The organism is Providencia sp. M-27, from assembly GCF_011077905.1.
Lineage (GTDB): Bacteria > Pseudomonadota > Gammaproteobacteria > Enterobacterales > Enterobacteriaceae > Providencia > Providencia huaxiensis.
On record NZ_JAALBT010000001.1, the window covers coordinates 171,449 to 402,134 of the forward strand.

Below are 230,686 nucleotides of genomic sequence, written 5' to 3' on the forward strand. Positions count from 1 at the left end.
ATTGATTGTATCAATGAGCGTTTGGCAAAAGGTGAACGTCCATAATGATAGGTTACCCTCAACTCATTTGGTTGAGTTGAGGGTAGGAATTTAAAAAACATTAATAGGAAGTTCTGGCGCTAATGTCGCCACCATTACCGCTTTGATGGTGTGTAAGCGGTTTTCTGCTTGGTCAAAGACAATGCTATAAGGTGATTCAAAGACTTCTTCCGTGACTTCTAAACCGCCAAACATATTGAATTCTTTAGCTAATTGAGCACCTAATGTGGTGTCTTCATTATGAAATGCAGGTAAGCAATGTAAGAACTTCACATTCGGGTTACCAGTAAGCTTGATTACATCCATATTCACTTGATATGGCTTCAATAAATTAATGCGCTGTGCCCATACTTCTTTGGCTTCGCCCATCGATACCCACACGTCGGTATAGATAAAATCAGCATCTTTTACACCTTCGGCGACATCTTCTGTGAGTGTGATTTTTGCCCCCGTTTTTTGAGCCAGTGCTTGGCAAGTTTTCACTAAGTCTTCATCTGGCCAGCAACTTTTTGGCGCAACAAGGCGTAAATCTAAACCTGTGAGTGCAGCGGCTTCTAGCATCGAATTACCCATGTTGTTACGCGCATCACCTAAATAGGCAAATTTAATGTCTGAGAATGGCGTATTTGGTCGGTGTTCTTGGATGGTCAGCAGGTCGGCTAATAACTGTGTGGGATGGAATTCGTTAGTTAGTCCATTCCATACAGGCACTCCCGAGTGCGCGGCTAAGAGTTCTACTGTGTTTTGGGCGAATCCACGGTATTGAATACCGTCATACATCCTGCCCAAGACTCGAGCGGTATCTTTCATGGTTTCTTTATGGCCAATTTGGCTACCGGAAGGCCCTAAATACGTGACTCTAGCACCTTGGTCAAATGCGCCAACTTCAAATGCACAGCGTGTCCGTGTTGAATCTTTTTCAAAAATAAGGGCAAAGTTTTTACCTGAAAGGAGGGGCTGTTCTGTGCCCGCTTTTTTTTCTGATTTTAACCAAGAAGAGAGTTTTAAAAGTGAATGAATTTCGCTAGAAGTAAAATCAAGTAACCTTAGAAAAGGTTTATTATATAGGGGATTCATAATTGTCAGCCTTTTTGTTTTGAATTAATATTCAATTTATATTCATAAAAATTCAAAATCAACCCCCAATGTAAAAGAAATTATCTTTAAATATATGGTTTCACTGTCAACCGTATGGGAGAATGGCGCAAAGAAAGATGAGCGACAAAGAAACAAAAGGGGTGTGGATATGGTAGATAAAGCTGAACTCGATGCGCAGTACGAAGAAACTCGCTTAATTATCGAAGAATTACTGGAAGATGGCAGCGATCCAGATGCATTGTATGCGATTGAGCATCATTTCTCTGCGGACAACTTTGCGCTGTTAGAAAAAGCGGCTGTTGAAGCTTTTAAACTAGGCTATGAAGTCACGGATGCGGAAGAGCTCGAAATTGAGACAGGTGAAACCCTGATGTGCTGTGATGTGATTAGTGAAAGTGCATTAAATGCAGAACTAATTGACGCACAGGTTGAACAATTAATGAAACTGGCTGAGAAAATGGGCATCAACTATGATGGTTGGGGCACGTATTTTGAAGACCCAGATGCAGAGTATGACGACGAAGATGGTGACGATATCGACCCTGAAGATCGCGTACACTAATTATTAGTCACATCATATAATTACTTAAAAGGATAGCTAAAAACTATCCTTTTTTGTTGTCTGCATTAAACCATTCCTTAAGGAGATGGTTGTTAACTCTACGGTACCTCAGTTTGATTGGTTTGATATGACCTAGAACGTCTATTTTGTAGCGAGCTACGGGTGGGTAGCTCGTATCGTCGGTTTAGCCGTTGGTGAAGAAACTGCATAGCGAATACAGTGCCATTTCTTCGGGTTGAGCGGAAATTAACGGTTTGAAATGCCTAACCATGCAGGTGTTGCGCCAGGTTTCCCATTTTCGTTTGTAGGTGCTGAACACCATACACGGTTATCAGGACAAGAAGATTTTGTTCTTATTCCACCATAAACAGTGAAACTATCATCTTTGATTGCGATAGCAGCGTATGGGCCACCAGAGAACTCAATTGCATTATCTACATGTAATGCTTTGAACAGGCCATATAGCTCACGACGGTCTAGGCCATCATCTACGTCTCCTCCTTGATAGATATAAATCAGATTTTCATCTTCATTAAAACTCATCGCCACTCTACCCAACCCTCTTTCTGCATATGATGGGGTAATAGAAGGATCCTCTATTCGGTCGTTAATCCCCACACCGGAAACAGCAATATATTTGAATCCATCACGGTCTAACTCTTTCATCTGTTGTTCGACATTTTTTGCTTCCAGTGAGTCTGCATGGATCAGCATGCGATGTGAATAAACATCATCGAGCCAAAGCATTGTATCGAGTTTGATAGATTTATAGTTGTTAGGGTTTATAAAATAAGGCAAGCCCGCGAGATATTTATTTGGAGAATTATGAGTACCTTGAGTTGGCCCTTTTGTTACATTGTCATAATACATACCCATTGGAGATGAACACCGATTCATCTTCCAGTTGGTTTGCGCAGCTTGCTTGCGGATATCAAAGAAATTGGCATTTAGTGCCACTAAAGGGCCATCAAGTTCTTGCCAGGCTTCATACGGCGTATAGATTTCAGCGTTTTGATGCTGATAATCTACGGTAGCGTAAGCGTTGTATTCACAGCGCTCAGACTTACCCTTATGCATATCTCCTAGCAGATGCGGGTATACATAGCGAACTCTATCAATGAGTTTAGGGATCATCAGAAGGCTACCGGTCAGTCTAACTGTATAACTGTCCGACCCGAGAATGACAGGAACCTCATAATAATCTGTATGATCTTTTCTTTGACCGAAAACGTATTGACCTGCCTTTTTAGTCTTTTGTACATCTAATGCCGCTAAATGAATTCGATTAGCTTCATAGGCTGCTTGTCCTGCTATGAATGAAGTTCCTTTTCGGCTATCAGCTCCTTTAATTACGAAGGACCAGACAGGATAGTTATCATCGAGGTATTCAATTTTTATCATTTCAATTTCGATTTCGTAATCCCCTGAGCGGATAGCAGGGAACTCAAATCGAGTTTTAAATTCTTTGATTTTTCCAAATACTTCATTTGATTCTTGTCGCATCAATTTTCCAGAAATCACGTGTTTAGCTGATGCGGTTACTCGGACTCGTGTCTGGTCGTAATTGGGCCCTTGGTATTTCATATTATGTAGATAGACGTCTACCAATAGAGGCCTTTCGTTATTTCTCACTTTTACATCACTTTTGGCTTTAAAGCTATAAATTGGAGGGCTACCCAGACTGATGGATTGCTCCCCCCAGCTTACCCATGATTCTGTTTCCTTCATCTCATTTGCATGCACTGGTAATCCATAAATAAAGAGCATTAATGTCATATAAAACAATGACTTCATTAACTTAACTATGTTTGCCATGTTGGACGCCTTAAGGTTCATAATTTGGATGGTCAAGTCCGTTTGTTTTTTTAGTGATTACTGTGGTTGATATTATTATAAAACTTAAAATATCAAATAGTTCCGTTCGCTAATAGAAAGTGTAGATGCAAAACACAAGAGAGCAATTTCAGCACCTCGGAATTGGAACGTATAACTTTAGAAAAGCAAAAATAAACATAACAGCGACTGCAATAATTAAGTTAAAGCCTGCCATGTAAAAACAATCAAAGAACCCTATTGGCAATTCGTAATTAAAATTAATTTTGGATATGTATTGTGATCTCTGTTCAATTTTTAACACCAACACATGGAATTGATACGTTCAAATCGTATGATTGATAAAATCGATTCAGCGAGGTCAATATGGAAAAAGTAGAAATTTTAGTCTCAGGGGGAATGGGCTATATCGGAAGTCATACTTGTGTCGAACTCATTAAAGCGGGTTATATCCCTGTGATACTCGATAATCTAATAAATTCGAATATAGAAGTGTTAAACCGAATTGAAAAACTGACAGGTGTCCGTCCTGTATTTTTCGAAGGGGATATAAGAGAAGCAAGTATGCTTCGCTGTATCTTTAAAGCACATAATATTCAATCTGTTATTCATTTTGCAGGTTTAAAGGCAGTGGGCGAGTCTGTTGAAAAGCCACTTAGTTACTATGATGTAAACGTCAATGGCACGCTTGTATTGCTTAAAGTAATGCAAGAACATGGCATTCACAGCATCATTTTCAGTTCGTCAGCCACTGTTTACGGTGAGCCTGACACTGTACCTATAGACGAAACCTTCAGTACGGGGGCAACGACCAGCCCTTACGGAACGAGCAAGCACATGGTTGAACGTATTTTAACGGACTTGCAGAGTTCAGCGCCTGAGTGGTCAATAACCCTGTTACGTTATTTTAACCCCGTCGGGGCACACTCGTCTGGCGAGATGGGGGAAGACCCGTTAGGGATCCCCAATAATCTTACCCCTTATATTACTCAAGTCGCTGTTGGTAAGCGTCCTATCCTTTCAATTTTTGGTGATGACTACCCCACGATTGATGGTACTGGCGTTCGGGATTATATCCACGTTATGGATCTGGCGGATGGACATGTTGCAGCACTGGATATGGTGAGCAAGCAGCCTGGGCTACATGTTTATAATTTGGGAACGGGCAAAGGTACCAGTGTTTTAGAAATGCTTCATGCATTTGAGGTTGCTTGTGGCAAGCCCATTGCTCACGAATTTAAAGCCCGTCGTCAAGGTGATATTGCAGAGTATTGGTCAACACCGGAGAAAGCCCAACGTGAACTCCACTGGAAGGCAACACGAAACATTCAGGATATGGCTGATGATGCTTGGCGTTGGCAAAGCAATAACCCGGAAGGCTACAACGATTCAAATATTAATAAATGAGGTCCAACATGAGTTTACCCAAATTCGACCCAACAGAGGTGCCACATCGCCGGTATAACCCGCTAACTGACCAGTGGGTGCTTGTGTCACCTCACCGAGCTAAAAGACCGTGGAATGGCATGGATGAGGCTCCTGAGGCAACAAAACAGCCTGAATATGATGAAAAGTGTTTTTTATGCCCAACAAATAAAAGAGTCTCAGGTGAGATAAACCCAGACTACAAAGGAACTTTTGTTTTCCAAAATGACTTTTCTGCCTTAACACCGCAAGGTTCTGCGCAGCCTGAAAATATAACTCGTTTGCTCCGCACTCAAGCTGTGCGAGGTCTTAGTCGAGTGATATGCTTTTCTCCAGATCACAGTAAAACATTGCCAGAACTGAGTGTTTCACAAATTAAAGACGTCGTGAAAACATGGAACGAACAGCTTTCTGAACTTGGGGAGGAGTATTTGTGGGTTCAAGCGTTTGAAAACAAAGGTGAAATGATGGGGTGCTCACAACCTCACCCTCACGGGCAGATTTGGGCCTCTGATTTTCTTCCTAACGAAATAAAGCGAAAAGATGAAAACCTACAGCGTTACTATAAGGAAAATGGCTCCAATCTTCTTTTGGACTACGCTGCTTTTGAAATGAGTGACGGAAAACGCACGGTGGTAGAAACGGAGCATTGGATTGCGGTGGTTCCATATTGGGCGGCTTGGCCATTTGAAACAATATTGATGCCAAAATCAATTGTTCATCGCATGAATGAATTAACGGAAGAGATGCAGGGTGACCTCGCACTTGCATTAAAAAAGCTCACTTCACGCTATGACAACCTGTTCAAAACATCTTTCCCTTACTCGATGGGATGGCACTTTGCACCTTTCTTCAAGGATGGCCAGAGCATTAACCATTGGCAGTTACACGCCCAATTTTATCCGCCATTACTACGTTCATCTTCAGTACGAAAATTTATGGTAGGCTATGAAATGTTGGCTGAAACGCAACGAGATTTGACTCCAGAACAGGCTGCAGAGAAGCTAAGAGCCGTTAGTGATATACATTATAAAAATTAAACAAGACCACGGCCTCGAGAGGCTGTGGCCTGTATTTTTAAAGATTTTTTAACCCTAGATTTATCTTCTGAATGGTTTCCTGAATGGTCATTAACCCATCTAAAGCATCAATGACCCCACGGCCAATGATATTTTCAGCCTGACGAAGATTAAATGCTTCTCCATTAGGCATTGTGGATTCACGGACTCCCGTCCTAATTTCATTATATGAAAGCGAAAGCCAAGGATAACGCTGCCTAACCTCTTGCATGTAAATATAATTACGCTGAATAGTATTCCCACCAAGCATCAGTATATGATCCTGAATGACGTCAGAGTATAGCCAGCGGTAAAAATGCTCGACTAATTCTGTCTTTTTACTACAACGTGACATACCTAAAACCCCACCGCCAATTTGAGGCTTTCCTCCAGGCACTGGGGCGAATCCAATGTTATTGGACATGGGGCTATGAGCTACATCATTAAATAAATTCATATACGCGATATTCATCGCAAGGCCTCCTGACTCAAACCGTTTTATCGATTCTCCCCACCACTCACTGTTAATCCGGTCTGTGTAGGAGAGTTGGTTCATGTAGTCAGTAAGCACTTTCTCAGCAATCAAAGGGCTTAAACTTGGTTCTGTACTGGTGTCAAACAAGCGTCCACCTGCGGCATAATAGCGTAGCAGGTACTCTGATGAGATTATTCCAGCACTGCCTGTTGTCGAAGAGGAGCCATAAGGTTTATTTTCGTTGCCTGCTTCTCGATGAGTATAGAAAAAATGGCTTATTTTGTCGTATTCTTCAAAAGTAGAAGGAACTTTCAGCTCTTTGCCTGTCGATTCAAAGTACATGCGTTTTGTAATTGGGTCTTCGAATAGGTCTTTTCTGTAAAACATAAGTTGTACACTTGCATCCAACGGCATTGCATAGGCTGTGCCATTAACCAAACAGAATCGGTTTTGCTTTTGTTCTGTGTACTTTGATTGCAAGTCTGTTAATCCATTACCTATCGCACTAAGTGGAACGAGTGTCTTTTCTGCAAACCAAGGAAAGAAAGCGACATCAACGCGTAATAAATCGTAAAAAGCATGCTCTTCTATCGTATTAAGGATGTTGAATATCTCACCAAAGGGGCGAACAGAGATATTAACGTGGACTCCTGTTTGGGCGAAAAAGTTAGGAAGCAGCTTTTGTAATGCGTCGGTTGAAGGACTGGGGATCGTTAGTAAATTAAGCGTATCAATTCGAAGACGTTCACCATCTCTAACCTCACTGGTGTAAACACGGCTACAAGGGTTGGAGATTTGCGGTTCCTGTTCTAGCTTTTGCCCCTCATTTTGAAATAAGCGAATAGCAACATCTTGACCTAATTGGGCGTAATTAATCGGGGAGCAAAATATTCCATTAACCATTGGCGGTGTGCTGCCAGTTAATGAAAAAATACGGGGCGCAGCTCTCGAGCTTCCGAAATAACTAGCCTGAGTGATATATCGAGTTCTTTCGAGATCTTGCGTAATGATTGCATCTAACTTTTGGTTATTTGCGAAAAAATCAAATGCGGTATTGTAGGATTCGAGGTCGCTTGAGTAGCACACAACAATTTCGATATTCGGCACGTATTTTTGTAATGATAGCCGTACTTCCCGCACAAACTCCTCACTATTCAAATGATGTGAGGCCTCGGCAAAAACTCCAATTCTTTTATATGAGTTTTTTGCTATCTGATTTGCGATGGCTTCAGCTGCCTGAACGTAGTCAAGGCCAAAATGGATTTTAGCATTTTGGGGTTTTCGATAGACAAAAGTCACATTTTCAGGGGCAATTTGAAGCGTATCAAAATAAATAGCAGCATCATCAAGACAACTAACAGAGATAACACTTTTATATCCACCGGAGGCGATTTTTTGCAGCACTTTCAATTCTTTAGATTTGAGCTCATCAGTCAGGAAGATATCAAATGGCAAATCTGAACACTCTTCGATCGTTTGGCGAATAGAGTTGAATAGTACAGTGTATTTTTCTGATGTTAGGTGGGGGAGTACAATAGCAATCTTAATATTTGTATTTGCTCTGAGTAATTGAGCTTGTGTGTTAACGCTATAGCCCAGTTCTTTGGCTGCATTTAACACAGCTTCCATTTTCTCTACGCTGACGTTACCACGCCCATTTAACACATTAGAGACTGTGCCGTGCGAAACACCAGCAATCCTACAAATATCCCTCATCGTTGCCATTGATTATCCCCTCCAAATTGACTGTCAATAATAATACCTTAATTTGAGGTTATATAAAGATAAATGAAATTGATTCGTATCATCATATAGGACTTATTGTATGACTAAGAACATAATGAATTCAATTCTTTTACATCTAATTAACTTTGACTTATTGCATTGATATTTTTGGTATTAGTGAATTTTACTTTGAACATGATCACTTAATTCACTATAAAAGCTTTGTGATTATCTTAAATTATATATATTGATACGTATCAAATGCAGATAAGCATGATAATTACAAATAAAAGGAATTCACTATGAAAATCCATTTTTTAGGTACAGCTGCTTCCGAAGGTATCCCAAATCCATTTTGTCGATGTGAACATTGTTTAGAGGCACGCCGGCTAGGCGGAAAAGATATTCGAACCCAGTCATCCGCTATCATTGATGATGTTATGCTAGTAGATATGTCTCCGACGTTCAGTCATCAGTTATTGCGAGATGGTCGTGATGCGACTGATATTGAAACGCTTCTTTTTACGCATACTCACCCTGACCACTTTAATGTTGGCGATTTATATAGCCGTATGGAAGGTTATGGCTACGAAATATGTCACCCTTTGCACATTTTTGGTAACGACAGAGCAATTAATGGCTCTATCAGTGTTTTACCTGGTTACAGCAAAGAGCGCTTCGGCTTTCATTGTATGGTTCCCTATGAAACCGTTGAGCATAATGGCTATAAAATCACCCCCTTGCTGGCTAATCATGCAAAGTGGGAATATTGTTTTGTGTATCATGTAGAGAAAGGTGGAAAGAGTATTTTTTATGGACATGACTCCGGTTGGTTCCCTGAATTGACTTGGAATTGGCTTGTCGATAAGCCGTTGGATATCGTTGTTTTAGAATGTACCTATGGCTTGAATGGTGATGATAGAACGGACAATCACATGAGTTTGGAAACCGTGTTTGCAGCCAAACAGAAGCTGGAAGATCAAGGCTGTATACACTCGAAGACAAAAACATTGGTTTCCCATATCTCACACAGCGCGCGTTTATTACATGAAAATCTGGAAAGTATTTGCGCTGAACATAACATTTTAGTTGCTTCTGACGGCCTCACGGTTGAAGCAAACTAAGGAGATCACTATGAGCGTGAATATAACTTCCAGGCTGTTGATTATGATGTTTGTCCAATATTTCATGCAAGGCGCATGGAATATGACGATGGGACTGGTATTGAGTTCTTATGGAATGGCTAACATCATTGGTAATGCTTATGCTTTACTGGGACTGGCGACTATCATGTCACCACTCTTCATCGGAATGATTGCGGATAGATTCTTTTCATCACAAAAGGTTATGGCTGTACTTCACATTATCAATGCAGGTGTGTTGCTAACGGTGCCTCAATTTGTGGAAACACAGAATGTTGGAATGACCTTGTTACTGATCTTTATCGTCGGTTTGCTGTTTTACCCTACCACAGCACTCTCCAATAGTATTACTTTCTCGCACATTAACGGCGTGAAAATGTTCCCGGTTATCCGAGTGTTTGGAAATTTCGGTTTCATGGTTGTGGGATTCATCATGGGTGAAATGGGCTTCTCTGGTAGTACCATGACTTGGTATATTGCTGCGGGTGCAGGTGTTGTGCTAGCGCTATACTGTTTAACACTGCCGGACACGCCTCCGAAAGCAAAAGACCAGCCATTTAAGCCTAGAGATATTCTATGTCTTGATGCACTTTCTTTATTTAAAGACCGCTATTTCGCAATTCTCATGTTTAGCATCTTTGTGCTCATGATCCCAAAAACAGCCTATTCCGCTTATATTCCGGTATTCATTAAGGCGCTTGGGTTCGATAACGCAGCATCTATGATGCAGATTGGCGTGGCCTGTGAAATCGTCTTCATGTTTGTGCTGTCATTCGTGCTGTTAAAATTCGGGTTTAAAATTACATTAGCATTAGGTATTGGCTCTTGGATTATCCGAACAATCCTTTTCTCTTATGCAGCAATGGATACTGGCACGATGTTCATTATCATCGGCCTGTTACTGCAAGGTTTGTGTTGGGACTTTTTCTTTACTGCAGGCGACATCTATGTTGATAAAAAGGCGCGCCCAGAAATCCGAGCTCAGGCTCAAGGGATCCGCTTTATCGTCTCTAATGGTGCAGGCTTATTATTTGCTTCAACTGTCTGTGGTTATATTTTCAACAATACAGTCACAGAGACAGGAGCCGCGTCACTGCCTCAATGGGTTACCTATTGGCACTACCCAACAGTAGTTGCAGCCGTTGTATTAGTCTTCTTCCTTATTTTCTTTAAAGATGATGTTTCAAAAAAGAAAACAACGCAGCAAGATAATCACAATGTGGATGCTGTTGTTGAGAAATAAATGGAGTGAGGAGAGAGGTAAATGGAAGGCTTAACCTATATTTATGAGCAGTTAAGCATCTTCCCTCCTACATTAATCAAGTTGATGGTCGCCTTTGTCTTAGGCGGCCTCCTTGGTTTAGAAAGGGAAGCAAAAGGTAAACCGGTTGGTTTTACCACATGTGTTATCATTTCTGTTGCTAGCTGCCTGTTAACGATTGTGTCAATACAATCCGCTGAATACTACGCAGGGATATCCGACAATATACGTAGCGATCCCATGAGGCTAGCGGCGCAGATTATTAGTGGGATTGGCTTTTTAGGTGCAGGGGTCATCATGCACCGCAGCGATGATGCCATCTCAGGCTTAACAACCGCTGCAATTGTGTGGGCTTCAGCTGGGATTGGTATAGCGTCAGGAAATGGTTTTTATATTCATGCTATCGCAGTGACGGTCTTATTTTTTGTTGCAATATGGATTAGCCCACAAGTCTTGCTCTATCAAGCAAAGAGCAAAAAACTTGGTAAATTAAATATCCGAATGTTGTTCAATGATGAGGATGGCTTGCAGTTAATGATTGACTACCTGAAATCGAACAAAAATATAATAGACAGTCTAAATATTCGGGATTTAAAAAAGGAGCGTGTTGAAGTTAACTTGAGAGTGAATGTCAGGCAAAAAATGACGTTAACTGAGTTTTACATAGCACTCAAACAACTCCCACATGTGCAGGCGGTGACTTTAGAGCATTAATATTAGGCCAGACAAATTATCTGGCCTAATATTACTATCAATTACTACTGTTATATATCCCCCACAGTCCCCATGTGTCATCTTCTACATAATTACCAGTTGCCAAAGAGCCATACATATCAGTCCCATACATGCCTTCGTTCATATTTCTAACCATTTGTCGCCCAGTTTCTGAGTGATAATACTGAATAGGAATTAAATGGTTTCTATCGAAAATAAATAGAGATTGCTCTTCCGCGGTTTTACAGCCTTTTTCCCACAGCAGTCGCCTTCTTGCATCTCTATCTACGGTTAGGCAGTATTCTGAGTTTTCATTAAAAATTTGAATAGCAGCGCCTGCTTCTGAAAAATACTTATGCTTTTCAATCACTTTTGTATGAAATACTTTATGATAACCATCAGCTGTCGCATTGGAATAATCGCACCGATAGGTCCAAGCATAATGATCGCCATCAAAGTTATCCCAAAGACAGACTACACCTCCCCAGCCCCATGCTGCTTCACCTAACCAGGGCTTGATAAATATGCTGTTTTCTTTTGGAAAATTGTCTAGCAAATTAAGTTGACGAGAAAGGACGGAGTTCATCTCTTTTGACGGTTTTACAGTAACTGGAATCGCGACTTTATCCAACTCGCCTTGCATTTTGTAATAAGTATCAACGGAGTCAGGGTCATCAACCGTAATTACATTTGCACCAATACTTCTGGCCCATGCTAGGTTCATGCGGATATCTTTTTGTTCGTTAGGACCTAATCGCTCTTCCATTGTGTAACAACAGTTACCAGTATTAAGAATATAGGCACTTTCAATATTTAACTGCCGACCATCCGTAGTGCTCTTAATGGTTACTCCTTGAGTAACTTTGTCTCTTTTCCATTGAATGAAATCTGGATTGGGCACAAATAACCCTAGTGCTTTTTGTTTGCTTTTAATAATTGAGATCATTCGAGCCATTGAGCCTTTAAAAGTGTTATCACTTTCTAAGCTAGTTGGCTTTTCATACATACCTTGATCTGAAAGACGCTTCGTAGTTGTAATAAAATCATCTGAGTTTTTAATCACAACCTCAACATTTGGCACCAATTTAGCGGGTTGCCGAGCCCAAGAAGCAACCGCTCGACTGGTATTGTCCTCATATTGTTCACCTGGAGGGTTAGGTATATCCATTTTATTGATTTTTTCCGCTCCCCAGGGACTAATATAAGGGTTTGCCATAACGGCGGAGTTCGCGCCTTCCTTTATAAGCAGTTCTTGCCACTTTTCATAAGTTGGCACATGCTCCATACCAAATTTGACAATAAATCGCTTTAGAACATCAGGATGTGTTTTAGCTTCTTCAGAAATCGCTTTCGCAACCATAATAATTGCTTTTTCATCTTTAATATCAAAATAAAAAAGAGATTGACCATTGTTTGCTATGTAATCTGTGATAACTTCTTCAACCGTTGGTACATATTGATTCGTCGCATCCCAGTTAACAGAATGCATTTGTTTTGATTGAATTTCACGTTGAGTAAGACTTGATATAGGGGGATTCGGGCCGCTATTTGTTTCAGGGTTGTAATCCATTTCCAATACACGACCAATATTAGCATCATGAAAAACCATTAGAGCCCCGTCACTAGAAAGTCTGACATCCGTTTCTATCGCGTGCCTGCATTTCTTGTATGAACCTTGGAACGCTAGCAGACTATTTTCGGGAACTTTGCCATTCATATCTCCCCTATGATCCACTGAAACAACGGTGTCATCTTTACCTATGAAATCTAAACGGTCATATTGTTCTTGCCCTGTAGGGCATGTTGCATTTGCTGTAATAGGAATTAAAGTCAATACGGCTGTGCTGAGTAAGAGCAATGTGTTTTTTTTGAAATTAGCGAATTGCAGATTCATTCTGTTCCTTAATTATTAGGTATTGAACAATTAAATGATTGAGATAAATCGATAGATCACTATCCCAGATATTTGGTCTATTCAGTACAGCATGGAAAAACTGAACAACCAGCCGCATTGGTCGCGGGGAAGGGAAAAATTTTAGTTAAGTGACGTTCCTCACATTATTATTGAGTTTAGTTATTGGCTATTTCCAAAAGAAATACACAAATTGTGGAGGGATATAAATCAGCAAAGTTGGTTTATATGGTATCGAGCTTGGTTAGAATTCCTCTAACCTTAAGCGTATTTAGTGGTATTTATTAGCACTGATTTGAAGACAATGAATAACCATTTTGGGGGTAGGGAGTATTTTACTGATACAGTAGGGGATAATGAAACGGTCATCAGGCGTTATTATGGTATCAGGATAAAGTCGATCAGGAACTCGGCCAACAAATGGAACTGCTCGGGGATTAATAAAGAATATAGCCCCCTTATCGTAGGAGGCCCAACTTAAAGCCATCTCTTCTCGAGGCGCTATTTTACTTATAGCAAAGCTATAGCGCTTTCAACATGCGAATTTCACAGTCACTATGACCCGTATTTCCTAACGGTTCATCAATAAATTCAAAACCTAATTTTTCATACAGCTTAATGGCCGCTTGGAGCTCTTTGGTTGTCTCTAAATAGCAGCGGGTATAGCCTTGCTGTTTAGCAAACGTCAGTGACATTTGCACGATTTGCTTCGCTAGGCCTTTGCCTCTGAGTACAGAAGATAGGTACATTTTTTGTAGCTCAGCTGTTTGGCTATCACCACCTGCGACTTGCGAAACACCGCCACCGCCAACAATTTCGCCATCCATTTCCACCACCCAGTAAGCACTGCGCGGTTTGCTATAAACTTCAAATAAGGTATCTAAGATAGGGTCTGCAACGGCAAATCCTTTGTCTGCGGTTAAGCCATGTTCAGCAGAAACTTCGCGGATCACTGCGGCAATGCCTGCGTTATCTTGTTGTCCGATAAGACGAATTTTGTAGTTTTGTGTTGTCATGTGAAACTCTTGATTATTATTGTGTACAACTCAGTGTAGAGAGAACCAGAAGGGAACTTCAATCTGAGAACTGCGAACGCAGTCGTTTGATGATACTCGAATAAAAAGCCCTTATCAACGAATCGATAAGGGCTTAAAAATGATGAGTTACTTAATAATTATAAAGAGGCGATAGTCACTTTTTGCGCTTCAATTTTAGCTTTTGCTTCAATATTAGCAGTTAAGCGTTCACGCTCTTTTTCAACAACGGCAGCAGGCGCGCGGCTCACAAAACCTTCGTTAGCGAGCTTGCTTTCAATGGTTTCGATTTCTTTCACCACTTTTTCCAGCTCTTTATCTAAACGAGCCAGTTCTGCGTCTTTATCGACTAAGCCAGCCATTGGGATAAGGAGCTCTGCACCGCCAACGAGTTTAGTGACGGAAACCGGTGCTTCTTCACCATCAGCCAGTACGCGGATGCTTTCTAAACGTGCCATTGATTTGATAAAGCTTTGGTTTTCTTCGATACGACGTTTTGCATCAGCGGAAGCACCACGCAGCATCACATCCAGTGGCTTACCTGGAGAAATGTTCATTTCCGCACGAATATTACGGACAGCAATAATGGCTTCTTTGATCCACTCAAGGTCGCTCAGCGCAAGTTCATCCACTTTAGCCGCATCGAACTCAGGGAACGCTTGCAACATAATGGTATCGGCATCAATGCCTTTAACCACTTTCACACGCTGCCAGATGGTTTCAGTGATAAACGGAATGATTGGGTGAGCAAGGCGCAGTAAACCTTCTAGCACTTCAATCAGGGTGAAACGCGCTGCACGGACTTGCGCTTCGTTACCTTTATGAACAGCAGGCTTAGACAGCTCTAAGTACCAGTCACAGAATTCATTCCATGTGAAATCATATAAAATACCCGCTGCGATATCATAACGGTGAGTATCTAACGCTTCACGGTAAGCTTTCACGGTCTGATTAAATTGCGCCATGATCCAGCGGTCAGCCAATGAGAAGCTCATTTCGCCACCGTTTTGACCGCAGTCTTGGCCTTCCGTATTCATCAGAACGAAACGGCTCGCATTCCATAATTTATTACAGAAGTTACGGTAGCCTGACAGACGTTTCATATCCCAGTTAATATCACGGCCTGTTGATGCGAGTGCTGCTAAAGTAAAGCGCAGAGCATCAGTACCGTGGGCTTCGATCCCTTCTGGATACTCTTTACGGGTACGTTTAGCAATTTTCTCAGCCAGTTGTGGCTGCATCATGTTGCCAGTACGTTTTTCAAGTAAGTCTTCCAGAGAAATACCGTCAATCATATCCAGTGGGTCGATAACGTTCCCTTTGGATTTTGACATTTTTTGGCCTTCTTCGTCACGGATCAGGCCTGTCATGTAGACGGTTTTAAATGGCACTTGTGGCTCACCGTTTTCATCTTTGATGAAATGCATGGTCATCATGATCATACGGGCGATCCAGAAGAAAATAATATCGAAACCACTGACCAATACATCGGTTGGATGGAAAGTTTTCAGTGCATCAGTATTTTCTGGCCAGCCTAGGGTAGAGAATGTCCACAGACCGGAAGAGAACCAGGTATCCAGTACGTCATCATCTTGGCGCAGAGCGATATCCGCACTTAGATTGTTTTCACGACGAACTTCGTCTTCATCGCGACCCACATAGACATTGCCTTTCTCGTCATACCATGCAGGGATACGATGGCCCCACCACAGTTGGCGAGAAATACACCAGTCTTGAATATCACGCATCCAAGAGAAATACATGTTTTCATATTGGCGTGGAACGAATTGAATACGGCCATCTTCAACGGCTTTAATGGCATCACGCGCTAAAGGCTCGGTACGTACATACCATTGGTCGGTCAGCATTGGTTCAATAACCACGCCGCCACGGTCACCGTAAGGCACAGTTAAGTCATGCGGTTTAACTTCAACTAACAGGCCAAGTTGTTCGAACTCTGCCACGATAGCTTTACGAGCCGCAAAACGTTCCATACCGCGGTAAGCTTCTGGAATTTCACAGCTATATGCGGTAGATGGGTTACCGTTAGTATCGAAAACTTCCGCTTCATTACGGACGTTACCGTCTAAGTCCATCATGTTAATCATGGTTAACTGATGGCGTTTACCGACTTCATAGTCATTAAAGTCATGAGCAGGGGTGATTTTCACACAACCGGTGCCTTTTTCCATGTCGGCGTGTTCGTCACCCACAATTGGAATACGGCGATTGATAATTGGCAGAATAATTTCTTTGCCAATTAAATCTTTATAGCGTGGATCTTCCGGGTTAACTGCGACACCGGTATCCCCTAACATGGTTTCAGGGCGGGTAGTTGCGACCACTAAATAGTCTTTACCTTCAGCGGTTTTTGTGCCATCAGCTAATGGATAACGCAGGTGCCACATAGAGCCTTTAACTTCACGGTTTTCAACTTCTAAGTCAGAAATTGCCGTGTGCAGTTTCGGGTCCCAGTTAACTAAGCGCTTACCACGATAAATTAAGTTTTCTTTGTAAAGGCGAACGAACGCTTCTTTAACGGCTTTAGATAAGCCTTCATCCATAGTGAAACGTTCACGTTCCCAATCAACAGAGTCGCCTAAACGACGCATTTGTTGTGAAATGGTACCGCCAGATTCCGCTTTCCATTCCCAGATTTTGTCAATGAATGCATCGCGGCCGTAGTCGTGGCGGTTTTTACCTTCTTCTGCTGCGATTTTACGCTCAACGACCATCTGAGTTGCGATACCCGCATGGTCTGTCCCCGTTTGCCATAAGGTGTTTTTACCTTGCATACGTTGGTAGCGGATCATGGTGTCCATGATGGTTTGCTGGAAGGCGTGACCCATGTGCAGGCTACCAGTGACATTCGGTGGTGGAATGACGACGCAGAAGCTGTCTTGGGTGGTATCCCCATTAGGTTTAAAATAACCGCTTTTCTCCCAGTGAGCATACAGAGATTGCTCAATCTCAGCGGGGTTATACGTTTTATCGAGCGAAGGCTCATTCATTGGGCTATCTGGTTTCTTTTCCATTGTCTTTTTGTATTCAGTAAGTTGGCGGCGCCGCCATAGTCAAATTGAAGCCGACGCTACGGTAAGTTTTATACCGTTCACGCGCCAACTGTTTTAAAGTTTCATCAATAGGTACGAAGTCTACCACTTCATGGAAAGCCGTGGCAAAATCTGCGAATTGATTTTGTAAATTAATCAGAACATCACGAGGAGTATTTCCCCGTTTAGCTGGCCAACAAATTTCAATCGGAGCACCATAACGTGGCCCTTCACCTGCCAGATTATGCGGGACAAACTGGTGCGGGTCGCGTTGCCACAGGGCTTCATCAATCTTTTCAGCTTGTTGTTGTGTTTCGCAAGCAATCAAAACGCGTTTTCCACTGCGCCATAGCTGAGCCGCAAGCTCACAAGCTAGCCATTCATGGGCTTCTAGCTCAGGATACGGTGAAGCTTGTTCTAGTTGGTAAAATGTACCTTTTTTCATATACCCGTCTACCCGTCATACTTCAATTTGCAGGGTTGTTGGCTACACGTTTTCACCTTAGTCACATACTTTTGTATGCTCCCAAGGTCTCAACCGCTTGCCGCCTACCTACAAACTGAATTATTTAGGGTATAGCGTAAATAGCTACCCTTCAATTTGCAGGGTTGTTGGTTATGTTCTTTTGGTGACTGAAAGCCAGATTATTTCTATGCTGAATTATAACCTTTTTTATAGCTGGCTCAAAATGGCTTTCTTGGGGCATCAAAAAACAAAAAATAATATCCCGAATCGCTATTGCTCATCGGGATATTTTTACGAGTGATATACAGCTAAATCACTAAATGGGATTAATCATCACCATTAAGGCCGGCACGGTTCAATAAGAACTGTGCGAGCATGGAAACAGGGCGACCAGTTGCCCCTTTCGCTGCGCCAGAACGCCAAGCAGTCCCTGCGATATCAAGGTGTGCCCAGTTATATTTCGTGGCAAAGCGAGATAGGAAACAGCCTGCAGTGATAGCCCCCGCAGGACGACCACCTGTATTGGCTAAATCCGCAAAGTTCGGTGTGATTTGGTCAAAATATTCATCGGCTAATGGTAAACGCCATGCACGGTCACCCGCTTGCTCAGATGCATTTAACAGTTCGTGAGCCAGTGGGTTATGGTTTGACATCAAACCGGTGTAGTGGCTACCTAATGCAATCACGCAAGCCCCTGTTAAGGTTGCGATATCGATAACCAGCTCAGGCTCAAAACGTTCAATATAGGTGAGAGCATCACACAGAACTAAACGGCCTTCGGCATCGGTATTGAGGACTTCAACGGTTTGCCCTGACATCGTCGTTAGGATGTCACCCGGACGATAAGCGCGACCGCCTGGCATGTTTTCACAGCCAGCTAATACCCCAATCACGTTGATTGGCAGTTGCAACTCAGTGATAAAGCGCATGACGCCATACACACTTGCGGCACCACACATATCGTATTTCATTTCATCCATGCCTTCGGATGGCTTGATTGAAATACCGCCAGAGTCAAAGGTTAGACCTTTACCAAGTAAAACGATTGGCTTACTTTCAGGGTCTGAACTGCCTTTATATTCCATGATGGACATTAGCGATTCATTTTGTGAACCTTGACCCACCGCGAGATAGGCGTTCATTCCTAACTCTTTCATTTGCTCTTCACCAATGACTCGAGTGGTGAGTTTGCTGTCTGAAATATCTGCTAATTGACGTGCTTGGGACGCTAAATAACCTGCATTACAGATGTTTGGCGGCATATTACTTAAATCTTTCGCTGCTTTAACCCCAGATGCAATAGCTAATCCGTGAGAAATAGCACGCTCACCACTGGTTAATTCACGGCGTGTTGGTACATTGAATACCAGTTTACGCAGTGGGCGGCGATGTTCTGTTTTATTACTTTTCAGTTGATCAAACACATACAGCGATTCTTTCGCTGTTTCGACAGCTTGACGAACTTTCCAGTAGTTATTGCGGCCTTTGACATGTAATTCAGTTAAGAAACAGACGGCTTCCATTGAGCCCGTTTCATTCAACGTACTGATTGTTTTCTGAATAATTTGTTTAAATTGGCGCTCATCTAATTCGCGTTCTTTACCACAGCCGATAAGTAGAATGCGTTCAGACAGAACGTTGGGTACATGATGGAGTAGCAGGGATTGCCCCACTTTACCCTCAAGTTCGCCGCGGCGCAGCAGGGCGCTGATATATCCGTCACTTATTTTGTCCAGCTGTTCAGCAATTGGGGACAGACGGCGTGGTTCAAAGACTCCGACAACAATACACGCACTGCGTTGTTTTTCCGGGCTACCACTTTTTACACTAAACTCCATGCGTTCTCCTGAATCTTAAAGACAAAGGCCGATGCTCCCGCTAAAATTAGCGTTTCGCATGATCTACCTCATAGAGAATGAACTCTTTATGTTAAACTAACCATCTATACGCGAAATAGCTCACGTTGTATGCTGTTAATTGCGATACACCATGAAGTATGGCGGGTATATCTGGTTTCTCGAATATTAAGCATGTTCTGATATTTCTATCAGTACAGAGAATGCTTTTATATCATTGTAGCCATACAATAAACTAGAGTATATGTTAGTAAATGGCAGACATCGAACGAACTTAGCCATTTTCTTCCCAAAAGACAAGTTTTCACAGGCGTAATAAGCGTGATCATTATTAGATATTTGGTACGGGAAACCCTGAAAAGTCAGTTAGCCATACTTTTTGTATTGATGCTAATCTTTTTTAGTCAGAAGTCGATAGATATTCTTGGCGCAGCGGTTCAGGGTAACATTCCTTCAAACTTAGTACTTCCTTTGCTGGGGTTAGGTGTGCCTGAAATGGCGCAGCTTATCTTGCCTTTGAGCCTATTCCTTGGGCTTTTGATGACTTACAGTAAACTTTATACTGAAAGTGAAATCACGGTAATGCACGCCTGCGGTTTAGGCAAAAGTGTTTTAGTGAAAGCCGCGTTAGTCCTTGCGGTGATTACCGCGATGGTCGCAGTTGCTAACATTACATGGATGCTGCCATGGTCATCTCAATATCAAGAGCAAGTATTGGCGGATGCGAAAGCGAATCCTGGGCTAGCAGCCATGGTGGAAGGGCAATTTAAAACCACTAAAGATGGCAACTATGTGCTGTATATCGGTGATGTAAAAGGGAATAACTTCAAGAACGTTTTTCTTGCTCAGTTACGTGCTGCAAATGAACAACGACCTTCTGTTGTGGTAGCTGATAGCGGTTATATGAAAGAAGACCCTGATGGCCGTCAAGTCGTTGTTCTAAATGAAGGAACTCGTTATGAAGGAACAGCGCTACTGCGCGATTTTCGCATAACTGACTTTGTTAATTACCAAGCCATTGTTGATCACCAAACTGCAGAAACGCGTAGTGACCGAGTCGAGCAAAAAAATATGTTGCAACTGTGGTCTGAAAATACGCCTGAAGTAAACGCGGAGTTCCATTGGCGTTTAACGATTGTTTTCTCTGTTGTTGTCATGGCTTTGATGGTTGTGCCGTTAAGCGAGGTTAACCCACGTCAGGGGCGGGTGTTGAGTATGCTTCCTGCGATGCTGCTGTACCTTATTTTCTTTCTATTACAGAGCACATTGCGGAATAGTGCCGATAAAGGCGACCTCGACCCAAGGTATACCATGTGGGCGGTAAATGTGGGGTATTTGATATTAGCGATAGTTTTAAATGCGTGGAATACTGTCCCAATGCGCCGTATGCGTCTTAAATTGAGTAAAGGGGTTGCCTGATGTTTGGTGTTTTAGATAGGTATATCGGTCGAACCATCTTAAATTCGATTTTAGTGACGCTATTTCTGCTCGTTTCACTGGCAGGGATCATTAAATTTGTCGAGCAGCTTCGCAAAGTGGGCGATGGCGACTACACGGCATTGAGTGCAGGTGTATTCACCTTATTAACTGTCCCAAAAGATATTGATATTTTCTTCCCAATGGCGGCATTGTTGGGAGCACTAATGGGGTTAGGCGCACTGGCTTCACGTAGTGAGCTGGTGGTCATGCAAGCTTCCGGCTTTACCCGTTTACAAATTGCATTATCTGTGATGAAAACGGCTGTTCCATTGGTCATTGTTGCGATGTTTATCGGTGAGTGGATTGCGCCTGCGGGAGAGCAGTGGGCAAGAAACTATCGTGCAGAAAAAATTGTGGGTAACTCATTAGTGGTGACAGATGAGGGGATGTGGGCAAAAGATGCCAATGACTTTATCCATATTCAGCGGATTAATAATGCGACCTCGATTCAAGATGTATCGGTTTATCGCTTTGATGATCAACGTAAGTTGAAGTCAGTTATGTTTGCCGCAAATGGCGAATACGACTCAACAAATCAACTTTGGGTGTTATCTCAAGTGGATGAGTCAATTTTAAGTAGTGAGAAAAAAATCACAGGTTCACAGCGACTAACAGTAGATTGGAAAACTAATCTGACCCCAGAAAAACTGGGAATAGTTTCACTGAATGCTGACTCGCTATCCATTCGCGGCTTGTATCAATATGTCTCGTATTTAAAAGAGAGTGGCCAAGTGGCTGCTGTTTATGAGCTTAGTATGTGGAAAAAAATACTCGCGCCATTATCCGCAGCCGTCATGATGCTAATGGCAGTTTCATTTATTTTTGGGCCACTGCGTACCGTTCCTATGGGTGTTCGTGTTATTTCAGGTATCGTGGGGGGGTTCCTCTTCTACGTACTTAACCAAGGGTTTGGTAACTGGAGTTTAGTCTATTCGGTTCCCCCTATCATTGCTGCTGTTTTACCGAGCTTGCTATTTTTGATAGTGAGTATTGTTTTGCTAGTTAAGCGAAAATAACGGTAGGCCAATGAAAAATAAAAAACGGTAGTAAATTGAAAATCTACCGTTTTTTTTAGCCAAACAGTGCGTAACCTAGAGCGCTGATATAGGTTAATAACCCAGTTTGTGGTTGGAATAACTTTTTCCTGACGATAGATGTATTTGCTGGGTTATCAATAATAGCTAAAATATTTTCGCCACTGCGATTAGCTAGTTGTTGAGCAAGAGAAAACATTCCCCCGCATAGGCTATTATGGGTTTTGAATTTAAACGCTTTCTGACATTTTTCACGATAAATTCGCCTCTCTTCTTGCCGATAAGCTCGGATAGCCTGCATTTCAAAATCGCCTAAATATTTACAGGTAAATTGAGGGTTAATTGATTTATCTTCTATCTGTTGGGAATATTTAACTTTATGGCTTTTAATGTCATTTAGGATACTCGCCAATTCTGATTGACTTGTTTTATGGGCCAGAGTGGGATGGCTACTGGGTGATGTAGCGTAATTTTTAGTTCTCATTTTAGCTTTGCGGTTGTGGATAAAGTAGCTAAAAGATTACCGAGAAGATTAGATAATTGATTTTAAAAATGGATAGTAAATTTATTAAAAACAGCCTGAATATCTCAGGCTGTCCAGACTGCAGCCAAACATATAATGTTTGGCTGCAAGTCGAATAGGTTTTTAAAATAAACTAGGAAAATCAAATTATTGATTTTCGGCTGATAACACAAAGTGGGAAAAACCACGCTTTTATCCCGCTTTGTCAACAACCTCAACAGCCTGAATATCTCAGGCTGTTGTCGCAATTAACGTGATAACACGGGTAAATCCACGTTTTAAGGTTGGGGTGTAACTCGCCATTGCTTGTAACGCTTCGGCGGTACTCCTTCAATGTTTCCCATACGCATGGTTAGTAGACAATGAAGCGACTAGTTCGTTAACGCCAATCGTTAATTTACTGAATTTACTGCTATCTTTTCGGGTCATCACCACAAATACCCCAATGTTTTGCTGTGGTATCATCGCCATATAGGTATTAAACCCACCGCCACCACCGGTTTTCTGATAAATACCCGGAGTGCCATTTTTAGGTTTCATATACACCCACCCAAGGCCGAGTCCATCAGCATGGCCTGCAACATCCATCCCTTTAATTTCTAAAAGCTTTTCACGTGGGAAATAGATACCTTGTTCACGGGCTGCGGTGACTTTTCTTAAGTTACTGTCTGTCGATAAAAATTGTTGCATCCATTTTTGCATATCTGCAGGGGTAGAATACACGCCACCACTGCCTGCTGCTGCGAGTGTGTTATGGCAAGGGCTTGGTTTCGTTCCTTCCATTAAACGGGCACATTGAGCATTATTTGGCGTGTAAGTGGTATTTGTCATCTTAGCCGGAGAAGTCACGTAATGGCTAAATAACTGTGGGTATGAGTGCCCTGACGCTTTAACCATCGCATCAGCGAGTAAATCATATGCAAGGTTGGAGTAGGAAGCTTCTGTACCCGGTGTTGCATCTAACTTGCCAGTTTTTAGCCATGTCCAGCGGTTATCTTGAGTTGGCCAAATAAAAACAGGACGTCCCCATTTCCCTCCGGGTTGTTCGCGAGGTAACCCACTGGTATGGCTTGCTAAATGATATAAGCGAATAGGTTGCCCACTGGCATTATCAGGAACATTAACACCGTGATAGGCATATTGTTGCAACGGATCAGTAATTAACAGTTTCTTATCTTGCTCGAGCTTAATTAATATTTCGCTTGTCATTAATTTTGTAATTGATGCAATGCGAATTAATGAATTTGGGCCCGGTTTTTTACCATTACCCGGCGCAGTTTCACCATAATAGCGCGATAGCGCCTGATTATTATCGATAACAATAATAGCCATGCCTCGCGCATCACTTTCATTAAAAATGCGATTAGCATATAAATCGACAATCTTAGCGACGCGCTCGTAAGTCCTTCTATCTCCCTCAAAAACCTGCCAGTCTGAGGATTCAACATCATTACTTTGCAGAAATTTTGGTGCTTTTTCTGTCTTACTTGAACATGCCATTAACACTAAAGATAATGCGGATACAGACAGAACTTTTAGAAATGATTTCTTCATGTTGGAAGCCAGCCGATATGATTGTTTGCAAATAGCCTTTCAGCCAATATTATTTTTTCTTAGCGAAAATCTTCATGACGACACCAATTAAGATGCCAATAAAGATACCTGTTGCTATCCACCCAACAAAACCCATGATTAAACCTTAAATATTGACATTAGATTGCAGATAAACTAACAAAAATAATGACCTGCCGCCAGTCAGAGAGCCTCGCGATAAGAAAAATAATTTGGGAAAAGTTAACATACTCATTAATAGATATATAAACAAAAGAAGCTTTCCCTGTGATTTTATCAAATCTAATGAATATGCTTTTTTTTTAATCGAACAAACAACATCTTCACGAATAAGTGTTGCCAGTAGGCATAAGGCAAGTATAATGACAGCGTTTTCCAAGAAACACATCACTTCGTGCCGGAGTGGCGGAATTGGTAGACGCAGTTGATTCAAAATCAACCGCCTTCGGGTGTGCCGGTTCGAGTCCGGCCTTCGGCACCATAAGAACATCAAGAGACGTCAACCGACGTCTTTTTTTGTACCTGAAATCCAGTGTTTGCAAGGTTCCTCTCGCATTTTAACTCTACCAACGTATACTCAACTCAACCGACATCAAGTTAATGATGTGGGTACATTTGCGGGTATATGCCGATTCGATAAAGTTTTGTACCCGCAATTCGGCTGCGAGGATAGTTAAAATGGCACTTTCCGATACTAAGGTTCGTTCTGCAAAATCTGAAGATAAGGCGTATAAGCTGACAGATGGTAACGGACTATTTCTTCTGGTTCATCCTAATGGCTCTAAATATTGGCGCTTCCGTTATCGCTTTGGCGGTAAAGAAAAGATGCTAGCATTTGGCGTGTATCCTGATGTCTCCCTAGCGAATGCTCGTGAAAAACGAGATGAAGCAAGAAAGCTTGTCGCCAGTGGGGTAGACCCTAGTGAGAAACGCAAAGAAGTTAAAGAAGAGCAACAAAAGGAATTTAATACCTTTGAGAAAGTCGCTCGTGATTGGCATGCGACCAATAAGAAGTGGTCAGAAGGTCATAGCCATCGAGTCCTCAAAAGCCTTGAGGACAATATCTTTGTTGCTATTGGTAAACGCAATATTACCGAACTGAAAACTCGTGACCTACTCGAACCGATTAAAGCCGTAGAGATGTCTGGACGTCTTGAGGTGGCAGCACGTTTACAACAACGTGTGACAGCCATAATGCGTTATGCGGTACAAAGCGGTTTAATCGACTACAATCCAGCACAAGATATGGCTGGCGCCGTTGCCACTGGTAAACGAGTCCATAGAGCTGCATTAGAACTTAAACGCCTCCCTGAGTTCTTACAACGCATTGATGATTATAAGGGAAGACCTTTAACTAAACTTGCCGTCAAACTTACCTTGTTAGTCTTCATTCGTTCCAGTGAACTGCGCTTCGCCCGTTGGGATGAAATTGATTTTGAAAATGCCATGTGGACGATCCCCGCAGAACGCGAAGCGATAGAAGGCGTTAAGCACTCACATCGCGGATCAAAAATGCGTACTACCCATTTAGTTCCTTTAAGCCGACAAGCTATTGAGATCTTAAAGCAGATCTATCAATTTAGCGGTAATCACGAACTGATCTTTATCGGCGATCATAACCCTAAAAAACCAATGAGTGAAAACACAGTAAACAACGCATTACGTGTGATGGGCTATGACACTAAAACGGAAGTGTGTGGGCATGGTTTTAGAACAATGGCGTGTAGTTCGTTGATTGAGTCAGGGCTATGGTCGAAGGATGCAGTAGAAAGGCAGATGAGCCACCAAGAACGGAACTCAGTAAGAGCGGCTTATATTCATAGGGCGGAACATATTGAGGAACGGCGCTTGATGGTGCAATGGTGGGCTGATTATTTGGATGCGAATAGGGAAAGACATGTAGGGGCGTTTGGGTTTGGGAAGTGATATTGAAGCGGTAGGTATGGTTATATAAAATATAGCCCTTTTAGGTATATAACTAAAAGGGCTGGCTTAAGTAGTATTTACAGGGTCGGGTCCACTAATTCAAATTTAGTCTGACTAGCATATAACTAAACCTAACCAATTCGGCATTTTGTACCAGCCAATATTTAAACTTCAATTTTTATTTCATGATCTTAACTATCGATTTTAAGCAGAAATTCAGAAAACGTCTTGTCAATCAGATCCGCTTTTCCTGTCTCAAAATCCAAAAAGTAGACCATGTCATGTTGTTTATCGAAGCATATGTAATTACCAAAGTTATCTATTGCAAAAGCAACGAGTAATTTTGATATTTCAGCAACGCCTCTGTTCAATCTGATGATATTTTCTTTATCATCAGGATTGAATGACAAAAAGGATTTAATCGTTCTCTCTTGTGATGTAGTCGTACTAAATACACTTACCGGAGGTCGGCCACCATTATATTTCTTAACAAAATCCACATAGGAATCGGTGAATTTGTAGCCCAGTTTTTCCTCGGCATCTGAAATAAGGCTTTCCGTCACCAAAGGTTTTATATAACGCCATTCTTTCATTTTCTCTATCCTCATAATCAACGGTTTTCTCTACCACCGCCCCAAATGGCTTTACCACCGGTATGTCGGTTATTTTGATGCTCTTCCGTGCTGACCAGCTGCATCTTGCCTGGCTCTTCACTGTGATGCCAGGTATAGCCATCGGGAGTTTCACCATTTTCAATTTGTTCTAACTGTTCATCGGTGAATTGTTGTGCAAATTCAGGATCGTTGTCTACCTTTTCTTTAAGCGCTTGATTCGCATAATCTGCTTGCGCAGAATCTCTTGCCTGCGTTAACTGTTCGGGAAGTTGTACATCAATGGTACTATTTAATTGCGGGAACACGCCTTCAACTTCTACGCCATTCACTTCGATAGTTTTTCGTTCATATATAGTACCATCGTCACCTGTTTGACCTTCTTTGCTTTCATTTATTGTTTTTATGTAAATTTTTCCATTTTCATCGATAGTAGCATTTTCAAGTAAATTTCCTGAGCAACCGAGCTTTTCTCGATAGTAATCTTTTTCCTCTTGTGTCAAGGGGAGGGTTTCAGTTTCTTCACATTCAGGCTTTGAGTCTGCTTCTTTCAGAATAGGACGATCCAGTTCGCTTAAGTCGATGTTTACCGGATCAATGCTTTCTAATGTTTTCGACAGTTCGGGTTGTAACTTATTTGCAATCTCTTTAATTGCCATTAAATTCATCATCATGCAAGCCCTCTCTTAGCGAATTGTGTCCACTCAGAGTAGAGTTTGGTGTACAATTCTCCATTAGGGACTAATGATCTGAGCAGAGGCTGAATCAACATAATCACTTGCTCTTGAGATGCGATATGGCACTTTTCGAAAACCAGGTTTTGAAGATTAGAATGCATTTGCTCTATGCTCTTAGCTCGGCAAATAGCGTTTTCTAACTTGTTCTTACAGCCTAATAAATATGGCACAAGAAATGAGAAGTCGCTGAATAGCATTTCAGTCAGACCAGAGTGTAAATACTTTCTGAGTTGAATTTTCATTTCTGTGGGCAAATTACTTCTATAGAGCTCTTCTGCCAATTGCTCTTCATTTGCTTCTGACGGCACTTGATTGTATTCACTCAAAAGATGGGTGAGTAGATTAAAACGAAATATCATTTCACTTATTGTTCTGGTTGGTGCTGCTTGATAACGGTAAAGCCTTTCTTGTCCTGGAAAACGGTTAACTTTACACAGCACAGCTTCGAGCCATTCATTCTGATAGATTACTGCCACTCCCCGCGGTAAACGGGCCATTTCGTCAACTTGCTCATCTGTTAGTGCTGCAGATTTACCCGCCAACAATCGGTCAGTTTCATCCGGTAAGCGCATTAAGATTTTAGTGTTGGTATTGCGAATAGCTGAAATATGCACCGCTGATGGTGATTGGTCAGCAATGATAAAGCCTTCGCCATGCGTGCGCATTTCGGCGATAGCATTAGATAACATTTCGACCGATTTTTCAGCGACGCTGCCACCTTCTCCACCATTACCAGATGGGTTTGCTCGCAAAATATTGTGAGCTTCTTCTAAAACAGTGATGTGTTTTAGCTGCTGGTTCATCAGCATTTTTTCCGCACGGTATTCACCAAGTTTTATGATCAACAGCCCCATCAGAAGCGATTTCGTTTCTTGTGATCCTACCCGGCTCAAATCAATGATGACATTACGGTCGAACAGGTCAGCATTGCTGATTTCATCAGCGGCAAAGATTTGGCCGTTCAGTCCGTTAACCATTGACCGAACACGCGTGACTAATGCACCTGTATAGTTACTTTTTATTTCATCTGAGTAAGCAGATTGAGCGATTACAGATTCGAGCTGGATCAGCAAATCGGCAAAGGTAGGGAACAACGTAGAACAATACGCTGACGTAGAATCGTGTAAATCCCATCCACAGGCTTCATAGCTTCGCAGTACTGCATCTTTGAGAATTGCAGGCATTGCTGCATACATTGGCCAGCAGACGTTAAATACTTCAATCAAGCGATCCACATGTTCAAGTACATGGGTTTGCTCCGGAAAGGAAAACGGATTGATTTTCAAAAGCTCTGTAAATCGGTTATTAGTACCTAAAACACGTACATCTTGGCGATTTCCGAAGACGTGCTTGTATTCACCCTTTGCAGGTTCAATAACCAAGAATGGAATGTCTTGTTGTATAGCTTGATCCAACAGAGCGTAAACCGTGTTGCTTTTGCCAGAACCTGTAGAGCCGGTGATTAGGGTGTGACTTGTCAGTTGGTCAAGGTCTAACTCCACGGTTTGTGGCAAGTCGGTCCACAAATGGCGTACCTGACCCAGCGATATAGTTCGTAAGTTGGTGTCAGAGAGACCAGCGTTCAGCGTTTGTACTTTACGGCCAAATGCAGCGGTTTCCTGTACCACGACGGTAGACGTAGAACGGCGAGGAAGGCTTAGCTGTAGCGCCATTTCCTTGCTCGAGACTAAGGTAGCAGGAGTAAGGTAGGGGATGTGAGTATTCCCTGCAAAACTCGGTTCGAGTCTAGGGTGCACGAGCTGCCCCAACCATTGTGTTATCGCATTGGCTTTTTTGCCAGCCCATGTGGTCAGAGCAAAATCTTCCATAGACGACTGAGTACCGCGTGTTAGCCCCAAAAAAATACTGGATAGCGCTTCGCTGGAGGCTGCACTATCACTTACAAAGTAAGCGGTACTGAGCCAGCCACCGTGGCTTTTAGCTTCGTTTATTCGGTTTAAGTGGTGATCCACCTTATCAAGCATATTTAAAATGCCTTTGTCTGCCGTCTCAAAACTAACTTGCTGTGTTGAGCCTTGAGTTTGGGTTATGCCTTTGGTGTTGGTCGTGCTGCGTGTGTCAGTCTTTGTCGTTGTAGCACTTGTTGCCGTCGACTGGTTGGTCGAATGACTGCGACTTTCACTTGTTGAAGTAGAATCAGAGGAACCGACTGTGTCTTGGGTTTGGAACATGCTCGCAATTTGTCCGCCAACTTGTACGCCAACCATGGCTGTTAAAGGCCCGCCGAGAGAGCCTGCAACAGAGCCAATTGCCATCGCCCCCATTCCAATTATTTTATTTTTTTTGTTTGGCGAGGATTTACTTTTATTGGAGGTATGAGAATGGGAAGTAGAGGTCGTTGTATTTTCACTGTTGCCTATTGTTTCGGTCAGTCCGAGGCTTTCACCCAAGGAGTGGCTTAACCCTTCGCTGATGCTGAGGTTGACAGCATCACTGTCCTGAACGCCATAGCTATATTGGCGACTCGATAGCGCAGAAAGTTGCGTTGCTACTTGCTCATAGCCTGTACGAACAGTATTCAATGCTTGCATAGACACCGGCTCGGCCAGGATCAGTCCCTCGTAAGTACGGCTTTCTGCTGCATCGATAAAACGTTCCAGTCCTTGCATAAAGTTCGTTTGGTCTTCTGTAGAAAGCCCGGGTACGCTGCTAACAGCAGTGACTGTTTTAATTGAGTCACTGTCACTGAGCCCATCTAATAGTGTGTCTACGTCGGTACCTATGAGTGCCGTAAGTTTGCTGCCCGGAAAATGCCCTTTGAAAGTCTCTTGCAATAAATCGCCTGAGTTTTGCCCGAGCATTTTCCCCGGCTCACCACGTGTGCCAATATAGAGCAGAGTCTCTTTTCCGTCAGATTTCAGGAAGAGGAATACAGTGTATCCCGCTGCGCCCAATGCAGTATAAGCTGCAGTGGTACTTTCAAGTACAGATTGCTTGTTTTCCTGAACCAGACGTTCCACACGGAAAATACGCACATCTCCGCCTCTGTTAAGTAGCACGCTTTGCTGGTCTCCCACTGGTAACACATCGTAGTGTTTGAGTTCAGCAAGATAGCTCTTATTAACCAGCGCATGAGCAGCTGATAGCGTTGTCAACGCCTTTTGTTGTGCGGGAAGCAATTCGGTTTCGGAATAAAGATGTTCCCTTTCAGTCGTAGATAGATTCATTGTAAGTCCTGCTAAACAATAACAGCCAGAATAACTAAGGCAATAGCTGCCACCACACCACCAATCAGCAGTAACGATTTCAGTACATTGTTCTCTGGTTTAGATTCAGGGCGATGAATGCTGCTCGTTGATGGTTGCTCTCGATACGGGGGCGATTGTTTCGGTGGGTGTTGTGGTTGAGTGTTCGGCAATGTTGCAAGGCGAGTGTCTTCTTGTGCAATTGTAAACACGTGCTCACGCACTACGACCATATGACGAATACGTTCCAATGAGAAGTTGGATGTTGCATATAGCTCTTGTTTGTGGTAGTAGTGCGTGTCCCATTTTACCTTGTCTTGTTCCATCTGCTGGGAATATGCGTTTTCTTCGTAAACAACAAAAAGGGTTGGATATTTAGAGAGTGTCCAAGCTATAGCTTGGGTAATAACCGCTGTTGATAGACGTTTATCATTCATTTCCATAAATAGTGAAGTGCGAACAGAAGATAGGTCATTACTGTTCACGCTATTGCTTAGTGAGCGTGATGGGGTAAACCCTGTTAAATCAACAGATGAAAAGTCAGCGCTCATTGTGTTTTCCTTTGTACTTTTGGCTTCTTCGTGGCTTGTTGTCGAACTAGAGGCCGGGCGGGAAAAACCTGCGATACCTCGTTCTGTTAGGTGACTTTTCACCTGAATAAGGTGCTCTAATCGTTTTAAACAGAAATTTTCTTCTGCCATATGGAGTTGCAAGGCGAAATAAGCACCCCCTTCCCGTTCCCACTTATAACTGTCTTCACTAATTGGATCCGTGGTGCTATTGGTTCGGTATTCTTCGAAAAGCGCACGTTTGTCATCTGGTAATGCAGACAATATTTGGCGGAGTAACTCCGCTTTAAAATCTCTGCTTTTTATAAAGTCGATGATTTCCGCTTTAAACTCTTCTGCTGTTAAATTTAGTGCAACAAATTCCGTAGATTCTGTCATGGTATCTGGCCTCAAAAGACCGGCTGATAATTTCAGTCGATCAGTAACGGGTTAAAACTGTAAAATGGCTTCCAGTTCTTGCTTGATAACACGAATTTCGTCGATATCAATTTTTGCTTGAGCAATAGCATTTTCTCGCTGAGTCTGGTTTTCAACTTTTTGTTCTAGATCGGCAAGAATGTCAGCAAATTTAGTGCTAAATTCGCCTTCCAAGAATGCAAGGTAGTTATCAATTAGCTTGTCCTTGTCTTCTCTGATACGTTGAATAGCGTTACTCTTTAAGGAAGCAAACTGATTGCGGATTACGATAATCCGTTCCTTCCAAAGTTCTGGAAGATCAACATATTCTTTATTGCCATATACTTTAACAGTCTCTGTATCTCCCCAAGTCCAAGGCTTATACCATTTCGAAGTACTTCTTTCGTATGAATCAACCACCACTCTTTTGGTTTGCACTTCATCACTTTTCAATTCAATATTGAGAGAGAAAGAGCTTATAGATTTCTTCAGTGACTGAAATACGGGTAACTCCAATGTTCGACTCTCAGGAAACAGTTGCGCTATATGATTTTGATACTCTTGATGCAACTCCTGTTTAATAATTTCTTGTGAGTTCAAGAATGCCTTCTCGTACTCGTTTATGCTGCGATTAAACAGAAATTTAATATCTTTAGATGCAATATCGATTTTCGATTCTGCCTCTCTGCTACTGACATCACCGATAAACAAGTCGCCCAATTCTCCGATACGTGAGAGGACGTCTATTTCTAAATCATTTAGATCATTGTGCACGTCCATCGGCAAATCCCGGCCTTCTTTTTTCAACTGTTCTTTGTAGGCCTGTGTATTGAAGCCCTGGTTACGGCGCACTTTTAGATTATGAATTTCTGACTGAAGTATTGAAAGTGCGTGTTCATCAATCTCCAGTTGTTTGATTAACTCGGCCTCTTGCATTCCACATTCAATCGCTGCGGTCATGGCCAAATGAGCGCGGTTGAGCCGCATTGGAAAGCTGTATTTATTGATGTACTCATCGATCGTGGCTTCAACACCAGGTAAGCCGCTGTTCAGGAGAGCACGCCACATCGCTTTATCTTGTAAAGCGTCATCATTTTGCGCTTTTTGCTGCATCGTTGATGCTACAGTGGTACTGACAGACATATATTGCGGGAACGCCATGCTTGGTTCTTCAAGCAACAGGTCGGCAATATTTGTTTTATCGTTACGCTCTGCACGGGTCAATTCACCTTGCTTGCGAAGCAGATAAGCCATCCGCGCAGAAACAGGGAAGAGGTTAGGGTCGTGAATACCATTCTCTTCGAGATAGCTTTTCACGCGATTTAGCGCTTCTCCGATGTCTTCCCCCTTTTCAGGGTCGAACATGTCCATCTTGTTCACCACAAACAGGAAACGATCCTTACTTTGCTTACCGCCTTTACTCATTGTGTCTGAAACAAGTCTTAGTAACTGAGCATCATCAGTTGTACCTAATTGCGTTCCATTCAAAACATAAATAATAAGTGGATTACGCTTCGAATCCTGAATAAACCCCAGTGTCGTACGCTGGTGTTCCGGGTCTTGGCTGTTATTAGGCCCCGGAGTGTCGGTCAGCACGAGACGGACATTGTTGTTTTCTTTGATAGCGCGGATATTACCTGTCAACCTGATGGTTTTGGTTTCACAGTCAGAGTTCCACTCCTTCATGATTGCCAAGTCAACATCATCCATATGCTCAATGCAATTGCCATTGCGGTCGAAACGTTCGCCGTAAAAAGCGTCGCCTTTGGATTTGTCGTCAAAAATGTGGGCAATGGTCGCAGTTGTTGCTTCGTTCGCAGCGGGCAGCAAGTCTTGCCCCAGTATAGCGTTAATAAAGGTGGATTTGCCTGAAGACATGGTGGCAACCACATACGCATCAAACTCATTGTTCAATGCATCTTCGAAGTCTTGCTTGGCTTTTAGGTCGCTATTCGCTAAGTAATCCGCAAACTTTGGTGACTCTTCACTGACACGTGTCATTAGAGCTTTGATTTTTTCCAGGCGCTCTTCAGAAGGCACAACAGGATTGAACTTCAGTTCAACACACATACCTTTTTGGATTGCATTGCTGGCAGCTTCTTTAATGTCATTGAAGTCCGATTCTACGCCTGTGAATTCAATAAAGAAGTCGTTGCTTCCATTAAACAGTGCCTGCAGGTCATCAAAAATCTGTTCTACCCACAGTTGTAAGCGTTTAGAGCTATATGCCGTGATGTTCGAACTTTCAGATGGTGAATGACCATTAATGAGAAATTCGGTTTCTACTAAAAATGGGTTATGAGTTATAGCGATGTGATTCATAGGGAAGTCTCGTTTCGATTTGATATTGATTGTTTGTTTTAATCAGGCAACATTTATACTGCACTCATGATGAGAGCGTTCACCGTACTTAAGCCGGTGTAGTCAACAAAGGCATGCAGCTCTTCTTTACTCATCGCAGGAATTTTTCCTTTTGATATTTTTACGAGCCTTCTTCGCACATTTTTCTTCAACACTTGTGGTACGCTTACTGCTGCACTTCTGAAGTGGAAAGGGTTTTCTCGAAAACGCTCTAATTCAGCTCTAAGGATATTTTGCTCTGTGCGCCGCAGTTCAACGTTATTCAGTAATTTTTTTGCTATCAAGGCGGACTGTGCCATCAGAGGTATAATTTGGGCTTTATTGTAACCGAACCCTTCCAGATATTTGCGCGCTAAAGTTACATAATGTTTGGCGGTTTCACCTTTTTCTTCGTCCAATTCATCGACTTTGTTTAGCGCAAAGATCACAGTCTGTTTTGGATTTATTTCACGAATGGTACGAATGATCTCTGCGTCATCATTAGTACCGAGCTGTGTTGCATTTAGCACGAAAAGGATTGGGCTTGCCGGATAAGCCTTTACGGCATTTATAAACTTTTCTTTATGGCGAATATCCATGCTGTTATTGGCTCCCGGAGTATCGATTAACGTGTACCCTGCCAGCATTGAAGGTAGTATTCTCCCTGAGAGCGGAACGGCTATATCAATGCTTGCGATTTTGTCTGATCGGTTCCATAGCCTGATTTTCTCAGGGCATAGGGTGTTACTTGTATCAACAACGCTTCCTGTGTGGCAATAAGCTTTTACACTAGATTTAGTATTCACGGTTACGATTATGCGAGCAACTTTGGCGGTCGTCGCCTCGTTGCCTGTAGGTAGTAACTCTTTACCAATAAGGGCATTAATTACAGAGGATTTTCCTGCACTCATAGATGCCGCAACGAGTATGAATCTTGGGGAGGGCTTCATAACATTTCGTCTTCCATTTTGATGTTTACCTGGTCTAACCAAGACCTAAGATTTTTGCGTATGTATGTATCGAGCTCACACGGAGAGATAACTCGAATATTAGGTATCCAATATTGAATAATTGGTGCTATTTGATTGTAATTCCATGCTGAAGATGAAATAACGAGAGTTCCATCCTGACGTTTTTCAATGATTTTTTGTTTTGGCAAAAGTGCTTTACGTTCAAAGTAAAATGCAACGTCGCGCGACACTTCAAGAGAGACGTTAAAAATGGGCTGCCCAAACCAAATGGTGTCTTGTCCTTTAATTTTCTCAACAATCGATGGCTCATAGTCAAAGCACTCTTTTTGGACGCACATGAACTTAATACGAGCAAGTGAGAAAGTCTTGAGTATGCCTTCTGAAGTTGCTGCTAAGTACCAACTGCCATGGCTGTAAACCATGAGATATGGTGAAACCATCCGAGACTTATCTTTGTATAAGAAGCTAACGTTTCTTCGATTTTTAATCGCAGCTTCAAAGGTTTTATGAAGCGAAGAAATAAAGTCAGCCTCAAGAGGTTGCTCTTGAAAGTGATAACAATCGCTGGTTGAGTTATTAATAAAACTGCGAAGAAACTGAGCAGCTTTAAGCGGAAGTGCTTTTTTCAGCCCAAGATCATCAATCAAGCGAACAAGATCTTGTTCGTTATATTGGCTCCGAGCAGATGCCGAAAGCAGGTAATTTCCTGTGTTTGGACAACGGTCGAGAATAGAACGTAAACGGTTAAAATCCCGGTAAATTGTTTTCGTACTGACATGAAATTTTTCAGCCAATTCAGCAATATTTAGTGGCTGTCCAGCATAAGCCATGGCGGTAATTTCGGCTAAACGGTTTGCAAGAATGTTGCTTTTCATAAAATTTAGGTCGAATGCTTTAAAGAATATCGCATATGTTACACAAAGGTTGAGACAGGTTGTGTCCCTTGAAAACTTTAATTTTCATTTTTCCTGATTAATTTTAGAATTGATGACTTTGCTCAATATAATACAGAAAAGAAAACCAAAGCTATTGACTATTTGTAAGATTAGGTTGCCTATATTCACAAGGCAGAACATTTTGAAGAAAGGAGGCTGATGGTGCTATGGTGGACTGATTATCTGGATGCGAATAGGGAAGGGCATGTGAGGGCATTTGGGTTTGGCAGGTGATGCTATAAAGCTAAAAAATAGTCATGGTACTAAGTAATAGAAAATTCCAAACGTATTTACTTCTTTGTTAATGGTACTTGGTTTTATTCCACCTCTACTCACTGAATAGAGATTTTGCTTTTGTAATGACTTCATTGTGAGAATATTTGATCTAATGTACTATTTTTTCATTATTAAAAAGGTTTTTTATATTTGGGTAGGAATAACCTATGAAACAATTGAATACATACGATACAAAAGAAGAAGGTGAAACGGCTCTTGCTAAAATAGATGAGCCCAAGCGTCTTGCTAGCGAGCGCGATGCCACTGAAACGATTTATAACTTATTTGGAGTTCCTAGCTGGGGAAATTTTTATAAGCTTGGAATGTTCAACCTGAACGAGCTAAAAGACATCATCCAGAAAAAGCAAGAAGGGTTACCCTACGATGAAAAAAAGCATCATGAGATCATCACGATGCTTCTGTATGTTGCTAAAAATTTCGAGTTAGAGATACCAACACATTGGATGTAATCGAAGGGCTTTTCAGCCCTTCAGGCCTGCCTAAGCAACCATTTTTCTAAACAGCTTCTCTAAATAAACCGGTCCAGTATCTTCCATAAATAAAACATTACGCTCTTCAAGTTTATCTTTTGGCTCAGATACGTTGATCAAATCCGAATGCAACGTTTCAGATACGATGAAAGCACTTAAGCTTAAGTCTTTATCAGCGAGCTTCGGCTCTAATGCTTTAATTTCAGAATATAGTCCAAACTTAGCGTCATCTAAATTCAAGTTTCGAATACCTTTGGGATCAATAAGGCTAAGCCATTGCTTACCCGTTTTATCATCCACTAGCCATAATAGAAAATCAGGATAAAAATTCCCCGCAGTCGCAAAACCTAATCCTTTTGATTTTGTATCAGCGTTACGTAGAAGATATAAGCTCTTATCACCGATGATTTCCTGGCCTTTTGGTGTTTCAATAAACGCCTCTAAATCTTGAATAAAAGTAATTTCACTTGGCGCATCAAATGCCATAGGTCGCATTTTTAAGGGCAAGTCAGCATTTTTTCCAATCGAGAGAAGTGGATAGTACAAATGCTTGTCAAAAGTCACAGCTACCATTCCTGGAGCATTCCATTCTTTAGCTTTGCCAATATCCCCTTTAGCAACGATATTCTGCAATTGCTCCAATCGCTGAGCATAATCCAAGCCGTCATCCGATTCCTCAATTTCAAAATGATACATTTTGATCATGCCAGGATCGTCTTCCTCCACTTGCGTTACCTGATAGAACTGACCTTCGTAAGCATTTTTCAACGCGTTATAAAATCGCTCTGTATAGTCAAGCAACAGGCGCAACATAATATCTTCTTGCTTCTTAACATCAGAAAATTGCTTGATATCTAGTTCTGATTTCGGAATAAGCAGTGTATACCACTTGTTTGAAAAACCACTATTGCCTAAACAAAAATCCATTAACCGTTGCTTATCAAGACGAAGATTCGACCAACCTCGTTGCAATTTATAATCCTGAACTGCAAGGTATAAGCGCTCAAAGTCGAATGCAGAAACCACTTTATAATCGAGTTTACCTTCAAATCGAACATTGACGGGCGTGTTGTCGCCTTTTCTATTTGTATCAATGGATTCAAGCTTTGGATACAGGTCTAACTTCACATGAGGAAGTTTAATTTTTCCTTCGAACTCAGTAGGAACTTGATATAGTTCAGGAAAATGAACACGCTTAAAACCGTGCTTCTGATTATCTTTATACCCATCTTTCAATTTTAGCGTTTTCAACTTGGTTGCCGGTAAGTTAGAACGCGTTTCAAAATTCAGCTCTAATATTTCATCACTAGGAGTAATCCCCTCGTCTTCGAGATACTGCTTGAACGTCGCCATGTAATCGGCACGAACACCAAAAATATTCAAAGTTTCAAGCTTATCTAAATGAATCCCTTTTGGCCGTTGCCCCGGCGTGCTGCGTTTTAGCGAGTAGTCACGACCTTTTAAGCGTACACCACGGCCAAACAGCTGAATGATCTGCGAACCTTCACCTCGACCCATATTTAAAAGACCCATAGTAGATACACGCCAACTACTCCAGCCTTCGGTAAACTTACGAGAACCAATCAAGATATGCAGTTTAGAGTCTTTATCGTTCAAGGTATGAAAGAGTGATCTAGCAAAATCATCCCTTTGATAATCAAAGGTGGCGTCCTCTTCACACATCTTGTAAAGCGATGGTGAATCGCCAATGTTAATCAAACCAAATGGCGCAGCTTCGCCAACCTGAAGCGCCAACTCGCCTTTACTACCTATCAGATTTAATACTCGAAGACGCTGGCCTGAATGAGTTGTGTTGAATAACTTGGCCAGAATATCGGCATAAATATCTTCAGGACCATTCATCAAAGCTATAAAGCGCTTCTCAAAAATATTCCTATCTTTGGTATCCAGAATCCGCGCTTTGTTATCCACCAGATCTTTTATCCAAGCTTTAGCTTGTGCTTCATTATTCAAGAACCAAGCTAAAAAGCGCAATACCGCATGAATATCAGAATCTTCACCGCCAACAGTATTTCCCACAAACACCCAAAGTGGTTTTTCAATGTTGAACTCAGCTAACTGGTCTTTGTTTTTAGTGAACAAATATTGCTGCTGGTAAAAACTAAGCAAACACGCAGTGAAATACTCATAACGTCGCTCATCTTGTTTATCTTGCGCTGGGTTCAGGTTAAGGATTAAAGACTCTTTACCATAACCGTCCTCGTAGAAAAATTTATACGAGTAATCAAATAGCACTGATTTGCCATACACTTCGCGTGTTGCCTGAATTCGAACGTCACGCTGCTCCTCAGTATCTAATTCCAATTGTGCCAACTGTTCTTCAGTTAACTTACCTAAAGTTGTCGTTTCGAACAGCATTTTAGCTTTCTTCTTTTTGATATCCGCTTCAACTGAATCAACCGTTTTACCGTCGGAAACAGCCTGACCAAAGGTGGCAGAATACTCAAAGGCAAAACCATCGCGGGTCAACTTGTCACGACGACGCATCCAAGCACCAGCAGCAGTACCTGTACCTTTATGGCCTTCGTCAATTAGCACAAGGTTTTTACCTTCAAAAGCTTCAACCGCTACCGTTTTGTCGCCCATTTCATCTGCAAGTTTATTGATATCAATAACTTCAATCGTACCTCTAAACGGTGTTGGCTTAGACTTATCAAACAACTGAATATGAGAAAAACCTGAGTCATACAGTTCATTCATGTGCTGCTGTGACAAGCGCTCATCCGGTGTCAACAGAATGATCTTGTCAGGATAATGGCTGATATTACCATTTTGAAAATAGTGCAAATACTGCAAAATATTGACGTGTAATAACAACGTCTTACCTGAACCCGTAGCATTCCAAAATGCCAGCTTGTTCAAATCATCCAAAATATACTGTCTAAACTGATTAGCTCTGTCTTTCGCTGTTTTACTGTTTTCTACATTGTAAGCTTCAAGCTCCCGATTCAGCCCATTAAGCAGTTCTTGTTTTCGATTGAAGTGCCAGTCGAGGTAAATCTCTGTAAACAAGAGAGACAAGTACTGGAAATACTTCATATTCAGTACCGTATCTTCTTTACGGTTACGGTGCTGCGTGATCTGTTGCCAATGCTTAACAATGTTCAAGTCGTAGCGACGCAGCTCATCAAGGTCGATTAAATCGACCTCAAAGAGATAGTTACTCAATTCATGGAAGAACAAGCTTTGTCCATCCTCATGAATGCCTTCAAAACGGTCTTCGCCTAAACGTAGTTTTAAACCTTGCAAAGTCCCATCTTTAAAAAAGCGAAACATAAAACGGTTAAGCACCAGTTGTTTATGGAAGCTTAATTTACTATTGCTTTGTTTTTTTACTGCTTTCCCAGTAGACGCAGCTTTTTGTGGAGAACGGGCCATCCTTAAATCTCCTCAGCAAACATTAGGCTCAGGAATTCCGGCTCAATTTGACGGAGTTTTAAGCTACGTAACACTTCGCCGTCGTCACCATCAACCGTAAATGCCGTTGGCAAATTGTGGTCGCCATTAATGTAAATCACATCAAAAGTCTGCTCTTTGGCATACAGATCAAAACGGTTAGCGTAATCATTAAGTTTTTCATAACCAATTTTGTCGCAATCGCGCCACAAAATAAGGGTACGCTCACCACTTGGTAAAGTCCCTTCAACACGAACAAAGCCACGCTCGATATTCGATTCAATCGACTTAACATGTAAACCAATCAGGAAATTAAAAGTTTCTACCAAGTCAATCGGCTTACGCTCTGTCGCACCAGCAGAGTCGGCAGCAATATCCATCTCATAGCTAAATGGTTTTCGGAAACTATCTGTGTTTAACAGTGAATCCTTACTCTCTTCTCCTAACATATATTTTAACAAGTAATCATCGGCCACATCTTTTGACATAAAGTCAAAGAGATCTAAGCTTTTTTTAGTTAACGATATGTTATTTAAAGTATCCTCGTAGCTCTCGACTTTTATAATTTTCGAGATATAAGAAATACCATTAGGCTTCAATGCGACTCCTTTCTTCCAGTCGTCAGAATAGACTACCTTGGCTATTCTCGGTACGAGAACTTCTTCGAAGTGAGCCCCCATTTCAACCAACACCTGTTTGTGTTTGAGACCTTGTTCGCGCATCATGTTTATTACTGCATGTCCATTTGTACCTGACCCAGCGAAGAAATCCATAAAGTAGGATGGAGTATTCCTAGTTGATAACAAGGCTTCATACATGGAAACGGGATGGCAATAAGGGAAGTTCAGGCCGAAATCATCTAAATACGCTTTTCCGCTTTTCCCGTCACTCAGGACAGATGTAATCTGCTTCTGCGCATCGGGACGTAAATGGACTATTTTTTGAGGCTGAGTAGTCTCGTCTTTCCCAAATACAATCAAATCATCATTAAGTAACTGCTGAATAGTCTCAGGAGCTCTTGACCACCCGTTCGGTGGGACCGGACATTCTTTTCCTGTTTTTGGATGCACAAGTGGAATATAAAATTTTGAATCCGTTCGTTTTTCAGGAGCCCCCATCGCTACAAGACGATAAATCTGACCATTATCATCAATATATTTATAAGCTTTATCTCCACCAGAAAAAGTTTCTTGCTTGGTCAACCACTTTTTGTACTTATCTCGTATTTTATCAGTTACAACACCACCTGTTTCTTCAAGTAATTCTTTAACAAATTGTTGCATCTGAATTATTGAAGCGCTTCGTCCATTAACGATTCTTTCTTGATTACCCTTGAAACAAATGTACTCGTGTTGTGTTGCAATTCCCTTGCGTCCTAACATAGGGTTCTTCTTATCCCAAACTTGCGTTCCATGATTTAAGTAACCACAGTCTGAGAAAAGCAAATCCAACCGTTCGTATTCATTCTCATCAATATGGCATATGAAATCACCACCTTCCTTCATCAATATTTTTGCTAAGGATAAGCGGCTTTGCATCATGGATAACCAAGAGGAGTGTTTAAAATTATTCTTATAAAGAAATCCGCTTGTAGCAGTGTTGTATGGTGGGTCAATGTGAATACAATCGAATAATGCAGAATACTTAGTTTGCATCAAGCTTAGCGCATGATAGTTGTCACTATTTATTAAAACAGCATCAATATTGTCATCTAAATCATGTAATTCGGAAATAACAGCTTCTATCCAAGCTTTGTCAAATAACCTTGTGTCAACTACAAGAGCTGGATTGCTCAACAATTCTTCTTTTTTACCAGGTACAGCACCTGTTCGAAAACCTAGTTTATTCCACTGTTCCCACTGTGCAACGTTGTTCTCTACTTCTAACAGCAAAGAATCAGGGATATTGTCAATGGTTATCAAGTAGTTCGTTGAAGTAATAAACTTCTTTTTTGTCCACAAGGCCTTTTGAAAATTCTCAAGTTGCGCCAAGAATGTAATTAATTCTTGCGCCACAGATCGTAAACACTGGATCATGCGCAACTGCTTTTCGATGTTCGCAAACACTTCCGCATTTTGAACATTGTCCAGGTTCATCACTTCATTCTTGATGTAAAAGTCCAGCTCATTACTCAAAAAGCCGCCGAGATCTTTATGAATAAAGTAATCTGCGGTATTACGCTGAGTGTAGGTGGTAAGATGACGTTCAAGCTCTGTGCGGCTTGGGTTGCTCTCGGTTGGCGCTCGTTTGGAAAGATCCGCCCAATACTGCTGGACTTGGCTATCTGAGAAAATAGTGGCAATCGCGGTTTGTACTAAGGCATCTTGCTTAGTGCCTTTTTTCATTGCTTTGTATTCGAAATGAATCACTAATTCTTCAGCTTCAACTGATTCACCGTTAATAATTTCTGTCGATTTTACGACTTCAACTGGTTGGTAACTTTGTTCTATTTCTTCTCCATCCTCGCCCAATTTGGTACGAGTATGCGGCTCAATGAGGACAAAGCGACGGTCAGCATCGTTATCTTTACGATTATCCTTGGCGGTATCTGCCGACAGCAGCTTGAAGCTTACCTTACGACCATCATCGAGTTTGAAAGCATAGTTGGCAAAGTTCTCGCCGCTTTTAATGTAATACTGGTCTTTATTGGCCCAATGCAGCATGACTTCTTCACCTGCATAGGGGATAGCATAAGTATCACCTTTGTAGCGACGCTTACTGATAAAGTCGCCGTTATCGTAATAACGAGAAAAGAATGTGAGCAGATGTGAGAATACAGCATTTTCATGCTCGCTAGCACCTGATGTAGCTTCAGCTATTTGCTTCTTCAATGCCTGGACTTTGGGGCTCTGATCAGGCTCGAACCCTGCATCAGTTGTAGCTTTAATCGCAGCTTGAAGTTGTTGTTCAAGATCTGCTTTATTCGCATTGCCTGCATCAGCTAGGGCAGTTTTAATTTTTGCTTTAAGCTTGTTGTCCAGATAGTCATTTATCTCGTCAGCGCGTGCATATAAGAATACGATAAATACCAAATTCCAACTCTGGACGGTCAATCTGAAAAATCTCTTTTAGCTTTTTAACTAACTCGTTGTACTTACTCATAGTTTTCTCTTAATTTTGTTAGCGCTGACTACAGTCTGGACATAATTGTTGTACGGTTATGTTCAATCGGTTCATTAACTCTTGTTGCTCAGCCCAGTCACTGTCTGTTGCATTAACGACTTGTGCGCCACCGGATAATGCAGTTGCTAAGAATTTTCTATCTGATGGATCAAAACTATTTTCTGGTAGCTCTAAAAAGCCACGTCTCTCATCAATAATCGGATTGATTGTAACTAACTCAACATTCTTTTGGGAGTACTGATTGTCATAGAGATACTTAAAAAACATATCACCTACACCAGGGCTACCAGCATAGCTAAGATGTTTTGCATATTCGTCCATTATCAAATTTGTCTCATCGAGACAAATTGAAAGCTGCTTGCAACCCTCTAACAGTTCAATGCAAGCAAGTTGACAGTTGGTAGAAGCTTGGTTTGCTAAACCATTAGCTACAATTGCAACATTACTATCAATCACTTTTTTAGCCGCATTATTCACAGCTATTCTCCCTATTTTGCATAGCTTTTCTTTTTAATAAAGCGGCCCTTCGTGTAGCGGCAATTTCAGCCATTTCATCACCAAAAAAATTTTCTGGCCAATTGTGAATTGAGCCAAATTCATCTAATTGTAATGTTTCATAATTGGCGCTACCGTTTTTTATAGAAAAGAAGTAAAGCTCAATATCTTGTTGTTTTACGCTACTTTCCGCCACTCTACGTTGTAAGCGACGAATAAAATGTTCACTATGACTCTCAACAATCACTTGAACATTACGAGTTTTAGATACAGTTAAAATTAAATCTGCAAGCTCACTTTGTACTGATGGATGTAAGTGAATCTCGGGCTGTTCTAATAAAACAGTACTGCCTTCGGGGACGTAATAGAGTAACACTAATACTGGTAGTATTTGTGATACACCAAAGCCAACATCAGTTAGGGCGACCTCACTGCTGCCAGATTCTTTTTTGACTAAAGTGCTAAAAATATTCGAATTCGGTGCAACTTCTTTCACTCTGAAAGAATGAATTAAACCTAATTTTTTCAGCCAGTATGCAATCATTCCTTCAAAAGACTTATTGCGTTTCTTATAACCTAAACTTCTTTTTTCATTACGAGTTGAAGCCGCCAATATAGCGTTAATGGTGAGCTCACCTCTAGTTCCAACATCTGTCGGACTGGCACCAGACCACTGATAATTGCGTTTGGGATAGTCTCTAAGCGGTCCTAAGTAGTAAATGTTATCCATCATAGCTTCAAAGGAAGCTTCAAATTGACTTAAAAAATCTGCATTTTGGTAATAAGTCTTAGCTTGATCAGGGAAAAGATAATTTTTTGTTGGTTTTGGTAATTTCCACATACGACCTTGGGTACGTGTAAAACGAAACTTCGAATCACCTTTTGAAACAAGCTCAAAATCATTAGAATCCAGTTTTCTTTGTATTGAAAATCGATGGTTCGCAAAACTATAACCTAATGCTTTCACTCCTAAAAGCTCACTTTCCAATCCGATAGAAGAAGAGATTGATAATCTAGAAGCTTTAAACAAAACACTAGCAGAGCTTTTTTCAACATCTTGTATTTTCAACTCTTTAGGAAGAGTCCAGGATAAAGTCCATGAGATATCTTTTGTCGTATCGTGTTTGAATACCACATCATGGTATGTTCCTAATTCTACAAGTTTGTCATGACCACCAAAGTCTGCGGCTATAGCTCTATCACTATTATTTTTACTTTGTTTTAACATAAGTAAGAAGTGAATTAAGCTACTTTTACCGGAACTGTTTGTACCAAATAAACCGGTTACCATACCAAATTTTATCGCTAGTTTTTCCCAAGCTTTAAAGTTATTGAGTTCTAGTTTTTCTAACATATATGCCTCCTATGTGACTTGCCAACGAATTGTGAACAACTCAGTCACTTCAGTTCTTTGCTTCATGCGCTCTTCTAAAGCAGCGATTAGTTCATCCCGCTTATCAGCAATCTCGTCTTCAATATCAAATATCTCCATTCGCTGGCGTTTTTGTAGTCGTTCCAGTTGCTTGAGCTTCTCTTGATTTAGCTTTTGCTCTTCAACTGTTAGAGCGTGCCTAGACTCTCTCTTTACTGACTTAATTTGTGCCTTCGTATCCCGCAGCGCCTCCTCTGCTGCGAACACTTTGTTTTCAGCCCACTTCTCTAATTTGTCTCTTTCAACTTCAAATAATGCATTATTTTCGTCCATAACTTCAGCCAGCTTGGCGTCAATTTGGCGTTTTTTCAGTTCAATAAGCTCAGAAGGTAAGGTATTTTGCTCGTTGCCGTTCTCACTTCGGCCTACACTCGCCCCTAAATTAAACAGCCTTTTACAAGCATCATTATCAATAAGTTGGCCACTGTCTGTTTTAGCTGTAAAAAGCAAAAACTCTTGCCTGTTGAATGCATCAACTCCAAGAACACTCAACGTTAACCACCCTGACTGCCCCTTTAACTTTTCAGCAACGGATATCTTCGTTGCGTGATTGGTGTAGTCGAACGACAGCAGTGCTCGTTTAGTTTCTATCGATTTAGCATTATCAATTACATATTCACCAAGTGGATGATTAATGCGGTAAGCATGGCTATGTTGATCTTGAACCTGCAACTCACTGTTTTCACTACCCGCTTTTCTCAGTAATTGATATTGACCTACTGGTAGCTGCTTGACTGATTTCTGTAGCGTAAATCGATAATTTGCGTGGTCAAAACTGGCGCAATCTTTTAATTGTTGATGCGTTACAGCCCAAAACCACCGTCCCACTTTGTCTAGGCGCTCTCTTGCTTCGTCGAGTTTGATCTTTAGAATATCGTGGATGTCTTCATCAAAGTGCTCAAGTAACTTTTCTTGGATCCTTTGCATTTTGACGCTAATTTCCTCTTCAAGCTCTTTTTGTAGCAACGAGAATGCAGCTTCAATTTCTTCAGACGAGCGACATGAGTCATAGATAGATTGAATTCTTTTTTCAAAGTCTACACCGCTCTCGATACTGCCTAATACGCTATCTGATGCGCCAAACACACCATCAAATAGATTAAACTTTTCTGTTAGCAGTTCGAGTACTCGCTGATCTGCCTGGTTTCGTTGATTGAGAAAGTTAACGACAACGACATCAAACTTTTGACCATATCGGTGACAGCGGCCAATCCGCTGTTCTACACGCTGCGGGTTCCAAGGCAAATCGTAATTGATTAACAGAGAGCAAAACTGAAGGTTAACACCTTCAGCCGCCGCCTCTGTCGCAATCATAATTTCAGCATGTTCTTTAAAATGGTCTATCAGCGCAGAGCGCTTATCAATTTGTGCTGACCCTGTAACACGTGATGACCCTTGATATTGCTCTTTCCACTGTTGATAAATCTTGTTCGCTTGAGGCGTGTTGTTAGTGCCACTAAAAGTAACGACTTTATCGGCATAACCATTGTTTTCGAGAAATTCTGCTAAGTACTGCTGGGTACGCATTGACTCAGTGAAGATGATGACTTTTTTGGCAGCGCCCATTTCAGCGAGTTGCACAAACCCTTTTTCTAAACCAACAAGCAGCTCTTTTGATTTGGTATCAACCCCGATTTGCTCTGCTTTCTTGATCAAGATTTCCAGTTCTGAGATTTCAGCATGAAGAGCAGAAAAATTTATTGGTTTTTTCTCTTGTGCTTCAGATGTACTATCAAGTTCATCAACAAAATCATCCTCCAAATCGTCGTCTGTAATGATTTGTTGGACGATGTCGATTGCACTGTCATCTTCCCCGTCACTCGCTAACTTTTCCAATCGATACTTAAGGATCTGCAAGTTGTTAAGCACTGCCTTTGTACTTGAAGACAAAAGTTTTCTCAGGATCAATCCTGTCAGATGTCGATGTCTCTTCGGTAGTGCATAACTGTCTTCTCGTTCAAGCAATAATTGCACGCGTTCGTACAAATCTTGCTCTTGTTCACTAGGGTAAAAAGGTATTGTTATAGCCTTTCGCTCAGTGTACTTAATGTATTCAAGCACGTTTTTACGCAGCGTTCGCTTTACAAACCCAGACAAACGTTCTTTCAACTCCAAAGGGTCGCTATCCGCCTGCATAAATTGTTTTCGGAATGCTTTTTGATCGCCAAAAGCATACTCGTCAATTAATGTAGACATGCCATAAAGTTCCATTAAAGAATTTTGTAATGGCGTGGCAGTCAGTAACAGTTTCTTTCGGCCATCTAAAGCTCGTTTTAGAGCTTGCCCCATTTTGTTACTTTCACGATGTGCATTCCTAAGCTTGTGGGCTTCATCAATTACGACCAAATCCCACATTTCAGCAACAAGTTTATCTTCTAATCTTGCCGCATAATGGTAAGACATGATGACAATTTGCTTGTTATTAAGAGGATTATAAATACCTTCCCTTTGCAACTGGTTAAATGTTTTTGCATCAATAATTTGAGATGGCAGATTGAATTTTTCTAACAATTCACAGGCCCACTGACGTCTCAATGACGCAGGGCAGATGATTAACAATTTTCGTTTACGTTCAGCCCAGTATTGGCAAAGGACTAATCCAGCCTCAATTGTTTTACCCAAACCAACTTCATCAGCAAGTACTACACCTTTGCTTAGCGGATTTTCAATGGCAAAAAGTGCGGCTTCAATCTGATGTGGGTTTAAGTCAACACTAGCATCAAATAGTGATTGGGATAGCCTATCAACTCCATTATTTGAATGGAGGATTGATAATTCGTGCGCAAAATACTTAGCATGATATTCCGTAATATTGTTCATTCATGTTCCTCATAACTTGGCGCTAAAGCTAAGTTTGCTACACTATAGTAAAGCCTGTATCGATAGACTACCCTTGTTTAAATTATGAATTGCTTAACAAGCTAGGGAATTTACTTGTTCAGTCATCTCCATAAACTAAGTCCCTATCGTATCATAATTAGGAAAGAGTGAAGTAGTGACCAGTAGGTAGTGATTATTTTTGATGAAAAATTGTATCTAGTAGATAAATAATGAGCTTAGTAAGGTACCCATTAATTAGCATAATGAGCTTTTAAAGCGAGAAGGGACTGTGTTTTTAGTTACTGTATCTAAACCTCTGTGGTATAGACAAGGAGGTAGTATTGCATTTGATTAACAGAATAAAATTGGCTAGAGCTTATTTATCCTCTAGATTCAGTAATACGATTTTGTAACCATTGCTCAATTTCACTCCGTAACCAACGTGAGCTACGCCCTAGCTTGATAGGCTTAGGGAATTCACCATCTTGAATTAGCTTATAAAACCACTTATCTGTTAAGCCCGTTAACTTAGTGATGAATTTCATATCAATGAATTGGTCGTTCAGTAGTGGGGTATCAGTTGTTTGAATAGTCATTGTTTGTTTCTCCGATAATTGAAAAGGAGAAGGATTCGAAAAGGGATAATGGGAGCTGCGGGAATCCTTCAAACAATAACTGACTGGCGTTATTTTTGATTCAGCATGAAAGATGAAGTTGAGTTTAATTACTTTTGTCCATGTATGAAAAATTACCCCCTGAATTAGGGGGTATGAAATTATGATGTCAGTTTTCATTCACCTATTTTTTATTTCGTTTTCTTCCAATTTGTTTTGCAGTCGGAATATCGCTGAGCTGATAAATACGGCGTTCTGTACGCTGACTATCTTTGCCTAAATAACTTAATATATATTTCATACCACTACGACCATCCTCGTCGGAATATTCAATAACACGCTCACCAGGAACTGGATAATATGGTTTTGGTTCACAGTGGTGTGCATAACCTTCACCTTCAGTAACTTCTTCCCATATATCGCGAATATCTTCCCAGAAACGCCATACCTTCTGATGACGTTGACCATTAATGTAAAATGCTGCGTGAATATGCAAACGATGTTGCTCTCCATATTCTAATACCCATGCAAAACCTACAATGCTAGAAATATCTTTTACTTGTTCAATTAACAATGTCATATCCGAAGTGATTTGATGAATATCGGCATATTTAAATGATTCACTGTTTTTACGATAAGCAAAGTCGATACGCAACATAAGGAGTTTTGAATAATATTCAAATAGATCATCTTGATGATTAAATAAATCATGTTGTAATAAATAGTCTGGTTTGTGATTAAAATTAATTGTGCTTTTCATAATGGTTATCCTCAGTGATTAATGTTTCTCATGGGATAACGGTATGTTTTAAATTTTGAATGAAATAAATCATTATGGTTCTACGCGGGAAATTATCATCAATCATGAATTGCTAAGAAATTTCATTTAATCAGTGAAAACTTAAAAATCAGTAGGTACTGATTCAAATATTTCTTCTGGCTTATTTTAATCCCATTGATATGGAAGAGTGGATACTCGACTCACCTTTCATGAATCTAACTACAGTTATTCATAGTAATGACTGAGAATGAATAGCCAGATTGAACTCAATACTATTTTGGGGAGTGGATTAATCAATTATGATCTTTATCATATTAAATAACCTTCTTTATTAAATAATACTAATTAACCTTAATGAAATATTTTAACTAAAAAATGGAGAGGGAAAGCATGGGTTAACTTGTCTAGGATTTGAGTGCTTTGAATGTTCAGACTTTGACTAAGCGCTCCTTGATGACAAGTAGGTACTACATTAGAATTGTTTTCTTCCATAAAAGCATCTTTTGTGATTGAGTACCTGGAATTTATCTTGTTTTTATCAAAATTAGTCATGAATAAATCATGGAAATTTGATGTGAAAAACAAGTATAAATCATGAGGTTTTAATGGTAGTATCTTGTCATTATCACGGCGTGATTTACTGGAGGAGAGATGGCTTTTAATTATAATGATTACTCAACGGAATTCAGTAAGAAGACACGTTCTGAGTATGATGTCTTATTGAATAGTAATAAAAGGGAATTAATTTATTATATTCATCGCTTACAGAGTTATAGAAATTGGCGAGCTTATATTTCAGATTTGAATTACAATGATATTAGTAATATAAAAAAACAAATAGAAAACTCGATAAATAAATTTACATATCATGATGGTGATATAAATAAATTCATTGATAGAATGTTAAATAATTATCATAATCACGGCATTCGAGAAAGTGCATTTGAATGGTTAAAAAGTGATGAGCGAGCATGTTTTTTAGTATTATTAATGTTATTAATTGATGATACTGAATTTGATGATTTGCTCAGCATAGAGAAGGATAACTATCTTAATTTTCAATCTGGCTCTATTTATTATTCTATCATTGCTTGGTTTGATAAATTCACTGAGCCAAGAAATCAGCGAAGTGGACGGCGTGAGAATGAAGGAAAACTAAATAAATATCATGAAAAGTGCATGATTTTAGAAAATAATTTAGTTTCTAGTTGGCTTCTGAGTATGAATGACTTGGGTGAAATAAATTATTGTTATAACTATTTACAACGCTTAGGTATGAATACGTTAGCTGTTGTCATGAATAGTGATAGAGCAGAGTTTATATTTCGCTTAGGTGAAAAGTATAATATTAATAGGAAAGCAATTTTAATCGCTTTTTTTGACTACCTATACCTATCACCAAATACAGGCGTTTTTGCCGCTGAAAATTTAAAAATGAAAATGGCGAGTGCACTCTCTTCTTGGAAAAATAGAAAAAATAAAGAAGGCTATGTTGATGTGCATTTTGATATCAAAAAAGAAAATATTCCTAAGCTGGATGAACTTAAAAAACGATTTAACGTAATGTCTAAAAAGGATGTTGTCAATGCGTTGATAGAATATATGTATGATAAAAAGGAATAGTCTTTCTAGATATATTCAATAGAAAGTTTAAAATTTTTTCAGATATATATCATTTTAGTGATATCTCATCCTTGATATCTCAATAAACCATCAGCCATCCATTTGGGTGGCTGATTTATTTTGAGGTTAATATGAAAAAATTATCGGGCTATGCCCTTATTCGCCGTCATCTCCGATGCTACCCTCGTTCACTGCGTCAAACCTTATTAAAAGAGCTCAATCAGCTTGTGACCTATGAACCTGTCATTGGCATTATGGGTAAGACTGGTGTCGGGAAATCCAGTCTGTGTAATGCCTTATTTCGCAGTCAAGTTTGTGCTGTCAATGCTGTTGAAGCTTGTACTCGGCAGCCCCAACAGGTCAAATTACGCTTTGGACGGCACACACTAACGCTAGTTGATTTACCGGGTGTCGGAGAAAGTCAACAGCGTGACGAGGAATATCGTGAGCTCTATCGTGAGTGGATACCTAAACTCGATATGGTGCTTTGGGTTCTGAAAGCCGATGATCGCGCATTTTCTATTGAAGAACAGTTTTATCAAACAGTATTCACGGAGTATAACGGAGAGCTACCGGCTATTACTTGGATTTTGAATCAAGTCGATAAGATAGAGCCTGTAGAGCAGTGGCACTGGGCATCCGCTCAGCTTTCAAAACAGCAGCAAGCTCATATCACATTGAAACGACATGCTATCGCCAAACAAATGCATATCTCTGTAGACACCATCATTCCGATATCTGTTAAAGGCCGATATCATCTCCCCCAATTGGTGGAGGCGATTATCACTCGTCTCCCAAAGCAGGCACGTAGTCCCTTAATCCCACATCTACAAAATGCCTATCAGACCACAGCGGTTATCAATCATGCGCGTAGCTCTTTCGGTGATACGGTCGTAGATATCATTGAGCGAGTGATTGATTTCGCACCACTTCCCCAAATCGCTCGGCACGCCCTCAAATCAACAACTCATCATATTGCTAAAGCAGCGCGCTCTGTCTGGTCATTTTTCTTTAGTTAATTCAATTAAATGACTGTCATATTGGGTCTTCGATAAACGATTTTACGTTGTCATGATCGAATTTGTCGATCGAACCGATCGGTTTTTTTCATTATCCACATCGAAATGGCGGTTATACAATCACTCAGAGGTATTAATAGTTTTCATTTATTTATAAAAATCAATGCGATAAATCGCAGAATTTGTCACGTTATTAAGAATGGAAAACCATCAGCCTCTTATTTAGAGCTCACTCTTTGTTCGTATTAATGAGTTCTTACGCGCCTATATCTGAATAGGAAAAATAGCTAATTGGAAAATATCATGAAAACAAAATTGATTATTTCTGCACTTTTTATTTCGGCTTTAACACCGACACTCACTCATGCTTTTGGTAACTCACACACTTGGACGAGTAACAAAACACAAGGTGTGACCGAGTTTGTCATTCTGGGTCAGGGGCAATCTCAGCTTTATCTGTCTTGTGAAGACAAAGGGGATAAACCCATTCAAATTATGTTTACGGATAGCAATGGTCATCAAACCCGTATGGATACGGGGCAATATTTGGAAATGAAATTTGACGGAAAGGAGGTATATCAAATCAGTGACAGCGCAAGCAGAGCCGGCTCAAGTCACGTCGAAGTCGCTTGGGATAATTTACGTCATGAAAAACAGGTCACCGTCTCCGCTGACGGCGGCCAGCCCGTGACCTTTACCTTAAAGGGGGCCGCAAGCGTTATCCCTGAAATCGGGGATAACGGCTGCTGGACTCAATTTATCCTCTAAGTACCCTTTGGGCTCAACGATAAGATACCTAACTCACTGAAGCCACGAGATAGTAAAAACCGTGACAGCATTAATCGAGTGGGAGATGTCCCCTTATTCGAGCTCAAGTCAGACATATCCGTGATTTTTACGCTCATTCCATCATAAGGATACTCATTATGAAAAAACTCATTTTTGCACTTTCGCTGGGGCTGATGACGTGTTTCGCCTATGCAGAAAAGGCGCCTATTCGACTCAGTGAAGGGCCCAGCAATGCCGGGCGTTCATACAGTAAAATCTATATCACCTCAAACGTTGATAGCGTGGTCATCAAAAAAATTTTAGTTAATCGCGGAAACTGTAAGGATGCGGAATACCGTCCTTGGAAGCCCATTAGGCTGAATTTTGGTAATACCTACACACGTCTATTTACGGGTAAAAGCCCAGGAGTACCGTGCAATGTCATCGAGGTCGCCGTGGATACCAACCAAGGCGTTTGGACATTTGATTTCTGATTATGTCAATTCTTACCACTAAAGGCCTGCTGCTTATCAGCAGGCCTTTTTGTTTACTGTCGTCATGACACTTCTTAGGTATCGGTAGTTAAACAGGTGGTTTGTAGTCCTGTTCACTCATCATTTTTATTACCCGTTATTAATTTATTAACAGGAGAAATCATATGTCTTCCTCTTATTCTGCTTCTGCGCTAGAACCAAACTCATTTATTCTCGCTAATGTCGTGCCGCTTTCAGCTAGACCAAATTTCTGGCAAAGCCACTTTGGTACAGTGAAAGGCTTCGCCACGTTTGAAGTAGTGATTTTCACTATCATGGGCCAGTTCTGTGATGAATATACGGGCGGCTATTGGGAGTACTGCACTTTACCCAACGGCGGTGCGTTTATTTATCCTGATTTAGGCCATGAAAAACTAGCGTTATTCAATATGCACAATGGTAATGAAGCGGAACTAAGTCCTGAAGCGGCTGGCGTTGCCGTCTGTTTGATGTTGTATAGTCAGTGGTCATTTAGAACCGAAAGTGAATTGCTAGTTGAGCGTTTCTATCAGCTTCGTGATTACGCCATTCAACATCCTGAAAGTTCAGCTATTTTCCATCTTATCGACTAGCTCTCCCTTAATTTATTCTCTCAGTCTTACCTATCTACTTTATTTTCAAGGAAATTTATTATGATCCGTTTAACCTCTCGCTTTGGCGCGGCGAATAGCATTCGTCGTGACCGCCCGTTAACCACAGAAGAATTATTTCGTACCGTTCCGAGTGTTTTCTCAGAAGAAAAACACGATTCACGTAGTGAACGGTACACTTACATTCCGACCATTACCTTATTGGATAGCCTTCAAAAAGAAGGCTTTTATCCGTTCTTTGCTTGCCAAACTCGTGTACGTGATGCCAGCCGTCGTGAGCACACTAAGCATATGCTACGACTTCGGCGGCATGACCAAATCACGGGGGTACAAGTCCCTGAAATTATTCTGCTGAATAGCCATGATGGCTCGAGTAGTTATCAAATGCTGCCGGGGCTATTTAGAGCGGTATGTCAAAATGGTTTAGTGTGCGGTGATACCTTTGGTGAAGTCCGTGTTCCTCATAAAGGTGATGTGGTAGGGAAGGTGATTGAAGGGGCTTATGAAGTATTGGAAACCTTTGATACGGTAGCTGAAAAACGCGAAAAGATGCAATCACTATTATTACCGCCACCAGCGCGGCAAGCTTTAGCACAAGCGGCTTTGACGTATCGCTTTGGTGAAGAACATCAACCTATTACCGAGGAGCAAGTATTACAGCCTCGTCGCTGGGAAGACAAGAAAGATGACCTCTGGACGGTATATCAACGTTTACAGGAGAATTTAATCAAGGGAGGGTTATCGGGTAGAAATGCAAAAGGTAAGCGTGCTCGTACTCGTTCAGTGAATGGCATTGATGGTGATATTAAATTGAATAAGGCGCTATGGGTGATGACAGAAAAGATGTATGGGCATTTTTCTGGTAGAGAAAGACTATAAAAATAGTAGCACATTGTTTTTTCATAGCGCAATGTGCTTATTATTTGTTTTTTTGTAAATTAGGTCATGTCTATTCTGGGATTTTAATTGTGATGAGGGTGGGGAAATAAGCAAAAATAGGCTGGGGAATGAACTAAATTAATATGATGTATATGTTATTATCCTACCTTATTTAATAAATTTGCTTAATATATAATTTAAGCTTTAGTGCGATATTTTTCATATATTTAATAAGGATGGCTGTGATGCCCAGTAAATCAATTAAAGCGATAATTCAGGATATTAATAATGATGAGGCAGATGGAGGGGGGCTCTGGCTACCAAATATTCAAAGGCAATTTGTATGGAATACTGAGCAAATAGTTCGATTGTTTGACTCTGTAATGAGACAATACCCCCCTTTCTTCTATGCTATTATGGAAAACACGTGAAGAAGTAAAATATCGCAAGTTTATTGCGAACTTCAATGATGGTAAGGTTGATTTAAAGGCCCATTATCATCATGGCAAAAAGAAGGCTAAGTGGTTGGTATTAGATGGGCAACAACGCCTACAGAGCTTCTACCTAGCTTTGAAAGGTAGTATTGATGGACAAGTATTACACTTCAACTTATTAAGTGGTGCAGAATCAATTAAAGAAGAAATACGTTATCACTTTGAGTTTAAAGATGCTAAAAAAACTACGTGGCCTTGGATGGCTATGTCCGAGATTATTTATACAAAAAAATTACCAGAGCAAATACTTAGTCAATGTGTGATAGATAATGAACTGGAGCTGAGTACAGAAGAGAGAGAGCAAGCTACAATCAATCTCAGTCGTGCACGGCAAGAGTTTAGCAATGAAGGAGCGGTACTCTATCATGTAATTGATAGCAGTGAAGATGATAGTGAACTAGATTTTGATGACGTGGTGGAAGTATTTATTCGAGCAAATTCAGGAGGAACAAGGTTGAGTAAGTCTGACCTTATGTTCACCTTGCTATCAACTGAATGGTCAGATGCAGATGTTATTTTTGAGGATTTTCTGGAAAAAATTAATGATAATGGTCGCTTTAACTTTTCACGTGATTTTCTAATAAAACTAAGTACTACTCTACTAGGTTTTGGCGCTAAATATAATGTTGATAAGTTGCGTGAGGATGATGTTCGTAAACAGATCAGTGAAAAGTGGCCAGAAATTTCCCAAGCTTTACTGTTTGTTAAAGATGAAATCGTTAGCAAAACATATATTCGTTCCGGCAAAGCCCTTACATCTTATAATGCTCTAATCCCATTAGTATTTTTGCAATATCATTTCCCAGGAAAATTATCTAAATCGAAAGCCTTAAAACAATATTTGGTACCTGCATTACTTAATGGTGTTTTTTCTGGTCAACCAGATGGCATTATTGATAAATTGGTTAAAGTAATTGAAGAAGATAAAGGTTTCGATCTGAAGAAAATTAATGCTGCGATTGTTTCTTCTAACCGAAGTTTGAACTTGACGGAAGAACGCTTATTTTACTGGTGCGGCTATGGTAGTGGTCATATTCACTTGTTATTTAACTTGTGGTATGGCGGAGAATATAAATCTTCAGGCTTTCAGCATGAACCACAAATTGACCATATTTTTGCTCGTAGCCTACTAAAAGAACAGAAGGAATTGAATGAAGATACTGGGCGTCAAATACGAATTTATGAAAATTGGGAAATAGATCAACTTGCTAACTGTATGCTGTTGCCTGCCCATCAAAATGGTGCTGGTGACAAAGGAGCACAACCATTAGACAAATGGCTTAAAAACCAATCTACTGAATTTTTGGAATTACATTGTATTCCTAGTTCACCAAAAACTTTGTGGAAAGTGGAAAACTACCCACGTTTTATTGAGAAACGTAAACAGTTAATCCGTGAGCGAATTGAGCAAATGGGCTTACTTGAGAGCGAAGAATAAACAGTTAGCGGTGCGGTAGTTGGATACTACCGCTTTTTAATTGTGTTGAGCAAAAGAACTAGAATTTTACTACGTTTATCTTCATTAAATTTAATTTAATTTAATTTAATTTAATGATTTCAGTTTATTAGTATGTATTAGACTTATAAGTATAAACTAAGTGTTACCCTGATTTTTATATCTATCAATGCAATGTTTTCAATATGGGTACATTTACGGGTATAAAAATAATCAGTAAAAATATATTATTTAAATTTCATATTGTTAGTCTTTTATTGCGAGTCCGGCCTTCGCACCATAAGAACATCAAGAGACGTCAACGGACGTCTTTTTTTGTATCTGAAATCCCAGTTTTACAAGGCTTTTCCCCACTTTTCAGTCTTCCCAAGTATACTAAGGTCAACCCACATCAAGTACCTACTGTTGGTTTAATTATTGGTGTTTACCTTGATATTTTATGTGCAGAAGACAGAAAGAAAAGAGATGCGGGTAGAAAGTTAATAGCAAATGGTATTGATCCCAGAGAAAAATGCAAAGAAGTGGTCAGAAGGCCATAGCCATAGAGTGCTCAAAAGCCTTGAGGACAATATCTTCGCTGCTATTGGTTAACGCAATATTGCCGAACTGAAAACCCGCGATCTCCTCGAACTCATTAAAGCCGTAAAAATGTCTGGACGTTTTGAAGTGGCGGCACGTTTACAACAACGTGTGACAGCCATTATGCGCTATGCCGTACAAAGTGGTTTGATTGATTATAATCCTGCACAAGATATGGCTGGCGCAGTTGCCACAGGTAAACGAGTCCATAGAGCCGCATTAGAGCTTAAACGCCTACCTGAGTTCTTACAACGCATTGATGATTATAAGGGAAGACCTTTAACTAGCCTTGTCGTTAAACTCACCTTATTAGTTTAGTCTTCATTCGCTCCAGTGAACTGTGTTTTGCTCGTTGGGATGAAATCGGTTTAAATAGAGGTTCCTTTAGTAAACAGAATGCTTCATATAAGCCCGTTGCATTCGCTTGCCCTTAGACCCTGTATAAAGCACATATAAATTAAGCAAGAACTACGTTCGAGATATTGCGACAAATAACAAGCGACTAAAAGTCGAGATATTTCCTGTTGAGTTTAATTCCTACCCGTTTCTTTAAAGGAAAAATTTCTTTAAGATGAAATTAAGTCAAATAAAGTCACTGTTAGGTTTCCATGAGAATACTATTAATTGAAGATCACCTAAAAACCCAAGTGTGGGTCAAAAATGGGTTAGAAGAAGCGGGTTTTCTCGTTGATGTGACTAATGATGGTCGCGATGGTCTCTATTTTGCCTTAGAAAACAGTTATCAGTTGGTGATCCTCGATATCATGCTGCCTGGTATGAATGGCTGGGAAATTTTAAAAATCTTACGTACAGCTAAAAACATACCGGTAATTTGCCTCACTGCGCGGGATGCCGTTGATGACAGAATTAAAGGTTTAGAGCTTGGTGCCAATGACTATCTGGTTAAGCCGTTTTCGTTTTCTGAATTATTAGCTAGGGTTAAAAACCAATTAAAAGTTAACCAACCAGCCTCAACCACCATGACTATTGCGGATTTAAAAATCGACTTAACTCGCGATGATGTTGAGCGTGCGGGAAAGAAAATCACCTTAACGCGGCAAGAGTTTTCCTTATTGCTATTCTTCGTTCTACATTGCGATGAAATTTTACCTAGAACTTTAATTGCTAGCGAAGTTTGGGGCATTGATTTTGAAAGTGACACGAATATTATTGATGTGGCTATCCGTCGGTTGAGAAAAAAAATCGATGATGAGTTTGACGTTAAACTCATCGAAACCATTCGAGGGATGGGATACCGTTTAAATAGGCCTATAGAATGAAAAAGAAGTCACTTCGCTTCAAACTTATTTCTCTGTTTATCGTTCTTATGGTTACTAATGCTGGGGTGGTGACATGGGTTTTGTATCATTCACTCAAAAATGAACTATCTGAACAAGATAATAATTTACTGGTTAACCGTGCGGAGCAACTTGCTAAGCTCATCGCTGGTGGTATTGATATCAAAACACTTCCCATGTATTTCCAAAGCATGATGGACATGCGTCAAGACTTGATCCAAATTTCTGATGCAGCAGGGAAAATACTGGTTACTACCAAACAAGAGTTATTGGGCTCCCAACCTCTTCAGTTAGTCAACCTTGAGCAGCTAAATATCAATGCCATTAACCATTGGCAAACTGCTCAAGGTATCCCTATTTCTGCGGTTTATTTCTCGATGAATTCCCCAATAGGGCCGCTCCATGTCGTTCTTGGTAAAGTTTCTGTCGACCGTAGTGGCGTGTTGACTCAATATCTCATCCAAAGCGTAGTGATTTCTATTTTCTCAATTTTGCTGATGGGGCTACTCAGCTTATGGCTGTTGAAAAAAGGATTATCCGACATTCAAGCATTGAGCCAGATAACGGTCAAAACAGACGTTCACGCATTAAATGATCCAATTGATATTGACCAGTTACCACAGGAGTTGAAAGAGTTGGGCGAATCAATGAATACGATGCGCCAGCGGTTAAAGCATGATTTTGTCAAACTTACTCAGTTTGCCGATGACTTGGCGCATGAGCTGAGAACCCCAATTAATGCGATCCGGGTACAAAATGAAATAACACTTCAGCGTTCGCGCAGTGTTAGCGAATATGAAGGGATGATAGTCAGTAATATTGAGGAGCTCGATAAACTGTCACAAATGATACAAAGTACTTTGTTTATTGCCCGTGCTGAAAATAAAAATATTACCTTAAATCGAGAAAACCTTTCTTTATATACGTTAGTTAACGATGTCTATGAGCTCTTTTCTGCCTATGCAGAAGAAAAACAGATTGAGCTGCATAGCGAGCCCTCATCCCTGACTCTTGATGCTGACCCTGTATTACTCAGCCGAGTTTTAGTGAATATTGTCTCCAATGCGATTAAATATTCTCACCCGGGCACCCGTGTCGTTACCCAAATTATAGCGCTGCCGCAACAGAGAGAAATTAAAATGACTAACCAAGGGGAACCTCTACAAAATAGTGATGAAATTTTCACGCGTTTTTGGCGTGGTGATAATGCTCGAACCACAGAGGGAACAGGACTTGGGTTAGCGATTGTGAAAGCGATAGTCGAATTACATGGCGGGTCAGTGAGTTTTGAGCACCATGCAGGAACCAGTACCATTACCCTGAAATTTCCTACAATTAAGTAAGATGACAAATTTGTCATCTTACTGTCAGCCACTTTTACTGCGCTTTCGGTATAACTAATTTCATATCCTTTTTGCTATGGAGCGCATGATGAAAAAGTTACCTAAAATTCCCACATCTCAAATCACGGATGAAACCCTCTTTTTTATGAAACGCCGTCAGTTACTTAAGGCTTTAGGCATTGGAGCTGCAGGTTTAACCGTTGCGGCGACAGCTAATGCAGGGCTGTTTTCTTGGTTTAACGACGATACGCCAACAACTCCGATGACGCCAAGAAAATCTCTGACATTTATTCAACCTGAAGAGTTTCAGCCATCTTTAACCCTCACACCAGAAGATAAAGTGATTGGTTATAATAATTTTTATGAGTTTGGGCTCGGTAAATCCGATCCTGCTGAGAATGCTCATACTTTAGTCACGGATGAGTGGACGGTGACAATAGACGGCGAAGTGAATCGTCCTCTTACGCTTAATTTAGATGATATAAACACTAAGTTTCCCTTAGAGGAGCGCATCTATCGCATGCGCTGTGTTGAGGCTTGGTCGATGGTTATTCCATGGGTTGGTTTCCCTTTAGCGAAACTATTGGCTTTAGTCGAACCCACTAGCAAAGCCAAATATGTGGCTTTTGAAACACGCTACGCTCCAGAACAAATGCCAGGACAAAAAAGTCGTTATATTGGTGGTGGTTTATCGTACCCCTATGTTGAAGGGCTACGCTTAGACGAAGCCATGAATCCACTGACTTTGCTGGCGACTGGCGTTTATGGAAAGACATTACCCAACCAAAACGGAGCACCGATCCGGTTGGTCGTACCATGGAAATATGGCTTTAAAGGGATTAAATCTATCGTCAAAATTCGCCTTACTGAGCAAATGCCTGACACGACATGGAACCTATCAGCGCCGAGCGAATATGGCTTTTTTGCCAATGTGAATCCAGGTGTAAACCATCCTCGTTGGTCACAAGCCACTGAGCGTTTTATTGGTGCTGGAGGCTTAGGCCAAGTGACCCGACAGCCAACATTGTTGTTTAATGGATATGGCGAACAAGTGGCAAGTTTGTATCAAGGAATGGATTTGCGGAGATATTATTGATGCCCCAAGACAATAAGTTCATCGTTGGATTAACCAAAGGGAGTTTTCACCTTATTGCTTTGCTCCCTCTAGTATGGCTAATTTTTTTAGTCGAGACCCAACGGCTTGGAGCCGACCCAGCTAAAGATATCCAACATTTTACAGGAATAGCTGCTTTGCGTTTGCTCGTCATTATTGTATTGATCCCACTGGCTGCAAAATTATTGCGATTTACCGTATTGTTTCAGACGCGAAAATTACTGGGGGTATGGTGTTTTTTCTGGGCTGCGCTGCATTTTAGTAGCTATCTATTACTGGAAATTGGCGTAAATAATTTGGCGTTATTTTTCGAAGAGATTTTTTCGCGGCTCTATTTAGCAATTGGAGCGATAGCTTGGTTGTGTTTATCGTTAATGGCAGTTAGTTCATTCAACCGTATACGCCTTTATTTGGGTGTATGGTGGAACAGAATTCATATGCTGCTTTACCCTACGCTCATATTGGCGCTTTGCCACTATACTTTGTCACTAAAAACCTTAACGCCTGAACCATTTATCTATTTAGCCGTTGTGGGGAGTGCGTTTGCTTATCGCATGCGGAGCCAGCAAACACAACGAATAAAACCTTAATAAAGGGTGACGCGCTTTAATCGTATTCTTTCCTGATACTATCAAATGCCAGTACTGGAGTTTCTCAGTATTAGGTATTTGGTATGTATCTCAATATTGTGTAAAGCAAATCTGTACATCGTTTTATGATAAGTGCTTGTCGTCTTGCTCATCCCCTTCTTGTGGTAACGGTTATATCGTTACTATTTGAATTGAACCCAAACTTAGTGTGACTCGGCTAAATTCTTATTTTTTACAGGGATGAAATGTTTAAACGAATCTTTCATGTACACTTTATTAAAGTATAAAATTAACAAATATGAAATATAATATCTTAATACTCATTATCGGAGTAATAAATATTCTGGTTTTTTATATTGTGTTGGAATTTATTGGGTGTTAGTGATGTTTTCTATGGTCCATAATTCTGGTGATAAACTTTACGGTAATTTATAATTAATTTGTTGGTGTTTATAAATAACAAAGCTCAGATAAGTCTTAAAAAAAATTCATATAATTTACAAACGCAAAATTCGAGTAATGCTGCATTCTTAAGTTGTATTTTGCGATTGAAATTTCACCATAAAATACATCTCATTAGTAAAATCTGTGTTTCAATATTTTAAAATGTACCAAAATGTAATTTCCAATATGAGTAAATCTAATTTTGTATCCATAACATATTGTTATTTATATTATTAATTTTACTGTTGAGCTGTTTTGTTACATTTACTTCGTATTAATAGGGCAATAAATTGTTTTTAATAGCAATCAATTTGCCTTATCGATTATACAAAACAAATAATCAACCATATAATCATTAAAAATTTTAGGACGGTATCTATGGTTCAGATTGGTGCCTATAATTAATTTTTAATACAAAGGTTGAATTAAATGACTTATTTTTCTAATGAGATAAATAAAGAGATAGGACAGTATTTGAGAGGAATTAGAAAAGAGCAAAACTTAACTGGTGGAGAGTTAGCAAGAAGATTGAATATTAGCCAGCAGCAGATATCTCGATACGAGACGGGGAAAACAAAGCTAACATTTGAAATGATGGATACAATCCTAATCATATTCAATAAGTCTTGGAGAGATTTTTTTAACCACGTAATAGATAAATATGATAATGAAAGATTACAGTACACCATGAAAAATGGGAATAATTATTTTTCTATTTTAGATAAAGATATTAAGAAAATGTGGCGATAATTCGGTTAATAAATAGTTTAATTCGTTTAGTGAAGGGAAATTGTTAAACATAACTAATGTAATATATTAAAATGAAAACTTTATTAAAAATAATCATTAATTAATTTTAAAGTTAATGATTATTTTTATCTAAAGTTGTTATTAACAACTGTTACGTTGAAACATACATCATGTAAGAATTACACAGGATTAAATAATCATGAAATTGAATAAATTTGTAATGGGTGCCGTATTTGCATCAGGTTTTGCTTCATTCGCAGCAATGGCTGCTTATACTGGTACTCCTACTAACGGTACTATCGAATTTTCAGGTGAGTTAGTGAATTCTGCTTGTGGTTTAAGTCAAGAATCAAGTCCTGTAAAAGTTAACTTTTATCAGATCCCTATTTCTAATTTAAAAAATGGTGAGCGTGCAGGTAATATCAAGAAAGATATCGTTCTGCAAGGGTGTGATACTACCGTTGCACAAACAGCAACAGTAACTTACACACCATCAACTATTAACCCTAATGATAATACATTAGCAGCGTTCACTTCAGGTACTGCAAGTGGTGCTGGTATTGGTTTAAGAGACAATGGAAATAAAGATGTTGTTTGGGGACAAGCTTCTTCTTCTGTTAACTTATCTAATGGTAAAACTGCAATTCCATTCGTTGCTTATTTAAAATCTGATAATGCATCTAATGCAGTGACTCCAGGTAGCTTTGATTCAACTATCAATTTTAAAATTGATTACCAATAATTTGTAATTGGTTTTATATCAATGTGCGGAGTATTTAATACTCCGCATTAATAAAACCTACCAATAACTAAATGGTATTGTCCATGATAAGTCGGGTTGCAAAAATAACACTAGGCTCTAGTTTGTTATGGCCTCTATTAAGTTGGGGAATGACCGGCAATAACACCCCTGGTGATATTGTAATGCAAGGTGAATTAATAGAAGCCTCATGCACGATTGATCCTGAAAGCCGAGAGCTTTGGGTTAATTTTGGTGAAATTAGTGCCCGAGAGATTACCCCAGAAATCAATATTTTGGTGAGTAAGGATTTTGATATAAAGCTCGTTGGATGTACGTTGCCTTCTAATGACAAAGGTAGTGCATCGCGCGCGCAAATAACCATGATGGGAACCTCTGTTAATGATGACCAAATTTTACAAGTGAGTGGTGATTCAGAAGGATTTGGAATTCAATTTAGAGATTCTCACGGAGAAATACTTAAGCTTAATAGAAAAATGCCGGATTACACATTATTAGAAGGGCGCAATAGATTAGATTTTACTGCTGTTTTAGTTGCTTATCAAAAGCATATTAAGGCAGGTGATTTCGAAGGGGTTCTAAGGTTTAGGATGGATTATTTCTAAAACTAATAATTACATATAAAAGAGAATTGAACTAAATCTCTAGCCAACGAGTGAATACTGAGTAATTAAAATGATTATTTTAAATGGAAATATAAATAATATAAAAAGACTATTTGCAATATATATTGCAGTACTTTGCTATTCACCAAATATGTCTGCAAATGATCTTGTTGAGTTTAACGTTGACGTATTAGATGTTGGTGATCGTAACAATATTGATTTAACTCGATTCTCTAAAGATAACTTTGTATTTCCTGGGACTTATTTATTAGATGTCTATATTAATGGACAATCATTGTCGCAGCAGAAAGTCACTTATATTACCGATCCTCAAGATAGTGAAAAATCATTAGTTTGTTTTACTCCTAAGCAAATTGAAATGTTAGCGCTCAAAGAAGATGCGTTAAAAAAAATCCAAGCCATATCCCCTGAATGTTCAAATATTTTACCTATTTCAGGCGTTAAAATTAATAATAATGAAGGCAAACTGGATATCACTATTCCACAGGCATGGATGAAATATTCCGATCCTAGTTGGGTACCGCCTGAGCGTTGGGATTCAGGGGTTTCAGGCCTTATATTTGATTATAACCTGACAGGGTCAATTTTTCGTTCTTTGACGACAAATACAAACAAGCACTCATTGTCAGCATATGGCCAAACCGGGTTTAACTTAGGGGCGTGGCGCTTTAGAGCTGATTATCAAGCTAATTATAACGAGCGCGGTGATAGAAAATTCGATTGGAACCAGTTTTATGCATATCGTCCTCTGATCCACATGGCGGCTAAGCTGACACTGGGGGAAATTTATTTAAATTCTCAGGTTTTTGACACGATCCGCTTCACCGGTTTTAACCTGGCCAGTGATGAACGTATGTTACCACCGAATCTACGGGGATATGCGCCACAGATTAATGGTATCGCGAAAAGCAATTCAAAAATTGTTGTGACTCAAGCTGGGCGTGTCGTTTATGAAACGACGGTACCTGCGGGGCCATTCAGTATTCAAGATTTGCAAAGCTCCGTTCGTGGAACCTTGGATGTCAAAGTTGAAGGCGATGACGGCGAGGTATCGACTTTTCAAGTTGATACGGCAAATATCCCTTATTTAACGCGCCCAGGTTATGTGCGTTACAACGCTTCGGTCGGTAAGCCATCTCGATTTAATCACAAGCTTGAGGGGCCAATGTTTGCCACGGGAGATTTCTCTTGGGGACTGAGCAATAACTGGTCACTCATTGGTGGGCTACTTTTTGCTGGTAGGGATTACACCGCAATATCTGCTGGGTTAGGGCGTGATTTATCTATATTTGGTGCGCTTTCTGCAGATGTCACACAATCCATTAGCAGAATGCCAGGTGATAACACGCAAACGGGTTCTTCTTATCGCCTGAGTTATTCAAAATCATTTGATGAACTTAACAGTACGATTACTTTTGCGGGTTACCGCTTCTCGCAGGATAAGTTTAGAACGCTGTCGCAATATTTAGATGAGCGTGAGAACAGATATCTGGGTATTGGCCGTCAAAAAGAGATGTATACCGTGACAGGGAATAAAACTTTTTGGGCTGATGATCCTGATTGGAGAACGACGGTATTCTTAACTTATACCCATCAGACTTTTTGGGACCAAACATCCCAAGATAGGTATGGCTTATCTGTGGGTCGAACATTTCGTCTAATGGGTATCGATGGTGTCTCAACCAATATTGCGGCTTACCGTTCTGACTATCGAGGCCGACGTGACGATAGCATTTCACTTTCGGTTTCAGTACCTGTTGGTGATAGCCGTTGGGCAGGATACGACTTGCAAAACAGCGGCAGTAAGACCAGCCACATGCTCTCTTACAGTGATAACAGGGACATGAATAACTTATGGCGAGTTAGAGCCGGCCGAAGCAGCGATGATCGCGTGCGGTTTGATGGATATTATCAAAAACGGACGCAACTTGCTGAAGTTAATACCAATGTCAGCTATCAAGAAAGGCAAACGGCATCGATCAACGGGACATTACGCGGTGGTTTTACTGCTACCAAACATGGCTCTGCATTACATAACAGTACTGGTACAACGGATACAGCAAGAATTATGGTCGATACCAACGGTGTTGGTGGCGTGCCGTTTAACCATGAAAAAACGCGGACTAACTGGGCTGGTATTTCTGTTGTGCCTGACATTGTCAGCTATTACAGCTTCGACACACGTATTGATGTCGATAAGTTAAAAAATAACGTTGATACCAATAAGGCGATAGCAACATCGACATTAACAGAAGGTGCAATCGGTTATCAGCGGTTTGATGTAGCAGAAGGTGAAAAGCTCATCGCAACTATTCGTTATAACGATACGGTACCTCCGTTTGGTGCTGATGTGACAAACGCTGATGGTATTAATATTGCCATGTTAATGGAAAATGGATTGGCGTATTTGATGGCAGTAAATCCTAAAGAAACATTAACGGTATCTTGGGGCGGAAAAGCGCAATGTAAAATTCAACTGCCTGAAAAAATTAATTCGGGTATGTCAGTTTTGCTGCCTTGCCAATAATGTAATGACAGTTTGAAAAAGTATCTTATAAGGTAGAGAAAATGGCGATTCGTATAAATAAATGGGTAGGTGGTTTGCTAGTTATGATGGTTGGCGTAGGGCAATCATATGCAGGTATTTCACTAGATAGAACACGACTGATCATTAAAGGCGATGAAAATTCTGCGAGTGCTAATTTATCAAACACCAGCTCAAGTATTCCTTTTCTTGCTCAGTCATGGGTTGAAGATGCCAATGGGAAAAAAATCACATCGCCATTAGTTGTATTACCTCCATTACAACGCATTAATGGTGGGCAAAAAGGCGTTGCTCGTGTTTCAAAAACAGCCGAGATAGATAAGCTTCCCCAAGACCGAGAAAGTCTGTTTTATTTAAATGTGCGTGAAGTTCCACCGAAACCTGATAAACCAAATGTTTTACAGCTAGCGATGCAATCGCGCATTAAATTATTTTATCGGCCGACAGCTATTATTCCTGAATCTAAAAGTGCGGTTTGGCAAGACCAAGTGACATTTTATAAACAGGGGAATAATTGGCGTGCTGAAAACCCAACACCTTATTTTGTAACCATTATTAGCCTGAATAATAAACTTGTGGCAGACGGCGGAAAAAAACTGACTGATTTTCCTGGCGTAATGATCGCCCCTAAATCTAATCTCGATATTAAGGTCAATAGCTCAGCTGATAGTTTCACCATGATGTATGTGAATGATTATGGTGGTCATCCAGAACTGAAATACAGTTGTAGCGGAAATACGTGTAAAGCGTTACCACCAGAACAACAGATTCGCTAGGAGTATTCATATGAACATTAGGTGCTTAGGGATCGTATTGTTAGGGCTAGGAAGTTTCTCTGCGGTTGCAGATATTGCGGATGAAAAACTATCACGCCAAACGTTGCTAGACGTTCATAGTACTGTGCATTTTACAGGGAGTGTTTATGCGTCACCTTGTGTCCTCGAATTGGAGACTCAAGAGCAATATATTGATTTAGGTGAGATTAATGCTAGAGCGTTTCGTCGTATTGGCGATAGAAGCGCGCCTGTTGCATTTAATATTCGACTCAAAGATTGTCAGCGAGGAGCATCTAAGTCATTTGTGAATGCTGCTGGAGAGTCAACTCAAAATGCGCAGCGTTACTACCTAACAGGTGAAAGTGCTGTTTCATTGAGTATTGCAGGAGATTCGAATTTTTTTAACCCTGAGCTCGTGCGAGTTACAGGTGATATTCGAGGCGCAGGATTACGTATTTCCAGTAAGGAACATCAAAACCTAATGGTCAATCAGCCAACAAGCTCATGGGTGATCAAACCTGGTGATAACAACATTACACTTAATGCCTCATTAGAATCTACAGCACAGTCTGTTTCAGCGGGAACTTTTAGTGGGTTAATTAGGCTAAAACTGGAGTATTTATAACCATGTTTGTATCCAACAACAAAAAACTAAAAGATATGACTCTTGTGGCTGGTTTACTGACAATAGGGGCTTTCCCGTTATCTGCTTTGGGCTTTCCTCACGGCTCGGTTATACCTACTGGGGGGACTTATACATTCGAAGCAAGGATGAATAATCAGATACTTGTCAATGAGAAGGATGCCGAAACAGTATTCAATTTTGATGTAGGTAACTGGCCTTTTTTCGATATTTATTGCCAAAAAAAAATGAATACAGGAGGGTCTGGGAGTTCAGATCCTGATTCAGGAATGACATTTGATTTAATGTCAACCATTCCTACATCAATGCAAAACCCAGGGTATCTGAACCTTAATGAATATTTTGATGTAAAAGTTGAAATTCAAATTGGGGGAACGATTGGTCAGAAAGTTCCTGTTCCTGTTAAAGATATATGGAATGGGGGATCTGAGCCAATAGAGTGTATTCCACCGAGTGTCAATAGCCGTGATTATGGCGTCGAGTTACGGACGGGATCGAGCGGAACAATCACGTTTAGACTGAAAAAACCGATTATAAATGGTATTACCATCAACCAAGCTGAACTGGTACAGGTTTTTGCTAAAAAAGGCAGCCCAGCGAATGGCAGTACAGCTTATGCGTCAATCCCTTCAACTCGGGTTGTTTTAGGTGCAGGGATTATCACAGTTGCTGACGAGTGTACGATTAATCAAGGTAACCCAATTAATATTGATTTTCTTGATGTAGCAAATACGAGTGAACGGTTAAATGGAGTTAATTATGCTCAGCCCTTTAAGATCCCAGTCAAATGTAGCGGTGGGAGTTTTACGACAGGTGATTTAAATATCAAGCTGTCACTCTTACCAGGGGCGTCAGGTAGTGCGGATTTTAACCCTGCTTATTTCGGTACATTAAAAAATGGTGTGAAACGCACAAATCTTGGCATTGTGGTGACTGATAATGTGACGGGTACATTGGTAAAACCGAATCAAGCATACCAAGTGCCTAACTTTATTAATAACCAAGGTACTTGGAACTTAACGGCTGCGCCAATAGCAGCGCCTGGAAGTAGTGTGGAAGAAGGTGAGTTTACAAGTACCGGAACCATTCTTGCTGAATTCCAATGAGGCCGATCATGCGAAATAATAATCAGTTAAAACGTACAAAATATTTATTGTCGATTGGCTTATATTTATTAGTCTCGGGGGCGGTGAGTGCGAGTGTGATCCCGAGTAATATGGGTAGCTATTCATTCAAAGGCATGGTTGTTGCTACGCCATGTCAGATAGCGCCTGGAAGTGAGAAGGTCTCTGTTAGTTTTCAACAAATCTCGGTTAAAGAACTTTATAAAGAAGGCAAATCGAAACCTTTAAATTTCTCAATTCATTTAGCGAACTGTAATACGACTATATTTAAATCGGTGACAGTGACATTTAATGGAATTGAAAATGGGAATCTTCCTGACCATCTTGCGATTAGTGACCAAAGTGAAGCTAGCGGTATTGGTATTGGGTTATTAAATTTAAATGAAACACCCATAGAATTGAATACGCCATCACTAGCGCAAAACTTGGCAACAAATAATACGGAAATTCAATTTAAGGCTTATGTCGAGGCTGAGCCTGAAGCGAGAGTTAACCAAACTATTACTTATGGGAATTTTTATAGTACAGCATACTATACATTAAATTATCAATAACGAATAAAAATATGATTTTTGCAATAAAAATTAAAAATAATAAAAAAGAAAGTTATCCATGGGGGCTTTTAGGTTTTGTTATAATATTTTTTGGTATTATATTGCATATTTATTTGCCGAATATGGGCGGAACAGGTTTGTCATTACCATTTAATATAATTAGTAGTTTTTTTATTGCTTTTTTTATTATAGTGGTTAATATTACACAAATTAAAAATTCAAAATTATATTACTCTAAGTCGAGTAATTATATTACGCTTGGGTTGGTGTTATTATTAGGTTTATGTTTTTTTTCACCTGAAGATTACCAGCTTAATGCATACTTGACTGCATATTGGTTATTGGGTGCGTTATTTTTTTATCAAGTTTTATTGCAAATAAATATTTCAGAATCCGTATTGAAAATAATTGTTTGCAGTGTATTATTTGCTGCTATTATTGAGAGCTTATATTCAATAGCACAAGTTTTTAAATTTTTCCCAATATCAGGGGATAGGCCATATGGCGTATTCCAACAAGTTAATGTTCTTTCTAGTTTTATTTGTGTTGGCATTGCCAGTGCAATAGGTATGTTTATTTTAATAAGAACCATCACATGGTATGCGTCTACTATTATCATTGTGAGTCTCATTTTAATGAGCACCGTATTATCGTTGTCTCAATCATTAACTGGATATTTAAATTTATTATTAATTGTTGTTGTTTTTTATTTTTTTGCAAAGTATCATCGTAAATATATTTTTTATTCTGTAATAGCGATTGTTATCGGTCTTATTGTTGGTTATGGAATAAAAGTTGCTTTTAATATTTCTGACTTTTCTGAAAGTAAATTACAGACATCGCATATTAGATGGGTATTGTGGCAGCATAGTTTATATTTATTCAGTGAGAATGTTTTATTTGGTACGGGTGTTGGTAGTTTTGAATCTGTATTTTTAGAGCGCTTTGGTGGTGGGTTACTAGAAACCAAAGTAAGGGGCATGTCACATCCACATAATGAGATATTACGTTGGATGGTTGAAGGTGGGTTAGTTGGCATTGCTGCGATATTGTTAGTTATTATTGGTGGTGGGTATCTACTTTATTCTTCATTAAAAAGTAAAAATAATAATTATGTTTTTTTAGTTATTGCATTACCAATTGTTTTACACATGATGACAGAGTTTCCATTGTGGCTATCAATACCTCATGGGGTGGTACTGATACTGCTAATACGTTGTGCTGATATTCCAACTAAAAAATATCATTTGAATAAAGTTGTAGGGTATTGTTCTAAAATAGTTATTGCGTTAGGTGGTTTTTTATCAATGGGGTTGCTGTATTTTACTTTGCAAACGCAGCAATATTTAACCTATATAGAAAAAACAGGGCAACAGTTTCTTCTTTCGAGAAATGAGCCTGATTATAGCGAATGGAAATATTACTTAATCGATGATCGTTATAAATTAGATCTCAATATGGGATATTTATTACGCTATAATGAGACGCAAGACCCTTATTATTTGAATTTGTTTTCATCTTGGGCTGAAAGTTATTCACGTTCTTGGCTAGATGTTAATGTTTATTTTTCTTGGATCCTTGTTTTAAATGAATTAGGTGAGAGAGAGAAAGCGAAAAGTGTCAAAGAAAAAGCGATTTTTTTATTTGATAATAATGAGAAATTAGAAGAATTGAATTTTTAATTATTCATGTGGTACTTCATGTGTTAATTAAAAATCTAAAGAATTTATTGATGTCCATTATCAATAAATAGGGTGTTTTATTAATTTAAATCTATATAAAAGGAAATAACATGAAAAAGTTAAATGCTATCGAAGCTGCTGCTGTAATTGGTGGAACAGAACAAGTTTGTACTGATACTTATGAGAGCATCACTATTGGTGGAGTTAAATCTTGCCAATTAGTAACAACTTGTACTGATAAGCACGGTAACAAAACATACTCAGCGAAAGCTGTTGATGCACCAAACTGTGATGTAACAGCTCCATAATATTAAATTTAATTTTTATTAGTTGATACATGGGGAGCTATCCCCATGTATTTTTCGTACCTGAATGGAATTAACTGTTATGAATACTCGTTTTAAACCAATAACTATTACACTTTATACTCTATTTGTTATTATCGTTTCTTCACTCATGACGGTTTTGTCCTATCATATTTTTGTTTTTAATACTTTCTCAAATGATGATGCACAAGTTTCTTCTTTTATTGAATTTAATAGTGAACAAGCTCTGTTGAGTCCAATAAAAGAAAATAATAGCATCATAGAAGTTGTTTCTTATGGTTGCCATTATTGTGCAGTAAATCATGACAATGTCAGCCAATTCGAAAAAACACTCCCTGAGAATGTCAACTTTAAAGTCATTCATTTAGCCAAGGATAATAATCTAGGGCTGGCTGCCTATGCGCCTATTTTTGCGACATTGGAAGAGATGGGTGTGGAATCTCAATACCGTCAGGATCTTTATACTGCCGTTATCAGCGATAAGCTTGATTTAGCTAACAAAGATGTCTTAAACCAATGGTTAAAACAGCACAATATTGATTCTACTCAATACCTAAAAACCAGTGAAAGCCAAGCCGTTCAAGAACGTCTTAAATATATGCTTGAAATTAGCAAATTTTATCAAATCACTGGAACACCTGCCTTTATTATCAATAAACGCTATGTTGTTTATCAAGACCGCGATTTTGCAGACTTTACTACCTATATGCTTGAGTTATTAGACAAAAGTAATGAGGAGTTACGGTGATCCGGTTTTTCATTGTTTGGACGGTATTTACAGCGAAAAACTGTTTGATGCCGTTTAAAAAAGGATATCAAAAACTTAATCATAGTGGGCTTGCCTTTTTACGGTTGTTATTGCGTCGGGGCTATATCACATCGGTATTATTTGTTTCTAATTTATTATGTCGCGCTGGTTTATTAGGCCGTCAATATCGTAATCGTAATAAAGTCGCCACGGAAAACTTTCGTAGTTTAATGGAAACGAAAGGGCATATTGATATGAGCTGGATAGCTATTCGACGCTTCATTTTGGAAGAGGCAGCCACATGGGGACAAAACCAAGAAATCATGGCGCAAGTTCGAGTTTGTACCCTTGAACTTGATAGCGTTGTTGCGCCTTTGCACCAACAAAATAAACCCGTTGTACTTGCTCCGTTGCATATGGTTTCTGATGTTTTAGCCACAATGGTTGGGGCGGGGGTGACTCCTGGCAATGCGACGGTGGTGGTTTCGTCGAGCGCAGAGCAGCAAAAGTATAACGCTTCGGCACGTGAGCTAGGTCAGGTGAATTTATCTTATTGCTCTATTCATCAGGGAAATAAAGTATTAGCTAGCCAATTAATGACCGCGATGACAGAAACGGCGACAGGGCAAAAGAATATGATTGTTTTCCCTGATATTACCCCTGATTACACGGTTCAAACTGAGGAAGGGGCGTCGAGCAAATTATCGTGCCATTTATTTAACCGTGCAGCAAAGTTACACAATGGTGTCGTGCGTTTATCCAGTGCGATTTCGGCACAGGTAGTTTTTTATCATCTGTACTACCAAAACGGTTTACAAATCAAAGTTTATCCGCCTGTTGCAGCAAAAGATGTTGCAACTCAAATGCCAGCCATTATTGAAAATGCGGTTCGTCATTATCCCAATGATTGGCTTTTATGGCATAGCCATTCACTTTATTTTATTAGCCATTAAATAATAATGAAAAATATTATTCCAAATTTTGTTTCTCAAGAAGAAACCAATGAATGTGGCTTAGCATGTATTGCGATGTTAGCACAAACCCAAGGCCTCAACGTTTCTCTTGAAACGCTGCGAGAGATGTATCCGGCATCGGATCATGGAACTTCTTTGATTGATCTTTCGTCCATCTTAGCTAATTACGGTGTTGCGACGACACCGGTGCTATTTGAGCACCAAGAGCTCAATAGCTTACCGCTTCCCGCTATTTTACATTACGGAGCAAACCATTTTGTGCTGCTTGCTTATCGTAAGGGAAATAACGTGTGCGTGATGAACCCTGCAATTGGGCAGCAATGGTTACCTTTCTCTGCATTAAAAGCGGAAATCAGCGGCTATGCATTAATTTTAGAGCCGGATACCGCGCTGGAAAGAATTGAATCGCTAGCACCAGAAGACAAAAATGATGGGGATGGGAAAAAAGCTCCTCATGCAATGAGCCTGAAAGAAACCTCAGAGATTCGCGGTGTTTATTGGTTGATGATATTCGCTTTTTTGGTTTCTTTAACGCTATTTTTAATGCCAGCCATGGTGAGCAATGCGATTAACCAAGCCTTTTCCGACGCTAAAAATGCCATTTTCCCTTATGGCTGGTTTATTGTTGCCTTTGTGGTTGCAACACTATTAGCCCTTGGCGTGAGAATGCTCAGCGAGCGTTTCGTAAAACACTTTGTGTTGATTAAAAGCGGGGTTGGCTTTTCCCGTTTATTGAGTAATCCATTGCGCTTTTTTGAAAAACGCGCACCCGGGGATGTTTTTAGCCGTTTTGTTGCTTGGCAGAGGGCATTAACCGAAAAAATTGAGCTGGATAACGGGTTACGAACGGATTGGGTTATTTGTGCAATCGCATTAGGTACCATGTTTTGGATTGCCCCCGTGTTAGCCGCTATTTCGGCTGCGGGTGTTACCGTGATGGGCTTAATTAGTGTATGGGCGATTATTCGTGACCGGTGGTACACCCAGCAGTTACAGCTAAAATCAGCAGAATTAAATGACTTTTTTATGGAGACGCTGCAAGGCATTCTGACCATAAAAACAGCAGGGATAGAAAATCAGCGTAAGGCGCAATTTGCATGGTTAAACCGTGAATTGTTTACCTGTATGCAACGCAGAAATGTGTATCAACAAATTAAAGATGGCATCTATCAATTAATCGGTAGTTTGGAGATGGTCATTTTTATGTTGGTGGTTCTACCTATGGTGGCCAATGAGTTAATTTCGTTGGGGGATTTCTTTGCTTATAGTTTCTTACGTCAAATTTTCACCAATTATGTGACGCGTATTTTTTATGCGATTATACATAAGTCACAACTGCATATTATTGATACACGCGCCCATTCTTTATTCCCTAAGAAAAGCGAGCAGGACACCGAACCATTCCACGAGAAACAAGCCTCAGTGCAAGGAAATGCACCACACTTATCTTTCAAGGGGATTCATTTCTGTTATGACCCTGCAAAACCGATTTTAAATAATGTGTCATTAGACTTACCTTCAGGCTCACAGGTTGCCATTGTTGGGGAATCTGGGGTAGGAAAAAGCACGTTATTACGTACCATTGCGGGTTTATTCAGCCCACAGCAAGGAATATGCGAATCCAATGGGGAAGCCGTCAGTGTGCAGCAGCTTACGCAATTGGTTTGCTTGCAAAGCCAAGAAGATATTCTATTCAATGCGAGAGTCTTAGATAACATTACGCTATTTGACCCTAATTTCCGTGAAAAAGATAAAAAAAGAGTCGAAGTGCTGCTCGATAAATTGGCACTCGGTGCAGTGATTAATCAATTACCTGGTGGAGTGAATGCGTTAATAAGAGAAAGCCATGCGGCACTGTCACTTGGGCAACGCCAACGTTTGTTATTAGCTCGTTCGTTGTACAGTGCCCGTCCTATTTTATTATTGGATGAGCCCACTGCCAATTTGGATGAAGAAACAGCAAAAATAGTCATGGCGACTATTCAATCACATTGCCAGAAAACAGGTAAGACATTGATTGTCGTCACTCACAGTGAAGAGCTGGCGGCTAATTTTGATGCACTTTACCGAATCGTGGATGGGAAATTAAGTCTTGAGATAAGCACCAATAAAGACCCTTCTGTCACCGCAGGCACGCTTCAATCTGAACCTTCTTTATTAGCGGTAATGGAAGGTACTCCCTTATGACCTCTCGTCACGTAACACCAATATTGGGTTTAACGGCCCGACGATTACGCATTTTAGGTGGGCTGGTGGCACTGCTTGTGTTGATTGTGGTGATCGGCCGTTTTGTTTGGCAATCACCCGCCCCAGTATTGAATGAAAACGTAATTTTATCGGTGGAACGTGGCGATATAGAAAAAATCGTTATGGTAACGGGGAAATTAAAGCCCTCAATGCAAGTTAACGTAGGGGCTCAGGTTAACGGGCAAATCAGAAAATTGTATGTAAAACAAGGCGACAAAGTAGTTAAAGGGGAGTTATTAGCAGAAATCGACCCGACTATCCAACAGTCTGAGCTCAAAAATGCAACCGCCCGGTTATCCAGTGCTCAGGCGCAAAAACGGGCTGCAGAAGCAACTTTAATACAGTACATCAAAGCCTATCGGCGTCAAATAGTGATGCAGCGAGATGGTTCCGGTATTCGCAGTGAATATGAACAAGCGCAAGCACAATATGAGGCGCAATTACAGCAGGTTAATGTCAATGAGGCGTTAATCACGCAATCAGAAATGGACGTACAAACTGCACAAGCTAACCTCAATTTTACACGGATCGTCGCGCCGATCAGTGGTGAAGTGCTGGGTATTGTGGCGAACGAAGGGCAAACCATCGTTTCTTCACAGACAGCACCAACCATTTTAGTGTTGGCGAACCTGGATAAAATGCAGGTTCAGACACGAATTTCAGAAGCGGATATTCAAAAAATTAGCCCAGGCCAACCCCTCACGTTCTATGTGATTGCAGACCCAGAAACGCACTACGAAAGTACGATGGGGTATGTTCAACCCATTCCGCCCGAAGCGCTTGATGAAAATAACAATAATTCTGGAGGGCAACAGAACAGCGCAATTTACTACAACGGAACGTTCGAGGTTGATAACGCCGATCGTGCATTAAAGACATCAATGACTGCGCAAGTATTTATTCGTGTTGCACAAGTAAAAGATGCCATTCGACTCCCTACTAGTGCGCTGGGGCGTGCGATGGGTGCAAACCAATATGAAGTGAGCGTGATCAAAAATGAAAAACCGGAAACGCGCACCATCAAAGTGGGCATTAATGACCGCCATTTTGTCGAAGTTCTTGAGGGAATTAGTGAGGGTGAACAAGTTGTTATTCAATCAGATAATGTGGCGAGTGAATAATGGCGATGACACGAAATGTATCTTTAACTCGTCCTCTGATTGAACTTCATCATGTTTATCGTGAGTTTTCAGCTGGTACACAAACCATTCCTGTTTTGAATGATATTTCGCTATCAATTAATCAAGGAGAGATGGTCGCTATCATTGGCGCATCAGGTTCAGGTAAATCAACTCTGATGAACATCATTGGTTGTTTAGATAAGCCCTCTCAAGGGGAAGTATTTATCAATGGGATTGCGGTTCATGAGGTGAATAGCGACCAACTGGCGGAATTACGTAGCCAATATCTTGGGTTTATTTTTCAACGTTATCACCTAATGCCCTACCTGACTGCAGAGGAAAATATTGCGATCCCCGCTTTGTATACGGCAATGCCAGAAGATGAGCGGAGCGCTCGAGTTGCTTTATTAGCAGAAAAGTTAGGGTTACAAACGCGCTTGGATCACAAACCTTATCAATTATCTGGTGGGCAACAGCAGCGTGTCAGTGTCTGTCGCGCCTTGGTCAATGGTGCGCAAATCATTCTTGCGGATGAACCTACAGGGGCATTAGATAGCGCTAGTGGCCACGCATTGATGGATATTTTACATCAACTTCATCTCGATGGGCACACTGTTGTGATTGTGACCCACGATAAAAATATCGCTCAGCAAACTCAGCGAATTATTGAAATTAGTGATGGAAAAATTGTTTCTGATAAGCAGAACCAAGCGCAGACAGGCACAAAACAACGACACCAGCTTCCTACTGTTGAAGATAATGGCCGTGCATCGGTGTGGCGCAATATTATTGAGTCTATTCGTATGGCATGGCGGGCCTTACTCGGTCATCGCATGCGTGCATTTTTGTCGATGTTGGGAATTATCATCGGTATTTCTTCTGTGGTGTCATCAATGGCCGTGGGGGAAGGAGCAAGACGCTCCATCATGGATGAAATCGGGAAACTCGGCAGCACGACTCTGGAAATTCGCCCTGGCACTGGGTGGGGGGCTAAGCGGCCTGATATGGAGCGTGCGTTATCGTTAAATGATGTCAAAAGCCTAAAGCAGTTGCCATGGGTTGAGTCTATTTCCCCCGTCGCGAGTAGCATGACGATGGTCGTTAATAAAGGCTTGGATAACTCAATCATGCTTAATGGGGTTTCAGAAGAATATTTTGCGGCACAAGGGTTTCAGCTTTTATATGGTAGCTTATTCAGTACGCTCGATATGGCAGACAGTGAACCTGTTATCGTGTTGGATGAAGGAAGCCGAGAGGTACTTTTTCAACCAGAAGAAGAACCATTAGGGCAAATTGTGCAAATTGGCCATTCACCATGGCGAATTATTGGTATTGCCCGTAAACCGGGGCCCAAAATGTCGAGTGGCTTTGTTATGGGGTGGGTGCCTTACTCATCCTTACAGCAACGTGTGGTCGGGGACAAACCCATTGAATTTATTTCGTTGCGTTTCCCTGAAAGCTTAACTTCTCAACAAGCTAAATTACAGGTTGAGCGTTTGTTATTACGCGAACATGGTAAAAAGGACTTTTTTATTCAGTCGGATGACCAGCTCGCAAATGCATTACAGAAAACATCCGATTCTATGTCATTACTGATCACCTCGATTGCTGCTATTTCCTTATTGGTTGGCGGCGTTGGGGTGATGAATATCATGCTGGTTTCTGTGACGGAACGAACTCATGAAATCGGGATCCGCCTTTCGGTCGGAGCGCGTCCTAAAGATATTATGAACCAATTTCTGATAGAAGCCGTGATGATTTGTTCGCTTGGCGGGTTTATTGGTATTGTCGGTGCATGGTTAGCGGGGTGGGTTTTTTCTTATCTCACCACTGAATTTACGATGGTGTTTACTCTGTTCCCTATTTTATTAGCGTGCGGTTTTTCCGCTCTAATTGGTTTTGTTTTTGGCTATTTTCCTGCTCGTCGGGCTGCCAAACTCAACCCAACGGAGGCATTGGCACGCGAATGAATATCAAATCGCTTTATATCATTTCTGCTTTATTTTTGCTAAATGGCTGCGGCAGTTTTACGCGTACGGAATACCAACGTCCTGAGCTCACATTGCCACAGCAGTGGGATGATAAAATACACCAATCCGGTGCAAATGACGTAGTGACGTCAGTTCAGTCATTGAACCTAACTGAAAATTGGTGGGATAACTTTAAAGATCCTCAGCTATCTCAACTGATCAACCAGGTACTAGAGAATAATAATGATTTAGCCGCAGCGGCAATTAAGTTAAAGCTGGCGCGAAGTACGGCCGGGCTAGCAAACACTAATATAACCCCAAATGTCTCCCTTGGGGGCTCTGCAAGCAATACAAAATCTATTCGCAATGGAACCTCTCCTCAAGAGAGTTATAGCTCAAATCTAAACTTAAATTATGAAGTTGATTTATGGGGAAAGCTTGCACGTATTCGTGAAAAGAATGAGTGGGAAGCAATAGCAACCGAACAGGATTACCATGCAACAGCATTAGTGGTTATTAATACGACAGCACAATTATATTGGAATATTGCACTGTTAAATCAACAAATTGATAACCTGATAGCGAGCCAAAAGATTGCAGAAAAAAGTCAGCAGCAAATTAAGTCTTGGTATTTGGCAGGAAAAGTTAGCCAACTGGATTTTTTACAATCGCAGCAAACTGTGATTAGTCGAAAAAATGAATTGCGACGAATCATTAAAGAACGTGACAGTTCCCGTAATGCGCTAGCCCTATTGTTGAACCGCCCTGCAGAGCAGCATGCCAGTGAGCTCACCGCACTTAATCGAAATCAACGAATTGAAATTCTTAACGCGACACCGTTGTCCGTATTAGCACAGCGGCCAGATATTCAAGCTGCCGAGTCACGTCTTCGTTCCGCGCTTGCTGACTCTGACGCTGCTAAATTGAGTTTCTACCCGACACTGTCTTTGCAAGGTGCGCTTAATGCGGGTAGCCAATTGTTTTCTCAATGGTTTAGTGACCCGACACGAGTTGTTGGAGGTTCGATTTCTCTGCCTTTTATTCAGTGGAACACGGTGAAATTGACCATTGAACAATCCGACTTACAAGTGCAACAAGCTGCGGTGGCATTTCGTCGTGCGGCTTATACCGCATTATCAGAAGTCGATAACGCGATGGAAGCCCGTTTTGCCGCGGATGAAATTCGTCAGCAATTGCAACAGTCATTATCACTTAGCCAGCAGCGGTTAAAGCTCACTAGCAGCCGTTACCGAGCTGGTGCCGCGAATTATCAAACACTGCTTAATGCGCAAGATGACCTTTTAACTATTGAGAACACATTAGCTCAAAATCAATACGATTATCTTTATGCAACGCTGCAACTTTGGCTAGCACAAGGTGGCGGTAGCGCCCGACAAGAGGACAACCCATTATGAACCAAAAATCTCACTTTAAACGCGTTGTTGTCACAGGCTATGGGGCTGTCACTCCATTGGGGGATACGGCTTCAGCATGTTGGCAAGCGATTATGGATAAAAAGCTCGGTTATCGTTACGTTGATAAAACTGCGCAAAATATCCACAGTCATTTTTTAGGGCTTATTGATAATGAACCCAGCTTAAAAGGGGTTCCCGCGGCTATTCGTCGTCGTTTACCGCGCCATACGCGCTTAGCTTTGGGGGCCGCACGAGAGGCCATGAACATGGCCTTCGCAGACACGCCATTAACGGATTTATATGACCCTCTGATGTGTGGCGTCATTATGGGATCGGGGTGGGCAGGGCTTGATGAAAATTATATGTCGGTAAGTGAATTCGAAGCGACAGGGATGACCTCGCCTTTCAACTGTTTTTATGCAATGCCAAGTGTGACAACAGCGGCTTGCAGCCAGTTTTGGAACCTGCGTGGATATCAAAATACGACCATCGCGGCTTGTGCGACAGGCACTATTGCGATTGGTGATGCTTTTGACGCGATCCGTCATGGACGAGCCGATATGATGCTCGCTGGTGCAGGAGAGTCCTTGCGGACCGATTGTGCTGTATGGAATATCGATGTTCTTGGTGCTTTAACTCGTGAAGCGGAAGACCCGACTCGTGCATGTTGCCCATTCAGTGCGGACCGTAGTGGATTCGTGCTTTCTGAAGGTGCAGCCGTGTTGTGTTTAGAAGAGCGTGAGAGCGCTATTTCACGTGGCGCCACTATTTTGGGTGAAATTACAGGGTATGCGAATTTTTCTGATGCATTTGATTTTACATCACCAGCAGAAGATTGTGTCGCCCGAGTGAAAACCATTGAAATGGCTTTACAACAAGCGGGAGCCGCTCCTGAATCTATCGATTATATCAATGCCCATGGGACCTCAACGGCTCTTAATGACTTAAACGAAACAGAATCACTGAAAAAGGCATTAGGTGCGGCAGCTTATCAAATCCCAATGTCTAGTACTAAATCCTATACCGGACACTTAATTGCCGCTGCTGGTAGCTTTGAAACCATTATTTGCTTGCAAGCTATGGCACATGGCGTGATGCCTGCAACCGCTAACTTACATCACTCGGACCCGCAATGTGACCTCGATTATATCCCTAACGAACACCGTATTGGTGAAGTTAAGCGTGCACTAAACCTGAGTTTTGGCTTCGGTGGGGCTAATGCGGCGCTGATTTTAGAGAAAGCGTCATGAGGACATTACGTTATACCCTTGAGGATGCAAAACAGTGGGCATCATTTTCTGGTGATGATAACCCGATTCATTTTGACCTTGAATGGGTCAAAGCGAAGGGCGGAGAACAACTGAGTGTGCATGGCATGCGTGCACTACTCGATGTGAAACAATTTGCGAGTGAATCATTAAATCACGAACTATTGGCTTCACAAGAGGTGATCGACTCTGAGTTTATCAAATGTGTCGTGCGGTTACGCAATCCGTTATGGAACGATAAAGATTATCAATTAGTTGCACGAAATAAAGCGGGATCTGTGGCTTTACTCTCTTCTGATGAGCAACAAAATTGTTTAACTTGCCAATTGTCGGTCACCTCCCCACCGCGATTACATGAAATCGCAAATGAGATAACGATTTCGACCGCCGAACTTGTGAAATTGCAGTCAATATTCTCTCAGTTTCCCAACGAAATGTATGAATGGCAATTTATTGATGCAGTTTTGTTTTGGTACTTAATTCATGATAGCTCTTTATTTCAACAACAAGAGATCGCGCAATGGCTGCCAGTCGGCTCTACATTGAAAGATATTTTTTGCCGTTATCCTATCGTACAAACCCACCAAGAAGTGGTTTTTGACCGTGCACTTTTGACTAAATGGGTTCCTATCACCTCTCCTGAACCTATTTACCTACGTATTTTACCCGCCTTAGTCATTGCGGATAGTGAGAGTGGTCGATTAGTAAGTATCAGTATCACTGCCCATTACGGGGAAAAAATAATAAACAATTCAATAACATTGAAAGTTAATTCAATAACTCAATAAGAATGCAAGGATAAAAAAATGAGCCAATATCAAGAAATTTATATCAAAATTAGTGACATGATCTGTGACGCAAAAGATATAGAAGCAGAAGAGTTGAATGCGGATATGACTTTAGTCCAGTTAGAGTTTGATAGCTTAGATTATGTTGAACTTATGGTGCTTGTTAAACGTGACTTTAATGTTGTTTTAGATGCGGAATTTTTCCTAGAACATCCAGAAATTTCGGTAAAAGCACTGTGTGAACATATTGATAAGGAACCGAAATCTTAAAATGGCAAATAATCAATGGATACTCGTGACGGGAGGAAGCCGAGGAATTGGACTCGCACTGGTTAGTGAATTGCGACGCCACTGGAATGTGGTTTTTACTGGGCGTAACGTTGATGGTGTTAATGAAGCACAAGCGAGTCTTGAAAACCCCGATTTAGATACATGGGTGAAAGGATCCCCGTGTGATGGTAAGAATGAAGCACAAGTTGACGCGCTTTCTAGCTCGTTATTGGAACAGTTTGGGGCTCCTACGGCTATTATTCATAATGCAGGTATCACTAGGGATGCCTTACATATTCATCAAGATGCTGAAATCTGGCGAGACGTGCTAGAGAACAACGTCATTTCCGTGATGAATTGGCACCGTAAATTATTACCTGCAATGTTGATGACGGGGAATGGCTCGATCGTATTGATGTCATCAATTACTGGGCTAAAAGGCAATATTGGCCAGACAGCTTATGCGGCGAGTAAGTCCGCGATGATGGGGTTGACGCGCTCATTGGCTCATGAAGTTGGGCGTTTTGGGTTACGTGTGAATTGTATTGCTCCGGGGCTTATTGATAGTGATATGACCCGTGCAATGCCTGAAGCTAAATTAAAAGCTATGTGCCAAAACATCCCGTTACGCCGCTTAGGGCAACCCCAAGAAGTGGCAGAGCTAGTTGAATTTTTGATTGGCGATAATAGCCAGTACTTAACAGGGCAAACATTGGTCTTAGATGGTGGCCTAACTGCGTAATGGATTGTTTTAATTACGGTTAGCAGAACAAATATTCACTCGATAATTTATATTTTATATTTCCCCTTAAACGTTTTAGTAAATTTCCGTTTAAGGGGTTTTTTTATGGGTTTAAACAACCTTATTTAAAGTGATTTATTCAGCTGTAGTATGGCTTTCATGCAGTGATGTGTGGGTAGTAAAGAGCTGTAATATGACACCAAGTAGTGCGCAGGCAGCCATTGCAAAGAAGGTATAAATATAGCCTAAAGAGCTATTCCAGCCTCCACCAAGATTAATTAACCAGCCCATTAATAGCGGGGATAATGCACCACCAATGAACATGGATGTGGTGATAATACCATTTGCAGTAGAAATGGATTGGTCATTGGCATTATCAGATGCCATAGCGTAGTAAATTGGCCAAACGGCATTAGCCACCAAGCCGAAGAACAGCTGTATAGCGATAATTTTTGGCATTGACGTTGCGAAGTAAAATAAAGCGATACCAATGCTCATCCATAAACCGCAAATGATTAAGGTTCTTTTTCGACCTAATATGTCTGATAGCCAAGGCCAAACAATTTGCCCGAGTACACCCGTTAATGTGAAGATGATACTCAGCCCCGCTGAAGCGGCTAAAGATAACCCAGAGACATGATATAAATAGGAGGGCAATACCATGCTGATCCCCATATAAACAATCTGAGTTAATAATGTATTCCCAGCTGTTAGTGCAATATTTCTATTTTTTAGTGTCTTAATAAAAATTTTAAATCCTTGGCCTTTTTGTACTTGAGTACTACTACTTTCTGCTGGTTTGGTCATGCCTGATTTTTCAATATGCTCATATAATATTGAGATCCGTGCTGCGGTTGAATATTTAGCCCAAAAAATCATAATAGGCAGTGCGACCACGAGTGGTATAAAGAAGCTATATCGCCAGTTCGCTTCGCCAAATTCAGAGATAATAAAACTTGCAACAACACCGCTTAATAAAGCTCCGATGGGATATCCAGTATGGTGTACACCAAGTGCAAAACCTCTTTTTTCTTTTGGCCACCATTCTGCCGTATTACTTACTCCAACAGGTTCACCCCAACCGGCACCGAGATTCACTCCAAATCTTAATAGGATAAAATAGGTTAAATTATGGCTAATAGCTTTAAAACCAGAAACAAATGAAATAGCGGTATAACCTAATACTAAAGGAACTTGAAAACGAGCACGTTTCCAACCTGAACCATATCGATCACTTAGAACTGAACCGGGTATATCTAAAATAGCGAGGGCTATCATAATAATAGCAACGATATTCCCCCATTCTTCAGGGCTTAAATTAAATTCCTGAGAAATAACAGGGCCTAGTCTTAATATCATTTCTCTATCATAAGCATTTAATAACCAAATAAGCCAGCAAACAAATAATGAGACCCACGAGAAACGATGTATTTTCTTAAATGATATTTTATTATTTGAAACATTATTTTTAATCATAATTGTAGCTCTTTTATAAGTATAATAATTTGTGAACCGTTGATATTCATTTTTGATTTAAACGTTATTTAACCCCCAAACCGTTTTTCAGGAATACCGGTCACACCAAGATTATGTATGGAGAAGACACTACCGCGTAATTGGCCATCTTCAGGAAAGCGAGGTAAAGGCGGCCTTGCCATCGATGTGACATATAAAATATCTAAGTTTTCACCTCCAAAAGCGACGCTGGTGACTTTCTTAACAGGCATTTCGATAATTCTGTCAATTTCGCCAGTAGGGCTATATCGAACGATTTTTCCTGCATATACAAGGGCATTCCAAAGATAGCCTTCACTGTCAACGGTCGCACCATCAGCAGCTCCACCCGATGAGGTGTTAACGGTACAGAATGTTTGGCGATTACTGATATTGCCTGTTAAGCCGTCATAATCATATTTCCATATTTCACCTGTCCATGTATCAGCAAAATAGAAAGTATCGCCTTTAGGCGACCAGCAAGGCGCATTTGAAACAATAATACTTTGTTCAATTTTATGAAGGGAATAGTCCGTATCTAGTCGATATAACGCACCTGACGGAGTCTCTTCTTGCATATCCATCGAACCGACAACAAAGCGTCCTTGCCTATCAACTTTCCCATCATTGAATCGATTATGAGGTTTACCACTTTCAGGTGAGTGCAGAAGATTTGTTTCTCCCGTAGCAAAATCAAGAAGATAAATTCCTTTCTCGAGTGCAACAATTGCGGAGTTTCCATCTTTACATAAAGCCATTGAACCAATTTTCTGCCTAACATCCCAGCTTTTAATTTCAGTTCCACGTTCCGTACAGGAAAATACACGGCCATCTAAACTGTCAATCCAATATAAGCGTTGCTGTTGAATATCCCAAACAGGGCCTTCCCCTAAATTATTCTTCAAATCTAATAATACATTTATTTTCATTTTTACAGCCTTATTAATAATATCGATTGATTAAAAGGAATGTATCTAATTAATTTAGATATGATGTGATATATATGATTGGCTATTGGTTAGAGGTAATCTTAATAGTAGGGAAGTACTATTAAAATAATGTGAAGATAGCTGTATTTATTGTACGGCCAATTGTTAATTTGTTTGTTCATTTGCACAATAGAAATGAATGGCGCAATTTATTAAGTAAAAAATTTTTATTAAATAAAAAGGCTTTAAAATAGTTAAATCAACTCAATTTAAGAAATAATCTCACTATATTTATTTTAATTAAATTAATTTTTAAAGATAAAAACTGGGATGGTTTTATTTTCAATATTATTTAATGATTGCTAATGGATAAAAACCATACTTTTTGTGCTGGATTGTTGATCGTGCACAATACCCCGCGGTGCCTCGGTTATAGAATGGTAATTGGAAGTCGATAAATAAATTAAAGATAAAAATAAATTTCAAAAAAGCCATTTTAAAACGCTGAAGCAATGTTAAGTGAGGCAGATTATGAGTAAAGCATTATCTGAGGGAGTACTCCAATCGGAGATCAGCCGCAGGAAGCTAATGCAAACCAGTACCGTCGGGGGACTCGCACTTGCAAGTGGAGCGCTAAGTTTACCTTTTAATAGTGTTGCTGATACCAGTGAAACAGCACCCAAAACAGCCATACCTGAAGAAAAAATAGTTTGGAGCGCATGTACCGTTAACTGTGGAAGCCGTTGCCCACTGCGAATGCATATTGTTGATGGTGAAATAAAATATGTTGAAACCGACAATACCGGTGATGATGTTTACGGTAATAAGCACCAAGTTAAAGCCTGTTTACGCGGGCGCTCAATGCGCCGTCGTGTCTATAACCCTGACCGCTTGAAATACCCGATGCTGCGCGTTGGGGCACGTGGTGAAGGTAAATTCAAACAAATTAGTTGGGAAGAAGCCTACGATTTAATTAGTGACAATCTAAAACGGATTATTGCCGATTATGGCAATGAAGCGGTGTACTTGAACTATGGAACTGGCACATTAGGTGGCACAGTCGCACGTTCATGGCCGCCAGCGAATTCACCAATCGCCCGCTTGATGAACTGCATGGGCGGCTATTTAAATCATTACGGTACCTATAGTACAGCACAAATCAGCTGTGCGATGCCTTATACCTATGGTAGCGGGGCGGGTAATAGCGTTTCTGATATCGAAAACTCCAAGTTGGTGGTTCTGTTCGGAAACAACCCTGCCGAAACCCGTATGAGCGGTGGTGGGATCACTTATCAACTCGAGCAAGCCCGTGAGCGTTCTAATGCAAGAATGATCGTGATCGACCCGCGTTATACTGATACAGCAGCAGGGCGTGAAGACGAGTGGATCCCAATCCGTCCGGGAACAGACGCCGCATTGGTGGCAGGGATCGCTCATGTGCTGATCACTGAAAATATGGTTGACCAACCTTTCTTAGATAAATACTGCGTCGGCTATGATGAGAAAACGCTACCCGCAGATGCTCCGAAAAATAGCCACTACAAGGCATATATTTTAGGGCAAGGGGATGACGGTATAGAAAAAACACCACAATGGGCTGCGCAAATCACCGGTATTCCTGCTGATAAAATCATCAAACTAGCGCGTGAAATCGGTTCCGCAAAACCTGCTTATATTAGCCAAGGTTGGGGGCCACAGCGCCATTCGAACGGCGAGCAAACCGCACGTGCGATTGCGATGTTACCGATTTTAACCGGTAATGTGGGTATAAATGGGGGAAATACGGGGGCTCGTGAAGGGAACTATGATATTCCATTTGAGCGGATGCCAACGTTAGAAAACCCAGTTAAAGCAAGTATTTCTGTATTTTTATGGACCGATGCGATAGAGCGCGGCCCTGAAATGACCGCAACTCATGATGGGGTAAGAGGTAAAGATAAACTGGATGTTCCGATTAAGTTTATTTGGAACTACGCCAGCAACAGTTTAATCAATCAACACTCTGATATTAATAAAACGCATGACATCCTTCAGGATGATAAAAAATGTGAAATGATAGTAGTGATTGATAACCATATGACGGCTTCAGCGAAATATGCGGATTTAGTCCTGCCAGATTGTACCGCGTCTGAACAAATGGATTTTTGCTTGGATGGTGCCGCTAGTAACATGGGCTATGTGATTTTCGCCAGCCAAGCCATTGAACCACGTTTTGAGAGCAAAACGGTGTATGAAATGTGTACACAAATCGCACGCCGTATGGGGGTTGAAGAGAAATTTACCGAAGGGCGAACCCAAGAAGAGTGGCTACGCCATTTGTATGAAATCTCACGACAAAAGTTACCTGAGCTACCTGATTTTGAGTCATTCCAGCAGCAAGGGATTTACAAAAAAATGAACCCACAAGGGCATGTCGTGGCACATAAAGCCTTCCGCGAAGACCCAATTGCAAACCCATTAAATACCCCGTCAGGAAAGATTGAGATCTATTCATCTCAATTAGCGGATATCGCGAAAACATGGACGCTCGCAGAAGGTGATTTGATATCAGCACTCCCAATGTATTCACCAGGCTTTGAAAGCCATGATGATAAGCTCACCGAAAAATACCCACTGCAACTGAGTGGTTTCCACTATAAATCACGAGTTCACTCCACTTACGGCAACATTGATGTGCTTAAGGCTGCTTGTTTACAAGAGATGTGGATCAACCCTATTGATGCAAAACGTCGCAATATTAAAGATGGCGACATAGTGCGTATTTACAACGATAGAGGGGAAGTGCAGATCGCTGCCAAAGTGACTCCACGCATCATCCCAGGGGTTGTGTCCATGGGGGAAGGGGCATGGTACGCACCTGATGAAAACAAGGTGGACCATGGTGGTAGCCTAAACGTCCTGACGACTCAGCGCCCGTCACCGTTAGCGAAAGGTAATCCGCAACACAGTAATTTGGTTGAAGTGGCAAGGGTATAGGGAGATAAATCATGACAACACAATATGGTTTTTATATTGATTCCGCACGATGCACCGGATGCAAAACGTGTGAATTAGCGTGTAAGGACTACAAAAATTTATCTCCTGCGGTGAATTTTAGACGCATTTATGAATATGCAGGGGGAGATTGGCAAGAAGATAACGGTGTATGGCATCAAAACGTATTTAGTTATTATTTGTCGATTTCATGTAACCACTGCGAAGACCCTGCTTGTGTGAAAGTGTGCCCAAGTGGCGCGATGCATAAACGTGAAGATGGCTTTGTCGTTGTTGATGAAAGCGTGTGTATTGGCTGCCGCTATTGCCATATGGCCTGCCCATACGGTGCGCCGCAATTTGATAGCGAAAAAGGGCATATGACCAAGTGCGATGGTTGCTATGAACGTGTTGCGGTTGGCAAAAAACCGATTTGTGCTGAGTCTTGCCCACTGCGTGCATTAGATTTTGGTCCCATTGAAGAATTACGTGAAAAACATGGCAATTTGGCAGAGATTGCGCCACTACCTGAAGCGCACTATACCAAGCCCAATATTGTCATTAAACCCAATACCAATAGCCGTCCTGTCAATGATACGACAGGCCATTTAGCCAATCCTCGGGAGGTATAACATGGGCAATGGATTACACGAATGGCCGCTGATTTTATTTACGGTATTAGGCCAAAGTATTGCAGGTGGCGTGATTGTGACAGGGCTTGCTTGGTTATCGACAGATGATAAATCCCAAAAACAGCGCATTGTGAATGCAATGTTGGCGTTATGGGTGTTGATGGGCTTAGGCTTTCTCGCATCCATGATGCATATGGGCTCACCGATGCGTGCATTTAACTCGATGAACCGTGTGTTTGCGTCATCATTAAGTAACGAAGTGCTGTTTGGCTCCATTTTCTTTGCTTTGGGCGGCCTATGGTGGCTGTTATCTGCAATGAAAAAAATGCCAACAGGGTTAGACAAAGTGTGGTTAATCATCACCATGCTGATGGGGCTGTTATTTGTTTGGGCAATGACTCGAGTTTATATGATAAGCACGGTGCCAACATGGAATACGCCACATACCACCATTGGTTTCTTTATGACTTTGTTTGTTGTTGGGCCAATTTTAGGCGCACTTTTATTACGCGTGGCTAAATTTCCGTTTAATAGTGGTAAGTTAGCAGCGATTAGTATCGTGGCTTATATTGTGACTATCGCGTCAGTACTACTGCAAAGCGGAGAAATTGCATTAATTGCCACTTCTGTTCAAAAAGCAGTGGATTTAGTCCCTGACTTTGGTGTTTTACAAGTGATACGCTTAGTGGTGACCAGTCTTGGGTTACTGCTATGGATTTTGCCTGTTGTGCGACAAAATCAGCCTTCAGTATTGAGTCTACTTCTGGGTACCGTGCTGGTACTGATTGGTGAATTTATCGGTCGTGGGCTATTCTATGGTTTACATATGACAGTCGGTATGGCTGTGGCTTAATTGGTAAACCTTTCAGCGCAGGAGATGGTTTCCCTGCGCTGATAACTTCAGAGACAATCAATATGCAAGAAGCGCACTTTCTTGAGCACGTCGCAGTCACAGGGCGAGTTCTGGGGTCTTTATTTTATTTCTCACCAGAAAATGAAAACAACGCAGAGATTATTTCGATTTTACAAGAGCCAACTTGGCATGAAGAATGGCCATTTTCCTTACCTTCTTTAGCAAAAATTAGCCAGCTTTTACAATCCAGTGCTCAGGAGAATGAACCCCTCAGTGAAGCATGGCAGCGCTTGTTTATCGGGCCTTATGCTTTACCCGCGCCTCCTTGGGGCTCAGTCTGGTTAGACAAAGAAAAGATTGTTTTTGGTGACTCAACCGTTGAGCTGCGCCAATGGATGCGTACTAAAGGTGTTGAGCCAGTGACAACACAAAAAGAGCCAGAAGACCACTTTGGGCTGATTTTGATGTTAGCGGCTTGGCTCGCTGAGCAAAATCGCAGAGCTGATTTAGAAGAGTTACTCGCTTGGCATCTATTACCTTGGTCGGCACATTTTCTCGAAGTATTGATAGATTCGGCTAACAGCGATTTTTACTGCGCATTGGCGATACTGGCCAAAGAAACATTGGATGGATATCAACAACAGTTAACATTGCCTGTATTAGAGAAAGTGGTGTTTTACAAAGATACGTTATAAATAAAAATAGCACCGCTATTATTTGCGCGGTGCTATTGGTTTTTCATATCAATCAGCTATTGATATTTACTGTTGTGAATCACTTTGTTGCACATACGGTGTATACACACCGGTTAAGCTTTCAAGAAAGGCAACAATATCATCGACATCTTTCTGTGGCAGTTCTTTACCGACTTGATAACGCAGCATCAGTTTCACTGCTTCATCTAAGGTGGCGACATCCCCACGGTGGAAGTAAGGCGCTGTTAATTCAACATTTCTTAGCGTTGGTACTTTTTGACGTAATTTATCACGCTCATCAGAGGTGACATTCATACGACCAATATCTTGTGCGGTGATTTCACCAAACTCATAGTCTTTTTTCAAACCAAGCGGTTCGAAGGAACGACCACCTAAGATCACACCACCATGGCAGGTTGCACATTTGTTTTCTTTAAATAACTGGTAGCCATGGAGTTGTTGTGCGGTTAATGCAGTCTTGTCGCCTCTTAACCAATTATCAAACGGAGAGTCTGGGGTGATTAAGGTTTTTTCGAACTCTGCAATCGCATCTGTGATGGTGTCACCCGTGAACCCTTCTGGGTAAACGGCATTGAAATCTTGCTTTAAGACAGGGTCTTTATCCAGTTTTTCAATGATTTCATCCCATGATTTTGATGCCATTTCGATAGGGTTTAATGGTGGGCCACCGGCTTGGGCTTGTAAATCAGGTGCTCTACCATCCCAAAACTGTTCGACATTAAATACCGAGTTAAACACCGTTGGCGCATTGATTGGACCTACTGCACCGCCAACACCAATTGACGTTTTACGGCCATCAACACCACCTGCATTGAGCGCGTGGCAGTGTGCACAAGAAATCGTGCTATCCCCTGACAGACGCGCATCATGATACAAGCGGAAACCTAATGCGACTTTTGTATCATCGACATCCAGTGATTTTGGAATTGGTTGAATTGGTTCATTGCGGTGCTCAGCAGCGGTATCTTGGCTGGCATAGTGTTCTTCCCGCTGTTTAGCTATCCAATTCAATAGGTTATCACGTTCTTCGTCACTGACGCTACTGGCCCAATGAAGTGCAACATAACGCGTTGGTGGCATGGTGTGGTTCTGCATAACCCACTCAATTTTATTTAATTCACTTTGCGGTACAGGTTCTCCTGCGATGAGTGCAGCGCGAGCGGCCTCAAGGTTGAATGATTTATAACCTAGCTGAATATCGTACTCCATCAGTTGCTTAGCAATGGGGAATGATGCGTAGGCAGGTAAATCAGTTGACGGCGTGTGACAGTAATCGCATCCTTTTTCAGCAAAGAACTTTAGGACTTGATTATTTTCTGCAATTTTAGATGTCTGAATGTCATTATTTTCTCTTCGTTGGTTATCGTGATACCACACATATCCAGATAACCCAAAATAACCGAGTAAAAGCAAAAATATGACAGCGACCGTAATGCGAGTAAGTTTTTTCATTACACTATCCTTGAAAGATTGCGGTCAAATATATTTAAATATTTTTTAATTAATATAATTCTACAGCCGGACTATGATGGATAAATAAGTCTGAGAGGTTCTTGATTTTTATCAATGATGGCCATCGGTTTAAGCAATTGCTGAAATAAGATTTGCCTATCAATGGTCGGTAAATAAATAATCCGAAGAAATTGTTTTAATTTAACCATATGAAATATATGTGTTATTTAATATTTTTTGTGGCTGAAATATTATTGTCTGAGTAAAATGATTAGATAGCATTTATGATGAGTTTCTTTATTTCTTAAATTATCAAAATGAATTTAAGAAATTGAGTGTTTTTTATTTGTTGTAAATTAAATGCTTGTTTTAACTTGCTAGCTAATCTCACAAGGAAATCATGAAATTAAATTTTATCATTTAAACTTTAGGCTTTATTTATAATGAAAATGAACAAAAGTTAAAAATTAATTGTTAATTAAAAAACTATTTTTTTACGAAAAATAAGACAGTGTTCGACAATGGTCGTTAATACGAAGGTACTAGTTTCAAGCCAGCACTCAATAGGATTATTAGCATTTTTATGGGTATTTTCCTTTTCTTATTATAATGGGTAAATTTAGAGGTTTCATTACTCTCTCAAGTAGCGAATCATAGAAGAATCTATGCTAGGTTTTTATCAATCTTGTCTACAAAAGTCTACGTCAGCTCGTTACATCAAGAGTTTTGGTTTGAAGAATGACAAATCTCTCTGAGTATGTCGATATGTGGTTATTTGATGAAAAATATTTGCTCTATCTGTTGAATCATAGAAGAATAATAAACAATAGCATGTTTTTCTTTGCGAAAGATAAAATTGAACACAGTACGTTTTCAATGGGTGAAGAGTGTGAATTTAATTTTTAAATTCTTAAACAATTTTTTTATGTACTTAGAACTTAATATTACGGTTCCTTATTATGTATATACTTAAAAGAATACTCATAAGTCTTTGCTTATGTAACTTATTATTTTTTTTATTAAACCCATTAGCAATATCAAAGCCAGCCTCAGTACCCAAAGAAGTAATCACAGTTGGTGTTTTTGCTGATAGAGGGGTAGAAGAGGCGAGTAATCGTTGGCAAAAGACTATAGATTGGCTAAATGAGCGTCTCCCAGAATATCACTTCACTCTACAGCCTTTATTACTAGAACAGTTACAAGAAGAAATTTTACGGCAACGGTTACCTTTTATTATCGTTAATCCCTCTGAAAGTATCCGTATTGGTCGAAAATCATCACTCTCTTGGTTAGCAACTTTGATTAGCCCTATGGATGGCGGAACAAAATATTCAACAGGGTCCGCGGTTTGGGTGAAAGAAGAAAGTGTTATATCTTCAATTGAAGAGTTATCGGGGCATTCGATTGGGACTGCGAGTAAACAAGCTTTTGGCGGGTTTATGGCATTTGCTCATGATGTCATTCATGAAAGGAAGCTTAAGGGGTATTTTTCTCATTTGGTTGAGATTGGCTACCCTCATGAACATGTTGTGGATGCATTGGTTAGTGGGCAAATAGAGGGGGCGATCTTACCTGTTTGTTTGATTGAATCTATGATTTTAAAAGGTGAATTAAAGCCAAATCAATTACGTATACTTGGTCAACGAAATAAATCTGACGCGCATTGTAAAGTATCTACTCATTTATATCCTAATTGGAGTTTTGCTATGACTAATGCGGCAGACCGTTTATTGGCTAAGCAAGTCGTTGTTGCTTTATTCGATATTCCGTCAGATTCTTCTGCTGCAAAGAGTGCCCAATCTCTGGGATGGAGTGTTCCTGAAAGTCAAATTGAGTTAGATCGGTTATTTACTGACTTAGGGGTGCATCCACTACAAGAAAAATGGTGGTATCAAACTTGGAATTGGTTAATTAATAATTACTACGCTACCATTGCTGGTCTATTACTGTTTGCAATTCTTCCTATTCAATATTTCTTTTTGTCTCTTCGTTACCGAAAAAATTATCTCAAACTGAGACATGCTCAAGAAAGTTTGCATAAGGTTCAACGTCACGCATTAGTTGATAAATTAGGTTCAGGCTTGGCACATGAATTGAATCAGCCTCTAGCTGCAATTCGCCTCTATGCTGAAAGTGAAATTTCACGAAGGAATCAAGGCAAATTAGATACAGATATCACTGTACTCTTAGATAAAATCCATCGACAGGTTAATCGAGTCGATGAGGTTGTGCGCCGTTTTCGTTCATTACTTCAAAAGAAAGCAATAGAAAAAAAGTATATAGATATAAATGCATTAATCGGTGGAACAATAGATTTAGTTAAAATATATGCAGATCAAAAGCACGTTCACTTACATTGGAAGTCAGCTAGTGATGCAGTTTTTATCTTTGGGGATAAAGCAGCAATTGAACAATTGCTTGTGAATTTGTTGACAAATGCAATTGATGCTACATTTCAAAATGATCGTGAACAAGTCACCATTACCTTAACGAAAACAAATGATAAAGTTGAAGTATCGGTTTACGATCAGGGTACAGGTTTATCAATGCCTTTTGAAAAGTTGTTAACTCCATTTGTGACAACGAAGCAAGATGGTATTGGTTTAGGGTTGGTGATTTGTAAAGAAGTCATGGAGTCCCATTTCGGTGAGTTTGAATTGATAAATTTATCAACCGGAGGCTGCCGAGCTGTAGCTCGTATCCCTATAGCTAAAGTTAAATAAAATATATTGACTGTACCCCGTCTTAATGTTCGGGAGCTCCAGAGGATTTTGGGATGAAAAAATCATTTTTATTTGTAGTTGATGATGATGAATCCGTATTAGACGCCTTGGAATTTATGCTACAAGGTGAAGGGTATGAGCCATTATGTTTCTCATCAGCAGAAGCATTTTTGGACTTTATTCAAAAACAATCAGGTGTATTGCAAGGATGTCTGGTTCTTGATAGTCGAATGCCAGGAATGAGTGGGCAAGAACTACAAGTTATCCTTCAACAGAATCATAAAACTTTAGGTATAATTTTTATTACTGGGCATGGTGATGTCCCTATGGCAGTTGATGCGCTTAAACTCGGTGCCGTAGACTTTTTACAGAAACCTATCTATAGGGAGTCATTGCTTAGTGCGGTAGAAGCCGCGTTGTCTTATAGTAAAAAACAAATATATCAAAAAAATCATATTGAAAAATATCAAAAGCTTACGCAACGTGAACGTGATATTTTAGCCTTGCTTGCGAATGGAAAAAATAATCTAGAAGTGTCAAATATTCTTCACATATCACCACGGACTGTAGAAGTTCATAAAGCGAGTACACTACGTCACTTGGATGTAACTACATTGGCGGAAATGATTAAAATTTACATTCAGATTGAGCCATTTATAGCAACTATTCCTCCTCCTCCAATGAGAATTCGGCGAAAAAAATAAAACCGTATTATTGACGCTTATTGATTAGATAGTTCTTGGTTAGCGTATCTAATTTGAGAAATATGAATATATTTCAATTGGTTATGATGTTATTTTTGATGTTCTATTAATTATAGAATTTAGCAGTAATCGCTGAATTCAAAAACAGTGAACCACATTATATACCCATGTTTTATGTGGGTACCCCTAATAGAAAAATGGCCAAAAAATCGTAAATATACTTATAAGGATTTAATACTATATAGGTATATGGTTATGGCACAACAGTATGGTTTTTTTGTTGATACGAGTAAATGTACTGGCTGTAAAACTTGTCAGGTTTCTTGCAAAGATAAAAACGAATTACCAATCGGCGTTAATTTCCGCCGTGTATATGAATACACAGGTGGTGAATGGACTAAACAAACTAGTGATGATACATGGCAACAAAATGTATTTGCCTATTATGTTTCGATTAGTTGTAATCACTGCAGTAATCCTGCTTGTACAAAAGCTTGCCCTACAGGAGCAATGCATAAGCGTGAGCATGATGGCTTAGTTGTTGTTGATGAAAAAATTTGCGTAGGTTGCCGCTACTGTGAAATGGCTTGCCCATATGGAGCGCCGCAGTATAACCCTGAAAAAAAACATATGACAAAGTGTGATGGATGCTTTGAGTTAATAGCTCAGAATAAAGCGCCAATTTGTGTTGCATCTTGTCCTTTACGGGCTCTTGATTTTGGGCCAATGGATTTCCTTCGAACTAAATATGGTGAAACGGCTAATATCGCTCCCCTACCAGATTCCAATCTGACTCAACCATCTTTAATTATTCGACATAATCGTCATGCTAAGCCTACTCATAGTCAGCAAGGCTTTATCATTAATAAGGCGGAGTGGTAACTATGCAGGAATTTCCTTTAGTTTTTTTTACTGTATTAGCTCAAGCGGTCGCTGCTAGTTTTATATTCTTGCAGTACTTGCGAGTCATTTCAGTCAGCTATCAATTTCTGATAAATAAAAAGCAGCTTACTAATATTTTCATTATATTACTTATTTTACTTGGAATATCAGGGGCCGTGGCATTAACTCATTTAGGTACTCCTTTACGGGCTCCAAATGTGTTACTCGGTTTAACCCATTCATCAGCTATGTCAATAGAAATTATAACGATATCTATTTTTGGTGCCATGTTATTTTCTCTGATATTTCTTGAAAGGTTTAATATAAATAATGTGATAAAAATAATTATCAATGTTATTGCTACTATTTTTGCATTTGCACAAATCATTGCCATTTCAAATGTTTACTATTTGGATACTGTTTATTTATGGAATTCGGAATGGACGTTAATAAACTTTATATCTAGTGGTTTTATTTCAGGTTCACTACTGATTGCACTGATCATTAAAATAGTCACTAATCAAGAAGATAGTCGGAAATTTTTTAATCAACTGTGGAGTGTTATTTTTATTATAAGTATGGCAGTTAATACTGGATATTTAATGCATTTTTTTACCCAGTTAGTTATAGAAAATATAATTTTACCTCAATGGATTAAATTTTTTTTGTTCATCAAAATGATGCTGATTGTATGTGCTTTTACTTGGGTAATCAGAAGTGCTGTACAGATTAAAACAGTCTCTTTAATACTTGTCACGCTTTTAGTCTTCAGTGCTGAGTTATTAGGCCGTGCTGTATTTTATGAGTTAATTACATTTAATCACCTCTAGAATTCTTATTAAAAATAGAGATATCATTATGCTTAAAGATACAAAAGACCAATTTGAAAAAGAACGTTATACGCTTTCTCGACGCCATTTTATAAAGCTGGGAACATTTTTAGGTTCAGGTGCTTTTTTATCTACTCATTCTATGAATGCAATAGCATCAGCAGTAATAGAAACTCATATTGGAGAAGTAACAAAATGGCATAACTGCTGGGCACATTGTCATTCCAGTTGTTTACTAAAGATTGTTACAGAAAATAATCAGATAAAGCGAATTGAAACTGATGATATAGGTAATGATCAATTCGGACAGCATCAAGTTCGAGCATGTTTACGTGGGCGTTCGCTACATAAACGTACATTTTCACCAGATCGCTTGAAATATCCAATGAAAAGAGTTGGCAAACGAGGAGATGGTGAGTTTAAAAGAATTAGTTGGGATGAAGCATTAGAAGAAATATATACTAGGCTGAGTAAAATTATTAGCCAATATGGTAATCAGGCTATATTTAGCCGTATAGGCTATGGTAAACCTGATGGACCCTATCATTTTGTTCCTCGCTTCCTTAATATGATTGGTGGTTTTCTATCACCTGTTGGTAATTATAGTAGCCACCAAATTGATACTGCCTCAACTTATACCTATGGGGATAAGTCTTACACAATGGGGAGTGCTCCAACAGAATTAGCTCGTTCAGACCTCATTGTTTATTTTGGTAATAACCCCGCTAATACTAGAATGAGCGGAGGTAGTGATACTTATCATTATCAAGTTAGCAAAGCGAAAAGTTCTGCTCGGACTATTATTATTGACCCTCAATATACTGATACAGCTTGTGGGCGGGAAGACCAATGGATTCCAATTCGCCCAGGAACAGATGCTTTATTAGTCGAAGCGTTGTCATGGGTTTTGATTACCGAAAAATTTGTTGATGAAGCTTTCTTAAAGGAATATTGCTACGGTTATGATGCAGAGCCTGCGATACCAGAGCATGGGCTACCCGCTTTAGACGCATCACTTAGTTATAAAGCGTATATTTTAGGGCAGGGTGAAGATGGAATAGAAAAAAGACCTGAATATGCGGCTCATATTTGCGGTGTTCCTAGCGAGCAAATATATAAGCTAGCGCGTGAATTAGGTAATGCTAAAGCTCCATTTATCGCTCAAGGTTGGGGGCCTCAACGTCATGCAGCTGGTGAGCAAACAGCTCGGGCCATATTTATGTTACCAATTTTACTTGGAAAAATTGGTTTGCCTGGAACGAATAATGGCGGCTCAGATTTTTTATTTCATAAAACTGATATTGCTAAGATGCCTACAGGCAAGAACCCCGTCAAAGCAAAAATACCTTGTTTTAAATGGTCGGAAGCGATCCTACGAGGTCACGAAATGACATCATTAAGTGACGGTATTGAAGGTGAAGATAAACTTAACACAGATGTAAAATGTGTGTTTATGTATCAAGGTAATTGGCTATTAAATCAACATTCTGACTGTAATGCAATGGCTAAAATATTAGCCAATGAAGAGCTGCTTGAGTTTATTTTTGTCATGGATAATCATATGACTGCAAGTGCCAAGTTTGCAGATATCTTACTGCCTGATATCACATGGCTAGAAAATTCACGCGTTGTTGCATTTTCTACACATATAACAAAAACAGAACATGTATTGGATCCATTATATGAGTGTCGCCACCCTTATGATGTGTTTTCAGATTTAGCAGGAAAGTTTGGCATAAGAGAGCAATATAGAGAAGGTAGAACATGGGATGATTGGCAACGTCATTTATATGAAGAAAGCCGGGTTAAACATCCTAATTTTCCTAGTTATCAGGAATTGTCACAAAAGAAAACAATACGTAGACCTTTCGATCCTGAAGAAGATCGCTATGTATTAAAAGCATTCAGATTAAATCCTAAAGAAAATGCATTATCAACGGAATCAGGCAAAATTCAGATATATAGCCATAAGCTAGCTAAAATCGCGAATACTTGGCAATTAGATGAAGGGGACAAAGTTACTCCTTTACCGCAATATATACAAACATGGGAAAGCTACACGGATATAGATACGAAGAAACGATATCCACTACAGCTAATAGGATTTAAATCAAAAGGGCGTCCACATTCTACATTCTATAATGTCCCTTGGCTGCGAGAAGTCATTGAAGATGCATTGTTGATTAATCCTATTGATGCCAGTGAGCGTCGCTTGGAGCAAGGACAACTTATTCACGTTTACAATGATCGGGGAACTATCCAGATACCGATTAAAATCACACCTCGTATTATGCCTGGTGTTGTCGCTTTGGCTGAAGGAGCATGGTATAAGCCGGATTCTAATGGTGTCGATATAGGCGGATGCATTAATACGATTACTCGCTTAAGACCTACTGCATTGGCTAAAGCCAACCCACAAGGCACCAATTTGGTAGAAGTTAAAGCTATATAGTTGCTGTAGTTTATGGGGAAAGAGGCAAGTGATGAGAAATGACCAAAGTATTATTACAGATACTCAATTACAACTTGAACCATCAGAAACTGTTGTTACATTGAAATTGTTATACCAATTATTTTTTTTCGAGCCAAATGCTATACTTTTAAAAGAAGTCTGTTCAAGTGGTATTTTATTATATTGGCAAGAAAAATTAGGTAATGATTGTAGTGTATTAGAAAACTATTTATTTGATGAAGATGTTTTAGATAAATTACAGGCAGACCATTTATCATTATTTGTTGGTATTGGAATGCCTCTAGCTCCACCATGGGGCTCTGTCTATCTAGATGAAGAAAATTTATTATTTCGCTCATCAACTTATCAGTGGATAGCTTTTTTAGAAGAGCATAAATTCCGATATATACTTGATGAAAAACAACCGCAAGACCATATAGGGTTAATGCTGTCAGTATTAGCGACACTATGGCAAAAAATAATGGACCCAAATTTAAAGGGTGAAGATAAGGAGTATTATAAACATGCAACTCGTATTGTTTTATATGAACATCTTCTTACTTGGGAAGAACGTTTTTGCCAATTAGTTTATCAAAATACAAAAACTCCAGTGTATCGATTGGCTGGGGAGATTACACATATAGTAGTAAACATGTTAGCAAGAGAATTACAAGTACAGCGTACAATGACCAAGCTGTTTTTCTAAATAATGCTCCCGCCAATATAAGGCGGGAGATAAAGTTAAAGGATTAATTATACATTTTCTTAATGCTGACCTTTTATCTTACATGTTTGTTAATTATTCCTTTAAATTTAATGCGCAATTGTGAATGAGTAGTATGGATTAATTATTTATAAGGATTTTTTAATAATGTTAATTTGAAAATAAATGTAATAAATAATTCAGAAACAATTAGGATGCGGATCATAAAAATACGCTTATAAAGAGAGTTCAGTCCCTGACATAAATAAGTTACACGATAAAAGTTTATATTTGATAGAACAATATTGGCATACTTTAGTGAGCTAAAATGAGGGGTAAAGTTTAAAAAAGCACAAGGTGAGCTCATAATAACTACCTTGTGCGATTTAAGTACTTTGGTTGGTAAAAATGACTTAACTTATATCACTCGCATCGTGGCGTTCGCGTACTTGCTGTGCAGGATCACCTTGTAGGCGATTAACCCGTCGACCGCGCTGTACTGCTGGGCGTGCATAGACTTCATCAGCCCAACGAATGACATTTTTATATTCATGGACAGATAAAAACTCAGCGGCATCATAAAGCCAACCTTTCACTAATGCACCGTACCACGGCCAGATGGCGATATCAGCGATACTGTAGTTTTCCCCTGCAACATATCTATGTTCTGCTAAACGTTTGTCTAACACATCTAATTGACGCTTGGTTTCCATTGCAAAGCGGTTAATAGGGTATTCAAATTTTTCAGGAGCATAGGCATAAAAATGGCCAAAACCGCCACCTGCAAAAGGTGCTGAGCCCATTTGCCAAAATAGCCAAGATAAGGTTTCAGCACGTTCTGGTTGAGTTGTGGGTAAAAAAGCAGAAAATTTTTCAGCTAAATAGGTCAGAATCGAACCTGATTCGAATACTCGGATAGGCTCCTTACCACTTCTGTCGACTAAGGCGGGGATTTTTGAGTTAGGGTTAATTTCAACGAAACCCGAACTAAATTGGTCTCCTTCACCGATATTAATTAGCCAAGCATCGTACTCAGCCTCCTTAATGCCAAGGGCTAATAGCTCTTCTAACATAATAGTGACTTTTTGCCCGTTCGGTGTTCCTAATGAATATAGCTGTAGTGGGTGCTTACCTACAGGTAAAGATTTTTCGTGAGTTGCACCGGAAATTGGACGATTAATATTGGCGAATTTTCCGCCATTACCTTGCTCCCATTGCCAGACATTAGGGGGAATATAAGGGGTGTTTGCCATGAGTTAACTCCTTAACCGTTTTCAAAGATGGCGATTGCTTTCACATCATTTCTTTCATTATGACTGTGTTCCACTGTAGCAATCTCTAGTGAATTCACCACTATTATTATCTTATTGGGTTTGGTGAGAAGGCTAAATAGCACAGAGTGCAAGAGCAGATAGGGGATAAACGGGCTTGTTAAGTATTAACCCTGAACTCTTTTTCGTTTGTGAGTCGTTGTTTATACGCACAATGGAGGTTGAGTTCTTTATCGGAATTTCTGTGCCTTTTGGGTGGTTCGCCAATAACAAAAGGTAAATATTTTCATTTGTTATAAAAATCAGGGTGTGAAATGAGACCTAAATAAAAAAAACGTTAACAAATGGGTTGTGCAGATCACTAATTCAAATAAAAAAAGGGTGTGAATAATTTGTGAAGATTGGCACTAATTTATCGGAGTGTATTTTATACATTGATAGCATATCAGTCATATTCAGCGGTATCGGAGTGTGTCCATGCTTGTGCCAAATTCAAACATCTACCAAAGCTTATTACAGAGAGCAAAAGTGCAGCCAGACGCTGTTGCCATTGTATTTGAAGAGCAAAGTTGGAGTTATCGCCAATTACTTGTGAAAGTAAATCAAACAATGTTGTGGCTAACAACCACCGTGCAGTTGAAAAAAGGCGATCGAATTGTACTCGGCTGGGGTAATACGATTGAATTTTGCCAATTATTTTATGCCGCGGTAGGGCTGGGTATTCAGGTAATGCCCTTAAGTACCAAAATGAAAGAATTTGAAGGTAAAGAGCATTTATCCTGTATTAATGCCGATGCCATTTTTTGGGATGATACATACCAACCATGGCTGGCACAGCTCAGTGAAAAAGGAGTTAGCCTTTCTCAGTGGCGTAATTTAATCCTTACCGATGAAATTAATTTTATTAACCAAGTTGATGAAGAAGACCCAGCGGTGGTGATATTCACTTCGGGCACAACGGGAACACCGAAAGGTGCTGTGATCACGCACAAGAATATATTATCTGCTGTATATGCCTATCAGGAAACGTTAAAGTTATCTGAACACGATAAAACAATTTTGGCTGTACCGATTTATCATATTACGGGGCTCTCCGCTATTTTAGCATTATTTATTCATATTGGTGGTACGATCTATCTTCAGAAAAAATTTAATGCAAAAGGTATTATCTCAACAATTGCAAGAGAGAAAATAACATTTCTACATGGTTCTCCAACTGTATTTATATTGTTAATTCAAAAAATAAAAGAAAATAAAAGTATTAATCTAGAAAGATTTAATTCATTAAAAATGATTGCTTGTGGTGCAGGGCATTTAAATGAAGGTACGATTAAAGAGCTTTCTTATATATTCGCCAAAACATCTATTCATTCTATTTATGGTTTGACTGAGACATCATCCCCTGCCACCATATTTCGTGAAGATATTCGTTATAGTGATAAGAAAGCGAGCTCAGGTACACCAGTTCCTGGATTACAGGTGGCCATACGTGACGATAACGGTAAGGATAAACCCGCTAACACGACAGGTAACATTTGGGTGAAGGGGGATGTTGTTATCCAACGTTATTGGCCTGACAGCCCTGCGAACACGACATCATTTAATGATGGTTGGTTTTTCACAGGGGATATTGGTTATAGGGATGATGATGGTTTTCTTTATATTCAAGATCGAATTAAAGACATGATTAACCGTGGTGGTGAAAAAATATATTCTATTGAAGTCGAAGATTTGATTTCTAATTATCCGGGTGTTAATGAAGTCGCTGTCATTCCAATTGAAAGTACCATTTATGGTGAAGAGCCTATTGCATTTATTATTCCTGAAAACCAAGTATGTTTAACCAGTAAAGAAATTATTGAATGGTTAAAAGACAGGGTGCCAACTTATAAAGTTCCAGTAAGAATTATGTTTACACGTAATTTCCCTAGAACGTGGAATGGGAAAATAAGTAAGAAAGATTTGAAATTACGATATTACTCTTTAAATAACTAAATTCTAAATTAGTTTTTAATTAATCAAAAAGGGGCTATGAAATATTAGCCTTCAGGTAGGTTTTATCATGAATAATAAATTTATTTCGAAACAAGATGCCGCTAAATTAATTAATAATGGCGATACGATTTGTACTGTGGGAATGACATTAACCAGTGCTGCTGAATCTATTTTATCGGCAATTGAACAACGTTTTTTATCCGAGGGTACACCAAATCAATTAACACTGGTTCATGCAGCTGGACAGTGTAACCGTATTCGAGGGAATCAACACTTTGCCCATGAAGGGATGGTGAAACGGATCATTGGTTCCCATTGGGGGTTAGCACCTCGATGGATGCAAATGATTAATGATAACCAAGTCGAAGCGTATTGCCTCCCTCAAGGGCAAATGGTGCACTTATATGGCGCAATGGCTGCAGGCTTACCGGGGCGCTTATCCAAAGTAGGGTTAGGGACATTTATCGATCCTGATCTTGAAGGCGGTAGGATGAACGCGAAAACGTTGGCACTTCCTCCTTTGGTTGAAAAAGTGAATTTCAAAGGGGAAGAATGGTTATGGTACCCAGAAATTCCCTTAGATGTGGTGGTGATCAGAGGAACTCACGCTGATAGTAAAGGTAACCTTACCACCGATGAAGAAGCCATGGCCCTAGAGGTCTTGCATGCGGTACTGGCGGCTAAACGCTTTGGTGCGAAAGTGATTGCACAAGTGAAGTATTGCGTTGAAGAAGGGACTCTGCATCCCAAGCGTGTCACTGTTCCCGCAAGCTTTATTGACCACATTGTCGTGTGCGATAACCCTGAAGAAGACCATCGCCAATCCTCAAGCTGGTTTTTTGACCCAACTCTATGCGGTGATATTCGCACCCCTGTCCAACAAACTACGCCATTACCTTTGGATATTCGCAAATTGATTGGGCGAATTGCATGCCGTTATCTATATGAAAACTGTGTGATTAACTTAGGAACGGGTATTCCAAACGATGTTATCGGCTCAATTATTCAGGAAGAAAATGCAACTAAGCGCGTCGATATTACCGTGGAGTCAGGGATTTGGGGGGGCGTCCAAGCTGGCGGTATTGATTTTGGTATAGGCCGTAACCTGTCAGCGATGATTAGTCACCAAGACCAAATGTTGTACTACAACGGTGCAGGCGTTGATATCACGTATATGGGCGCAGGGGAAATGGATGCCCGTGGCCATGTCAATGCGACGTTGCTAGGCAATATTTGCCCTGGGGCAGGTGGGTTTATTGATATTACCCAAAATGCGCGGCACGTGGTGTTTTGCTCGACGTTTACCGCAAAAGGGTTAGATATTCGTTGTGAAAATGGGCAGTTAAATATTGTGCGGGAAGGGGATATTAGAAAGTTAGTTAACCAAGTACGGCAAATTTCATGGAATGCGGATGTCGCACGAAATATCAACCAAACCATGCATTTTGTCACGGAACGTGCAGTGTTCACATTAGGGGGGGAAACCCCAGTACTGGTTGAAATTGCCCCCGGTATTGACCTAGAGCGTGACATCCTTGCCCATATGGACTTCGTACCCGAAATTTCCCCTGATTTGAAGGTGATGTCTTCTTCATTATTTGAGGAAGCCCCTTTTGGTCTGGTTTCGTATTTATAGTTTCAATATTAAAGAGGAATTTATCCATGTTAGTACAAGATAAAGTCGCCATTGTGACGGGTTCTGCAAGAGGTATTGGTTTTGCTATTGCTCAGGTGCTTGCGGAAGAAGGGGCAAAAGTCGTTATTTCTGACTTAGCCATGTCGTCAGGTGAAGAAAGTGCAAAACAGCTACAAGAACAAGGCCATCAAGCCATTTTTATTCCTTGTGATATTGCCAAGCGTGAAGAGGTCAATACCTTATTTTCTAAAACGTTAGCACATTTTGGGGCGATTGATGTACTGGTGAACAATGCGGGGATCAACCGAGATGGCATGCTGCATAAATTAACGGAAGATGATTGGGATAAAGTCATTGATATCAATCTGAAAGGGACATTTAACTGCATGCAAGAGGCTGCAAAATTAATGCGTGAGCAAGGACATGGGCGAATTGTCAATATTTCCTCGGCCAGTTGGCTTGGGAATGTTGGGCAAGCTAACTATGCCGCGTCTAAAGCAGGGGTTATTGGTCTGACAAAAACGGCTTGCCGTGAGTTAGCCCGTAAAGGTGTCACAGTAAATGCGATTTGCCCGGGGTTTATTGATACAGATATGACCCGTGGTGTACCTGAAAAAGTGTGGGACATCATGATCAGTAAGATCCCTGCGGGTTTTGCCGGGGATCCGCGCGATGTAGGCCAATGTGTTGCCTTTTTAGCCTCTGATAAAGCGCGTTATATCAATGGTGAAGTGATCAATGTTGGCGGCGGAATGGTGCTATAGGGGGAAATAATGAAACAAGCGAATGATATTGTCATTGTGAGTGGTGTGAGAACAGCAATTGGCACGATGGGGGGAAGTTTTGCAAATACGCATCAACATGACCTCGGAGCTGTGGTGATCCGTGAAGCTGTGAAAAGAGCAGGAATTGCCCCCGAAGATGTTGATGAAGTCATCGTGGGTAATGTTGGGCAAATCGCAGAAAGTGGTTTTATCGCACGTATTTGTCAGCTACGAGCAGGGCTCCCAAAAGAAACGACTGCATATTCGGTTAACCGCCAATGTGGCTCAGGGTTACAAGCTTTAGCTGATGGCATGATGCTGCTACAGACTGGCCAATCCGATGTTGTGGTGGCATGTGGTACAGAAAATATGACGATGCTGCCGTATTACTTACGCAAAGCGCGTTATGGCTACCGCATGGGGAATGATGTGCTCGAGGATGGGTTAACGTCTATCTTAACTTGGCCAGAAGGCCCTTATCACAACGGAATGACGGCAGAAAATGTTGCAGAACAGTTCAATATTACCCGTGAAGAAATGGATGATTTTGCATGGGATAGCCAGCAAAAAGCGTTAAAAGCGATTCAAGCGGGTTATTTTGCTGATCAAATATTACCCGTAGAAATACCTGAAGGCCGTAAAGGCACGCGTATTTTTGATACCGATGAACATCCGCGGGATACACCACGTGAAAAATTAGCAAAATTGCGCCCTGCATTTAAAGCTGATGGTGTGGTTACGCCAGCAAACTCTTCAGGTATCAATGATGGTGCTGCGGCATTAGTGATGATGCGTCGTGAAGAGGCGGAAAAACGTGGTCTGAAGCCAAGAATGAAAGTGGTCGATTGGGCTGTAGCAGGTTGTGAAGCGGCCATTATGGGCTTTGGACCCGCGCCAGCAACCCGTCGATTAATGGAAAAGCTCAAAATGGATGTAAAAGACATTGATTTAATTGAGTTAAATGAAGCGTTTGCTGCACAAGCTATTGCAGTCATGAATGATTTGTCTCTTGATAGCACTAAAGTGAATGTGAATGGTGGCGCAATTGCTCTGGGTCATCCTGTGGGTGCCAGTGGGGCTATTTTGCCTGTGAAGTTAATGTATGAAATGGAACGCCGCCAGGTTGCTACCGGGTTAGTGACTATGTGTATCGGTGGTGGTCAAGGGATATCAATGTTGTTCGAAAGAGAATAAGAAAAACTGCAAGCAGAAAGCCCGACGTGGGGCGTCGGGCTGTTGCTGAAGTAAAACAACAGGTATGGGGTACTTATTGCCGAGAGCCGTACCTGTTTCACTACAACATGAGGATCTTATCTATGTTTTCTACAAATGCAAAGTTAGATTATGCAGCTCAGGGTAAAAAAACTAACGCAAAGATATATCGTAACCTGATGCCGTTGTTGATTTTAGCGTACATTATTAGCTTTATTGACCGAACCAATATTGGCATGGCAAAAAATGCGATGTCGATTGATTTAGGATTATCTGCAACCGCATTTGGTATTGGTGCAGGGCTTTTTTTCCTAACCTACTCGATTCTTGAGATCCCAAGTAATTTAATAATGGAAAAAGTGGGCGCGCGTTTTTGGATCACGCGGATTATGATCACTTGGGGGTTATTATCTGCGGCAATGGCGTTTGTGACAGGGCCGACTTCTTTTTATATCTTGCGGTTATTACTAGGAGCGGCTGAAGCGGGTCTATATCCTGGGGTCATTTTGTATATGACATATTGGTTTAGCCAAGAGGAGCGGGCTAAAGCAACAGGATTATTTTTACTTGGAGTCTGTCTCGCGAATATTATTGGGGCACCGCTGAGCGGCCTATTATTGAGTATGGATGGCTTATGGGGCTTCCATGGTTGGCAATGGATGTTTGTTATTGAAGGCCTGCCAGCAGTTATCCTAGCATTTGTTGTGTGGTTCGTGTTGCCGAATAAACCAGAAGATGCGAAATGGTTAGATGAAGATGATCGGAATTATATTAAATATAAACACGATCAAGACAAAAATAGCATTAGTGTGAGTAACAGTAAATTCTCACTCAAGGCGGCATTTAAAAATAAAGCCTTCATGATGATTGTTGCTATCTATTTCACTCACCAGTTCTCGGTCTATGGCTTAAGTTACTTCTTGCCTACTATTATAGGTGAGTATGGCAAATTGACGCCTATTCAAATTGGCTTATTAACAGCAATCCCTTGGATTTCAGCTGCAATTGGTGGCATTTTTGTGGCGAGAAAGGCCAATACACCACGACGTTCATCACGCATTCTAGTTTCAGGTTATGCAGTAATGGCGGTTGGGTTAGTGATTGGTGCCTTAGGCGGTCCAGTAGTCGGTTTAATTGGCTTTTGCTTAACTGCATTTATGTTTTTTGTGGTTCAATCGATTATTTTCTCACTTCCACCGACGTATATGAGTGGCAGCATGCTAGCGGGAAGTTTGGCATTATTGAACTGCTTAGGATTATTTGGTGGCTTCCTTGGCCCGTTTATTCTAGGATTTTTTGAAGATTATACAGGAACAGCCACTTCTGGATTATGGTTTGGTGTCGGTTTGTTAGTTATTGGAACGATTATTGCTTCACGAGTGAATACTAACGGTATGAGCGAGCCTGAATCACTACAAGTATCGGCTCCAGCGGAAAGCAAATAATTCAACATCGCCATTTACAATAGGAAAGTCTGCATGAAAATTGTTATCGCACTTGATTCCTTTAAAGGAAGTTGTTCTGCAAGGTTGGCATGCCAAGCCGTTGCTGAGGGTTTCAAGCGTGTATCCTCTGAGTTAGATATGACGTTATTACCCATATCTGATGGCGGAGAAGGTTTGTTGGAGTCACTGGAACATAGCCCCGCGCTTTCTGGTGTAACACCTTACATTTTTAGCTGTACTGGGCCTTATGGTAGTAAGGTTGATGCAGGGTTATTAGTGCTGGAGGAAAAAACTGCCTTTATTGAAATGGCGCAATGCTGTGGGCTGGAATTGGTTCAACGTGAACACCGTCGAGTTGAGAATGCCTCAACTTATGGTTTGGGTGAAATGGTCAAACATGCATTAGATATGGGCTGCTCTCGTATTATTATTGGGATAGGAGGAAGTGCAACTAATGATGGTGGTGCAGGATTTGCTCAAGCATTAGGTGCTCAGTTCTATGATAAAAACTCGCAGCTTATTGAGGCGCCAATTTGTGGTAAAGATCTCATTAATATTGCAAAGATTGATTTTGATAAATTTGATTCACGAGCCGTAGAAGTTGAATTTAATGTCTCTTGCGATGTTGAAAACCCTTTATTAGGCAAAAATGGTGCGACTTATGTTTATGGTCCCCAAAAGGGGGCCGACCAAGCCACACTCGACCAGCTTGAAATCGGAATGGCTCACTATGCGAAATTGATGTCAACAATAACGGGGAAAGATGTCTCACTGGAGGCTGGCAGTGGTGCAGCGGGTGGGTTAGGTGCTGGGCTTCGTTGGTTTGTTTCGGCAAAACTCGAAAAGGGAATTGATCTCGTTTTGGGGCTCCTTGGCGCAAAATCTTATATTCAACAAGCGGATTTAGTCATTGTAGGAGAAGGGCGGCTGGACAGCCAAAGTGCGAATGGTAAGGCTCCTGTGGGAGTGGCTCGTATGGCCAGCCATTATGGTGTGCCTGTCATTGCACTTTGTGGGGGGTATAGTGATGATAGCCGTATCCTATACCAACATGGCATTACCGCAATGTGGTCGCTTTGTCCGGGGCCGGTTTCCCTTGAGCAAGCAATGAAAAATTGTGAGCGTTACTTGGCAGATACAGCTGAAAATTTGCTGCGTACCGTACTCGCAAATTCGAATACGTAAATAAAACCCTAAAGTGAGGCGGTAAGATGCTACTGACTGAAAAACTAGCCAATGATATTGTCACGCGTGCAATGGGAATTATCCATCACAACGTCAATGTGATTAATAGTCAGGGCGTGATTATCGCTTCAGGAGAAAAAAAGCGTATTGGTGAAACCCATGAAGCCGCAGTGGAAGTGATCCGCTGCGGCAAACGGATCACTATTTACAATGAAAATGAAGCGCGAGCTTATTCGAATGTGGCACCGGGGATAAACCATCCGATTGTTGTGGCAGATAAAGTGGAATTAGTTATTGGTGTGAGTGGTGATCCTGTTGTGATCCAGCGTTATGCCGAGCTCGCTATACTGACGGCTGAGCTGCTAATTCAACAAGAAATTGAGCGGCGTAGTATTAACTGGCAGCATCGTTTGCGTGACATGTTATTTGTCCAGTTTATAGAAAGCACAACGCCAGCACAGGGGCGCAGTGCATTACTAAAATTGCATAATTCCGGTTTTGCGTTCACTTTACCGACTATTCCTGTGATTATTAATATTGAAGCTATTCAGTACCGTCCTGAAATACTCGATACGATCATTACTGAATTATCCGCTATGGAGAAAAGTGATGTGTTATTACTCAATAGCCGCGAAATTTTGATGCTATTTCCATCAACACATTATCAAAATGAGTCATTTATTCCGAGCCTTCATTTCATTTTAGATAGCCAACTTAGCCAATATTACATTGGTGTTGGTGTTCAGGCAGATACACAGGAACATGTGAGAGATGCCGTTCATTTCGCACGTTCAGTGATTGAAGTTGGCCGGCTAACGGTTCCCGATAAACAAGTCTTTTTATTTAAAGAAATGGCATCTTTATGCCTCTTTAATGAATTGGAAAATAGCTATCTATTTAATTTCTTTTTAGATATTTGCCATAAAATATTGTTGCATGATTCGGGCGATATTTTGCTTGAAACCCTGGAGTTATTTTTATCGCAAAATGGCGAAATAGGTAGCACAGCGCAGCAATTAGGTATTCACAGAAATACATTAAGTTATCGGTTACAACAAATTAAAAAGCAAACTAGTTTGGACCCCACAAGGTTTACGGATCTTATTCAGCTATCTGTTGCTATGCATGGCTATCGTCGACGTTACCCAAAACAACAGCCATGGCTCGATGCATTAAGTTGAGGTGCTGTGTCATGACTTTTGTTGTAAAACCCAAATAGCGGCTTCAACACGCGATTTTAAATTAAGTTTCTTTAGTAAGTGTTTGACGTGGACTTTGACGGTGCTCTCTGTGATTTGTAATTTATTCGCAATCATCTTATTTGATAGCCCCTGTGAGATTAAATCTAAGATATGCGTTTCTCTTGGGGTTAATGCGGATAGATTATGCTCTGTAGCGGCTCGGCTATCTCTTAAAGATTCAGCTAAAATGGAGGTAAGTGTTGGGCTAACGACCATTTTACCACTTGCTGCTTCTTTTAATGCAATAATGAGTTTTTCGGGTTCCATGTCTTTGAGTAAATAGCCATCAGCACCTCGTTTTAATGCATGAATTAAGTCTTCACCGTAATTGGATACTGTAAATAAGATAATTCGGCCTGAAAGTTCGCGGCTACGTAAATTATCGAGTACTTCAAAGCCATTCATACCCGGCATATTGAGATCTAATAGGATTAAATCGGGGTCTTGCTCTTCCGCAATTTTAATACCCGTTATTCCATCGTCTGCTTCACCAATGACCTTCAATGTGGGTTCTAAACTAATTAATTGTTTAACACCGTTACGTAGCATCGGGTGGTCATCAATCAGTAAAATGGTAGATTGCCCAGTCAGTTTATTGTCATTTTTCATTAATGAGTTACTCCAATTTAATTAGGCCACAGTCAGTGGAAATACGACATTAACCGTAGTGCCACCCTGAACTCTTGGGGAAATTTGATATTTCCCATTTAGGCTTAGGGCTCTTTCTCTCATAATAATCAATCCATAATGGTTATTTTTTGTTGGCTGAGGTTGGATCCCTTCCCCATTGTCTTCTATTGTCATGGTGATTAACCCATTATTTTCGATTAATGAGACTCGCGACCAGTTCGCATTAGCATGTTTGAGAATATTGCTTAAAGCTTCTCGGATTATCTGAATAATATGAATAGATTGATGTGGAGAGAGGCTTTTGGCTGGAATTTGGTAATCTAATTCAATTTGAAAACCAAGACGTTGGCTGAATTCTTGGATTGTGCTTTCTAAAGCAGGGAATAAGCCTGGTTCAGTTAATTTTAGCCTGAAGGTTGTTAAAAGTTCACGTAATTGGCTATAGGCGGAATTTATTTCATTGCGCATTTCGTTTAATAGTTTTTGGTGCTTAGTTGGCAATGTTTTAGGTTGCATTTGCAGATAACTAATTTGCATTTTGAGACAAGATAATGATTGTGCGATGGAATCATGTAATTCTCTCGCAATCGCCGAGCGTTCATCCATAATCAGTAACTGCTGTTGTTGTTCTAATTGGTGCTCCATCGCTAGCATTCCAGCAATTTGTTTGACTAGCATGAGCACTAAATTATTTTGCTCTTCAGATAATGGCTGGTTTATATCTATTTCAGCCAAAATCATGCCATAACGCTGTAAGTTATCGGAAATCTCCCATGATATTACTTTAAGGTGCTCAGCTTTTTTGGGTGACTTGAGGCAGTGTTCCTTGTTTCCAGGGCAATGAATTTCTTGAAAGCAGGCATTATTATTTTCTTCATATAGCCTCAATCTGATGTTTTGTAATGGCATTAAGCTTTTCAGTTCAGATAATACTTTTTCTAACCTGACGGATAGTGGCCCAATGGCATGTAAGGTGCGATTAGATTGGTATAAATAGAGTAATACGTTATTTTTATTTTGTAGATCAGCCGTTTTTTCGATAACTCGGGATTCTAATTGATGGTAACTCTGTGCGAGCTCATCCGACATTTGATTTAATGTTTGACCCAGGGAATTTAGCTCATCTTGTTTCTTGCCGACAGGGAAGCGCTGACTAAAATCTTGATGGCTAATCGCATTCACCATATGAAGTAACTTAAGCCAAGGTGCATAAATTTTCTTTCTAAAATGGCAGATAGCAAAAATAAGTAGCAATGAAACGAGGCTAATAAATACCATTTGGGTGATGGCTACATAGGTTATTTTTCGTTCTGTTTTTTCATCAATATTACGAACTAATGCATCGAGTTTATTAACGAAGGTAACGACCGCAAGACGTGCATCATTAGGAGAAACTGCATGGTTAAGTGCTGGTTTTAATTCTGTAACCCAATATTGATAAAGCTCAGCAAATTGCGGATTTAAATCTTCTATTTCGACAACTTGTGTCAGTTCATTGCTTAATAAATTTTTTTCAAGCTCACTAACATATACGTCAGAGTATTGGTTGAGTGGCACTAATGAAAGTAAATGATAGCTTTGCATCCGCAATGAGCCTGACTTATTAATTGCATGTGCATTTCCTTGTACACTAATAATCATACTATTTGAAATTGTCATGCCAATAATACCGAGTACGGCAATCAATAACATTAGACCAATAACTTGGTTAATGATTGAAAATCGGCGATAAGCAATAGACATAAGTGATCCTTTCTACTCTTTACGTTTATTCATTATTTTTGATAACGTAGATATTGTTTCTCTATTATATAAAATTGAATATGCCACTTCGGTATTACTCCTTAATATCCCATTGAATTATTCGCTTTAAATTCCAACACATAAAATTACGCAGTAATGAGTTTTTTTGTTTTAATTCAATTTGTTATTGTTTTGTACTCCTAATACCCCTCTAGTGGTTAACGAAAAAAATCACGCATATTTCATTTAAATCTCTCTTGATTTAGATCAGCTTCACAGTGGGCTATTCGCCACACACTGCGAGCAGAAATTGTATCTATCGGGGTGATTTATGTCTCAACGAGATAATGTTAATAACGTGGTTGCACAGTCAAATAACGGTGTTATACAGGATTGGCGTCCTGAAGATATTCGGTTTTGGCAGCAAACGGGGCAGCGTATTGCAAATCGTAATTTATGGATTTCTATTCCATGTTTATTGCTCGCATTTTGCGTATGGATGTTATTTAGTGCCGTTGCTGTGAATTTAAATAAAGTGGGTTTTAATTTTACGACAGACCAATTATTTTTATTAACCGCATTACCTTCAGTTTCAGGTGCTTTATTAAGAGTCCCTTATTCATTCGTTATTCCTATTTTTGGTGGGCGTCGTTGGACTGCTATTAGTACGCTATTTTTAGTGATCCCATGTATTTGGCTAGGTTATGCGATTCAAAACCCCGCCACGCCTTATCAAGTCTTTGTCATTATTTCCCTACTTTGTGGTTTTGCCGGCGCTAACTTTGCATCCAGCATGGCTAATATCAGCTTCTTTTTCCCTAAAGCTCGTCAAGGTGGTGCACTTGGCCTGAATGGTGGGCTAGGCAATTTAGGGGTCAGTGTCATGCAATTGGTGGCCCCTTTCATTGTGGGTGTTGGCGTATTTACTTTCGTGGGGGGAACGGGAGCGACTCAACCTGATGGTTCAACGCTGTGGTTAGAAAATGCCGCTTGGATTTGGGTGCCATTTCTACTGCTTTTTACGGTGATGGCTTGGTTTGGCATGAATGACTTAGCGGCTAATAAGGCATCTCTTAAAGCACAATTACCTGTTTTGAAACGGGGCCATCTATGGGTATTAAGCCTGTTATATCTGGCGACATTCGGCTCATTTATCGGTTTTTCTGCCGGTTTTGCGATGTTATCGAAAACGCAGTTCCCAGACGTCATTATTCTGAAATTTGCTTTTTTTGGTCCTTTCCTCGGGGCGTTAGCGCGTCCAGTTGGCGGCATGCTGTCTGACCGTTTTGGCGGCGTGAAAGTCACATTACTGAACTTTGTTGTCATGGCTGTTTTCTCTGGTTTGCTGTTTTTTACGTTACCAGAAAAAGGTCAAGGAGGCTCTTTCGGGGCTTTTTATGGCGTATTTATGGTGCTGTTTTTAACGGCAGGGTTAGGTAGTGGCTCAACCTTCCAAATGATCGCAGTCGTTTTTCGTAAATTAACCATGGATAAGGCCATTTTAAGAGGGGCTTCAGAGCAAGAGGCTCAAAAAGAAGCGGTAACAGAAAGTGCTGCGGCTCTAGGGTTTATCTCTGCTATTGGGGCAATCGGTGGCTTTTTTATTCCAAAAGCGTTCGGAACATCATTAACACTGACGGGTTCGCCGGCAGATGCGATGAAAGTATTTTTTGTATTTTATATTTCCTGTGTGTTTATCACATGGCTGGTATACGGCCGTAAACACAAATAATAACAAGTCATAAAAATCAATTTTAGCAATGTACGGCGCCGGTCGCCGTCTCTTTGGAGGCAATCCGATGAGCAAGTTTTTAGACAGATTTCGGTATTTTAAGCAGTTGGGCGAAACCTTTTCAGGTGATCACGGGCAAGAGTTAAATGTAAACCGTGATTGGGAAGATGGTTATCGTAGCCGCTGGCAGCATGACAAAGTTGTGCGTTCCACTCATGGTGTTAATTGTACTGGCTCTTGTAGCTGGAAAATTTATGTCAAAAATGGGTTAGTTACTTGGGAAACTCAGCAGACGGATTACCCACGAACTCGCCCTGATTTACCTGACCATGAGCCGAGAGGATGCCCTCGAGGGGCGAGCTACTCTTGGTATTTATACAGCGCAAACCGTGTTAAATACCCAATGATGCGTAAGCGCTTACTTAAATTGTGGCGTGAAGCAAAAGCGGAGCAACAAGACCCTGTTGCAGCGTGGCTATCTATAATCAATGACCCGCAAAAGGCACAAAGCTATAAACAAGCTCGTGGTCGTGGTGGTTTTGTTCGCTCAAGCTGGCAGGAAGTGAATGAACTAATTGCAGCGGCAAACGTCGCGACGATTAAAGAATTTGGTCCTGACCGCATTGTTGGTTTTTCACCCATTCCCGCGATGTCGATGGTTTCCTATGCCTCAGGTGCGCGCTATTTATCATTAATTGGTGGCTCGTGCTTAAGTTTTTATGACTGGTATTGTGACTTGCCGCCTGCATCACCCATGACGTGGGGCGAACAAACTGACGTACCGGAATCAGCAGATTGGTACAACTCGTCTTATATTATTGCTTGGGGTTCTAACGTTCCGCAAACGCGTACGCCAGACGCACATTTTTTTGCAGAAGTGCGTTATAAAGGGACGAAAACGGTCGCGGTGACGCCAGATTACGCGGAAATTGCCAAATTATGTGACCATTGGTTGAACCCGAAACAAGGAACAGATAGCGCCATGGCAATGGCGATGGGGCATGTGATCCTCAATGAATTCCATGTAAAACGCGAAGCTGAATATTTCCGTGAATATGTGCGTACGTATACCGATATGCCGATGCTTGTCATGCTAGATAAGCGTGAAGATGGCTCTTATGCCGCAGGCCGCATGCTACGGGCATCTGATTTACATAATTCATTAGGCGAAGAAAAAAATGCCGAATGGAAAACTATTGCGATTGATGAAGAGACAGGCGAATTATGTGCTCCACAAGGTTCAATGGGATTCCGTTGGGATGGCGGCCAAAAATGGAATTTAGAACCGCGCACTGGACAAGATGCACATAACATTAAAATGAAACTCAGCTTGGCAGATAGCTATGATGAATTTGTCGATGTTGGTTTCCCTTACTTTGGTGGCTTAGAAAGCGAGCACTTCCAGCATGTTGAACTTAAAGATATTTTATTACATAAACTGCCCGCTAAACGTATTCAGTTAGCTGATGGTAGCGAATCATTGGTTACTAGTGTTTATGATTTAATGCTAGCGAACTACGGCATTGACCGTGGTTTTGGTGATGAAAACTGTGCGGTTGATTACGATGATATGAAAGCGTATTCACCTGCGTGGGCGGAGAAAGTCACAGGGGTTAGCCGCCAAAATATTATTCGCATAGCGCGTGAGTTTGCCGATACCGCAGAGAAAACCCATGGCCGCTCTATGGTGATTGTTGGCGCAGGGATTAACCACTGGTATCACATGGATATGACCTACCGCGCGATTATCAATATGTTGATTTTTTGTGGTTGTGTAGGGCAAAGCGGTGGTGGCTGGTCTCACTATGTGGGGCAAGAAAAATTACGTCCACAAACGGGTTGGTTACCTTTAGCCTTTGGTTTGGACTGGCAGCGCCCACCTCGTCATATGAATAGCACTTCTTTCTTTTATAACCACTCAAGCCAATGGCGTTATGAAACAGTCGCAACAGAAGAGTTGTTATCGCCTCTAGCCGATAAGCAAGCCTTTAGTGGCAGTTTGGTTGATATGAATGTACGAGCAGAACGCATGGGGTGGCTGCCGTCAGCACCACAGTTAAATGTCAACCCATTAAATATTGCGAAGAATGCACAAAGTGAAGGGATGTCACCCACTGATTATACTGTTAAACAGTTGAAAGAAGGCAATATTCGCTTTGCTTCAGAGCAACCTGATGACCCTCAAAATTTCCCACGAAATCTGTTTATTTGGCGTTCAAATTTATTGGGTTCCGCAGGGAAAGGCCATGAATACTTACTGAAATACTTATTAGGAACTGAAAATGGTATTCAAGGCAAAGACTTAGGTCAACAAGGCGGCGTCAAACCAGAAGAAGTGGAATGGCAAGATAAAGCGGCAGAAGGGAAAGTTGACTTAGTGGTGACTCTCGACTTCAGAATGTCGAGCACCTGCCTGTTCTCGGACGTTATTTTACCGACTGCTACTTGGTATGAAAAAGACGATATGAACACCTCGGATATGCATCCATTTATTCATCCGCTCTCTGCGGCAGTTGACCCAGCTTGGGGATCTAAAAGCGATTGGGAAATTTACAAGGGGATTGCCAAAGCATTTTCTGAAGTCAGCGTTGGGCACTTAGGCAAAGAAACGGATGTGGTGACGTTGCCGATCCAACATGATAGTGCTGCTGAGATGGCACAGCCTTTTGATGTGAGAGATTGGAAAAAAGGCCAGTGCGAGCTGATCCCCGGAAAAACTGCACCGCACATTATCTGTGTTGAGCGTGATTATCCAAATACTTATGCACGTTTTACCTCTCTTGGCCCACTGATGGATAAATTGGGTAATGGGGGAAAAGGGATCAATTGGAATACGCAAGATGAAATTGATTTCTTGAAAAAACTCAATAAAACCCAGCCAGAGGGGGCTAATGCTGGGCGGCCAAAAATTGAAACATCGATTGATGCCGCTGAAGTTATTTTAACACTCGCGCCTGAAACCAATGGGCAAGTGGCAGTAAAAGCATGGGATGCGTTAAGCAAAGTAACAGGCCGCGACCATACTCATCTTGCTCGTCATAAAGAAGACGAAAAAATCCGTTTTCGCGATATTGTTGCGCAGCCGCGTAAAATTATCTCTAGCCCGACATGGTCAGGATTGGAAGATGAACATGTTTCTTACAACGCCTGTTACACCAACGTTCATGAAATGATCCCATGGCGAACGCTCAGTGGTCGTCAGCAGTTATATCAAGACCATGAATGGATGCGCGCCTTTGGGGAAAGCCTTGTGGTATATCGCCCACCGATTGACACACGAGCCGCTCAGCCACTTATGGGGAAAAAATCCAATGGGTTCCCAGAAAAAGCACTGAACTTTTTAACACCGCACCAAAAATGGGGGATCCACTCTACTTACAGCGACAACTTATTAATGTTGACGTTAGGCCGCGGTGGCCCAGTGGTTTGGCTTAGCGAAGAAGATGCCCGCGAGCTTGGTATCGAAGATAACGATTGGGTTGAAGCTTTTAACAGTAATGGTGCATTAACCGCTAAAGCGATCGTTAGCCAACGTATTCCTGATGGCATGATCATGATGTACCACGCCCAAGAACGGCTGATCAACTTGCCTGGATCTGAAATTACGGCTCAACGTGGCGGAATTCATAATTCGGTCACGCGTGTTTGCCCGAAACCTACCCATATGATCGGTGGCTATGCGCACCTTGCCTATAGCTTCAATTATTACGGAACAGTAGGTTCTAATCGTGATGAATTTGTGGTTGTTCGCAAAATGAAACAGGTTGACTGGCTGGATGGTGAAGGTGATGCCTACCAGCAGACCTTGAGCGGAAAGGAGAAAGCATAATGAAAATTCGTTCTCAAGTCGGCATGGTGCTAAACCTTGATAAATGTATTGGTTGTCACACTTGCTCAGTGACCTGTAAAAACGTGTGGACTAGCCGCGAAGGGGTTGAATACGCATGGTTTAATAACGTCGAAACTAAACCGGGTATTGGTTATCCCCATAATTGGGAAGACCAAGAAAAGTGGAAAGGAGGCTGGATACGCACTATTAAGGGTAAATTGGTTCCACGGATGGGGAACAAAGTGGGTGTTTTATCGAAAATCTTCGCTAACCCAGATGTACCTGCTTTGGATGATTATTATGAGCCGTTTAATTATGACTACGGCCATTTAAAAAATGCCAAAGAAGGCAAACACGTACCAACCGCGCGCCCTCGTTCATTAATTACGGGTGAGCGAATGAGTAACGTGAAAATGGGACCAAACTGGGAAGATGATTTAGGCGGTGAATTCGCCAAGCGAGCCCAAGATAAAAACTTTGAACATATTCAAAAAGAGATGTACGGGCAGTTTGAAAATACGTTCATGATGTATTTGCCACGCCTGTGTGAACATTGTTTAAACCCAGCGTGTGTAGCGACCTGCCCAAGTGGGGCAATTTATAAGCGCTCAGAAGACGGTATTGTGTTGATTGACCAAGACAAATGCCGCGGCTGGCGTATGTGCTTAACCGGTTGCCCGTATAAAAAAATCTATTTCAATTGGAAAAGCGGTAAATCAGAAAAATGTATTTTCTGTTACCCACGTATTGAGTCAGGCATGCCAACGGTTTGTTCTGAAACCTGTGTTGGTCGTATCCGCTATTTAGGGGTATTGCTGTATGACGCCGATAAAATTGAGTCGGCAGCCAGTGTCGAAAAGGAAACCGACCTTTACCAAAGCCAACTTGATGTTTTCCTTGATCCTCATGATCCAAAAGTGATTGAAGAAGCGCAAAAACAAGGGATCCCATTAAGTGTGATCGATGCGGCACAGAAATCCCCAGTGTACAAAATGGCGATGGAATGGCGCTTAGCTCTGCCACTGCACCCTGAATACCGCACGTTACCCATGGTGTGGTATGTACCCCCTTTGTCACCAATTCAGTCTGTGGCGGATTCAGGGCTCTTAGCTAATAACGGTGTATTGCCGGATGTAGAAAGTTTACGCATTCCAGTGCAATACCTTGCTAATTTGTTAACTGCAGGGGATACCGAACCGGTGCTATTGGCGCTAAAACGTATGTTAGCGATGCGCCATTTCAAGCGAGCAGAAACCGTAGAAAACCAATGTGATACCAGTGCGTTAGAGCAAGTTGGATTAACACAAGCTCAAGCACAAGAAATGTACCGTTATTTAGCTATTGCTAACTATGAAGACCGTTTTGTCATTCCATCCAGTCATCGAGAATTGGCGCGTGAAGCATTTCCTGAAGCGAAAGCTTGTGGCTTTAGTTTTGGTGATGGCTGCCATGGTAGCGATAGCAAAGCGAATTTGTTTAATAGCAGACGCATTGATGCCATTGATATCACACCAAAAAATAATCAGGAGAAAGCACTATGATGGCACTAAAAGTGATTTCTCGGTTATTGGAATACCCTTCGGAAGCGCTTTGGTTACATCGTGATGAGCTCATTGAAGCGCTAGAACAGGCTGATGAACTGTCTGTCACACGCGCTGTTCAACTGATGGTGTTTGTGCGTGAGTATCTCAATGAAGACTTACTCGATATGCAAGCGCAATATTGTGAGCTGTTTGATAGAGGGCGCGCGACATCATTATTGCTATTTGAGCATGTGCATGGTGAGTCCAGAGACCGAGGGCAAGCGATGGTTGATTTAATGGCTCAATATCAGCAACACGGTTTGCAAATTGATTGCCGTGAATTACCTGACCATTTGCCCATTTATTTGGAATATCTAACGGTATTACCGACCAATGAAACTATCGAGGGGTTGCAGGATATTGCGCCAATTTTAGCGTTGTTAGGGGAAAGGCTGAAACAGCGAGAAAGCCGTTTCTCTGTTTTATTTGATTTTTTACTTGAGCTTTCTCATAGCGATATTGCGGCGGAGCAATTAAGCAAACAAGTGGCAATCGAAGTACGGGATGACACCCCAGAGGCGCTAGATGCGGTTTGGGAAGAGGAGCAAGTGAAATTTTTTGCCGATGAAAAAACATGTGGTAGCGAAGTGGCGGCACATCAACATCGTTTCGCCAATGCGGTGGTACCACAATACTTGGATCTCAGTGTGGGTAGCCATGTAGGAGTTCAAAAATGAATTTTATCAATCAATTTTTCTTCGATATATACCCCTATATCGCTGGGACGGTATTTATTGTCGGTAGTTGGTTACGTTACGATTACGGGCAATACACGTGGCGAGCGGGTTCCAGCCAAATGTTAGATAAAAAGAACATGCGTTTGGCATCAAACTTATTCCATTTGGGGATTATTGGGATTTTTGTCGGGCACTTTTTAGGTATGTTAACGCCTCATTGGATGTATGAATCTTTTCTGCCAATGCATATTAAGCAATTAATGGCGATGATTGGTGGGGGCGCAGCGGGTGTGATGATGTTAATTGGTGGCGCGATGCTGTTGAAGCGCCGCCTGACGAACCCTCGCGTGAGAGCAACTTCATCCTTCGGTGACATCATGATCTTAACCTTGCTGGTGGTGCAAGTTTGCTTAGGGTTACTCACCATTCCATTCTCAGCACAACATATGGATGGTAGCGAAATGTTGAAATTAGTGGGATGGGCGCAATCTATTGTGACATTCCATTGGGGGGCATCCAATTACCTTGAAGGGGTTGGCATCGTTTTTAAACTGCATATTGTGTTGGGTATGACGATATTTTTACTCTTCCCATTCTGCCGTTTAGTGCACATTTGGAGTGCCCCTATCGAATACCTGACTCGTCGGTATCAATTGGTGAGGAATCGCCATTAGGTTTGGCTCCACAAGGCGGTGGGCCAGTACATTGCTTTTGTACAACTTGTTCTTGTGTAAACAACAAATATTGCTATTTTGGCACCCCATTTCATATGAGATGGGGTTTTTTGTTTTAAGTGGTGATTTACTTTGTATCGCCATATAAACATACTCTAATTTGGGTGTAGGTAATGCTAAATATAATGGTAAGTTATGCTCAGTCTTTATGGTGTTTTGACTTAAACAGCGGTTTCTATATTTGAGATATTATTATTAGGTCAGTAATGTAATTGTCGACAATAATTTATGGCATTACTTCTACTCATTTTTGGGATATCCTCATTTTCGCTATTTAACTTACCTTGATTTAGCTAATCAACTTAAATAGAGATTGGTTTATTTCTATTAAAGGTGTCTTGTTTTTCTATTTTAATCCTTCTGGTGGTATTTATAAAGTTATTGAAAGTTACTTTTAATTACTGTTTGAAATAATTTGAAATATTAAGGCTGTCTGACTATCGTTTTTCATTTTATTTTCTATCAATTGTTTCTATTTTTATTTTTATTTAAAAAGTGTTTTATTATATTAATGGTACCTAGGTGTTGTTTATATTGAATTCATGGTTGTTTTTAATCTATCATGATGATATTTATGGATTTATTTTTAATTTATTACTCATTTAAAATGTAACAATTGGTGAGTTTAGAAACATTATGAAAATATTTAATTGTTTTTTTTGGGAAGTTTCTGATTAATTATTTTTCGGTAAAATCTCGATTTAATATTTTTGAGTTAATTTCATGATTTCACTTTATCTCATCCCATTTTTTTCACTAATAAGAACCCGTTTTATGAGTATAAAAAACTTTATTAATAATGATTGGGTTTATTTTATGGTTTTTTATTAAGAAAAGGTCAATTTAATTAGAAGCACATCACCAACTTATCCCGTAATGGTGTATTTAAGATGGGGTATGTTATGAATTATATATATATATCACTAACTTATAGTTAAGGTGTTTAATTAACCCTTAAATTTGACATAACTAAAATGTGGTATAATAATGGCAACGCATTGATGCATTGTTTAATTATTTCATTTATTAACTAATAGAGTTTGATAAATAGAAATAGTTATTGGTGTCAATCTTTAATATTTGCTAATCGAATATATTTTAAGAAAAAGTTGAAATAATCAGATTAATAATAACTCATTATTTTAATTTGTGTTGTCTTTTTATCTAATGGAAATGTATAAAATGAAATTAAATAAACTTGCTTTAGTATTAGGTTTAGGTTTAGCAGTAGTTGCTGGTTCTGCTTCTGCAAACCAAGGTGGCGGCCAAGTCACTTTTAAAGGTTCAATTATTGATGCTCCTTGCTCAATTCCACCAGGATCTCAAGCATTTGAAGTACCAATGGGTGCTATCGCAACATCTGCATTAAACGGTGGCGGTAAAAGTATTGCTCGTGACTTCAATATTCAATTAGAGCAGTGCGACATCACAACTCTGAAAACAGTTCAAACTACATTTACTGGTATTCCAAGTACTTCGGTAACTGATGGTTTAGCTATTGCTGGTACTGCGAAAAACGCGGGTATCGTGATCACTGATTTCAACGGCACCAAAATTGCTTTAGGTGCTAAATCACCATCTCAAACTTTATTAACTGGTGCGAACACATTGCGTTTCCAAGCTTATTTGCAAGGCGATGATGATGCAACAAACAAACCTGCTGTACCAGGTGAATTTGATGCAATTGCAACATTTGCTCTGAGCTACCAGTAATTGGTATAGCCCGTACAAGGATGTATGGGCACTAATTTTAATGCATTGAAATTGGTTATTAAGTTGAGATGGAGTCGCTATGAATCACTTTGGCATCATTGTCATGGTGCTTTCAGGAATGATATTTGCCCCGATAGTCAGTGCGCAAAATCAAAATTCTCGGGCACAAAGTCAGTTCAAAGGAACTGTTACTATGGGCGGTTCAATCATTGAGAGCCCTTGTGCAATAGATGCAGATAGCCGAGATCAATCAGTTAGCATAACGACTGTACCGGTTAGCCAGATAATTCACGACAGAGAAAGTCCAACAAGTGATTTCTCTATACGCCTTATCAATTGTGTTCTAACACCGGTAACTCCTGGAACCCCTAATTGGCAAACTTTCAATATTACATTTGATGGCCCAACTGATGGCCGTAACTTCGATGTTTTTGGGCATGCAAATGGATTGTCAGTAAAAATTTCTGATATGGCTGGAAATGTTGCAATACCTGGTAAGGCAATGCCTGATTTACCTATTAGCGCGGGGGAGACAACTCTGCACTATAAGGTGCGGGTAGTACCTAATAATAAACGCTTAAAACCAGGAAATTATCAGACAACTATCCGTTTTAAAATGGATTATTACTGAGTTATTACTAAGGGACTATTATGGCTCTGCGATTAAAAAGTAAAAATAAAGTATTTAATAACTCAGTAAGTTATTTTTTAACGCCTGTTGCTACCATGGTGTTTATAGCCATTGCTCATATAAATTTAGCTAATGCAAATAATGATAGTATTGAGTTTAATACGGATGTTTTAGATCTTCAGGATAAAAAAAATATTTCCTTAAATGAGTTCTCTCGCGCAGGTTATGTTATGCCTGGGAAGTACCCATTTAAAATTAATTTAAATAGTCGCGATTTAGCTGACATTTTTGATATTGAATATATCGCGGATCCTAATGATCCGGGTATGACTGAGCCTTGTTTAACGCCAGATGTTGTTGACCATATCGCTTTGCGCGATGAATGGAAACAAAAGGTTGAATTTGCTAAAAATGGCCAATGTTTAATTCCAGAAACGATCCCAGGAATGACAGTAAGTGGTTCTTTAGCCAAAGAAACGATCACCATTACTGTACCTCAGGCTTATATCGAATTTACCTCTGATAACTGGGATCCCCCATCTCGTTGGGATGAAGGTGTTCCCGCTCTGATCTTTGACTATAACTTGAATGCTAACTTAACAAGGCCTGCAGATTCAGCCAATACCCAGTCAGTTACTGGTAACGGTACGACAGGTTTTAACTTAGGCGCATGGCGTTTTAGAGCTGACTGGCAAGCAAGTTATAATCGAACGAATGGTCAATCCACAGATCGTAAATGGGATTGGAGCCAATATTATGCTTATCGAGCCGTCAAAGAGCTAAATGCAAAGCTAACGATGGGGGAGCAATTTCTTCGCTCAGGGTTATTTGACTCATTCCGTTATATGGGGGTAAGTCTTATCTCTGATGAGAGAATGTTACCACCTAACTTACGTGGCTATGCACCTGAAGTCACTGGTGTTGCGAGAACCAATGCAAAAGTGATTGTGACTCAGCAAGGGCGTGTCATTTATGAAACGCAAGTTGCTCCGGGGCCTTTTCGTATTCAAGATTTAAGTGATGCCGTTAGCGGTAAATTAGATGTACGTATCGAAGAGCAGGATGGCTCCATACAAGAATTCCAAATGAATACTGCCTCCATTCCGTATTTAACTCGTCCAGGCTCAGTGCTGTTTAAGATTGCCGGTGGCCGACCGAATAATATGGAACATGAAACAGAAGGGCAAGGATTCGTTACAGGGGAATTTAGCTGGGGGGTCTCTAACGGTTGGTCATTATTCGGTGGTGGTGTCGCGGCAGGTGACTATAACGCATTATCACTCGGTGTTGGTCGAGATTTACTCGCCTTCGGTGCAATTTCATTCGATATCACTGAGTCACGAGCAAAACTGAAAACAGAAAACAAAATCTATACAGGGGCGTCTTATCGCTTAAGTTATTCAAAACGTTTTGAAGAATATGACAGCCAAGTCACCTTCGCAGGATATCGATTCTCTGAACGCGACTTTATGAGTATGAACCAATATCTCGACCGTCGTTACAGAGGGGTGGAATTCGATAATAGTAAAGAGCTGTATACGATCACATTTAATAAGTATTTCACTAGTGCGGATCTGACTGCGTATCTGAACTATAACCACGAAACTTATTGGAATAAGCCTGCGGCAAAACGCTATAACGTTTCTATTGCTAAATATTTTGATATTGGTCGTTTTAAAAACATCAATTTAAGTTTAACGGCATTCCGTAACAAATTTGATAATAGAAATAATGATGATGGGCTATATATGAACCTCTCTTTGCCTTGGGCTGATAGAGCGTCAATTAGCTATAACAACATGGTGACGAGGGATGGTAATTCACATACCGTCAGCTATTTCGATTCCGTTGATGATAAAACAAATTATCGTGTTGGTACTGGGGTTAGTAGTCGTGGCCGTGGAACCATTGATGGTTTCTATACGCGTTATGCTGATTTAGCAACAGTTACGGCAAGTACCAGTTATATCAATGGCGATACCTCTTCAGCTGCATTTTCTCTACAGGGTGGTGCAACAGTCACAGGGCATGGTGCCGCATTACACCGCATTAACACGCCAGGTGGAAGCCGGGTGATGGTAGGTACTGAAGGTGTGAAAAATGTCCCTATCCAAGGTTTTGGGCCAACCACAGAAACCAACATTTTTGGTAAAGCAGTAGTCTCTGACATCAGTGATTACTACCGTACCAGCGCGCATATTGATGTGACTCAGCTGCCTGACGATGTGGAAGCTATTCGGACATCGCAGCCTATTACGTTGACTGAAGGGGCTGTTGCTTACCGCGAATTTGAGGTGTTAGCGGGTGTTAAAACGATGGTGAGATTGGCATTGGCCGATGGAAGTTATCCGCCATTCGGGGCTACCGTGAGAAATGAGAAAAATAGAGAGCTCGGTATCGTGACTGATAATGGCTCCGTATATATCTCTGGTGTCAATCCAAATGAAGTTTTAGATGTGCATTGGGATGGAAGTGCGCAATGCAAAATTCAGATCCCAGGAAATATTAAAACGGCGGAATTTAACTCACTGTTATTACCGTGTACAAGCAGCCCAGGTATTGAACCTGGATATATGCCTGCAAAAGCTGTTCCTGTTGGGCAACCAGCCCCTGTCTACAAACCTGCACCCGTTAAACAGGGCGTAGAACCGAGTCAGCGTTGGTTATTGAAGCCACCGGATATTGCTTACAGCGCAGATTATACCGAGTAACCCAAGTTGCTTGATTTTATAAATAGTTGGTACATATGAATATTAAGAAAATTGCATTTTTTACTACGACAATTACGTTATCTGCAGTGCTATGTGGACAGGCTTTGGCCGCTATTGCACTTGATAGAACACGCGTCATTTATAATGGGGCTGAAAAGACCATTAGCTTAAATATTAAGAATGAAAACACAGAGTTACCTTATCTTGCGCAGGGTTGGATTGAAGACGCTAATGGTAACAAAATTGAAAGCCCACTCACGGTGTTACCACCAGTTCAACGCGTAGAACCAGGTGAAGGTAGCCAAGTTAAAATTCAATCTCTTCCTGATATCGCGACATTACCTCAGGACAGAGAAAGTGTTTATTACTTTAACTTACGTGAGATTCCGCCACGTAGTAAAGAAGCTAACGTATTACAAATTGCATTACAAACACGTATTAAGTTGTTTTATCGACCAAAAGCGTTATATGCCACTCGTACGGATTTAGAAAACCCATGGCAAGAAAAAATTACGTTAACGCGTAAAGGTGATGCCTACGAAGTCACGAATCCAACTGCTTACTTTGTCACGATTGTGGATGCAAGTTCAAAAGTGGGAGGAGATACGGTGAAGCAGTTTGAGCCTGTGATGATCTCACCAAAAGGTAACGGAATGCTTAAGGGTAGCGCAAGTGCTATGGGGGCAAAGCCAGTTCTAACTTATATCAATGATTATGGTGGAAGGCCTAAATTGACGTTTGGTTGCGCAGGTACAACTTGCAAAGTTGAATCTTCGACGGACAGATAACGGAGAACAATGTATGAAAAGGACTCTCCAGTTCAGCACTATCTTATTCAGCTTAGTTCCAGTGTTTACCTTTGGAATAAGTAGCTGGGATATTGATGGATTACACGGAACATTGACAGTAAATGGCATGATGACCGAGGCACCTTGTACGATGGATGTGACCAATTCAAAGCGCCAAGAAGTGTCTCTAGGGGAGATCCCTTCTTATTCACTCCGTAAACCTGGTGATAGAGCTGAACCAGTGTCATTTGAATTAGAATTTAGACATTGCATTCGTACAGAAAGCCGAATGAAAGACACGAGAACGGGCAGAGCGATTTGGGATGCAATGCAGCCCGTCATAACGGTTTCCTTTGTTGCCGTATCGGATAAACACTTTCCAGAAATGTTAAGTGTAAAAGGTGTCTCTGGCTTGGCATTAGAAGTGACTGACGCACAACGAGAAGATATCAGGCTAGGAAGCCGAGGTCGTCCACAATTCCTTGATGCACCGCAGGGGACTCTTCAATATTTTGTCACACCAGTGAGAACTCCCGAAAAATTGACGGAAGGAAGTTTCAGCGCCGTAATGGACTTTAAGGTGGATTATGAGTGATTTAAATAAGCAGCGGTACCTGCTGGCATCATGTCTCGTTGGACTACTTTTTACATCGGCCTCCTATGCAGGGTTACCCGATTCACGTATTAGCCCGTCGGGAAGTACACGGGCGACAGTCACACCAGGTATGATAACCGTACCGATTAAAGGGGTTGTTTTAGCACCACCCCCTTGCAAAATTAATGGTGGAAATATCATCAAAGTCAATTTTGATGAAATCATGAGTACGCGAATTGACGGGAACGCCTATTCGAAACCCATAAATTACAATATTGACTGTGAAAAAAGGCCAACGTCGCAAATGAAAATGACGTTGATTGGTATTCCTGCATCTTTTGATACTGGTGCAATTGAGACAGATCTTCCGGGTTTAGGGATTGCTTTTCGTTATAACGGAAGCAAGCTTCGATTAAATCAAGAAATCAAGTTCGTGTACCCAAATGCCCCTCAATTTGAAGCTATACCTGTTCGTGACTTATCCACAACATTGACAAAAGGTGGGGTTTTTCATGCGGGCGTCACTATCAAACTTGATTATCAGTGAGGGAAAAATAATGCAAAGAATAATGAAAAGATTTCCGCTGATAATGGGTCTGCTAGTAATACCTGCTAGCGCTGCGATGGCGAACGATGTGGAATTTACGGGAACTTTATTAATTCCACCGCCTTGCACTGTTTTTGAAGATAAAGTCAACGTCATTGAATATAAAGATATTGGTTTACATAAAATAGATGGAGTCAGATTCACGAAACCTATTAATTACGCATTGAAGTGTGAAGACAATTTAAAAGGTTGGGATTTGATGCTGACAATCAAAGGAACTGCAACCGACTTTGATACGTCGGCTCTGGAAACCAATTTCCGAGATCTTGGCATGCGTATTACCCAAAATGGTTTAGGTTTTGAAATCAATAAACCGTTAAAGATTACGTATGGGCAACCGCCTGTTTTAGAAGTTGTTCCAGTTAAGAGATTGGGAGTTACGTTGCCTGAAGGAGGCTTTACCGCAACAGGGACATTGCTAGCGGAGTACCAATAATGAACAAACTAATTCAATGTGCAGTAGCTGGAGCCTTACTTATCGACGTTAGTACGGCTTTTGCTGTACCTGATAATTTAAGGATTATCGGTAATTTAGTGGAGGAACCCTGCACTATTTTACCTGGTGATGAAAACATCCCGATGGATTTTTTTGATACACCAGAAAAAAACTTTTATGCCTATGGTGAAACTCCACCTAAAGAGTTTGTGATTAAGCTGTCTGATTGTGACACAACGATTGGTAAATTTGTAGAAGTCACTTTCTCTGGAACTCCGAATCTAGCGCTTCCTGGTTTTTTAGCATTATCAACAAGTAGTGTCGCATCTGGTTTTGCGGTGGGGCTGCAAAATTCAGATAAAACACCACTGGCTCTTGAACAGAAAGGCTCGAAGCTAACGTTACAAGATGGCGCTAACCAATTGCGGTTCTATGCCTATTTAAAAGGTGAACCGGATGCTATTGCAGATAAGACAATAAAAGTAGGGCCTTACAGTGCTGTAGCAACATTTAAATTAGATTATGAATAATAAGGCTGTGAACTAATATGAAAGTTTTTTTATCGCTATTAATTGGTGCAGTCATGTTTTCATCTACTGCATCAGCTTATGTTTTTTCCTATATCACTGAATCAAGGCCCGGTAATAACCCAAATAATGGCGATGCAGACTATAAGTACGTTATTGCCCGCTGGGACCCTGAATTGCCAACTACGCCTAATCCTTGTTTCGGATGGTCGAAATGCTATCTCACCATAAGCCATAAGCATACCGCTAATGGAACACCGGGGGCGGCAACCGTCGAGTTGGCCGAAATTTCTAGATATCGATACATGCTTGATGTTCAGAATATACCCGGCGTTTTGGCAAAGGCGACAGCTCCAGCAACACAGTGGGCTGTTCATACCGGGGTTAGGCTACAGAATAATCAGGAGTGTGTGGGGCTGTTTTACCAAGATCGCACAGGGGTTACAAGTAACGGTGGGTTAATTCCCGGCTCATTATGTGGTATTGCGCCTCCACCAATTGGAGCTTGTAAGATCAACAATACCGTCCCGGATATCAACTTTGGCCCAATTAGTGAAGCCGATCTCGCTGGCCAATCAAAACAAGTGAACATTAGTGTGACATGTAACTTATCGATGGATGTTTTGGTGGTTGCAACTGGTGTTAACGTGACAAATGGTCGTGTAAATCTACGGGCGGATAATAGCTTATATGCGAATTTGTATTTAGGTGGGAACGATACACCTGGGGAAAATGGTTACAAAATCCATGTGCCTGCAGGTGGAACAAACTCGGTCACCCTCAAAGCCGTGCTAGGCACTAATGGCCGAGTTCAAGCTGGTCAGTTTGAAGGTGCTGCAGCCCTTATTTTAACTGTGCCTTAATAAATGGTGAAAATATGTATTCAGAAAATGGTAGTGAAAAAATCCATTATATGGTAGGTCAGAGGATCTTAGAAAAGCGTAGAGAGTTGGGATATACAGGCTTTCAGTTAGCTCAGTTGCTAGGTGTTAGCCAACAACAGATCTCGCGTTACGAAAGAGGCAAAATTAAAATTGACCTGTTTCATCTGTTCAAACTTGCATTTTTAATGGGAACCCCAATCGATTGGTTCCTTGAAGATATTAGCTCCCAGCTTAATAAATATGGGAACTTGGATGATATACAATAATGAGTTTTTAAATGATTAGTGGTGATAGGTAGGTTGAGATTACGGTTTTGTATTGTCTTTTGTACAAATGAGTAGGGCATCAAGGTTTAACTGTAAATTCAATCTATCTATCAATATATCCATCTTCAAGTCACCGTTTCCTCATCTTAATTCCTTAATATTTTCCCTATCGTTTTACTTTTGCAATTCTCTTAATTATCCACCAATAGAATGAAATTGATGTTTTTGTGCGTTGTAACAACTTTTTAGCGAATGCAAATGCAAACTAATATCATTTGCGCTTATTTGCGTGTAATATACGCTAAATTATGGGTCACCAAATTTAATCATCAGTACTTTTATCGATGGACGGAGGAAATTAGATGTTTGTAAAATCATTAGTTTCGGGTATTGCTTTGTTATCAGCATTAGTATTAGCGGGTTGTGATAACGCGAAAGACACATCAGAAACAGCTCAAGTTGCAGAAAAACAAACTATCACAGTAGAACATGCCCAAGGCAAAACTGAAATTCCTCGTCATCCGCAAAAAGTTATGGTGATGAACATGGAAACACTGGACATCATGGATGCACTCGGAGCCCCGGTTGCTGGTGTTCCACAAACCAACGTTCGCTTCCCTGAATTCTTAACGAAATATAGCGGTTCTGAATACGTCAATGGCGGAACATTATTTGAACCTGCTTATGAAACATTAAGTAATGCTAAACCTGACCTGATTTTAGGTGGTAGCCGTGCTCGTGATGCCTATGACAAACTCAGTGGTGTTGCTCCAACTATCTCATTAGACATTGATAACAAAAACTTTATTGGTAGCTTAACTGAGCGTACTAATGAGCTTGGCGCATTGTTTGGTAAAGAAGAACAAGCCAAAAAACTGATTGCTGACTTCAACACAAAAATTGAAGGTATCAAAACTAAAGCACCGACAGCAGGTAAAGCGATGGTGATCTTAGTCAGTGGTGGTAAAATCTCCGCGTATGGCCCAGGCTCACGTTTTGGCTTTATTTTTGATGTGTTAGGTTTCGAACCGGCTTATGTATTTACTGAAAACACAGGGCGTCACGGTAATATCGTTAATGCAGAATTACTGGTGAAATTGAACCCAGATTGGTTATTTGTTATCGACCGTGATAGTGCGATTGGTAAATCTGATGCTCAGCCAGCCGCAGAGGTACTTGATAACGCATTAGTGAGAAAAACAGCAGCATGGGAAAAAGGCCAAATTACTTACCTTGACCCAACTGCCGTGTATATCGCGGGTGGGATCCAAACCTACTCTAAGCTAATGGACGACATCAATACAGCACTAGAGAAGAGCCAAGCAAAATAACCGATGAAAACGCTTTATCTTTTTTGTGGAATTATCGCGTTATTGGTTTTAGCGGTATTAAGCTTGTTTATTGGAGCGGGTGACGTGTCACCCGTTTCGCTTTTCACCGACCCAGAGATGCAAGACATCTTTTTTATTAGCCGAATTCCCCGAACCATATCCTTGATTTTAGCCGGTAGCGCGATGAGCGTTGCAGGTCTAATCATGCAATTATTAACGCAAAACCGTTTTGTGGAGCCTTCTCTTGCAGGAACAACCCAGTCAGCCAGCTTAGGTTTATTGGTTGTCATGGTACTTTTCCCAGCAGCGAGTATTATGACCAAGATGGTGGTCGCCAGCGGTTTTGCACTCCTTGGCACCATGCTGTTTATGATGCTATTGCGCCGCGTAATTTTAAAATCTGCACTAATCGTCCCTCTGGTAGGGATTATGTTAGGTGCAGTGATTAGCGCATTAACCATCTTTACTGCTTATTATTTCGACTTATTGCAATCTCTTGGTGCATGGATGAGTGGTGACTTTTCTAGCATCATTCAAGGTCGATATGAACTCTTGTGGTTAGTAGGAATATTAACGTTAATTGCTTGCTGGATTGCAGATAGCTTTACGGTTGCCGGTATGGGACGTGAGTTTTCAATTAATGTTGGCCTAAATTATCGCAAAGTGATGACTATCGGTTTATCGATTATCGCCTTAATCAGTGGTGTGGTGGTCGTGGTGGTCGGGGCATTACCTTTCCTAGGCTTAATTATTCCAAATCTGGTGAGCTTAGTGATGGGCGATAACATACGTAAAACCATTCCATGGATTTGTCTTGCTGGTGGTGGCTTAGTTTTACTCTGTGACATTATTGGGCGCTTAATTCGCTATCCATTTGAAATCCCTGCAAGTGTGATTTTAGGTGTTGTTGGAGCGGTGATTTTTTTATATTTATTGTTGAAGCAACAACGTTATGCAAAAAGTTAACTCATCAATAGCGTTGCCTAGGAAAGGGGTAACGCCGTTGCAAAGAATATGGATACTACTGGCATTGTCATTGTTATCCATTGTTCTTTATATGACGGTCAATTTGGGCAGTAATCTTGCCTACATTTTGCCGCACCGAGGCTATATTGTTCTCACCATGATCGTGGTGGCTTTTGCCTCAGGGGTTTCAACAGTTCTCTTTCAAACTATTGCTAATAATAAGATATTGACTCCATCTATCATGGGATTGGAAGCATTATTTATATTATTACAAACCATTTTTGTCTTCTATACCGATAGCTTTCCATCCTCTTGGCTATTGAATATTGGTAAGTTTTTATTAGAGTCCACACTACTCGTGCTGTTCTCTGTACTGCTTTATCGCTGGTTATTTGTGTCAGTTAAAATGAATATCAACCTAGTATTGATGGTGGGTATTATTCTTGGCACATTATTTCGCAGTGTAGCGACATTGCTACAGCGCTTAATGGATCCCAATGAGTTTTCCATTTTACAAAGCCGGATGTTTGCCACCTTTACCAAAGGGACACCTGAGCTCATTCTATTCACGCTGCTTATCACTGCGGTCGTGGGCATTTTATTGTGGCGTATGCGCTATTGTTTCGATGTTATCGCGTTAGGGCAAGCCAATGCGGTGAACTTAGGGATTAATTATCGCCAGAAAGTCACGGTTATCTTGTTGCTTATTTCAATCTTGGTTGCCGTTTCGACGGCACTGGTTGGCCCTTTAACATTCTTAGGCTTGATGGTCGCGAACTTAGCTTACTTAGTGGCTGGCAGTAGCCAACACCGCTATTTGCTACCCGTTTCCTTTCTACTTGGTGTCATTGCACTGGTTGGTGGTCAATTGATCCTTGAATATGGCCTAAATATGGCGGGGACATTATCGGTTGTTATCGAGTTTGTCGGTGGAATATTCTTTATTTATATGGTGTTAAGAAGGTTTTAGTATGATTGAAATTAGTCAGATATCGAAAAGTTATCAGGATACTAAAGTCTTAGATAACGTAACAACAACAATTAAAAATAGCGGTATTACCTCAATCATCGGGCCTAATGGTGCAGGTAAATCAACACTGTTGTCGATTATCGGGCGTTTGTTACAGCCCGATGACGGTGGCTATGTCAAAGTGAATGAACTTGATGTATCAACAACTCCGAGTGATAAACTCGCAAAATGTTTATCTGTTTTGCGCCAAGAGAACCAATTTGCGAGTCGACTAACGGTTGAAGAGTTGGTCGGTTTTGGGCGCTACCCGTATACCAAAGGTCGTTTAACCATTGATGATAAAAAGAAAATTGATGAGTCACTCTCTTTTCTAAACTTATCAGATTTACGTTACCGTTATTTAGATGAATTATCGGGTGGTCAACGTCAACGGGCCTATGTGGCAATGGTTTTATGCCAAGATACAGAATATGTTTTACTCGATGAGCCATTGAATAATCTTGATATGAAGCATGCCGTGATTATGATGAAACTGCTGCGTAAAGCCGCAGACGAGTTGGGAAAAACGATTATTTTAGTTATCCATGATATTAACTTTGCGTCAGTTTATTCTGACTACATTGTTGCACTGAGAAACGGCCGTTTGTCTTATCACGGTAAGCCTGAGGAGATCATGAAATCTGAAATTATTGAGGATATTTTTGATACCCCGGTTGATATTAAGAGGGTGGATGACCAGTATATTGCTCTCTACTACTAAATTTTCGTCATCCTTCGAGCTGTAGCGGTGTTGGCTACGCTCGCTAACCCTAGTCACATACTTTTGTATGCTCCTAGGGATTAGCTTCTCTTGCCGCCTTGCTACAGTTCGAATGATTTAGAAAATTAAATGTTAGAATATTTTTTATAAAAAGGGGTAATCTTCACTGCGGTGAAATTTCAATGTCTTCATCGGTTGTCAGCAAGTCCAGTGATTGCAACATTTCTAAGCGTTTTATCCCATCGGCATTTACCACTAAACGCGCCAGCTCATTGTAGGTTTTTTTATTTATCGTGATGCGACGGCAAAGGTAAATATGGTAAACCTTTTCTCCCATAATCGCGGGCTCATCATCATTGACGGTTAACTCTTCATAACTAATATCAATGTGTTTCAAAAAATCAGAAATATTGAACCGAGTAATATCGGCGATAGAAGATTGGTTCTTTTCGAAGACGGATTGGCGATTATGCAGTAGCACATCCTTTCGGTAATACAGTATGTCTTCCATACGTTGAACATTGACCAAATTAACCCAATGGGATTTTTGCCGCATTTCACGGATATCGGGTGAAAGCATCGCTTCATTGATAAAACGAAAGGACTCCTTACAGATACCAACAGGTGCTTTAATACCTTCCCGATAAATACGCAATTGGCGGTCAGGGATCCATTTTTGGAATAGCCGATACAATTGCTCCCGGCCAACTTCTTTTAGCCTATCTTTGAAGATATAGCCGATGATCATCGCTAAAAATAAGTTGGCACTTAAAGCACCATATTTTCCTTGCCAGAAAAAGGCGATAACAGTCGCGAAAATCATTGAAATTGCAGCTGCAATACCATAGATAGAGTGTAGTAGAAGAGGAAGTCCCCGTTTATGACGAATTTCTAAATAGAGATAACGATTAATATATTTTTTCAATAAATTGCGGCGGTATGTGACTAATTCAGCATCCGTTTCATCACTGGGAAAACAATCAGGATACTGCTTTTTCAAATAACGCATCTCTTGGTACCAAAAATGACGTATTTCTTCGCGTAACGGTATTTGTTTATCTGCTAATAAATCACGTAAATAATTCATGGTGTAATACGTCATAAATTCGTCACAATAAGAAAAAGCATTGGAATGGATAGCTTCTTCAATTTTGGCTGACGGAATGGCTAATTCCCGATAAGCACAGAAACATTTGGCGATATTTGCCATGAACTCAGTCAAATATTCGGGAGTCTGCCGTTGGGGAGTTTGGCTTACCATTTTAATGTTCAAGCGGATCGTTCTTTTGAACGTTAAAGCATAACGTTTTAGCCTATTTTCATATTCGTCCAATGAAGGTAAGTTTTGTGGGTTATATTGCTGTAGCCACTGCTTTAGCTCATTCAATGCCCCGTTTTCATCAGTAAGTGATGATAATTTTACTGTAGGTGGGCGTAGCCGAATATAGTTCTTTAGGCTGCGCTGGAGGTTTGATGCTGCATAGAGGTCAGGGTTAATCTGTAATGATGAAGGTAAAAAGAAAAAAGTATCTACTTGGTAACGGATCTCTTTAGACTTACGTGGAAACAACACTTTTTGTTTGATTTCAAACTGCTTTTTTCCATGGATCTTGAGAGACTCTTTAATCATACATTACCTTGTCTTATACCATTACTAACGTTTACGATTGATAATCGCAGCATAGCACGTTTATTTATTGAAGAACTTTAAGCAATAGCATACAGGAAACGAGAGTAACAATCTGTGAGAGGATGTTGAAAGATATGGCAATAGAAGAAAGGCAAGTAATATAACGAGGCACATTGCTATGCCCCATTATCGTTTAGTTATTCGTTATCGAATAACTTATTTTTTTGCAGCTGGGCGTACCGCTGTCACTTCGATTTCTACTCTCCAAGCTGGATTAGCCAGTTTAGCGACTTGGAAGGTAGAACGAGCTGGCAGATTAGTTACTTTCTCAGACTCATAGAACTTGTTGTAACCAGCCATAAAGCCAGCAAAGTCCATAGTACCTTGAGTTTCTTCACCACCAACTAAGAATACTTGCATTTTAACAACGTCGTTCATGGTCAAACCCATACCTTCAAGGCTAGCTTGGATTTGTTTTAACACGTTGATAGTTTGTGCTTCGGTATTACCATAAGACTCTAAAACGCCTTCTTTAGCGTCTGCAGAGATTTTAGAAGGTACTTTTCCGCTCAGGAAAATAAGGCTGTTGCCCGCACCGATTTCTACTGATTCAGAGATAGGGAATCCTTTCACTGGAACGCGTTTAACATCATCAGCTGCATTCGCACTTGCTACACCTAAAATCAAAGGCAGAGAAAGCAATAAAGTTTTATAGCGCATGTAAACTCCTTAACATTATCAAAGTAAATAGGATCTATTAATTTTATCAAAAATTAAACTTTCATTTAACTTTAAACTATTCACTAATAGATCCACAGTAAAAATCGCTATTTTTCCCGTTTTTTAGTTAAAACGAGAAAGTTTGTACGGCGTTGGGTCGATAAATGGTTTTTCGCCCATTAATAATTCAGCCGTTAATCGACCAGATGCAGGGCTTTCTGTCATACCCCAGCCTGTTGCGGTGTTGATGACTAAACCTGGATACTGCTCGACTGTTGAAATAATTGGAATTTCATCATCTGTTGGCGCAACGGTACCACCCCAACGTTCAACCACTTTGGACTCTTTAAATACTGGGAATTCTTTTCTCAGTCTTTCCAGAACGCCATCTAAGTGTTCGTTGTTTGGTGTATTCGTTGCTGTACGGAACTCTTCGAATGGTGTCTTCTCATCTAAGTTCCAAGATGTTGCCATCATGAAGGAGTTGAATAAGTCTTTACCAATAGAGAACTCTAATGGTAATTCTCCACCGCCTAATACGTGCAGGAATCTTGGTCCTAACAGGAAGCTGTCTTTAACGATAGAGCTGGTAAAGATACGTGGAGCAACCGCGTAGGTGCCATCAGCTTGTTCACGGAAGTGAATACCATTAGGTAAGTGTACGTTACCTTTTGGTGCACCTGGTACGCCAGTAATACGTTGTTGTGACAGGTAAACGTTCAGTGTTGGAACGTCAATACCTAAGTTACCCATGAACAGACGCGACCAAATACCACCCGTCAGAACAACACGAGAAGTTTTGATTGCACCTTTTTCTGTGACAACATCAGAGATTTTACCGCCCGCAGTTTCGATACCACGTACTGCACAATTGGTGTAGATGCGGATACCGATTGATTTTGCGTAGTTTGCCATGGTTGGTGTGACAACTTCTGGGTCAAGGCTACCTGAGTCTTCTTCAAATCCACCAATTTTCCATGGAGTTTGTGCATCAACCAGACGATTAGCCAGTTCAGTACCTTCAATCATACGGGTACGTAATGGGGTATCGAAACCTGGGTTTTCAGATGCAGATTTTATCCACGCTCTTGAAATTTCTAAATCTTCTTCGCTAGAAGGTACTTCAACACGGCCTTGAACACGGTAGCTGGTGTCAGCACCGATTTTTTCGTTCATTCCAAGCCATTGAATTTTCCCGTAGTGGTGTAAAGGGAAAATCGCTGGGGAGGTCTTGTAGCTGATGATTTGGCTGTATGCACGGCCTGATTGCTCACCGCCGACAACACCTTTTTCACAGATAACAACATTAAGACCTTTTTCTGCAAGGTTAATTGCAGTCATGATCCCTTGAAGGCCAGCACCGATGATGACTGCATCTGCAGACTCAGGTAATTTGCCTTCAGTACCAGCAACAGCAGGTACACGTGATTTAGTCGATTCAAAACGACCTTCACGATTGATCATAGGAACAACTGCAGCACCCCCTGCTAGAACTCCAGCAGCACCAACCCCTAATAATAGCTTTCTTCTCGAGATTTTCATCTATAACCTCAATAACAATCTTGTTTTTTATATAGTAAATAATTTCAAATTGAGATGATGATCTTATCATATATTTTGTAATTGTTAAGTGCCGGTGGCATTTGTTAACAAAGGTCATTGAAATGAAATGTGACGTAAATTGATGTGCTCAGTGCTGTAAAGGCTTTGTCGGTGATTACTTTATTTTAGAGATGTAAGAATTAATATTTTTTTAATGTTAATGTCATTAAAAGTGTACAGGTGTAAATATGATAATTTAACTTAAGGTTAATAATTGATGAGGGGATCAAAGAAGGAGATTAATATTTCACCATAGATGAAAGTTCTGAATATCCCTTAAGTTATAAAATGAGAAATATAATATATAAATGGAATTTTAATGACCTCTTTGAGTTATTTTTGTTCATTTGATTATTAATTATCCATCTGGTAAGACCTACAAAATTTAAGTTTATTTAATATTGCTTGGCTGGCCTGTCTAAATATCATTCATGATATTAATAGTAATGGCTGTTTTTAACGTGTTGATAATGTTGTTCATTCTATTTTTTATGTGTAATACATAAGCAGAAGAAAATAACCTAGCATTTACTAAGGTTAATTAACGTCATCATTTATGAGATAGAATTAGACAGACTCAAAGAGATAGGTATTTTCTATTATCTTTAATGTTGTAAAAATAACCATTTATTTTTTGATGACTATCAGAGATAAAAGTTAAGAGAATGTATAACAAGAATAGATAATTAAGATTAAGTAATGAATTGGAAATTGAATAAAAAGCTAAATTGGTTGTAATAAGAAAAAATACAGAGTGATTCATGTGGTTAATTGTCATTTAGCGGATGGCTATTTTTTATTTTAGGTACATATCATTCAGTTATTTTACTTTATTAGTCGATATGCACCATGATAGGTTCAATTGTTAGTGATATATTCATTCCCTGTGGGAATTTGTGCGAAAAAATTAGCATAATCCTCGGATCGGACTTGTTGAAGAATGGTGACAAGCGCGGATAACGGTGCTTCAGACCAGTCACAGCGAATATCGATATCTGCATATTGTCGGTTATTCCATATTTTTAATGCAGCGGAACGGATCCCCCGGTAGTCACCGCCTTCATCTGCACCTGCTTGCATGGCAATCAGTAGCCTATCAGCCAGATCTTGATGGGCGTTTTTATAATAGCTTTGATGTATGGCATCCAGAACCTGCTCACCAGCTAACATATTTCCAGCAATGGCGAAGTTGGGCTCCGATAAACTTCCACACCAAGGTAAGCAATCTTGTCCCGTCCAATCGGCTGTACCACCGTGGTTATCAAGAATAATCAATTGCCGTTGTTCGCAGCCAATATCTTGTATCACTAGGTAATCTAAGCTTTTATTCGCATTATGACCTTGTTGCAAATATTCAATACCTGTTAGTCCTGCAATAGGGTTTGTCATTGCTTGAGTAGCGATTGCACCCGTTTGGCTTTCACCATGTAAGACTAATGCACCAACAGCAGGGCCACCTGTTGCCGTTGCTGCGCCTATTTTTCCTGTCACTGGGCAGCGTGCCACAATTGAAAATGTCATTTTACACCTCATAAATTAGACCTTGATCAAATTTATCATTATAAATCCTTGCTTGAAATATAATTTATCATCATAAATAAAGAAAAAGATAAAATTATTAACAAAATTGACACAAATCACACTTCACAATCATATAGCAATGTCAGCACTCGGGGAGGCGCGAATGAAGATGCGTTTATGTAGATGGATAGCCAGTCTTTGGCTTTTATGCTTTATTTCGCTACCGACATTGGCGGTGAATCATCCTAATGTCTTGTTATTAGGGCAAGTTGCTGAGCCGCAGTCATTAGACCCACAAGTGGCGACAGCAGCGAATGATTCCCGAATTTTGGTTAACTTGTATGAAGGGTTAGTTCGCAATGCCGATGGCACATTAACGCTTGAGCCTGCTTTAGCCCAGTCATGGTCTATTAGTGACGATGGCCTCACCTATACTTTCCACTTACGTGAGAATATAAAGTTTCATGATGGTAGCCCCTTCAACGCAGATGCAGTCAAATTCACATTTGAACGAATGTTGGATAACCAGCACCCGTATTACCATACAGGGCCATTCCCATTATCGTTTTTTTTCTCCGCGATAGACAAGATAACGACCCCGGATGACAGAACCGTCGTTTTTACCTTAAAAGAGCCGTTTGCCCCGTTTTTATCGAACTTAGCGACACCGGCAGGGCTGATTGTTTCACCTACAGCAGTAAAACAATACGACAAAGACTTTAGCCGCCATCCCAGTGGAACAGGGCCTTTTAAATTTGATGAGTGGACCGCAAACCAAAGGGTGGTTGTATCCGCGAATGAAAACTATTGGGATGGAAAACCCAGTTTAGAGCATGTGGTTTTTCGGCCTATTACTGACGCTAATACTCGGGTCGCAGAAATGTTATCAGGGGGGATTGATGCCATGGTTGAGGTACCCGCTGATAATGTCCCGCTATTTGTTAATGACGACCGCTTTGATGTTTATGAAGCGGTAGGGCCTCATGTTTGGTATGCCATGCTCAATGCGTCTCAACCACCGTTTGATGATGTGCGTGTGAGGCAAGCCGTTAACTATGCGGTAAATAAAGACAATATTGTGAAATATATTCTTCAGGACTCTGCGGGGGTAGCACAAGGGCCCATCCCATCGGCATTTGATTGGGCATTTGATGCAGAAACCAAGGCTTATCCTTATGACCCTGAAAAAGCACGCCAATTGATAGCAGAAGCAGGGGCTCAAGGGCAAAAAGTTATTTTTTATGTCACGGAAGGGGGCTCAGGGATGCTAGACCCGATCCCCATGGCAACCGCCATTCAAGCTGACCTGAAAGCGGTTGGGTTATCTGTCGAAATCCAAACTTTTGAGTGGAATACCTACCTATCCAAGGTCAATGCAGGCCTCAAACAAGCACACATGGCTGAAATGGCATGGATGACGAATGACCCAGATACTTTACCCTTTTTAACCTTACATAGCGCCTCTTGGCCAGATAAAGGCGGGTTTAATTCCGGTTATTACAGTAACAAGCAGCTTGATAGGTTATTAGACAAAGCTCGAGTCACCAATAACCTCGAGGAGCGCGCCCAGCTATATCGGCAAGTACAAAAAATTGTTCATCAAGATGCACCTTGGCTGTTTGTCGCGAATTGGAAGCAAAATGCGGTCGCGAATGAGCATGTTAAGCATTTCAAATTGCAGCCTAATTTTAATTTATTACTTAAAGACGTTCGTAAAGATTGATTAATGTGAATTGATTATTCAATTAATCATTTGATTTTATGGGGAAAAACTATGTGGTTATACTGTTTGAAACGCGTTTTAGCGACCATACCCATACTGATTGGTTTGACGTTAATTGTCTTTTTTATCATGGCAATGATCCCTGGAGACCCAGCTCAAGCGTTGCTTGGCCCTTGGGCGACTCCTGAAAATGTGGCGAGAGTCAAAGTTGAGCTTGGGCTCGATAAGCCGTTATATCAGCAATATTTTATTTGGATGAATAATTTAATTTCGGGTGACTTTGGCCGCTCATTTGTCCTTAACCGTCCAGTTGTTGATGAGGTTTTAGAGCGATTTTCTGCCACGTTAATTTTGGGCGGAAGTGCGTTGTTACTCAGCTCAATTCTAGGGCTGCTGGCCGGGGTCCTTTCTGCCATTCGTCAGTTCAGTTGGAGTGATCGGTTTATTACACTCGCTGTTTTATTGGGTATATCAATGCCATCTTTTTGGATAGGCTTACTGATGATTATGCTTTTTTCTGTTCAATTACAATGGTTTCCGGCATCTGGAATGTATGATGTTTGGCAAGGCGGTGGCCTGAGCGATTTATTACATCACCTTGTTTTACCTGCTGTAACGCTTTCATTGGTTGCGACAGGAGTGATAGCGCGTTTGACACGTACGGCAATGTTAGAAGTATTAAGGCTCGATTTCATTCGTACCGCCAGAGCTAAAGGGCTGAGCGAACGCAGAGTGATTTTCCGCCATGCATTTCGTATGGCGCTGGTTTCAGTCATCCCTGTCATTGGTATCCAAGCGGGTTTTGTTTTTGGTGGTGCGGTGTACATTGAAACCGTTTTTCAGTGGCCGGGGCTAGGCGCCATGCTAGTCAAGGCAGTAGCAACCCGTGACTTGTTTTTAGTCCAAGGGGGCGTATTGATTGCGGCAGCGTCCTATGTCTTTATCAATTTGCTTGCGGATGTTGTGCAAGCCATGTTAGACCCGAGGTTGAAATCATGAGCCAGTCTGTGACCCCTGTTATTCAGCATCGTCATCGCCAATCGATCGGCTCGTTATTATTGGCGAACCGTCTAGCAACGTTGGGGCTATTTATTTTAGTTATCATTATGCTCTTGGCATTTTTAGCCCCTTGGCTCCCCCTTGCTGATCCAGATAAAACCGATTTAGTGAATCGGCTACTTCCCGCTTTTTCACCTGATCATTTATTAGGGACAGACCACTTAGGGCGAGATATTTTGTCTCGATTGCTGTGGGGAACCCGAGTATCCCTATTGGTCGGTATCTCAGCAACGCTCATTGCGGCAATATTCGGCACCCTGATTGGCTTGGTGGCTGGCTATGTAGGCCATCGCACCGATACATTATTGATGCGTTGTATTGATATGCTTATGGCATTTCCATACATTTTATTGGCATTAGCCATTGTCGCAGTCCTTGGGCCAGGGTTACTCAATGCGTTATATGCTATCGCATTGGTCAATATTCCCTTTTTTGCGAGAAATATTCGTGGGTTAACGGTGGGTTTGCGTGATAGGGATTTTATTCAAGCAGCAAGGCTGTCAGGTAAAAACCACCTACAAGTGCTATTAACGGAAGTGTTACCGAATGTCTTGCCAATTATTGTGGTTACCATGTCAACGACCATCGGTTGGATGATCTTAGAGACGGCGGGCTTGTCATTTTTAGGGCTAGGGACTCAGCCACCGAATGCAGATTTAGGTTCAATGTTAGGGCAAGGGCGCGCACAAATGTTTGTCGCTCCTCATGTGGCATTGGTACCCGGTATTATGATCTTTCTTATTGTGATTAGCTTTAACCTGTTAGGGGATGGCGTGCGTGACATTCTTGATCCCCGGTTAAAATCAGGGGCTCTACAGCGCTCACAACCGATGACACAGACTGATAGAGTTAATATTCCTGCGAAAACAGGGGATAAACAAGCGGTATTAGAAGTCAAAGAGTTGTCTGTCGCTTTTCGCCAAGGAAATCAATTACGTCCGACTGTAAAAGGGATTAGTTTTACCGTTGGGGCGGGGGAGTGCTTAGGGTTAATTGGGGAGAGCGGCTCAGGTAAGAGTGTTACGGCTTTGTCTGTGATGGGGCTGCTAGCGTCGCCTCCTGCGCTGATTACCGCGGGGGGGATTTATGTAGAACATGAAGAAATGTTGTCATTGCCATTATCCGTTATGCAGCGCCGTCGTGGTGCGAAGGTGTCCTATATTTTCCAAGACCCACTGACGACACTCCATCCGCAATTTACCATTGGTGTGCAATTGCGTGAAGCCATCACTGCTCACCAGTCTTTGTCACTCTATGAGGCGAAAAATAAAGCTATCGAATTATTGGATAGTGTTGGGATCCCTGATGCGCAAGAACGTTTTGATGCCTATCCCCATGAGCTCTCGGGCGGGCAGCGCCAGCGGGTAGGGATCGCGATGGCGTTGGCCAATGACCCGGTGTTGATTATTGCCGACGAGCCGACCACCGCATTAGACGTCACGGTCCAGGCGCGTATTTTAGAGTTACTCAACCAACTACGCCGTGAACGCGGTGTTGCGCTCTTATTTATTACCCATGACTTCGCGGTTATTAATCAAATTTGCGACCGTGTTGCGGTGATGCAGCAAGGTGAGATAGTCGAAACGGGGGATACGCAAACGGTATTACGCCAGCCTCAGCATCCTTATACACAACGTCTGATCGCCAGTGTACCGAAGTTAGGGGAAGGGCGTGGGTTTTTAAAACAGGTTCAACAACTCTATGGTCATCAGCCCAATGGTAATGATTTAGCATCAACGCAGGAGGCTTAATGAAAAAAGTGATTGAGGTTAATCAGTTGGTGAAAACCTTCGGGCAGCCGAAGAGCCTATTTCACCCCCGAGGGCGCCAAGTTCATGCACTAAAAAACATTTCATTATCGCTCTATGAAGGCGAAACACTTGCTGTTGTAGGGGAGAGTGGTTCTGGAAAAAGCACCTTAGCGCGTATTTTAGTTGGGTTGGAGCGTGAAACCTCGGGGGAAATTACCGTATTAGGGCAGACTCGAGCCGAGTGGCTGCAGCAAGGTGCTCGTGCGTTTGGGCAAGCTATTCAGTATGTTTTTCAAGACCCTGTCGCATCTTTGAACCCACGTAAAACGATTGGGGAAACATTAACGGTTCCCTTGAAATACTTAAAGCACATGAATGCATCACAAAGGGCGAAACGCTTGGCGGAATTACTTGAGGCCGTCAATATGCCAATTGACGCGTTAGCTTGCTATCCCCATGAGTTTTCGGGAGGACAGGCACAGCGGCTAGCGATTGCGAGAGCCTTAGCCGCAGATGCGCGGATATTAGTCCTTGATGAGCCAGTTAGTGCGTTGGATGTTTCGGTGCAAGCGCAAGTCTTGTTGTTATTAGAACAACTTAAACAACAGTTTTCGTTGTCGTATTTATTTATTAGCCACGATTTAGCGGTAGTGGAATCGATAGCAGATAGGGTTGCCGTACTCTATTTAGGGGATTTGCTAGAATGTCGAGATACCCGCAGCTTATTTGCCGCGCCGGAGCATGAATATACGCGAAATTTATTGGCGAGTGCCCCACGTATTCGTGTTGATTCAGTCGTTTAGAAAATAATTTAAACCAGTTGAGAACCTAATATGAGCACCAATAAGCCGACGACAATAGAGCCAGTACGTATTAAGCGGACTGATGAAATCGTCAATGCAATAAAAGAAACTATCATGGCCAATAACCTCATACCCGGTGACCGTTTGCCACAAGAAAAAGAACTGATTGAACATTATAACGCCAGCAAAAGTACGGTGCGAGAAGCACTGAAATCATTAGAAGTTCAAGGATTAATTAAAACGAAAACCGGGCCGGGTGGTGGCGCGTTTATTGATTCCATGACTGAATCCCGAGCAATGAGTTTGTTATCGAACTATTTGTTTACGCGGGATATATCAATCAAAGATATTTATACGCTACGTAAATTACTCGAACCAGTGGTTGCCGTTAGTGCGATTGACAACATTGATAATGAGGGTATTCAAAAGCTGTACGATACCATCGCCATTTATGACCATGAACCCGTAGATGAAAACGAACGCTGGCAACAGCGGATGGCCGAACTGGATTTTCATGCCGTGGTTGCCAGCTATTCCGACAACGTTTTATTAGTGTTTATTTGCCATTTTTTACAGCGTTTACTCAAAGATTTAGCGGTTTGTAAGGATATTTATTTAAAACCTGAGCCTGTCGATAGACGCCAAGGCATTGAATACCAATATCAATTAATCGAAGCATTACGCCGTAAAGATGCCGCAAAAGTCCAATTGGTGATGGAAGCTCATATGGCTTACGCAGAACAAGCCATGTTAGCGCTGCAAGCCACATTGCAAGAACGTTTTTTAAGTGAAGATAGGTAATATAATGATAGATAAAGTATATCTGACCTCTGTATTAAAAACATTGTTATGTACGCCTAGCCCGGTTGGTATGACGGAGCAAGCCGTGGCGCAAACTCACCAATGGTTGACTGAGTTGGGGTTCACACCGAAATACACACGCCGTGGGGTGTTATATATCACGCTTGGCTCTGAAGAGCCTAAACGTGCATTAGCCGCCCACCTTGATACGTTAGGGGCGATGGTGACACAACTCAAACCGAATGGGCGTTTGGCTCTGCGTAATACAGGTACATGGGCAGCGCGTTTTGCAGAAGGTGCAAGGGTGACGGTATTTAGTGACAATCACCAATATCGCGGCACGATTTTGCCATTAAAAGCCTCTGGGCATCGCTTTAATACTGAAGTTGATACCCAAATAGCCGATTGGGATAATTTAGAAATTCGCCTTGATGTCCCCTGTTATAACTTCGCTGATTTGCAATCCCATGGCTTAAATGTCGGTGATATTGTTGCGGTTGATGCGCAACCCGAATTCATTGACAACGGTTTTATTGTTTCTCGTCATTTAGATGACAAAGCTGGCTGCGCGGTGATGTTAGCTGCATTAAAATCACTGGTGGATGATGGCATTGTGCCAGCGGTGCCTTGCCAGATGATGTTCACGATTTCAGAAGAGGTCGGTATTGGCGGAACACACGGTTTTGGTCCGCAGGTTCAAGAATTATTAGCGATTGATAACTCTGTTTCTGCCCCAGACCAAACTACACGGGATGACGCACTCACTTTAGCTTTTCGTGACAGAACCGGGCCGTTTGATTTAGCCATTACACGGCATTTATTGCAGCTATGTCAGCAGTATGATATTCCTCACGTCCGCGATACGTTTAAACATTATCGTTCGGATAGTGCCGCCGCGATTGATGCAGGGTGGGATATTCGTGCGGCTTTAGCCTGTTTTGCTCTAGACAGTTCCCACGGCTGGGAAAGAACGCATCTTGACTCATTAGTCGCGCTTGCGACGTTAGTAAGACGCTATATTGAAAGTGATTTAGTGCCATTACCGGGGCAATCATTATAAAGCGAATAATGTGCGGTTGATGGTAAAAAGCCCTCATATCATTTAACGTGAGGAGGGCTTTGAACATGTTAATTGTTAACTTAGATTGGCTTGTGATAAATATTTTTGCATTTCATCTGCAGGAACCATACCACCACCCGTTGCCCATACCAGATGTGTTGCGTTAGCCAGTTTCGTTGGTGTGAGTGATTTTGATTGCAAATAATCTGTGTTTTGCGTGACATGCACGCAGCCAGTCATACCCGCCAAGGCCGACGGTTCTAATTTAATAGACTCGGTCTGGTTGAGTAAGCCTAACAGGTTATACATTTCGCTATCTTCGATGGTGTAATAACCATCAATTAACCGCTCCATGGCGCGTCCTACAAAGCCTGATGCACGGCCAACCGCAAGGCCGTCTGCGGCGGTGATATTATCGATACCAATTTCTTGAACAGAGACTCCATCATGCAGGCCAGTATGTACTCCTAACAGCATACAAGGTGAGTGGGTTGGTTCAGCGAATAAGCAGTGGACGGCATCCCCAAAGGCGAGTTTTAACCCGAAAGCGACACCACCGGGGCCACCACCGACACCGCAGGGTAAATAGACAAACAGCGGGTGGTCGTTATCCACGGTAACACCTTGGTCTGCAAATTGCTTTTTCAAGCGCAAGCCTGCCACGGCATAACCTAAAAATAAGGTAGTAGAGTTTTCATCATCAATAAAAAAGCAGTTCGGGTCTTTTTCGGCTTCTTTACGGCCTTGTTCGACGGCAATGCTGTAATCTTGCTCGTATTCCACCACATTCACGCCATGTGAACGCAATTTGTCTTTTTTCCACTGTCTGGCATCTGCGGACATATGCACGCTGACGCTAAAGCCAAGCTTAGCGCTCATAATACCGATAGACATGCCCAGGTTGCCGGTTGAGCCTACCGCGATGCGGTATTGACTAAAGAATTGACGAAACTGTTCAGAGAATAAAATTTCGTAATTATCGTCTGTAGATAAAATACCCGCTGCTAAGGCGAGTTTTTCCGCATGGGTGAGGACTTCATAGATGCCGCCCCGAGCTTTGATTGACCCTGAAATTGGCAGGTGGCTATCTTTTTTAAGTAATATTTTCCCGGTAATTGGCGTTTGGTAGCGAGCTGCAAGAGCGGCTTGCATCTGTGGGATCGTGACCACTTCGGATTCTATGATCCCTTGTGTGGCTTGAGTTTCAGGAAAGGCTTTCATCAAATAAGGCGCAAAGCGGTTTAATCGCGCTTCTGCGTCTTGCACATCTTCAATGGTTAGCCCAACATAAGGCAAACCCGCTTGTGTTGTCGTGACATTTGGGTTGAACCACGCAATTGGCTTTAAATCGATTAAGTCCTGAACTAAAGGGTAGTCAGCAATTAACTTATCAACATTTATCTGAGTCATAATTACTCTCTTTTAAATCACAAATGAAAGTGCAAAAGTCCCTGCCAGCGCGACGAAAGACGCAATCAACGTGGCGACACTATAAAAACGGAATGTTTCGGCTAAAGTGGCATTACAGTACTGTTTGACTAACCAGAACAACGAGTCAGTGACGATAGTGCAGCCAATTGCGCCGGAGCCAATGGCTAATGTCATGATTTCTGGGCTAATGTGTGGGTACATTGGCATTAATGGAGCCACAATCGCGGTTGCGCCCATCATCGCAACGGTGGCAGAACCGACAGCGGCATGAAGAATAATGGCGACTAGCCAGGCCAGCAAGATGGGGTGCATATTAATGCCCGATAACACCATCGCTAAGGAGTCGCTCAGTCCACTGCCTTTTAAGATGCCGTTAAATGCCCCACCTGCCCCGATAATCAATAAGATATTAGCAATTGAGCTAAAACTCTCTTCGGTTTTGCTGAGTAATACGCTCATACCCATATTACGTCGAATACCTAACATGTAATAAGCGACAAAAGCAGCAATAAACATAGCGGTTATTGGGTTACCAATAAACTGTAATAAGGTAAATAACTGGCTGTCTTTGCTCATGTTCAAGTCAGCGGCTGTCTTGATTAACATGAGAGCAATTGGCAGTAACACCGTGAACAGTGTGGCACCTAAAGAAGGTAAGTCTCTTTCTTCACGTACTTCAAGGTCAGAGAAGGCCTCCGGCACAGTTTTAAATGGTAAGCGGTCACCTAAGAATTTGAGGAACAGTGGTCCACCAACTAATGAGGCGACTAAGCCTACCGCTAACCCTGCGACAATCACCGTGCCAATGTCAGCTCCCAATTCATTTGTGACAAATAGGGCAGCAGGGTGTGGCGGTACGATGCAATGGACAGCCATCAGAGCGGTACATAATGGGATAGCCAGTTTTAATAACGAGGTATTGGTTCTTTTGGCAATGGAAAATGCGAGTGGGATCAGTAATACCACACCAACCTCAACAAACAGCGTAATACCGCAGATTAACCCAATTAGCACCATGGTAACGTCAGGCGTCAACCAGCGGCTTTTTTGTAAAGTGACCCCGATGCGTTCAGCGGCACCTGAAATTTCCATCATTTTGCCGAGTATGGTGCCCAACCCAATAATGGCTGCTAAAAAACCAAGCGTACCGCCAATGCCATTTTCGATGGCGCTGACCATCTCTAATGGGTTCATTTGCATGGAGATACCGACAAAGAAGCTGGCGAGTAAAAGTGCTAAAAAGGGATGAAACTTAAATTTAATAATTGAAACGATGATTAGTAAAATACTGATAACTAAAGTACCAATCATCCACATTGTAGAGTCCATATCCTACCCCTGATCATCTTGTTGTTGTTCTTCTATTGGATAATAAATATTCAAAGGTGACAAACGATGAAACATATGGTTTAGATGAGCTAAATTAACTCAAGGGTGTGATATTAGTCATATAAAATGGAGATTAGTGCATTTGAGTCACCCTAATTCATCTTAAAATGGGTATTGTAGAGATTATTGGGTGTCATTGTTTTTATCGGAGGCGCTGTGTCAGCACATTTCAATCAATTTGAGCAATCTGGATTTATTCAGTGGAATAAACGGTTATCAAGTTATCAGCTATCACGTCTACATACCTTTGAAGCGGCAGCACGGCACTGCTCTTTTGCATTGGCGGCACAGGAACTGGCGTTAACGCCTAGTGCAGTTAGCCACCGAATTAACACCCTAGAAGGGGAGTTGGGGTTTAAATTATTTGAACGTTTTCATCGGCGCATTGAATTGACGGTTGATGGTGAGCGGATTTACTGGGCTCTACGCAAAAATTTGGATGATATTAACCAAGAAATCATTGATATCAAGAACCAAGAAATCTCGGGTGAACTTACGGTATATTCGCGACCATCCATCGCTCAGTGCTGGTTAATTCCCAAAATTGCGGATTTTGCTCATCAATACCCCTCGATTCAATTGAATCTATTAACAGGGAACGATGACGTTAATTTTCGAGGTTATGGTATTGATGTTGCTATTTATTATGATGATATCACTCGGCCAAACTTATATTGTGAAGATTTAATGTCAGAATCAATTGTCCCAGTTTGTAGCCCACAATATGCAGAACAGCATGATTTACTTAATAATATGCACCATTTGAAAAATTGTACTTTATTGCATGATAGGCAAGCATGGAGCAGTAACTCTGACTATGATGAATGGAAGGCGTGGAGTGAGTATTACCAATTAACGTTGTTTCCTCATCGCCGAAACTTATGTTTTGATCATTCTGATCTAGCGATTGTTGCCGCCATGAACCATGCAGGTGTAGCCATGGGGCGTAAACAATTGGTTGAAAAACGTCTTAAGCGGCAAGAGCTAGTAATGCCATTTGGCGATATTTCGCTGAAGTGCGAACAACGCCACTATTTTGCGATGCTTAATGATAAACGTAATCCGAAGGCAGATATTTTTATTCAATGGTTAAAACAGCAAGTTAACGCAATATCACAAGTAAAATGACGCTTACTCGAGTAAGATAACCACTTGGTGATGTTTTTAGAGAATGGAAAAACCGCAAGCTATGGCCCCGAAAACGCAAAAAGTTGCCACGATCAAAGATGTCGCTGCCAAAGCTCAGGCAGGGAAAACCAGTATCTCACGTTATTTGAATGGTGAATTCCATTTGCTTTCAGATAATTTGCGTCAACGTATTGAAAGTGCCATCCGTGAATTAAACTATCGCCCCAACCAAATGGCACGTAGCTTGAAACATGGGCGGACAGGCTTGATTGGCTTGATTATTGCCGATATCGGTAACCCATTCTCTGTTGAAGTCCTAAAAGGGGTGGAAGCCGAGTCAATCAAACAAGGTTTTATGACAGTGGTTTGCAATGCCAATAATAGCATTGAGCGTGAATGCCAATTTATTCAGCTACTAAAAGGTTACCGCGTGGATGGGCTTATTATAAATTCAGCGGGTGTTAATGAGCAATTCATTGATGTGTTGAAAGAAACCACGCTTCCTTTTGTCTTATTAGATAGAAAAATCGATAACTTTCCCAGTGATATGGTTGGGTTAGATAACCCCGCTTCTGCACAAATGGCCTTTAATCATCTGATTGAACAAGGATTTGAAGCGATTTGCTTCGTGACTGAGCCCATTGTGTATAACAGCGCACGCCAAGAGCGCTTACAGACCTTTCAAGCGTTATCGCAGAGCTATCAACATATCCAAAGCGAATTTCATGAAGTGACCTTGCCTGACCCGGCAAAATTAGAAGCCATCGTTGCTGATTTTTGTACGGCACATCGTGGTATGCGCAAAGTGATTGTCGCCGCCAATGGCGTGCTGACCTTGCAGTTGGCATATGTCATGAATAAGCAAGGGCTACGTTGGGGGACAGATATTGGTTTTTTAAGTTTCGATAACCTCGAATGGGCTGCATTAGCTGGGCAAGGGGTGACTTCGGTATCTCAACCGACAGCGGAAATGGGGCACAAGGCGGTGGAGTGCTTGCTAGAAAAACTGGAAGACCCAGATAAACCCCCAGTGCAATACTTATTTAATGGGGAACTACTGATCCGTAAATCAACGACATTGTAGTCTTTAGTGGCTCTTAAAATTTAGTTACCATTTACCAATTTAGCTTAAGATTTATTACATGTATACTGATGTGTAGACTAAATTGTAACCATTTTGAGAGCATAGGGAACATATGAAAAAGATAGGGATATTATTGCTAGCTAGCCTTGTTTTAGCGGGTTGTAGCACCAGAAGTCAGGTCAAAGAGTATACCTGCCAAGTAGACCAAAGTTATAATCACATCACATTAGAACGTAACGGCAAATTTACCTTTCCAACAGGGGCAAGTAAGGTACAAGTCTTTTTCAATAATGGTCAGGTCAATATTGTTGATTTTGTTGGCTATGAGTATATGAGTTATCCGCTAGTGAAAAGTACAGAGCAGCGACGTGTTGAGAAAATAAAAGACTTTAACATCGTGATAAATAAAGGTGATTATTATTCTGATGTCAATGGCATGTTGGAAATTTACTCACCAACTCAAAAAACAGTGGGGTTATATTATTTAGCGCCATCGACCAGTAAACTGAATTCTATCCAATTTCTGACGGAGTGTGAACGAAGCAGTGTTGCTCGCCCGGGACGCGCTCATGAGCATTGATGGGTAAATAGGCAAAGAACCCTAACAAATTAGGGTTCTTTAGGTTCTGAGTTATTTTGCTATTTCAGGGTTAACACAGTTTTGGCTTAGGTCACCCTTTAAAGCCGCTATTAGGTTATCAACGGCACATTCGACCATAGCATAACGGGTTTCATGGGTGGCGGAACCGATATGCGGCAGAGCAACCACATTTGGCAGCGTGAGTAGCTTAGAGTTGCTTGGAAGCGGCTCCACCTCAAACACATCTAAACCCGCTCCACGAATTATGCCCATTTCTAATGCATCGGTCAGCGCGGCCTCATCAATAATTCGACCTCTTGAACCGTTGATCAAAAACGCACTGGGTTTCATTTTTTCCAACTCATTTTTGCCGATCAATTTTTCGGTTGAAGGTAATAATGGCAGCACGACACAGACAAAATCAGATTCCGCGAGTAATGAATCGAGGTCACAACGACGTGCCTTAAGTTGGGTTTCTGCATCGGAGTGGATATGGTTATTGTAATAGAGAACTGGCATTCCGAAGCCTAAGTGAGCACGTTTAGCGACAGCATAGCCAATGCGCCCCATTCCGAGTATACCAATCGTTTTACCATGCACATTGCTGCCGTATGCATTTTCACCAATACTTTGGGTCCATTGGCCGTTTTTGACCATCTCAGCCATTTCGATAATGCGGCGCGCACTGCAAAGCACTAATGTAAAAATGGTATCCGCGGTGGTTTCGGTTAATACATTGGGGGTATGCATCAATGCAATCTTTCTGGCATTCATGGCGTCAATATCAAATTGGTCGACACCAACCGAAATGGTCGACGCGGCTTTCAAATTTGGTGCATTGGCAATGTCATCTGCTGTGATAGGGTAACTAGCACCAATAATGCCGTCAGCACTCGTCAAAGCTTGTTTAAAGCAAGCGAGATTCTCAGGGGTAATGCTATCAAATGCAGTGACATTAAAGTGCTGCTGTAGCCGCTCAAGTTGATCTGCGGGAATGGATTTATATAAAACAATATTCTTTTTCATGGTGTCCCTTTTAAGCATGCTCTGTGATGACGGCATCACTCTTTTGCTCTTGGTTTGGTTTAACAATCAGGGTAAAGAAAACCGAAGCTAACAATGCGATCCCCATAAACATATACGAGGCACTTGGGCTACCTGTCGCCCCATTTAAGTAACCCACAAACCATGAACCAAAGAATGAACCTAATGCGCCCATACTATTGATTAATGCCATTGCACCACCAGCAACGTTCTTTGGCAACATTTCAGGAATGATAGCGAAGAAGGGCCCGTATGGGGCGTACATTGCAGCACCTGCAATCACTAATAAGGTATAAGAGAACCAGAAATTCGTGCTACCGAGTAAGTATGAACCGAGGAAACACACCGCACCGAGCAAAAGCATTGGCCAGACAAATAATTTGCGGTTATGCATTCGGTCAGATGCCCATGAAACTAAGATCATAGCCATCGTTGCTGCAAGGTATGGGACTGCGGAAAGCCAACCTGTTTCTACCATCCCGAGGTTGGATGCGCCACGAATAATGGATGGCAACCACAGCACAAAGCCATACACCCCAATGCTCCAACAGAAATATTGAGCGCAGAGTAAAATCACATTACGAGACTTGAAGGCTTCACGGTAATTACGAACGGGTTTGATGTTTTTCTGTTCGTCACTCAGGATCTTATCTAATGTCTCTTTTTCTGATTGGCTTAACCAATTGACTTGGTTTGGCTTATCTCGTGCTGTTCTCCACCAGAAAAAGGCCCATAAAATCGCAGGCACTCCTTCAATGATAAACATTTCACGCCAACCGAAGGCTTGAATGAGATAACCAGATAGCACGGACATCCACAGTACCGTAACGGGGTTGCCTAGAATTAAAAAAGTATTGGCGCGAGAGCGCTCTGATTGGGTAAACCAGTTACTGATATAGATAAGCATCGCAGGCATGACCGCGGCTTCGACGACCCCTAGGCTAAAGCGAATAATCACTAGCATTGGGATATTGCTCACCATGCCAGTTAAACTAGCGAATAAGCCCCATAGGAAGATACAAGCAAAAATGAGTTTACGGACACTGCGCTTTTCTGCATAAATAGCCCCCGGTATTTGGAAAAAGAAATAGCCAAGGAAAAATAATGAGCCGAGTAGGGACGACATCCCTTTGGTAATCCCTAAGTCCGCGTTGATCCCTGCGGCAGCGGCAAAACTGTAGTTGGCTCTGTCTAAGTAGGCAAGGCTATAGGTGATAAACACGATTGGCATGATGCGCCACCAACGTGACGCTGCTGGAGTATTCATTGTCATAATCGATTTCCTTTTAACATACCGCTTTAGTGGTGGCTGCAGACAGTAATGCCATTTCATGCTGCAGTTGTGCCTGAGTTGGTAAACCTTCACTGTCGCCAATAACTTGAATGGCTCTTGCTCCAACAAAATTACCTCTTGCAACAGCTTGTGGTAATGTCAAACCTTCAAGTAAGGCGCTAATAACGCCAACGGCGAAACCATCACCAGCTCCGACGGTATCAATGACGTGTTTCACATGAACGGCAGGTGCTATGCCCTGTTGGTTATTTGCCGTTTTATAATATGCTCCGTGTTCCCCGGTTTTAATCACAACCACTTCGACACCTTGAGCGAGATAAAAATCAGCAATAGACTCGGGTTGGTCGAAGCCCGTCAGGATTTTGCCTTCTTTTAAGCCGGGTAAGACCCAATTAGCTTGGAACGCGAGTTGGTTGAGCTGTTCGACCATTTCCTGTTCACTTTTCCATAGGGATGGGCGCAAATTGGGGTCAAATGACAGTGTTTTACCTACATTTCGCATCCATTTTGCTGCATACAGTGAAAGTTGATAGCTGGTGGGCGAAAGTGCGGCTGCCACGCCACTTAAATGTAAATGACGGGCAGACAGAAAATACGCTTCATTAAAGTCAGTGAGATCTAAATGGCTGGCTGCTGATCCTTTACGGAAATACTCCACGATGGGATCGGTTCCATTTTCGGCTTTAGATTTAAGTTGGAAGCCCGTTGGGTAACGAGAGTCCACTGTAACGCATTGAGTATCTAGTTGTTCTTTATCCAAAGTGGCTTGAATAAAACGCCCGAAGGAGTCATCGCCAAGTCGGCTTATCCAGCCACTTCTTAACCCTAGGCGAGACAGGCCGATGGCGACATTCAGCTCAGCACCGGCTGCGCGACGGACGAAACTTTCAACTTCGTGCAATTCCCCTGTTTGTGTTGCCACAAACATCATCATGGCTTCACCAAGAGTGATGACATCTAATTGATTTCTCATGATGTTAAATCTCCTTCAACAGAGAAACATAGTATTCAGTGACTGCGCGTAAATCGTGGTCTTCGAGTGGAAACTCGATACCACAAGGAACGTCATTCGGGAGCGCGTTTAGCACTTCTTTCCATGTGCCATCGCTGTCATCAAGTGCTACTGCAACGCATTTATTGCCACGTAATTGGCAGGCTTTAACGTGAATGTAAGCGACTTGGGGGGCAAAAATATGTGCGGCTTTTAACGGATCTTCTTGATGCCAATACCAATTCGCCATATCAAATGCCATTTTTATAGGTAGATTTTGGTGTTTTACATCAGCAAAAAAACGTTCAAGAGGCGCAATGTGACCGCCAACCTCGGTTTGGTCATTCTCGATCACTAACTGTGTGGTGTATTGATTGAGAAGGTTAATGACTTCGGATAAATCATAATTTTCTGGTAATTCACCGAGTGATAGTTTTAAAAAGCGAGCATTAAGTTGTTTGGCATCTTCAAAATAGCCTTGCAGTTTAGTGATTGCGATAGAGGTATGCTGTTGGAATAGCGTGTCTGGCACGGAATAAACCGCAGTGAGCTGTCTTGATTGCAGTCCTTTGGCAATATCAAAAAAATTATCGCTTGGTAGCAATAGTTCTTGACGGATCTCAGCACCATCCGCGTGGCTGCTTTGAATAATATCGAATAAAGCTTGTTGGCCCCCTAATTGTTTTACGGTTTGTGCACCGTAGGCGGCAGTAACAATGATAATGTCTTTGCTCATGACTTTCCTCTGTCTGATTAAAGGGTATTTAGCCCATTTGTCATTGCGAATGACTTATTATGGAACCGGTTCCATTATGCTTTCTAGTGATGAAAGAGCAAAATCAGAGCTATATCACTAACCAAATGGCGATAAATGTTTAATTAACGATCACTGTCACAACTTTTGATGTAATGGGTGTAATAAAAAGTTCTGATAGGTTTTTCACAGAGTATGTGATTTTGTCAAAGCATCATTTTTGATAGTTTTGCTCAGGGGACGTTTTGGGCTTTAACGGGCTAAAAGAAAGGGCGCTAATTCATTTCTTACTGCAATCAAGAACGATAATTTATTAGTCTAGAAAAAGTAAGGCAGAACTGAGTTATAAGTTCTGCCTTTATTATTATTATTCAATAAGTTATTGGCTCAATGCATCGGCAACTGCTTTAAAACGAGCAAATTTGTCACGTAGCTGTTGATGGCTAATCGCATTCGGTTGATAAGTGGTGATTTTTGGGGTACTTGCCGCAATAGCGACATCAAAACCTGAATAATAACCTGTTCCGACTGCGGCACAAAGTGCAGCGGCTTGGCAACCTGATTGCTGCACGTTGACGACATCTAACGGCAAGTTACTGGCATCACAGAACATTTGCATCCACAGTGGTGATTGTGTTGGGCCACCCGTGAAACGAATAGATTCGGTTGTATTATCAAGGCCAACAATACGGTCTTGATGCAACAAATGTGAGAATACAATCCCTTGATAGATAGCATAAACAATATCAGCATCTGTATGGTGTGAGCTCAAACCGAGTAGGCCACCGTGCAAATTACTGTGGTAGTTAGAACCGTACAGCCAAGGGAAAAACAGAATATCATTTTGCCGTGTTGCCCCTTCAGCCACGCAGTGATTCAGTACGTCATAATCTTGCAAACGCTGATTGAAGAAGTGCCGAGTAAACCATGCGAGGTTACTGGCCGAGGTCGGGCTGCCTTCATGGACAAAATAGGTACCTGGAATGCAGTATTTACTCCAAACGTATGGGTAATCAGAAGGCACTATTTCATCAAAGACACGCGTTGAAATAGTCCAGGTTCCTGCTACCGCACTGAGTTTATCTTTTTGGCTCACCCCAGACGCCAACGCTGCGCCGACTACATCAAAGAAGCCACCAAATACAGGAGTTCCTTCCACCAGTCCAGATTCTGCGGCAGCTTTGTGGGTTACGGTACCCGCTAATTGGGCCGAGTTAATCACGGGAGCTAGTTTGTCATTTGCCTCATCAATACCAAACAGTTGGCATAGTTTAGGGTCATAACTCGACTGGATTTGGTTAAATAATTGGCTGCCAGAAATATTGGTTTCTTCGCAGGCAATTTGGTCGGTTAAGCGATAGCGAATATAGTCATGAACCATCAAAACATGCTGAGTATCGCGATAATTATCAGGCTCGTGTTGTTTTAGCCAACGCAGTAGTGCCACGGGATGAGAAGCCCATAATTGCTGCAAACTCAATGGGTAAGCTTTATCCGCAGTACCGTTTTGGTGCCATTCATCAACAATGGATTGAGCGCGTGAATCAGATGACACAATTCCATTTCTAACTGGCTTTCCTTGGCTATTGAGCAAATAAAGCCCTTTACCGTGGGAAGAGAAACTGACACCGGAAATTTGGGCGGCACTGAGCTGGCTATTTTGAATCGCTTTGCGGATCACGCTGCAAGTCGCTTCCCATAACATTTCCATGTTGCGTTCACTAAAACCCGCCTGTGGACTTTCAGTGGGAAAAGAGTGCTCAGCAACCGTAATTTCTTGGCCTTCTGCGGTATAGATACCCGCTTTGATGACGGTACCACCAAGGTCAACACCCATAAAAAATGCATTCATTATCGGCTCCTTTAGGCGTTATACCAGCCAGCTTGTTGCATTTTGTCTTCCATCCAATGACGGGCTTTGATAATTTCAATCAGTGGCTCATCGGCTTTTTCTGTCCACATTTCAATCAGGAAGGAACCGCGGTAATTTAAACGTTTTAATAATTTGAATAAATTAACAAAATCTACGCAGCCTTCACCGAAAGGGACATCACGAAATTGGCCTTTACAGGTTTCAGTCACCGCATATGTATCTTTTAAGTGAATGGCTGCGACGTGTTCAATTCCTTGGGTGAATTCTTTTTCGACATCATTACCCCATGCCGTTAAGTTACCGACATCAGGATACACCTTGAACCAAGGTGAGCGAATTTTATCGGAAAGTGTTTGCCATTTGCTAATGGAATTCATAAATGGCGTATCCATGATTTCCACTGCGCACATCACTTGAGAAGCAGCCGCGATTTCGCTGACCCACTGCATGCCTTTTTCGAAATTGGCAATCGTCTCGGCATCTTGCTCTTCATAGTAAACGTCATATCCTGCGAGCTGAATAGTGCGAATGCCTAAGTCTTGAGCGAGCTTAATGGCTTTTTCCATTAAGGAGTAGGCCATCATACGAGTGGCTTCATCATGGCTACCAAAAGGAAAGCGGCGGTGACCAGATAAACACATACTTGGAATGCGAATACCTGTTTCTTGTATCGCTTTCACAACTTCCAGACGCTCTGCGGTGCTCCAGTCTAATCGAGCCAGACGTTCGTCAGTTTCATCTACTGACATTTCCACAAAATCATAACCCGCAGATTTTGCGATGACTAATTTTTCTAACCAACTGCTGTTCTTCGGTAATGCTTTTTCATAAATACCAATTGGATGCTTACGCATGGTTTTCCCCTTGAAAAATTAACTTTGTGTCGATGCTTTATTAAGGCGTTGGTTACGGTTCATCGCACGTTTAGCACTCCATTTTTCTTTGAAGAACTTGAATGCTAATGCCAAGATGAGCGTGATCCCCCAAACTGCGAGGTTAAAGTGCAGGCTTACACCTAGCAGACTTAAACCTGTCGCAATGACCTGTAAAACCAATAAGGCACAGAACACTCGGCTAACCTTACCAACTCCCCCAAATGGGTTAGTTCCACCTAATACGATGGCAAGAATGGTGAGCAGTAAATAGGAATCCCCGTAGCCCATACGTGCAGAGTTAAAGCGAGCCATCATGATGAGCCCAGCTAACACACATAACAGGCTAGAAATGGTGTATATCGCAATCATGACACGGTCGGTACGAATACCGCTGAACCACGTTGCATTGATATTACTGCCACTCATATAGATATTTTTACCTAAGCGCGTACAGCCTAGAAACAGCGCTAAGAGAATTGCGGTAACAATGAAGATAATCATCGCAATTGGCACCCCAAGCACAGTATCGGAACCAATGGCACGAACAATGGGTGGCATGCCACTCAGTGCGGCTCCTTTGGTGAGGTAAACACCAATGCCGCTGATAATCGTCATTGTACCGAGGGTCACTAAGATCGGGTGGGCTCCGATATGGGAAATCATCAGCCCTGTTAAGCTACCGATAATGACCGCAATCACGGTTGCGCCGATTAATGCGAAGACCAACCACATTAGCTGTGTGCCAGTGCTGGCATCCACTGGGAGGTAATTGATAAACACCCAAGCCATAAAGAGTCCCGTTAAGTTAGCAGTGCTAATAATGGCAAGGTTTAACCCGCCACTTAACATAGGAACAAACATGGCAAAGGTGAGTAAGCCCAACTCAGGTAACTGAAACGTGATGCTTAAAAAGGTATTTTGGGTAAAAAAGTGCCCTGGCATGGCGATACTAAACGCAGCGATAGCCAAAACAAAGATTGAAAGCAGTCCGATAACAGAGCCATCAATTTTAAAAAAAAGATTTTTTTTCATGGTGATATTCCTGTTAAACAAAACCTACGTCCGTCTCTTTACGTTTTTTGTAGTGGGTAATACAAATCGCAATGAGAATAACCAGCCCGATGACGATATTGACGAAATAGTTTGAAACACCAATCAGGTTAAGGCCGTTTTTCAAGATACCAATCAGGAAAACGCCCATGAGTGTGCCTATCACTGAGCCTCGCCCACCGGATAAACTGGCGCCACCCAGTACAGCCGCGGCAAGCACATCTAGCTCTCCGCCCACAAGGGCACTCGGTACCACTTCACTCATTCGGTAGGTTTGCAACATACCGCCAATCGCTGCCATCGCGCCAAGGTAGCCGTAAGCAAACAGGTAAATCACTGAAACACGGATACCAATACGAGACGCAGATTCTTGGCTGCCACCAACGGCATATAGCTGACGGCCGATGTGCGTTTTATTCATTAAAATCCACGTTAAGAAGGCAATGCCAAGCATCACAATTAACGGCAAGCCAACTTGGTAATATTCACCATCCACTTCAAAAGGCAGGATAGTCACAGGGTCTACCCACCAATCAGGTAAGTCATAAATACTGTGTCCGTTGGTTAGCCACATCAGCATTCCGAACAGCAGTGATTGCATACTGATGGTGATGATAATTGACACAACATTCAGCGAATAAATTAAGATAGCGTTGATTAAGCCAAAAGCGATACCGATGATAATCGCCAATGTGATACTGACGGCAGGGCTTGCAATAAAACCTTGCAATAGCCAAGTGGCGATCACGTATTGCACTACGGAAGCCACTGCGGCAAACGAAATATCAATGCCCCCAGTGACGAGAACCACAAATAAACCTAAGGCGAAAATACCTGTAACGGCGTAGCTTTCACTGAGGTCGAGTAAATTTTGAATAGTTAGAAATTGCGGGCTCATCAATGTGAAGAACACCACCATGATAAGAATGACCCAAGTCAGCCAGCCTTCGACAGATTGTGGTCGTAATTTTTGCCAGTTAGCCATTGATGATTTCCTCCAATTGTTGCTCATTGATGGAATCTGTCTCAATTTCTTTGACGATAGAGCCTTGTTTCATATGTAAAATTCGGTCGCAATTGTAATACGCTTCGGAGGCTTCATCGGTAATTAATAGAATAGAGATACCGACACCTGACAAACGGTGAATGAGTTTGTAAATACTGTCTTTTGCGCCAATATCGACGCCAACAGTCGGTGAGTCTAAAATGAGTACTTTAGGACGTGTTAAAATCCATTTAGCAAGTACCACTTTTTGTTGGTTACCGCCTGAAAGTGTTGAAAGGGCATTATTGGGGTCAGTGACTTTAATATCTAAGTCGGCTATCCACTCTTGCACAATTTCTTGGCACTGTTTTTCATCAATTAAATGTAAAGGCGTTTTGAGGCGATCGAGAATCGAAATCACCATATTGTCTGCGATGGATTGCTGTAAAATTGCCCCTAAAGTCAGGCGGTCTTCGGAGACATAACCAATGCCGCGCTTAATGGCGTCGGTGTTGTTTTTTAACTTAACAGGTTTGCCTTCGATGAGTAATTCACCACTATCTGGGTGGGTAATGCCAAACAACGATAGCGCTAATTCAGTGCGGCCTGAGCCAAGTAAACCACATAAGCCTAATACTTCGCCGCGTTTTAGATTTAAGTTGATATCACGATATTGCCCAGCTCGGCTGAGGTTTTTTAGCTCTAGTACCGTGCGTCGGTCTTCCGCATTATTAGGTGGCTTACGTTCATGGACAATATCTAAGCCAGTCATTAACTCAGTAATTTTGCGGGTAGTTAAGCCTTCAGCAGGCCATGTGCCAATTTTTTGACCATCGCGGATCACGGTGATGCGGTCAGAGATCTCTTTGACTTCTTCTAGTCGATGACTCACAAAAACAACGGTAATTCCCTTATCTTTTAGGTAATTAACCGTTGAGAGTAGTTGGTTGACTTCTGTACGGGTCAATGAAGCCGTTGGTTCATCCATAATCACCAAACGTGCATCGGCGACTAGGGCGCGGCAGATAGCAACCTGTTGACGTTGAGCAATGGGTAAAAATTGCACAGGTGTGTCGGGGTCAATGGTGAAAGCCAGTTCATTGAGGATTTCTAAGGCTTTTTCGCGCAGTTGTTTTTTGCGAAACCAGCCAAAATAGCCTTTGAGGTTTAGTTCAAAGGCGATATTTTCAGCAACGGTTAAATTTGGAAATAATGACAAATCTTGGTAGATAACTTGTACGCCTAATTCACGCGCTTTATCGGGCGTCAATCGGTGATAACTTTTCCCATCAATTTCAATTTTACTACCGTCATCAGGGGCATAGACACCACTGATAGTTTTAATTAATGTGCTTTTCCCACACCCATTGGTGCCCGCTAAACAGTGCACTTCACCTTTGTTGAGCGTCAAATCGATATTGCGTAATGCACGGTGACCACCGAAGCTTTTGGAAAGGTCGCGCAAGGTAATGAGTGGATCGGATTTGTCAGCTTTTGAGGTGCTTGTCATAAGTACAATTCCTACTGCAAATAAATTGGTGTTGGCTTGTTCGTGATGAGCGCGAGCCGCTGTGCTAGTGCAGGCGACTCGAACTCAAAGAACATAAAATTTAATATCTTGATAAATATTGTATTTTTGTTTTAAACATTATTTTGATAATGTGAAATTACAGACCGACTTCAACCAATTTTTTCGTATTTTCAATATTCAAATTAACAGGGTTATCACTTAAAATCGTGTTACCACTGACTTTGATTTCACCCATATCACCAATAGACACGCCATCTTTAATTTCTTCACCATTCATCATGGCTGTTGCGACTTGTACAAATACTTGTCCTGCGACTTTTGGATTAGAAATATAGCCGCCATCAATTGCACCTTTTTCCAGTAACTTGATGCCTTGACCTGGTGTGAACGTTCCGAATACACAGGTTTCGTCATTTTTACGGCGTTTATCAATGGCTCGTCCTGCACCGATAGGGCCTTGTGAACCAAATGACATGATGCCTTTTAAGTCTTTATGCTTAGATAACAAGTCATTAGCTGTACGCATTGAGTCATCAACGGATTCGGCAACACCAAAGCGGTCATCGACCATTTGCATTTTCGGGTAGTTCGCTTTTTGGTAAGCAATTGCCGCGTCGGCCCATTCATTCACTAATGGTACTGTCAGGCTTCCCACAAACATGGCGTATTTGCCTTCTTCACCCATACAGGCCGCCATATCTCTCATATGGTTAGCACCCATGCTTTGGGTATCAAGTAATTCAAAGTCCCAATCTGCATTTTTTTGATTTGGTGATTCGTGGGTAATAACTTTAATTCCAGCGTCTTGGGCGCGTTTTAATACAGGCTCAAGCACTTTAGCGTCGTTAGGGACAACGCCAATGACATCCACTTTTTTCGCGATTAAATCTTCGATAGCACGAACTTGTTCCGCTGGGTCAGCCGTTGTTGGGCCAACTTGGAAGGCATTTACACCGAGTTTTTTGCCTTCTTCAGTAATACCTTGTTCCATAACATTAAACCAAGGAATACCACCGACTTTAACGACGACACCCATGGTAAAGGGCTTTTGTGCTTTTTGTGATTCAGCCATCGCGACATTTGAAAATAGTGCAACGCTCATTAAACAAGGTAAAACTAGCTTCTTCATGTTCATAGTTGTATTCCTTAGTGTAGATGGATACTAAATCAAGAAATTCCATTATTTAGAAATAATGAATTTCTCATATTTAGGTATGCCTATAATTAAGTGCCAAGGAATTATGAATAAATAACATCCCTGCACTTATTTAATACAGAAAATAAAATAGAACTTGTTTTTTTACTTACATCATAGTTACATGATTTTTATTTTTATAAACTATTTATCGCACTCGATAATTCTAAGGTTAGAAAATTGTTTTTGAAAATTATTATCATTTAGTTTGTTTGTGATTAATACGTCGATATCATCAAATGTACAAACCTGACTAAATGCATATTTTCCTAATTTACTATTATCCGCGAGCAAAACTTTATTTTCAGAAACCTGTAACATAATATTTTTTAATTTTGAGTTTATTTCACTGCCATCACGAATACCATTTTCGATATTAAATCCTTGGCATGAAAGAAATAAGGTTTTTATCTGAAAGCTACGAATAATACTTTCTGCAATTGGGCCATGAAAATCATCATGACGTTCTGAATATTCCCCACCAATACCAATGACGCGTACTCGGTCACGGCAGGCCAACGCTTGGATTATCTTGACCGAGTTTGTCACTACCGTAATGTCGATATCAGGTATTTGCCGTGCGAGAAACCAGCAAGTACTGCTGTTATCTAACATAATACAGTCACCAGGCTGAATTAATTTCAGTGCAGCCTTCGAAATCTTCATCTTGGCATCAGGGTGCTCTTCGGTTCTTTTGCGAAAAGACTCTGCACCATCAACCATTTGACTGAGCTTGACCGAAGAAGGCATCACATTCACCATCGGCATTTCTTCTTGGTCGATGGCAACTGCTCCCCCAAAACTACGGATGATCCTATTTTCACGTTCAAGAGCCGTTAAATCACGACGGATAGTTTCTTGAGAAACGAGACATAATTGAGCTAAATCACGCACTAGCGCCGAGCCATTCTGCGAAACATGAGAACAAATTAATTTATGGCGTTCGGCTTGTAACATATTTAACTCCTATTCTTTCCACGATATTTATTCTGCCCGTATTGCTTTTTTTTTGTCGTGATTGGATTCAAGTTATCTCTTTTTGAAAAAAACAAAGCTGATTAAAGTGATTGCGATCGGTATTTTATGAATTCAATTCCACTCAGTTACACGATAACTAGACTTGCATCACTATATTTGCGGTATCTTTTTACTTTTATGGTATTAAACAAAAAATATTGGGCTAATTCGGTCAATTAACCACATCCTGTTTGTGTGTTTTTGCGACCGTTTATGCCTGAGTGTGTCCGAGTTGGTCTGTTTTGTTGCGAGTTTGTAAAGTGAGGTGCTTTTTAAATGGCCTAAATCTGTTTACCTTAATAGGTAGATATAGGTTATCAACACACAGGAAAAATCACGATAATAAATTTTTGTTGTTGATATTAAAGCATATTTTATAAAGCTAGGGAGTTGTTATGTTAGAAAAATTGAAACAACAAGTCTTTGAAGCAAACCTTGCCTTACCCAAACATAACCTAGTGACCTTTACTTGGGGGAATGTGAGTGGTATTGACCGCGAAGCTGGGTTAATGGTGATAAAACCTTCTGGCGTTGACTATGAAACCATGAAAGCAGAAGACATGGTGGTGGTTTCGTTGGAAAGCGGAAAAGTGGTAGAAGGGAAGTATCGGCCTTCTTCGGATACCGACACGCATTTGGCGCTGTACCAAGCATTCCCTGAAATTGGCGGTATTGTCCATACTCACTCTCGCCATGCGACTATTTGGGCTCAAGCAGGCCTGCCATTGAGTGCTTTAGGGACAACCCATGCCGATTATTTCTATGGTGAAATTCCTTGTACCCGTAAAATGACAGCAAGTGAAATTGAAGGCGATTATGAAAGAGAAACGGGTCATGTGATTATTGAAACCTTCAAGGAAAAAGGCCTGTCAGCAAAAGATATTCCAGCCGTATTAGTGAATAGCCATGGGCCATTTGCTTGGGGAACAAGCCCCGATAATGCAGTGCATAACGCCGTAGTGTTAGAAGAAATTGCCTATATGAATTTATTTACCCGTCAATTAAGTTCACAAATAGGTTCCATGCAACAAGTATTATTAGATAAACACTATTTACGTAAGCACGGTAAAAATGCGTATTACGGGCAAAAATAAAGCGGTTAAAAAATTAATTAAATAGAATTGGCAAACGAGAGCAATTATTGATTTTATGATCAATAACGGATTTCTTCGTTTATAAAATAGCCACAATGAATATGCTATGTGGCTATTTTACTGTTTTTTAAATACAGCCATCACTCAGGTTTATTTAGTTAAACCTGTGGTTGTTTTTTGATTAATTAAATGTTTTTAAACTAAGTATATTTCTCTAAGCTGATTAATATCATTATCTGTGAATTTAAGTTCATCTTTAATATACCTTTCAACAGAGCCAGATATTTCTTCCATTGTATTAAAGACTTCTAAAATAAATGATTCTTGAGTATCAATTAGAGAAAGTAAATAATCCAGTACATTTTGGTCTTGGGTTATTTTGCGATATCCCGCCATTTTAATTTCGTTACGTTCAAGGCGATTAAAATGAGTAAGCATATAGTCGTCAACGATGGCTTTTTTTGGAACACCTAGCATAGCAAGTACAAGTAGTGCACCATAACCCGTTCGGTCTTTTCCTCCTCGGCAATGCTGAATATTTGGGGCATTGTGGCTATCGAGTAAAACTTCGATCATTTGTTTGAAGGCAGCTTTTGACTTATCACTTACTACAAATTGGCGATATTGCTCCAATATTTGTAACCCATCGCCGTTAATCATCTCTTTAGGAATATGTTGGATAACACTTTCGATTAATGCTTTGTCTTCATTATCCGGTGATGCGGCAAATTGTGCTGCTAATTCAGCGGTTTGAGCCGTAGCATCGAGATGATACGTTTTCTTTTCACCAACATGGCAATTAGGCGATTTATTAATTTCATTTTGAGTACGGTAATCGATGATGCTGTTTATCCCTAAATGGGAGATGTAATTTACTGCTTGTTCACTAAGATTAAACAGATGGTTAGAACGATATAGCATTCCCCATTTCACCTGTTTTCCGTCTGTTGTGGTATAACCTCCAAAGTCACGGAAGTTATTTAACCCCTCAATAGGCAATGTTCTTTCAGCGAATAATTTACATCCATTGGCATTTTGTAAAATAAAATAGATACGCTGTTTCGCCTTTAATGGGTCTTGAACTGTAATTGTATTCTCTATTTTATCCGTAATGAAATTCTCAGGACAAACCTGAGTATCAGGTTTGTCCGTCCAATATAATGCCAGAGGGGAGGATGGAACTTCACTAAATTTTATTTCGAGTGTTGATTCACTCACTCTATTGATTTCGATTTCCATATATTTCCCTTTATCATCCTAAAATTCCGAATACAGAACAAACAACACCTAAAACCATAATGGCGACAATTAATGCAACGGTATGTTTCCCTTGAAATTTACGAACAAGGAAGAAAATACCAAGCGCAAAGAGAAGAGTGAGTAAGTTAGGTATTACCTTGTCAAACATCTCTTGTACTTTGATAGATTGCTCACCAACGGCAATGGTTAGCGGTGTGGAAAGTTTGACGGTCGTGGCAATTAAAGAGCCGAGGACCATGACCCCGACAACGTTCGCCATATTAGTAATTCGCTGAATAATATTTGATTTTTTCGATTGTTCGATTAAATCAACGCCTTTGTTATAGCCATAATGAATAAAGAAATATTTGGTACCGATATTGACGATATTAAACAAAATAAACATTAATATTGGGCCAATAATATTACCTTGCAGTGCAAATGCAGCTCCGATGCTGCCGCAAATAGGCAGCCACGTAAATTTTAATAAGCTATCACCGAGACCTGCAAATGGCCCCATCAAACCGGCTTTTACAGAAACGACAGCCTCTTTTTCTTCTTCTGTTGTTTTTTCTTCTAATGCTGCGGTCACACCAAGAATTAATGCACCTGCGTTAATTTGTGTGTTAAAGAATTCAAAATGGCGTTGCATGGCTTTAATACGCGTTTCTTGGTCAGCTTTTTCATAAAGCTTATCGAGAACGGGTACCATACAATGTGCAAAACCAATAGTTTGCAGTTTTTCGTAGTTGTATGAGAATGACATGGTTTGAATTCGCCAAAACATACCATTGAGTTCTTTTTTCGTGAGTTTCTTATTTTCAGAGGGGGTTATTTCACTCATAAGTCATATTCCTCTTCTTCATTTTTATGGGTGGCTGGTGTGGCTTTTTCATCTGGTGTTTGGCGCAAACTGCTGGCGAATGCCATGTCATAAAGCACAGCAAATGCCAGAGCGATAAATGTAATTGGGATAATTGGCAGTTTTAAATAGGTTGTAAGCATGAAGCCGAGCAGAAAGAAAAACCACATTCTGCCTTTCAGCAGCATTAATAACAGAATACAGATACCGACCGCAGGGATCAGCTTAGATGCAACCCCCATACCTGTTAAAATACTTTCAGGCACAGCATTTAATATGCTATTGACTAAGTCACTACCAAAATAAACGGCAATAAAGCAGGGAATGGCGCGAATAAAAAACCACAGTGGTGTCGAGAAATAATGGACTTTGGTTAGGCCGCTGTAGTTTCCATCAAGAACGGATTTACTTGCCCAAACATTTAAGAAACTGGCAAAAGAGCGCCAGATAATCAGTAATTGCTGACATAAAATAGAGACAGGTACGGCAAGGGCGATACCTGCTGCAATTCCACCATTGGAAGCAATACCGAGAGCAACTCCAATGATAGAACCGGCGATGATATCGGGTGCGGAATAAGCCCCAACGTTACCAATCCCCATCCACATCAATTCTAAGGTGGCGCTAATGGCGAGTCCTTGAACCATATCACCCATGATAATACCGGCCACAGTACCGGTGAGCAGTGGGCGTCTTAGCATTTGCGGACCGACATCATCCAATGAGCAAATACCGGCCCAAATCGCAATTAAAATGGCCTCTACCAACATAATAGGCTCCTCACTTATTAAGTGAAAATAAGCATGACTAAATGAATTAATTGAGTAATGTTTTCAATTCAACAATGGGGTCTTTAGGAACCATTTGAATTTCAACGGCAACGTTATTGTTGATCAGTGACCTAAAGGCGTGTTCTTCTTCTGGTGTGACGGCAACTGCACGGGATAAATTACGACGGCCTTCTTGCATACGCATTCCACCAACATTCAATTTTTCCAGTTTTAAGCCACTTTCGACGAGTTTGTTTACATCAATGCTGTTAGTAAACAGCAACATGGTGCGACGTTTAATTTCTGCTTTTTTTAAGACCTCAATGAATTTATCGACACCAAAAACGACGACTTTGAGATCTGGTGGAGCCGCCATAGTCAGAACTGATTGTTGAACGGTGTCATTGGCAACTTTGTCATTAACGATAATCACCTGCTCAATATCAAAGTTTTTAACCCAAGTGGTAATAACTTGGCCGTGAATAAGTCTGTCATCAATCCGAGCAACATTAATTGGCATGGGGTTCTCCTAAAGTTCGCTATCGTTTTGTGTTAATGGTTTAAGTTGTTCACCGACATTGATGCAACTGCCAGGGAATACATCATTAATGATTTGATGAAGTTCATGTAAAGGGAGGTCTCGGTTACTGAGTATTTCGAGAAAAGTAGGCACATTGATCCCGCAGTACAGCACAACATCATTTTGGGTAATAACGAGCTCGCTGGCTAGGTTGCAAGGAGATCCACCTAATAAATCCACTAAAATTAAAACGCCATCACCTTTATTAACATTTTGATATGTTTCAAATAAATGCTTTTTTACCTCATTAATATTGCTTTCTCTTTGAATCGAAATCACGCTGATATCTTCTTGATCGCCAATTAGCATTTCTGCACATTCCAATAACCCTTGTGCAAAAGGCCCATGGCTGGCCAGAATGATAGGTATCTGAGAGCTCATTTTTTCCCCTTATCTTTCTTATTTTAGTAATAAAATTACTTTTATATATTTATTTTAAAGTAACAATATCACAAAAAAGAGGAATGAAAAGGGGCGCCTATTAGAAAGGATCATTTTTGTGAGCAAGATCGAAGTGGCTACTTAGAGCCACGTAGAAGATACTAAGAAGAAAAAAGGACTAGTTATTGCTATTTAAGCGAGAAAAGCGCTCTGCACGAGTGCTAATTTGTTTTTGAATTCTTTCATCATACTGTTTAATAAATAGATTAGTAATCAGCATATTAATTACAGTCAGTTGTGAAATTTTTGAACGAATAGGAATGAGCCTTGAAACATGTTCAGTGGAAATAGTGTGCAAGATAGTTTCTGCTAGCGATGACACCGAACTTTGTCCCATTTTAGTGATAGCAATGGTTGGAACATGTAATTCACGCGCAAGGGTAAGTAGCTTGATGCACTCGTGGTTTTCACCGGAATGAGAAATGACAATGACAAGATCGTTTTGATCTAACGTATTCACAATACTGAATTGGATGCTGTAATCAAGGTGGCAATTGACATCTTTTTTTATTTTAATTAGTTGATATTCAAATTCTTTTGCAACTAACCCGCTACTTCCTGCACCATAAATGACAATTTTTTTACTCTTACTAATTAATTCATTTGCTTGCGTAAAGGCATTTAAATTAACCAAAGCACACGTTTCTTCTATTGATGATTTCTCAATCAGTCCTACTTTGTGATTAACGGTTTCCATTGAGTCATTAAGATCAATATCTTCTTGCAGCAGGGTGCCGTAAGACTTGTGATTAATCGATGAAATTAAATCAATTTTTAGGTCGCTAAAACCTTGGTAGCCCAATTTATGACATAGGCGCAAAATAGTGGTGGTACTGACCTTATTTTCTTGGGCGAGGGATTGAATGCTAATACTTTGCATATTTTTCTTATTAGCAATAATGTACTCAGCAACTTGTTTTTCTTTGGTGGAAAGGCTGTCTCTGGCCTCTCTAAGTTTTAGGTCTATCATTATTTACCCTGCTAATAAATTAAAATTCGCCATCACGAAACGGATCCTACCATATCTTAAAAATAGGGAAATGGTGACTTTTCTTTATTGGGGGTGTGTCACGATAAATGGGGTTATGGCTCAGGCGAGAAAGTAAGGTTAGTAAGAAAAGATTAACAACTATAAATAGTTAGCTATATCCCTATTGCTTAATAGTTACCTAAGCAATAGGGGACAGTTTGTTTTTAAAGTGTGACGCCCATTTTAAAAATCGCTAATTCACGGAAATCATTGATTTCATTTTTAGTGTGTTCACCATTAACGGTTTTGACAACAAGCTGAATGAAGTCATCTAATAATTGATCCATGGATTTTCCTGTTAATAAGGCGCCTGCATTAAAATCAATCCAATGGGGTTTTTTGGCAGCTAACTCATTATTGGTCGCAATTTTCATGGTGGGAACAAATCCCCCATAGGGCGTACCTCGACCTGTCGTAAATAATACCATGTGGCAGCCAGCTGCGCCTAAGGCACTGGTGGCAATGGCATCATTACCCGGTGCGCTTAACAAATTGAACCCTGGGGTTGTCAGGCGCTCTCCATATTTTAAAACATCCATTACTTGGCTAGTACCCGCCTTTTGTGTGCAGCCGAGGGATTTTTCTTCAAGTGTCGAAATTCCTCCTGCTTTATTGCCTGGAGATGGGTTTTCATAAATTGGCTGGTCATGAGCAATAAAATACTGTTTGAAGTCATTGATCATATTGACCGTTTTCTCAAACGTCAGCTCATCATGGCAGTGGTTCATTAGAATTTGTTCAGCACCAAACATTTCAGGCACTTCGGTTAACACCGTCGTTCCGTTATGGCTGACTAAAAAATCAGAAAAACAGCCTAACAATGGGTTAGCTGTGATCCCTGAAAGGCCATCAGAGCCACCACATTCAAGACCAAATTTTACTTCGCTTAGCTTACCCGCCTCGCGTTTGTCCTGCTGTACGAATTGATAAAGTGCATTAAGGTGCTCGACACCGGCTTCAATTTCATCATCTAATTGTTGGCAAACCATAAATTTGACGCGTTCATCATCATAGTCACCTAGTGTTTCTTTAAAAGCGGCGACTTGATTGTTTTCACAGCCTAAACCGATGACGAGTACGCCACCTGCGTTAGGGTGCTTAACCATATCTTGTAAAATAGTACGGGTTGTTAAATGGTCATCACCGAGCTGGGAACAGCCTAAAGTATGGTTATAAAGATAAACACCATCAATATCAGAAGCGCCATTATGTTGTTTATTAAAGCGTTCAATCATTTTTCTCGCCAGCGCATTAACACAGCCAACCGTTGGGATCACCCAAATTTCATTACGGATAGCCACATCACCGTTTGTTCGGCGATAGATTTGCACGTCTGGATCCGGCCGTGTAGCGGTAATTGTGTTGTGCTCAGGGTGGTACTCATATTCATTTAAAGCACTTAAATTGGTAGCGGTATTATGAGTATGAACATGTTCTCCAGCTGTTATGGTAGTCGTTGCATGGCCGATGGGAGCGCCATATTTAACAATATTTTTGCCGGTTTCAATCGGGTTCAGGGCGATTTTATGCCCTCTGTCAACATCTTGTTTTAATGTCACTGATTGCTCTGCAACAGTAATGGTTTCCCCTGCTTGCCGGTTAACTAAAGTAATGGCGACATTGTCATTGGGATGTATTTTAATTATATCTTTTATCATATTGCGTTCCCTGAACTGGAAATCGGATTAAGCGTGATCAGCCACAAAAAGTATGAATGATCTTTTGTTGTCTAAATTTCATTCATTATACGATCTGGTTTATAACTTTAAAAGGTGTTATACCAATTTATTGCAATTTATTTATTAGTGAAGTTCTATTTCACCCATCGTCGAAAAATTTCGTTATACTGTGAGGCATTAGTGGCCAGTGAGTCGGGTGGTTATGTGAAAGGAGAAAATAATGAGCTCACAAGAGAGTGAACCGCGCCTATACCAACAAGTTGCGGCTCTGGTCAAAGAACGTATCGAAAATGACGAATACCCAGTTGGCACTAAATTACCTGCGGAACGGTTACTTGCTGACGAAATGAAGGTGAGCCGTACGGTGATCCGCGAAGCCATCATTATGTTAGAAGTGGAAGGCTATGTGGATGTGCGCAAAGGATCTGGCATACATGTCATCAATAATCGGTCTAATAACTCAGTCAATACAGAAACCGGATTAGAATTTAGTCGTTGTGGGCCATTTGAACTCTTACAAGCAAGGCAACTGATTGAAAGCCATATCGCCGAGTTTGCCGCGACCCAAGCCACTAAAGAAGATATTTTAAAACTAGTTGATATTCAAAAGCATGCTCGCAAAGAGGATCGTTTTCGTGACTCAACATGGGATCTTGCCTTTCACATGCAAATTGCCGCGTCGACCCATAACAGTGCGATGGTGGTGATCGTTGAGCAAATGTGGAGCCAACGCTTACGTAACCCATACTGGCTCAAACTTCATGAGCACATTGATAACCGTTCGATTGAGAGCTGGTGTGATGAGCACGACCAAATTTTGCAGGCACTAGCGCGTCGAGACCCAAAAGGGGCGCGGCAAGCCATGTGGCAACATTTGGAAAATACCAAAAAAATGTTATTCAACGCGACTAGTGATGACTTCGAGTTCACCATGGATCGCTACTTCTTTGCCGATAGCCCAACGATGGATGATAACAGCTAGTTATTCCTCATCATCTTCAGATATCTGCTTCAGCGCGGGGAGGTTAACTAAAATAATTTTCCCGTATTTTGCATCAATCCAGCCTAGTTTTTCCCATGCGACTAAACGCTTATTGATAGTTTGCCGTGTGGTATTAATGATGGTCGCCAAGTCATCTTGTGTCAGGTATAGGCTCAATTGAATTCCCTTTTCATGGGGCTCCCCATAGCCTTCTGCTAAGCTCAACAAGCGTTTGGCGAGTCGGGCTGAAACGGACAATAAGGCACTGTCATTGATAATGGTAAAGGCATTACGGATCACTTTACAGAGCAAAATATTCAGAAATTGGTAAAAAACGGGGTGTTTTTCCAAGATCATGGTTAAGTCTTTCGGTGATATCGTCAGTAAAATGGTTGGGCTAATCGCTTTGGCATCATGGGTGCGCGCTGATTTATCTAGCATGGCAATTTCGCCAAACCAATTGCCTGGTGAAAGATAGCGAAATACACATTCACGGCCATCTGAGGAAATTGAACTTACTTTTACTGAACCTTGGAGCACCGCATATAGACCACGGGCAGGGTCACCTTGGTAGTGAACCATTTCACCATCTGGATAAAAACGCAATGTGGCGCATGTCATTAAGATGGAAATCAAATAATCAGGTAAGTTACTAAACCAACTATTTGTTTTTAATATTTCAAGAATATTTTCATGCGTTAGAACTAATTGGCTGTTTTGTACCGCAATGTTCATCTGAATGCTCCCTGCATGATTAACTAACTTTATCATGACATTTGGTAGGGTTATGTTCAATCATGAACCGCTGTAATATTCGAGTAAACCTCATAAATAAGAAATAGGGTAATAGAAAACCCGAGCCATTGATGCGGCTCGGGAGGGATTTAAAAGATAATTAATTAATCTTCAAATCGTTTTTCAATACCTAATCTTTTTAATGTCAAAATCAATAGACCCCCGATAAAGGCGACTAACGCGATAAAATAGAGCCCTGCACGGGCAGACTCAAAGGTTGCCTCAGCCCAAACTCGTAAGTTTGGTGCCACAAAACCACCTAAGTTACCCACTGAGTTAATCAACGCAATACCCGATGCAGCTGCGGTGCCGCCTAAGTATGCCGATGGGAAGCTCCAATACAGCGGTTGCATAGCTAAGTGGCCAGCCGCTGCCACACACAGGGCAATAATCGCAATGACTGGAATGCTATCGAATAAACCAGAAACCGCAATGCCCGCAGCCCCTAACATAAAGGTAATAGCGGCCACTTTACGACGTTCTTTGAGACGTTCTGAAATACGTGGAACATAGTAAACGGCAATTGCAGCGCACAGTGGTGGAATGGCGGTAACAAAGCCTACAAGTATGCCGACTTTACTGCCCAACAACGTACCGATTTGGGTTGGTAAGAAGAAATAAATCCCATAGCCACATACTTGAACGGTAAACCAAATCAGACACAGGTAGAGAACGCGCATATCTAATAGCGCACTCAGGGCGCCTTTCGGGCTATGGCCTGCTTTGGCATCTTCTTCCAAGGCTAATTTAGCGGAAAGTGCACTTTTTTCCTCAGCTGTCAGCCACTTGGCTTTTTCAGGGCGGTCATCAAGGTAAAAGAATACCCAAATCCCGACGATAGACGCTAATAAGCCTTCTACGACAAACATTAACTGCCAGCCGTATAAACCGAAGGCAAATGACGTTCCTTCTAACGACAATAATGAGCCGGATAATGGGCCGCCAATGATAAACGCCAGTGGTGCACCAAATAAGAAGTAGCCTGTCACCCGTGCACGGATATTTTGTGGGAACCAGAAGGTTAAATACAGAATAACCCCCGGGAAGAAGCCGGCTTCACTGACACCGAGTAAGAAACGCAGCACAATAAAGGTGGTTTCATCATGGGCAAACATCATGGCGGCAGAGACTAGCCCCCACGTGACCATAATGCGCGATAGCCATACCCGAGCACCAATGCGGTACAACAGAATATTACTTGGCACTTCAAACAGTGCATAGCCGATAAAAAAGATCCCTGCACCAAATGCGTATGCAGCGTCACTTAACCCTGTTGTTAATTGAAACTCTTGTTTTGCAAAACCAATATTTGAACGGTCTAAATAAGCCAATATGAACATTAATACCACCATAGGTATTATTTTTCGTATTGCTTTGCTGGTAGCCGATGATAAATGATCCGTATTGGTGGACATGGTTCACCCCAGTTTTTTGTAAGATAGTAATGTTATCTATTCATTTTTATTATGTGTTTAGCCCGCCGCTGAATAACCAGCAGAGTAGAGTATAGAGCTAATATACTCGTCATACTTCAAGTTGCGGTGTTGTTGACTGCACCATGAATTATTTAGAGTGTAAATAAGTAATTTAAAATGAATAATTCTTGTTATTAATTTCCCTTTTTCATGTTGTTAGAAATGAAATATTGAAAAAGGGAATGATCATTATTTCACGTTAAATTTAGCTAATGCTTCAGGTTTTAACGTTGTACCTGCCCCAGGCGCGGTTGGTGTGGTATAAACACCATCAATGACTTCGACTGGGTCAACAAAGCAATCCAGTGTCCATGGAATAAATTCCAGTAAAGAACAAGCTGGATGTGCCATTACCAGATGCAATTGTGCCTGCATCATATCGCCATGGTGTGGTGTCACGGGTAAATTAAAGGCCATACCTAAGTCAGCAATTTCCCATACCGCCGTTAAACCGCCACAGCGTGTTGCATCAGGCTGTAAATAATCAACGGCACCCGCCAAGACAAATTCTTTGAATGAATCATTGTGATAAAGTAATTCACCTAATGCGATAGGTGTGTCCATATAAGCGGCAAGCTGTTTATGGCTGGCGACATCATCATGCCATAATGGTTCTTCAAACCACTTAATATTAAAATCATTTAAACGGTGGCCATATTGCTTGGCAATACTGATATCCCATTTACCGTTTGCATCGACCATTAGGTCGATATCGTCGCCAATTGCGTTGCGAACAGCTTCAATACGCTGAAGATCTTCGCGTGGGTCGGGTTTGCCAATCTTCATTTTTATTGCTTTGAAACCTTCTTCGAAGATCATTTTTTTACAATCATCGACTAAATCTTCTTGGCTACGCACTAACCAACCGCAGTCAGTGTTATAGGCGTTAACTTTATTGTGTTTTGAACCGCCAAACAGTTGCCATAGTGGCTGCTCTGCGGCTTTAGCTTTAAGGTCCCAAAGGGCGATATCGATGGCAGAAATCGCCATTTGCATCAAACCACCACGACCTACCCAGATATTGGTTGAGCTGCGAGTGAGTTTTCGATGTAAATAGCGCACTTCTGTTGGGTCTTCGCCGAGTAACATTGGGCCGAAAACATCTTCCATAATAGTGGTGATTAAACGGTCAGTGGTGATGTCGGCATGTGTCCCTGTATGGCCATAACCGACTAACCCACATTCTGTTTTGATCATGACACCCGGCATCCCCCAATGGGTAATGCTGTGAGTTGAGTCACCAATTAGGTCATTAGTGACAGGTACGTGCATGATAAAAGTACTAATTTCTTTTATTTTCATTGTTGTTCCCAGGTGTTGTAAGGTGGTTGAATGCCAATCTAGCAGCGGGAAATGGATTAAACTGTCAAATGATTTACAGATTGTGCCTGTATGGTGCTTTTTACTGATAAATATGAGCTAGATCTCTTTATTCTGTGTGATAGGTTAGGTCATATTTTCAAAATTGGTATAACAGCTTAGTGGGCGAAAATAATGGGTGGCAGGGAATAATAAAAATTTCTATCAGGGTATGGGGTTCAATCTAGAGTCGGTTTAGAATAATTACGGAAACCCAGCGTTATAGTGGATAAAACATGTCTAGACGATTTCTTTTATTGCTTTGTATTTTATTTACGAATTATCTTCCCCAATCTATGGCTTCTGAGACCGTCAACAACACTGACGATTGGCAGTTGGCAGACATCCCACCAAAGCTAGTGCAAACGAAACAGCCTGAAATTATTTTTGCGATGATTGCTGGAGAAATGCGCGCTGTCGCAGAACTTAACGCAGAACACGGTTTTTACGCTTATTCTCCCTCAGGGGATTATTGCGCGATGCAGTTTGGCAATGACTACGCATTTGTAAAAACAATATCGTTTTCTAACCAAAAACCGCGTTATGTCCCTGAAGTAGATAGGCTAAATGACTTACAAAATCCTATTTATGATTATTTGGTCACACACCAAAAAACAGCGGTATATAACTCAACTCAGGGTAATCGTAAGCAAATTGCCTCTTTATGGGAAAACCTGCGCTACCCTGTGTTAGCTCGGATGATTAAAACGGATAAAGCAGGAGAAAAGAGTGCTTGGCTAACCATCCGTATAGGGGATAGGCTGGGTTATGTGCGTTTAGATGATGTCGCATTAGATAAAGGCATTCCAATTTTAACTTATCACCATATTCTCAAAGATAGTGAAAATAAGCATTTCCGTGAAACATCCACGACGACATCGGTAGAAGCATTTCGAGAACAAATGAATTATTTAAAACAGGCGGGTTACCAAACACTTTCGCTTGCGGATGTGGAAGATTATCTGAATAAATCCGCTAACCTACCTGGTAAAGCCGTTGTGCTGACATTTGATGATGGTTTAAAATCAGTTTATCGCTATGCATTACCGATTTTAAGGCATAACCGCCAGCAGGCGACGTTGTTTATTATTTCTTCACGCATCAAAACACAGCCACAAAAATGGTCAGCGCATGACTTGCAATTTATGAATAAGCAAGAAATCAAAGATAGTCGAGACGTTTTTAATATCCAATCTCATACTCACTTTTTACATCGTTTAGATAACCATAATTCACCCATTTTATTTAGCCGGAAAGAACATACGATCATGTTGGATTTTAAACGGTCGATAAGAGTTTTAAGTCGTTTCGAACCTGAGCAGCGTTACCTTGCATATCCATTTGGTGGTTATAACCAATCAGCGATGGGTGCGGCTAAAGATGCGGGGCTACACCTTGCCGTCACGACCATTCAAGGAAAAGTCAAATTGGGGGATAACCCTTTTGCGCTCAAACGTTTGTATGCTTTTCGGACTGACCCATTAGAGAAATTTGCTCAGATGGTGGGTAATAGTGAAAAAAGCGTGATAAATCAAAATATTATTATCGATAGATAATCAATATAGTGAACTAAGCACTGGGTTGTTTGGCTCAGTGCTCATCCGCTTTCTTGCCCGTTCCCATCTCTTTTAAAAACTGCTGTTGGTAAACAAACAATTCTTTTGCGCTAATACAATGATAATCCATCGAAAACTGTTTGGCGGTTTGCTCAATGATCTTAGCAAGGGCAGGGTAATGGCGGTGGTTCCAATTGGGAAATAAATGGTGTGTAAGATGTAAGTTTAACCCGCCTAACCAATAGGTTAGCCAACGAGGCGTGGTTTGCCAATCATAAGTGGTTGAAAACGTGTGAGTATAAAAACCATGTGGCATATTGCCTTCTTTGGGAGGCGTATAAAAAGTTGCTTTCGCCCAATGGGTGCCAAGTATCAATACAACAAATATGAGAGAGGCAAACATTTGGCTAAATAAGTAAGTGAGTAGCAAGGCCCCTAAACTGATATCAGTAATAACAAACGCAGGTATGACTATTGCAACAATCAAATGCAGTAACTTAGCCAATAAAAATGCCCCAATACCACGACGGCCTTGATGGCGCATATGAGGGGCGACGCGCGTCAAATGAAATCTGTCCATCCAATCAAAGAACCAAATCAGTGCAGGGAAAGTCATTGCGGCAATTAATGGCCAATACAGATGCTGAGCTCGCATAAACGGGTACCAGCGCTGATAAGGGGTTTGGCGTAAGACGAAATTTTCTTCGATATCTAAATCATAATGACGAATATTGGTGTGCGCATGGTGAAAAATAATATGCCTGACTCGCCAACATTCAGGGTCTAAACCCAACGGAATAGTGACCCAAAAATTGAGCCAATAATTAGCTTTGGCCTGTTTAAAAATCGCATTATGGGAAGCATCGTGAACTAAATTAATCGCTAATAACAATGCGAAGCAAATAAATAGAGGGTAAGAAATAAAAAACACCCAAGACGTATTAACACATAACGCTATGCCGTAGCTGCCTAAGCAGCACAAGATTAAAACCAGACTTTTTAAATAAAAACGTGTGTCAGCGAAACGGTGATCAGCCTGCTGTTGTAAATAGTGTTTGGCCGCCATGTTCAATGCTTTTTGGAACGCTTGGTCATGGCGATGTTGGTAGCCTAACGGCCTTAGCGGCTCAGAAGACATCACTCACCTGTATGGGTTTTCGGCCTATACCGATTAACATTAATAAACTATGCAACCACAGAGCACTGGTAAAAATAACCCAAAATGGGGTTGTCCATTGCCAAATAAATAAAATGCAAATTAATAGCAAGCAAGCGATGAAAAACCAGCTCAACAGGCCAATTTTACGGCCATCTGAAATACCGGATAGTGCCACGGTACCTAAGGCTAATAAGATAAATAGAATTACTTGTTGTTGAGTCGTCCCTTGGTAACCATAGCCATAAATATAGACATAACCAATCACTAGGCTAAATAGGAGGAGCGTTCCCATTACTAATGCGATTTGGTTTACACGAAATAATGGCGCGGGTTTTGCCTTGGGCTGACTGCGGCGTTTAATGATACGCCAAAAAGGTAAATTACTATCAATAAACGGGTTTTCAGATGCGGGAGCCCCTTTGATACCAAAATGGTGCTCAGTTTCAGGCAATTTGGAAAATGTACCAAACAGTTTGTCCCAAAAAATAAAACTGCCACCAAAATTACGGTTGGAATAATGCCCTTCCTTGACATGATGAACTCGGTGGTGTTGTGGCGTTACCATGAATTTCTCTAACCAACCCAAACGAGGGATCAGCGCACTGTGGTTAAAAAACTGAATGGTATAGTGCAATATTGAAACGGTGATAAACACCTCTAAGGGGATCCCCATTAGCGCCAGTAACATAAAGAATGGGATTGATGTCAGTGATGAGTACCAAGAATTACGCACACCTAATGATAGATTATAGTGTTCCCCTTGGTGATGTACCACATGAACGGCCCATAAAACACGGTAGGTATGGTGCAAACGGTGTAGCCAGTAAAAACCAAAGTCCCAAGCCAAAATCGCAAACACCCACACCAGTGCGGTTGGCCAGTTTTCAACGAGGTTGAATGAGTAGTGGGTCACGACAAAGCCGTAACAGAAAATCTCTAACCCTCTGAATAACCATAACATGATATGGCCGGAATTGAGGTTGAATACCAATTCTTGCCAGCTAACGGTGCCTTTTTGTGTTTTAGCGATCACTAAACCTTCTGCGACTACGACCGCTAACATGAAAACAATCGGAAAGGTTAATTCATTCATTAGTGTTTCTCTTTAAGACAAACTTCGCAGTGTGAACAATCACTAATGCTCCACAAGCGGTGAGTGCGCCAGTGACAACATCAATAAATAAATGGCGTTTTAACACCAATACAGAGACACAAATAGCAATGGCCCAAATCACGGCGAGAACCGTGCGAAATTTTTGTTGTGTTGACCATAATGCATTCAGTACGACGAGAGTCAATGAGACATGTAGAGAAGGGAGTAAATTTTGTGGGCTATCAATATCAATCAATGCAGACAAAACCCGCCCAGATAAGGTTGAAAAGTCGTAATCGTGGTACAGCATGGTCGTGGGATACCACAGATAGACCGCCCCAGAAACCAGCGCACAGAGCTGCATGGCATACATGAGTGAGCGAGCCTTTCTTAGAGGGCTGAGAAAATACCCAAGTGGGATAAACAGGAAAAATGAGAGATAAAGCCAGATGGCGTCGGGTGAAAATGGCACGGCATTATCAATCTCACTGGGGGACAAAATATGAGCCTGCCCCGTTATTTGCCCGGTATATTGATAAACAATACCAACGGTTCCCCAGCCGAGCAGGCAATAAATAAAGCGAGTGAATAATTCTTTGCTACTCATTTCGCTTCCTTACGGGTTATGCGTCGCTTTTTAACCGAGAGTGTTTGCATAATAGCAGCTGATGATAATTGCCAATCTAATTGAGTAATATCAACGTGTTGGTTTGCAAAATAGCTTACCAGTTGTTGTTGGCAATGGGACAGCTCCGTAGGAGAACATTCAGCCTGTAAATATAATGAGTTTCCTTGCTGTGTTAAGCGGAAATCGGCAGTAACAGGTAAGTGATTCACAATAACCCGAGCACAGGGATCAGCGAAAATCGTCACAATTTTGCCGTTATAGCCTGGAAGTTGCAGCAAGTCATCACAGCGGCCCTCAATGCGTTCAATCGCCATTTCAGGAGAGCCACAGGGGCAGGCATTTTTTTTCACCACTAACACATCATCCAGTTGATAGCGAACAATAGGCTGTGTTTTACGGGTGAAATCCGTGATAATCGGCGAAAAACGGTCATTATCAAGCCAATTAGGCTCAATATGCACAAACGCTTCATTTAAGTGCAAAGTACCATGGGAACAAGTACAGCCTAAAAACCCTTCCGTTGCTTGGTAGACTTCCCCGACATTGGGGAAGCACCCTTGTAATTTTTGTTTGTCATGAGGCTCTAATACCTCAGCGACAGAAATCACTTTTTGTGTATTTAATTGAATTTTTTGTTGGCTGATGGCATCAGCAATCGCGCATAACACTTGGGCTGGCGCAACGATGATGGAAGGTTGATATTGTTCAAGCGCAGCGAGTTGTAGGTCAAAATCTGCAAAAAGGTCATAAAAACGTAGTGAAATCCAACGGTTATTGACACTTTCATACAGGTTATTATTGGCACGTAAAAACAGTGCAACGCGTTCACCACTAAACAAGCCTTTAGGTAACATTTTAGCTAACATACTGCCAGACCAGACATTTTGTTCTTCTGGGCTAACAACGAACAGACCTCGACGGCCTGAAGTTCCAGAGGATAACCCGACACTGTAGCGCCCCACTTTAGGGGCAAAATCCCGAGATTGCTCACTTTTTTGCGCACATTCTAGAAGTTTTTGACTAGAAAGCCCGGCGGTATTCATTTCATCAAAATTATCCATCATGATTTGCTTATTCATAATGGGGAAATCATGTAACTCTTGATGAATATAAGGCTGAAAATAGGGGCTTTTGGTTAATACGTTGCGCTTGAATTGTGCCAAATGTCGTTGTTGATGGGCTTCTAGTTCATCCCGAGTTTTAAATTTTAAACGGCGTGCGCGCCAGTAATGCCAGAGCATCGAGAGGATCACAATAAATCCCCTTCATGGCACAGTTGGATAACCACATTGCGTTTATCAATCTCATGCAATTTATTTAGTGTTTCATAATAAGCTTGCTTATCATCCATGATGATATTGGCAATTGCCATAGGGCCGCGTAATTCACGATAATTAGTGGGAGACCAAGCCGCATCGCCTGCGAGCAATATCCAGCCTGAGTTAGTTAGTACACACAAACCAATATGTCCTGCAGCATGCCCAGGGAGAGGGACAATGAGTAACGTTTTCTGCTGATTGACGGCATAGCCTTCGCCTAAAACTTGCAATTCATTGGGTAACGCGACCTTGGGGAAACCTTCATAAAATACAGTACGTTGTTCGAAGTCGTCAGGTAATAGACCACTGACAAAGGCATTTTTCAATGCAGCAAACCCAGTTAAAGGGCGAGTTTTAGCCCAACCATCCCCTGAACAAATAATGGGTATGATGGGGAAGTCACGTAGCCCTGCGATATGGTCGCCATGAAAATGGGACAAAATCACACCATTGATATCATTAGGTTTTAGGCCATCACTAGCCAATTGATTGACAAGGGCGTCTTTGCTGTCGAAATACACAGGGGTAACTGTTCGGTATAGCCGCATAATGCCATGGCGCGTATGATCATAAAAATGGGTGGCATAACCGGTATCAAACAGCCAACGTTGGTGTTCATCTTCAATCAGCCATGCTCTTGCTGGGAATTTACAGGATTTAAAACTAGCACCTTTTAATGCGACACAGCCTGGATGTGTGCAATAACCCACCTCATATTGATGAATAGTTAGCATGGGTTCTCCTGTTGTTTCAGCCATTTCGCAGTTAAATGAACGCCTTGTTGCATGCTATATAAAGGATAGTAACCCAGCTCTTGTTGGGCTTTTTGGTTATCTAATGTCATGGTGAAATAGGCAGCTCCAAGGCTATAGCGTGTCAGTAATGGCTCTTTTCCCGTTAAATAGCCAATGGTCTCTAATAGACAGGCAATAGCATACAGTAAAGGGTAAGGGGCTGAACGAATTTCACAATCTAAGTTAAGTTCACTAAATAGCTGATTTAATGTTTGTTTAAGTGCTTGAGGCTGTTGGTTCGTAATATTATAAATGGCGCCACTGGGGAGTGTTTCTTTGAACGTCGCCAGCTGCATGCTGTGAACCACATTTCCCACATAGGTGAGGTCAAAATGGTTATTTCCCCCATTAGGTAAGACCAACTTTCCTTTTCGTGATTTTATTTGGGCAAGCAAACGCGGTAGCAAAACGCGATCATGAGGGCCAAATAAGCCTCGAGGGCGCAAAATAGTGTAACGCGTTGTTGGAAACTGCCTAACACACTGTTCTATCATAGTCTCGGCTAAATATTTTGTTCTAGCGTATTGGTTAGCGAAATGTTTATTAACCGTAGACTCAGGAATATTTTGCTGGTGGGTGAAATTAAAATAGATGGCAGGGGTGGAAATATGGATAAAGCGTGAAACTTTGGCTTCCCCCGCAGCGGTAGCCAATATTTGAGTTGCATGAACGTTTGTTTTCTCAAAATCTTGGCGTTTTCCCCAAGGCGAGGAAAGGGCAGCGCAATGCCAAATTGCATCACAGCCCGCCATGAGTATTTTTGCTTCTTGAACGGTAAGTTCAGATAATTCACTGGCAATAAATGTTGCACCTAATTGGCTTAACTGTTCCCCTGCTTGATGGTTTCGGCCACAAGCGACGACATCAATGCCTCTTTGAAGTAAGTACTCGCTAGCATTACGTCCCAGGCCACTTGTTGCGCCTGTTACCAAGATCTTCATGGCACCAACACCATAGCGCACAACGCTAAACCGGCGGCAGTACCAATCAGCATCGCACTTTGTTTTTCATAGAAACGGCCTGTGATAATCGCTTCGTGCAGTGCTGAAGGAATCGATGCCGCGACTTGGTTCCCGCGGTGACGGTAAATATCAATCAGTTGGTCAGTCGTCACGCCTACACGTTGGCGCATATGTTCTAAAGAAAGGTGACTGGCTTGGTGTGGAATAACGGTACCAATTTGTTTGAGCTGTAAACCCGATTCACTGAAAACCTGTTGCATAAAATCTTCAATCAAAGAAGACGCGAGGCGAAACAGTTTTTTCCCTTGCATATGAAAAAGAAAATCATCGTCAGTCATACCTGAGCGCGGGTTGCATCTTGTGCCACCTGCGCGAATTTCGCAAAAATCGATCCCTGCAGTATAGGTGGTATGGGTGTAAGAAATAATTCCGCTATTTCCATCTCCTTTTTCCACAACAACACAAGCTGCGCCATCACCAAAAATCAGCGATGATTCTTTATCTTGCCAGTCAATACCGCGCGAGGCGATATCTGCAGAAACAATTGCGATGCGTTGGTAAGTACTGGTGGCTAATAACCCAGCCGCGACCTGAAGTGCAGTGATGAAGCTGATGCAACTGGAGTTGACATCAAAGCAGGCAATACCTTGGTTTAAATTCGATTGTTCAAGGATATGCGCAGCTGAACACGGTAGCGCTTGCACTGGGATAGCTGAAGCATTGATTAGCATATCAATACTGCTTGGTGCGATATGGTTCGCATGCAATGCATTTTGAATCGCTAGTGCGGCTAATACTGCTTGTGAATCGGTATGAGTTGCATGGAAGCGGTATTCGATACCTGAATGTTTTTCGACAAACCCTTTTGGTTTATTTAATTTTTCATCCAACATGGATGAGTAAATTTTATGCTCAGGAAGTGCAACTCCAGAAGCAATGATTTTTAGGGGGGTTATTGACTGGTTACCAGACATATCAATATGTGCCTATCTTGCGATGATAATGACAATAAATATCAGAGTTCAAATATTTAATATATAGGAATTACGGAGAGGAATTACGGAATTATTCTTATTCGCTCTCTCTTGAAAATGTTTTATAAACTTCATCAATCAATTCATTGATGGTGTTTTGCCATAATTTAGGCAATGAAGTCTGCCATACCACATCAATACACCATTGGGCTTGTTCACAATGTTGAGCGAGTGTCATTTGAGCTTAAAGTTTCACTTAAGGCATGAAAAAGCCTCATCTGGTAACTTTGGCACATGCCAATAACCAGTAATACATATCTCAGGCAACACCACTATTTTCACGTCTTGTTGTTCGACTTGGGTAATAAAGTTATGAATGCGGCCTAGGTTATAGGTCTTATCATTAGGGCGATGTTGAAACTGAACTGTTGCAGCGTGGAGTAGGGGTTATATTGCATTCTTTTTATCTCCTTAGGTTAAGGAGATAAAAATATGTCGTTCGAACAAAAAATAATGAGTTATTTTTGTATTTTATTATTATAAGTTGTTGAATATAATATTTAACTAACTCGTTACAGGTGTTTTTTTCGGGTAAGTTAACTTAAAAAGATGATTCATAGTTACATTATGCGAAAAAAATCTTTAATTTAGCTTTAATATTCTTATATTATCAACTTTGCTTAAAGGTGCTTGGGTGATTTTATCTTAATAAGTGTCTTTATTTAGTGAATTGGCCATGTAAGTAACCTTTATTCTTAGCATTAAAGGCAAGAAACTAACTTAAGCTATGAGCGCAAAATGTAATAATGATAGGTGTCTTTCTTGTCATTTTGACTATTTATTGGGGAAATTGCGAAGTGAAATGCTTGTATTACTCATTTTGTAATGCTCCAGGCTAATATTATTATGTTTTATTTTTGTTATTTTCCATTTTAACTCTATAAAATTGCAATATACATTTGTGATTTGTTACAATTTGAAATAAATGTAACTTGTTGTTATTTAAAGGTTATTTATGTCATAAATTGTTTTATTTTACTCTAAATATGTGTTAATGAAGGCTATCGACATTTTTTTACTTTAATTATGAGTAACTTGCTCTATTCATGATTAAATAGTAGTAATTTAAAGGGTATTTCAGTTTTTTATATTCTAAACCCTTAATGTGAGTAAGTTAAAATTGCTATTAATCTAATCATAATAAATGATAAAAATAAAAAACCATTGTCAGTTGTTTTTTTGAAGTAAACATTAAAAATGTAAAAATTAAATTAATTTATAAAAATAAATACATAAAAATACTTATTAATCAATGAATACCATATTAAATCAACAGTAAATGCCTTTATTTTATTGGAAATTAAATTTACGGCATATTTCCCGATGTTACCATTGGTGATGGTTATTATTTTTTTTGATTTAAAATCAACACCTTGAGATGGTGTAATTCGTTTTATAAAAAATAGTAACTAATATGAACAATGTGATTTTTATCTTATAAGATAATCAAAGCTTAAATAATGAAATATTGATAGGTTTCAATGGCTTTAATTTATTATATTGATCGTTATAAACAGTTTTACTTTTATATATTGAAAACTATAATTAACTCAAATTTCGTGTTTTAATTGGTTCTTGCTATTTTGATTTGGATATATAAGCGGTGTATAATCAGTGCAGTTTATTATGTTAAAGATTTTGATCTGTAATATAATTTAGCCATTTAATATTTTAGGTTATTTTGGGCTATTGTTAATGATAAATGTAAATCGGATAGTAGGCAGAGAGATTAGAAAAAGAAGAAAGCACTTAGGGCTTTCAGGTATTGAATTAGCGAATCTTGTTGGCGTTAGTCAGCAGCAAATTTCCCGCTATGAAAGAGGCGAGTGCAATATTAATATTGAGAATTTGCACGTGCTTGCTAATGCGTTAGAAACTGAAATGATTTGTTTTTTTATCGATGATGTTTTTATCAATAAAGAAAATAATTAATTTAAAAAATAAGAATAATCTGGTTACAAGATTAAATTAATAAAGTTATATGTTTTTAAATTAATTAATAATTTAAATTAATAAAGGTGTAGTGTTTTTACTTTTATCTAGTAAAAACCTAGATCTTGTATTTTATTTATCATTACACTCTCAGTAAATAAATATCAACTTAATAATTTATTGATTATTAGGTGATTGGTACATCTGTCGTCTTTTTATAGGAAAATATAAATGAAATTAACTAAAATTGCATTAGCTACAATTATCGCTTCTTCATTTGGTATTGCACACGCAGCACCTGTAGATCAAGGAAGTGGCATCATCAACTTTACTGGTAAAGTGATTAATGCACCTTGCTCAATCCCTGGTGATGGTACAATCAACGTTGACCTTGGCCAAGTTGCAAATAAAGTATTGGAAACTGGTAACAAATATAGCCAAAGCGTTCAATACAATATCCAGTTAGAAAACTGTGATTTAGGTGCAGTGACAGATGCTGACAACAAAGTTATCTTCCCTGCGGTTAGCAAAGTTAAAGTAACGTTCACTGGTACTCCAGATACTACAGCTAAAGAATTGCTGGCAAATACTGGTACTTCTAAAGGTGTGGGTGTTCGTTTAATCAACGCAGATGGCGCAACAATGAAAGTTGGTGATACCAGCGTTGAGATGCCATTAGCGGATGGTCCAAATAAATTAGCATTCAGTGCACGTGTTGAAGCAAATGGTAGCAAAGTTGAAACTGGTAGCATTATTTCTCAAGCAACTTACGCTTTAAACTACCTGTAATTTTTTATTTTAAATAACAGGCATATATTTGCCTGTTATTTTCCTTTTTTTATTTTTTGACAGGGAACATCATGTCTCTATTGCCTCAGTTTAAAATAAATAAAATATTATTTTCAATTGCTTTGGCGTTTTCCGTTTCGGGAATAGCGAATGCAGTGGAATTTAATATGAATATTATTGATGCTAAGGACAGAGATAATATTGATTTGAGTCAGTTTTCTAATCCCGATTTTATTCCTGCTGGTGAATATTTAACAGATATTACATTGAATGGTAGAAAGTTATCTGGGCAGTATTTAATTAAATTCATTGAAGAGAGTAAAGATACTTCAACACTCTGTATTACACCAGAGATGGTAAATATTTTTGCATTAAAAAAGAAGGTAAAGGAAGAACTTCTGCAAAATAATAATGGCCAGTGTGTTGAACTATCTAAAAATTTAGATATTACCTATCGCTTTGATAAAGCGAATCAGAATATCTTATTTTCTATCCCTCAAGCTTGGCTTGAATATGATGACCCGTATTGGGTTCCACCTTCCCAATGGGAAAATGGGATTACGGGCGCATTTCTCGACTATAACCTGTTTGTCAATTACTCAGCGCCTAAAAATAACAGTGAAACATTCAGTGGTAGTAGTAACGGTACCGCTGGCGTTAACTTAGGAGCTTGGCGTTTTCGTGCTGACTATCAATATCAATATAATCGTTCTCAAGGTAAAACGAATGAGCGGTTTGATTGGACTCAGTTATACGCTTTTCGTGCTTTACCTCAAATGGGTGCAAAGGTTTTACTTGGTGAGTCTTATTTGAAGACTGACTTATTTGATAGTTTTCGCTTTATAGGGGCGTCTATTTTTAGTGATAACCGGATGCTTCCACCTTCATTACGCGGTTATGCACCTCAGGTTACCGGTATTGCGAAAACGAATGCGATGGTGATTATTTCACAGAATGGGCGTGTGATTAAGCAAGTTAAAGTCGCTCCAGGGCCATTTAATGTTCAAGATATCACTGAAGCGGTACAAGGTACTTTAGATGTAACCATTGAGGAAGAAGATGGTTCAAAAACCACTTATCAAGTGACAGCGGCATCGTTGCCATTTTTAACGCGTCAGGGGCAGCTACTTTATAAATTTACCATGGGGCAATCCGACCCATTTGGTCGCTCACAGAAAATTGATCCTAAGTTTATTGTAGGAGAAGTTTCCTATGGTTTATTTGGTGATACATCCATCTTTGGTGGGTTAATTGCAACGGTAGATAATAACAATTATCAAGCGATGAACTTGGGGATAGGGCAAAACATGAATATGTTTGGTGCTATCTCTGTTGATATCACTCGCACCCATGCAAATTTAGATAATTTTGGATCTTATTCAGGTAATAGCTATCGTTTAAATTATTCTAAACGTTTTGAATCTACCAATTCACAGATAACATTCGCAGGCTATAAATTTTCTGAAAAAGAATTCTTAACGATGCCTCAATACATTGATGCAGCTAACGGTGTGCTTGATTTTAGACGTGACAAAAACGTCTATACCGCGTCTTTTAATCAATACATTAGCCCACTGGATTTAACTGTCTATTTTAATGCTTCTCATCGCCAATTTTGGAATAGTGAATCAACAACAAACTTTGGGATGAGTTTTAGTAAGTTATTTAGTATTGGGCAAATTAAAAATATTTCCGGCACATTATCACTCAATAAAATTAAATATGAAGAGACGGATGATAATCAAATTTATCTATCTTTCTCCGTGCCACTCGAAAATGGCGCTTCAGTGAGTTATGACGCTCAGTATGCAGACAATGACCATAGCTTTGGTCAATCTGTGGGTTATTACAGTGCAAACGAGAATAACAACTATTGGAGTATGCGTGTTGGTGGTGATCAGCACAAACTTGGACGCGCAGAACCAAATATCAGTGGTAGTTATCAATATTCATCACCTTATGGCGTATTAAATGTTAATGCGACTGAAAATGTGAACTCATATCGTGCTGTCGGTGGTAGTTGGTATGGTTCCATGACAGCAACGAAATACGGTGCGGCCATGCACCGCAACGGGACTAACAACGAGCCTCGTGTGATGATTGATAGTGACAATGTTGCAGGGATTTCGATTGATAATGGCGAATCAGTCACAAACCGATTTGGGATTGGTGTAGCGACAAGCTTAAATAGTTTTTCTAATTCAGATGTTTACATTGATATGAATACATTACCTGATGATGTAGATGTCAATGACAACATTATTGGTAAAACCCTGACTGAGGGGTCAATTGGTTATCAGAGAATAAAAGCGAATCAAGGAAAACGTATTTTAGCAATTATCCGTTTGAATAATGGAAATTATCCACCGCTTGGCACCAGTGTGATTGAGTCAAGCACAGGAAGAGAAGTCGGAATTATTGCTGATAGCGGCGTTGCGTATTTAACGGGTGTGGATCCAGAAGAAAGCTACATAGTGAAATGGGCTGCGGGCGCAAACCAATGTAGTTTGAATTTACCTAATATTGCCGAAAAAAATCAGGGTAAAGTCCTGATCCCTTGCCAATAAAGGAATGATGTATGAGTAAAAAGTATGTAGTAGCTTTAGGATTTTCATTAGTTTTTGTCGGCATGCAAGTTGCGTCTGCTGCGATCAATATTGACCGTACACGAATTATTTTTCCAGGCAAAGATAAATCAATAAGTCTGGTTATTAATAATCAAAGTAAAACAATGCCTTATTTAGCTCAATCTTGGATGGAAGATGAAAAAGGGAATAAGGTTTCTGAACCTTTTACGGTTTTACCACCGATGCAACGTGTTGAGCCTAATGCTAAAAACCAAATAAAAATTATTAAAACAGAGGGAATTGATGCTCTTCCACAAGATAGAGAATCGCTGTTCTATTTAAATGTGCGCGAAATCCCCCCTGTTGCAGATAAAGAAAATGTTGTTCAGATTGCGATTCAAAGCCGTCTAAAAATGTTTTATCGGCCACCTCAAATCGAAAATAATAGCGACAAAGTATGGGCTAAAGAGCTGAAATATACGCATACAGGTGGACAATTATTAATTGAAAACCCAACTAAATATTACGTGACACTGGGTTACCTTAGTAACAACAACCAGAAAAATTTCCCTGGTTTTGAAAGTGTGATGATTGCTCCGCTTTCTAAGGAAAGTGTCTCCGTGCCGACAAGCGGTTTTAATCAATTATATACCGGCTATATGGATGATTACGGTGGGATGAAAATGTTGACTTACCAATGCGCTGCGTCGACCTGCCAGCTGTCAAAAGAGAGCCAATAGGATTTTAGATATGAGAAATTGCTACTTTTCAATATGTCTTTTCATGCTATCTCTATGTGGAAGCCAAAGCTATGCAGATAGTAGCATGATGAGAGGTGATCTTAATTTTACAGGGAATGTAGTGGCATTGCCTTGTAAAATTTCATTTTACTCTATAGATCAAAATATTGAATTAGGCCCAATATCTCTGAATTATTTTAATGAAATTGGGGATAGAAGCCCTAAGCATGAAATCAAATTAAAATTTGATGACTGCATTTTCCCAAAACGCGATCGCGATGATAGGGATCCAGTTGTCAGGATCATGTTTATTTCAGAGCCAACTGCAAGTACAGACCGCAATTTATTTGGTGGTAAAACCATTCTAAATGGCTACGGCATTCGCTTAATGGATAAAGATAGCAATATTGTTCCTAATGGCGAATATCGTAGTTATCCAATCTATTTTGATGATAACCAGCAAATTACGATTTATTCCATGCTAGAGAGTTATCTACCCAGAAATGAATTAACAGTGGGTAATATTAAAACGCAAATTACCTTAAATATTACTTACCTATAAGGTGTATAAATCATGATACACAGGTTTATTCAAAAATATGGTTTTTATATTGTATTTCTATTCGTTTTTATTAGCCCAAAAACCTTTGCATTAGATTGTGTGGAAGCCGGAACCGGAGTGGTTATTAAACCTGCAGTACCTGTTGGCCAATTAGCTATTCCGGCAGATACACCAGACGGAACAATTATTTGGCAATCTGACCCACTGACAGTCACCGTTTTTTGCGACAACGTGCTTGGAAATATGGTTGACGTTGTTCATATGTATTTTAACCCAACATCTCAAAAGTTAGGTACTGGCTTACTACTCGGTGCGAACTATCAAGGCCAACAGCTTGAGAGAGATAAACAAAAAGTGAGTTTAGGTACAAAACCAATTAGTGGCAACGAAAACGTGACAGTGACGGTGACATTTACACTGTATATCAAAGTGACAGGGACTGTACCGCCATCAGGTAACTATGAGGGTGATAATCAATTTACAGTTTTCCAATTTGATGGGAGCGGTGGGATCAATACGACACCAGGGGCGAAAAACTTACGCTACTCGATATCTGGATTACGGGGGATCCGTTTCTTAAAGTGCGGCGCAGATATTAAAGTTTTCCCTGAGTCACAGCAAATTGATTTTGGCCAGCTAATGATTACAGACTTGAATCAAGGGAAAGAGTTTAAAAAGGATTTTCAAGTTCAAGCGGTGAAAAGAGGTTGTCTTGATAATTTCTCTATGAATATCAATTTTGAAACGACTGATCCACTGAATGGTGAATATGCGATTGATTTAAAAAATGGCACCAACTTAATAATTATGGACGATAAAAGTAATAATATAAAATTCAATTACTTCCAGTTTTTTGGTAGCCTACCGCAAGGAAGTACTTCAGTAACCCGTGATTACAGTGCAACAATTAAAAAGGCGGGGACGGTGAAAACGGGTGGATTTAACGCCTCAACCATTGTTCGAATTAACTATTATTGATATCAGTAATATATCGATGTGAGTGATAGTTAAAATGGATTGTATAAAATGATAATAAAAGAGTGGGCTTTTGGCCCACTCTTTTATTATATAACTGTGTGTTATGTAACTGTATGATTATGTAACAGCATGGCTATGCTACATCGTCATACCGGCTAACGAAAGTTAGCGCACTCCTTTGCGCTAGGGTGGCTAACTCTATTTAACACATTTGCCGCAAGTTTCATTTTGCACTTGCTCAAAGAAGTTATTTCCTTTGTCATCAACCAAAATGAACGCAGGTAACCCTTCAACTTCCATTTTCCAAATTGCTTCCATTCCAAGTTCTGGATATTCAAGGCAATTTAGGCTTTTCACATATTCTTGAGCAAGTATTGCTGCGGACCCACCAATACTGCCTAAATAGAACCCACCATGCTTTTTACAGGCATCCGTCACCAATTGAGTTCGGTTACCTTTCGCCAACATTAGCATGCTGCCACCGTGGGACTGGAATAGATCGACATAAGGATCCATCCGATTACCGGTTGTTGGGCCCAAAGAACCGGAAACCATATCTTCAGGTTTCTTCGCTGGGCCTGCGTAATACACCATGTGATCTTTAAAGTATTGAGGCAGTTCTTCGCCGCTATCTAAACGCTCTTTCAATTTCGTATGCGCAATATCCCGAGCAATAATAAGTGGCCCACTGAGGGAAACACGTGTTGATACAGGGTGTTTACTCAGCTCAGCCAAAATGTCTTTCATTGGGCGGTTGAGGTCAATATGTACTACTTTTCCTTCAGCTTGATTACGCATAGACTCAGGAATGTATTGGGCTGGGTTGTGCTCCATTTTTTCAAGCCATAAACCGCTTTTGGTTATTTTGGCTTTAATGTTTCTATCAGCAGAGCAAGAAATAGCTAAGCCGATTGGGCAAGAGGCACCGTGGCGAGGTAAACGAACAACACGAACATCGTGAGCAAAATATTTACCACCAAATTGTGCGCCAAAACCAAGATGACGTGAAGCTTCTAATAACTCATTTTCTAGCTCTATATCACGGAAGGCACGGCCATACTCATTACCTGTGGTTGGCAGATTATCGTAGTATTTTGCAGAGGCAAGTTTGGCGGTTTTCAGGGTTGTTTCTGCAGAAGTACCACCGATAACAAAGGCAATATGATAAGGCGGGCAAGCTGTTGTGCCTAGATTCCGCATTTTTTCAATTAAGAAATTTTTTAACTTAGCTGGAGTTAATGTTGCTTTTGTTTCTTGGTAAAGTGCTGATTTATTTGCTGAACCGCCGCCTTTGTTAACAAACAGGAAATGATATTCATCGCCAGTGGTCGCAAAAATGTCAAACTGAGCAGGTAGGTTTGTGCCAGTATTGACTTCATTAAACATATCTAGCGGGGCATTTTGAGAAAAACGTAGGTTTTCGTGTTGGAAGACGTTATAAATCCCTCGAGAGAGGTACTCTTCGTCGTCGCAGTCTGTCCAAACTTGTTGACCTTTTTTCCCAACAACCGCGACAGTGCCCGTATCTTGGCAGTTTGGTAATATACCTTTTGCCGAAATTTCAGCATTGCGAAGTAACTGCAATGCAACATATCTGTCGTTTTCGCTGGCTTCTGGGTCATGTAAGATAGCAGCGACTTGTTTCTGGTGCGCGGCTCTTAAAAAAAACTGAGATTCATAAATTGCGTGTTCGGCAAGGAGGGTTAATGCTTCAGGTTCAACTTTTAAAATTTGCTTTCCCGCAAATTGTTCTACAGAAACATATTTATCAGAGACTTGGAAATACTCGGTTTTATCCTCAGATAATGGATAAGGTTCTTGGTAAAAAAACTCTTTATTAGCCATTTTGCTCACTCACATATTAATTTCAGTGGAATTTCCAAAAATAGTCACCCGCAGGCTTATGTTTATTCTTTAATTGGTTTAACGCGAAAGATACAAAGTAAAATTTATAGGTGCAATAATGAAACAAAAATCACAAAATAAATCACTAAAAGTTACAGTTCAGCTTGGGATTATACTAATTTGATTATTATATTCAAAGGGATGCAGGGGATAATATGATGTTGGTTAAATTTATTGAGATAAAAGATAAGGATTAATGAAAATTAGATTTAAATCACATAATAATATTATTAACTGCAACTTTAATTATTTGTTATAGATGTTACCGGTTATTTGATTTTTTTATGTGTAATCACGATATATACCTATTGAATATAATTACCATCATAACTTGATAATTTTGTTATACGGTTTTTATTGTATTTTTCTTGTGCATCTAATAGTAAGATTTATATCACTGAATACATTAATTAAAAAATTTAAAATAATAAAAACTATTAATTTTATAATTATTATTTTTATTGTGAATTGTATTAACCCTATGAATTTTAGTGTATTTGACTTAAGTTTCACCCTCTAATGCATCATGTAAATCTATAGATATAGGCGGATTAATTCTATATATCGCTATGTTGCTTATTTTTCTCAAAAATCTGTTTTATTTATTGAGAATTCATAATGAAAGGCAAACGAAGTTGTGAAAATGGCTTTCAATTTACAAAAACAGTGTTTATCATGCATGCCTTATGAAGTTTAAATGGCGCTACTGGTTTTGGGCTTTGCTGGGGAAAATAATTTGCTTATGTCACGTTAAGTCGACAGAGTAAACCTCCGACAAGCTTATACAGTCTTTAACGGTGGCGGTTCTATCTGCATTATTCCTAGGGATAGAGTGTATAAATAAATGACTGAGACAACCTCTCTGACACCACTCATTGAATTAAAATCTTTAAGTAAAGGTTTTGATGGCAAACAAATTATTTCTGAGCTTGACTTAACCATTCAGAACGGTGAGTTTTTGACCATTCTTGGGCCTTCTGGTTGCGGCAAAACGACGGTTTTACGTCTTATTGCTGGGTTAGAAGATGCCGATGACGGTCAAATTATTCTTGATGGTCAAGATATTACAGATATTCCTGCAGAACAGCGTTTTGTGAACACTGTGTTCCAGAGCTACGCTTTATTTCCTCATATGACGGTTTTCGATAACGTTGCTTTTGGCCTACGCATGCAAAAAACGCCTGCGGCTGAAATTCAAAAGCGTGTCGACCAAGCCTTACGTATGGTGCAGCTAGAAGATTTTGCTGAGCGTAGACCCAACCAACTGTCTGGTGGCCAACAACAGCGTGTGGCGATAGCCCGTGCGGTAGTGAATCGCCCGAAAGTCCTACTGCTGGATGAATCATTGTCTGCGCTTGATTATAAACTGCGCAAACAAATGCAAAATGAGCTAAAAGCCCTTCAACGAAAACTGGGGATCACGTTTATTTTTGTGACTCACGATCAAGAAGAAGCCTTAGCCATGTCTGATCGGATCATTGTGATGCGTGAAGGGCGAATTGAGCAAGACGGCACACCTCGTGAAATCTATGAGGAACCGAAAAACCTATTTGTTGCTCAATTCATTGGTGAAATTAATATTTTTGATGCGAAAGTATTGTATCGCATTGATGATAAACGTATTCGTGCCAATGTTGAAGGTCATGAATGTGATATTTTCACTGAGCTCTCTGTCAACGAAGGGCAACACGTTAGTGTGTTATTACGTCCTGAAGACTTGCGCGTTGAAGAAGTAAATGATGCAGATAACCATCCAGGGCTGATTGGCTACGTTCGTGAACGTAACTATAAAGGCATGACGTTAGACTCAGTGGTTGAAATGGAAGATGGCAAAATTGTCATGGTGAGCGAATTCTTCAATGAAGATGACCCCGATGTCGACCACTCCCTTAACCAAAAAGTTGCTGTGACTTGGGTTGAAAGCTGGGAGGTAGTTCTGGATGATCATTCGTAAACATAAAATTTTGCAGAACGTTATTATCACCGGGGTAGTCGCCTGGCTGCTGCTATTCGTCTTTTTGCCTAATATTATGATTATCGGCACTAGCTTTTTGACGCGTAGCGACACCAACTTAGTTGACTTAGTTTTTACGTGGGATAACTACATTCGCTTGTCTGACCCGATGTATGCAGAAGTGATGTTGCACTCGCTCAATATGGCGGTGATCGCAACTTTTTTCTGTTTAGTAATTGGCTATCCATTTGCCTTTATATTGGCAAGGTTACCTAAACGGGTACAACCTTTGATGCTGTTTCTGTTAATTGTGCCATTTTGGACCAATTCATTGATCCGTATCTACGGGTTAAAAGTTTTTCTCAGTACCAAAGGGTACTTAAATGACTTTTTACTGTGGGTTGGTGTTATCGATAAACCGTTGAAAATTATGTATACACCGGAGGCCGTCATATTAGGCCTTATCTATATATTGCTGCCATTTATGGTGATGCCGCTGTATTCAAGTATTGAAAAATTGGATAAGTCATATATAGAGGCTGCAAAAGACCTCGGTGCGAATAAATTTCAGCGGTTTGTGAAAATCATCATTCCGTTAACGATGCCAGGAATTATTGCAGGCTGTTTGCTGGTTTTATTACCCGCAATGGGGCTGTTTTATGTAGCGGATTTAATGGGTGGTGCGAAAAATCTACTGATCGGTAACGTGATTAAGAGCCAGTTCTTAAATATTCGTGATTGGCCATTCGGGGCCGCAACCAGCATTTTCCTCACAGCGATGATGGGGTTATTGCTGTATGTCTATTACCGAGCAGCTAAGCTTCTGAATAAAAAGGCATATGAAGAATGATCGGACGTACTCTCCGTGGTGGCTTTATGGCCATCATCTACGCTTATCTTTATATTCCAATCATTATTTTGATTGTTAATTCCTTTAATGAGTCACGTTTTGGTATTCAGTGGCAAGGGTTTTCAACTAAATGGTATGAATTACTGAGTAATAACGATAGCTTATTAGAAGCTGCGGGGCATTCATTAACCATGGCGGTTTTGTCAGCGACTTTCGCGACAGCCATTGGCACATTAACCGCCGTTGCATTATTTCGCTATCGCTTTAGAGGAAAACCTTTTGTTGGTGGCATGTTATTTGTGGTCATGATGTCACCTGATATCGTCATGGCGATTTCGTTATTGGTTCTATTTATGATCCTTGGGGTCTCGCTAGGTTTTTGGTCATTGCTTTTTTCCCATATTACATTCTGTCTACCCTTTGTAGTGGTGACGGTGTATGCAAGGTTAAAGGACTTTGATGTGAAGATGCTAGAAGCAGCGCGCGACCTTGGAGCGGGTGAATTTACCATTTTGCGTAAAATTATTTTACCTTTGGCATTACCTGCGGTTGTTGCCGGCTGGCTACTCAGTTTTACCTTGTCGATGGATGATGTGGTGGTTTCCTCATTTGTCACGGGGCCAAGTTATGAAATTTTGCCATTGAAAATATATTCCATGGTAAAAGTTGGGGTTTCCCCAGAAGTTAACGCATTGGCAACGGTGCTGTTGATTATGTCCCTCTTACTGGTGTGTTTAAGCCAGTGGGTGATGCGGGATAAATACTCAAAAAAAACTAAGTAATACGTTAAACGACGGTGCTGCCCATTTTTATCGGGCAACATCTTTTTTCAGTGCCATTCGGCGAGAGGGTGGGCTCCAACTGAGCCTATTAGATATAACCCCGAAATCATTCAAGCGGCTGCTTGGTGCATTAAGGGATAAAAAACACTTTGTTGAGGGAATCTCAGTAATGAAAAAATGGTCCTATCTACTGGCAGCGGGTTTAATGGCTGCAAGTATTGGCACGGCGACTGCCGCTGACGATAACAAAGACGTACTGTATTTCTATAACTGGACAGAATATGTTCCCCCCGGTTTATTAGAGCAATTTACCAAAGAAACTGGCATCAAGGTGATTTACTCCACCTATGAATCAAACGAAAGCATGTATACCAAGCTAAAGACCTATAAAGACGGTGCTTATGATTTGGTGGTGCCTTCTACTTACTTTATTGCCAAAATGAGTAAAGAAGGGATGCTACAAAAGATTGATCAAAGTAAATTAACCAATTTTAAAAACCTTGACCCAAATTTAATTCATAAAGAATTTGACCCGAATAATGATTATTCAGTGCCTTATATTTGGGGGGCGACAGGGATTGGTATTAATGGTGAAGCGGTTGACCCACAATCTGTTACTTCATGGGCTGATTTCTGGAAACCTGAATATAAAAATAGCCTGCTGATGATGGATGACGCACGGGAAGTTTTCCAAGTGGCTCTCAATAAATTAGGTTATTCAGGCAATACCACTGACCCGAAACAAATTGAAGAGGCGTATAAAGAACTACAAAAATTACGCCCAAATATTTTGGCCTTTAACTCTGACAACCCAGCGACACCTTTTATTGAAGGGGAAGTGGATGTCGGTATGTTATGGAATGGCTCCGCATTCGTTGCAAGGCAAGCTGGCTTGCCGATTGAAGTGGTGTGGCCTAAAGAAGGCGGAATTTTCTGGATGGACAGCTTAGCCATTCCTGCTAATGCCAAAAATGTGGAAGGGGCCCATAAGTTAATTAATTTCTTATTGCGTCCAGAAATTGCGGCTCAAGTAGCTGAATCTATTGGCTACCCAACTCCAAACTTAGAAGCTAAAAAATTATTGCCGGCTGAAATTGCTAACGACCCATCACTTTACCCAAGTGAAGAAGTTCTCCAAAAAGGCGAATGGCAAAGCGATGTTGGGAACACGAATATTTTGTACGAAGAGTATTTTCAGAAGCTAAAAGCCGGGCGTTAATGACTTGAGCATTACGTTTACGTTTCCTAGAAAGGGCACTGATTGAGAATGAAGTGCCCTTTTTTATACGCGTCATTATTGCTCAGCGACTTATTTACTCACTGCATTATGGGCAACAAATTTGGCAAAGGTATCGGCCCACGGCTGTAAGAAATCTTTGCTTTTTGGGGAAATATTGCCTTGCTCATCCACCATACCGTCATACCATTTTAGGAAACATTCAGGCTGGTTCATGGTTGGCATGTTTAAAAATGTCAGGCTATTGCGTAAGTGCTGTTGGGCAATTGCCGTACTGATATTGCCAATAGAAACACCAAGAACACCTGCTGGAATGGCATTCCACGAGTTATCTCCCCATGGGCGAGAGCCTTGGTCTATCGCATTTTTCAATACACCAGGTACCGAGCGGTTATATTCTGGGGTGGCGAAAATAATGCCATCACAGGCTTTAATTTGAGATTTGAAATTAGCCACAACAGGAGGCACATTTTGGTCTGCATCTTGGTTATAGAGAGGGAGTTCACCAATATTGATAAATTTAAACGTGAAATTTGTGGGGAATAATTTAGTCATGGCCTTAGCGACAACTAAATTATATGAATCAGCGCGCAAACTACCCACAATGACACCAATATTGTATTGATTTGACATGATAAAACCTCTTTCACGGGGAGTTAATTAGGGATACTGCAAACCACTATTTATTGAATAGAGCATTGTTTCACTCTCACTATTAAACATCATAATCTGAGGATGTGCAAAACTAAGTGAAATTAATATAGATAACTAAACATCAAAAATATTTGATATTTTTAAATTAATTATGGAGTTGCAACTTATCATAATTCGATATTGTGAGTCCTCTTACACTATTTAGATTTACCCATGAACAAATCAGGGTTACTTGATTTTAGTCAAAATGAAACATACCGACTGGTCGGTATCATTCATCGCATGAATAAGTCTGCTCAGCATAGAAAAAAAGATCCTATTAAGCTTCAAGTGGAGCTATTGAAAGCTGCTCGCATTATTGCTGGCAGAGAAGGGATCTCTTCACTCTCACTTAATGCGGTGGCAAGGGAAGCGGGTGTTAGCAAAGGTGGGTTGATGCATCACTTCCCAACGAAGCAAGAGCTTATTCATGCGCTGTTTTTGCAATTGTTGGGGATTATGGATGAGCGAATACATACCATTATGGATAATGACCCAAATCCCTACGGGCGTTTTTCTCGTGCTTATTTGCACTATATTGGCGAATTAAAAGAATCTGATGAAAGTTTTCAGCTCGCGTTATTGTCCTTAGCCATGCCAACCGAGCCAGTGTTACGTCAGTGCTGGCGAGATTGGGTAATTAACCATTTGGAAAAGGGGGATGAGTTCGATAACAGTTATTTAGGCGCGTTAGTGCGTTATGCGGCTGATGGGTTGTGGCTTTCGTCATTGACTGAGGGAGAAACGTTATCACAGCAAGAGCGTGATGCGATTGTGAGTCGGTTAACGACAATATCATTTGAACAAATTCCATAAGTAAAAATAACGCATAAGTAAAAATAGCAATAATAACGGTAGTGCAATTTTATTCATAAAATAAGCACATGAGGCGATAGTGAAATATAAAATCAATGCTTTCATTCTATATGATGCGGTTGATGGCACTTTATCTTTAAAAGAAGATGAGGTGGATACACAGCTGTCGATAACTGCCAATGCATTATTGTTTTACTTTATTCAGCACAGAGGTGTTGTTTCTCGAGATGAGGTATTAAAAGCAGTTTGGGATGATAATGGGTTAGTCTCATCAAACAGTAATTTAAATCAATATCTCAGCCTATTACGAAAAGCATTTCGTCCATATGGTATTGAAAATATTATTGTGACAGTCGCTCGGGGTCGATTAGAGTTTAATTCCGATGTTTCCCTTGAATTAATTGATGATATCAAAATTTCTCCAACTGAATTAATAACTAGCTTAAGTGACGTAGAAGAAACAGCGGTTGTTTTATCTCCAGCTTCCAAACCTATCTCTGTCCCTACAGATCCCAAAAAAATAGATTCAGCACTGACGCCAGAAAAAAAAGAGATCTGTTGGTATCTTGCGAGTGGTGCTTTTTTATTATGTTCTATTTTATTAGCTATCATGGCTTATTTATCAAAACAACCGTCAGTGCCAATTGACATGACGGTGCTTGAGCACTCTGGTTGTGATGTATTATCGAATGAAAAAATGATCAATAACACTGTCGCACTAAACTATGTGCAAAACTTTGATAAAGTTAGAAATAACTTAAATCTAGAGTGTGTTGAGAAAGAACGGTTTGTTTTTTTCTATGGGGACAAACTGCAGACTAATGGATTGGGTCGAGTATTTCTTGCACATTGTGCAGTCAATGAAGATAACCCATTTAGCTATTGCGATAACTACTTTTACTATTCTTGGAAACCATCATGAAGATATCAGGAAAAGTATTATGCTTACTGAGTTTTTTGTTATTCATTATTGTTACGATTTATACCCAGTCGGTCTTCTTTTCCAATAAACAAGATGGTTTATTAGTGTGCTCGACAAAAGGCATTATGCGTTTTGAGAATATGCAAGATGAAAACGTTAATGGCAATATTCACTTCAATTTTGGCGCGAATGGAAAGGGCTCAATTGTGGTGGAAGGCTATACTGATTCTAAAGCGGGCTGGCTGTATTTGCAGCGTTATGTGAAATTTAGTTACACGACAAAACGAGTTTCCCCAATAGAACGTCATTATATTATTAGTCAGTGGGAAGCGAGCGCTTCTTCTATTGATGAATCGCCAGATGTGATATTTGACTATTTTATGCGGGAAATGTCAGATAGCCATGATGGGCTATTTCTTAATGCACAAAAGCTTAATGACAAAGCCTTACTACTCAGCTCAATTAATTCCCCACTTTATATTTGCACACTCAAACCCAATAGTAAGTTCGATTAGCTTTCTTGTAGGTGGTAACAAATATCATATTTAAATAGTCTGGGTTTCACTTGGTGAAAGGAAAAGCGTTAAAGGCGTAGCTCGGGGCTTATCGCGTTATATTTAAATAGCCAGTCTGTATCCGTCTTCTTTTTTAGCCATGTATTTGTACTTGATAACTTTTGTACAAGGGCTACGCGTTCTATACGGTAACTCTGATATTGATTAAAAGCGCATGAATAATTATCAATGCCGTACTGTTGTAGACATTTAACTAATATAGCCGCATCTTCAATTGCCATCGAAGCACCCGACATCATATGAGGTCGCATCGGATGACATGCATCTCCGATAAGTACTATCCTACCTTTATTCCACGTTGAATCAGCTGTTCTTTCGTGTAATGGCCAAAGTGTCACGCTTTTAGTTAATGACAGCATTGATTTTGGTACATCGTGAAATTCATTAAATATTTTCAAAACATCATGTAAAGCTGCGGGTTGAACAGAAATACCTCGAGGCCAGTAGGGGAAGGAAAAACCAGCTACGTAATAAAATTGTGTTTTATTTCTGTCTAAAAAGTACCCAATGATAAATTTATTATCTTTACCAAACCATTTATTCACACTGTGTTTCATTTGAGGTACCAGCCCTTGAAGCTCGACTAATCCCCTAAATACAGCTTGTCCAGTATAGCTGGAGCATTGAATATCTGTGCCAGTTATTGCATTTCTTACTTTTGAAAATATCCCGTCGGCACCAATGACAATATCGGCCTCGTAACGACTGTTATCGTTGAAAACGAGTTCAATTTTGTTTTTTATCTCATTAAGCGCAATTAACTTTTTTCCCATATGAAGATTGTTTAAGTTAATTTTTTCCGTCATTGCACGGTGTAAGTCTCCTCGATGGATAGTCAGGTAAGGCATGCCATATAGGTCGCGCATTTCCTGTCCTAATTTCAAGTAATTTAGCGTTTTGTTTGAATAGGCATCGCGACTGATAAATCCGTTAGGCTCCCAGCCAAGCTTTTCAATAGATTTTGAAACACCTATTTTTTCCATTATGTACATGAGGTTCGGGGATATATGGATCCCTGCCCCGATTTTTTCAAACGAAGAAGCTTGTTCAAAGACAGCAATATTAAACCCTATATTCTGCATTAGGAGGGCGAGTGCTGAACCGCCAAGGCCACAACCTACAATCGCAATAGTAAATTTATGTGTCATTCTTTTCACCTATGAGTTTTATCACTTTTAGATGGAAAGTAGCAAAATTGTTGTCGCCGTTATTTTTTATTATTTAGCAGAAGGGAATATTTTTAAGTACGCGATAGCCATTGATAGGGAAGTTATGGCGAATGGTTTTCAAAGAGTGCGGTGGTCTGAGTATATAAATTAAGGAATTAACAGAAAGTAAAAATATGCCGCAAAGCGATCACGAGCACAGTTATAAGAGAAGAAAAAACGTAGGCATAGCAGCTTAGTAATACCTCATTAACAATCCTTCATGAATAGTTCTAAATACATTTCCCCTTCAATTTTCACCTCAAATTTCAAACGTGAATTTTTGGTTTTTTTAGCATAAACACATAAATGACCTGAGTGTTCACTCTAATTATCAGCCTTAAAAACCAAATATCTGTGCTTTGTGGATTTATATTTTGTTTTTATTTTTCAGTTCTATAGTGGGTTTGAAGCCAAAGGCTGCGTTCAATAGATCACCGCGCAGACACCATTGGCGTAAATGATTACTTAGATATTTCAAGAGACATGTACTCGGACACATTAGCTTGGAATATCGAAGGTAAAGAAAAATAAAGAAGGCTTCTCGGAGGAAACAACAATGGGTGATGCATTAGGTCTTATTGAAACAAAAGGTCTGGTGGCTTGTATCGAAGCAGCTGATGCCATGTGCAAAGCGGCAAATGTTGAGCTAATTGGTTACGAAAATGTCGGTTCAGGCCTCGTTACCGCAATGGTTAAAGGCGATGTCGGTGCAGTCAAAGCAGCCGTCGATTCAGGTGTTGAATCAGCACAGCGTGTTGGTGAAGTCGTGACCTCACTGGTCATTGCGCGTCCACACAACGATATCAACAAAATCGTTATTAAGCATAAAGCATAACTTTTTCCGGAGGAAAAAACATGGGTGACGCATTAGGTCTTATTGAAACTCAAGGGTTAGTGGCTTGTATTGAAGCTGCAGACTCGATGTGTAAAGCCGCAAATGTTGTGCTGATTGGTTATGAAAATGTTGGGTCAGGTTTAGTTACCGCCATGGTCAAAGGCGATGTGGGTGCGGTGAAAGCTGCAGTGGATTCAGGTGTTGAATCTGCCTCTCGTATTGGCACCGTTGTGACATCACTGGTTATCGCTCGTCCTCATAGCGATATTCAGAAAATCGTCGCCCAGTATAAAGTCACGGAATAAAACAGGAAATTACTTATGAAAGAAGCACTTGGTCTGATTGAAACCAAAGGTTTAGTGGCTTGTATTGAAGCTGCTGATGCCATGTGTAAAGCCGCAAATGTCGAGCTAATCGGTTATGAGAATGTCGGTTCAGGGCTGGTAACAGCGATGGTTAAAGGCGATGTCGGTGCCGTTAATGCTGCGGTTGAGTCAGGTGTTGAGGCTGCAAAACGTATCGGAACAGTGGTGACTTCACGTGTGATTGCAAGACCACACAACGATATTGGCAAAATTGCACAACAACACAAAGCCTAAGTCATTGGCTAATAAGCCAATAACACGACAAGCGAATGAATTAATTTTGGCTCCGATACGGGGGAAGACATGGTTGCATTAGACAAAGATCTGCAATCCAGACAACTGGCAAGAGAGCTAGTTAGAAACGCGAAACAAGCGCAGAAAGAGTTTGCGACATTTTCGCAGGAAAAAATCGATAATATTGTTAAACACATCGCAATTGAGTCCGCACTTCATGCAGAAGAGCTGGCAAAAATGGCTAACGAAGAAACTGGGTTTGGTAAGTGGCAAGATAAAGTCCTGAAAAACACTTTTGCTTCAATGCGTGTTTATGAACACATTAAAGATCTCAAAACCGTTGGCATCATTAATGATGACAAAATCAACAAAGTTATGGATGTGGGTGTTCCTCTTGGTGTGATCACGGCGTTAGTTCCTTCTACTAATCCAACATCTACCATCATCTACAAAACGTTGATTGCCTTGAAGGCGGGTAATGCCATTGTCTTCTCCCCTCATCCAAATGCCAAAGCCTGCAGTTTCCGCACATTAGAAATTGTCAAAAAAGCCGCATTAGAAGCGGGGGCTCCAGCTGGAATTGTCGATGCTGTCACAATGCTGACTTTAGAAGCAACGAAAGAACTGATGCACAGCAAAGACGTCTCTTTAATCTTGGCAACGGGTGGTGAAGGCATGGTACGTGCAGCTTACGCATCCGGTACACCAACCATTAGTGGCGGTCCAGGTAATGGCCCTGCATTTATTGAACGTAGCGCCAATATCAAACAGGCGGTAAGTGACATCATCACCAGTAAAACGTTTGATAACGGTGTGATCTGTGCTTCTGAGCAATCCATCATTGTAGAACGCTGTATTTACAACGAAGTTCATCGTGAATTACTCGCTCAAGGCGCTTACTTCATGAATGAAGACGAAGCGAAACGCATGGCATCGATGTTGCTTAGAGCGAACGGCACCATCAACCCAGAAGTGGTGGGGAAAGATGCCATTACACTCAGCCAACGTGCAGGTTTCACTGTTCCGGCTAACACACGTGTGTTGATTGCGTTGCAAGACACCGTATCACCGAAAAACCCATACTCCCGCGAGAAATTATGCCCAATTTTAGGGATGTATATCGAGGAAGATTGGCAATCCGCTTGCCATCGCGTGGTTGATTTGCTGACCAACGAAGGTCTCGGCCATACCTTGGTGATCCACACGCAAAACGAAGATGTCATTCGCCAGTTCTCTTTAGAAAAACCCGTTAATCGTATTTTGATCAATACGCCAGCAGCATTGGGCGGAATTGGTGCGACGACGAATATCACGCCAGCGTTAACACTGGGCTGTGGTGCGGTTGGCGGCGGTTCTAGCTCTGATAACGTTGGCCCAATGAACTTACTGAATATTCGTAAAGTGGGTTATGGCGTGCGTTCCATTGATGATTTAAGGCAACCCACCCAGCCTTGTGCAGTGGCTCAGCCAACAGCACCGGCTACGGTGAGTCAACCTCAAGTCAGCATTTTTGATGACAACCGTTTCCGTAATCCAGCGGCAGCGTCAACAGCAGTGGTTAATCCAACAGGCGATGACCGATTCGGCAGTGCGGTAACAACGGCTGCGATTGCTGAAGCGGTGGTTTCTCAAGGTGACATCACTGAAGAAAATGTTGAGCAAATCATCAAGGCTGTTCTCGGACGCCTAAATAAGTAACTCATTGGAATAAGGCGGTATAAACCATGATCCTCGCAAAGGTAGTCGGACATGTTGTTGCAACGCAGAAATGCCAAGAACTTAGTGGCAGTAACTTATTAATGGTTACCAAGCTAGGGGATGACCTTGAACCGTTGAAAAACAAAACGTATGTGGCAGTCGACAGTGTTGGCGCAGGTATTAACGACATTGTGTTAGCTGAAGCTTACTTCGCTTTGAATAAAGACAATTACAAAGCCATGTCAGTGGTTGCCATTGTTGAGAAGGTTTATACCAAGGAGTAAAAACAGCATGAACCAGTTTTTGATTAAACCTAAAGTCCAATTCGGTGCTAACGCATTGGATTTTATCTCACAAATGAGTGCTCACCATGCCTTTATCGTCACTGACAGAGCGATGGTGAAGTTTGGCTTAGCTGATGAAGTCACTCGCAGGCTAACCCAAAGTGGCATCGCATTTTCGATTTACGACGATGTTGAGCCAGATCCTGACATTTCAGCCATCGTTAAAGGTATGAAAATCATGGATAAGCAATATCCAGATGTGGTGATTGCACTCGGTGGTGGGTCGGTTATTGATGCTGCGAAAGCTGTTATTTACTCCCTCTGGCACACGAAAAAAGACGTCAATCGAGTTAAACCGCAGTTTATCGCGATCCCAACTACCAGTGGGACGGGCTCGGAGGTCACTTCATTTTCAGTGATCAAGTCCCAGTCTGAAAAACTGGTTTTAGTTGACGAATTTATGTTGCCAGATGTCGCTATTTTAGACCCTGCACTGGTGAAGTCAGTACCCGCTTCTATTACGGCTGACACAGGTATGGACGTGCTGTGCCACGCGCTAGAAGCTTATGTTTCTCGTACTGCATCTGATTTTTCTGATGCCTTAGCAGAAAAAGCCGTGCAGTTAGTGTTCGGCCACTTAATTGATTGTTATCGCGACGGTAGCAACTTAGTGGCACGCGAAAAAATGCACAACGCTTCATGCATTGCGGGAATGGCCTTTACTAACGCATCACTAGGGATAACTCACAGTTTAGCCCATGCATTAGGCGGCGTATTCCACATTCCACATGGTCGTGCAAATGCCTTATTGATGGCACAAGTTGTGGCCTTCAATGCGGATTTAGAAGGGCGATGCGATAACGAAGCTGCAAAACGTTACGCTCATCTCGCGAAAAACTTAAATTTACCCGCCTCAACAATACGAGAAGGCGTTGAAAGCTTAATTATGGCAATCAACGTATTGAAAGATGAAATGAATATGCCAAAAGGCATTCAAGCAACCGGTACCAATGAATTCGATTTTAACGCCCGTTTAGGGGAAATGGTTGGGCAAGCACTGCGCGATAGTTGCACTCCGACCAATCCACGGGATGTGAGCAAGGTGCAACTGGAAATGCTGTATAGACAGTCTTTTTAACAGTTAACGCTTTTATGTGATGAACAACAAACTAGAAAGAACATCAGGATAGGCTAACATGAATAAATATGCTTTGACCCCACGCGTAAAAATGCTGGCTGAACGCTTAAGTGCCCGCAACAGCTCAATTATTACTGAACGTGCGAATATTTTAGAAGCGCTTGGCAACCAACTGTCTGGCGCACCACAGGCGATTAAACCTGCACAACGTTTTTATGAATTTATCCGCCATTTTCCTGCATTTATTGGCCAAGATGAGCTGATCATCGGTAGCCAATCATCAACCCCTCGTGGTGCCATTTTCCATACTGAAAATGAAATCAACAGCCACAGTATTTATACCTTTTTAGCTGGCGATAGCACAGTGGATGCGCCTGATTACTTAGCGGTTTTAAATATTGGTTTCTTGGCTATCAAAGCGCAGTTAGAAAACAAAGTTAGAAACATTGGCAGTGCAGTTAGCCGTAATAGCATTGATGAAGCGAATAACTGCCGCTCAGCAATTTACGCATGTGATGCGGCCATTCATTTTGCACAAGCTTTAGCGTCTAAAGCAGAGAGCATGGCGGCAGCAGAATCTAATCAATATCGTCGTGCAGAATTGCAAGAAAGTGCAGCCATTTTACGCAATGTGCCGGCAAAACCAGCGCAAACCTTCAAAGAGGCTTGCCAAGCTTTCTACTTGCTTCAGCTAATTTTACATCTAGAAAATGGCAGTTATGCGGTGAACCCAATGGGGTTCGATAAAGCCGTTTATCCATTCTATCAACGTGATATCGAACAAGGCCGCTTAACCCAAGCACAAGCTTATGAAATTGTAGAAAGTTTATGGTTGAAACTGGCTGAACTCTCTGAAGTTCGCTCAACCAAGCAAGTCGATGGCTACCCAATGTTCGATGCATTGAAAGATGGCATTTATCTGAATGACCCGCGTGTATGCATTAACGAATTATCTGCCATGATGTTATCCGCTCATGAAAATATCAGTGCTATCAATAATGGATTGAAAGTTCGCTTATATTGTGGAAAAAACAGCGCTCAGCCGCAATATTCTGCACCAAATGCGAATTATGTTGCTCCAACGGCACAAGTAGAAACCGAATTCAAAGTGATGGAAGGCTTAACGCCTCGCTTACAACGCTTACGTAACCGTTACTTAGAAGCGCGTCCAAGTGTGTCTATTTATCGCGCACTCGCCTTCACTGAAGTTGTTAAAAATAACCCGGGTTTACCGCCAATTCTATTGCGTGCGAAAGCATTCCGCCGCGCTTGTGAAACCGCGCCAATCTTAATTCAACCTGAAGAACTGATTGTGGGGCATCCATGTGGTAAAGCCCGTGCGGGTGCCTTCTCACCGGATATCGCATGGCGTTGGGTAGTCGAAGAACTTGATACCATGAGCACGCGTCCACAAGACCCGTTTGTTATCTCTGAAGAAGACAAAAAAGTGATCCGTGAAGAAATCGCCCCGTTCTGGGAAGGTCGTTCACTGGATGAGATTTGTGAGGCTCAATACCGCGAAGCGGGGGTATGGGAATTTAGTGGTGAAACCTTTGTCAGTGACTTGTCTTATCACCAAATTAACGGTGGTGGCGATACCTGCCCTGGTTATGACGTGCTGTTATTCACCAAAGGAATGAATGGTATCAAAGCAGATGCTCAGGCGAAACTGGCTGAATTAAGCATGGAAAACCCTGATGATATTGACCGCATTTATTTCTATAAAGCATCAATTGAAACCTGTGAAGGAGTTGTGGCGTATTCACACCGTATTGCTGCCCACGCTCGTGAATTAGCGGTGTTGGAGTCAGACCAAAAACGTCGTGAAGAATTGCTAACTATTGCACAAGTCAACGAAAATGTGCCAGCGAACCCACCGGCGACGTTACAAGAAGCATTACAGAGCATTTGGACGGTTGAGTCACTGTTTGAAATCGAAGAGAACCAAACCGGTCTTTCTCTAGGACGCCTCGACCAATATTGTTTGCCAATGTATGAAAACGACATCAAATCAGGCCGTTTGACCCAAGACCAAGCGCTAGAAATGATGCAGGCGTTTATCATCAAATGTGCTGAGTTAATGTGGATGTCGAGCGAATTAGGTGCAAAATATTTCGCCGGTTATCAGCCATTTATCAACTTAACAGTGGGTGGACAAAAACGTTCAGGCGGTGACGCTTGTAACGACCTGACCTACTTAATTATGGATGCGGTTCGTTTCGTTAAAGTGTATCAGCCCTCTCTGGCATGCCGTATTCATAACCAATCACCACAGAAATACATGGAAAAAATCGTTGATGTCGTGAAAGCCGGTATGGGCTTCCCTGCATGTCACTTCGACGATTCCCACATCAAAATGATGCTGCGTAAAGGCTTCGACTTTGAAGATGCGCGTGATTACTGCTTGATGGGCTGTGTTGAGCCACAAAAATCAGGTCGTATTTATCAGTGGACTTCAACGGGTTACACCCAATGGCCAATTGCGATTGAATTCGTATTAAATCGTGGTCGCATGGTGTTATTCGATAGCTATCAAGGTTTAGATACTGGTGACTTACGTGACCTGAAAACATTCGAAGACTTTGATAATGCAGTGAAAGCGCAGATTGCTCATATTGTTCGCTTATCCGCTATCGGTACTGTCATCAGCCAACGCGTTCACCGCGATGTGGCACCAAAACCATTAATGTCCTTGCTGGTGGAAGGCTGTATGGAAAAAGGGAAAGACGTTGCAGCGGGTGGGGCGATGATCAACCACGGCCCAGGGCTGATTTTCTCTGGTCTTGCAACCTATGTTGACTCCATTGTCGCTATTCGCAAATTAGTTTACGAAGATGGTCGCTACACCCTTGAGCAAATTCGTGATGGCCTGCTAGCCAACTTTGAAGGGTATGACGAACTGCGTCGTGACTGCTTAAATGCGCCTAAGTTTGGTAACGATGATGATTATGTTGACCAATATGCACTGGATATTACGGAGTGGACAGAGCGTGAGTGCCGTAAGTACGACATGCTGTATTCAACACTGAGCCACGGAACCTTATCTATCTCCAACAACACACCGATTGGTGAGTTAACCGCCGCGAGTGCCAATGGTCGCTTGGCGTGGATGCCGCTATCCGATGGTATCAGCCCAACACAAGGTGCGGATAAACAAGGCCCAACTGCCATTATTAAATCAATCAGCAAAATGAATGTTGAAACGATGAACATTGGTATGGTGCATAACTTTAAGTTCTTAAAAGGCTTATTGGACACGCCAGAAGGCCGTCATGGCTTAATCACCTTGCTGAGAACCGCGTCTATCTTAGGAAACGGGCAAATGCAGTTCAGCTATGTAGATAACGAAATGCTGAAAAAAGCCCAGCAAGAGCCTGAAAAATATCGTGATTTAATCGTTCGTGTCGCAGGATACAGTGCTTACTTCGTGGAACTCTGTAAAGAGGTTCAAGATGAAATTATTAGCCGTACTGTAATTGAGAAGTTCTAAACCCATGTAGGCAGGTATGAATTTATACCTGCCATTTTATACCGGCTATTTCATAACAACAATAATAAATTTTGATTTATAAACATAGTATTAGAGGTGCAATGATGAGCGCGGCAGAGATTAAAGGTCGGATATTTAATATCCAAAAATACTCGATTTATGATGGCGATGGCATCCGCACATTGATTTTCTTAAAAGGGTGCAATATTCGTTGTCCATGGTGCGCCAACCCAGAAGGGCTAAGCAGCCAGTTCCAAGTGATGTTTTCCCATGACAAATGCGCCAACTGCGGAAAATGCGTTGATGTCTGCCCAACAGGGATCCACTACAAAACCATTAATGAGCAAGGTGAACAAATTCACCGCGTGAATCGTAGTATTGACTGCATTGGTTGCCGTAAATGCGAAGAAGTATGTATTGGTGGTGCGTTAGACATCATGGGGAAGGATGTCACAGTAGCCGAAATGATGGAAATCATCATGCAAGATTATGATTTTTATATTTCTTCCGGTGGTGGTGTGACAATCGGAGGCGGTGAAATGAGCCTACAAACCGATTTTGCCGTTGCGCTACTGCGTGAGTGTAAAAAAATGATGATCAACACCGCAATAGAAACCCAAGGCACTACATCGTTAGAAAACTATGAAAAGTTAGCTGAAGTTGTCGACCTATTCCTCTATGACATTAAACATATTGATACTGCACAGCATAAAAACCTGTTCGGTATTGGCAATGAAAATGTTCGCCGCAACCTTGAAAGGTTGGTTGAACTCGGTGCCAACGTTGTAGTGAGAATGCCATTGGTTCGCGGCTATAACGACTCTTTTGATGCCATCACGGGGGCGATTCACTATGCGATGGAATTATCCAAACGTGGCAATGTAAAACGTATTGATATTCTGCCTTATCACCAGTTGGGACGCGGCAAATACGACAAACTGGATATGATTTATCCCGTTAAACAAGACCCAACCTATAGCGCAGAAGAGTTAGATCAACTTGAAGCATTCTTCAAACAATTTGATTTCGATATTCGACTGGTTCGTCATTAAGTAGGAGAGACAGATGAAAAGTTTAGGCGTAATTGAAACTCGGGGGCTGACATCCGCCATACAGGCTGCAGACGCAGCCTGTAAAGCCGCCAGTGTAGAAATTGTAGGTTATCGAAAAATCGGCTCTGGACTGGTATCCGTTTGTTTTCAAAGCGAAATCAGTGCCGTTCGCACCGCAGTTGACCATGGCATTGAAGTGATCGCCAGTAGCCAATTATTAGTCGGTTCATTAGTGATTGCACGGCCTGAAGAAAGTGTGATCACCAAATTACTGACAGTGAAAAGTAAAAAGGGCGAATTAGAGAAAAGTATTCAACCAGAAGCAAAAGCAGAAAAGCTAGTGGAAAAAGCAGTTATTGAAGCTAAAACTGAAGCGCCAGTGGCTGAAGTTAAAACCGATATCAATGTGAAAGACATCAAAAATGACCCGCGTAAAGGGAAAAAATCATGATGAATGAGCAATTGATGGGGAAAATACTGGCTCGGCTTTCAGCCTATACACCGGCACAAAATGGCGTTGCTAACATCGCTATCCCTGTTGGCATCTCTAACCGTCATGTTCACCTTTCACAGCAGGACGTTGAAGCGTTGTTTGGCCAAGGTTATCAGCTAACGCCATTCAAAGATTTAAAACAGCCAGGGCAATTTGCTGCGAAAGAGTGCGTGATGGTCGTGGGGCCAAAAGGCTCTATTAGCAAAGTCAGAGTGCTAGGGCCTGTTCGCCCAAAAACGCAGCTCGAAGTGTCTAAAGCCGATTGTTTTGCCCTTGGCATTAAAGCTCCTGTGAGAGAGTCTGGGGATATGACGAATTCGGGTAATGCTTTACTGATTGGCCCAGCAGGACATGTCAATCTTGAGTCACAGGTCATTTGTGCTCAGCGTCATATTCATATGAGTGTGATGGACTCAAGAGCACTAAATGTAGTGAATGGGCAAAAGGTGAATATCCGTACTGAAGGTGAACGCAGCTTAGTGTTTGATGAAGTTGTCGTGAGAGTCGATGAGCGGTTTTCTCTTGAATTTCATATTGATACCGATGAGGCGAACGCAGCGGGATTACGGAATAACGATAGCGTATTCATTGCAGGCTAAGGAGCGGTGGCAAAATGAACGAAAAACGGATCGAGCGAATTGTGCAACAAGTTTTACGTCAGTTGAAGCGACAAGTTCTGGTTGTGCTATCGCCTGTTGAGGGGTATCAGCAAGCGATTTACCAAAGACTGGCACAGCTAGATTCTGTTTCTTTTTCCTTTTATGCCACCGCATCCATGCTTCAGTCCTCTGATGTTGAAAAATGGGCTGAATTGGGAAGTGTTGTAAATAAAAGCACCTTATCAATAAGTAGGTTAAATCATTATGGCAGCCTGTTTTTACCGTTTATTGATGCAAAAGTGGTTGGTGAGATAGCCAATGGTTTGTTTGTGAGTGAGGAAAGTGAGCTAGCCCTACATGCCTTATCACAAAACATGTCGATATTGGCACTGAAATATCATTGTTGCCCTGAAAGTGAGTTAAGTCAGGTTTTAGGTTTAAATAAAAACGAAAATTATAATCGTCTGATTAAAGAAAATATCAGTAAGGCTATTAATTTAGGAATTCATTTTGGCTCGTTAAACGAAGTAGAAAAAAAATTTATAGCCAATGAAATTACTGAGGAATTAAAACCTGAAATAAATAATGAACATCCAAATCGCTATATTACTTTAAAGGAAGTAATGAATAACCCTAGGGGGTATTGTGCGAATGAAAATAAATTAACGGATTCAGCAATCGATTATTTAAAGTCACTTAAAAAATAAAGTTATTAAATTAAAAATTAATTTTAATCATAATCATTCTATTTATCGTAGGAGTATTATCTATGTCCCCTAAAGCAAAGTCATGGCTTTGGATGCTGGCGGTTATTATTTCTGAAACCTCAGCAACATCGACCTTAAAAATGTTTGATAATAGCGAAGGTATGACCAAATCATTATTATTGGCATTAATCGTTGTGTTATATGTTATTTGTTATTACTCACTTTCCCGCGCGGTAAAATATATTCCTGTTGGCTTAGCTTATGCAACATGGTCAGGTACTGGGATCCTAATGGTTTCAACCCTTGGTATGCTATTTTATGGGCAACATCCTGATACCGCAGCCATGATTGGCATGGCGGTGATCGCAAGTGGTATTGTGATCATGAATCTATTCTCCAAAATGGGCTCAGATGATCCAGAAGAAACTGAGCCACCTAAAGATGAAACAGAGTCTTCATTATTATCCGCAAAAAATAACACAGCTCATTAATTTAAAGCTAAGGGGAATATTATGTTTACTGGATTTTTATGGTTAGCACTTTCTATTGGCTCTGAAATAACGGGCACCTCAATGATTAAAAAGACCAATAGTTTTAGCAAATTGGGCCCATCCGTATTAGTTATTATTGCTTATTGTCTGTGTTATTTCGCTTTAACTCGAGCAATGGGCTATATCCCAGTTGGTGTCGCTTATTCACTGTGGTGTGGGTTTGGTATTGTCGGTGTGACACTCGTTTCTATGGTTTTATATAAACAAAAACCCGATTTTCCAGCGGTATTCGCGATGGGGCTCATCATTAGTGGTGGGATTATTATGAATACATTCTCGACTATGTAATTAATTTTTTAGACCATTGTTGCATCTTTCTTTCGTTCATTATTTGGCCCTCAATGTATTTTCGTGAGGGCTATTTTTTTATCATACGATAATATGACTGTTTCACGATACAAAGTGATGGTTTGGCGATAAAAGAAAGGATCTATCCTATGTTAATTTACGTTCTATAAATAATCTAATTAGGAAAAATGAATGAACATAATTGAATGGGATGATTTTACCCGTGTTGAAATGCGTGTTGGGACTATTGTTAGTGCAGAAGTTAATATTAAAGCTAAAAAGCCCGCTTATATAATGGAGGTTGACCTCGGTGAATTGGGCATTAAGCGCTCAAGTGCACAGATCACCGTCAATTATACGCCTGAAGACTTGATTGGTAAGCGAGTGCTGTGTGTGTGTAATTTTGAAGTAAAGCGTATAGCAGGCATTAAATCTGAAGTGTTGATCACGGGGGCGCCTGACGAAACGGGGGCGATTGTTCTTGCTGAATTTAACCTGCCTTTGCCAAATGGTGCTTTATTAGCATAATGCTCGTTATACTTCTAATACTCGTCATACTTCGTGTTATCGCGTTGTTGACTTCACTCACTCGCCCTAGTCACATACTTTTGTATGCCCCTAGGGCTTCCTTTGCTTGCCGCCTAGCGATAATACGAATTATTTAGAGCATTTAACGTTTTTGTTGCACTCACTTTCCTCAATAGGTGGCGCATTGGCATCACTGCCATTTATTAGTAAAAAGGTTATACTGCTATTATCTGTATCAGTAGGAGTGTGACCCTTTGCGATTGCCTGAACTTCATTTTCGCCAATATTCAGACGAAGTCATTTCTCATCAACATGATGGGCAGTGGCAAGTTGTGTTGTCGTTATCTGGGCAGATGGAAATCAATATGTACCGGCAACATTATCTATTAAATGCAGGAAAGGGGGTTGTGATCCCGCCTTGTGTGAGCCATGCATTTAGCGGGCAGTTAGGAAATCAAAATTATGTATTAGAAATGCCCGCCACAGCACAATGGGCATTGAGTGAAAAAATGACGGAGTTTACTCTGACGCCTGCCGCAATTGGCCTTTTGAATTGGTTGCAAAACTTCCCACAAGCTCCCGAACATAATTTTACGGTTGCCCGTCTATTATTGGCCCAGTTAAAATCTGAAAATAAATGGATTGATGAGCTTTCTCAATGGGTAGAACTGCGCCTACACCATCCTATTAGTTGTGAAGATATGGCAACTGCTTTTTGTATGTCAGTGAGTACATTGCAACGACGAATAAAAGCAGAAACACAATTAACAGCGATGCAATTTCTATTACAAAAACGAATGGAAATTGCAGGAAGCTTATTACTAACCAATACCTCAATAGAACAAATTGCATTATCTGTCGGTTATGAATCTCATTCGGCATTTAGCCAAGCTTTTCGTCGATTTTATGGCAGAACACCAAATGAATATCGAATTCAGGGCATTAACTTAGTACCTTGTAAAAATTAGCAGCTTTGCTAGCCACCAATCTTTACAATATTTGCTATCTACAGCATGCGGATCCCTTCAAATGGGTTCCAGTTATCCAATCCTTTGGTTTCTTTAATATAGTAAGCATAGTTGGCAACCATGGCCCACAGCGCTGACATACCGACAGATACCCCAGTAAAGACGGCGTTAGGAATTGTTCCGCCAATCATAAAATCAATAATATTCAAAACGAGAGCAACCCCAAGAGTGATACCAAGCATCACTAACCCTTTCTTCCAAAGCCCTAAAATGAGGAAATAAATAATACCGAAGAAAAAGGCAAAAATGTTCATATTAATGAGAATACGCTCACCGAAAGAGGCGGCTTTTAACGCTGCTTTGAATTCAGGCGTATCAGGAGCACCATGCTTATCAAAGAAATCGAAACGTTTTTGCCATTTATTAGAATATTGCTTCTGTTCCATTTTCCATCCCTTGCTTATTAATAAGTATAAAATCGGGATTGATAATACTTGGATAACCGCATAAAAAAGAGGTAAATAGTCTTAATGTGACTATTGAGGGATGTTTTTAATAATGAGTCAATCAAAGATAAATAAAGGAAAAATGATTAAGATAAATAGCAAATAGATGATGGGTTAATTTATTGGAAGGCTTGCCTACATTATTTGGTATTTGACTTATTGGTTATTTGTTCAGAAATTGAATTTGCATAGTTGCCATGTAAAAAATCAGTATTTACATTGGCTTGCTTGAGTTTTAGTTCGAGTAAAGCTAATTGCTTACTCATCGACGTATAATTGGGGTCGTCCACAGAGAGACCTTGTAGCATATGGCTTAGCGTTAGAGCATCTTTCCTTTGTTGTAATTCTACAGGTAAATAACCTGAGTTTTTTAATATGCGATATCCAGCCCTTAGCGCTGGTGGAACTAAACTGTCGTCTTCAAGCTGTAAAGCTTTCCCTTCACCATTTAAATTTGAAAGCTCCCCTTTATTCAGCGCCTCTTGAATATGGCGTTCTGCCCAAAGATCAATAACTGACATGATAGCGACTCCATGAGTTGATTTTTTACTATTATAGCCCCCCATATCAATATAAAGGAACCTGGTAGATTATTCTTTATTGCGTTTGTTATTCCGAGTTATTGGCAAGGTTTTATCGAGTATTGATAAATAAGGGGTTGGCTATTTTTATAAAATAAAACTGCTAAAAAATGGTATTTAATTAGTGATAAATGGCGGAAAAAAGCTAAGGATAATATGAAAATTGTTATGTTGACCACACTTATAGAAATTAATTTATCTTGTTTATTTTAGTTTTAACTATCAACTTTATATAAATTATAAATATTAACGACTAATTGAAATAAATCATTCTTAATTATGTTGAACTTTATATCTGATTTGTATGAATTTTGTTTATTTAAAATTATCTATTTGTAAATAGCAAAAAGCAAAAACATTGTGTAATGTCCGTTTTTCTTGTTTATAAGGAGAAAATATGGAACAAAAGAAGCAAGAGGGAAGCCGTTTTTTGCGAACGGTTGAGTGGCTAGGTAATGCACTACCACATCCCGTCATCTTATTTATTATTTTAATTGCAATTTTATTAGTTTCTTCAGCAATAGGTCAGTATTTCGGTGTCAGCGTGCCAGACCCTCGCCCAGAAGGGGCAAAAGGGCGTGCAGAAGACGGTATTATTCATATCGTTAGCTTATTGGATGCCGAAGGGATCCGAAAAATTATTGCTAACGTCGTCACTAACTTCACCGGTTTCGCACCATTAGGGACGGTATTAGTTGCATTATTAGGGGTTGGAATTGCAGAACGAGCAGGTTTGCTTTCTGCTGCCATGCGTTTGGTTGTAACCAAAGCCCCACGTAAATTAACGACAATGGCGATCGTGTTTGCAGGCATCATGTCAAACACCGCGGCAGAATTGGGTTATGTGGTACTTATTCCGTTAGCCGCTATCATTTTCCATTCATTAGGACGTCATCCTTTAGCTGGCCTTGCCGCTGCATTTGCAGGGGTTTCAGGCGGTTATTCAGCAAACTTATTATTAGGTACGGTTGACCCATTACTGTCTGGTATCACCCAGCAGGCTGCGCAAATCATTGACCCGACTTATATCGTGGGAGCGGAAGCGAACTGGTATTTTATGTTTGCGAGTACGTTTTTGATCACTATTTTAGGTTACTTGATCACAGAAAAAATTGTTGAGCCACAGCTGGGCCCATACACAGGAGGGGCAGTCGACGAAGATGAAAATAGCCTCTACGCCTCAGCAAATGTCACCCCGCTAGAGAAAAAAGCGTTATTTTGGGCATCGGTAACATTTTGGGGATTAGCCGCGATTTTGGCATTAATGGTGGTACCCGAAAATGGAATATTACGTAACCAAGATACTGGGTTAGTCAGCAACTCGCCTTTCCTAAAAGGCATCGTGGTGTTCATTTTTGTGTTCTTTGCCGTCCCGGGTATTGTGTATGGCTATATTGCTAAAACTATGCGCTCTGATAAAGACATTGTTGACGCAATGGCAGGGGCAATGAGTACTCTTGGCTTATATCTGGTTATCATTTTCTTTGCCGCACAATTTGTTGCTTTCTTTGGTTGGACAAATATCGGGCAAGTTATTGCGGTTAAAGGCGCCAACTTTTTAAATAGTATTGATCTCCACGGTGGCGTGCTATTTATTGGCTTTATTCTTATTTGTGCATTTATTAATTTAATGATTGGCTCTGCATCAGCTCAGTGGGCTGTCACCGCGCCTATTTTCGTTCCAATGTTGATGTTGGCAGGTTATGCGCCTGAAACTATTCAAGCAGCTTATCGTATTGGGGATTCGGTAACCAATATTATCACTCCGATGATGAGCTATTTTGGGTTAATTATGGCGATAGTGGTTAAATATAAAAAAGATGCAGGAATAGGGACATTGGTTTCAATGATGCTGCCATATTCCATCATTTTCTTCATTGGCTGGTCGTTGTTCTTTATAGTGTGGGTATTTGTATTGGGCATCCCTGTGGGCCCAGGCTCTCCGATATATTTCACGCCAGGAAGCTAATCATTGTACGTGGTATAGCCCGTCTCAAAGAGGGCTATATCTTTGAGTTTATCTCAGTATTAATGAGGGTGATGCTAACTCATTGATAAGTGTGATTTTTTTGTTTTAATCAAGCCCTTCCCACAAATAGTCTTTTAGTTTTACCTTATCATTCACGCTAAAAATAATCCCTTCATCTACAAGCGCTTGTTTATGGCGTAGATAGCATTCCCCCGAGACGGATAACTTCCCCTGACCATTAATAACGCGGTGGCAGGGCAGGGAACTGCCTGCTGGGATAGTCCGTATCGCTTGGCAAACTTGGCGTACATGAGCAGGGTAACCGGCCATTTTGGCGAGTGTTCCATAAGTGGTGACTCTTCCGCTAGGGATGCTCCCTATGAGGCTATAAATGATATCTCGAAAAGATGGCGCACTGTTCATGGTCACAGCCCTAATTACGATGAGTGTGTGTCGGCCTTATTATAAGGCGTAGGTGATATAAAACATTATTTTGTTCTAAGCTTATTTAGAGCGCAAGTGATTATAGAACTTAATGAATATCAATGAGATATGATTTTATCGGGAGATACAAAGCAAAAACCCGCCTTTTGGGCGGGTTCTTTAAATAAGTGGTGCCCGGACTCGGAATCGAACCAAGGACACGGGGATTTTCAATCCCCTGCTCTACCGACTGAGCTATCCGGGCAACGGGGCGCATTAAACCGTATTCAGCCGTTTGCGTCAATGCATTTTTAATAAAAAAACACTTTTTTTTACTGAGTGTTTTCTTTTTCAGCAAAAGGTGTGTGTTTAGTATGCGTTAATTGCTTTTTTAACTTAACGCCCCTTTTTTACGGCACAGTGCGATTGTGAGAATATCCTCTGAAAGGTGTTGTGCAATCTCCACATCTTGAATATCCCTTTGTACTAATAAGCGGTTTAAACAACCCTCAAGCACTAATTCCATTTGGTTAGCAACCAATGCAGAGTCTTCAATATCTAGTTCATCTAATAGGTTTTTAGTGAAGTGAAATGAATTGTCTTTTTGTAAGCGGCTTAATTGGTGGATAGGGTGCTCGGCATCTGGGTAATAATTACAGGCAGAAATGAATAAACATCCAGGAAAACGCCCTTGGCTGACTTTTTCAGATAATTGTTGGTAGCGAGCCATTAATTTTTGCTGCGGGCTTAGAGACTCATCTAGCAAGGTTTGGCGCTGCCATACTTCAATTTGCTGGCTATGATAACGCAAGCAATCATAAACAAGTGCTTCATCGTCTGGCCAGAATTGCCGAATAGTTGAGAAATCAGATTCAATTTCACTGAGTAAATTTTCTGTAGATGCGGATAAGCCTTGGATTTCCAATTGATTTAAGGCGTGGCTCAAAATAGTTTCGCGTTGGATAGGCATTGTTAACTCCATCACAATATGTCTGATTTTTCTCCATCATAACAATGTTCAATTGTGAATTATAGCGATTTGCAGTGCTATTATGAGTCGTCGTTTTCGAAGGGGAACAAAATCAAATAGGAAATTGAGTGGGTATTTAAAAGTGGGGAGTTTAAAGCGAACAGGAGGGGGAAGGACCCCCCTGGAACGAACTTGTGGGTTTATATCAGACTTTAATTGATCAATTTAGCTTCCAACGCAGCATCGATATAATAAAACTGAAAGACTTTCTCCATAAAGTCATCGATGTCATGTTTTCGTAATTCGAGAGCTTGTAAAATATCCAAAAGACCTTGGATCGTAATGGCGTTTTTACCTCTTTCATAACGAGAAACTTGTTGTTGGCTGATTTTTAGCCGAGAAGCTAATTGTGCGCCAGTCAAGCCAACCACTTTTCTGCGGTGTTTTAAAAAGGTTCCAATATAAACGGTTACATTTGTATTTTCATTTCGTTGAGTATTTAGCATGCCTCCTCCAAGTATATAAATCTTGTTAGAATAAAGTATATTGCTACCAAAAATCCTTATTGTTTAATTGGTGTCAATCTGAGTGATTAAATGATTATAATCAGACTTTCCAGTTATTATTAAACAAGGCTGAGTTAATTATTACCAATATTTATGGCAGATTGATTTTAAATTTTTGATAGATAATTTCTATCCCTATTACCCTGAATTCGTGTTTCAGGAAAGTGAATTTAAAACTATCACCTTTTAGTGTTTTTTTTATGGTTTTTTATTCTGAAAATAGTTTATATTAACTTGTTTTTTGGAATTATATTTGAGCTTGTAATTTCTGAAAAATGAATGGGATTACCTATCATCACCTGCTTATAGTCATTGTTTGTTACACTTATATGTAGAGTATTAATATACATATATTATTGGAAAAATGTTTATTTTTGATTTTATCTTAATTATTCATAATCGAGTGAAATATATATTACTAAGGCATGGCTTAAAATTTTTTTAAATGGTTATTATTATTTTATAATTACGTGAGTGACTTTATGTGGGGCGACCAAAGTAATATATTTTACGTAGATGCAGATATAGAAAACCCGTGCGATTTGCACGGGTCGGTATAAGATTACGTGGTACTCATATAAGCTATATGATCATACCGCCAAATAAGAAGCCGAATGAAACAGCTAATGCCACGGCAATGGTACCCGGAATAAAGAATGGGTGGTTAAAGACAAATTTACCAATGCGTGTAGTACCGGTGTCATCCATTTGTACTGCTGCAACCAGCGTTGGGTAAGTTGGCAGAATAAATAGGCCAGAAACCGCAGAGAATGATGCGATAGCTGTTAATGGGCTAACATTCAGCGCTAATGCCATTGGCATCAATGCTTTTGCTGTAGCGGCTTGTGAGTATAATAACGCAGAGCAGAAGAAGAAAATAACCGCTAGCATCCAAGAGTGTTCATGGATTAAATCACCGGCAGTTTCTTTGATCCAGTCAATGTTGTGCTGTACGAAAGTATCGCCTAACCAAGCAACACCTAAAATACAAATACATGCGCTCATACCTGCTTTAAAGGTACTTGAGTTTAAGATAGCATCAGTATTAACACGGCAAAGAATAGTAATTAATGTCGCCACAGTTAGCATGATAATCAAAATTGCATTTGTGGTGTTCATTAATGGTGTTTCAACAATCCCTAAGCTTGGGCTATTAATGATGGCATAGCAAACAACGCCGATAACGCCGAGTAAGAATAACAATACAGAGGATTTAGCACCCGCTTTGATTTCTTTTACTTGGCTACCACGCAGTTCAACTAAGCCTTCAGCTAAACGTTTTTGGTAAATAGGGTCATCAGATAGCTTAGAGTTGAATGTCCAAGAGATAATGAATGACATCAAAATAATTGCAAGGAATGTCGCAGGCAATAGAACACTAAGAAGTGTGATATAGCTGACGGTATTACCTGCACCCACCATTGCTGGGTTTTCCATGACTGACGCCATATAAACCACTGCCGCTGAAATTGGTGATGCTGTGATACCTATTTGTGCTGCAACAACCGCAGTGGATAATGGACGGCACGGTTTTACACCTTGCTCTTTTGCAACTTCTGCAATAACAGGCAGCGTTGCTAAAGAAATATTACCTGTCCCTGCGAAAAGTGTCAGGAAGTAGGTAACAATAGGTGCAAGAATGGTAATGTACTTAGGATTACGACGCAGTAATTTCTCAGTTTGGGCAACTAAATAGTCCAGACCCCCTGCAATTTGCATTGCAGAGATTGCGGCAATAACAGCCATGATGATTGAGATAACGTCAAATGGAATGGTTCCTGGTTTTACGCCAATAGCAGCGAGTACCAGTACCCCAAGGCCACCGGCAAAGCCGATACCTATCCCACCTAAACGGGCCCCCAAAAAGATGGCCAGCAGAACAATAATAAATTCTACGGCTAACATAGTGTTTACTCCTCGACAAAATGAAAATTAAAATTATGAAACTGTTATGTTAATTATTTGTGTGTGTATCAATCAAAAAAGGCACGCTTTCTATTGAGAGGCGTGCCTTTATTTTTAAGTGTTATTTATGATAAACATAAAACTTTAGTCATCAAAGCGTTTTGCTTTATAAGCTGGGTGTTTTAAGTTCTCAACAGAGAAAATATCATCCAGTTCAGCTTCAGTCAGTAAACCGCGTTCAAGAACAACTTCGCGTACACTCTTACCGGTTTCAGCACAGATTTTACCCACGATATCACCATTGTGGTGACCAATGAATGGGTTCAGATAAGTGACGATACCGATGGAGTTAAATACAAACGCTTCACAGATTTCTTTGTTTACTGTAATGCCGCTAATGCATTTTTCTTGCAGATTACGACATGCGTTGCTCATTAGAGAGATAGACTCGAACATCGCTTGGCCAATCGCTGGTTCCATTACGTTTAATTGTAATTGGCCCGCTTCAGCTGCCATTGTTACGCAGATATCGTTACCAATAACTTTGAAACAAGCTTGGTTAACAACTTCAGGAATTACAGGGTTAACTTTTGCTGGCATGATAGAAGAACCAGCTTGTAACTCAGGTAAATTAATTTCTTTCAGACCTGCACGAGGACCGGAAGATAACAGACGTAAGTCGTTACAAATTTTAGACAGTTTCATTGCCAGACGTTTTAAGCCAGCATGAACAGTGATGTAAGCACCACAGTCAGAGGTTGCTTCGATTAAGTCTTCAGCAGGAATGCATGGTAAACCAGTCACTTCGGCTAATTTTTTAACTGCAAGCTCTGAGTAGCCAGGCGCAGTATTCAGGCCAGTACCGATAGCAGTTGCGCCTAAGTTAACTTCGAGCAGTAATTCGATGCTGCGTTTTAAGTTTTTCTCTTCTTCTTTTAAGAGAGTAGCGAAAGCATGGAATTCTTGGCCGACGGTCATTGGAACGGCATCCTGTAACTGGGTGCGACCCATTTTCAGAATGTCTTTGTATTCTTCAGCTTTAGCTTCAAAGCCTTTTTTCAGGTATTCAACAGATTCAATTAACTTCAATATAGAATTATACACTGCGATACGGAACCCTGTAGGGTATGCATCGTTAGTGGATTGGCTTTTGTTTAGGTGGTCATTAGGGTTTAAGAATTCATATTCACCTTTTTTATGACCCATCAGTTCAAGACCGATGTTTGCAAGAACCTCGTTGGTATTCATATTCAGTGATGTGCCCGCACCACCTTGGAATACATCAACAGGGAACTGGTCCATGCATTTGCCTTCATTTAGAACAACGTCACACGCTTTGATGATGGTGTCCGCGATATTACGTGGAATAGTGTGTTGTTCTTTATTGGCTAAAGCCGCCGCTTTTTTAACCATAACCATGCCGCGAATAAATTCTGGGACATCGTTAATAGTGCGGTCGCTGATATAAAAGTTTTCAATCGCACGCAGAGTATGAACACCATAATAGGCATCAGCTGGAACTTCTTTTTTACCTAACAGGTCTTCTTCGATACGAGTATTGTTTGACATGAGAACCTTCTTAATTAGATTACAGTTACTGTCCGTTTATGCGCTTTTAAAAATCGATACTTCGTAAAACAAAATTTACAGGTGATTAATATTGCAAAGTAAAACTTTACAAGCAATTAACACCATCTACTACGTTATCAGCATTATGATCTACTGATTTATGGGTAGATGATATGCTTTTAATCATGTGTTGCCTTGAACCTAGATCACTATATAGTTTGATTTATGCAACAGATTTCACGTTGTGTGATATTCATCACAGATAAGTATCATTAATGAAAAAAATCTGTGAGTTGAAAAGCGTTATATCTGCCCCAATTATTATGGCTATACTAAAGAAAAAAGCGAATATTGATAGTTGTCTCTTAGATGCAGTTCACAAAGGTTTCCCTAGGGGCGTAAAATAGTCGATAGCTTATTGAAATAAAGGAGAACTTGTGCGCTGGTTACCACTCATTCTGATATGTATTCTCGTTTACATTGAATCCGTCATTTTTGTGCGGGTTGCATCCGAAGTGGGTGTTTTAATGACTTTGATTTTAGTTGTTTTAACATCGTGCTTAGGTGTGTCACTCGTTAAAAATCAAGGCATGAAAAATGTACTGCAAATCCAACAAAAGTTAGCGTCGGGTGAAAGCCCAGCAGCTGAAATGATCAAGAGCGTTGCATTGGTTTTAGCGGGTTTCTTGTTGATTGTGCCTGGCTTTTTTACGGATTTCATTGGCTTACTGTTATTGTTGCCACCCATTCAAAAGCTTATTGTAATGCGCTTAATTCCTCATATTCGTTTCTACCAGCCGGGTTCTGGTTTCAATCAAACGGGAAATAGCGGCCATCAACGTGGCGATATTTTTGAGGGGGAATTCCAACGTAAGCAAGATGATCCTTCTTTTACAATTGATAACTCAGATAAAACAGATTTATCAGATAAAGACGATCGCCCTAAGTCATAAACCATCCTGTTTGTGGGGAGATAAAAATGAAAAATTTTTTATCTCCCCCCTTGAAGTCCCTCTTCTTCGTCCCAATCTGTTCAAACATGGTACTAGTTTATTTAAGACATGCTGGTATCGTCCTTTTACCTAGTATGGACTTTATTTATAGGAGAACTATTAATGAAAATTCGTCCATTGCATGACCGTGTTATCGTTAAACGTAAAGAAGTTGAATCAAAATCTGCAGGCGGGATCGTTCTAACGGGGACTGCTGCAAGCAAATCAACTCGTGGTGAAGTTCTTGCTGTCGGCAACGGCCGCATCCTCGAAAATGGTGAAATCAAAGCACTGGATGTGAAAGTTGGTGATATCGTAATCTTTAACGATGGTTATGGCGTGAAAGCTGAAAAAATCGACAATGAAGAAGTCCTGATTATGTCCGAAAGTGACATCCTGGCAATTGTTGAAGCGTAATTTTCACTTAAAACTTCTCAACGAACGAAAAGAATTTGAAGGAAAGAGATAATGGCAGCTAAAGACGTTAAATTTGGTAGTGATGCACGTACGAAAATGCTTCGTGGTGTGAATGTTCTGGCAGACGCAGTAAAAGTGACTTTAGGTCCTAAAGGCCGTAACGTAGTTTTAGATAAATCTTTTGGTTCACCAGTTATCACCAAAGATGGTGTTTCAGTTGCACGTGAAATCGAATTAGAAGACAAATTCGAAAACATGGGCGCTCAAATGGTGAAAGAAGTTGCTTCTAAAGCTAACGACGCTGCGGGTGACGGTACAACAACTGCAACTGTATTGGCTCAAGCTATCATTACTGAAGGCTTAAAAGCGGTTGCTGCGGGTATGAACCCAATGGACCTGAAACGTGGTATCGACAAAGCCGTCGTTGCTGCAGTTGAAGAGCTGAAAGCCCTGTCTGTTCCTTGTTCAGACACTAAATCAATCGCACAGGTTGGTACTATTTCTGCAAACTCCGACGAAACCGTGGGTAAATTAATTGCAGAAGCTATGGATAAAGTCGGTAAAGAAGGCGTTATCACGGTTGAAGAAGGTACTGGTCTGGAAGATGAGCTGGATGTGGTTGAAGGTATGCAATTTGACCGCGGTTACCTGTCTCCTTACTTCATCAACAAACCAGAAACAGGTGCTGTTGAGTTAGAAAACCCATTCATCCTGTTAGTTGATAAAAAAGTATCTAACATCCGTGAATTACTGCCAGTATTAGAAGGCGTTGCTAAAGCAAGCAAACCACTGTTAATCATCGCTGAAGATGTTGAAGGTGAAGCACTGGCAACTCTGGTTGTTAACACCATGCGTGGTATTGTTAAAGTTGCCGCGGTTAAAGCACCGGGCTTCGGTGACCGCCGTAAAGCAATGCTGCAAGATATCGCAATTCTGACTAACGGTACTGTTATCTCTGAAGAGATCGGTATGGAGTTAGAAAAAGCGACATTAGAAGATTTAGGTCAAGCAAAACGTATCGTTATCAACAAAGACACTACCACTATCATTGATGGTGTGGGTGAAGAATCTGCGATCGCAGGCCGTGTTGCACAAATTCGTCAACAAATCGAAGAATCTTCTTCAGACTACGACCGTGAAAAACTGCAAGAGCGCGTTGCTAAATTAGCTGGCGGTGTTGCGGTAATTAAAGTGGGCGCAGCAACTGAAGTTGAAATGAAAGAAAAACGTGCTCGTGTTGACGATGCTCTGCATGCAACTCGCGCAGCTGTTGAAGAAGGCGTTGTTGCTGGAGGTGGTACTGCACTGGTTCGCGTTGCAGCGAAACTGGAAGGCATGAAAGGTGATAACGAAGAGCAAACAGTTGGTATTCGTGTTGCTCTACGTGCGATGGAAGCGCCTATGCGCCAAATCGTTACCAACGCAGGTGAAGAAGCTTCAGTTGTTGTTAACAACGTGAAAGCAGCTAAAGGTAACGAAGGTTACAACGCAGCAACTGATGCTTATGGCGACATGATCGACATGGGTATCTTAGACCCAACTAAAGTAACGCGTTCTGCTCTGCAATTTGCAGCGTCTATCGCGGGTCTGATGATCACCACTGAAGCGATGATCACTGAAATGCCAAAATCAGATGCACCT

General features: G+C 40.8%; 196 protein-coding genes, 2 tRNA genes and 3 pseudogenes (2 of these 201 cut by a window edge). 124 read left to right on the forward strand and 77 right to left on the reverse strand.

Annotation, left to right across the window (positions count from 1 at the left end):
- Window positions 1–45 carry the end of a phosphonoacetaldehyde hydrolase gene (gene phnX / locus G6Q48_RS00845; protein WP_166264032.1) on the forward strand. Its footprint begins 765 nt before the window's first position, so only the last 45 of its 810 coding nucleotides appear in the window; its start codon lies beyond the left edge, outside the window; the stop codon is at window positions 43–45.
- Window positions 46–90: 45 nt separating this feature from the next.
- Here phnX and argF read toward each other — a convergent pair whose 3' ends face one another.
- Window positions 91–1,116 (reverse strand): ornithine carbamoyltransferase, encoded by a 1,026-nt coding sequence (argF, locus tag G6Q48_RS00850; RefSeq protein ID WP_166264034.1) that lies wholly within the window; start codon window positions 1,114–1,116, stop codon window positions 91–93.
- A 169-nt stretch (window positions 1,117–1,285) separates the two neighbouring features.
- Here argF and rraB point away from each other — a divergent pair, with 169 nt between their 5' ends.
- A complete protein-coding gene (rraB, locus tag G6Q48_RS00855) occupies window positions 1,286–1,699 on the forward strand; it encodes a ribonuclease E inhibitor RraB (RefSeq protein WP_004907524.1) in 414 nt (137 codons plus the stop codon).
- A 246-nt stretch (window positions 1,700–1,945) separates the two neighbouring features.
- Here the strand turns inward: rraB and G6Q48_RS00860 are convergent, their stop codons facing one another.
- Window positions 1,946–3,514, reverse strand: a complete 1,569-nt coding sequence (locus tag G6Q48_RS00860; RefSeq protein ID WP_166264036.1) for a hypothetical protein — start codon at window positions 3,512–3,514, stop codon at window positions 1,946–1,948.
- Window positions 3,515–3,898: 384 nt separating this feature from the next.
- Here G6Q48_RS00860 and galE point away from each other — a divergent pair, with 384 nt between their 5' ends.
- Both galE and G6Q48_RS00870 read left to right on the forward strand, forming a co-directional pair.
- Entirely contained in the window at window positions 3,899–4,939 is a 1,041-nt protein-coding gene (galE, locus tag G6Q48_RS00865; RefSeq protein ID WP_166264038.1) for a UDP-glucose 4-epimerase GalE, read from the forward strand.
- An 8-nt stretch (window positions 4,940–4,947) separates the two neighbouring features.
- Window positions 4,948–5,997 carry a UDP-glucose--hexose-1-phosphate uridylyltransferase gene (locus G6Q48_RS00870; protein ID WP_102138176.1) on the forward strand — a complete coding sequence of 350 codons (1,050 nt, stop codon included), beginning with the start codon at window positions 4,948–4,950 and terminating at the stop codon, window positions 5,995–5,997.
- A 37-nt stretch (window positions 5,998–6,034) separates the two neighbouring features.
- Here G6Q48_RS00870 and G6Q48_RS00875 read toward each other — a convergent pair whose 3' ends face one another.
- Window positions 6,035–8,215, reverse strand: a complete 2,181-nt coding sequence (locus G6Q48_RS00875; protein WP_166264040.1) for an extracellular solute-binding protein — start codon at window positions 8,213–8,215, stop codon at window positions 6,035–6,037.
- Between the two features lie 302 nt (window positions 8,216–8,517).
- Here G6Q48_RS00875 and G6Q48_RS00880 point away from each other — a divergent pair, with 302 nt between their 5' ends.
- From G6Q48_RS00880 to G6Q48_RS00890, 3 genes are read left to right on the forward strand one after another with little or no spacing between them, the layout of a single operon-like run.
- Entirely contained in the window at window positions 8,518–9,339 is an 822-nt protein-coding gene (locus tag G6Q48_RS00880) for an MBL fold metallo-hydrolase (protein ID WP_102138174.1), read from the forward strand.
- A gap of 10 nt (window positions 9,340–9,349) precedes the next feature.
- The gene (locus tag G6Q48_RS00885) at window positions 9,350–10,600 is read left to right on the forward strand and encodes an MFS transporter (protein WP_102138173.1); all 1,251 of its coding nucleotides are present in this window, start codon (window positions 9,350–9,352) and stop codon (window positions 10,598–10,600) included.
- Window positions 10,601–10,621: 21 nt separating this feature from the next.
- Window positions 10,622–11,332: an MgtC/SapB family protein gene (locus tag G6Q48_RS00890; protein WP_166264042.1), complete on the forward strand. Its 711-nt coding sequence runs from the start codon at window positions 10,622–10,624 to the stop codon at window positions 11,330–11,332.
- Between the two features lie 37 nt (window positions 11,333–11,369).
- Here G6Q48_RS00890 and G6Q48_RS00895 read toward each other — a convergent pair whose 3' ends face one another.
- The 5 genes from G6Q48_RS00895 to pepA all read right to left on the reverse strand — a co-directional run bounded on the left by G6Q48_RS00895 (window position 11,370) and on the right by pepA (window position 19,635).
- Entirely contained in the window at window positions 11,370–13,226 is a 1,857-nt protein-coding gene (locus G6Q48_RS00895) for a glycerophosphodiester phosphodiesterase family protein (RefSeq protein ID WP_166264044.1), read from the reverse strand.
- A 539-nt stretch (window positions 13,227–13,765) separates the two neighbouring features.
- Window positions 13,766–14,260, reverse strand: a complete 495-nt coding sequence (locus G6Q48_RS00900) for a GNAT family N-acetyltransferase (protein ID WP_166264046.1) — start codon at window positions 14,258–14,260, stop codon at window positions 13,766–13,768.
- 158 nt (window positions 14,261–14,418) lie between these two features.
- Window positions 14,419–17,289: a valine--tRNA ligase gene (locus tag G6Q48_RS00905; RefSeq protein ID WP_207393005.1), complete on the reverse strand. Its 2,871-nt coding sequence runs from the start codon at window positions 17,287–17,289 to the stop codon at window positions 14,419–14,421.
- Window positions 17,290–17,326: 37 nt separating this feature from the next.
- Entirely contained in the window at window positions 17,327–17,776 is a 450-nt protein-coding gene (locus G6Q48_RS00910) for a DNA polymerase III subunit chi (protein WP_166264050.1), read from the reverse strand.
- Between the two features lie 347 nt (window positions 17,777–18,123).
- Window positions 18,124–19,635, reverse strand: a complete 1,512-nt coding sequence (pepA, locus tag G6Q48_RS00915) for a leucyl aminopeptidase (RefSeq protein ID WP_102138169.1) — start codon at window positions 19,633–19,635, stop codon at window positions 18,124–18,126.
- Window positions 19,636–19,974: 339 nt separating this feature from the next.
- Here pepA and lptF point away from each other — a divergent pair, with 339 nt between their 5' ends.
- Window positions 19,975–21,072 (forward strand): LPS export ABC transporter permease LptF, encoded by a 1,098-nt coding sequence (gene lptF / locus G6Q48_RS00920; protein ID WP_102138168.1) that lies wholly within the window; start codon window positions 19,975–19,977, stop codon window positions 21,070–21,072.
- Complete coding sequence (lptG, locus tag G6Q48_RS00925) at window positions 21,072–22,148, forward strand: LPS export ABC transporter permease LptG (RefSeq protein WP_166264052.1); 1,077 nt, start codon at window positions 21,072–21,074, stop codon at window positions 22,146–22,148. The genes lptF and lptG overlap by 1 nt, the downstream gene beginning before the upstream one ends.
- Window positions 22,149–22,203: 55 nt before the next feature.
- Here lptG and G6Q48_RS00930 read toward each other — a convergent pair whose 3' ends face one another.
- Both G6Q48_RS00930 and ampH read right to left on the reverse strand, forming a co-directional pair.
- Window positions 22,204–22,650: a hypothetical protein gene (locus G6Q48_RS00930; protein WP_166264054.1), complete on the reverse strand. Its 447-nt coding sequence runs from the start codon at window positions 22,648–22,650 to the stop codon at window positions 22,204–22,206.
- 369 nt (window positions 22,651–23,019) lie between these two features.
- Window positions 23,020–24,243 carry a D-alanyl-D-alanine-carboxypeptidase/endopeptidase AmpH gene (gene ampH / locus G6Q48_RS00935; protein WP_166264056.1) on the reverse strand — a complete coding sequence of 408 codons (1,224 nt, stop codon included), beginning with the start codon at window positions 24,241–24,243 and terminating at the stop codon, window positions 23,020–23,022.
- Window positions 24,244–24,657: 414 nt separating this feature from the next.
- Between ampH and G6Q48_RS00940 the strand changes: the two genes are divergently transcribed.
- Both G6Q48_RS00940 and G6Q48_RS00945 read left to right on the forward strand, forming a co-directional pair.
- Window positions 24,658–24,742 (forward strand) — tRNA-Leu (locus tag G6Q48_RS00940).
- Between the two features lie 197 nt (window positions 24,743–24,939).
- On the forward strand, window positions 24,940–26,187 hold the full coding sequence (locus tag G6Q48_RS00945) for an integrase arm-type DNA-binding domain-containing protein (RefSeq protein WP_166264058.1): 1,248 nt from the start codon (window positions 24,940–24,942) through the stop codon (window positions 26,185–26,187).
- A gap of 191 nt (window positions 26,188–26,378) precedes the next feature.
- On the opposite strand, the gene G6Q48_RS00950 is transcribed toward G6Q48_RS00945, so the two are convergent.
- From G6Q48_RS00950 to G6Q48_RS00980, 7 genes are read right to left on the reverse strand one after another with little or no spacing between them, the layout of a single operon-like run.
- The gene (locus G6Q48_RS00950) at window positions 26,379–26,795 is read right to left on the reverse strand and encodes an SMI1/KNR4 family protein (protein WP_256372921.1); all 417 of its coding nucleotides are present in this window, start codon (window positions 26,793–26,795) and stop codon (window positions 26,379–26,381) included.
- 2 nt (window positions 26,796–26,797) lie between these two features.
- On the reverse strand, window positions 26,798–27,472 hold the full coding sequence (locus G6Q48_RS00955; RefSeq protein WP_166264062.1) for an HNH endonuclease: 675 nt from the start codon (window positions 27,470–27,472) through the stop codon (window positions 26,798–26,800).
- A complete protein-coding gene (locus tag G6Q48_RS00960) occupies window positions 27,469–30,723 on the reverse strand; it encodes a helicase HerA domain-containing protein (protein ID WP_166264064.1) in 3,255 nt (1,084 codons plus the stop codon). Before G6Q48_RS00960 ends, G6Q48_RS00955 begins: the two co-directional genes overlap by 4 nt.
- Before the next feature lie 11 nt (window positions 30,724–30,734).
- Window positions 30,735–31,688, reverse strand: coding sequence for a hypothetical protein (locus G6Q48_RS00965; protein WP_166264066.1), 954 nt, complete (start codon window positions 31,686–31,688; stop codon window positions 30,735–30,737).
- A 51-nt stretch (window positions 31,689–31,739) separates the two neighbouring features.
- Window positions 31,740–34,028 (reverse strand): dynamin family protein, encoded by a 2,289-nt coding sequence (locus G6Q48_RS00970; RefSeq protein WP_166264068.1) that lies wholly within the window; start codon window positions 34,026–34,028, stop codon window positions 31,740–31,742.
- Window positions 34,029–34,081: 53 nt separating this feature from the next.
- Entirely contained in the window at window positions 34,082–34,996 is a 915-nt protein-coding gene (locus G6Q48_RS00975) for a dynamin family protein (RefSeq protein WP_094961620.1), read from the reverse strand.
- Window positions 34,993–35,892 (reverse strand): WYL domain-containing protein, encoded by a 900-nt coding sequence (locus G6Q48_RS00980; protein WP_166264072.1) that lies wholly within the window; start codon window positions 35,890–35,892, stop codon window positions 34,993–34,995. Before G6Q48_RS00980 ends, G6Q48_RS00975 begins: the two co-directional genes overlap by 4 nt.
- 503 nt (window positions 35,893–36,395) lie before the next feature.
- Between G6Q48_RS00980 and G6Q48_RS00985 the strand changes: the two genes are divergently transcribed.
- Window positions 36,396–36,698 (forward strand): hypothetical protein, encoded by a 303-nt coding sequence (locus G6Q48_RS00985; RefSeq protein WP_166264074.1) that lies wholly within the window; start codon window positions 36,396–36,398, stop codon window positions 36,696–36,698.
- A gap of 30 nt (window positions 36,699–36,728) precedes the next feature.
- On the opposite strand, the gene G6Q48_RS00990 is transcribed toward G6Q48_RS00985, so the two are convergent.
- The 7 genes and pseudogenes from G6Q48_RS00990 to G6Q48_RS01020 form a co-directional block, all read right to left on the reverse strand.
- Window positions 36,729–40,118 (reverse strand): DEAD/DEAH box helicase family protein, encoded by a 3,390-nt coding sequence (locus G6Q48_RS00990; RefSeq protein WP_166264076.1) that lies wholly within the window; start codon window positions 40,116–40,118, stop codon window positions 36,729–36,731.
- 2 nt (window positions 40,119–40,120) lie between these two features.
- A pseudogene (locus G6Q48_RS00995) lies at window positions 40,121–43,238 on the reverse strand (DNA methyltransferase).
- Window positions 43,239–43,256: 18 nt separating this feature from the next.
- A complete protein-coding gene (locus tag G6Q48_RS01000; RefSeq protein ID WP_166264078.1) occupies window positions 43,257–43,736 on the reverse strand; it encodes a hypothetical protein in 480 nt (159 codons plus the stop codon).
- Window positions 43,729–45,108 (reverse strand): DUF3696 domain-containing protein, encoded by a 1,380-nt coding sequence (locus G6Q48_RS01005; protein ID WP_166264080.1) that lies wholly within the window; start codon window positions 45,106–45,108, stop codon window positions 43,729–43,731. Before G6Q48_RS01005 ends, G6Q48_RS01000 begins: the two co-directional genes overlap by 8 nt.
- 9 nt (window positions 45,109–45,117) lie before the next feature.
- A complete protein-coding gene (locus tag G6Q48_RS01010; RefSeq protein ID WP_166264082.1) occupies window positions 45,118–48,006 on the reverse strand; it encodes an SNF2-related protein in 2,889 nt (962 codons plus the stop codon).
- Window positions 48,007–48,386: 380 nt separating this feature from the next.
- Window positions 48,387–48,602: a helix-turn-helix transcriptional regulator gene (locus tag G6Q48_RS01015; RefSeq protein WP_166264084.1), complete on the reverse strand. Its 216-nt coding sequence runs from the start codon at window positions 48,600–48,602 to the stop codon at window positions 48,387–48,389.
- Between the two features lie 202 nt (window positions 48,603–48,804).
- A complete protein-coding gene (locus G6Q48_RS01020) occupies window positions 48,805–49,380 on the reverse strand; it encodes an inovirus-type Gp2 protein (protein ID WP_166264086.1) in 576 nt (191 codons plus the stop codon).
- Window positions 49,381–50,052: 672 nt separating this feature from the next.
- Between G6Q48_RS01020 and G6Q48_RS01025 the strand changes: the two genes are divergently transcribed.
- The 32 genes and pseudogenes from G6Q48_RS01025 (at window position 50,053) to G6Q48_RS01180 (ending at window position 83,460) form a co-directional block, all read left to right on the forward strand.
- The gene (locus G6Q48_RS01025) at window positions 50,053–51,024 is read left to right on the forward strand and encodes a hypothetical protein (protein WP_166264088.1); all 972 of its coding nucleotides are present in this window, start codon (window positions 50,053–50,055) and stop codon (window positions 51,022–51,024) included.
- Window positions 51,025–51,155: 131 nt separating this feature from the next.
- Window positions 51,156–52,043 carry a GTPase family protein gene (locus G6Q48_RS01030; RefSeq protein WP_166264090.1) on the forward strand — a complete coding sequence of 296 codons (888 nt, stop codon included), beginning with the start codon at window positions 51,156–51,158 and terminating at the stop codon, window positions 52,041–52,043.
- 303 nt (window positions 52,044–52,346) lie between these two features.
- Entirely contained in the window at window positions 52,347–52,811 is a 465-nt protein-coding gene (locus tag G6Q48_RS01035; RefSeq protein ID WP_166264092.1) for a hypothetical protein, read from the forward strand.
- A 158-nt stretch (window positions 52,812–52,969) separates the two neighbouring features.
- Window positions 52,970–53,305 carry a hypothetical protein gene (locus tag G6Q48_RS01040; protein ID WP_166264094.1) on the forward strand — a complete coding sequence of 112 codons (336 nt, stop codon included), beginning with the start codon at window positions 52,970–52,972 and terminating at the stop codon, window positions 53,303–53,305.
- A gap of 164 nt (window positions 53,306–53,469) precedes the next feature.
- Window positions 53,470–53,916: an antirestriction protein gene (locus G6Q48_RS01045; RefSeq protein WP_242685769.1), complete on the forward strand. Its 447-nt coding sequence runs from the start codon at window positions 53,470–53,472 to the stop codon at window positions 53,914–53,916.
- A 60-nt stretch (window positions 53,917–53,976) separates the two neighbouring features.
- Window positions 53,977–54,813, forward strand: coding sequence for a DUF932 domain-containing protein (locus G6Q48_RS01050; RefSeq protein ID WP_166264096.1), 837 nt, complete (start codon window positions 53,977–53,979; stop codon window positions 54,811–54,813).
- A gap of 408 nt (window positions 54,814–55,221) precedes the next feature.
- On the forward strand, window positions 55,222–56,745 hold the full coding sequence (locus G6Q48_RS22715; RefSeq protein WP_166264098.1) for a GmrSD restriction endonuclease domain-containing protein: 1,524 nt from the start codon (window positions 55,222–55,224) through the stop codon (window positions 56,743–56,745).
- A 428-nt stretch (window positions 56,746–57,173) separates the two neighbouring features.
- Window positions 57,174–57,707, forward strand: a pseudogene (locus tag G6Q48_RS01060) (tyrosine-type recombinase/integrase); the annotation flags it as partial.
- A 243-nt stretch (window positions 57,708–57,950) separates the two neighbouring features.
- Window positions 57,951–58,622, forward strand: a complete 672-nt coding sequence (locus tag G6Q48_RS01065; protein WP_166264100.1) for a heavy metal response regulator transcription factor — start codon at window positions 57,951–57,953, stop codon at window positions 58,620–58,622.
- The gene (locus G6Q48_RS01070; protein WP_166264102.1) at window positions 58,619–59,983 is read left to right on the forward strand and encodes a heavy metal sensor histidine kinase; all 1,365 of its coding nucleotides are present in this window, start codon (window positions 58,619–58,621) and stop codon (window positions 59,981–59,983) included. The genes G6Q48_RS01065 and G6Q48_RS01070 overlap by 4 nt, the downstream gene beginning before the upstream one ends.
- An 85-nt stretch (window positions 59,984–60,068) precedes the next feature.
- Window positions 60,069–61,079 carry a protein-methionine-sulfoxide reductase catalytic subunit MsrP gene (msrP, locus tag G6Q48_RS01075; protein ID WP_195697835.1) on the forward strand — a complete coding sequence of 337 codons (1,011 nt, stop codon included), beginning with the start codon at window positions 60,069–60,071 and terminating at the stop codon, window positions 61,077–61,079.
- The gene (locus tag G6Q48_RS01080) at window positions 61,079–61,687 is read left to right on the forward strand and encodes a sulfite oxidase heme-binding subunit YedZ (protein WP_166264106.1); all 609 of its coding nucleotides are present in this window, start codon (window positions 61,079–61,081) and stop codon (window positions 61,685–61,687) included. Before msrP ends, G6Q48_RS01080 begins: the two co-directional genes overlap by 1 nt.
- Window positions 61,688–62,560: 873 nt before the next feature.
- Window positions 62,561–62,881, forward strand: a complete 321-nt coding sequence (locus tag G6Q48_RS01085) for a helix-turn-helix domain-containing protein (protein ID WP_102138145.1) — start codon at window positions 62,561–62,563, stop codon at window positions 62,879–62,881.
- Between the two features lie 199 nt (window positions 62,882–63,080).
- Entirely contained in the window at window positions 63,081–63,623 is a 543-nt protein-coding gene (locus G6Q48_RS01090) for a fimbrial protein (protein ID WP_102138144.1), read from the forward strand.
- Between the two features lie 83 nt (window positions 63,624–63,706).
- Window positions 63,707–64,246, forward strand: a complete 540-nt coding sequence (locus G6Q48_RS01095) for a fimbrial protein (RefSeq protein ID WP_166264108.1) — start codon at window positions 63,707–63,709, stop codon at window positions 64,244–64,246.
- A 70-nt stretch (window positions 64,247–64,316) separates the two neighbouring features.
- Complete coding sequence (locus tag G6Q48_RS01100; protein ID WP_166264110.1) at window positions 64,317–66,794, forward strand: fimbria/pilus outer membrane usher protein; 2,478 nt, start codon at window positions 64,317–64,319, stop codon at window positions 66,792–66,794.
- Between the two features lie 83 nt (window positions 66,795–66,877).
- Window positions 66,878–67,588 carry a fimbrial biogenesis chaperone gene (locus G6Q48_RS01105; RefSeq protein ID WP_229597622.1) on the forward strand — a complete coding sequence of 237 codons (711 nt, stop codon included), beginning with the start codon at window positions 66,878–66,880 and terminating at the stop codon, window positions 67,586–67,588.
- 10 nt (window positions 67,589–67,598) lie between these two features.
- Entirely contained in the window at window positions 67,599–68,213 is a 615-nt protein-coding gene (locus tag G6Q48_RS01110; RefSeq protein ID WP_102138140.1) for a fimbrial protein, read from the forward strand.
- A gap of 2 nt (window positions 68,214–68,215) precedes the next feature.
- Complete coding sequence (locus G6Q48_RS01115; RefSeq protein ID WP_102138139.1) at window positions 68,216–69,337, forward strand: fimbrial protein; 1,122 nt, start codon at window positions 68,216–68,218, stop codon at window positions 69,335–69,337.
- Window positions 69,338–69,345: 8 nt separating this feature from the next.
- Window positions 69,346–69,909 carry a fimbrial protein gene (locus G6Q48_RS01120; protein ID WP_229597489.1) on the forward strand — a complete coding sequence of 188 codons (564 nt, stop codon included), beginning with the start codon at window positions 69,346–69,348 and terminating at the stop codon, window positions 69,907–69,909.
- Window positions 69,910–69,920: 11 nt separating this feature from the next.
- Window positions 69,921–71,591, forward strand: a complete 1,671-nt coding sequence (locus tag G6Q48_RS01125) for a PglL family O-oligosaccharyltransferase (RefSeq protein ID WP_166264112.1) — start codon at window positions 69,921–69,923, stop codon at window positions 71,589–71,591.
- Window positions 71,592–71,701: 110 nt separating this feature from the next.
- The gene (locus G6Q48_RS01130) at window positions 71,702–71,899 is read left to right on the forward strand and encodes a DUF4762 family protein (RefSeq protein ID WP_102138136.1); all 198 of its coding nucleotides are present in this window, start codon (window positions 71,702–71,704) and stop codon (window positions 71,897–71,899) included.
- A 79-nt stretch (window positions 71,900–71,978) separates the two neighbouring features.
- A complete protein-coding gene (locus tag G6Q48_RS01135; RefSeq protein WP_229597488.1) occupies window positions 71,979–72,665 on the forward strand; it encodes a DsbA family protein in 687 nt (228 codons plus the stop codon).
- Window positions 72,662–73,618 (forward strand): ABC transporter, encoded by a 957-nt coding sequence (locus tag G6Q48_RS01140; RefSeq protein WP_166264114.1) that lies wholly within the window; start codon window positions 72,662–72,664, stop codon window positions 73,616–73,618. The genes G6Q48_RS01135 and G6Q48_RS01140 overlap by 4 nt, the downstream gene beginning before the upstream one ends.
- Before the next feature lie 6 nt (window positions 73,619–73,624).
- Window positions 73,625–75,826 carry a peptidase domain-containing ABC transporter gene (locus G6Q48_RS01145; protein WP_166264116.1) on the forward strand — a complete coding sequence of 734 codons (2,202 nt, stop codon included), beginning with the start codon at window positions 73,625–73,627 and terminating at the stop codon, window positions 75,824–75,826.
- A complete protein-coding gene (locus G6Q48_RS01150; protein ID WP_166264118.1) occupies window positions 75,823–77,007 on the forward strand; it encodes an efflux RND transporter periplasmic adaptor subunit in 1,185 nt (394 codons plus the stop codon). Before G6Q48_RS01145 ends, G6Q48_RS01150 begins: the two co-directional genes overlap by 4 nt.
- A complete protein-coding gene (locus G6Q48_RS01155) occupies window positions 77,007–78,977 on the forward strand; it encodes an ABC transporter permease (protein WP_432652925.1) in 1,971 nt (656 codons plus the stop codon). The genes G6Q48_RS01150 and G6Q48_RS01155 overlap by 1 nt, the downstream gene beginning before the upstream one ends.
- A 2-nt stretch (window positions 78,978–78,979) precedes the next feature.
- Window positions 78,980–80,392, forward strand: coding sequence for an efflux transporter outer membrane subunit (locus G6Q48_RS01160; protein WP_102138258.1), 1,413 nt, complete (start codon window positions 78,980–78,982; stop codon window positions 80,390–80,392).
- A complete protein-coding gene (locus G6Q48_RS01165) occupies window positions 80,389–81,642 on the forward strand; it encodes a beta-ketoacyl-[acyl-carrier-protein] synthase family protein (protein WP_102138131.1) in 1,254 nt (417 codons plus the stop codon). The genes G6Q48_RS01160 and G6Q48_RS01165 overlap by 4 nt, the downstream gene beginning before the upstream one ends.
- The gene (locus G6Q48_RS01170) at window positions 81,639–82,448 is read left to right on the forward strand and encodes a MaoC family dehydratase (protein WP_166264120.1); all 810 of its coding nucleotides are present in this window, start codon (window positions 81,639–81,641) and stop codon (window positions 82,446–82,448) included. Before G6Q48_RS01165 ends, G6Q48_RS01170 begins: the two co-directional genes overlap by 4 nt.
- Window positions 82,449–82,466: 18 nt before the next feature.
- Window positions 82,467–82,718 carry an acyl carrier protein gene (locus tag G6Q48_RS01175; protein ID WP_102138129.1) on the forward strand — a complete coding sequence of 84 codons (252 nt, stop codon included), beginning with the start codon at window positions 82,467–82,469 and terminating at the stop codon, window positions 82,716–82,718.
- 1 nt (window position 82,719) lies between these two features.
- Window positions 82,720–83,460: an SDR family NAD(P)-dependent oxidoreductase gene (locus G6Q48_RS01180; RefSeq protein ID WP_166264122.1), complete on the forward strand. Its 741-nt coding sequence runs from the start codon at window positions 82,720–82,722 to the stop codon at window positions 83,458–83,460.
- 135 nt (window positions 83,461–83,595) lie between these two features.
- On the opposite strand, the gene G6Q48_RS01185 is transcribed toward G6Q48_RS01180, so the two are convergent.
- Both G6Q48_RS01185 and G6Q48_RS01190 read right to left on the reverse strand, forming a co-directional pair.
- Complete coding sequence (locus G6Q48_RS01185; protein ID WP_166264124.1) at window positions 83,596–84,936, reverse strand: MFS transporter; 1,341 nt, start codon at window positions 84,934–84,936, stop codon at window positions 83,596–83,598.
- Window positions 84,937–85,004: 68 nt separating this feature from the next.
- Window positions 85,005–85,883, reverse strand: coding sequence for an SMP-30/gluconolactonase/LRE family protein (locus G6Q48_RS01190; protein WP_166264126.1), 879 nt, complete (start codon window positions 85,881–85,883; stop codon window positions 85,005–85,007).
- Between the two features lie 531 nt (window positions 85,884–86,414).
- Between G6Q48_RS01190 and G6Q48_RS01195 the strand changes: the two genes are divergently transcribed.
- The 4 genes from G6Q48_RS01195 to dmsD all read left to right on the forward strand — a co-directional run bounded on the left by G6Q48_RS01195 (window position 86,415) and on the right by dmsD (window position 91,036).
- Window positions 86,415–88,859, forward strand: coding sequence for a DMSO/selenate family reductase complex A subunit (locus G6Q48_RS01195; RefSeq protein WP_166264128.1), 2,445 nt, complete (start codon window positions 86,415–86,417; stop codon window positions 88,857–88,859).
- Window positions 88,860–88,870: 11 nt separating this feature from the next.
- The gene (locus G6Q48_RS01200; protein ID WP_166264130.1) at window positions 88,871–89,488 is read left to right on the forward strand and encodes a DMSO/selenate family reductase complex B subunit; all 618 of its coding nucleotides are present in this window, start codon (window positions 88,871–88,873) and stop codon (window positions 89,486–89,488) included.
- 1 nt (window position 89,489) lies between these two features.
- Window positions 89,490–90,341, forward strand: coding sequence for a DmsC/YnfH family molybdoenzyme membrane anchor subunit (locus G6Q48_RS01205; RefSeq protein WP_166264132.1), 852 nt, complete (start codon window positions 89,490–89,492; stop codon window positions 90,339–90,341).
- Between the two features lie 62 nt (window positions 90,342–90,403).
- On the forward strand, window positions 90,404–91,036 hold the full coding sequence (gene dmsD / locus G6Q48_RS01210) for a Tat proofreading chaperone DmsD (RefSeq protein WP_102138123.1): 633 nt from the start codon (window positions 90,404–90,406) through the stop codon (window positions 91,034–91,036).
- Window positions 91,037–91,102: 66 nt separating this feature from the next.
- Here the strand turns inward: dmsD and G6Q48_RS01215 are convergent, their stop codons facing one another.
- Entirely contained in the window at window positions 91,103–92,509 is a 1,407-nt protein-coding gene (locus tag G6Q48_RS01215; RefSeq protein ID WP_166264134.1) for a cytochrome-c peroxidase, read from the reverse strand.
- Window positions 92,510–93,468: 959 nt separating this feature from the next.
- Here G6Q48_RS01215 and G6Q48_RS01220 point away from each other — a divergent pair.
- The 6 genes from G6Q48_RS01220 (at window position 93,469) to G6Q48_RS01245 (ending at window position 100,806) form a co-directional block, all read left to right on the forward strand.
- Window positions 93,469–95,232, forward strand: coding sequence for a sensor histidine kinase (locus G6Q48_RS01220; protein ID WP_166264135.1), 1,764 nt, complete (start codon window positions 93,469–93,471; stop codon window positions 95,230–95,232).
- A 53-nt stretch (window positions 95,233–95,285) separates the two neighbouring features.
- Window positions 95,286–95,936: a response regulator transcription factor gene (locus G6Q48_RS01225; protein WP_166185224.1), complete on the forward strand. Its 651-nt coding sequence runs from the start codon at window positions 95,286–95,288 to the stop codon at window positions 95,934–95,936.
- Window positions 95,937–96,191: 255 nt separating this feature from the next.
- The gene (locus G6Q48_RS01230) at window positions 96,192–96,818 is read left to right on the forward strand and encodes a DMSO/selenate family reductase complex B subunit (protein ID WP_102138119.1); all 627 of its coding nucleotides are present in this window, start codon (window positions 96,192–96,194) and stop codon (window positions 96,816–96,818) included.
- Window positions 96,819–96,820: 2 nt separating this feature from the next.
- Window positions 96,821–97,648, forward strand: a complete 828-nt coding sequence (locus tag G6Q48_RS01235) for a dimethyl sulfoxide reductase anchor subunit family protein (protein WP_166264137.1) — start codon at window positions 96,821–96,823, stop codon at window positions 97,646–97,648.
- 28 nt (window positions 97,649–97,676) lie between these two features.
- On the forward strand, window positions 97,677–100,100 hold the full coding sequence (locus G6Q48_RS01240) for a DMSO/selenate family reductase complex A subunit (protein WP_166264138.1): 2,424 nt from the start codon (window positions 97,677–97,679) through the stop codon (window positions 100,098–100,100).
- 31 nt (window positions 100,101–100,131) lie between these two features.
- The gene (locus G6Q48_RS01245) at window positions 100,132–100,806 is read left to right on the forward strand and encodes a TorD/DmsD family molecular chaperone (RefSeq protein WP_166264140.1); all 675 of its coding nucleotides are present in this window, start codon (window positions 100,132–100,134) and stop codon (window positions 100,804–100,806) included.
- 410 nt (window positions 100,807–101,216) lie between these two features.
- On the opposite strand, the gene yghU is transcribed toward G6Q48_RS01245, so the two are convergent.
- Window positions 101,217–102,056 (reverse strand): glutathione-dependent disulfide-bond oxidoreductase, encoded by an 840-nt coding sequence (yghU, locus tag G6Q48_RS01250; protein WP_166264142.1) that lies wholly within the window; start codon window positions 102,054–102,056, stop codon window positions 101,217–101,219.
- Between the two features lie 495 nt (window positions 102,057–102,551).
- On the opposite strand from yghU, the gene G6Q48_RS01255 reads away from it, so the two are divergent.
- The 7 genes from G6Q48_RS01255 (at window position 102,552) to G6Q48_RS01285 (ending at window position 111,492) form a co-directional block, all read left to right on the forward strand.
- Window positions 102,552–104,069, forward strand: coding sequence for a class I adenylate-forming enzyme family protein (locus G6Q48_RS01255; RefSeq protein ID WP_166264144.1), 1,518 nt, complete (start codon window positions 102,552–102,554; stop codon window positions 104,067–104,069).
- Between the two features lie 67 nt (window positions 104,070–104,136).
- Window positions 104,137–105,705, forward strand: a complete 1,569-nt coding sequence (locus tag G6Q48_RS01260; RefSeq protein WP_166264146.1) for an acyl CoA:acetate/3-ketoacid CoA transferase — start codon at window positions 104,137–104,139, stop codon at window positions 105,703–105,705.
- Between the two features lie 26 nt (window positions 105,706–105,731).
- Window positions 105,732–106,469 (forward strand): 3-oxoacyl-ACP reductase FabG, encoded by a 738-nt coding sequence (gene fabG / locus G6Q48_RS01265; protein ID WP_102138111.1) that lies wholly within the window; start codon window positions 105,732–105,734, stop codon window positions 106,467–106,469.
- 9 nt (window positions 106,470–106,478) lie between these two features.
- A complete protein-coding gene (locus G6Q48_RS01270; protein WP_166264148.1) occupies window positions 106,479–107,663 on the forward strand; it encodes a thiolase family protein in 1,185 nt (394 codons plus the stop codon).
- Between the two features lie 122 nt (window positions 107,664–107,785).
- On the forward strand, window positions 107,786–109,126 hold the full coding sequence (locus G6Q48_RS01275) for an MFS transporter (protein WP_166264150.1): 1,341 nt from the start codon (window positions 107,786–107,788) through the stop codon (window positions 109,124–109,126).
- A 33-nt stretch (window positions 109,127–109,159) separates the two neighbouring features.
- Complete coding sequence (locus G6Q48_RS01280; RefSeq protein WP_166264152.1) at window positions 109,160–110,311, forward strand: glycerate kinase; 1,152 nt, start codon at window positions 109,160–109,162, stop codon at window positions 110,309–110,311.
- Between the two features lie 26 nt (window positions 110,312–110,337).
- Entirely contained in the window at window positions 110,338–111,492 is a 1,155-nt protein-coding gene (locus G6Q48_RS01285) for a CdaR family transcriptional regulator (RefSeq protein ID WP_166264154.1), read from the forward strand.
- A 9-nt stretch (window positions 111,493–111,501) separates the two neighbouring features.
- Here G6Q48_RS01285 and narL read toward each other — a convergent pair whose 3' ends face one another.
- Both narL and narX read right to left on the reverse strand, forming a co-directional pair.
- Window positions 111,502–112,161 carry a two-component system response regulator NarL gene (narL, locus tag G6Q48_RS01290; protein WP_166264156.1) on the reverse strand — a complete coding sequence of 220 codons (660 nt, stop codon included), beginning with the start codon at window positions 112,159–112,161 and terminating at the stop codon, window positions 111,502–111,504.
- A gap of 21 nt (window positions 112,162–112,182) precedes the next feature.
- Window positions 112,183–113,925 carry a nitrate/nitrite two-component system sensor histidine kinase NarX gene (narX, locus tag G6Q48_RS01295; protein ID WP_166264158.1) on the reverse strand — a complete coding sequence of 581 codons (1,743 nt, stop codon included), beginning with the start codon at window positions 113,923–113,925 and terminating at the stop codon, window positions 112,183–112,185.
- 331 nt (window positions 113,926–114,256) lie between these two features.
- On the opposite strand from narX, the gene G6Q48_RS01300 reads away from it, so the two are divergent.
- From G6Q48_RS01300 to G6Q48_RS01390, 19 genes are all read left to right on the forward strand, one after another.
- A complete protein-coding gene (locus G6Q48_RS01300; RefSeq protein ID WP_166264160.1) occupies window positions 114,257–115,657 on the forward strand; it encodes a NarK family nitrate/nitrite MFS transporter in 1,401 nt (466 codons plus the stop codon).
- A 67-nt stretch (window positions 115,658–115,724) separates the two neighbouring features.
- A complete protein-coding gene (locus G6Q48_RS01305; RefSeq protein WP_166264162.1) occupies window positions 115,725–119,486 on the forward strand; it encodes a nitrate reductase subunit alpha in 3,762 nt (1,253 codons plus the stop codon).
- Window positions 119,486–121,027, forward strand: a complete 1,542-nt coding sequence (narH, locus tag G6Q48_RS01310; RefSeq protein ID WP_102138105.1) for a nitrate reductase subunit beta — start codon at window positions 119,486–119,488, stop codon at window positions 121,025–121,027. The genes G6Q48_RS01305 and narH overlap by 1 nt, the downstream gene beginning before the upstream one ends.
- Window positions 121,024–121,746 carry a nitrate reductase molybdenum cofactor assembly chaperone gene (gene narJ, locus G6Q48_RS01315; RefSeq protein ID WP_166264164.1) on the forward strand — a complete coding sequence of 241 codons (723 nt, stop codon included), beginning with the start codon at window positions 121,024–121,026 and terminating at the stop codon, window positions 121,744–121,746. The genes narH and narJ overlap by 4 nt, the downstream gene beginning before the upstream one ends.
- Complete coding sequence (gene narI, locus G6Q48_RS01320; RefSeq protein WP_004907792.1) at window positions 121,743–122,420, forward strand: respiratory nitrate reductase subunit gamma; 678 nt, start codon at window positions 121,743–121,745, stop codon at window positions 122,418–122,420. Before narJ ends, narI begins: the two co-directional genes overlap by 4 nt.
- 1,242 nt (window positions 122,421–123,662) lie before the next feature.
- Complete coding sequence (locus tag G6Q48_RS01325; RefSeq protein ID WP_148241605.1) at window positions 123,663–124,193, forward strand: fimbrial protein; 531 nt, start codon at window positions 123,663–123,665, stop codon at window positions 124,191–124,193.
- Window positions 124,194–124,272: 79 nt separating this feature from the next.
- The gene (locus tag G6Q48_RS01330) at window positions 124,273–124,824 is read left to right on the forward strand and encodes a fimbrial protein (RefSeq protein ID WP_102138102.1); all 552 of its coding nucleotides are present in this window, start codon (window positions 124,273–124,275) and stop codon (window positions 124,822–124,824) included.
- A gap of 20 nt (window positions 124,825–124,844) precedes the next feature.
- Entirely contained in the window at window positions 124,845–127,535 is a 2,691-nt protein-coding gene (locus G6Q48_RS01335) for an outer membrane usher protein (RefSeq protein WP_166264166.1), read from the forward strand.
- Window positions 127,536–127,570: 35 nt separating this feature from the next.
- On the forward strand, window positions 127,571–128,323 hold the full coding sequence (locus G6Q48_RS01340) for a fimbria/pilus periplasmic chaperone (RefSeq protein WP_102138100.1): 753 nt from the start codon (window positions 127,571–127,573) through the stop codon (window positions 128,321–128,323).
- A gap of 13 nt (window positions 128,324–128,336) precedes the next feature.
- Window positions 128,337–128,918 carry a fimbrial protein gene (locus G6Q48_RS01345; protein ID WP_102138099.1) on the forward strand — a complete coding sequence of 194 codons (582 nt, stop codon included), beginning with the start codon at window positions 128,337–128,339 and terminating at the stop codon, window positions 128,916–128,918.
- On the forward strand, window positions 128,911–129,465 hold the full coding sequence (locus G6Q48_RS01350; protein WP_102138098.1) for a fimbrial protein: 555 nt from the start codon (window positions 128,911–128,913) through the stop codon (window positions 129,463–129,465). Before G6Q48_RS01345 ends, G6Q48_RS01350 begins: the two co-directional genes overlap by 8 nt.
- Window positions 129,466–129,508: 43 nt before the next feature.
- Complete coding sequence (locus G6Q48_RS01355) at window positions 129,509–129,961, forward strand: fimbrial protein (RefSeq protein ID WP_229597487.1); 453 nt, start codon at window positions 129,509–129,511, stop codon at window positions 129,959–129,961.
- Window positions 129,961–130,491: a fimbrial protein gene (locus tag G6Q48_RS01360; protein WP_102138097.1), complete on the forward strand. Its 531-nt coding sequence runs from the start codon at window positions 129,961–129,963 to the stop codon at window positions 130,489–130,491. The genes G6Q48_RS01355 and G6Q48_RS01360 overlap by 1 nt, the downstream gene beginning before the upstream one ends.
- Before the next feature lie 17 nt (window positions 130,492–130,508).
- Window positions 130,509–131,351, forward strand: coding sequence for an MrpH family fimbial adhesin (locus tag G6Q48_RS01365; RefSeq protein ID WP_102138096.1), 843 nt, complete (start codon window positions 130,509–130,511; stop codon window positions 131,349–131,351).
- Window positions 131,352–131,365: 14 nt separating this feature from the next.
- Window positions 131,366–131,638 carry a helix-turn-helix domain-containing protein gene (locus tag G6Q48_RS01370; protein WP_166264168.1) on the forward strand — a complete coding sequence of 91 codons (273 nt, stop codon included), beginning with the start codon at window positions 131,366–131,368 and terminating at the stop codon, window positions 131,636–131,638.
- A 362-nt stretch (window positions 131,639–132,000) separates the two neighbouring features.
- Window positions 132,001–132,969: a siderophore ABC transporter substrate-binding protein gene (locus G6Q48_RS01375; RefSeq protein ID WP_166264170.1), complete on the forward strand. Its 969-nt coding sequence runs from the start codon at window positions 132,001–132,003 to the stop codon at window positions 132,967–132,969.
- A gap of 3 nt (window positions 132,970–132,972) precedes the next feature.
- Entirely contained in the window at window positions 132,973–133,935 is a 963-nt protein-coding gene (locus tag G6Q48_RS01380) for an ABC transporter permease (protein ID WP_102138093.1), read from the forward strand.
- Complete coding sequence (locus tag G6Q48_RS01385) at window positions 133,922–134,905, forward strand: iron chelate uptake ABC transporter family permease subunit (RefSeq protein WP_166264172.1); 984 nt, start codon at window positions 133,922–133,924, stop codon at window positions 134,903–134,905. Before G6Q48_RS01380 ends, G6Q48_RS01385 begins: the two co-directional genes overlap by 14 nt.
- A gap of 1 nt (window position 134,906) precedes the next feature.
- Window positions 134,907–135,665 carry an iron ABC transporter ATP-binding protein gene (locus G6Q48_RS01390; RefSeq protein ID WP_166264174.1) on the forward strand — a complete coding sequence of 253 codons (759 nt, stop codon included), beginning with the start codon at window positions 134,907–134,909 and terminating at the stop codon, window positions 135,663–135,665.
- Window positions 135,666–135,828: 163 nt separating this feature from the next.
- Here the strand turns inward: G6Q48_RS01390 and G6Q48_RS01395 are convergent, their stop codons facing one another.
- The 4 genes from G6Q48_RS01395 to G6Q48_RS01410 form a co-directional block, all read right to left on the reverse strand.
- Window positions 135,829–137,295 (reverse strand): hypothetical protein, encoded by a 1,467-nt coding sequence (locus tag G6Q48_RS01395; protein WP_102138090.1) that lies wholly within the window; start codon window positions 137,293–137,295, stop codon window positions 135,829–135,831.
- A gap of 216 nt (window positions 137,296–137,511) precedes the next feature.
- Window positions 137,512–138,015, reverse strand: a complete 504-nt coding sequence (locus G6Q48_RS01400; RefSeq protein ID WP_166264176.1) for a RidA family protein — start codon at window positions 138,013–138,015, stop codon at window positions 137,512–137,514.
- A gap of 123 nt (window positions 138,016–138,138) precedes the next feature.
- Complete coding sequence (locus G6Q48_RS01405) at window positions 138,139–139,557, reverse strand: NAD(P)/FAD-dependent oxidoreductase (RefSeq protein ID WP_102138088.1); 1,419 nt, start codon at window positions 139,555–139,557, stop codon at window positions 138,139–138,141.
- A 918-nt stretch (window positions 139,558–140,475) separates the two neighbouring features.
- Window positions 140,476–141,138 carry a DUF1028 domain-containing protein gene (locus tag G6Q48_RS01410; RefSeq protein WP_166264178.1) on the reverse strand — a complete coding sequence of 221 codons (663 nt, stop codon included), beginning with the start codon at window positions 141,136–141,138 and terminating at the stop codon, window positions 140,476–140,478.
- A gap of 163 nt (window positions 141,139–141,301) precedes the next feature.
- Here G6Q48_RS01410 and G6Q48_RS01415 point away from each other — a divergent pair, with 163 nt between their 5' ends.
- Genes G6Q48_RS01415 through G6Q48_RS01440 form a run of 6 tightly spaced genes read left to right on the forward strand, consistent with a single transcriptional unit; the run spans window position 141,302 to window position 148,335 of the window.
- Window positions 141,302–142,861 carry an ABC transporter substrate-binding protein gene (locus tag G6Q48_RS01415; RefSeq protein WP_166264180.1) on the forward strand — a complete coding sequence of 520 codons (1,560 nt, stop codon included), beginning with the start codon at window positions 141,302–141,304 and terminating at the stop codon, window positions 142,859–142,861.
- Window positions 142,862–142,912: 51 nt separating this feature from the next.
- Window positions 142,913–143,860 (forward strand): ABC transporter permease, encoded by a 948-nt coding sequence (locus G6Q48_RS01420; protein WP_166264182.1) that lies wholly within the window; start codon window positions 142,913–142,915, stop codon window positions 143,858–143,860.
- Window positions 143,857–145,671 carry a dipeptide/oligopeptide/nickel ABC transporter permease/ATP-binding protein gene (locus G6Q48_RS01425; RefSeq protein WP_102138084.1) on the forward strand — a complete coding sequence of 605 codons (1,815 nt, stop codon included), beginning with the start codon at window positions 143,857–143,859 and terminating at the stop codon, window positions 145,669–145,671. Before G6Q48_RS01420 ends, G6Q48_RS01425 begins: the two co-directional genes overlap by 4 nt.
- Window positions 145,671–146,474: an ABC transporter ATP-binding protein gene (locus G6Q48_RS01430; protein ID WP_166264184.1), complete on the forward strand. Its 804-nt coding sequence runs from the start codon at window positions 145,671–145,673 to the stop codon at window positions 146,472–146,474. The genes G6Q48_RS01425 and G6Q48_RS01430 overlap by 1 nt, the downstream gene beginning before the upstream one ends.
- A gap of 30 nt (window positions 146,475–146,504) precedes the next feature.
- Complete coding sequence (locus G6Q48_RS01435) at window positions 146,505–147,275, forward strand: FadR/GntR family transcriptional regulator (protein ID WP_166264186.1); 771 nt, start codon at window positions 146,505–146,507, stop codon at window positions 147,273–147,275.
- A 4-nt stretch (window positions 147,276–147,279) separates the two neighbouring features.
- Window positions 147,280–148,335 (forward strand): osmoprotectant NAGGN system M42 family peptidase, encoded by a 1,056-nt coding sequence (locus G6Q48_RS01440; RefSeq protein WP_166264188.1) that lies wholly within the window; start codon window positions 147,280–147,282, stop codon window positions 148,333–148,335.
- Window positions 148,336–148,410: 75 nt separating this feature from the next.
- Here the strand turns inward: G6Q48_RS01440 and G6Q48_RS01445 are convergent, their stop codons facing one another.
- Complete coding sequence (locus tag G6Q48_RS01445; protein WP_166264190.1) at window positions 148,411–149,745, reverse strand: D-serine ammonia-lyase; 1,335 nt, start codon at window positions 149,743–149,745, stop codon at window positions 148,411–148,413.
- Between the two features lie 12 nt (window positions 149,746–149,757).
- Window positions 149,758–151,095, reverse strand: a complete 1,338-nt coding sequence (gene dsdX / locus G6Q48_RS01450) for a D-serine transporter DsdX (protein WP_166264192.1) — start codon at window positions 151,093–151,095, stop codon at window positions 149,758–149,760.
- Between the two features lie 216 nt (window positions 151,096–151,311).
- On the opposite strand from dsdX, the gene dsdC reads away from it, so the two are divergent.
- The 3 genes from dsdC (at window position 151,312) to G6Q48_RS01465 (ending at window position 153,947) form a co-directional block, all read left to right on the forward strand.
- On the forward strand, window positions 151,312–152,283 hold the full coding sequence (gene dsdC, locus G6Q48_RS01455; protein ID WP_166264194.1) for a DNA-binding transcriptional regulator DsdC: 972 nt from the start codon (window positions 151,312–151,314) through the stop codon (window positions 152,281–152,283).
- A 43-nt stretch (window positions 152,284–152,326) separates the two neighbouring features.
- Window positions 152,327–153,367, forward strand: a complete 1,041-nt coding sequence (locus G6Q48_RS01460) for a LacI family DNA-binding transcriptional regulator (protein ID WP_207393003.1) — start codon at window positions 152,327–152,329, stop codon at window positions 153,365–153,367.
- 112 nt (window positions 153,368–153,479) lie between these two features.
- On the forward strand, window positions 153,480–153,947 hold the full coding sequence (locus G6Q48_RS01465; RefSeq protein WP_102138074.1) for a hypothetical protein: 468 nt from the start codon (window positions 153,480–153,482) through the stop codon (window positions 153,945–153,947).
- A 51-nt stretch (window positions 153,948–153,998) separates the two neighbouring features.
- Here G6Q48_RS01465 and G6Q48_RS01470 read toward each other — a convergent pair whose 3' ends face one another.
- The 11 genes from G6Q48_RS01470 to G6Q48_RS01520 form a co-directional block, all read right to left on the reverse strand.
- Window positions 153,999–154,973 (reverse strand): NAD(P)-dependent oxidoreductase, encoded by a 975-nt coding sequence (locus G6Q48_RS01470; protein ID WP_166264196.1) that lies wholly within the window; start codon window positions 154,971–154,973, stop codon window positions 153,999–154,001.
- A gap of 10 nt (window positions 154,974–154,983) precedes the next feature.
- Window positions 154,984–156,264 (reverse strand): MFS transporter, encoded by a 1,281-nt coding sequence (locus tag G6Q48_RS01475; RefSeq protein ID WP_102138072.1) that lies wholly within the window; start codon window positions 156,262–156,264, stop codon window positions 154,984–154,986.
- Window positions 156,265–156,277: 13 nt separating this feature from the next.
- Window positions 156,278–157,258 (reverse strand): sugar kinase, encoded by a 981-nt coding sequence (locus G6Q48_RS01480; RefSeq protein ID WP_166264198.1) that lies wholly within the window; start codon window positions 157,256–157,258, stop codon window positions 156,278–156,280.
- A 4-nt stretch (window positions 157,259–157,262) separates the two neighbouring features.
- Window positions 157,263–158,012 carry a sugar phosphate isomerase/epimerase family protein gene (locus G6Q48_RS01485; RefSeq protein ID WP_102138070.1) on the reverse strand — a complete coding sequence of 250 codons (750 nt, stop codon included), beginning with the start codon at window positions 158,010–158,012 and terminating at the stop codon, window positions 157,263–157,265.
- A gap of 397 nt (window positions 158,013–158,409) precedes the next feature.
- Complete coding sequence (locus tag G6Q48_RS01490; RefSeq protein ID WP_102138069.1) at window positions 158,410–159,882, reverse strand: FGGY-family carbohydrate kinase; 1,473 nt, start codon at window positions 159,880–159,882, stop codon at window positions 158,410–158,412.
- Between the two features lie 11 nt (window positions 159,883–159,893).
- Window positions 159,894–160,757, reverse strand: a complete 864-nt coding sequence (locus G6Q48_RS01495) for an L-ribulose-5-phosphate 3-epimerase (RefSeq protein WP_166264200.1) — start codon at window positions 160,755–160,757, stop codon at window positions 159,894–159,896.
- 18 nt (window positions 160,758–160,775) lie between these two features.
- Window positions 160,776–161,810, reverse strand: a complete 1,035-nt coding sequence (locus tag G6Q48_RS01500) for an ABC transporter permease (protein WP_166264202.1) — start codon at window positions 161,808–161,810, stop codon at window positions 160,776–160,778.
- A 13-nt stretch (window positions 161,811–161,823) separates the two neighbouring features.
- Complete coding sequence (locus G6Q48_RS01505) at window positions 161,824–162,813, reverse strand: ABC transporter permease (protein ID WP_004259203.1); 990 nt, start codon at window positions 162,811–162,813, stop codon at window positions 161,824–161,826.
- Window positions 162,806–164,323 carry a sugar ABC transporter ATP-binding protein gene (locus G6Q48_RS01510; RefSeq protein WP_166264204.1) on the reverse strand — a complete coding sequence of 506 codons (1,518 nt, stop codon included), beginning with the start codon at window positions 164,321–164,323 and terminating at the stop codon, window positions 162,806–162,808. The genes G6Q48_RS01505 and G6Q48_RS01510 overlap by 8 nt, the downstream gene beginning before the upstream one ends.
- Before the next feature lie 157 nt (window positions 164,324–164,480).
- Window positions 164,481–165,473, reverse strand: a complete 993-nt coding sequence (locus G6Q48_RS01515; RefSeq protein ID WP_036958239.1) for a substrate-binding domain-containing protein — start codon at window positions 165,471–165,473, stop codon at window positions 164,481–164,483.
- A gap of 210 nt (window positions 165,474–165,683) precedes the next feature.
- Window positions 165,684–166,496, reverse strand: a complete 813-nt coding sequence (locus G6Q48_RS01520; protein ID WP_102138065.1) for a DeoR/GlpR family DNA-binding transcription regulator — start codon at window positions 166,494–166,496, stop codon at window positions 165,684–165,686.
- A gap of 455 nt (window positions 166,497–166,951) precedes the next feature.
- On the opposite strand from G6Q48_RS01520, the gene araD reads away from it, so the two are divergent.
- Window positions 166,952–167,650 carry an L-ribulose-5-phosphate 4-epimerase gene (gene araD / locus G6Q48_RS01525; RefSeq protein WP_102138064.1) on the forward strand — a complete coding sequence of 233 codons (699 nt, stop codon included), beginning with the start codon at window positions 166,952–166,954 and terminating at the stop codon, window positions 167,648–167,650.
- Window positions 167,651–167,845: 195 nt separating this feature from the next.
- On the opposite strand, the gene G6Q48_RS01530 is transcribed toward araD, so the two are convergent.
- The 7 genes from G6Q48_RS01530 to G6Q48_RS01560 form a co-directional block, all read right to left on the reverse strand.
- A complete protein-coding gene (locus G6Q48_RS01530) occupies window positions 167,846–168,889 on the reverse strand; it encodes a tyrosine-protein phosphatase (protein ID WP_102138063.1) in 1,044 nt (347 codons plus the stop codon).
- A gap of 13 nt (window positions 168,890–168,902) precedes the next feature.
- Complete coding sequence (locus G6Q48_RS01535) at window positions 168,903–169,733, reverse strand: PTS system mannose/fructose/sorbose family transporter subunit IID (RefSeq protein ID WP_102138062.1); 831 nt, start codon at window positions 169,731–169,733, stop codon at window positions 168,903–168,905.
- Window positions 169,730–170,521: a PTS sugar transporter subunit IIC gene (locus G6Q48_RS01540; RefSeq protein WP_166264206.1), complete on the reverse strand. Its 792-nt coding sequence runs from the start codon at window positions 170,519–170,521 to the stop codon at window positions 169,730–169,732. The genes G6Q48_RS01535 and G6Q48_RS01540 overlap by 4 nt, the downstream gene beginning before the upstream one ends.
- 46 nt (window positions 170,522–170,567) lie before the next feature.
- Complete coding sequence (locus G6Q48_RS01545; RefSeq protein WP_102138060.1) at window positions 170,568–171,041, reverse strand: PTS system mannose/fructose/N-acetylgalactosamine-transporter subunit IIB; 474 nt, start codon at window positions 171,039–171,041, stop codon at window positions 170,568–170,570.
- Window positions 171,042–171,050: 9 nt separating this feature from the next.
- On the reverse strand, window positions 171,051–171,482 hold the full coding sequence (locus tag G6Q48_RS01550; RefSeq protein WP_102138059.1) for a PTS sugar transporter subunit IIA: 432 nt from the start codon (window positions 171,480–171,482) through the stop codon (window positions 171,051–171,053).
- Window positions 171,483–171,660: 178 nt separating this feature from the next.
- Window positions 171,661–172,512: a MurR/RpiR family transcriptional regulator gene (locus tag G6Q48_RS01555; protein ID WP_102138058.1), complete on the reverse strand. Its 852-nt coding sequence runs from the start codon at window positions 172,510–172,512 to the stop codon at window positions 171,661–171,663.
- 224 nt (window positions 172,513–172,736) lie between these two features.
- Window positions 172,737–174,230, reverse strand: a complete 1,494-nt coding sequence (locus G6Q48_RS01560; protein WP_102138057.1) for a UxaA family hydrolase — start codon at window positions 174,228–174,230, stop codon at window positions 172,737–172,739.
- Window positions 174,231–174,471: 241 nt separating this feature from the next.
- Here G6Q48_RS01560 and exuR point away from each other — a divergent pair, with 241 nt between their 5' ends.
- Window positions 174,472–175,233, forward strand: a complete 762-nt coding sequence (gene exuR, locus G6Q48_RS01565) for a transcriptional regulator ExuR (protein ID WP_102138056.1) — start codon at window positions 174,472–174,474, stop codon at window positions 175,231–175,233.
- Here exuR and G6Q48_RS01570 read toward each other — a convergent pair whose 3' ends face one another.
- From G6Q48_RS01570 to G6Q48_RS01580, 3 genes are all read right to left on the reverse strand, one after another.
- Window positions 175,234–175,968, reverse strand: coding sequence for a Crp/Fnr family transcriptional regulator (locus G6Q48_RS01570; protein ID WP_229597485.1), 735 nt, complete (start codon window positions 175,966–175,968; stop codon window positions 175,234–175,236).
- Between the two features lie 164 nt (window positions 175,969–176,132).
- Window positions 176,133–177,443, reverse strand: coding sequence for an MFS transporter (locus tag G6Q48_RS01575; protein ID WP_102138054.1), 1,311 nt, complete (start codon window positions 177,441–177,443; stop codon window positions 176,133–176,135).
- Window positions 177,444–177,692: 249 nt separating this feature from the next.
- The gene (locus G6Q48_RS01580) at window positions 177,693–178,805 is read right to left on the reverse strand and encodes a mandelate racemase/muconate lactonizing enzyme family protein (RefSeq protein WP_102138053.1); all 1,113 of its coding nucleotides are present in this window, start codon (window positions 178,803–178,805) and stop codon (window positions 177,693–177,695) included.
- 293 nt (window positions 178,806–179,098) lie between these two features.
- On the opposite strand from G6Q48_RS01580, the gene G6Q48_RS01585 reads away from it, so the two are divergent.
- Complete coding sequence (locus G6Q48_RS01585; RefSeq protein WP_166264210.1) at window positions 179,099–180,418, forward strand: polysaccharide deacetylase family protein; 1,320 nt, start codon at window positions 179,099–179,101, stop codon at window positions 180,416–180,418.
- 34 nt (window positions 180,419–180,452) lie between these two features.
- On the opposite strand, the gene G6Q48_RS01590 is transcribed toward G6Q48_RS01585, so the two are convergent.
- The 9 genes and pseudogenes from G6Q48_RS01590 to G6Q48_RS22720 all read right to left on the reverse strand — a co-directional run.
- Window positions 180,453–181,556 (reverse strand): fatty acid desaturase, encoded by a 1,104-nt coding sequence (locus G6Q48_RS01590; RefSeq protein WP_166264212.1) that lies wholly within the window; start codon window positions 181,554–181,556, stop codon window positions 180,453–180,455.
- On the reverse strand, window positions 181,546–182,670 hold the full coding sequence (locus tag G6Q48_RS01595; protein ID WP_102138050.1) for a sterol desaturase family protein: 1,125 nt from the start codon (window positions 182,668–182,670) through the stop codon (window positions 181,546–181,548). Before G6Q48_RS01595 ends, G6Q48_RS01590 begins: the two co-directional genes overlap by 11 nt.
- Window positions 182,663–183,277, reverse strand: a complete 615-nt coding sequence (locus G6Q48_RS01600; protein ID WP_102138049.1) for a phosphatase PAP2 family protein — start codon at window positions 183,275–183,277, stop codon at window positions 182,663–182,665. The genes G6Q48_RS01595 and G6Q48_RS01600 overlap by 8 nt, the downstream gene beginning before the upstream one ends.
- The gene (locus G6Q48_RS01605; protein ID WP_181490176.1) at window positions 183,274–184,554 is read right to left on the reverse strand and encodes a F390 synthetase-related protein; all 1,281 of its coding nucleotides are present in this window, start codon (window positions 184,552–184,554) and stop codon (window positions 183,274–183,276) included. The genes G6Q48_RS01600 and G6Q48_RS01605 overlap by 4 nt, the downstream gene beginning before the upstream one ends.
- Window positions 184,548–185,351, reverse strand: coding sequence for an MBL fold metallo-hydrolase (locus G6Q48_RS01610; protein WP_102138047.1), 804 nt, complete (start codon window positions 185,349–185,351; stop codon window positions 184,548–184,550). Before G6Q48_RS01610 ends, G6Q48_RS01605 begins: the two co-directional genes overlap by 7 nt.
- Window positions 185,345–186,352: an NAD-dependent epimerase/dehydratase family protein gene (locus tag G6Q48_RS01615; protein WP_166264214.1), complete on the reverse strand. Its 1,008-nt coding sequence runs from the start codon at window positions 186,350–186,352 to the stop codon at window positions 185,345–185,347. The genes G6Q48_RS01610 and G6Q48_RS01615 overlap by 7 nt, the downstream gene beginning before the upstream one ends.
- The gene (locus G6Q48_RS01620) at window positions 186,349–187,347 is read right to left on the reverse strand and encodes a 3-oxoacyl-[acyl-carrier-protein] synthase III C-terminal domain-containing protein (protein WP_166264216.1); all 999 of its coding nucleotides are present in this window, start codon (window positions 187,345–187,347) and stop codon (window positions 186,349–186,351) included. Before G6Q48_RS01620 ends, G6Q48_RS01615 begins: the two co-directional genes overlap by 4 nt.
- 97 nt (window positions 187,348–187,444) lie before the next feature.
- Window positions 187,445–187,585, reverse strand: a complete 141-nt coding sequence (locus tag G6Q48_RS01625) for a hypothetical protein (RefSeq protein ID WP_181489896.1) — start codon at window positions 187,583–187,585, stop codon at window positions 187,445–187,447.
- Between the two features lie 44 nt (window positions 187,586–187,629).
- A pseudogene (locus G6Q48_RS22720) lies at window positions 187,630–187,794 on the reverse strand (nitrilase-related carbon-nitrogen hydrolase); the annotation flags it as partial.
- Window positions 187,795–189,102: 1,308 nt separating this feature from the next.
- On the opposite strand from G6Q48_RS22720, the gene G6Q48_RS01635 reads away from it, so the two are divergent.
- The 6 genes from G6Q48_RS01635 (at window position 189,103) to G6Q48_RS01660 (ending at window position 194,975) form a co-directional block, all read left to right on the forward strand.
- Window positions 189,103–189,339: a helix-turn-helix domain-containing protein gene (locus G6Q48_RS01635; protein ID WP_004907928.1), complete on the forward strand. Its 237-nt coding sequence runs from the start codon at window positions 189,103–189,105 to the stop codon at window positions 189,337–189,339.
- Window positions 189,340–189,570: 231 nt separating this feature from the next.
- Complete coding sequence (locus G6Q48_RS01640) at window positions 189,571–190,128, forward strand: fimbrial protein (protein WP_102138043.1); 558 nt, start codon at window positions 189,571–189,573, stop codon at window positions 190,126–190,128.
- Between the two features lie 71 nt (window positions 190,129–190,199).
- Window positions 190,200–192,695: a fimbria/pilus outer membrane usher protein gene (locus G6Q48_RS01645; RefSeq protein WP_166264218.1), complete on the forward strand. Its 2,496-nt coding sequence runs from the start codon at window positions 190,200–190,202 to the stop codon at window positions 192,693–192,695.
- An 11-nt stretch (window positions 192,696–192,706) separates the two neighbouring features.
- Window positions 192,707–193,435 (forward strand): fimbrial biogenesis chaperone, encoded by a 729-nt coding sequence (locus G6Q48_RS01650; RefSeq protein WP_102138041.1) that lies wholly within the window; start codon window positions 192,707–192,709, stop codon window positions 193,433–193,435.
- Window positions 193,436–193,520: 85 nt separating this feature from the next.
- Window positions 193,521–193,997, forward strand: a complete 477-nt coding sequence (locus G6Q48_RS01655; RefSeq protein ID WP_229597484.1) for a fimbrial protein — start codon at window positions 193,521–193,523, stop codon at window positions 193,995–193,997.
- Window positions 193,998–194,009: 12 nt separating this feature from the next.
- Entirely contained in the window at window positions 194,010–194,975 is a 966-nt protein-coding gene (locus G6Q48_RS01660; protein WP_102138039.1) for a fimbrial protein, read from the forward strand.
- A gap of 198 nt (window positions 194,976–195,173) precedes the next feature.
- Here G6Q48_RS01660 and G6Q48_RS01665 read toward each other — a convergent pair whose 3' ends face one another.
- Window positions 195,174–196,820 carry a fumarate hydratase gene (locus G6Q48_RS01665; RefSeq protein ID WP_102138038.1) on the reverse strand — a complete coding sequence of 549 codons (1,647 nt, stop codon included), beginning with the start codon at window positions 196,818–196,820 and terminating at the stop codon, window positions 195,174–195,176.
- A 904-nt stretch (window positions 196,821–197,724) separates the two neighbouring features.
- Here G6Q48_RS01665 and potA point away from each other — a divergent pair.
- The 4 genes from potA (at window position 197,725) to potD (ending at window position 201,685) form a co-directional block, all read left to right on the forward strand.
- On the forward strand, window positions 197,725–198,834 hold the full coding sequence (potA, locus tag G6Q48_RS01670) for a spermidine/putrescine ABC transporter ATP-binding protein PotA (protein ID WP_102138037.1): 1,110 nt from the start codon (window positions 197,725–197,727) through the stop codon (window positions 198,832–198,834).
- The gene (potB, locus tag G6Q48_RS01675) at window positions 198,821–199,684 is read left to right on the forward strand and encodes a spermidine/putrescine ABC transporter permease PotB (RefSeq protein ID WP_102138036.1); all 864 of its coding nucleotides are present in this window, start codon (window positions 198,821–198,823) and stop codon (window positions 199,682–199,684) included. Before potA ends, potB begins: the two co-directional genes overlap by 14 nt.
- A complete protein-coding gene (gene potC, locus G6Q48_RS01680) occupies window positions 199,681–200,466 on the forward strand; it encodes a spermidine/putrescine ABC transporter permease PotC (protein ID WP_102138035.1) in 786 nt (261 codons plus the stop codon). The genes potB and potC overlap by 4 nt, the downstream gene beginning before the upstream one ends.
- A 169-nt stretch (window positions 200,467–200,635) precedes the next feature.
- Entirely contained in the window at window positions 200,636–201,685 is a 1,050-nt protein-coding gene (gene potD / locus G6Q48_RS01685; RefSeq protein WP_166264220.1) for a spermidine/putrescine ABC transporter substrate-binding protein PotD, read from the forward strand.
- A 90-nt stretch (window positions 201,686–201,775) separates the two neighbouring features.
- On the opposite strand, the gene G6Q48_RS01690 is transcribed toward potD, so the two are convergent.
- Window positions 201,776–202,336 carry an NADPH-dependent FMN reductase gene (locus G6Q48_RS01690; RefSeq protein WP_102138033.1) on the reverse strand — a complete coding sequence of 187 codons (561 nt, stop codon included), beginning with the start codon at window positions 202,334–202,336 and terminating at the stop codon, window positions 201,776–201,778.
- Between the two features lie 303 nt (window positions 202,337–202,639).
- On the opposite strand from G6Q48_RS01690, the gene G6Q48_RS01695 reads away from it, so the two are divergent.
- The 3 genes from G6Q48_RS01695 to G6Q48_RS01705 all read left to right on the forward strand — a co-directional run bounded on the left by G6Q48_RS01695 (window position 202,640) and on the right by G6Q48_RS01705 (window position 204,649).
- Window positions 202,640–203,212, forward strand: coding sequence for a TetR/AcrR family transcriptional regulator (locus G6Q48_RS01695; RefSeq protein ID WP_102138256.1), 573 nt, complete (start codon window positions 202,640–202,642; stop codon window positions 203,210–203,212).
- A 79-nt stretch (window positions 203,213–203,291) separates the two neighbouring features.
- Complete coding sequence (locus G6Q48_RS01700; RefSeq protein ID WP_102138032.1) at window positions 203,292–204,134, forward strand: transcriptional regulator; 843 nt, start codon at window positions 203,292–203,294, stop codon at window positions 204,132–204,134.
- Window positions 204,131–204,649: a FidL-like protein gene (locus G6Q48_RS01705; protein ID WP_102138031.1), complete on the forward strand. Its 519-nt coding sequence runs from the start codon at window positions 204,131–204,133 to the stop codon at window positions 204,647–204,649. Before G6Q48_RS01700 ends, G6Q48_RS01705 begins: the two co-directional genes overlap by 4 nt.
- A gap of 68 nt (window positions 204,650–204,717) precedes the next feature.
- On the opposite strand, the gene G6Q48_RS01710 is transcribed toward G6Q48_RS01705, so the two are convergent.
- Window positions 204,718–205,857 (reverse strand): FAD-dependent monooxygenase, encoded by a 1,140-nt coding sequence (locus tag G6Q48_RS01710; protein ID WP_166264222.1) that lies wholly within the window; start codon window positions 205,855–205,857, stop codon window positions 204,718–204,720.
- Between the two features lie 616 nt (window positions 205,858–206,473).
- On the opposite strand from G6Q48_RS01710, the gene G6Q48_RS01715 reads away from it, so the two are divergent.
- From G6Q48_RS01715 to G6Q48_RS01785, 15 genes are all read left to right on the forward strand, one after another.
- Window positions 206,474–206,752, forward strand: coding sequence for a BMC domain-containing protein (locus G6Q48_RS01715; protein WP_004249182.1), 279 nt, complete (start codon window positions 206,474–206,476; stop codon window positions 206,750–206,752).
- 20 nt (window positions 206,753–206,772) lie between these two features.
- Window positions 206,773–207,057 (forward strand): BMC domain-containing protein, encoded by a 285-nt coding sequence (locus G6Q48_RS01720; RefSeq protein ID WP_004259066.1) that lies wholly within the window; start codon window positions 206,773–206,775, stop codon window positions 207,055–207,057.
- A gap of 15 nt (window positions 207,058–207,072) precedes the next feature.
- The gene (locus G6Q48_RS01725; RefSeq protein ID WP_004259063.1) at window positions 207,073–207,351 is read left to right on the forward strand and encodes a BMC domain-containing protein; all 279 of its coding nucleotides are present in this window, start codon (window positions 207,073–207,075) and stop codon (window positions 207,349–207,351) included.
- 69 nt (window positions 207,352–207,420) lie between these two features.
- Window positions 207,421–209,049 carry an acetaldehyde dehydrogenase (acetylating) gene (locus G6Q48_RS01730; RefSeq protein ID WP_166264224.1) on the forward strand — a complete coding sequence of 543 codons (1,629 nt, stop codon included), beginning with the start codon at window positions 207,421–207,423 and terminating at the stop codon, window positions 209,047–209,049.
- 26 nt (window positions 209,050–209,075) lie between these two features.
- Window positions 209,076–209,333, forward strand: coding sequence for a EutN/CcmL family microcompartment protein (locus G6Q48_RS01735; protein WP_004259057.1), 258 nt, complete (start codon window positions 209,076–209,078; stop codon window positions 209,331–209,333).
- Window positions 209,334–209,340: 7 nt separating this feature from the next.
- Window positions 209,341–210,471, forward strand: coding sequence for a 1-propanol dehydrogenase PduQ (locus G6Q48_RS01740; RefSeq protein WP_102138028.1), 1,131 nt, complete (start codon window positions 209,341–209,343; stop codon window positions 210,469–210,471).
- 58 nt (window positions 210,472–210,529) lie between these two features.
- On the forward strand, window positions 210,530–213,961 hold the full coding sequence (gene cutC, locus G6Q48_RS01745) for a choline trimethylamine-lyase (protein WP_102138027.1): 3,432 nt from the start codon (window positions 210,530–210,532) through the stop codon (window positions 213,959–213,961).
- 101 nt (window positions 213,962–214,062) lie between these two features.
- Complete coding sequence (gene cutD / locus G6Q48_RS01750; protein ID WP_166264226.1) at window positions 214,063–215,013, forward strand: choline TMA-lyase-activating enzyme; 951 nt, start codon at window positions 214,063–214,065, stop codon at window positions 215,011–215,013.
- A 13-nt stretch (window positions 215,014–215,026) separates the two neighbouring features.
- The gene (locus tag G6Q48_RS22725) at window positions 215,027–215,464 is read left to right on the forward strand and encodes a BMC domain-containing protein (RefSeq protein WP_166264228.1); all 438 of its coding nucleotides are present in this window, start codon (window positions 215,027–215,029) and stop codon (window positions 215,462–215,464) included.
- Complete coding sequence (locus G6Q48_RS01760; protein ID WP_102138024.1) at window positions 215,461–216,105, forward strand: phosphate propanoyltransferase; 645 nt, start codon at window positions 215,461–215,463, stop codon at window positions 216,103–216,105. Before G6Q48_RS22725 ends, G6Q48_RS01760 begins: the two co-directional genes overlap by 4 nt.
- Before the next feature lie 14 nt (window positions 216,106–216,119).
- Window positions 216,120–216,812, forward strand: a complete 693-nt coding sequence (locus G6Q48_RS01765; protein ID WP_166264230.1) for a hypothetical protein — start codon at window positions 216,120–216,122, stop codon at window positions 216,810–216,812.
- A 62-nt stretch (window positions 216,813–216,874) separates the two neighbouring features.
- Complete coding sequence (locus tag G6Q48_RS01770; protein ID WP_166264232.1) at window positions 216,875–217,303, forward strand: DMT family transporter; 429 nt, start codon at window positions 216,875–216,877, stop codon at window positions 217,301–217,303.
- A 21-nt stretch (window positions 217,304–217,324) separates the two neighbouring features.
- Window positions 217,325–217,651 carry a DMT family transporter gene (locus tag G6Q48_RS01775; protein WP_042845455.1) on the forward strand — a complete coding sequence of 109 codons (327 nt, stop codon included), beginning with the start codon at window positions 217,325–217,327 and terminating at the stop codon, window positions 217,649–217,651.
- A gap of 192 nt (window positions 217,652–217,843) precedes the next feature.
- On the forward strand, window positions 217,844–218,179 hold the full coding sequence (locus G6Q48_RS01780) for a tRNA-binding protein (RefSeq protein WP_102138021.1): 336 nt from the start codon (window positions 217,844–217,846) through the stop codon (window positions 218,177–218,179).
- Window positions 218,180–218,433: 254 nt separating this feature from the next.
- Window positions 218,434–219,147, forward strand: a complete 714-nt coding sequence (locus G6Q48_RS01785; protein ID WP_166264234.1) for a helix-turn-helix domain-containing protein — start codon at window positions 218,434–218,436, stop codon at window positions 219,145–219,147.
- 38 nt (window positions 219,148–219,185) lie between these two features.
- Here G6Q48_RS01785 and G6Q48_RS01790 read toward each other — a convergent pair whose 3' ends face one another.
- Window positions 219,186–219,593 carry a DUF2628 domain-containing protein gene (locus tag G6Q48_RS01790; protein WP_102138019.1) on the reverse strand — a complete coding sequence of 136 codons (408 nt, stop codon included), beginning with the start codon at window positions 219,591–219,593 and terminating at the stop codon, window positions 219,186–219,188.
- Between the two features lie 200 nt (window positions 219,594–219,793).
- Window positions 219,794–220,174, reverse strand: a complete 381-nt coding sequence (locus tag G6Q48_RS01795) for a DUF1992 domain-containing protein (protein WP_102138018.1) — start codon at window positions 220,172–220,174, stop codon at window positions 219,794–219,796.
- 457 nt (window positions 220,175–220,631) lie between these two features.
- On the opposite strand from G6Q48_RS01795, the gene G6Q48_RS01800 reads away from it, so the two are divergent.
- Entirely contained in the window at window positions 220,632–222,203 is a 1,572-nt protein-coding gene (locus tag G6Q48_RS01800) for an AbgT family transporter (protein WP_102138017.1), read from the forward strand.
- A gap of 105 nt (window positions 222,204–222,308) precedes the next feature.
- Here the strand turns inward: G6Q48_RS01800 and G6Q48_RS01805 are convergent, their stop codons facing one another.
- The 6 genes from G6Q48_RS01805 to aspA all read right to left on the reverse strand — a co-directional run bounded on the left by G6Q48_RS01805 (window position 222,309) and on the right by aspA (window position 227,636).
- A complete protein-coding gene (locus G6Q48_RS01805) occupies window positions 222,309–222,626 on the reverse strand; it encodes an MGMT family protein (RefSeq protein WP_166264236.1) in 318 nt (105 codons plus the stop codon).
- Window positions 222,627–222,815: 189 nt separating this feature from the next.
- A tRNA-Phe gene (locus tag G6Q48_RS01810) sits at window positions 222,816–222,891 on the reverse strand.
- 126 nt (window positions 222,892–223,017) lie between these two features.
- On the reverse strand, window positions 223,018–223,590 hold the full coding sequence (gene dicD / locus G6Q48_RS01815; RefSeq protein ID WP_413399158.1) for a division control transcriptional repressor DicD: 573 nt from the start codon (window positions 223,588–223,590) through the stop codon (window positions 223,018–223,020).
- Between the two features lie 218 nt (window positions 223,591–223,808).
- On the reverse strand, window positions 223,809–224,102 hold the full coding sequence (locus tag G6Q48_RS01820) for a helix-turn-helix domain-containing protein (RefSeq protein WP_102138014.1): 294 nt from the start codon (window positions 224,100–224,102) through the stop codon (window positions 223,809–223,811).
- A 642-nt stretch (window positions 224,103–224,744) separates the two neighbouring features.
- A complete protein-coding gene (locus tag G6Q48_RS01825) occupies window positions 224,745–226,067 on the reverse strand; it encodes an anaerobic C4-dicarboxylate transporter (RefSeq protein ID WP_102138013.1) in 1,323 nt (440 codons plus the stop codon).
- 144 nt (window positions 226,068–226,211) lie between these two features.
- Window positions 226,212–227,636, reverse strand: a complete 1,425-nt coding sequence (aspA, locus tag G6Q48_RS01830) for an aspartate ammonia-lyase (RefSeq protein ID WP_102138012.1) — start codon at window positions 227,634–227,636, stop codon at window positions 226,212–226,214.
- A gap of 437 nt (window positions 227,637–228,073) precedes the next feature.
- On the opposite strand from aspA, the gene G6Q48_RS01835 reads away from it, so the two are divergent.
- The 3 genes from G6Q48_RS01835 to groL all read left to right on the forward strand — a co-directional run.
- Window positions 228,074–228,589: an FxsA family protein gene (locus G6Q48_RS01835; RefSeq protein ID WP_102138011.1), complete on the forward strand. Its 516-nt coding sequence runs from the start codon at window positions 228,074–228,076 to the stop codon at window positions 228,587–228,589.
- Window positions 228,590–228,751: 162 nt separating this feature from the next.
- Window positions 228,752–229,045 carry a co-chaperone GroES gene (locus G6Q48_RS01840; protein WP_004908085.1) on the forward strand — a complete coding sequence of 98 codons (294 nt, stop codon included), beginning with the start codon at window positions 228,752–228,754 and terminating at the stop codon, window positions 229,043–229,045.
- A 51-nt stretch (window positions 229,046–229,096) separates the two neighbouring features.
- A protein-coding gene (gene groL / locus G6Q48_RS01845; protein ID WP_102138010.1) for a chaperonin GroEL crosses the window boundary here: on the forward strand, window positions 229,097–230,686 show its 5' portion. 54 nt of this gene lie beyond the right edge of the window; the window shows 1,590 of its 1,644 coding nt (coding positions 1–1,590); its start codon is at window positions 229,097–229,099; its stop codon lies beyond the right edge, outside the window.

What these genes read in the sequence shown, in the direction of transcription:
- argF (WP_166264034.1), bottom strand. Translation starts at nt 1,116, where the DNA reads ATGAATCCCCTATATAATAAACCTTTTCTAAGGTTACTTGATTTTACT.
- rraB (WP_004907524.1), top strand. Translation starts at nt 1,286, where the DNA reads ATGGTAGATAAAGCTGAACTCGATGCGCAGTACGAAGAAACTCGCTTA.
- G6Q48_RS00860 (WP_166264036.1), bottom strand. Translation starts at nt 3,514, where the DNA reads ATGGCAAACATAGTTAAGTTAATGAAGTCATTGTTTTATATGACATTA.
- galE (WP_166264038.1), top strand. Translation starts at nt 3,899, where the DNA reads ATGGAAAAAGTAGAAATTTTAGTCTCAGGGGGAATGGGCTATATCGGA.
- G6Q48_RS00870 (WP_102138176.1), top strand. Translation starts at nt 4,948, where the DNA reads ATGAGTTTACCCAAATTCGACCCAACAGAGGTGCCACATCGCCGGTAT.
- G6Q48_RS00875 (WP_166264040.1), bottom strand. Translation starts at nt 8,215, where the DNA reads ATGGCAACGATGAGGGATATTTGTAGGATTGCTGGTGTTTCGCACGGC.
- G6Q48_RS00880 (WP_102138174.1), top strand. Translation starts at nt 8,518, where the DNA reads ATGAAAATCCATTTTTTAGGTACAGCTGCTTCCGAAGGTATCCCAAAT.
- G6Q48_RS00885 (WP_102138173.1), top strand. Translation starts at nt 9,350, where the DNA reads ATGAGCGTGAATATAACTTCCAGGCTGTTGATTATGATGTTTGTCCAA.
- G6Q48_RS00890 (WP_166264042.1), top strand. Translation starts at nt 10,622, where the DNA reads ATGGAAGGCTTAACCTATATTTATGAGCAGTTAAGCATCTTCCCTCCT.
- G6Q48_RS00895 (WP_166264044.1), bottom strand. Translation starts at nt 13,226, where the DNA reads ATGAATCTGCAATTCGCTAATTTCAAAAAAAACACATTGCTCTTACTC.
- G6Q48_RS00900 (WP_166264046.1), bottom strand. Translation starts at nt 14,260, where the DNA reads ATGACAACACAAAACTACAAAATTCGTCTTATCGGACAACAAGATAAC.
- G6Q48_RS00905 (WP_207393005.1), bottom strand. Translation starts at nt 17,289, where the DNA reads ATGAATGAGCCTTCGCTCGATAAAACGTATAACCCCGCTGAGATTGAG.
- G6Q48_RS00910 (WP_166264050.1), bottom strand. Translation starts at nt 17,776, where the DNA reads ATGAAAAAAGGTACATTTTACCAACTAGAACAAGCTTCACCGTATCCT.
- pepA (WP_102138169.1), bottom strand. Translation starts at nt 19,635, where the DNA reads ATGGAGTTTAGTGTAAAAAGTGGTAGCCCGGAAAAACAACGCAGTGCG.
- lptG (WP_166264052.1), top strand. Translation starts at nt 21,072, where the DNA reads ATGTTTGGTGTTTTAGATAGGTATATCGGTCGAACCATCTTAAATTCG.
- G6Q48_RS00930 (WP_166264054.1), bottom strand. Translation starts at nt 22,650, where the DNA reads ATGAGAACTAAAAATTACGCTACATCACCCAGTAGCCATCCCACTCTG.
- ampH (WP_166264056.1), bottom strand. Translation starts at nt 24,243, where the DNA reads ATGAAGAAATCATTTCTAAAAGTTCTGTCTGTATCCGCATTATCTTTA.
- G6Q48_RS00945 (WP_166264058.1), top strand. Translation starts at nt 24,940, where the DNA reads ATGGCACTTTCCGATACTAAGGTTCGTTCTGCAAAATCTGAAGATAAG.
- G6Q48_RS00950 (WP_256372921.1), bottom strand. Translation starts at nt 26,795, where the DNA reads ATGAGGATAGAGAAAATGAAAGAATGGCGTTATATAAAACCTTTGGTG.
- G6Q48_RS00955 (WP_166264062.1), bottom strand. Translation starts at nt 27,472, where the DNA reads ATGATGATGAATTTAATGGCAATTAAAGAGATTGCAAATAAGTTACAA.
- G6Q48_RS00960 (WP_166264064.1), bottom strand. Translation starts at nt 30,723, where the DNA reads ATGAATCTATCTACGACTGAAAGGGAACATCTTTATTCCGAAACCGAA.
- G6Q48_RS00965 (WP_166264066.1), bottom strand. Translation starts at nt 31,688, where the DNA reads ATGACAGAATCTACGGAATTTGTTGCACTAAATTTAACAGCAGAAGAG.
- G6Q48_RS00970 (WP_166264068.1), bottom strand. Translation starts at nt 34,028, where the DNA reads ATGAATCACATCGCTATAACTCATAACCCATTTTTAGTAGAAACCGAA.
- G6Q48_RS00975 (WP_094961620.1), bottom strand. Translation starts at nt 34,996, where the DNA reads ATGAAGCCCTCCCCAAGATTCATACTCGTTGCGGCATCTATGAGTGCA.
- G6Q48_RS00980 (WP_166264072.1), bottom strand. Translation starts at nt 35,892, where the DNA reads ATGAAAAGCAACATTCTTGCAAACCGTTTAGCCGAAATTACCGCCATG.
- G6Q48_RS00985 (WP_166264074.1), top strand. Translation starts at nt 36,396, where the DNA reads ATGAAACAATTGAATACATACGATACAAAAGAAGAAGGTGAAACGGCT.
- G6Q48_RS00990 (WP_166264076.1), bottom strand. Translation starts at nt 40,118, where the DNA reads ATGGCCCGTTCTCCACAAAAAGCTGCGTCTACTGGGAAAGCAGTAAAA.
- G6Q48_RS01005 (WP_166264080.1), bottom strand. Translation starts at nt 45,108, where the DNA reads ATGTTAGAAAAACTAGAACTCAATAACTTTAAAGCTTGGGAAAAACTA.
- G6Q48_RS01010 (WP_166264082.1), bottom strand. Translation starts at nt 48,006, where the DNA reads ATGAACAATATTACGGAATATCATGCTAAGTATTTTGCGCACGAATTA.
- G6Q48_RS01015 (WP_166264084.1), bottom strand. Translation starts at nt 48,602, where the DNA reads ATGACTATTCAAACAACTGATACCCCACTACTGAACGACCAATTCATT.
- G6Q48_RS01020 (WP_166264086.1), bottom strand. Translation starts at nt 49,380, where the DNA reads ATGAAAAGCACAATTAATTTTAATCACAAACCAGACTATTTATTACAA.
- G6Q48_RS01025 (WP_166264088.1), top strand. Translation starts at nt 50,053, where the DNA reads ATGGCTTTTAATTATAATGATTACTCAACGGAATTCAGTAAGAAGACA.
- G6Q48_RS01030 (WP_166264090.1), top strand. Translation starts at nt 51,156, where the DNA reads ATGAAAAAATTATCGGGCTATGCCCTTATTCGCCGTCATCTCCGATGC.
- G6Q48_RS01035 (WP_166264092.1), top strand. Translation starts at nt 52,347, where the DNA reads ATGAAAACAAAATTGATTATTTCTGCACTTTTTATTTCGGCTTTAACA.
- G6Q48_RS01040 (WP_166264094.1), top strand. Translation starts at nt 52,970, where the DNA reads ATGAAAAAACTCATTTTTGCACTTTCGCTGGGGCTGATGACGTGTTTC.
- G6Q48_RS01045 (WP_242685769.1), top strand. Translation starts at nt 53,470, where the DNA reads ATGTCTTCCTCTTATTCTGCTTCTGCGCTAGAACCAAACTCATTTATT.
- G6Q48_RS01050 (WP_166264096.1), top strand. Translation starts at nt 53,977, where the DNA reads ATGATCCGTTTAACCTCTCGCTTTGGCGCGGCGAATAGCATTCGTCGT.
- G6Q48_RS22715 (WP_166264098.1), top strand. Translation starts at nt 55,222, where the DNA reads ATGCTATTATGGAAAACACGTGAAGAAGTAAAATATCGCAAGTTTATT.
- G6Q48_RS01065 (WP_166264100.1), top strand. Translation starts at nt 57,951, where the DNA reads ATGAGAATACTATTAATTGAAGATCACCTAAAAACCCAAGTGTGGGTC.
- G6Q48_RS01070 (WP_166264102.1), top strand. Translation starts at nt 58,619, where the DNA reads ATGAAAAAGAAGTCACTTCGCTTCAAACTTATTTCTCTGTTTATCGTT.
- msrP (WP_195697835.1), top strand. Translation starts at nt 60,069, where the DNA reads ATGATGAAAAAGTTACCTAAAATTCCCACATCTCAAATCACGGATGAA.
- G6Q48_RS01080 (WP_166264106.1), top strand. Translation starts at nt 61,079, where the DNA reads ATGCCCCAAGACAATAAGTTCATCGTTGGATTAACCAAAGGGAGTTTT.
- G6Q48_RS01085 (WP_102138145.1), top strand. Translation starts at nt 62,561, where the DNA reads ATGACTTATTTTTCTAATGAGATAAATAAAGAGATAGGACAGTATTTG.
- G6Q48_RS01090 (WP_102138144.1), top strand. Translation starts at nt 63,081, where the DNA reads ATGAAATTGAATAAATTTGTAATGGGTGCCGTATTTGCATCAGGTTTT.
- G6Q48_RS01095 (WP_166264108.1), top strand. Translation starts at nt 63,707, where the DNA reads ATGATAAGTCGGGTTGCAAAAATAACACTAGGCTCTAGTTTGTTATGG.
- G6Q48_RS01100 (WP_166264110.1), top strand. Translation starts at nt 64,317, where the DNA reads ATGATTATTTTAAATGGAAATATAAATAATATAAAAAGACTATTTGCA.
- G6Q48_RS01105 (WP_229597622.1), top strand. Translation starts at nt 66,878, where the DNA reads ATGATGGTTGGCGTAGGGCAATCATATGCAGGTATTTCACTAGATAGA.
- G6Q48_RS01110 (WP_102138140.1), top strand. Translation starts at nt 67,599, where the DNA reads ATGAACATTAGGTGCTTAGGGATCGTATTGTTAGGGCTAGGAAGTTTC.
- G6Q48_RS01115 (WP_102138139.1), top strand. Translation starts at nt 68,216, where the DNA reads ATGTTTGTATCCAACAACAAAAAACTAAAAGATATGACTCTTGTGGCT.
- G6Q48_RS01120 (WP_229597489.1), top strand. Translation starts at nt 69,346, where the DNA reads ATGCGAAATAATAATCAGTTAAAACGTACAAAATATTTATTGTCGATT.
- G6Q48_RS01125 (WP_166264112.1), top strand. Translation starts at nt 69,921, where the DNA reads ATGATTTTTGCAATAAAAATTAAAAATAATAAAAAAGAAAGTTATCCA.
- G6Q48_RS01130 (WP_102138136.1), top strand. Translation starts at nt 71,702, where the DNA reads ATGAAAAAGTTAAATGCTATCGAAGCTGCTGCTGTAATTGGTGGAACA.
- G6Q48_RS01135 (WP_229597488.1), top strand. Translation starts at nt 71,979, where the DNA reads ATGAATACTCGTTTTAAACCAATAACTATTACACTTTATACTCTATTT.
- G6Q48_RS01145 (WP_166264116.1), top strand. Translation starts at nt 73,625, where the DNA reads ATGAAAAATATTATTCCAAATTTTGTTTCTCAAGAAGAAACCAATGAA.
- G6Q48_RS01150 (WP_166264118.1), top strand. Translation starts at nt 75,823, where the DNA reads ATGACCTCTCGTCACGTAACACCAATATTGGGTTTAACGGCCCGACGA.
- G6Q48_RS01155 (WP_432652925.1), top strand. Translation starts at nt 77,007, where the DNA reads ATGGCGATGACACGAAATGTATCTTTAACTCGTCCTCTGATTGAACTT.
- G6Q48_RS01165 (WP_102138131.1), top strand. Translation starts at nt 80,389, where the DNA reads ATGAACCAAAAATCTCACTTTAAACGCGTTGTTGTCACAGGCTATGGG.
- G6Q48_RS01170 (WP_166264120.1), top strand. Translation starts at nt 81,639, where the DNA reads ATGAGGACATTACGTTATACCCTTGAGGATGCAAAACAGTGGGCATCA.
- G6Q48_RS01175 (WP_102138129.1), top strand. Translation starts at nt 82,467, where the DNA reads ATGAGCCAATATCAAGAAATTTATATCAAAATTAGTGACATGATCTGT.
- G6Q48_RS01180 (WP_166264122.1), top strand. Translation starts at nt 82,720, where the DNA reads ATGGCAAATAATCAATGGATACTCGTGACGGGAGGAAGCCGAGGAATT.
- G6Q48_RS01185 (WP_166264124.1), bottom strand. Translation starts at nt 84,936, where the DNA reads ATGATTAAAAATAATGTTTCAAATAATAAAATATCATTTAAGAAAATA.
- G6Q48_RS01190 (WP_166264126.1), bottom strand. Translation starts at nt 85,883, where the DNA reads ATGAAAATAAATGTATTATTAGATTTGAAGAATAATTTAGGGGAAGGC.
- G6Q48_RS01195 (WP_166264128.1), top strand. Translation starts at nt 86,415, where the DNA reads ATGAGTAAAGCATTATCTGAGGGAGTACTCCAATCGGAGATCAGCCGC.
- G6Q48_RS01200 (WP_166264130.1), top strand. Translation starts at nt 88,871, where the DNA reads ATGACAACACAATATGGTTTTTATATTGATTCCGCACGATGCACCGGA.
- G6Q48_RS01205 (WP_166264132.1), top strand. Translation starts at nt 89,490, where the DNA reads ATGGGCAATGGATTACACGAATGGCCGCTGATTTTATTTACGGTATTA.
- dmsD (WP_102138123.1), top strand. Translation starts at nt 90,404, where the DNA reads ATGCAAGAAGCGCACTTTCTTGAGCACGTCGCAGTCACAGGGCGAGTT.
- G6Q48_RS01215 (WP_166264134.1), bottom strand. Translation starts at nt 92,509, where the DNA reads ATGAAAAAACTTACTCGCATTACGGTCGCTGTCATATTTTTGCTTTTA.
- G6Q48_RS01220 (WP_166264135.1), top strand. Translation starts at nt 93,469, where the DNA reads ATGTATATACTTAAAAGAATACTCATAAGTCTTTGCTTATGTAACTTA.
- G6Q48_RS01225 (WP_166185224.1), top strand. Translation starts at nt 95,286, where the DNA reads ATGAAAAAATCATTTTTATTTGTAGTTGATGATGATGAATCCGTATTA.
- G6Q48_RS01230 (WP_102138119.1), top strand. Translation starts at nt 96,192, where the DNA reads ATGGCACAACAGTATGGTTTTTTTGTTGATACGAGTAAATGTACTGGC.
- G6Q48_RS01235 (WP_166264137.1), top strand. Translation starts at nt 96,821, where the DNA reads ATGCAGGAATTTCCTTTAGTTTTTTTTACTGTATTAGCTCAAGCGGTC.
- G6Q48_RS01240 (WP_166264138.1), top strand. Translation starts at nt 97,677, where the DNA reads ATGCTTAAAGATACAAAAGACCAATTTGAAAAAGAACGTTATACGCTT.
- G6Q48_RS01245 (WP_166264140.1), top strand. Translation starts at nt 100,132, where the DNA reads ATGAGAAATGACCAAAGTATTATTACAGATACTCAATTACAACTTGAA.
- yghU (WP_166264142.1), bottom strand. Translation starts at nt 102,056, where the DNA reads ATGGCAAACACCCCTTATATTCCCCCTAATGTCTGGCAATGGGAGCAA.
- G6Q48_RS01255 (WP_166264144.1), top strand. Translation starts at nt 102,552, where the DNA reads ATGCTTGTGCCAAATTCAAACATCTACCAAAGCTTATTACAGAGAGCA.
- G6Q48_RS01260 (WP_166264146.1), top strand. Translation starts at nt 104,137, where the DNA reads ATGAATAATAAATTTATTTCGAAACAAGATGCCGCTAAATTAATTAAT.
- fabG (WP_102138111.1), top strand. Translation starts at nt 105,732, where the DNA reads ATGTTAGTACAAGATAAAGTCGCCATTGTGACGGGTTCTGCAAGAGGT.
- G6Q48_RS01270 (WP_166264148.1), top strand. Translation starts at nt 106,479, where the DNA reads ATGAAACAAGCGAATGATATTGTCATTGTGAGTGGTGTGAGAACAGCA.
- G6Q48_RS01275 (WP_166264150.1), top strand. Translation starts at nt 107,786, where the DNA reads ATGTTTTCTACAAATGCAAAGTTAGATTATGCAGCTCAGGGTAAAAAA.
- G6Q48_RS01280 (WP_166264152.1), top strand. Translation starts at nt 109,160, where the DNA reads ATGAAAATTGTTATCGCACTTGATTCCTTTAAAGGAAGTTGTTCTGCA.
- G6Q48_RS01285 (WP_166264154.1), top strand. Translation starts at nt 110,338, where the DNA reads ATGCTACTGACTGAAAAACTAGCCAATGATATTGTCACGCGTGCAATG.
- narL (WP_166264156.1), bottom strand. Translation starts at nt 112,161, where the DNA reads ATGAAAAATGACAATAAACTGACTGGGCAATCTACCATTTTACTGATT.
- narX (WP_166264158.1), bottom strand. Translation starts at nt 113,925, where the DNA reads ATGTCTATTGCTTATCGCCGATTTTCAATCATTAACCAAGTTATTGGT.
- G6Q48_RS01300 (WP_166264160.1), top strand. Translation starts at nt 114,257, where the DNA reads ATGTCTCAACGAGATAATGTTAATAACGTGGTTGCACAGTCAAATAAC.
- G6Q48_RS01305 (WP_166264162.1), top strand. Translation starts at nt 115,725, where the DNA reads ATGAGCAAGTTTTTAGACAGATTTCGGTATTTTAAGCAGTTGGGCGAA.
- narH (WP_102138105.1), top strand. Translation starts at nt 119,486, where the DNA reads ATGAAAATTCGTTCTCAAGTCGGCATGGTGCTAAACCTTGATAAATGT.
- narJ (WP_166264164.1), top strand. Translation starts at nt 121,024, where the DNA reads ATGATGGCACTAAAAGTGATTTCTCGGTTATTGGAATACCCTTCGGAA.
- narI (WP_004907792.1), top strand. Translation starts at nt 121,743, where the DNA reads ATGAATTTTATCAATCAATTTTTCTTCGATATATACCCCTATATCGCT.
- G6Q48_RS01325 (WP_148241605.1), top strand. Translation starts at nt 123,663, where the DNA reads ATGAAATTAAATAAACTTGCTTTAGTATTAGGTTTAGGTTTAGCAGTA.
- G6Q48_RS01330 (WP_102138102.1), top strand. Translation starts at nt 124,273, where the DNA reads ATGAATCACTTTGGCATCATTGTCATGGTGCTTTCAGGAATGATATTT.
- G6Q48_RS01335 (WP_166264166.1), top strand. Translation starts at nt 124,845, where the DNA reads ATGGCTCTGCGATTAAAAAGTAAAAATAAAGTATTTAATAACTCAGTA.
- G6Q48_RS01340 (WP_102138100.1), top strand. Translation starts at nt 127,571, where the DNA reads ATGAATATTAAGAAAATTGCATTTTTTACTACGACAATTACGTTATCT.
- G6Q48_RS01345 (WP_102138099.1), top strand. Translation starts at nt 128,337, where the DNA reads ATGAAAAGGACTCTCCAGTTCAGCACTATCTTATTCAGCTTAGTTCCA.
- G6Q48_RS01350 (WP_102138098.1), top strand. Translation starts at nt 128,911, where the DNA reads ATGAGTGATTTAAATAAGCAGCGGTACCTGCTGGCATCATGTCTCGTT.
- G6Q48_RS01355 (WP_229597487.1), top strand. Translation starts at nt 129,509, where the DNA reads ATGGGTCTGCTAGTAATACCTGCTAGCGCTGCGATGGCGAACGATGTG.
- G6Q48_RS01360 (WP_102138097.1), top strand. Translation starts at nt 129,961, where the DNA reads ATGAACAAACTAATTCAATGTGCAGTAGCTGGAGCCTTACTTATCGAC.
- G6Q48_RS01365 (WP_102138096.1), top strand. Translation starts at nt 130,509, where the DNA reads ATGAAAGTTTTTTTATCGCTATTAATTGGTGCAGTCATGTTTTCATCT.
- G6Q48_RS01370 (WP_166264168.1), top strand. Translation starts at nt 131,366, where the DNA reads ATGTATTCAGAAAATGGTAGTGAAAAAATCCATTATATGGTAGGTCAG.
- G6Q48_RS01375 (WP_166264170.1), top strand. Translation starts at nt 132,001, where the DNA reads ATGTTTGTAAAATCATTAGTTTCGGGTATTGCTTTGTTATCAGCATTA.
- G6Q48_RS01380 (WP_102138093.1), top strand. Translation starts at nt 132,973, where the DNA reads ATGAAAACGCTTTATCTTTTTTGTGGAATTATCGCGTTATTGGTTTTA.
- G6Q48_RS01385 (WP_166264172.1), top strand. Translation starts at nt 133,922, where the DNA reads ATGCAAAAAGTTAACTCATCAATAGCGTTGCCTAGGAAAGGGGTAACG.
- G6Q48_RS01390 (WP_166264174.1), top strand. Translation starts at nt 134,907, where the DNA reads ATGATTGAAATTAGTCAGATATCGAAAAGTTATCAGGATACTAAAGTC.
- G6Q48_RS01395 (WP_102138090.1), bottom strand. Translation starts at nt 137,295, where the DNA reads ATGATTAAAGAGTCTCTCAAGATCCATGGAAAAAAGCAGTTTGAAATC.
- G6Q48_RS01400 (WP_166264176.1), bottom strand. Translation starts at nt 138,015, where the DNA reads ATGCGCTATAAAACTTTATTGCTTTCTCTGCCTTTGATTTTAGGTGTA.
- G6Q48_RS01405 (WP_102138088.1), bottom strand. Translation starts at nt 139,557, where the DNA reads ATGAAAATCTCGAGAAGAAAGCTATTATTAGGGGTTGGTGCTGCTGGA.
- G6Q48_RS01410 (WP_166264178.1), bottom strand. Translation starts at nt 141,138, where the DNA reads ATGACATTTTCAATTGTGGCACGCTGCCCAGTGACAGGAAAAATAGGC.
- G6Q48_RS01415 (WP_166264180.1), top strand. Translation starts at nt 141,302, where the DNA reads ATGAAGATGCGTTTATGTAGATGGATAGCCAGTCTTTGGCTTTTATGC.
- G6Q48_RS01420 (WP_166264182.1), top strand. Translation starts at nt 142,913, where the DNA reads ATGTGGTTATACTGTTTGAAACGCGTTTTAGCGACCATACCCATACTG.
- G6Q48_RS01425 (WP_102138084.1), top strand. Translation starts at nt 143,857, where the DNA reads ATGAGCCAGTCTGTGACCCCTGTTATTCAGCATCGTCATCGCCAATCG.
- G6Q48_RS01430 (WP_166264184.1), top strand. Translation starts at nt 145,671, where the DNA reads ATGAAAAAAGTGATTGAGGTTAATCAGTTGGTGAAAACCTTCGGGCAG.
- G6Q48_RS01435 (WP_166264186.1), top strand. Translation starts at nt 146,505, where the DNA reads ATGAGCACCAATAAGCCGACGACAATAGAGCCAGTACGTATTAAGCGG.
- G6Q48_RS01440 (WP_166264188.1), top strand. Translation starts at nt 147,280, where the DNA reads ATGATAGATAAAGTATATCTGACCTCTGTATTAAAAACATTGTTATGT.
- G6Q48_RS01445 (WP_166264190.1), bottom strand. Translation starts at nt 149,745, where the DNA reads ATGACTCAGATAAATGTTGATAAGTTAATTGCTGACTACCCTTTAGTT.
- dsdX (WP_166264192.1), bottom strand. Translation starts at nt 151,095, where the DNA reads ATGGACTCTACAATGTGGATGATTGGTACTTTAGTTATCAGTATTTTA.
- G6Q48_RS01460 (WP_207393003.1), top strand. Translation starts at nt 152,327, where the DNA reads ATGGAAAAACCGCAAGCTATGGCCCCGAAAACGCAAAAAGTTGCCACG.
- G6Q48_RS01465 (WP_102138074.1), top strand. Translation starts at nt 153,480, where the DNA reads ATGAAAAAGATAGGGATATTATTGCTAGCTAGCCTTGTTTTAGCGGGT.
- G6Q48_RS01470 (WP_166264196.1), bottom strand. Translation starts at nt 154,973, where the DNA reads ATGAAAAAGAATATTGTTTTATATAAATCCATTCCCGCAGATCAACTT.
- G6Q48_RS01475 (WP_102138072.1), bottom strand. Translation starts at nt 156,264, where the DNA reads ATGACAATGAATACTCCAGCAGCGTCACGTTGGTGGCGCATCATGCCA.
- G6Q48_RS01480 (WP_166264198.1), bottom strand. Translation starts at nt 157,258, where the DNA reads ATGAGAAATCAATTAGATGTCATCACTCTTGGTGAAGCCATGATGATG.
- G6Q48_RS01485 (WP_102138070.1), bottom strand. Translation starts at nt 158,012, where the DNA reads ATGAGCAAAGACATTATCATTGTTACTGCCGCCTACGGTGCACAAACC.
- G6Q48_RS01490 (WP_102138069.1), bottom strand. Translation starts at nt 159,882, where the DNA reads ATGAATGCATTTTTTATGGGTGTTGACCTTGGTGGTACCGTCATCAAA.
- G6Q48_RS01495 (WP_166264200.1), bottom strand. Translation starts at nt 160,757, where the DNA reads ATGCGTAAGCATCCAATTGGTATTTATGAAAAAGCATTACCGAAGAAC.
- G6Q48_RS01500 (WP_166264202.1), bottom strand. Translation starts at nt 161,810, where the DNA reads ATGAAAAAAAATCTTTTTTTTAAAATTGATGGCTCTGTTATCGGACTG.
- G6Q48_RS01505 (WP_004259203.1), bottom strand. Translation starts at nt 162,813, where the DNA reads ATGGCTAACTGGCAAAAATTACGACCACAATCTGTCGAAGGCTGGCTG.
- G6Q48_RS01510 (WP_166264204.1), bottom strand. Translation starts at nt 164,323, where the DNA reads ATGACAAGCACCTCAAAAGCTGACAAATCCGATCCACTCATTACCTTG.
- G6Q48_RS01515 (WP_036958239.1), bottom strand. Translation starts at nt 165,473, where the DNA reads ATGAAGAAGCTAGTTTTACCTTGTTTAATGAGCGTTGCACTATTTTCA.
- G6Q48_RS01520 (WP_102138065.1), bottom strand. Translation starts at nt 166,496, where the DNA reads ATGTTACAAGCCGAACGCCATAAATTAATTTGTTCTCATGTTTCGCAG.
- araD (WP_102138064.1), top strand. Translation starts at nt 166,952, where the DNA reads ATGTTAGAAAAATTGAAACAACAAGTCTTTGAAGCAAACCTTGCCTTA.
- G6Q48_RS01530 (WP_102138063.1), bottom strand. Translation starts at nt 168,889, where the DNA reads ATGGAAATCGAAATCAATAGAGTGAGTGAATCAACACTCGAAATAAAA.
- G6Q48_RS01535 (WP_102138062.1), bottom strand. Translation starts at nt 169,733, where the DNA reads ATGAGTGAAATAACCCCCTCTGAAAATAAGAAACTCACGAAAAAAGAA.
- G6Q48_RS01540 (WP_166264206.1), bottom strand. Translation starts at nt 170,521, where the DNA reads ATGTTGGTAGAGGCCATTTTAATTGCGATTTGGGCCGGTATTTGCTCA.
- G6Q48_RS01545 (WP_102138060.1), bottom strand. Translation starts at nt 171,041, where the DNA reads ATGCCAATTAATGTTGCTCGGATTGATGACAGACTTATTCACGGCCAA.
- G6Q48_RS01550 (WP_102138059.1), bottom strand. Translation starts at nt 171,482, where the DNA reads ATGAGCTCTCAGATACCTATCATTCTGGCCAGCCATGGGCCTTTTGCA.
- G6Q48_RS01555 (WP_102138058.1), bottom strand. Translation starts at nt 172,512, where the DNA reads ATGATAGACCTAAAACTTAGAGAGGCCAGAGACAGCCTTTCCACCAAA.
- G6Q48_RS01560 (WP_102138057.1), bottom strand. Translation starts at nt 174,230, where the DNA reads ATGATAAAAGATATAATTAAAATACATCCCAATGACAATGTCGCCATT.
- exuR (WP_102138056.1), top strand. Translation starts at nt 174,472, where the DNA reads ATGAGCTCACAAGAGAGTGAACCGCGCCTATACCAACAAGTTGCGGCT.
- G6Q48_RS01570 (WP_229597485.1), bottom strand. Translation starts at nt 175,968, where the DNA reads ATGAACATTGCGGTACAAAACAGCCAATTAGTTCTAACGCATGAAAAT.
- G6Q48_RS01575 (WP_102138054.1), bottom strand. Translation starts at nt 177,443, where the DNA reads ATGTCCACCAATACGGATCATTTATCATCGGCTACCAGCAAAGCAATA.
- G6Q48_RS01580 (WP_102138053.1), bottom strand. Translation starts at nt 178,805, where the DNA reads ATGAAAATAAAAGAAATTAGTACTTTTATCATGCACGTACCTGTCACT.
- G6Q48_RS01585 (WP_166264210.1), top strand. Translation starts at nt 179,099, where the DNA reads ATGTCTAGACGATTTCTTTTATTGCTTTGTATTTTATTTACGAATTAT.
- G6Q48_RS01590 (WP_166264212.1), bottom strand. Translation starts at nt 181,556, where the DNA reads ATGTCTTCTGAGCCGCTAAGGCCGTTAGGCTACCAACATCGCCATGAC.
- G6Q48_RS01595 (WP_102138050.1), bottom strand. Translation starts at nt 182,670, where the DNA reads ATGAATGAATTAACCTTTCCGATTGTTTTCATGTTAGCGGTCGTAGTC.
- G6Q48_RS01600 (WP_102138049.1), bottom strand. Translation starts at nt 183,277, where the DNA reads ATGAGTAGCAAAGAATTATTCACTCGCTTTATTTATTGCCTGCTCGGC.
- G6Q48_RS01610 (WP_102138047.1), bottom strand. Translation starts at nt 185,351, where the DNA reads ATGCTAACTATTCATCAATATGAGGTGGGTTATTGCACACATCCAGGC.
- G6Q48_RS01615 (WP_166264214.1), bottom strand. Translation starts at nt 186,352, where the DNA reads ATGAAGATCTTGGTAACAGGCGCAACAAGTGGCCTGGGACGTAATGCT.
- G6Q48_RS01620 (WP_166264216.1), bottom strand. Translation starts at nt 187,347, where the DNA reads ATGTCTGGTAACCAGTCAATAACCCCCCTAAAAATCATTGCTTCTGGA.
- G6Q48_RS01625 (WP_181489896.1), bottom strand. Translation starts at nt 187,585, where the DNA reads ATGACACTCGCTCAACATTGTGAACAAGCCCAATGGTGTATTGATGTG.
- G6Q48_RS01635 (WP_004907928.1), top strand. Translation starts at nt 189,103, where the DNA reads ATGATAAATGTAAATCGGATAGTAGGCAGAGAGATTAGAAAAAGAAGA.
- G6Q48_RS01640 (WP_102138043.1), top strand. Translation starts at nt 189,571, where the DNA reads ATGAAATTAACTAAAATTGCATTAGCTACAATTATCGCTTCTTCATTT.
- G6Q48_RS01645 (WP_166264218.1), top strand. Translation starts at nt 190,200, where the DNA reads ATGTCTCTATTGCCTCAGTTTAAAATAAATAAAATATTATTTTCAATT.
- G6Q48_RS01650 (WP_102138041.1), top strand. Translation starts at nt 192,707, where the DNA reads ATGAGTAAAAAGTATGTAGTAGCTTTAGGATTTTCATTAGTTTTTGTC.
- G6Q48_RS01655 (WP_229597484.1), top strand. Translation starts at nt 193,521, where the DNA reads ATGATGAGAGGTGATCTTAATTTTACAGGGAATGTAGTGGCATTGCCT.
- G6Q48_RS01660 (WP_102138039.1), top strand. Translation starts at nt 194,010, where the DNA reads ATGATACACAGGTTTATTCAAAAATATGGTTTTTATATTGTATTTCTA.
- G6Q48_RS01665 (WP_102138038.1), bottom strand. Translation starts at nt 196,820, where the DNA reads ATGGCTAATAAAGAGTTTTTTTACCAAGAACCTTATCCATTATCTGAG.
- potA (WP_102138037.1), top strand. Translation starts at nt 197,725, where the DNA reads ATGACTGAGACAACCTCTCTGACACCACTCATTGAATTAAAATCTTTA.
- potB (WP_102138036.1), top strand. Translation starts at nt 198,821, where the DNA reads ATGATCATTCGTAAACATAAAATTTTGCAGAACGTTATTATCACCGGG.
- potC (WP_102138035.1), top strand. Translation starts at nt 199,681, where the DNA reads ATGATCGGACGTACTCTCCGTGGTGGCTTTATGGCCATCATCTACGCT.
- potD (WP_166264220.1), top strand. Translation starts at nt 200,636, where the DNA reads ATGAAAAAATGGTCCTATCTACTGGCAGCGGGTTTAATGGCTGCAAGT.
- G6Q48_RS01690 (WP_102138033.1), bottom strand. Translation starts at nt 202,336, where the DNA reads ATGTCAAATCAATACAATATTGGTGTCATTGTGGGTAGTTTGCGCGCT.
- G6Q48_RS01695 (WP_102138256.1), top strand. Translation starts at nt 202,640, where the DNA reads ATGAATAAGTCTGCTCAGCATAGAAAAAAAGATCCTATTAAGCTTCAA.
- G6Q48_RS01705 (WP_102138031.1), top strand. Translation starts at nt 204,131, where the DNA reads ATGAAGATATCAGGAAAAGTATTATGCTTACTGAGTTTTTTGTTATTC.
- G6Q48_RS01710 (WP_166264222.1), bottom strand. Translation starts at nt 205,857, where the DNA reads ATGACACATAAATTTACTATTGCGATTGTAGGTTGTGGCCTTGGCGGT.
- G6Q48_RS01715 (WP_004249182.1), top strand. Translation starts at nt 206,474, where the DNA reads ATGGGTGATGCATTAGGTCTTATTGAAACAAAAGGTCTGGTGGCTTGT.
- G6Q48_RS01720 (WP_004259066.1), top strand. Translation starts at nt 206,773, where the DNA reads ATGGGTGACGCATTAGGTCTTATTGAAACTCAAGGGTTAGTGGCTTGT.
- G6Q48_RS01725 (WP_004259063.1), top strand. Translation starts at nt 207,073, where the DNA reads ATGAAAGAAGCACTTGGTCTGATTGAAACCAAAGGTTTAGTGGCTTGT.
- G6Q48_RS01730 (WP_166264224.1), top strand. Translation starts at nt 207,421, where the DNA reads ATGGTTGCATTAGACAAAGATCTGCAATCCAGACAACTGGCAAGAGAG.
- G6Q48_RS01735 (WP_004259057.1), top strand. Translation starts at nt 209,076, where the DNA reads ATGATCCTCGCAAAGGTAGTCGGACATGTTGTTGCAACGCAGAAATGC.
- G6Q48_RS01740 (WP_102138028.1), top strand. Translation starts at nt 209,341, where the DNA reads ATGAACCAGTTTTTGATTAAACCTAAAGTCCAATTCGGTGCTAACGCA.
- cutC (WP_102138027.1), top strand. Translation starts at nt 210,530, where the DNA reads ATGAATAAATATGCTTTGACCCCACGCGTAAAAATGCTGGCTGAACGC.
- cutD (WP_166264226.1), top strand. Translation starts at nt 214,063, where the DNA reads ATGATGAGCGCGGCAGAGATTAAAGGTCGGATATTTAATATCCAAAAA.
- G6Q48_RS22725 (WP_166264228.1), top strand. Translation starts at nt 215,027, where the DNA reads ATGAAAAGTTTAGGCGTAATTGAAACTCGGGGGCTGACATCCGCCATA.
- G6Q48_RS01760 (WP_102138024.1), top strand. Translation starts at nt 215,461, where the DNA reads ATGATGAATGAGCAATTGATGGGGAAAATACTGGCTCGGCTTTCAGCC.
- G6Q48_RS01765 (WP_166264230.1), top strand. Translation starts at nt 216,120, where the DNA reads ATGAACGAAAAACGGATCGAGCGAATTGTGCAACAAGTTTTACGTCAG.
- G6Q48_RS01770 (WP_166264232.1), top strand. Translation starts at nt 216,875, where the DNA reads ATGTCCCCTAAAGCAAAGTCATGGCTTTGGATGCTGGCGGTTATTATT.
- G6Q48_RS01775 (WP_042845455.1), top strand. Translation starts at nt 217,325, where the DNA reads ATGTTTACTGGATTTTTATGGTTAGCACTTTCTATTGGCTCTGAAATA.
- G6Q48_RS01780 (WP_102138021.1), top strand. Translation starts at nt 217,844, where the DNA reads ATGAACATAATTGAATGGGATGATTTTACCCGTGTTGAAATGCGTGTT.
- G6Q48_RS01790 (WP_102138019.1), bottom strand. Translation starts at nt 219,593, where the DNA reads ATGGAACAGAAGCAATATTCTAATAAATGGCAAAAACGTTTCGATTTC.
- G6Q48_RS01795 (WP_102138018.1), bottom strand. Translation starts at nt 220,174, where the DNA reads ATGTCAGTTATTGATCTTTGGGCAGAACGCCATATTCAAGAGGCGCTG.
- G6Q48_RS01800 (WP_102138017.1), top strand. Translation starts at nt 220,632, where the DNA reads ATGGAACAAAAGAAGCAAGAGGGAAGCCGTTTTTTGCGAACGGTTGAG.
- G6Q48_RS01805 (WP_166264236.1), bottom strand. Translation starts at nt 222,626, where the DNA reads ATGAACAGTGCGCCATCTTTTCGAGATATCATTTATAGCCTCATAGGG.
- G6Q48_RS01820 (WP_102138014.1), bottom strand. Translation starts at nt 224,102, where the DNA reads ATGCTAAATACTCAACGAAATGAAAATACAAATGTAACCGTTTATATT.
- G6Q48_RS01825 (WP_102138013.1), bottom strand. Translation starts at nt 226,067, where the DNA reads ATGTTAGCCGTAGAATTTATTATTGTTCTGCTGGCCATCTTTTTGGGG.
- aspA (WP_102138012.1), bottom strand. Translation starts at nt 227,636, where the DNA reads ATGTCAAACAATACTCGTATCGAAGAAGACCTGTTAGGTAAAAAAGAA.
- G6Q48_RS01840 (WP_004908085.1), top strand. Translation starts at nt 228,752, where the DNA reads ATGAAAATTCGTCCATTGCATGACCGTGTTATCGTTAAACGTAAAGAA.